Raw genomic sequence first — 230,686 nt, 5'->3', positions numbered from 1 at the left:
CTCAGCTGCCCGCGACGACGCTCGCGAGTGCGTCGTGCAGTTCCCTGGCCTCGGCATCGTTCACCGATACGACAAGGCGCCCCCCGCCCTCGAGCGGCACACGCACGATGATGAGCCTGCCCTCCTTCACAGCCTCCATTGGCCCGTCTCCGGTCCTCGGCTTCATGGCTGCCATGCAGGTCCCCTTTCGTGGATGTCCTTCCATTATCCGCTATGAACGCGGGAGGGCGGAAATCGCTCGCCCTTCGAGCCTCCGCGTCACGGTGGCGTCCAGTCGGACCCGTCGACCCCCCAGCAGATCAGCAGCCACCCCCACTGCAGCGCCAGGAACACCACGATCAGCGCGGCTCGGTACACCCTCGAGCGCCCCACCGCGAGCGCCCCGAGCAGCGGAAACAGCGGCATCAGGATGCGAAACGTGCTCGACTGCGGAAAGAACACCGCGAGCACATACAGCGCGTACGAGACGAGCCACAGCCGAATGTCCACCCCCAGCCGCCTGACGGCGGGCACGAACATCGCCACCGCGAACGCCGCCACCAGCAGGGCAAGCGTCACGTAGCCGAGCCACTGCGGCAGACCGAGCCAGGTGCTGAACCACCACCGGGCGCCCTGCACCCACGGGGCGAACGGCAGCAGCTCGCCGTACCCGATGTACGGCGCACGCCACGCGAGTTCGGTCGCCGTGTACGCGTTCACCTGACCCGTCGCGGCCGCCGCGATCGCGGGCCAGGCGAGGCCGGCCACTCCGCTGACGATCGCCGCGGTGACGGATGCCGCCACCTCTCGGGCCGGGAACGGCTCGCGCCGTCGCACCGCCCACCGATACACAACGTGCAGACCCACCGCGAGCGCGAACGCCAACCCGCTCGGCCTGACGAACGCCATGATCACGACCACCGGGATCAGGGCGAGATAGCGCCGGTTGATGAGCAGCAGCAGGGCGGCGAGCAGTAGGAAGAGGTGCATCGACTCCGCGTAGGCGAGCTGGAAGAGCGGGGAGACGGGAGCGACGCAGAAGAGGGCGACCGCGAACAGGGCGCTGCCAGCGCCGAGGCGCGGCAGCAGCATCCGGTAGAAGAGCAGTGCGGCGCCGGCACCGAATGCGACCGAGACGAGAACGGCGGCGACCGGCCAGGGCAGGCGCGTGACGAACATGACCGCGCCGACGACCCACGGGTAGCCGGGAAGGAACGCCCACGCGTTCTCGGAGACCTGGCCGGTATCGGTGTGCGGTAGCGCGGCCGGGTAGCCCCAGCCCTGAACGATGTTGTACCAGCGTCCGTCCCAGATGGAGGCGAAGTCGAAGTAACCCGGATGCGCCCCGGTCCACGGGTTCGGGCCCTGCACGGCGGCGAGCGTCAGCAGCATCACGGTGGTCGCGATGCGGGCGAGGCCGTAGACGACGAGCACCCGCAGCCACCAGGGCATGCGGGCGATCTGCGCGGCTGCCGTCGACGGCCGCCGGTGCTGGAGCGTTTGGCTCACACGGCGGTCGATTCGCTCGTGAGCCACGCCCGCAGCCCGGCCTCGCAGTCGGTGATCTGGTGCAGGGCTACTCGCTCGTCGTCAGCGTGCGCCTTGAGCGGGTCACCTGGACCGTAGTTGACGGCAGGGATGCCGAGGGCCGAGAAACGGGCCACGTCGGTCCAGCCGTACTTGGGGCGGGCGTCGGCGCCCACGGCCGCGAGGAACTGGCGCGCGAGAGGAGCGTCGAGGCCGGGGCGGGCGCCATCCGCTTTATCGACGACCGTGACCTCGTAGCCGTCGAACAGCTCGCGCAGGTGCGCCTCGGCCTCGTCGGCCGAGCGGTCCGGCGCGAACCGGTAGTTGATGTGCACCATGCACTCGTCAGGAATGATGTTGCCGGCGATGCCGCCCGTGATGCCGACGGCGTTCAGCCCCTCGCGGTACTCGAGGCCCTCGACGTCGGCGACCCGCGGCTCGTACGCGGTCAGGATGTTCAGGATGCCGGCAGCGCGGTGAATGGCGTTGTCGCCGACCCAGGCGCGCGCTGAGTGCGCCCGCAGGCCCCTCGTGCGCACCTCGATGCGCATGTTGCCGTTGCAGCCGCCCTCGACGATGCCATTCGAGGGCTCACCCAGAATGGCGAAGTCGCCCTCGAAGAGGTCGGGGCGGTTTCGCGCGAGCCGGCCGAGGCCGTTGAGGTCGGCGGAGACCTCCTCATGGTCGTACCACATCCACGTGACGTCGATGGCGGGCTCGCTCAGTTCGGCGGCGAGCTTCAGTTGCACGGCAACACCCGCCTTCATGTCGACCGTGCCGCGGCCCCACAGGTAGTCGGTGCCGTCGATGGTCTCGACGCGGGTGGGCACATTGCCGTTGATGGGCACCGTGTCGATATGGCCGGCGATGAGCGCGCGCCGGGCGCGGCCGAGATCGGTGCGCGCCACGATGGTGTCGCCATCGCGGATCACCTCGAGGTGGGCGACGCCGGCGAGAGCGCGCTCGATCGCGTCGGCGAGCGGCGTCTCGTTGCCCGAGACGGAATCCACGTCGCACAGAGCGCGCGTCAGGTCGATGGAGCTGAAGCTGAGATCGAGTTCGCCGTGAGCCATTCCACTAATCTAGAGCCATGGCCTCCGACGTTTCCCGGCAATCGCCCGCGCCCACGCACGCCTGGGGCTACGGCCTCGCCACGATCGCCGCCGACGGCACCGTGCTCGACACCTGGTACCCGCAGCCGCAGCTCGGCCGCATCCCCGCCGGCCGCGACAAGTGGATCGCGCCGTCGGAGCTCGAAGAGCTCACGGGTGAGGATGCCAGGCGCGCCGTTCACGTCGACATCGTCACCGTCGAGGTCGAGCTGGATGCCGCTCCCGCATCGACCTCAGACGTCTACCTGCGCCTGCACCTGCTCTCGCACCTCGCGGTGCGGCCGAACACCCTCAACCTCGATGGCATCTTCGGTCACATGCCGATCGTGGCATGGACCAACGCGGGGCCGATGCTGCCCGGCGAATACGCGCGGAGGCGACCGGCGCTGCAACGCGCCGGCATCCAGGCCTATGGCATCGACAAGTTCCCCCGGCTGACTGACTACGTGACACCGGAGCGCGTGCGCATCGCCGATGCGTCCCGCGTGCGGCTCGGCGCGCATCTCGCGCCGGGCACGACCGTGATGCATGAGGGTTTCGTGAACTACAACGCCGGAACCCTCGGCTCCTCCATGGTCGAGGGGCGCATCTCGCAGGGTGTCGTCGTGGGCGACGGCAGCGACATCGGCGGCGGCGCCTCGATCATGGGCACGCTCTCGGGGGGCGGCACGACCCGCGTCGCGATCGGTGAGCGCGCTCTGCTCGGCGCGAACTCGGGCATCGGCATCTCGATCGGCGACGACACGGTGGTCGAGGCCGGGCTGTACGTGACGGCCGGAACGAAGGTCGTCGTGGTCGGCGGCGCGCCGACGGCCTCGGGGGCGCCCCAGACCATGAAGGCCGCGGAGCTCTCGGGCGTGCCGAACCTGCTGTTCCGCCGCAACTCGCTCACGGGTGCGGTCGAGGTGCTCGCCCGCTCGGGTGAGGGCATCCGGCTGAACGCCGCGCTGCACGCCTGAGCCGGGCGGGCGACTGCAGCCGCCTCTCAGCAATCAGCCGGTCTGCCACCGATCAGCCGGCACCGGGCAGGCAGACCTCCACGCGCCCGTCGCGGACCCGGGCGTCGAAGCGTGGTTGCGCCGCCGTCGCGGGCCCGTGCACGACCTCGCCGGTCTCAAGCGAGAATGTGCTGCCATGCCATGGGCAGACGACGCACGCAGAGGCACCGTCGGTCAGTGTTCCCTCGTGCAGCGGCCCGGAGAGGTGGCTGCAGACGTCTGCGAGCACGCTCACCTTCTCTCCGCGCCGGAGCACGACAAGCGGCACTTCTCCGAGCATGCGTGATTCGAGCTTCCCTTCGGTAAGCTCCTCGAGCTCCGCCAGCGGCTGCCAGTCAGGGGAAACCCGGTGCGGGACATCCTCGGTGTGGTTGACACCGGCTGCCTGTCGATACGACAGGTGCCCTCCGAGGTAACCGCCGACCATCACCGCGGTGTACCCGGCGAATCCGAGCAGCCTGCCGCTGCCCTCACGCCCGCGGCGGCGCTGCACCAGCGACGCCGTGTAGAGGATGGTCGCCACCACGTTAGCGCTCGAATGCACGACGCCGACCCGCATCTGCTGCTGATGCAGCCTTGAGAAGTCGGTGTAACCGGCGAGCGCCGACGGCAGCGCCCCGGCGATGCCGAGGGCCACGAGCAGACGTGCTGCCCGCCTGTTGCCTCCCACCGCGTCGAGGGCGGCGGCCGAGGTCCACGCGCCGATGGGCACCTGAACGAGAAGCGGATGCAACGGGTGCCCTATGGGCACGCCGTTCAGCACGTCGCGCAGCGCCTGTGGCCGCACCAACTTGTCGATAGCGGCGCGGATTCCCTGTGCCAGCGGATCGAGCGCTCGCGCGTTCTCCACGCGGTCGATCATCTTCAGCAGCGGCAGTCTTTTCATGTCCCCTCCCGTTTTCGAGCGTAGTCACGGTCGGCACGCGCTGACCATGGCCTCGTGGGACCCGAAAGCGACTCGTGGGACCCGACACAATGGGTCCCACGAGCCTGCAACGGGTCCCGCGAGCATGATGGCGGGTTGAGGGAGCGGCGGCTGAACGCGGCGCTGCACGCCTGAGCCGGGCGGCAGAGCGACCCCGTCAGCCTCGCACTCGCGCAGGGTGCGCGTACGCGCCCGCCTCGAGGTCCTCGACGAGGGTGGGGCCCTGCGGCTCCCAGCCGAGGAGCTCGCGCGTCGCTGTGCTCGTCGCGGCGACGTCCATGGCGAACACCGTGCCGAGCCATCCGAAGTGCGCCGCGACATCGTCAGGGGCGATCGAGGCGACGGGCAGGTTGAACGCGCGGCCGATGGCCTCCGCGATCACGCGGGTCGGGATGCCGTCTTCCGCGACGGCGTGCAGCCGCGCGCCGGCCGGTGCCTTCTCGAGACCCAGCGCCACCACGCGCGCGGCGTCACGGCGATGCACGGCAGCCCAGCGGTTCGCGCCATCGGCCGGGTAACCGGAGACGCCCTTCTCCCGGGCGACCGCGGCGAGAACCGCGACGAAGCCGTGGTCGCCTTCACCGTGCACGGTCGGCGCGAATCGGGCGCTGATGCTGTGCACGCCGCGCTCCACGAAGTCGAACGCGAGATTCTCGCTCCCCCCTCGCGGTGACTGGGCACCGACCGCGCGCGACGCGTCATCCTCGGTCGCCGGCCTTCCCTCGGCGAGCCCGGCGACACCCGACGCGAGCACGAAGCGGCGATCGCTGCCCGCCAGCACCTCGCCGATGGTCTGCACCGCCGCTCGTTCTGCCGCGTTCGACGCCGCCGGATTCGAGAAGTCGTGCTTGTTGGCGAGGTGGACAACCGCCTCGGCGGCTTCCGCACCGGCCCGGATGCTCTGAAGGTCGTCCAGGTCGCCGCGGAGAACGTGAGCTCCCTTCGCCTCAAGCGCCGCCGCCGACGCATCGGATCGGGCGAGGCCGGTGACCTCATGGCCGGCGGCGAGCAACTCATCGACGCTCGCGGAGCCGATCCATCCCGAGGCTCCCGTGACGAAAACATGCATGTCGAATCTCTCCCGATCTCCGCTCGTCGACGCGAGCGGTATGGACAATCTGATGTCAGTCACTGTTGTCAGTGACAGACATCACGATACACCAGATGACAGTGACTGTCTTCATCTAGACTGGCGAAATGGTGCGGTGGGAACCGGCCGCGAAAGAGCGGCTGCAGGCGGCAGCGCTCGAGCTGTTCTCGACGCGCGGATTCGAGCAGACGACGGCGGCAGAGATCGCGCAGTCCGTCGGGCTCAGCGAGCGCACGTTCTTTCGGCATTTCGCCGACAAGCGCGAGGTGCTGTTCTACGGTCAGGAGCTGTTCGTTCAGGTTTTCCTTGACGCCGTGGAAGGGGCACCGCGCGACGCTGCGACGCCGGACGTCATTGCGCGCGTGCTGAGGGCCGTCTCGCAGTTCTTTCCAGACGATCGCCGAGCCGCCTCGCGCGTTCGCCAGGCCGTGATCGAGCAGAACCCGGCCCTGCGGGAGAGGGAATCGCACAAGCTCGCCGGTCTCGGCACCGTGCTCGCCGAGGCCCTGCGTTCGCGCGGCATGGACGAACCCGCGGCAACCCTCGCGGCGGAGTCGACGACCACGGTGTTCACGCTCGCGTTCGCACAGTGGCTTCGGCCCGGCGAGAATCGGCCCCTCACTGAGATCACCTCCGCCGTACTCGGCGAACTGCAGAACCTGATCGCGCCCTCGGCCACGTCGCTCTGATCCGCCGCGTCGCCCTCATCGGGCGAGCCGCTCTGATCCGCCGCGTCGCTCTCGTCGGGCGAGGCTCTCGAATCAGCTCCGCCGCTCGATACGATGAGAAGTGACGACAAGGTCTGACACGAGGGAGTGCCGTGGGCGTCGACACACCGCGCATCGGGCGCAGACACCGGTTCCTGAAAGCCGCGACCGTCACGCTCGCCGTGCTCGTCACCGTGGCGATCGTCGCCGGCGCCCTCGCCTGGTGGATGGTCACGCGATCCTTCCCCCAGGTAAGCGGCTCGCTCGACGTGCCCGGCCTGCACAACTCGGTCACGGTTTATCGCGATGACGCCGGCATACCGCAGGTCATCGCAGACGACCCGCACGACCTGTTCCTCGCCCAGGGCTACGTGCACGCGCAGGATCGCTTCTGGGAGATGGACTTCCGCCGGCACGTGACCGGCGGCACGCTGTCTGAACTCTTCGGCGAGAGCCAGGTGGGCACCGACTCGTTCATTCGCACTCTCGGCTGGCGCGAGGTGGCCCAGCAGGAGGTCAAGGCGATGGACCAGAAGTCCCTCGGGTACTACCAGGACTACGCCGACGGGGTGAACGCCTACCTGAAGCGGCACGAGGGCGCCGACATCTCGCTCGAGTACGCGGTTCTCGGGCTGCAGAACCCGGGTTACAAGCCGGCACGCTGGACCCCCGTCGACTCCGTTTCGTGGCTGAAGGCCATGGCGTGGGATCTGCGTTCCAACCTCACCGACGAGGTCGGCCGCGCGCTCGTGGCCCCCACCCTCACCAGCACCGAGCTCGCCGAGCTGTATCCGGAGTACCCGTACGACGCCCACCCGACCATCACAGATCTCGGGGGCGGCGCGAGCACCACGACGACCGCCCCGGGCCAGCCGAAGCCCGGCACCAAGAAGACGGCGGGCGAGAGCGCGGGCGCGCCGGGGGCAATGGACGACGGCGGCGTTGCGGCAGCATCCGCTCTGCATGCCGACCTCGCCGAGTTGAAGGGCACCCTCGCCTCTGTACCCCAGCTGCTGGGGCCGAACGGGCCCGACATCGGCTCCAACTCGTGGGTCGTCTCTGGCGCACACACCGCGACGGGCAAGCCCATTCTCTCGAACGACCCGCACCTGGGGCCCGCCGAGCCGTCGGTCTGGTACCAGATGGGGCTGCACTGCCGCAGCGTCGGAGCATCGTGCCCGTTCGACGTCGCAGGCTTCGGCTTCTCCGGCATGCCGGGCATCATCATCGGCCACAACGACCACATCGCGTGGGGGTTCACCAACGCGGGCCCCGACGTCACCGACCTCTACCTCGAGAAGGTCACCGGCGACACCTACCTCTACGACGGCAAGCAGGTGCCGCTCACCACCCGCAAGGAGACCATCAAGGTCGCCGGCGGGAAGAACGTTCACCTCACGGTGCGCTCGACGGCGCACGGGCCCATTGTCACGGGCGGCATGCCGAGCTTCACGGCCATCGCAGACGACGCGTCGAGTGAGCCGGACGCACCCGAGAACGGGTACCAGCTCTCGCTGCAGTGGACGGCGCTAACGCCCGGCACGACCGCCGTCGCCGTCTTCGCGCTGAACGCCGCCCACGACTGGGAGCAGTTCCGCGAGGCCGCGCGGCTGTTCGACGTGCCGTCGCAAAACCTCATCTACGCCGACGTGAAGGGCAACATCGGGTACCAGATGCCCGGCATGGTTCCGGTGCGCACGGGCAGCGACGGCACGACGCCCGCGCCCGGCTGGTCGAGCGCCTACGCCTGGAGCGGGTACGTGCCGTTCGAGCAGCTGCCATCGGTGCTGAACCCAACCAAGGGCTTCATCGCGACGGCGAACAACGCGGCGGTTGGGCCCTCGTTCCCGGTGGCGATCACGCGAGACTGGGATGCGGGCTACCGCGCCAACGAGATCACCTGGCGGCTGTCGAAGGCCATCGCCGCCGGTCACAAACTGACCGTGAACGACATGGCGCGCATTCAGGACGACAACCACAACCAGAACGCAGACACCTTGGTCCCGCTGCTGACGCGCCTGACGCTCACCGGCGACGCGAAGCGCGGCGCAGAGCTGCTGCGAACGTGGAATCGCGACGACGATGCCGACAGCGCGGCATCCGCTTATTTCAACGTCTTCTTCAAGAACCTGCTGCACCTCGCCTTCGGGCGCAAGCTGCCAGACGACGCGCAGCCGACGGGCGGGGACCGGTGGTTCAACGTGGTGCACCGCTTGAGCACACAGCCCGAATCCGGCTGGTGGTCAGACGAGAACCTGGGCATCTCGGGCCGTGACCAGATGCTGGCATACGCCGCGAAGGATGCCTGGAAGGAGGCGTCGTCACTCATGGGCGGCGACCCGAACGGCTGGTCATGGGGTGAGATCCACACGCTGACGCTCACCAACGCCAGCTTCGGCACGAGCGGAATCGGGCCCATCGAGGCGCTGTTCAACCGCGGGCCGTTCGAGTTGAGCGGCGGCTCTGCCGTGGTCGACGCGACCGGCTGGAACGCGTCACTCGGCTATGAGGTCACGATCGTGCCGTCGATGCGGCAGGTCATCGACCTCGCCGACTTCGACCGCTCGACGTGGATCAACTTGACCGGCGAATCGGGGCACGCGTTCCACCCGAACTACATCGACCAGACGCCGCTGTGGCAGCACCACAAGACGCGGCCGTGGCCGTTCAGCCCGAAGGCGGTCATCGCCGCAGCGAAGAACACGCTGACGCTGAACCCGCCCCCGCGCTGAGGTCAGGCAGCGGATGCGCGCTGCCTGACAGCCGAGCGCCCCGCGAGAGCGGCCGCACGCGCGACGTCTTCCGCACCGAGCACCTGGGGCCGGCGCCGCAGCCAGCGCGCGAGTCCGCGCGCATCGAGCACGACGGCCTCCGCCGGCTGTTCACGCACGCAGACCGTGCCGGGGTCGACCACGACGATGAGCGGCGTCACGCGGACGGCAGGCGGAAGCGCATCCGCCAGCAGCTTCTGCACGCGGGCGGCGTCGTGCTCGGCCGTGCGCACATACGGCATGCGCTGGCCGCCGACGACGAAGGTGGATCGCTCCACCCAGATCGCTCGCCCGGGGTGCCTGCGCGACATGATCGCGAAGACACCCCCTGGACCAAGGGCGAGATGATCGAGTCGTGACGAGGCCGGGCCGAATTGCATCCCCCTGAATGCGACCCAGTCGTCACCGAGTAGGGAGAGAGCGGCCCCGACCGCGCTGTTCCCGTGTGCGCTCGTGAACCGCGGCTTCGGGTCGGCCTGCGGCGTGACGGGTGTCTCATGGCGAAACGCCTGGACCATACTTTCGAAGTCCATGGCCGCCTCCCCCCGGGTTCACCAGCGCTGTTGCTGTTGAGACAACTCTGCTCTCTTCACAGCTGGCGCACATGTCCCCGTTCTCGGGGCACCCGAACAGGGAACTCTAGCGGCCGGCGGGCCAGTCGCGCTCGGTCTCGCCGATGTAGAGCTGCTGCGGGCGACCGATCTTGGTCGAGGCATCCGAGTTCATCTCTCGCCAGTGCGCGATCCAGCCGGGCAGCCGCCCGATCGCGAACAGCACGGTGAACATGCGCGTCGGGAACCCCATGGCCTTGTAGATGACGCCGGTGTAGAAGTCGACGTTGGGGTACAGCTTGCGCTCGATGAAGTAGTCGTCGGCCAGCGCGACGGCCTCGAGCTCCTTGGCGATGTCGAGCAGGTCGTCCTTGACGCCGAGCGCCTCGAGCACCTCATCCGCGCTCTCCTTGACCAGACGCGCGCGCGGGTCGAAGTTCTTGTAGACGCGGTGACCGAAGCCCATGAGCTTCACGCCCTCTTCCTTCTTCTTCACCCGCTCGACGAACGTCGCCACGCTCTCACCAGAGTCACGGATGCGCCCCAGCATGCCGAGCACCGCCTCGTTCGCGCCGCCATGCAGCGGCCCGTAGAGCGCGTTGACGCCCGCCGAAATCGAGGCGAAGAGGTTTGCCTGAGTCGACCCCACGAGGCGAACCGTCGAGGTGGAGGCGTTCTGCTCGTGATCCTCGTGCAGAATGAGCAGGCGCTCGAGCGCCCTCGAGACCGCCGGGTTCACCTCGTACGGCTCGGCGTTCGTGCCGAAGTTGAGGCGCAGGAAGTTGTCGACGAAGCTCAGCGAGTTGTCGGGGTACAGGAACGCCTGGCCCAGACTCTTCTTGTGCGCGTACGCCGCGATCACCGGCATCTTCGCCAGCAGGCGGATGGTCGACAGCTCGACCTGCTCTGGGTCGCTCACGCTCAGCGAATCCTGGTAGAAGGTCGAGAGCGCTGAGACGGCGCTCGAGAGCACCGACATGGGGTGGGCGTCGTGCGGCAGGGCATTGAAGAAGCTGCGCAGATCCTCGTGCAGCAGCGTGTGCCGGCGAATGCGCTCGTCGAAATCCGCCAGCTCGTCGGCGCTCGGCAGCTCGCCGTGAATGAGCAGCCACGCGACCTCGAGGAACGACGAGTTCTCGGCGAGCTGCTCGATCGGGTAGCCGCGGTAGCGCAGAATGCCCGCGTCGCCGTCGATATACGTAATAGCGGATGCAGTGGCCGCCGTGTTCACGAAGCCGTAGTCGAGCGAGGTGAGCCCCGTCTGCTTCGTCAGTGTCGAGAAGTCGATGCTCGAGGCACCCTCGACGCTCGGCAGGATCGGGAACGTCGCTTCTCCTCCGGGGAAGCTCAGGGTCGCCGACTCCTGTGCTGCTGAAGTCTCGGTTTCGCTCACGACGCCTCCCTGGTGATGTGACCTGTCTGGCGGCGGCGTGGCCTCATGGGTCAGCCGCCGAAGTTTCGCGATGGGCCTTTCGGCCGCGCGGCCGACCGACCTGTGCGGCGGCGACCTCTTACAGCCTATTGGCTCACGGGGGCTACTGTGGCAATCTGCAATCGAACGGGCGTTTGCACGGAGGTTTCGTCAAAGCAGCGGGTTTCGTTGACGCAGCGCGTTTGATCACTGCGCCGACGCCGCGAGGCGGTCCGCTGCAGCCTGCACCCGCTCATCCGGGGCCGTGAGCGACACGCGCACGTGCTGCGAGTGCGCGTCGCCGTAGAAGACGCCGGGGCCGGCGAGGATGCCGAGGTCGGCCAGCCGCGCGATGCTCTGCCAGGCGTCCTGCCCCTCGGTCGCCCACAGGTAGAGGCCGGCCTCGCTGCGGTCGATGCGGAACCCCGCCGCTTCCAACGCGGGCTTCAGCAGCGCGCGGCGAGCACGGTACCGCTCGCGCTGCTCGTCGACGTGCTGCTCGTCGCCGAGCGCTGCCACCATCGCGGCTTGCAGCGGCCCGGGAAGCATCATTCCGGCGTGCTTGCGCACCGTGACAAGCCGTTCGATGAGCGCCGCGTCTCCCGCGGCGAACGCCGCACGGTAGCCGGCCAGGTTCGACTGCTTGCTGAGCGAGTACGCCGCGAGAAGTCCCGTCACGTCTCCCCCGGTCACCCGGGGGTCGAGGATGCTCGGGATGCGCGCTGACGCCCACTTCCCCTCCCAGCCCAGCTCGGCGTAGCACTCGTCAGAAGCGATGACGGCACCCATGGCACGCGCCTGGGTGACGGCCCGTCGATAGTCGTCGATGTCGAGAACCCGGCCATCCGGATTGCCTGGGGAATTGAGCCAGACGAGGCGCGTGCCGTCCGGCCACTCGGCGGGGTCGTCCGAGGCGATGGGGGTCGCGCCGGCGATGGCCGCGCCGATCGCGTACGTAGGGTAGGCGGCGAGCGGGTGCACGACGACGTCGTCGGAGCCGAGACCCAGCATGAACGGCAGCCAGGCGACGAACTCCTTGGAGCCGATGGTCGGCAGCACGTTTGCCGCCGTCAGGCCCGGCACGCCACGGCGCCGCTCGAACCATTCGACGATGGCCTGCCGAAGCGCCGGCGTGCCGACCGTCTGGGGGTACGCGTGGGCGTCGGTCGCCTCGGCGAGAGCGCGGCGCACGACCTCGGGCGTCTCGTCGACGGGCGAGCCGATCGACAGGTCGACGATGCCATCGGGATGCGCGCGGGCGCGCTCGGCGTACGGCGCCATCTGGTCCCACGGGTACTCGGGGAGGGGTGCGAGAGCCACCGGTCGGACCGCGCCTCAGGCCCGCGTCTGCGGCGGCAGGGCGGCCACGATGGGGTGGTCCTTGGCGATCACGCCGACCTTCGCGGCCCCGCCCGGCGAGCCGATGTCGTCGAAGAATTCGACGTTGACCTTGTAGTAGTCGGCCCATTCTTCGGGCAGGTCGTCTTCGTAGTAGATGGCCTCGACGGGGCAGACCGGCTCGCACGCGCCGCAGTCGACGCATTCGTCGGGGTGGATGTACAGCGAGCGTTCGCCCTCGTAGATGCAGTCGACCGGGCACTCGTCGACGCAGGCGCGATCCTTGACGTCGACGCAGGGAAGGGCGATGACATAGGTCACTGGGTATCGATTCCCTTCGCGAAAGGCGTGAAGCCTCAGTTTACGCCAGCGGCCACGGGCTCAGCGGGCGGGCGCCGCGCGATGTGCGGCCAGGCGATGGCGATCGCCGCGATGGCCACCGGCGCGTACACCCACACCTGACCGGCCGTGTTCGCCGGGATGAGCACGGAGCCGCCGGGGCTGCGCTGGGAGAAGAGCAGGATGACCGCCACCAGCCCGACGCCGAAAGCGAGCGCCGGGATGCGGCCATCCGTTACCAGGCGAATGCCGGTCACGACGCACGCGACGGTCAGCAGCGCGAGGACAATTCCTGAGGGGAGCCTAACCCCGCCCATCGTGATCGTCGCCTGGTGCGCGACGGTGCCCACTGCGCCGACGATGGCTCCCAGTACGAGAAGTACTGCGAAGTTCAGGATGCGCGCGGTCATCTTTCCATCGTATCTGGACAGGCGGCGCCTCTCCGCGTTACATTCAATGTGGCTAAGGCAAGCCTTACCAAATCCCCCTCGCCCTCACGGAAGGCCGTCGTGCTCGCAACGTTCGTCATCGGCCTGCGCGAGGGCCTCGAGGCCGCCCTCATCGTCGGCATCATCGCGGCGTTCCTGCGCCGCAACGGCGCGTCGCTGAGGCCCATGTGGCTCGGCGTCGGCACCGCGGTGCTGCTGAGCGTCGGCGTCGGCGTCACCCTGCAGGCGGTCGCCGCCTCGCTGCCGCAGTCGCAGCAGGAGGGCATGGAGACGATCATCGGGCTCGTCGCGGTGGTCTTCGTGACGGGCATGATCGCGTGGATGAAGACGCACGCCCGCGGCATGAAGCGCGAGCTCGAACGTGAGGCGGCCGCGGCGCTCGGCTCCGGCGCGCACTGGGCGCTGGCCGGCATGGCGTTCCTCGCGGTGCTGAAGGAGGGCTTCGAGACCTCGGTGTTCCTGCTCGCCACCTTCCAGGCGTCCACCAGCACCGCCGCGGCGGCGTTCGGCGCCGTCATCGGCATTCTCTCGGCCGTCGTCGTCGGCATCGGCCTCTACACGGGCGGCGTGAAGCTCAATCTCGGCCGGTTCTTCAACGCGACGGGCGTGTTCCTGGTCTTCGTCGCCGCCGGGCTCGTTCTCAGCGCCACCCGCACGGCGCACGAGGCTGGCTGGGTCACGATCGGGCAGCAGCACACGCTCGACCTCACCTGGCTCGCGCCACACGGCTCGGTGCAGGCCGCACTCGTCACCGGCGTTCTCGGCATGCCCGCCGACCCCCGCGTCATCGAGCTGCTCGCCTGGCTGCTCTACCTCGTGCCCGTGCTCGCATACTCGCTCTGGCCGGCCCGGGCGGCCCGCCCGCACCCGGTACGTGCCCCGCTCCTCGGCGCCGCCGCCCTCGCCGTGGCCGCCGCCGCACTCGTGCTCGCGGTGCCGACAGCGTCGCCCGCGCACGTGCCCGAGAGCGCCCCGGTCACCGGGGGCGGCACGGTCACATTCCGCACGGGCACGTTCAGCGCGGGCACATTCACCGCGAACGAGCGAACGGATGCCGCCGCCCGCCTCACACTCTCGGGCAGCGCCGCACGGGCGCTCACCGTCGACTTCACGGCGGCCGACCGCTCCGCCACCACGCGCACCGGCGCCGACGCACGCTGGTCGCGCACGATCACCGACTCCCCCGCGGACCGCCCGCGCACCCTCACGCTTGACCAGCTCGTCGCGCTGAACGGCGGCAGGCTGCCGGTCGGCATCGACGCGGCCCGCAACCCCGGGCCCTTCCACGCGGAGTGGACGCGCACGATCGCCGTCACCGCCTGGAGCGCCGACGGCGGGCTGCTCGACGCGAGGGCCGTGTCTCGCACCGTCGCCACGGTCTCCGGCGGCGGCCTGGGAGCCGCCCGCTCGCTGGGGGTCACCGACGACGCAGGCTGGCATGCGGCATCCGCTCGTGTGTCGGCCGTGACCGCCTCGATCACCGCCACCGCCAGCGCGGCCCGAGAGCTGTTGCTCTGGCGCCTGTGGCTGCCCCTCACCCTTCTCGCCGCGGCGCTGGTGCTCGCGGTTCACGCCACTCGACACGCCAGGCAGAGCCGCCGGGCGAGCGAGCCACACGGCCCGATCGTTCCGCCCACCCCTGCCGCCATTCCCGTGCCGAGGAGCACCCGTTATGCACACGAGTAGACCCACGATCAGGCGCCGCACCACGCCCGCCCGGGCTGTCGCCGTCGCCCTGGCCGGTGCCGCCCTTGTGGCCACCGCACTCAGCGGATGCGCCGCCACCTCCGGCGGCGCCGACGCGAAGCGGGCCTCGGACGTCAGCCGCGTCACGATCACCCTCGCGAACGATGGCGACGCAGACACGTGCACGCTCGATCACGCCACGGCGGCCGCCGGCCCCATCACCTTCACCGTGAAGAACGAGAGCGCGACCGGCATCACCGAGGTGGAGCTGCAGAGCCACGAGCGCATTCTCGGCGAGAAGGAGAACCTGGCGCCGGGCCTCGCGCCCGTCACCTTCACCGTGACGCTGGGCGGCGGCACGTACCAGGTCTACTGCCCCGGCGCCGTCAAGGAGACGCAGACGTTCACGGTCACCGGCAAGGCTGCCGCAAAGCCGGCTGGCAGCGTGCAGACGCTGCTGCAGCAGGGCGCGAGCGACTACGCGACGTACGTCGACACGCAGGTCGCCGGCATGGTTGAGGCCGTCGGCCGGCTCGACGACGCCGTGCAGGCGGGCGACGTCGCCGCGGCGCAGAAGGCGTACGCGGCCGCCCGGCCGTTCTACGAGCGCATCGAGACCGACGTCGACGGCTTCGTGCTGCCCGGGCACGACGCCACCGACAACGCCGGCAACCTCGACTACCTCGTCGACATGCGCGCATCCAATCTCGATGACGCGGTCGGCTGGCACGGATTCCATGCCGTCGAGCGCGACCTCTTCCAGGCGGGCGCGATCACGGCGACGACCAGGCAGCTCTCGAGCGAGCTGAAGACCAATGTCGGCCGGCTCGACTCTCTCGTGAAGACGCTCGAGTTCAAGCCTGAAGATCTCGCGAACGGCGCCGCCGGCCTGCTCGAGGAGGTTCAGGCGAACAAGATCAAGGGCGAGGAGGAGGCGTACAGCCACATCGACCTCGTTGACTTCGCGGCCAATGTCGAGGGTGCCCAGCAGTCGTTCGCGTTTCTCGAGCCGGGGCTGAAGAAGATCGACTCCGGCCTCGTCGCGACCATCAGCACGCAGTTCGACCGCGTGCGCACGATGCTCGACGGCTACCGCGACCCGGCGGCGCTTGGCGGCTACGCGGCGTACACAGCTGAACTCAAAGCATCCGACGCCAACCGGCTGAGCCAGGCGGTGCAGGCGCTGCAGGACCCGCTCTCGCGCATCGCCGAGAAGGTCGCGACGGCCCGGTGACCGAGCAACACCCACCAGACGAGCACGCGACCGCGGAGCATGCGAGCGCCGAGCACGCGACCGCCGAGCACGCGGCGGATGCCGCCGGCGGTGGCCGTGGCCTCAGCCGCCGCGGGTTCTTCGCGTCCGCGGCCGGCGGCGTCGCGCTCGGCGCGCTCGGCGGGGTGGCCGGCACGCTCGCGGCGGCACACGCGGCCGATGCGACCCCCGGCGACGCGGATGCCGTGGGCGAGGCGCGCGCGTACCCCTTCTACGGCGGCGCTCACCAGGTCGGAATCCGCACAGAGCCGCAGCGGTACTGCATCTACATGACCTTCGACCTCGTCGACGGCACCACACAGCTCGAGCTGCAGACACTGCTCGCGCGCTGGTCCGCCGCGATCGCCCAGCTCATGCAGGGCAAGAGCATCGGGGCCGTGCAGCCGGCGCGGGCCGGCGCGGTGGCTGCCGACACGGGCGAGGCTGCCGACCTCGGGCCCAACGCGCTCACCGTGACGCTGGGCTTCGGCCCCGGCGTTTTCGACGACCGGTTCGGGCTCGCCAACCGGCGCCCAGCCCTGCTGACCCCGCTGCCCACGCTGCCGAGCGACCAGCTGAAGCCCGAGTTGAGCGGCGGCGATCTCAGCCTGCAGGCGTGCGCCGACGACCCGCAGGTGGCTTACCACGCCATTCGCGACCTGGCCCGCATGGGTCGGGGCACGGTGAACACGCGCTGGACCGTCATGGGATTCGGCCGCGCCTCGGCGGGCCCCCACCAGTCGACGCCACGCAACCTGCTCGGCTTCAAGGACGGCACCCGCAACATCACGAGCGACGACGAGTACGAGAGATTCGTGTGGCTGAATGATGCCGGCTGGATGTCGGGCGGTACGTACCAGGTGGTCCGCAAGATCCAGATGAACATTGAGATCTGGGATGCCGACCCCATCGGGGACCAGCAGCAGATCTTCGGTCGCACCAAGTCAGAGGGGGCACCGCTCAGCGGCAGCCGCGAGAAGGACACTCCCGACTTCAGTGCCATGCGCCACGGCGAGCCGGTGATGCCGCAGCGCTCGCATGTGGCGCTCGCCGCGCACGAGAACAACGACGGCATCAAGATCCTGCGTCGCTCATACAACTACACCGACGGCATCAGTCAGGTCGGCCAGCTCGACGCCGGGCTGCTGTTCATCGCGTACATGCGTGACCCGCAGCACTTTGTGGCGCTGCAGCGGCGGCTGGGCGCATCCGACCGGCTGAATGAGTACATCGCACACATCGGCTCGGCGCTCTTCGCGGTGCCGCCGGCACCCAGGCCCGGCCACTACATCGGCGAACGGCTGTTCGCGTAGGTGCAGGAAGGGCGGCGCGCCGGTCGGCGGCCGCCCTTGCCGGCGCTGCTAGTCCTGCTTCTTCTGGCGGGCCGTGGCGCGGGCACGCGTGTGCGCGTCGAGCTCGACCTTGCGAATGCGCACCATCTCGGGCGTGACCTCGACACACTCGTCTTCGCGGGCGAACTCGAGGCTCTCCTCAAGCGTGAGCTGGCGCGACGGGGTCATCGACTCGAAGTTGTCGGCCGTCGACTGCCGCATGTTGGTGAGCTTCTTCTCCTTGGTGATGTTCACGTCCATGTCTTCACCGCGCGAGTTCTCGCCGATGACCATGCCCTCGTACACCTCTTCGGTGGGGTTGACGAAGAACGTCATGCGCTCCTGCAGGGCGATGATGGCGAACGGCGTGACCACACCGGCGCGATCGGCGACGATGGAGCCGTTGTTGCGGGTGACGATGGTGCCCGCCCACTCGTCGTAGCCGTGCGAGATGGCGTTGGCGATGCCGGTGCCGCGAGTGATCGTGAGGAACTCGGTGCGGAACCCGATGAGGCCGCGCGACGGCACGATGAACTCCATGCGAACCCAGCCGGTGCCGTGGTTCGCCATGTTCTCCATGCGGCCCTTGCGCGCGGCGAGCAGCTGCGTGATGGCGCCCAGGTGCTCCTCCGGCACGTCGATGGTGAGGTGCTCGTACGGCTCGTGCACCTTGCCGTCGACGCGACGCGTGACCACCTGCGGTTTGCCCACCGTGAGCTCGTAGCCCTCACGACGCATCTGCTCGACGAGAATGGCGAGCGCGAGTTCGCCACGGCCCTGCACCTCCCACGCGTCCGGGCGGCCGATGTCGAGCACGCGCAGCGACACGTTGCCGACGAGCTCCCGGTCGAGCCGGTCCTTCACCATGCGGGCGGTGAGCTTGTGGCCCTTCACCTTGCCGACCAGCGGCGAGGTGTTGGTGCCGATCGTCATCGAGATGGCGGGCTCGTCGACGTGGATCGCGGGCAGCGGGCGAACGTCTTCCGGGTCGGCCAGCGTATCGCCGATCATGATGTCGGCGAAGCCGGCCACCGCCACGATGTCGCCGGGGCCGCCACTCTCGGCCGGATAGCGGTCGAGAGCCTTGGTCATCATCAGCTCGGTGACGCGCACGCTGTGCACCTCGCCGTCGTGACGCACCCACGCCACCGTCTGGCCCTTCTTCAGAGTGCCGTTGAAGATGCGCAGCAGCGCGAGGCGGCCGAGGAACGGCGACGCGTCGAGGTTGGTGACATGCGCCTGCAGGGGCGCCTCGTCGTCGTAGGTCGGCGCCGGGATGTGCTCGAGGATCGCCTCGAACAGCGGCTCGAGGTCGTCGTTGTCTGGCAGCTCGCCGTTCGCGGGCTTGTTCAGACTCGCGGCACCGTTGCGCCCAGAGGCGTAGACCACGGGAACGTCGAGAATGGCGTCGAGGTCGAGATCGGGCAGATCCTCCGACAGGTCGCTGGCCAGACCGAGAAGCAGGTCCTGGCTCTCGGTGACCACCTCGTCAATGCGGGCATCCGGCCGGTCGGTCTTGTTCACCAGCAGAATGACGGGCAGCTTCGCCTCGAGCGCCTTGCGCAGCACGAAGCGGGTCTGCGGCAGCGGACCCTCGCTCGCGTCGACGAGCAGCACGACGCCGTCGACCATCGACAGCCCGCGCTCCACCTCGCCGCCGAAGTCGGCGTGGCCGGGAGTGTCGATCACGTTGATCGTGATGGGCCCGTTCGTGGCGTGCACGCCCTTGTACGAGATCGCGGTGTTCTTCGCGAGAATGGTGATGCCCTTCTCGCGCTCCAGCTCGTTCGAATCCATGGCGCGCTCTTCGACGTGCGAGTGCTCCGCGAACGAGTTGGTCTGCCTCAGCATCGCGTCGACGAGGGTCGTCTTGCCGTGGTCGACGTGCGCGACGATAGCGACGTTCCGGAGGTCGGGGCGATGGGCGAGAGCCATGAAGGAATCCTCAGTGTGGTCAGGTGAGCAGGGCGCGTGCGCGGCGTTCATCGACGCGAGAGACGGCTGCAAATGAGAAGCGGATGCGGCATCCTGCCAGCACCACCGAGCAATTCTACCGTGTCGCGCCCCGTGCGCACGCTGAGGGCCCAAAAGCGGGCCTCAGCGGTCTAGCTGACGTGCCCCGCGATCGTGGCTCGCCGCTGCTCGCGACGCTCCGCCTGCTGGTCGGGATCGGGAAGCGGCACGGCCGCGATCAGGCGCTGCGTGTACGGATCCTTCGGCGCCCGCAGGATCTCATCGCTCGTGCCCTGCTCGACGATCTTGCCGTGGTACATGACCGCGATGCGGTGCGACAGCTGGTCGACGACCGCGAGGTCGTGGCTGATGAACAGGCAGGCGAACTTCAGCTTCTCCTGCAGGCCCGTAAGCAGTTCGAGGAATCGCGCCTGCACCGACACGTCGAGCGCGCTGGTCGGCTCGTCGGCGACGAGCAGGTCCGGCTCCAGGGCGAGTGCGCGGGCGATACCGACGCGCTGGCGCTGGCCTCCCGAGAGTTCGTGCGGGTAGCGGTTGCGGTACATGCGCGCGAGTTCAACCGAGTCGAGCAGTTGCTCGATGCGCCGCTCGAGCTTCTGCCCCTTGACCTTCTCGGTCAGCAGGATCGGCTCACCGATCGACTGACCGATCGGCATGCGCGGGTTGAGCGACGATCCCGGGTCCTGGAACACGAGGCCGATCTTGCGGCGCAGCTCGCGCAGTTCCTTGTGACCGACGGATCGCATGTCGTGCCCGTTGATGGTGAGGTCACCGGATGTCACGGGCAGCAGCCCGGTCGCGGCGCGGCCCAGCGTGGTCTTGCCGGAGCCGGACTCGCCAACGAGGCCGACGATCTCTGACGGGAAGATCTCGAGGTTCACGCTGTCGACCGCTCGGAACGCCGGAACGCCGCGCTTGCCGGGGTACTCCACGACCAGGTCGCGCATCTGCAGAATCGGCGCCTCGTTGTGGGCCTCGGGCGCGAGCTGCTGCACCATGCTGTTCGAGACGCCGAGGTGCGGCACGGCGGCGAGCAGCTCTTTGGTGTACGGATGCTGGGGGTCGCTGAAGACGCCGCGAACCGTGCCGCGCTCCAGAACCCGCCCCTCCTTCATCACGATGATGTCGTCGGCGAGATCGGCGACGACACCCATGTCGTGCGTGATGAGCACGATGCCGGAGTTGAGCCTGGTGTGCAGGTCGCGCATAAGCTCGAGGATCTCGGCCTGCACCGTCACGTCGAGCGCGGTCGTCGGCTCGTCGGCGATGAGCAGAGCGGGATCGCACGAGATGGCCTGGGCGATCATGACGCGCTGGCGCTGGCCACCCGAGAGCTGGTGCGGGTACTTCTTGAACGATGACTTCGGATCGGGGATTCCGACCATCTCGAGCAGCTCGATGGCGCGGTCCTCGGCCTCGTGCGGTCCGATCGGCAGGTGGATGCGAAGTGCCTCCACCAGTTGGAACCCGACCGTGTAGACGGGGTTCAGCGCCGTCATCGGCTCCTGGAAGATGACCGACACGTCGTTGCCGCGCACCTCACGCAGCTTGCCCGGGGTGAGCCCCAGGATCTCTTTGCCGCGCAGCTTGACGCTGCCGCTGACGCGCGCGTTGTCGGGCAGCAGCCCGAGCATCGCCATCGAACTCGTGCTCTTGCCCGAGCCGGATTCGCCCACGATGGCCATCACGCGGCCCGCCTGCACCTCGTAGCCCACGTCGACCGCCGCCGGATACCACTCGCCCTCAACCCAGAACTCCACGTTGAGTCCAGATACCTCGAGAACGGGTCCGTCGCCCGGCTGCGTCACATCGGCAGTCTGCGCCGTCTCAGTCATTCGTCTGCTCTTCCTGTCTGTGTGGTCATGTGGCGGCGCGCTCGGCGCCACTGGCCATGCGGCGATCGTACGGCACCATCTGCAACGATGAGTGCATGCTCGAAGAAGCCGTCCTGCGCCCACTCAGCGGAAAGGTCATCTCCGTGGGGCTTGCCCTGTTCGGGCTGGCCATACTCGTCGCGGGAATCATCCAGATCGGCCCCGTGGCGATGCTGCCACACGCCGCGATCCCCGCGCTGATCGGCTATCTGGGCTGGTTTCTCTACTGGGCGCCGACCGTGCGGGTCTCGCCGGGCGAGGTCGTTCTCGACAACCCGGTACGCGAGGTACGGCTCGAGTGGGCGCAGATCGTGCGCATCGACACCAAGTGGGCGCTGCAGGTCTACACCCGCGACGGCCGCTTCACGGCGTGGGCCGCGGCGGCCCCGGGCCGCTACGCATCGATGAACCAGAGCCGGGGTGAACTCAAGCACCTGCCGGAGAGCGCCTACGCCGGCGGCGCCATTCGCCCGGGCGATATTCCCACGTCGGATTCCGGAGCGGCCGCGACCGTGATCCGGCGCCAATGGGAGGCCCTGAGAGACGCGGGACACCTCGACAATGCTCGGCCCGAATTCGATGCCCCGAACACGCGCGTGCACTGGGTGCGCCTCGCGGTACTCGTGGCGCTCGTCGCTCTTGTCGTGATCAGCGCGCTCTAGGAGCGTCACGGCTCGCGCACCGCGACCGGGATCAGCGCCTTCTTCTGCGCCTTCGCCCGGCGGCCGATCTTGCGCTTCTGGCGCGGGTCGAACGCGTCACGCAGCCCGTCGCCGATGAAGTTGATGCTCAGGGCGATGATGATGATGAACACGCCCGGCCACCAGAACAGCCACGGGCTCGTGCTGAATGACTCCTGATAGTTGCTGATCAGCAGACCAAGAGAAGTGTCGGGTGCCCGCACACCGAAGCCCAGGTAGTCCAGCGCGGTCTCCAGCAGGATCGCCGCGGCCATGAGCAGGGTCGCGTTGACGATGATCACGCCGACGGCGTTCGGCAGGATATGACGGAAGATGATGCGCGTATCACCGGCGCCCGCCATACGCGCCGCATCAACGAACTCACGCTCGCGAAGCGACAGGAACTCGGCACGCACGAAACGCGCGAGGCTCGGCCAGGTGACCAGCGCGAGGAACAGCGCAAGACCGAACGACCCCAGCTTCACACCCGAATTCTGCGACATCGATCCGACGACGGCACCGATGACAAGCACAGGGATGATCAGCACGACGTCGGTCAGGCGCATGATCAGCGAGTCGATGAATCGGCGATAGTAGCCGGCGATGGCACCGAGCACGACACCGATCGCCGTGGAGACGACGCCGATGACAACGATGACCATAAGCGACTGCTGCGTGCCGCGCATCACGTTGGCAAAGTTGTCTCGGCCCACGGGATCCTGGCCGAACGGGTGCTCCCCGAGCGAGAACGGCCAAAGCGTCATGGTGGGCTCACCCCCGTTGACCGGAGGGAGTGGCGAGTTCCAGCCCCACTTCCACCAGCCCGGGATCCTGAGACCGAGGGCGTCGATGCCGACCGAGCTGTACGCCAGGATCGCGGTGAGCACCAGCACGACCAACGCGATCATGGCAGGGCGGTTGCGGACGAACCGGCGGAAGACGATGCGGCCCTGGCTGAGGCCGGCCACATCCCGCATCTCGATCGACGTCTGCTCGTTGCCGGTGACGTTCGCGTCCATGCCCGGCTCGAGGTTCGTCGAGGGAACGGGGCCGAGCCGGTCTCGTTCTGGGTCGTTGTTCTTATCAGGCATCAGGAGACTCGAATCCGCGGGTCGAGTGCCGAGTACAGCACATCTGCGATCAGGTTGAAGACAATCACGGTGGCGCCGGTGACGAGGAAGAAGCCCATCACCGAGTTCACATCCACCTTGTCGAGGGCGATGTTGAAGAGCGCCCCCATTCCGCTCCAGCCGAAGACGTGCTCCGTGATCACTGCGCCACCGATGAGCGCGCCGATATCCAGTGTCAGAAGCGTGGTCACCGGGATCAGTGAGTTACGGAACGCATGCCGCATGACCACCGTGCGCTCGGTGAGCCCCTTGGCCCGTGCGGTGCGAATGTAGTCCTGGTTCATGACCTCGAGGGTCGAGGCACGGGAGTACCGCGAGTAACTCGCGAGACTCACCAGAACGAGACACAGCGTGGGCAGCAGCAGGTGCGAGTACGAGTCGAGCACCGAGATCCACAGGTCACCGTTCAGCTGCGGCGTCGATGAGCCGATCGTAGCGATCGGGCGTCCGTGCACGAAGCTGCTGGTCGCGAACACCTGCCAGGAGCCCATGGCACGGTCGACGAAGAAGATGAAGCCGAGGCTCACCGCCGTGATCGCCGCCGTTCTGGCAGAGCGCCAGCGATCGGGGCCACGGAACAGCCAGCCGACGAGAATGCCGACACCCGCCGCAATCACCGCGAGAAGCAGGATCGTCCACACGCTGGCGTCGACGTAGACGTACTGCAGCGGATAGTAGAGCGCCATTCCGATGGCGACCGTGACCAGCGACGAATACAGCGCACGCCGATCCTTGATGCCCGTCGACAGCGCCGTGACGATGAAGGCGATGCCGACACCGATGCCCGCGCAGACGATCGGGCCGAGGCTCGGGTCGGTGAACCAGTTGCTCGCGTCGAGGAACCACAGAACCACGAGAGCGGATGCGAACGCGACCGCCGCGGTCAGGCCTCGCTTCGCCCAGCTGCCTCCGAGGATGCCCTGCCAGACCACGGCACTGATGAGGCTCAGCACGATGATCACCGGCCAGGGTATCGCGGGCTCGGCGAGGAAGTCGTTGAAGCCGATGGCCACGTACTGCTTGAGCATCGCGGCCAGCCAGAAGACGGGGAGCGAGAAGAACAGGAAGGACGCGAACGTCACGGTGTAGTCGTACCCCGAGTACTGGCGCAGCGCCGTCGTGATGCCGATGACGACGCCGATGAAGAGGCCGAGGAACTCGGAAAGGGTCACGAGCTGAAGCGTGGACGTCATGGCCGCCCCGAGCTGGCCGGTCACCTGCGCGCCGGTGGGGTCGACCCCCAGCGTGAACTGGCCGATGAAGACCTTGAGCACGCCGCCCAGCCAGATGAAGTACCGCAGGTACGGGGGAACGCCCAGATCAAGAAGATCGCTGCGCGCCTCAATCAGCTGCCCTTTGTTGAGCGCTGTGCTCGTGCGCAGGTCAGCAAGCGGATCGCCCGAGTACGCCGTCAGCAGGTACATGAGGTACGAGGCGACGAAGAGCACGACGAGGCCGATGCCGAGTCGCCGAAGAATGAATGTGAACATATGTTGTCCTACCTAGGACTGAAGCTTCCAGACCCTCGGGTGCCAGCCCGTGACGGACTGACACCCGAGGAATCACCTGATTCGGCCGACTACTTAGTCTGCCACTCCCAGAAGTTCCAGAAGTAGGTGGGCGACAGCGGTGCGTCGGAGACACCCGACACGTCGTTGCTCCACGCGGTGATCTGCGGGAACTGGTACAGCGTCAGGCCGTACGCGTCGTCATAGACGATCTTCTCCATCTTGCGGAGAAGCTCCTGCTGCTTGCTCTCGTCGAGAGTCTTGGCAATCTGGTTCCACAGATCATTCACCTGGGCGTTGTTGTAACCGTTGAAGTTGTTACCGGCATCACCCTGGAATGTCGCCTGCGCCTGGGTCACGTTCGTGCCGGTGTTCTGCCATGCGAACACGATCGCGTCGTAGCTCTTGTTGCCGAGCAGCGACGACCAGTTCTTATTGCCGGAGTCGACAACGTTGAACCCGGCATCCTTCGCGGAGGCCTGGATCAGCGCGAACTCGTTCACGCGACGCGGGTTCGTGTTGTCGTACATGAACTTCACGTTGACGGGCGTGGTGACGCCAGCCTGTGCGAGAAGCGACTTGGCCTTGTCGATGTCGGTCTTGGCGTACATCGACGAGTCGTTCGCCTTGATCATGTCGTCGTACGTCGACGTGCCGGGCAGCTGCGTCTGCGAGTTGTCGACGACAGCGTTCGGGTTCAGCGGCTTGATCAGCTGGTCGAGGATCTTGTCGCGAGGAACCGTGAGCAGGAACGCCTCACGCACCAGCTGCGCCTTGGCGGCGTCGCCACCGTACGTGGCGGGGTCGAACGGGCCGCCGTTGTTGAACGTCAGGTCGACGTGCTCGTACGTGGACGCGCCGATGTTGGACGTCTTGACGTTCTTGATCTTGTCGAGTGCCTTCTGCACATCCTGCGTCGACTGCGGCTGGATGATCGAGACCTCGCCGTTCTGCAGGGCCTGCACCTCCGACAGCGCGTCAGGAATGAAGCGAACCGTCAGGTTCTTGACCTGCGCCTTGTGGTCGCCGTCGTACTTGTCGTTCGCCTTCAGCGTGATGTACTGATCCTTCTTCAGACCGGTGACCACGTAGGGACCGTCCGAGAGGAACAGCATCTTGTTGCTGGGCAGGTTGCCGCTCATGTCGAACGCGGTGTTCCACGTGGCGGAGACCTTCTTCAGCACGGCTGCGTCGTCGGTCTGCACGGCCTTGACCAGTGCATCCTTCGCCTTCTGCGCGTCGGTGATCGACGGGTCAGCGACCTCCATCACCGCGTGCGCGGGAAGGTCGGCGGCCATGTTGATCTCCCAGCCGACATCAGGCGTCTTGTACGTCACCGTGAGCGAGCGACCGTCATCGCCGATCTTCGGGACTGTCGGAGCGTTCGCCAACCCGGTGCCCTGCGCTGCGGAGTTGAAGTACACCGCGTTGTCGAGTTCCTTCTGGTTGGTGACGTTGCCATTGTCGTCAAGCTTCGGCTCGACGTTCTTGTCGTTGTACACGCCGGACTGCGCGACCCACGCCAGCATGAGGTCGGCCGAATCGACGGGCGTGCCATCTGACCACGTGACGCCCTTGTTGATCGTGTACTTAACGGTCAGCGGGTCATCCGACGTCTTCTTGACGGTGCCGAACCAGGTGTCGTTGACCAGGTTTGACTTGTTGTCGTAGTAGTTGAACCAGGAGCTCGTCAGGTAGCGAATGTTCGCGTTCGTGACGTTGTTACCCGTAGATGAGTTGTTGTTGTACGAGTAGAACGGCTGGTTCCACGCAACGGACAACGACGTGCTCTTCTCGAGCTCCGACGATTTCGGTGCCGAGCAGCCGGTGAGAATCAGGGCACCTGCGCCCATCATCGCCGCGGCAACGGCAATTCGTCTGATCTTCAATTTTCCTCCTGGGAGCTGGTGCTAACGCCGGCGGCAAGGGTTTTGTCACGCGACGCAGTCATTACACATGACACTAAGTTTCCCTGTGTCCTGAGGCAAAACTACGTTCAAAAACGTTACACAGTGGTAACGATATGAGCGCAATTTTGCATCGTGCTGCTCATATGAGCAAATCGGATGCCGGCGCGAGGCGATCCGCGGCCTCGCGCCGCTGCGCATCGCCGTGCTTTCGCGCGGGCGATGAGATGAGCGACGCCTCGCGGGGCGGGCGACGCGTGGGGACGCGTGGCGGCACGCGTGGTGAGAGGATGCGTGCGTGCAGAAACTCGACGTGGAAGGCGCGGAGGCGGCATCCGCTCGTCGTCGCCTGTGGTGGGAGATCGCGATCGTTCTCGGCCTCTCCCTGGGGGCCTCGGCCGTGTATTCGATCGTGGCGATCATTGCCCGGCTGACGGCGAAGGTGCCACTGTCGGATCAATCCGCGACGCTGAACCCGTCGCAAAGCCCGCGGGAATGGCTCGACTTCACGTATCAGGTTCTCGCGCCGGCGTTCGATCTGTTCCCCGTGGCCCTCGTGATCTTTCTGTTGTGGCGGCCCGGGGCAAGCGGACTGCGACGCATCGGGCTCGACTTCACGCGGCCCGGTCGCGATGCGCTGGGCGGCCTCGGGCTCGTCGCACTGATCGGCATACCGGGCCTCGCCCTCTACATCGGCGGGCGGCTGCTTGGCATCACGGTGGCGGTCGACGCGTCGACGCTCGACCCGCACTGGTGGACCATTCCCGTGCTCGTGTTCGCGGCGCTGCGATCGGGGCTGCAGGAGGAGGTGATCATGGTCGGCTACCTCTTCACCCGGTTGGCACAGCTGGGGTGGGCGAAGTGGTGGATCATCGTAGCGAGCGCGCTCGTGCGCGGCAGCTACCACCTGTATCAGGGCATCGGGCCGTTCGTGGGCAACGTGGCCATGGGGGTCGTGTTCGGCTGGGTGTACACGCGCTGGGGTAGAACGATGCCGCTCGTGGTCGCGCACTGGCTGATCGACGTGATCTCGTTCGTGGGGTATCCGCTGGCCGTGGCGTGGTGGCCGGCGTTGTTCGGCGTGGCCGGGGGTTGAGGAGTCGGGTTTCGAGACGCCGCTGCGCGGCTGATCAACCTGCGTCCGGAGTCGGGTTTCGAGACGCCGCTGCGCGGCTCCTCAACCCGCGTGCTCGAACGCCTCGGGGGGTGGGCACGCGCAGAAGAGGTTGCGGTCGCCCCACGCCTGGTCGATGCGGCGCACCGGCGGCCAGTACTTGGCCGCCGGCACCCCGGCCGGGTAGACGGCCTGCTCGCGCGTGTACGCGTGATTCCAGTCTGAGCGGATGGCGCACTGCGCCGTGTGCGGGGCACCCACGAGCGGGTTGTCTCCTGCCGGCCAGCGGCCTGCGTGAACGGCATCCGCTTCGGCTTTGATGGCGATCATGGCGTCGATGAAGCGGTCGAGTTCGGGCAGGTCCTCGCTCTCGGTCGGCTCGACCATGAGGGTGCCCGGCACCGGGAAGCTCATGGTGGGCGCGTGGAAGCCGTAGTCGATGAGGCGCTTCGCGACATCGTCGACCGTGATGCCCGTCGCCTGCGTGAGGGGGCGCAGGTCGAGGATGCACTCGTGCGCGACCAGCCCGCTCTCGCCCGCGTACAGCACAGGGAAGTGGTCGCGCAGGCGCGCAGCGATGTAATTGGCGGCGAGCACAGCGGCGCCCGTGGCCTGCGTGAGGCCCTCGGCGCCCATCATGCGCACGTACGCCCAGCTGATGGGCAGGATGCCCGGGCTGCCGAACGGGGCGGCCGAGATGCGGGGGGTGGGTCTCGAGACGCCGCCGACGGCGGCTCCTCGCCCGGCGGAGGATTCGGTGGGTCTCGAGACGCCGCCGAGGGCGGCGCCTCGACCGGCATGGCTGGGCAGGAACTCGGCCAGGTGCGACTTCGCGGCGACCGGGCCCACGCCCGGCCCTCCCCCGCCATGCGGGATGCAGAACGTCTTGTGCAGGTTGAGGTGCGAGACGTCGCCGCCGAAATCGCCGAATCGGGCGTAACCGAGCAGGGCGTTCAGGTTGGCCCCGTCGACGTAGACCTGGCCGCCGGCGGCGTGCACCGCATCCGTGATGCTACGAATCTCGTGCTCGTACACGCCGTGCGTCGACGGATACGTGACCATGAGCGCAGCCAGCTCATCGGCGTGCTGGGCGATCCTGGCGCGCAGATCGTCGAGGTCGACGTTGCCGAGGTCGTCGCACGCGACCACGACCACGCGCATGCCCGCGAGCACCGCGGACGCCGCATTGGTGCCGTGCGCGCTCGAGGGGATCAGGCAGACCGTGCGGCCCTCGTCGCCGCGAGAGCGATGGTACCCGCGGATGGCGAGGAGCCCGGCAAGCTCGCCCTGGCTGCCCGCGTTCGGCTGCAGAGAGACGGCGTCGTAGCCCGTGACCTCGGCAAGCCAGCCCTCGAGCTGCGCGATGAGCTCGAGGTAGCCTCGCACATCGTCGGCCGGGGCGAACGGGTGGATGTCGGCGAACTCGGGCCAGGTGATCGCCTCCATCTCGGCGGCGGCGTTGAGCTTCATCGTGCACGAGCCGAGCGGGATCATGCCGCGGTCGAGCGCGTAGTCCTTGTCGGCGAGGCGCTTCAGGTAGCGCATCATCGAGGTCTCGGAGTGGTGCGTGTTGAAGACCGGGTGCGTGAGGAAGACGCTCGTGCGCTCGAGCTCGCGCGGGAAGTCGTGGAAGGAGTGCGGTGCGACGGCGGACCAGGCGGCGGGGCTGCCGCTGGCCGGGCTGAAGATTGCGGGGTCGTCGAGCGGGATCGGCTCGATCGTGGCGTCGGGAGCGAGAGCGGTGACGAGGTCTGAGACCACGGCAGGATCAGCCGCCGACACCTCATCGAACGACACGGTGACGGTGGTGTCGTCCACGACATTGATGAGGATGCCGAGCTCGCGCGCTCGGAAGGCGCAGGCTCGCGCGTCGAGCACCCGCACCGCGAGCGTGTCGAAGTAGTTCTCGGAGAGAACGTTCAGCCCTCGCGCGCGCAGGGCACGGGCCGCGAAGGCTGCCGCCCCATGCACGTCGCGCGCGATGTTCGCGAGGCTCAGGGGCCCGTGATACACGGCGTACATGGCCGCCATGACGGCAAGGAGCACCTGCGCCGTGCAGATGTTGCTCGTCGCCTTCTCGCGGCGGATGTGCTGCTCGCGCGTCTGCAGCGTGAGGCGATATGCCCGGTGGCCGTCAGCATCCTGACTCACGCCAACGAGGCGGCCCGGCAACTGGCGCTCGAGGCCCGAGCGCACGGCCATGTACCCGGCGTGCGGGCCGCCGAATGCCATGGGCACGCCGAAACGCTGCGTGGTGCCGACGGCGATGTCGGCGCCGAGCTCGCCAGGCGGCGTGAGCAGGGTGAGGGCGAGGAGGTCGGCGGCGACCACGGCGAGCGCCTTCTGCTCGTGGGCGGCGGCGATGATCTCGGCGGGGTTCCAGACACGGCCGGATGCGCCGGGGTACTGGATGAAGAGGCCGAAGCAGTCGGGGATGAGGGACTCGGGGGTTGGGTTTCGAGACGCAGCTTCGCGGCTCCGGGGCCCGCCTGCGTCGGGGATTGGGTTTCGAGACGCCGCTACGCGGCTCCTCAACCCGCCTTGGGCGGGGGCGAAGTCGATCTCGATGAGTTCGATTCCGACCGCCTCGGCGCGCGTGCGCAACACCGCCTTCGTCTGCGGCAGCGCGTCGGCGTCGACGAGGAACCGGTTCGAGGCCGACTTCGAGGCGCGACGGGCCAGCAGCATCCCCTCGGCGACCGCAGTGGCCTCGTCGAGCATCGACGCGTTGGCGATGTCGAGTGCGGTGAGGTCGGCCACCATCGTCTGGAAGTTGAGGAGCGCCTCGAGGCGGCCCTGCGAGATCTCGGGCTGGTACGGCGTGTACGCGGTGTACCAGCTGGGGTTCTGCAGAACGTCACGGCGGATCACCGCGGGCGTGATGGTGCCGTAGTAGCCGAGGCCGATCATGGAGCGGCGCGGGGTGTTGGCACTCGCGATGGCGCGGAGTTCGGCGAGCGCCTCGATCTCGGTCGCGGGCTCGGGCAGCAGTGGCCTCGAGACGGCCGCGTCGCGACCTCCTCGACCAGCGGAATCGGGCTCGGGAAGGGGTGGCCTCGAGACGGCCACGTCGCGACCTCCTCGACCAGCGGGATCGGAGGTGCGGATGGACGCGGGCAGGGCCGCGCGCATGAGCTCGTCGATCGATGTGTGGCCGAGCGCAGCGAGCATCCGCTCACGTGCCTCGGAATCGGTGCCGATGTGCCGGTCTGCGAACGCTGCCACGCTCACTCGCCGATCAGCGCGCCGTACTGCTCGGCACTGAGCAGCTCGGGCAGGTCACCGGTGAGGGTGAGGCGCACGAGCCAGCCCTCGCCGAGGGGATCCTTGTTGATGAGTTCGGGCTCGTTGCCCAGCCGGTCGTTCGCCTCGGCGACGGTTCCGGCGGCGGGGGCGTAGAGCTCGCCGACCGACTTGGTCGACTCGATCTCGGCGATGACCCTGCCAGCCGCGGCCTCACTGCCCACTTCGGGCAGGTCGACGAAGACGATGTCGCCCAGCTTGTCCGCGGCGTATGCCGTGATGCCCACGGTCACCGTGTCACCGTCGACGCGCACCCACTCGTGCTCCTCGGTGTACTTCAACTCGCCTGCGTCGGCCATGATCAGCTCTTCTTTCTGCTTCTGCGATAGAACGGGAGGGGTGTGACGGTGAACGGCAGTCGTGTGCCGCGAACGTCGACGGCAAGCTGGGTGCCCGGCTCGGCGTATGCGAGATCGACGTACGCCATGGCGATCGGGTGCCCGAGCGTCGGCGAGAGCACGCCCGACGTGATTCGACCGACGGATGCCGACGCCTCGGCGTCGGAGGGGTACACCTCGTACTCGGCGCGCGCCGCCCGGCGCCCCTCGCCGACGAGGCCGACGAGCACGGGTGCGTTGTCGTCCGGCCCGGTCTCGCACGCCGCGCGGCCGACGAAATCGAGCGGCTTGTCGAGGGCGACCACGCGCTCCAGCCCGGCCTGAACCGGGAGCGTCTGGCGCGTGAGCTCGTGCCCATAGAGCGGCATGCCCGCCTCGAGGCGCAGGCTGTCGCGGGCGGCGAGGCCGGCCGGAACGAGGCCGTATGGCGTGCCTGCCTCGATGAGCGCGTCCCAGAGCTGGGGCGCCGCCTCGGGCGAGAGGTAGAGTTCGAAGCCGTCTTCTCCCGTGTAGCCCGTGCGGGCCATGAGCAGCGGATGCTCGGCAAACGCCCCCGCAATGGCACGGTAATTCGGCAGACCCCGCAGCGCCGCGGGCACGTCTTCGCCGTCAGGGTGGCCGCCGTCCAGGGCGAGGCCCGGCACGTCGAGCAGGATCTCGAGCGCCCTCGGACCCTGGATCGCGAGGAGCGCGACGTCGTCGCTCTCGTCGTAGACCTGTGCGGCGAAGTCGGCGGTGCGCTCGCGCAGTTCGCGGGCGACCTCGTGACGGTTGGCCGCGTTGGCCACGACGAGGTAGCGGTCTTCGCCCGTGTGGTAGACGACGAGGTCGTCGATGATGCCGCCGTCGGCCGCGAGCAGCAGGGTGTACTTGGCGCGCCCCACCTCGACGGCCGAAAGCCGGCCTGCGAGAGCGTAGTCGAGGGCGGCGGCCGCATCCGCGCCGAGAACGAGGATCTCGCCCATGTGCGAGAGGTCGAAGAGGCCCGCCGCGGTGCGCACCGCGTGGTGCTCGGCAAGGTCGCCCGAATAGCGAAGGGGCATCTGCCAGCCGGCGAAGTCGGTGAAGCTGGCGCTGGCGGCGACGTGCGCGTCGTGCAGCGGGGAGCGTTCTGTGTTTTCGGATGCGTCGGTCATGGAGTTCTCCTGCTCGCCCGGGCCCGCCCGGGAAAGGCCACGGCGGGCGCCGGATGGCCCCCGTCGAAGAACTCCCCCTCTGTCATGCGGCCTGAGAGTTTCGCCGTCTTCGCTACACGAAGGCGGCTTTCACCGTGGGCGGAGCCTCAGCTCGGCCGGGTTTCGAGACGCGCTTCGCGCTCATCAACCCGCGGCAATGCGAGACTCGCTTTTCAGAGTGGCCCGTTCGATGCGGTACGAGTACCTGAGAGATTGTCGGGGAGGATTGCTCCTTCGGTGCCTCACGCATTGCGCTTCGGCTCTCCCGCATCGACCGTTCGGCCCGGTATTCAGTTGCGACTGCACGCGCTCGAGCACTGCAACAACTCTCCCAAGACGCACCGCCAGCCTAGCCCTTCGTCATCGATTCGCGCTTAGGGTCAACACGACACTAAGATGGAGCCACGGTTAGAGTCAGATTGACTTTTACTCGATGTGGGGAACGGACAGCGGATGGGCGGCACCGAGGCAGGGCAGCGTAGCGAGGACGGCGCGGTCGGCGCTGTCGGCGCTGTCGGCGCTGACCGCGTCAGCCTCGCCGTCTCGACCGTCATCTTCGCGCTGCGCCACGATGACGAGACCGGCCTGCCCACCGTCTGGATCCCGCTGGTGCGCCGCATCCGCGAGCCGTATCTCGGCCGGTGGGCGCTTCCGGGCGGCCCCCTGACCGGCGACGAGGATCTCGCGACCGCCGCGGCCCGCAACCTCAACGAGACCACGCACCTCACCCCCCGCTACCTCGAGCAGCTCTACGCGTTCGGCGACGCCGACCGCTCCCCCGGCGCCCGCCGCGTCGTCTCGATCGTGTACTGGGCGCTCGTGCGTTCCGAGGAGGCGGCGCGCGTCAGCGTCGGCGAGAATGTGCGCTGGTTCGCGGCAGACACGGTGCCCACGCTCGCATTCGATCACAAGCTCATCGTCGAATACGCCCTCTGGCGCCTGCGCAACAAGATGGAGTACAGCCGCATCGCGCACGCATTCCTCGGCGACACGTTCACGATCGCCCAGCTGCGCGAAGTGCACGAGGCGGTGCTCGGCAAGGCGCTCGACCCTGCCAACTTCCGCCGCAGCATCGAGACCACAGGGGCCCTCGTCGACACCGGCAAGAGGCTCACGGGCACCAAGCATCGCCCGCCCCGCCTCTACCGCTACAACGCCGACATCGACCTTGCCGACCAAGGGCCGCTCGCCGACCAGGGGCCGCTCGGCGACTCCCACGCCACAACCTGACTGCACCACCCGATCCACGGAAGAAGACAGCAATGAGCATCATCGCATCGGTCGACCTCACCATTGAGCACATCGTCGACGGCACCACGGATGGCGAGATCTGTACACCAGAACTCGTCGACGCGCCGTGGAACTTCGACACGGCCGCCCCCAGCTACGGTCCCGGTGCCTCCATGGCCGACCCGATCCCCGTCGACTCGCCGCGGCAGGGCGAGCTGCCCGAGGAATACCGCACCGCGAGCAAAGAGGAGCTCGCCCGGCGCATCCACGAGGCGAAGCGCACGCTCGGCGACCGCGTCGTGGTCATGGGCCACTTCTACCAGCGTGACGAGGTCGTGCAGTACGCCGACTACCTCGGCGATTCCTTCCAGTTGGCCAACTTCGCCAGGGCCAACGAGAGTGCCGAGGCCATCGTGTTCTGCGGCGTGCACTTCATGGCCGAGACGGCCGACATGCTCTCGCGCCCCGAGCAGGCCGTCATTCTGCCCAATCTCGCGGCCGGCTGCTCCATGGCCGACATGGCAGACATCGACTCTGTCACCGAGTGCTGGGAGCAGCTCGAGGAGCTGTACGGCACGGAACCGGGGGCCGATGGCCGGGTTCCGGTCATCCCCGTGACCTACATGAATTCCTCCGCCGCGCTGAAGGCCTTCTGCGGCGAGCACGGCGGAATCGTCTGCACGTCCTCCAACGCCGAGACCGTGCTGCGCTGGGCATTCGAGCGCGGCGAGCGCGTGCTCTTCTTCCCCGACCAGCACCTCGGCCGCAACACCGCGAAGGCGATGGGCGTGCCGCTGGAGCGGATGCCCCTCTGGAACGCGAGCCGACCGCTCGGCGGCAATGACGCATCCGCTCTTCAGGCTGCCAGCGTGATTCTGTGGCAGGGCTTCTGCTCGGTGCACAAGCGCTTCACGGTCGCGCAAATAGAGAAGGCCCGCGCCGAGTTCCCTGGCGTGCGCGTGATCGTGCACCCCGAATGCCCCATGGAGACCGTCGACGCCGCCGACGAGTACGGATCGACCGACTACATTCAGAAGGCGGTCGCGGCGGCCCCGGCGGGCTCGACCTTCGCGATCGGCACCGAGATCAACATGGTGCAGCGGCTCGCCGCCCAGCACCCGGAACACACGATCTTCTGCCTCGACCCGGTCGTGTGCCCGTGCTCCACCATGTACCGCATTCACCCCGGCTATCTGGCCTGGGTTCTCGAGGGGCTGGTGCGCGGCGAGGTGCTCAACCGCATCAGTGTTCCAGCGGATGTCGCCGGCCCCGCCCGTCTCGCGCTCGAACGCATGCTCGAGGCGAAGCCCGGCACCACGATGGCGGCCTGACATGCCCGGTGCGGATGCTCGTGGTGACGCCCGCAGCCTGATCGTCGTCGGCAGCGGCATCGCCGGCCTCGTCGCGGCGCTCACCGCGAGCGCGACGCACGACGTGACACTCGTGACCAAGGGGCGGCTGGCCGAGAGCAACACGCGGTACGCGCAGGGCGGCATCGCGGCGGCGCTGTTCGACGACGACAGCGTCAGCGAGCACATGGCGGACACCCTGCGCGTCGGCGGCGGCCTGAACGATCGGGCGGCGGTCGAGGTGCTGTGCACGGATGGCCCCCTCCGCGTGCGCGAGCTCATGCGCTGGGGCGTTGCCTTCGATCGCGATGGCCGCTCCCTGGCGCGCGGGCTCGAGGCGGCGCACTCGCATGCGCGCGTGCTGCACGCGGGGGGCGACGCGACCGGGGCCGCCATTGAAGACGCGCTGGTCGCGGCGGTGCGCGCATCCGCTGTGCGAGTGGTGGAGAACGCGTTTCTGGTGGATCTGGAGGTCGACGGCGGCCGGGTTGTGGGGGTGGAACTCGGTCTCGATACGCTCGCTGGCGCTCGCTTCTCGACCACCGATCGCCTCTACGCCGACGCGGTGATCCTGGCCACCGGCGGCGCCGGTCACCTGTACCGGCACACGACCAACCCGACCGTCGCCACGGGTGATGGGGCTGCGGCGGCCTGGCGCGCGGGGGCGCGGCTCGTCGATCTGGAGTTCTACCAGTTTCACCCGACCGCGCTCGCGGTGCCCGGCAGCTTTCTCGTCTCCGAGGCGGTGCGCGGCGAGGGCGCCGTGCTGCGCAACGCGCGCGGCGAGCGGTTCATGCTCGAGGTGCACCCGGACGCGGAGCTCGCGCCGCGGGACGTGGTTGCGCGCGGCATCGCGGTCGAGATGGCGGCGCAGGGCGGCGAGCCCGTGCTGCTGGACGCCACCGAGCTGGGCGGGAAGTTCCTGTCGCGGCGGTTCCCGACGATCGACGCAGCCTGCCGGGCGAACGGACTCGACTGGGCGCGCGAGCCCGTGCCCGTGACGCCCGCGGCCCACTACTGGATGGGCGGAGTCGCCACCGACGCGTGGGGGCGCACGTCGCTGCCGGGGCTGCTCGCGGTCGGCGAGGTCGCATGCACGGGGGTGCACGGGGCGAACCGTCTCGCGTCGAACTCGCTGCTCGAGGGCGCGGTGTTCGCGCACCGGGCGGCGACAGTCGGCCTGAGCGGGTTGAGGAGTGAGTCGAGCGGGTTGAGGAGTGAGCGAAGCGAACGTCTCGAAACCCCGTTGAGCGGGTTGAGGAGCGAGCGAAGCGAGCGTCTCGGAACCCTGCGGGATGCGTCGAGGGGTTGGGTTTCGAGACGCGAGCAGAGCTCGCTCCTCAACCCGCGGCGTGGTGAGCGAAGCGAACGTCTCGAAACCCCGTTGAGCGGGTTGAGGAGTGAGCGAAGCGAACGTCTCGAAACCCCGCGGGACGCGTCGAGGGGTTGGGTTTCGAGACGCGAGCAGAGCTCGCTCCCGGGCCCGCTTCTACCCGAGCAGAGCTCGCTCCTCAAGGCGCGGGGCGAGCTGCAGGCGCTCATGTGGCGGGCGGCGGGGGTGCACCGCGACGGCGCGGCCCTGACGGAGGCCGCGCAGAGAGTCGCCGAGCTCGGGGACGCGCCCGCGGCATCCGCTGGCCTCAGCGTGACCGAACTCGAGAACCGCAACCTGCGGCAGCTCGCCGCTCTCGTTCTCGACGCGGCGCTCGAGCGGCGCGAATCCCGGGGCGCGCACTTCCGATCCGACTACCCGACGACATCAGACGAGTTCGCCCGCCATTTCTCGCGGGCACGAGAGGTTTCCGTTCCATGCTGACCGACCAGATCATCGACTCCGTCGTCACGGCCGCGCTTGCCGAGGACGCTCCGTGGGGCGACATCACCTCGCAACTGCTGATCCCGGCCGACGCACGGGCCACGGCCAGCCTCGTCGCGCGCGAGGCGGGCGTCTTCAGCGGCGGCCGCGTTTTCGCCGCAACGATGAGTGCGGCCGACCCGGCGATCCAGACGACGCTGCACGTGGCCGACGGCGAGCGCTTCGAGCCCGGCGCACGGCTGGCTGAGGTTGCCGGCAGCGCCCGCGCGATCCTCATGGCCGAGCGCGTCGCTCTCAACCTCGTGCAGCGCATGAGCGGCATCGCCACCCTCACCGCACAGTACGTGGCACTCGCCGTCGGCACCCGCGCCCGCATCGTCGACACGCGAAAGACGACCCCCGGCCTGCGCGCCCTCGAACGCCACGCGGTCGTCAACGGCGGCGGCCACAACCACCGCTTCTCGCTCTCCGACGCCGTGATGGCGAAGGACAACCACATCGCCGTACTCACCGCGCAGAGCGGCCTCAGCGTCACCGACGCCCTGCGCCGCGTGCGCGAGCAGCTCTCGCACACCACGCACCTCGAGGTCGAGGTGGACCGCATGGACCAGATCGAACCCGTGCTCGCGGCGGGCGTCGACACGATCATGCTCGACAACTTCAGCCTGGATGACCTGCGCTCAGGCGTCGCTCTCGTGGCAGGCCGTGCCATCGTGGAGGCAAGCGGCAATGTGAACCTCGGCACCGTCGCCGACATCGCGCGCACGGGCGTCGACGTCATCTCGGTCGGCGCCCTCACCCACAGCGTGCGAAGCCTCGACCTCGGGCTCGACGTCGACGTGACGACGCCGCGGGTCGAGGAGCCGGCGGAGCCGACGCCTCGAAACCCCCGATCGGCACCCGCATGATCTACCTCGACTCGGCCGCGACCACCGCGGTGCGCCGCGAAGTGCTCGAGGCGATGTGGCCATACATGACGGGCGACTTCGGCAACCCGTCGAGCCATCACACGGTCGGCGAGTCGGCGGCGCGTGCGCTGGCAGGTGCGCGCTCGGCCGTCGCATCCTGGCTCGGCTGCCGCGCCGGCGAGGTCACATTCACCTCCGGCGGCACCGAGGCCGACAACCTCGCCATCAAGGGCATCGCCCTCGGCAACCCGCGGGGCCGGCACATCGTCACGACCGCGATCGAGCATGAGGCAGTGCTCGAATCCGTCGACTACCTGAAGCGGATGCACGGCTTCGCCGTGACCCTGCTCCCCGTTGACCGCGACGGCCTGGTCGACCCCGAACAGCTCGCCGTCGCCCTGCGCGACGACACCACCCTCGTGAGCATCATGTACGCCAACAACGAGGTGGGAACGGTGCAGCGGATCGCCGAACTCGCCCGCGTCTGCCACGAGCGCGGCGTGCCGATGCACACGGATGCCGTGCAGGCCGCCGGCTGGCTGAGCCTCGACGTGCGCGAGCTGGGCGTCGACGCCCTCAGCGTCTCCGGCCACAAGATCGGCGCGCCGAAGGGCACGGGAGCGCTGTTCGTGCGCGGTCGTCTTCCGCTGGAGCCCGTGCTGCACGGCGGCGGGCAGGAGCGCGGCCGCCGCTCCGGCACCGAGAACGTGGCCGGCGCTGTGGCGCTCGCGACCGCCGCCCGGCTGGTCGAACAGGGCCGCGAGACCAACGCGCAGACGGCGCGGGACGCGCGGGATTCCTTCATCGAACACGTGCTCGCCCGGGTGCCGGCAGCGCAGCTGACCGGCCATCCGTCGTCCCGGCTGCCGGCGAGCGCCTCGTTCGTGTTCGATGGCACGAGCGGCGAGTCGGTGCTGCTCGAGCTCGAGCGCCGTGGCGTCGTCTCCTCGAGCGGTTCGGCGTGCGCGGCCGGTAGCGACGAGGCGTCACACGTGCTCGTCGCGCTCGGGTATCCGGAAGTCCTCGCGCAGACGGCGGTGCGCTTCTCGTGGTCGCCCGACGTGACGGGCGAGCAGCTGGCGGCGGCCGCGGCATCCGTCGTCGAGGCTGTTGAGGCGGTCGGCGTGCTGGCGACGTAAGCGCCGAGTCTTCACGGAGTGAGCGGATGCCGGCCACCCTCGCTCGCTCCCGCCGCAGTCAGCCGAGCTCCTCCTCGGCCAGCAACTGCACGCCGCGCACCCCGTCGAGCGCCCCGAGCAGCTCGATGAGGCGCGCCGGCTGCGCCGAACCCGAGAGGTCGACCGCCACCGCGGTGAGCCCCTCGTGGCCGTGCTCGCGCGGCACGAGCCGGTTCACCATCCACTTCTCGTCGGTGATCGAGGCCAGGATGTGACGCAGCACTCCCCCGCCCTCGACGTAGACAACCTCAAGCTGCACGGCGGTCTCCTGCGTGCCCGGAATGCGCCTGATGACGAACGTGTAGACGTATGTGATGAAGAAGTGCAGCGCCGTGACGACGATGGCGAGAACCCAGAGGCCCGCGCCCGCGGCCATGCCGATCGCCGCGGATTCCCAGACCGCGGCGGCCGTCGTGAGCCCCCGCACCGCCCCGCGCCGGGTGAGGATGAGACCGGCGCCGAGAAAGCCGACGCACGAGACGATCTGGGCCGCCACGCGCGACGGGTCGAGCACGATGTGGCCGGCGATCAGCACGTCGGTGAAGCCGTACTTGCTGACGATCATCAGCAGCGCGCCCGTGGTGCCGACGATGGCCTGGGTTCGCAGCCCGGCGCTCTTGTGACGCAGCTCCCGCTCCAGGCCGATGAGCGAGGCGAGCAGGAAGGCCAGCATGAGTTCGCCGACCTGCAGCCAGCCGTCGCCCCCGAGCGTGGCGAGCGTGGCGGTGCGCATGCGGCCCACGGTACGCTGCGTGTCAGCAGTGCGCCCTAGGCTGAAATCGACACATGATGCAACCTCGGGAATAGTGAACGACACCCTCTCGTTCTCGCTCCCTGAGAAAGCATCGACTTTGCGCCCCACCGTTGCCCGGCGCCAGCGCCTCCCCGCATAAAGGAGTCCCCCGCGTGACTGAACGCACCGCCCTGAACACGGATGCGGCCGCCGGCACGGCGGCCGGTACGGGGTCGGTGCCGGCGTCGGCCGGCGCCGCATCCGCTCTGCTTGAGCGCCGCAACTCACGCGTCATCTGGCTGCTGCTCGCGGCGGCGTTCGTGGTGATTCTGAACGAGACCATCATGAGCGTGGCGCTGCCCGAGCTCATGATCGACCTGAAGGTCGACGCGCGCGCGGTGCAGTGGCTGTCGACGGCGTTCATGCTGACGATGGCCGTCGTGATCCCGATCACGGGATTTCTCATTCAGCGCTTCAGCACACGAGCGCTGTTCCTCGGCGCCATGACGTTCTTCTCGGTCGGAACGCTCGCGGCAGCGCTCGCACCGGGCTTTCTCGTGCTGCTCGCGGCGCGCGTCGTGCAGGCGTGCGGCACGGCGATCATGATGCCGCTGATGATGACGACCATCATGACGCTCGTGCCGAGTTCTCGGCGCGGTCGGGTGATGGGCAATGCGTCGATCGTCATCTCGGTCGCGCCCGCGATCGGGCCCACCATCTCGGGGCTCATTCTGCACTCGCTCGCCTGGCGGTGGATGTTCTGGATCGTGCTGCCGATCGCTGCGATCATGCTGCTGGTGGGCATGCGCTGGGTCGAGAACGTCACCGAGCCCCGCCGCGTGCCGATCGACGTCGTGAGCGTGGTGCTCTCGGCATTCGGGTTCGCGGGGCTCGTCTACGGTCTGAGCAACATCGGTGCGGGCACCGGCGACGGTGCGGCGGCAGCGGCTGCGGCGGCCACACCCATGTGGATCTCGCTCGCCGTCGGCGCGGTGGGCATCGCCGCCTTCATCGTGCGTCAGCTCTTCCTGCAGCGGCGCGATCGCGCACTGCTCGACCTGCGCACCTTCACCTCCGGGGGCTTCTCGGTCTCGATCGGCATGATGGTTGTCGCCATGATGGGGCTGTTCGGCACCATCATTCTGCTGCCCATCTACCTGCAGCAAGTGCTCGAGCTCGACACGCTGCAGATCGGCTTGCTGCTGCTGCCGGGCGGGCTCGTCATGGGCCTGCTCGCACCGCTCGTCGGGCGGCTGTACGACCGGGTGCCTACGCAGGCGCTGCTCGTGCCGGGAGCCATCGTGGTCAGCGGAGCGCTCTGGTCGCTGGCGTTCGTCACCGAGAACACGCCGGTGGCCATGCTGCTCGCCGCGCACATCACGCTCAGCCTCGGCCTGGCGTTCATCTTCACGCCGCTGTTCACGGCGGCGCTCGGCTCGGTGCGGCCCCACCTGTACTCGCACGCGAGCGCGGTGGTCGGCACTGTGCAGCAGGTGGCCGGCGCGGCGGGCACGGCCCTGTTCGTGACCATCATGTCGGCACAGAGTGCAACCCTGGCGCTCGGGGGTGAGGGCACGGATGCCGCCGTCGCCGGCGGGGTGCGCGCGGCGTTCCTGGTGGGCGCATCCATCTCGTTGCTGACCATTCTGGCGGCGTTCTTCGTGCGCAAACCCGCGGAGCAGCCAGAAGGCGTGCCGGTCGGGCACTAGGGGCACGACGCACTGTGGGTCCCGGGACCCGAAATCCGCTGCTCGGACCACTCCTGTCGGGTCCGGCGAGCGCATATCGGGTCCGGCGAGCGCGTACCTGGACCGGTGAGCGCATATCGGGTCTGGCGAGCGCGTACCGCGAGCCGGCATAAGCGCCGGGACTGTCGCGAGAGAGAATGGAGGGTGCCCCTTTTTCGTCGCCGCCGCCGCAAGAATGCCGGCCGCGTCGACGTCGGCCGCTACCAGGCGCCGCGGCAGTTCACGCTCGCTCCGATTGAGCGTGTCGTGGAAGAGGGCGCCCTCATCGCCACGAGTTCTGTGCGCATGGCGGTCAAGAACCGGGTGATCGTGGCCGCACTACGCGACGACAGCCGCTTCGACTCCGAGATGCTCGTCTCGTTCGCCCGCCGCCGCATGCGCGCGATTGCCCAGGAGAACGAGCAGACCGCCGATCGCCTGCTCGCTCCGGCCGAGCCTGTCTCGGGCGCTCCCGCCGGGGCGATCGAGATCGACTCGGAGGCGATCCTCGACGAGGAGCACCGGCGCCGCCCCACCGTGCACCGCATGCTGGCCTCCCGCCTGCGTCAGCAGGCCGACGACGTCGAGCTCGCCTCGACGATCGTCGAGGAGGCCCGCGACGACGCCTGGCAGGAGGTCGCGCGCGAAATCGGCCGCCAACTCGACAAGCGCGCATACTCGCCCGACCGCGAACCTGACTACGAGAGCGAACGGGCCGAGCGGATGCGCCAGCTCGTCGCCGTCGACCTGGTGCAACTACGGCGCGAGCAGCGCTGGGCCCGCATCGACGCCGCCGTCGACGACGCACACGCCGCCGGCCGCGTCACGTAACGTCGTCTGGAACCGGGGAAAGGAAGCGGCTGGCGATGGTTGCGCGCTGAAACGGGCCGCGCCCATCCTTCATGTAGGCAAGCTCGTCGAAGTCGACGAGCCAGCTGTGCACCGGAACCATGCCCGGGTAACCCACGATCTGGTTGTCGCCGGTCGCGACGATGACGCCGGAGGGCTGACCCTCCCATTCGTCGGCGACGCCCGCCGGCGAGGTCACGACAACGAGGGCGCCGATACCCAGCGGCGGCAGACTGCTGGCGGCGTCACGGAAGCGGGCAGCGGATGCGCTGCGCCGACGCTTGAACATGAGGGGCCTCCCGTGAGGCTCACCTTAGCCGCAACACTCGCGTCCGCACCCCAAAGCGATCGCACTCGACAGCGTCGGACTGGAGGCATTCTCCACGCGAAGTATACTAAAAGTATGACAATGACCACCATCAAGGTGTCCCCCGACACCCGAGACCGCCTCAAGGCACAGGCGAAGGCGGCGCACCGCTCACTCGGTGAATACCTGGTCGATCTGGCGGATCTCGCCGAGCGACGAGCGCGCTTCGACTCGCTTCGGCAGGCCATCACGCAGACTTGCGCGGAGACACGGGCGTCACACGTGGCCGAATCCGCCGAATGGGAGCGCACCGAGCTCGCCGACTTGTCGCGTCGTGGTGCCTGAGTCCGGTGAGGTCTGAGCCCGGGTACCCGCCCGAAATCGAGACCGGTTCGGTGGCATGGGCGGTGCTCGAGCCGGTCAAAGGCCGGGAGCAGGGCGGCCATCGGCCGGTGCTCGTCGTATCGAGCCCGGATTACCTCGAGACCGTGACGACCCTTGCCATCATTGTGCCGATCACCACAGTCGATCGTGGGTGGCCGAATGACATCCTCATTCGCGGCGACACCGGGCTCACAACCGACTCATGGGCGATGACCGAGCAGCTGCGCACCGTCAGCCGGGATCGGCTGACGAGGGTCAGCGGGCGCGCATCCGCTGAGTGCATGGCTGCGGTCCGTCTGTGGATCGGAGACTTCCTCGATCTCCCCAGCCGGTGACCGGCACACGTGACCGGCGCACCGACCGACAGGCGCGTGCATCCCAGCAAGCATTCGGCCAGCATGGATACGATTGATATCTCGACCACGGCGGTCTCCCGTCCTGTGCACGAGCCGCGGCTAACGAGCGTGGCGGGAGAACGCGTCGCGAAGCCACTCACAGCAGGAGACAGAGCATGACCCGCACGCTCGGCCGGTCACCGTTGCTCGATTCCCGGCTCGCCTCCGCGAGCGCGCATGCCAAGGTGATCCTGTTCGGCGAGCACTCCGTCGTGTACGGGGCGCCGGCCATCGCCCTCCCGGTGCCCGGGTTGAGCCTCACGGCGTCGGCACGCACCCTTCCCGGCCCTGTGCGCATCGAATCCGCCCTGTACTCGGGGCCCATAGCGGATGCGCCCGCCCGTCTCGGCGCGCCGGCCACCGCCATTGCCGAGACCCTCGACGCGCTACACCGCCCCGCTGCCGACCTGACCGTGCGCATCGACGGCTCGATCCCCGCCGGCCGTGGCCTCGGCTCCAGCGCCGCCGTCGCCTCCGCCATCAGCGCCGGAATAGCGGCGTGGGCCGGCGAAGCGCTCGACGAGCAAACACACTTCCGGCTGATCCAGGCTGCGGAGGCCGTCGCGCACGGCAGCGCAAGCGGCCTGGATGCGCGGGCCGTCGTCGCCGACGCGCCCATCCGCTTTCGGGCGGGCCGGGTGCAGACGCTGCCCGTAGCCGTGCCCGCGACCTTCGTCATCGCCGACACCGGAGTGCCGGGTGCGACCCGCGAGGCGGTCGCTGCGGTCGCCGAATTGCTCGCACGCGACGAGAGTGGCGTACATGGCATCATCGACGGCATCGCCGCCGAGACGCAGGGAGCCGAGCAGGATCTCGCGGCCGGCGACACCCCGAGCCTCGGGCGACGCATGACCCGCGTTCACGAGTTGCTGCGCGAGCTCACCGTGAGCAACGAACGACTGGACCGGCTGGTGGATTCCGCCCTGGGCGACGGAGCGCTGGGGGCGAAGCTGACCGGGGGCGGCCGCGGCGGGTGCATCATTGCGCTGGCGGAGAGTGCGGCATCCGCTGAACTGCTGGCCGCACGGCTGACGCGCACCGGCGCCGCGAACGCCTGGATCGTCACCGCCGAAGACAGCACCGACGGCAGCGCCGCATGAGGGCCGTTGCACGGGCGCATCCGAATATCGCCCTGATCAAGTACTGGGGCAAGCGCGACGAGGCCCTCGTGCTGCCCATGACGGGCAGTCTGTCACTGACGCTCGACATCTTCCCGACGACCACGAGCGTCGAGCTCGACGCGCTGGCGTCTGCCGACATCGTCGAGCTGGGCGGCGAGACGGCACGCGGCACGGCTGCCGAGCGGGTCACCGCGTTCCTCGACATCGTGCGCCGGCTCGCCGGCTCGTCCGTGCACGCGCGCGTCTCCTCGCGCAACACGGCACCGACGGGAGCCGGGCTCGCCTCGTCGGCGGCCGGCTTCGCGGCTCTCGCCGTGGCGGCCTCTGCGGCATACGGCCTCGACCTTGACGGCCCGGCTCTCAGCCGGCTCGCCCGGCGCGGCTCCGGTTCGGCGGCACGCTCGATCGTGCCCGGCCTCGCCATCTGGCACGAGGGCGACGACGAGCACTCCTACGCCGAGCCCGTGCCGGGGCCCGACCTCGGCATGGTCATCGCGACCCTCGACGCCCGCCCCAAGACCGTCTCGAGCCGCGTGGCCATGCGGGCCAGCATCGACACGTCGCCGTTCTTCCCCGGCTGGGTCGACTCGACCAGACGCGACCTCGCCGAGATGCTGCAGGCGCTGGCCGCCGGCGACATCGAGCGCGTCGGCGCGCTGACCGAATCCAATGCCCTGCGCATGCACGGCGTGATGGCGGCCGCCAGGCCGCCCATCCGCTATCTCTCGCCGCAGAGCGTGCGCGTGTTCGACCTCGTCAGCGAGCTGCGCTCTGCGGGCCTCGCCGCCTATGCGACAGCGGATGCCGGCCCCAACGTGGCCGTCCTCGCCCCGGCCGCCGATCTCGCCGCAGTACGCGACGCCCTCGCGAGCGAGGTGCCGGCCGCACAGCTCTCGGTTGCGCACGCCGGCCCCGGCGCGCGTCTCGTCGGCGCCACCGAGGCCGCCTCGTGATCCGCGCCGAGGCCCCGGGCAAGCTCTTCATCGCCGGCGAGTACGCCGTGGTCGAGCCGGGCGAGCCATCCGTTCTCATTGCTGTCGACCGCTGCGTCACGGTCGAGCTGAGCGAGACCCGCGAGCGCGGCAGCATCGCCTCGGCGCAATACGGCAGGCTGCCGGTGGTGTGGCGGCGCGAAGACGACCAGGTCGTGCTCGAAAGCGACCACCGCCCGTTCGATTATGTGCTCGCCGCCATCAGAACCGTCGAGCAGCTCGTCGGCGAGCTCGGGATTCGCCCGCGCTTCTACGACATCCGTATCGAAAGCGAGCTCGACGACGTGAGCGGCCGCAAGTTCGGCCTCGGCTCATCCGCCGCCGTCACCGTCGCCACCGTGCGCGCCCTCAACGAGTTCTACGCACTCGGCCTCGGCGACATGCGCGTGTTCAAGCTCGCCCTGCTCAGCACGGTGCAGGTCTCCCCCTCCGCCTCGGGCGGAGACGTCGCGGCGAGCACGTTTGGCGGCTGGATCGCCTACCGCGCCCCCGACCGTGCCCGACTTCTCGAGTCCTGGCGCGCCGAGGGCGTCACGGCGCTGCTCGACGCGTCCTGGCCGCACCTCGAGGTGCACCGCCTGCCCCCGCCCGCCACGCTGCGCCTGCTCGTCGGCTGGACAGGCCAGCCCGCCTCCACCGAGCGCCTGGTCGGCGGCGTGCAGAGCCGTAAGTGGTCAGACAAGCGCCACTATCGCGGCTTCCTTACCGACAGCCGGGCGTGCGTCGAATCGCTCATCTCCGCCCTCGAAGCAGCGGATGCGGCCGCCGTCATGCGAAGCATCTCCCGTGCCCGCAGCCTCCTGGGCACGCTGGGCCGCAACGCGGGACTCGACATCGAGACCGACGCGCTCGCCGCGCTCTGCGACATCGCCGAGGCGGAGGGCGCCGTCGGCAAGTCCTCCGGCGCAGGCGGCGGCGACTGCGGCATCGTGCTCGCCCCGCCTGCCACCGACGTGCACCGCATGCTGCGCGAGTGGGAACAGCACGACATCCGCCATCTCTCCATCGACGTGCACGTCGCGAAGGAGCCCATCGATGAGCAGTGAACGCAAGGATCAGCACGTCGACCTCGCCGATGCGCAGCGTCCGCCCGCGGCCGGCAACGACTTCGACGACGTCGAGTTCGTGCACCACGCGCTGGCGGGCGTGGACCGCGACGCGGTTGGGCTCGGCGTGGAGTTCGGCGGCATCCGCTGGTCTTCTCCGCTGTACATCAACGGCATGACCGGCGGCAGCGAGCGCACGGGCGAGATCAATCGCAGCCTGGCCATCGCGGCGCGCGAGACGGGCGTGGCGATCGCCTCCGGTTCGATGAGCATCTGCCTGCGCGAGCCCTCGACCGCGCCGAGCTTCCGGGTGCTGCGCGACGAGAACCCGAAGGGTTTCGTCATGGCCAATCTCAGCGCGGATGCCTCGGCGAACGACGCCGCCCGCGCGGTCGACCTGCTCGAGGCCGACGCCCTGCAGCTGCACCTGAACAGCGTGCAGGAGACTGTGATGCCCGAGGGCAGTCGCAACTTCGCTGCCTGGCCCTCGGCGATCGAGGCGATCGTGTCTGCCGTGCCGGTGCCCGTGATCGTCAAGGAGGTCGGCTTCGGCCTCAGCCGCCGCACCCTCGCGGAGCTCGCGGGCCTGGGCGTTCGCGTTGCCGACGTCAGCGGGTCGGGCGGAACCGACTTCGCCCGCATTGAGAACGAGCGGCGCAGCACTCGCGACTACAGCTTCATGGGCGGATGGGGGCAGTCGGCCGTGTGCAGCCTTCTCGACGCCCGCGTTGCGACCCCGGGTGGCCCGGCGCTGCTCGCCTCCGGAGGGGTGCGCACGCCGCTCGATGTCGTGCGCGCGCTGGCACTCGGCGCCCAAGCCGTCGGGGTTTCCGGGGTCTTTCTGCGGGAGGTGCTGCACGGCGGCACCGACGCGCTGACTGCGCGCATCACCGCATGGCTCGAACAGGTTGCCGAGCTGATGGCGCTGCTCGGGGCCGCGACGCCCGCCGCCCTGCAGGGCACCGACGTGCTGCTGCGCGGGCGAACTAAAGAGTTCTGCGAGCTGCGCGGCGTCGACGCCGGCGCATACAGCCGCCGCAGCACCATCACATCCGTGGGAGGCAACGCATGAGCGAACAGACGCAGCAGACAGCACCCATCCCGCTGAAGTGGGTCGGGCCGCTGAAGCTGAGCGGCAACGTCGTGACCGGCGAGCAGGAGGTGCCGCTCGCCACCTTCGAGACCCCGCTGTGGCCCTCGGTCAACCGTGGCGCCCGCATCTCCACGCTCGTGGAGCACGGCATCGTCGCGACCCTCGTTGACGAGCGCATGACCCGCTCGGTGCTGTTCGACGCGCACGACGCCGCGACCGCCCTCGACGCGGTGCACGTCCTGCGCGAGCGCATCGACGAGCTGCGCGAGCTGGTGGCCGGTATCAGCCGGTTCGCCCGGCTGCTCGACGCGCGCACCGAGATCGTGGGCGGGCTGCTGTTCGTGCGCTTCGAGTTCGCGACGGGCGACGCATCCGGCCACAACATGGTGACGCTCGCGGCCGACCGGCTGATGGACCGCATCCTCGCCTGGCTGCCGCAGCTCGGCTACGGCTCGATCTCGGGCAATTACTGCTCGGATAAGAAGGCGACGGCGGTCAACGGGCTTCTCGGCCGGGGAAAGAACGTGGTGGCCGAGATCACGATCCCCCGCGAGATCGTGGAACGACGGCTGCACACCACGCCCGAGCGCATTGCCGAGCTGAACGTGCGCAAGAACCTGATCGGCACCACCCTCGCCGGCGGGCTGCGCACGGCGAACGCGCACTACGCCAACATGCTGCTCGCGTTCTACCTGGCCACCGGGCAGGATGCCGCGAACATCGTCGAGGGCTCGCAGGGCATCACGCACGCCGAGGTGCGCGGCGACGCCCTGTACTTCTCGTGCACCCTGCCGAACCTCGTCGTGGGCACGGTCGGCAACGGCAAGGGCATCGCCTTCGTCGCGGAGAACCTGGCCAGGCTCGGATGCGCCGAAGATCGAGAACCAGGCGAGAACGCGAGGCGGCTCGCCGGCATCTGCGCGGCCACCGTGCTGTGCGGCGAGCTCTCGCTCATGGCGGCGCAGACGAACCCGGGCGAGCTCATGGCCGCCCACTTGAAGCTGGAGAGGAACCAGAGATGACGACGGCATCGATCAGGGTCGGCATCGACGATCTCGCATTCGCGACCGCGCACAACGTGCTCGACTTGAAGGAGCTCGCCGACCACGACGGAATCGACGTCGGCAAGTTCTACGTCGGAATCGGCCAGACGCAGATGAGCGTCGCCGCCGAAGACGAGGACATCGTGACCATGGGGGCGGCCGCGGCCCGGCAGATTCTGCAGCGGCACGGCACCACCGGCATCCGTACCGTGCTCTTCGCCACCGAATCGGGCGTCGATCAGTCGAAGTCGGCGGGCGTGTACGCGCATGGCCTGCTCGGCATGTCGGCGCACTGCCGCGTTGTCGAGCTGAAACAGGCGTGCTATTCGGCGACGGCGGGGCTGCAGTTCGCTCTGGGAATCGTCGCGCGCGACCCGAGCGAGCGCGTGCTGGTGATCGCCAGCGACATCGCTCGTTATGCGCTCGACTCGAGCGGCGAGCCCACGCAGGGCGCGGCCGCCGTGGCGTTCCTGGTGACGGCGGACCCGTCGCTGATCGAGATCGAGTCGCCGACCGGGCTGTTTACCGACGATATCCACGACTTCTGGCGGCCGAACTACCGCTCGGCGGCGGTCGTCGACGGCAAGTACTCGCTGGCCGCCTACCTGCAGTCGCTCGAGGGCGCGTGGGGCGAGTACCGCTCGCGTGGTGGCGTCTCGTTCGGCGAGATCGACCGGTTCTGCTACCACCAGCCGTTCACAAAGATGGCGAAGAAGGCGCACGACCGCCTGGTCGCCATCACCGAATCACCCCTGGATGCTGCGGGTCGCGCCGCGCAGATCGAGGACAGCCTGACCTACAACAAGCAGGTCGGCAACAGCTACACCGCCTCCATCTACCTGGGCCTGTTGTCGCTGCTCGAGAACGCGCCGGACGATCTCGCCGGTGAGCGCATCGGGTTCTTCAGCTACGGCTCTGGCAGCGTCTCCGAGTTCTTCACCGGCGTGGTGCAGCCGGGATACCGCTCATTGCTGCGAACTGAGCACGACCGGCAGGTGCTCGACGCGCGCAGGCCGATCGACTACGCGCAGTACCGCGCGCTGCACGAACACGTCGAGGCGGTGCGTGGCGGCGACTTCGAGACGGCGGCGCAGACGGCAGGGCCGTTCCGCTTCCTGGGCGTGCGCGACGACATGCGCCGCTACGAGGCCCGCGAGGCGCAGTGAGCGAGGAGGCACGAGGCTGGCCCGCATCGGCGAGATTGACGGGCACCATCACGATCTGCTCTGCATCGTACGCGTGCTCAGGCCGGAAACGCCGACCACGACGGGGCGGTCGAAAACCGCCCATCTCTGCTCGATAAGCGCCTTCAGCTCCGCAACGCCCGACACTATCTGCTGATGCAGCACACGTTACGCAGCCCGCAACGGAGTGATCGCCGCGATTTGCTCGGCGACACGATCCTCCGCCAGATCCAACTCGTAGCGCGTCTGCAAGTTGAGCCAAAACTGCGCCGAGACGCCGAAGTAACGCTCGAGACGAAGTGCCGTATCGGCCGTGATCCCCCGCTTGCCGTGCACGATCTCGTTGATCCGCCGCGGCGGCACGCCTATGGCGACAGCGAGCTTGTTCTGCGTGATCTCGAAGCCCTTGATGAAGTCCTCCATGAGAACCTCGCCCGGGTGAATCGGGGGAATCCTGTCAGTGATAGTCAACGATCTCCACCTCCTCTGGCCCAGCATCGGTCCACACGAAGCAGCTCCGCCACTGGTCATTGATTCTGATGCTGTAGTGCCCGACTCGATCACCTTTCAGCGCCTCGAGCCGATTTCCGGGCGGGAGTCGGAGATCATCCAGCACCTCCGCAGATCCCACCTGACGCAGCTTCCGAAGAGCGGTCGAATGGATCCGAGGATCGATCGATGGCACACGGTCACGACGCCACAGACGTTCGGTGTCTTTGTGCCCGAACGATCCGATCACAGGGTCCAGTGTATAACGAGCTGCGTCAATAACGCTAGACGTTAAAGCGGAACTCCACCGAATAACGTCACACATAGGTATTAGCCCCCGCTCGCATACGAGCGCGGGTGCCACGGGAAGGCCCCGCCCAGCGCGTCACCAAGTAACGGGCCGCGCCGACTTCAGCACCATGCACCTTCAGTACCTTGCACCTAGTCAGCGACGACGACACCGACGACATGGGCCGCCTCGCAGCCGTCCTTAGCAAGAGGGTCGCTCCGTCGACTAGATAGGCGGCTAGCTTGCAGCGTCAGCACTGGGCAACGGTTCCGCGGCGTCGATGAGAGAGACCCATCCTCTCATCACCGTCAGACCATCCACGAACAAGGTCAGCCCTTCACGCAGGGTCCGCAATGGTTGGCGTAGGTCTCGGGACATTTTCTCAATCGGCTCAAGTTGCGCAATCATGTTCGCAACTGCCCCCAGTCCAACCTCGGACTGGGCCACCATGCCTCGGATGGCGTCGAAGAACCCCTCAAACTCGGTCCGTGACTGAGGATTATCCCGCACTTCTTCGGGAGCACGAGCAATGATGATGCGAACGCCTTCATCCACGTCATTAAGCGACGACGAGAAGTCATTCCCCAGACTCCGAATAGAAGTAGCGGGAGTGGCAAGTTCACCCGCCAACTTGCGAGCGATACGAAGTCGCGTTCCAAGAGCAGCACTTGGGTTGGTGTTCGCTTCGATCTCACCGGTCGCGCCCTGCATCGCGAGGCCAATCTCTTCGATGACCCCGCCTACCTGATTGAGAATCGCGGTCATCTGCGGCAGCGACTCCTCCATCACGCCAAGCTTGTCGAGGGCGCCGAGATCATCGTCGTCCGGTTCCGCTTCAACCTTGTCAATGTCCAACGTCTTGGCAGCGGCTTCCGCAGCGCTGTTCGCCTGAACGAGCCGCGCGGCAAGTTCCGCTACCGCCTTCCGGTACTCACCACTACCCAGATCGGAGAACCTCAGCGTTGTCCAATCCGACCACTGGAATCGCTTGACCAGCGCCAGAAGCTCGTCTGTCGGTTCGTCCTCATGCAGTCCTGGCACGTCGATCCAGAGCACCGGGAGAACAAGCTCCTCGATACCCAGCCGCTGTGCCTGGCGAGCAAAGTAATTCAGCTCACGTCGACACTCCTCGCTCATGAAGTACCTCGGCGTTATGACCGGAACAAAGAAGGCGATTGAAGACAGACTGGCGTCGACCTTGGGTCTCCAGTCATCGCCCCACTGCAGTCGATCCCGGTCAAGAAACAGACTTATTGATTCGCCTGTCAACATCTCAAATTGCGCGACGACATCACGCGCCAACTGCGCCATCCTGCCGGACTCGGCGTCGTCATCCGCGTGCACATAGGACCAGAATCCGTCGATAGCCGTCATGAGATCCATAATGGCCGAGACAACTGACATCCCGAATCAAGCGCTAGGGCTTCCGAGGGGATCGGCGTTCTGCCGCTCCGACGACAGAATCCCGGATCACTGGTTTTACTCAGTGTTTCCGGGCTTCCTCCGTTGGCTTGTGTACCTGGTATCGAACCAAGAACGACCGGACCAGAATCAGTTTGAGAACCGGAACTCGACCACGTCGCCGTCCTGCATCACGTAGTCCTTGCCCTCCATGCGGGCCTTGCCGTGCGCACGCGCCTCGTGCACCGAGCCCAGCTCGATGAGGTCGTCGAACGAGATCACCTCGGCCTTGATGAAGCCCTTCTGGAAGTCGGTGTGGATCACGCCCGCCGCCTGCGGCGCCGTCCACCCCTTGTGAATCGTCCAGGCGCGCGACTCCTTCGGCCCCGCCGTCAGGTAGGTCTGCAGCCCGAGCGTGTCGAAGCCGACGCGCGCCAGCTGGTCGAGCCCGCTGGAGGTCTGCCCTGTCGATGCGAGCAGCTCGGCAGCATCCGCTTCGTCAAGGTCGATGAGTTCAGACTCGAGTTTCGCGTCGAGGAAGACGGCCTGGGCAGGGGCGACGAGGGCGGCGAGCTCGGCGCGGCGCGCGTCGTCGGTGAGCACGGCCTCGTCGACGTTGAAGACGTAGATGAACGGTTTGGCGGTCAGCAGACCGAGCTCGCGGATGGGTTCCAGGTCGAGCTTCGTGTCGCTTGAGAGCGGTTTGCCGTCGTTGAGCCACGCGATCGCCGCGCGTGCGGTCTCGAGCACGATCGGCTCGGTGCGACGCGTCTTGACCTCTTTCTCGTAGCGCTCGGCAGCCTTCTCGAGTGTCTGCAGGTCGGCGAGAATGAGCTCGGTGTTGATCGTCTCCATATCGGATGCCGGGTTCACGGCGCCATCGACATGCACGACGTCTGCGTCACTGAACCCGCGGATCACCTGCGCGATCGCGTCGGCCTCGCGGATGTTCGCCAGGAACTTGTTGCCGAGGCCCTCCCCCTCGCTCGCGCCCTTGACGATGCCGGCGATGTCGACGAACGACACGGGCGCGGAGACGATGCGCTCGCTCGAGAACAGATCGGCGAGGGTCTTCAGCCGCTCGTCGGGAAGGTTCACCACGCCCACGTTCGGCTCGATCGTGGCGAACGGGTAATTCGCTGCGAGCACGGTGTTCTTGGTCAAGGCGTTGAAGAGCGTGGACTTGCCCACATTGGGCAGGCCGACGATCGCGATAGTGAGAGCCACGGGCACCAAGTCTATCGGCGGCACTCGGCGGCACGCCCGGCCGCGAGGCTGGCGCTGTCGGTCGAACGTGAGAGCATGAAGTCGTGCCACTGGACTTCACCGCCATCGACTTCGAGACCGCGAACTCCAGCAGCGCGTCCGCCTGTTCTGTTGGGCTGGTGAAGGTGCGGTCGGGGGTCGTCGTCGATCGGGCGAGCTGGTTCATCAGGCCGCCCGCCGGGCACGACGAATTCGTCGAGTGGAACACGCGCATCCATGGCATCAGGGCTCAGGATGTGGTCGGCGCCCTCACCTGGTCGGCCCAGCTGCCCGACCTCATCGCCTTCGCCGACGGTGACGCTCTCGTGGCGCACAACGCGAGTTTCGACATGGGAGTGATCAGAGGAGCGTGCGCCGCGACCGGCCTCGACTGCCCCGGCTTCGACTACCTGTGCAGCCTGCAGGTTGCCCGCAAGACTTACCAGCTCGAGTCGTACCGCCTGCCTGTCGCCGCGATGGCGGCCGGCTTCGAAGATTTCAAGCATCACGACGCACTCGCGGATTCTGAGGCGTGCGCGGCGATCGTGATGCACGCGGCGCGGCGCCACGGCGCCGAAACCGTGGCCTCTCTTGCCGAGGCTGCGCGCGTGCGGCTCGGTCGCCTCGGTTCGCCTCGGGTTGCCGAACCCGTCAGATAACCTCGCGCGCAGGCCGCCCGTTCCGGGCCCGCACCGCGCCGCCCGTTCCGCGCCCGCACCGCGCCGCCCGTTCCGCGCCCGCACCGCGCGGCCTCGGGCCAGTGTCGGTGGCCGCTGAGACACTTGAACCATGGATGCACTGCTCCTCATCATCGGTCTCGTCTGCGGCGGCCTCATCGGCTCCCTCGTGACCGCCCTCGTTCTCTCTCGCCGGTACGCAGCCTCGCGGGCTGCTGCCTCCGGGCAGGTTGCGCTCGACCCCGCCGTGATCGAGGCCAGGCACGACGTCGCGCTGGCACAGGTTCGGGCAGAAGAGGCGGCACTGCGCGCCGATCTGAACGCCGAACTGCAGCGGGTGCTCGCCACGGCCGACGCACTCAAGCAGCAGGTGGGCCAGCAACAGCAGCAGTACAGCGAGTTCGTGGAGCGCACACGCACGGAGAACGAGGCACGGCAGCAGCGTGAGCGAGCCGAGAACGAGGCGCGGCAGGAGCGCGAGCGCGCCGAGAGCAAGGTGCTGCAGGCGCTGGCTCCGGTCAAGGAATCCCTGCAGAGCATGCAGACCAAGGTCGCCGAGCTCGAGACGCAACGCAGCCAGCAGTACGGCTCGCTCTCTGAACAGCTGAAGCAGGCGCAGCTCTCAGACGAGCAACTGCGCAGCACGACCGAGTCGCTCGCGAGCGCGCTGCGGTCCAACAGCGTGCGCGGGGTGTGGGGCGAGACGCAGTTGCGGCGCCTGGTCGAGGTCGCCGGCCTCACGCAGTACGTCGACTTCGACCTGCAGCACAGCATTTCTTCGGATGCCGGGGCCGGCCGACCCGACATGGTCATCCGTCTCCCCGGCGGCAAATCCATCGCCGTCGACTCCAAGGTGCCGTTGGAGAGTTACCTTGAAGCGAGCCAGATTCCCTTCACCGCGACGGGTGAAGAGGCCGCCAGGCGCAAGCAGCTCATGGAGAAGCATGTCAAGGCCGTGCGCGGCCACATCGACGCTCTCTCGAAGAAGGCGTACTGGCAGGGGCTCGACGCGAGCCCCGAGTTCGTCGTCGCCTTCGTGCCGAGCGAGTCACTGCTCTCCTCCGCCCTCGAGGCCGACCCAGCGCTGCTCGACTACTCCTTCAACAAGCAGGTCGCCCTCGCGTCGCCCGTGAACCTCTGGGCCGTGCTGAAGACCATCGCGTACACCTGGCAGCAGCAGGCCGTGACCGACGAGGCGCGCAAGCTCTTCGACCTCGGCACCACGCTCTACCAGCGGCTCGGCACGCTCAGCGACCACGCCGAGGGGCTGCGCAAGGCCATCCAGCGCACCGTCGACAGCTACAACAAGTTCGCCAACTCGCTCGAATCCCGCGTGCTCGTCACCGCACGCCAGTTCCCCGGCATCAATGAGAACAAGATCCTGCCCGAGTCGGCGGCCATCGTCGACGCGCCCCGAAAGCTGACGGCGGCCGAGCTCGAGCCGTCGAGCGAGCACGGCATGCTGCTGCAGCTGCCCACGGGCCCCGAAGACGAAGCGGCCAGCGCCCAGGGATAAAGGAGCGCGACGCTAGAGCCACTTCTCGGCGAGGTGGTCAGCCTCCACGCGGCGCACCGTGCCCGACTTCGAGCGCAGCACCACCGACTCGGTGCGGATGATCGGCCCCTTGCGCTGCACACCGCGCACCAACTCGCCGTTCGTCACACCCGTGGCAACGAAGTACGTGTTGTCGCCGCTCACCAGGTCGTTCGCCTCGAGCACACGGTCGAGATCATGGCCGGCATCGATCGCCCGCTGCCGCTCCTCGTCGTCCTTCGGCAGCAGCTGCCCCTGGATGAGCCCACCGAGCGCCTTCACCGCGCACGCCGTGATGATGCCCTCAGGAGTTCCCCCAACGCCCACGCACATGTCGATGTACGACTCGTATCGAGCCGCATTGATGCCCCCCGCGACATCCCCATCGAGCAGCAGGCGAGTGCCCGCCCCCACCGCATGCACCTCCTCGATCAGCCTCTCGTGGCGCGGCCGGTCGAGGATCGCGATGCGCATGTCGCCGACATCCTTCTTCTTCGCCCTGGCCAGCGCGTGGATGTTCTCGGCGATCGGCTTGCGAATGTCGACGACGCCGACGCCCTCCGGCCCGCACACGATCTTGTTCATGTAGAACACGGCAGACGGGTCGTACATGCTGCCCCGATCCGAGACGGCGATGACCGAGAGCGCATTCTGCCGCCCCGCAGCTGTCAGCGACGTGCCATCGATGGGGTCCACCGCGATGTCGCATGACGGCCCGCGCCCGTTGCCCACGTGCTCACCGTTGAAGAGCATCGGCGCGTGGTCCTTCTCCCCCTCGCCGATGATGATGACGCCATCGAAGTTGACCGTGCCGAGGAACGCCCGCATCGCGTCGACGGCGGCCCCGTCGGCGGCATTCTTATCGCCGTGCCCGATCCACGGGGCCGACCGGATGGCGGCAGCCTCCGTCGCGCGCACGAGCTCCATGGCCAGGTTGCGGTCGGGGTGTAGAAAGTGTGAAGCGGTGTCAGTGAGGGTCACGCGGGGGTCCTCCCGTCGGTCCAGCAACATCGGTGAACAGGATGCCGCGGGCACCGCAGGCTTCCGCACTCAGTGTACCGGGGTCGCCACCGCGGCTGCCCGGCAGCGGATTCGGTCGCCCGCCTCGCCGGCTCGCGGCGCGCGGCCGCGACTGCTCAGGCCGAGTTGCGCGGGTGCCGGTGGGTCACGCGACGCATCTCGCCGCTCGGCTCGACGACGAGCGACTCGGTGGTGCGCGCATCCGCTTCGGTGATCACGCCGCGCAGGAAGGCGCCGTCCGTGACGGCCGTCAGGAACAGGTAACCGTCGGCCGACGCGAGATCGTCCAGGCTCAACACACGATCGACGTCGAGGCCCGCCATCTTCGCTCGGTCCGACTCCTGCTGTGTCTGAGGCGCGAGGCGTGCCTGCATGTGGCCGCGCAGGCTGCGAACCGCGCTGGCGGTCAGCACGCCCTCGGGAGCGCCGCCGATGCCGATCATCAGGTCAGGTTCGCCCTCCGAATAGGCGGCGCGAATGGCTGGAACCACATCCCCGTCGCCGAACGGGATCACCATGGCACCCGCTTCGCGAGCGGCATCGAAATACAGGGCGTTGCGCGGCCGCTCCTGAATGACGACGCACAGTTCTGACCGCGCCTTGCCGAGCGCCGCCGCGAGCAGATCCAGGTTCTCCGCCATCGGCAGGCGCAGGTCAAGACCGGCGTCAGGCACCGCCGCCACCATTTTCTCCATATAGAAGACGGGACCGGGATCGAAAAGCGAGCCGCGCGGCGAGGCGGCAAGCACCGAAATCGAGTCGGGCAGATTCTCAGCCGCGAGTCTCGTGCCATCGATGGGGTCCACGGCGATATCGAGCGCCGGGCCGCGGCCGTTGCCCAGCCTCTCGCCGGCGAACAGCATGGGTGCCTGATCCTTCTCCCCCTCGCCGACCACCACGACGGCGTCGATGGCCACAAGGTCGAACGTGGTGCGCATTGCCCGCACTGCGGCCCCATCGACTGCGCGCGCATCGCCACGCCCCACGACCCGGCTCGCCGCGATGGCAGCGGCCTCGGTCGTCGCGAGGATCGAGTCGGTCAGGGCGTCGTCGAATTCGAGTGTCTGCACGGCTCCATTGTGCCGGGTCGCCGGTTCGAAAGAGGCGCGACGTGCGGAAGTCGATGCTGGCTAGACTTGCCGACGAACCATCACAATCAGATCGAGGAGTTCCCCCATGCCTGTCGCAACCCCAGAGCAGTACGCCGAGATGCTCGACAAGGCCAAGAGCAAGGGCTTCGCCTATCCCGCGTTCAACGTCTCGTCGTCTCAGACGATCAACTCCGTGCTGCAGGGTCTCACCGAGGCGGGCAGCGATGGCATCATCCAGGTCACCACGGGCGGCGCCGACTACTTCGCCGGCCACACCGTCAAGGCCCGCGCGGCCGGCGCCATCGCCTTCGCGAAGTTCGCTACCGAGGTCGCCAAGAACTACCCCGTCACGGTCGCCCTGCACACCGACCACTGCCCGAAGCCCGCGCTCGACGATTTCGTGCTTCCCCTCATCGCCGCAAGCGAGGAAGAGGTGAAGGCCGGCCGCAACCCGATCTTCCAGTCCCACATGTGGGACGGCTCGGCGGTCCCCCTCGATGAGAACCTTGAGATCGCGCAGCAGATGCTCAAGCGCACACAGGCCATCCACGCGATTCTCGAGGTCGAGATCGGCGTCGTCGGCGGCGAGGAGGACGGCGTCAAGCACGAGGGAACGAACGACGCCCTCTACACGACCGTCGGCGACGTGACCAAGGCCGTCGAGGCGCTCGGTCTGGGCGAGAACGGCCGTTACATCGCCGCCCTCACCTTCGGCAACGTGCACGGCGTCTACAAGCCGGGCAACGTGAAGCTGCGCCCAGAGCTGCTTGGTGAGATCCAGGCCGGCATCGCCGAGAAGTTCGGCCACGGCCCGAAGCCGCTCGACCTCGTGTTCCACGGCGGTTCCGGTTCGACCTCCGCAGAGATCGCCGAGGCCGTCTCCAACGGCGTCGTCAAGATGAACGTCGACACCGACACGCAGTACGCGTTCACCCGCTCGATCGCCGGCTACATGTTCGACAACTACGACGGCGTGCTCAAGATCGACGGCGAGGTGGGCAACAAGAAGCAGTACGACCCGCGCGCCTGGGGCAAGGTCGCCGAGACCGCCATGGCGGCTCGAGTCGTCGAGGCGGCACAGCAACTGGGTTCGGCGGGCCAGTCCGGCAAGTAGCACCGCGCGCATCCGCTTCTCGAGAAGGGCCGCATCGCAGGAGACTGCGGCGGCCCTTTTTCGCGGGCTACAACCGGGCGCTGCTCGTCTGCACGAAGCTCACGAATGCGGGATCGTTCAGCACCACGACGACCAGCACGACGACCAGCACAATGTAGGCGACGACCCCGCCGACCAGCGGGATCCAGAAGCTGATTCGCCCTCGCCGCAGCGATGTGACGGCAAGCGCCGCGGTGATCAGCCAGAGGAGCGGCTGGATCACGGCAAGCGCGACACCCGCCGGTGCAGCGATGTCGGCCGCGCCGAAGTCGCCCACGCCGAGTTGCGCGAAGGCGGCGCTCAGCGCCGAGTCCATATGCAGATAGGCCGACATCGAGCTGAGAACGTTGAACAGGCCGAGCGCGAGGAGCGCGAGGGTCAGCACGCGATCCCAGCTTCGCGGATGCCCGGCCGCGGGCGCGGCCGGGGCGTCCTGCGGCCGCGTGCCGTCGGAGACGGGCGCCGGGCTGGGAGCCGGCGCCTCGAGCGGCGGCGGCATCCGCGTGTGCGCTCGTTGCTCGTCTGGCGTCGCGTACTCGCCGTATTGCGGCCGGGGGCGTTCGTCGCCGGCCGGGCCAGGGTGGCGGTGGTCGTCGCTCACGAAAGCCCTCGGCTCGGGGCCGGGCCGCTAGCTGCGGCGCCGCCAGCTGCGGCGCCGCCAGCCACGCGGCCGCCGAGCGCACGCTCGTCTTGCTGGCCGGTCGCGTCGCGGCGCAGCTCGCGCGGCAGCGAGAACATGAGGTCCTCCTCGGCGGTCGTCACCGGCTGCACGTCGGCGTAGCCGGCGTCGGCCAGATCCTGCAGCAGCTCGCGTACGAGCACCTCTGGCACGGATGCGCCGCTGGTCACCCCGATAGTCGCGGCCCCGTCGAGCCACTCCTGCTGCACCTCGCTCGCGTAGTCGACGCGGTAGGCGGCCTTCGCGCCGGCCTCGAGCGCGACCTCGACCAAGCGCACGGAGTTCGACGAATTCGCCGAGCCGACAACGATGACGACGTCGGCCTCTTCGGCGACCTTCTTGATGGCGACCTGCCGGTTCTGTGTGGCGTAGCAGATGTCGTCGCTTGGCGGGTCTTCGAGGTTGGGGAAGCGTTCGCGCAGGCGCCGCACGGTCTCCATGGTTTCGTCGACAGAGAGGGTCGTCTGCGAGAGCCACACGACCTTGTCGGGGTTCTTCACGGTGATGTTCGCCACGTCATCCGGGCTGTTCACCAGCGTGACGTTGTCGGGAGCCTCCCCCGCCGTGCCCTCCACCTCTTCGTGACCGGCGTGACCGATGAGCAGAATCTCGTAGTCGCCGCGCGCGAACCGCACCGCCTCACGGTGCACCTTCGTGACGAGCGGGCAGGTGGCGTCGATGGCCCTCAGGCCACGCTCCTCGGCGGCATTCACGACGGCGGGCGAGACACCGTGTGCGCTGAAGACGATGTGGGCACCCGGCGGCACCTCGTCGACCTCGTCGACGAAGATCGCACCCTGCCTCTCCAGAGTGGAGACCACGTGCACGTTATGCACAATCTGTTTGCGCACATACACCGGCGATCCGTAGCGCTCGAGCGCCTTCTCCACCGCGATCACGGCGCGATCCACGCCCGCACAGTAGCCTCTTGGCGCCGCGAGCAGCACCCGCTTGTGTCCGGGGACCGGGGTATCCTGTAGCCGGCCGCTCGACCCCGGAATGCGGGGCGTCGGCAGACTGATCGTCGCGTCGCTCACCCCACCAGTTTAGGTGGGCAGGCTGCGCCCACGGTGGGAGGAGAACCACATGACGGATGCCCCGCCCACCGTCGACGCACCGTGGCCAGTGGGCCTGCTTTCCGCGAAGATCAAGGGCTACATCGACCGGCTCGGAACAGCGTGGGTCGAGGGCGAGATCACGCAGTGGGGCGCATCGGGCGGGAACGTCTACGGCAAGCTGAAAGATCTTGAGGCCGACGCCACCGTCTCCTTCACCATCTGGTCGTCGGTGCGGTCGCGCATCCCCGCCGACCTCAAGCAGGGCGACCGCGTCGTGGCGCTCGTGAAGCCCAACTATTGGGTCAAGGGCGGCACCCTCACCATGCAGGTGTTCGAGATGCGGCATGTGGGTCTCGGCGACCTGCTGGAGCGTCTGGAACGGCTGCGCACCCAGCTCGCATCCGAGGGCCTCTTCGCGTTGGAGCGCAAGAAGCCGCTGCCGTTCCTCCCGCAGTGCATCGGCCTCATCACCGGCAAAGACTCGGATGCCGAGAAGGACGTCAAGCGCAACGCGCAGTTGCGGTGGCCGGCCGTGCGGTTCCGCACTGTGCACACGGCGGTGCAGGGCGACCGGGTCGTCGCCGATGTGACGGCGGCGCTGAGAACGCTCGACGCTGATACCGAGGTCGACGTCATCATCGTCGCGCGCGGCGGCGGCGACTTTCAGAATCTGTTGGGCTTCAGCGACGAGAAGCTCGTGCGGACCGCGGCCGCGTGCGTCACGCCGATCGTGAGCGCGATCGGGCATGAGGCGGATCGGCCCCTGCTCGACGACGTCGCCGATCTGCGCGCGTCGACGCCGACAGACGCCGCCAAACGCGTCGTTCCCGACGTCGCCGAGGAGCTGCTGCGCGTGCAGCAGGCACGTACCCGAATCGGGCTCCGCCTGAGTGCGCTGCTGGCCGGCGAGGGCGATCGCGTGGAGCAGCTGCGAACGAGGCCGGTGCTGGCGAGCGCGGAATGGATCGTCGATTCTCGCGCCGAGGAACTCGGCCGCTACCTTGACCGCGGTGCCGAACTCGTGGCGCGCGTGATCGAGCGGGCGAGCACCCGCACCGCGGAGCTGCGTGGGCAGCTTCGCGCTCTCTCTCCTCAGGGCACCCTCGACCGTGGGTACGCCATCGTGCAGGGCAGTGACGGGCACGTGATCCGTGAGGAGACGCAAGCGCCCGAGGGCACCGAATTGCTCGTGACTCTCGCATCCGGCGCGGTCGGTGCCGTCTCCAGCGGGCCGCGTAACGCGGGCCGATGACCACCCTCCCGACGAATAGAATGGAAGCCATGGCAGCCGATCTCGACCCCTCGACCCTCAGCTACGAGGAGGCGCGGGACGAGTTGATCCGCGTGGTCGCCGCGCTCGAACAGGGCTCATCGACGCTCGAGGAATCGCTGAGCCTGTGGGAGCGGGGCGAGGCTCTCGCCCGCCGCTGCGAGGAGTGGCTCATCGGGGCGAAGGCCCGGCTGGATGCGGCTCGCACGGCGGCCGCCGAGTCTGCCAGCGCGGGCTCTGCCGTGGCCGACGGCGAATGAGCGTCGACGCAGCATGAGCAAAGACGAAAGGCCGCCCGCGGTCGTGGCGGAGCTGGGGCGTCCCGAGACGCCGGAGGAGACCGCAGCCCGCAAGGCGCGGGACTCACAGAATCACCGCACCAGGCAGACTGTGAACAATCTCGTACTCTCGCTGTTGGCGACCCTCGCTGCCGTGATCGTCATCGTGCTGATGGTTCCGCGAGCCGATGCGCCGACAATGCCGAACGTCGATTACGCCGCCATCGCCGCCGAGGGGCAGGGAACCGAGCCCGACCCGCTCGTCACCCCCGACCTCTCCAAGGCGTGGCATTGCAATTCGGCCGAGCTGCGCACCAAGACGGCCGACGGCGTCGACTCGTGGTACATCGGCCTGCTCAGCCCCGATCAGCAGTACGTCGGCATCACGCAGGGATTCGACGCAAACGCGAGCTGGCTCTCCGACCAGGTGTACCGGGCGCGTTCGACGCAGACGAGCGTGATCGGCGGTGTTCGCTGGAAGGTCTACGACAACCGGCAGAGTGACGCGGATGTCGGCAACGCCGAGTACGCCCTCGTCGCGTCGGCCGGTCACAGCACGTACGTGGTGTTCGGCACCGCGCACCCCAAGCAGATCGGCGCAGCCGCAGGCGCCATCGCGCAACAGATCCTTGCGGCCAAGAAGAGTGGAGACACCTGACTCATGAGCACCCCCACCACACTGACACCGGCAGAGGCCTGGGCAGAGCTGCAGCGCGGAAACGAGCGGTTCATCGCGGGCGAGCCGCGGCATCCGCGACAGGATGCCGACCGTCGTGAGGAGCTCGCGTACCGGCAGTACCCCATCGCCGGAATCTTCGGCTGCAGCGACTCGCGTCTTGCCGCCGAGATGATCTTCGACCTGGGTCTGGGCGACGCGTTCGTCATTCGCAACGCGGGCCAGATCGCATCGGACTCCGCCATCGGCTCGATCGAGTACGCCGTCGGCATTCTGCAGGTGCCCCTGCTGCTCGTGCTCGGCCACGACCGCTGCGGCGCCGTGCGCGCCGCCATCGACTCTCAGGCAGCGGATGCGCAGGCTCTGCCACCGCACATCGCCGACCTGATCGCCCCCATCGCACCCGCCGTGCGCAGCATCGCCGGCATCGAGGATGGCGCGACACTCGACCCCGAGGCGGTGGATGCCGGAGCAGTCGGCCGCGAGCATCTTCGCAACACGATCGGCGCCCTGCTGCGCGATTCCGAGATGATCAGCGAGGCCGTTGCAGAGGGTAAATTGGCTATCGTCGGGGCGAACTACCAGCTGGTGGAGGGTCGCGTCGCGCCGCACATCGCGGTCGGGCTCGACCTCGATCTCGGTTAGTACCGGGCCTCGAACAGACACAATCGGCACCTCAGACCTAAGGATCACACCGCAGTGGACACGGCCAACAGCGAATACCGCATCGAGCACGACACCATGGGCGAGGTGCGCGTGCCCGCGCGTGCCCTGTACGGCGCGCAGACGCAGCGAGCCGTCGAGAACTTCCCTATCTCGGGCTCACGGCTCGAGTCTGCGCAGATCGCCGCGCTCGCGCGCATCAAGAAGTCGGCAGCGATCGCGAACGCCCGCCTCGGCGTGCTGGATTCGGCGATCGCCGACGCCATCGCGGCAAGCGCTGACGAGGTCATCTCGGGAGTGCACGACGGGGAGTTCCCTGTCGACGTCTACCAGACGGGCAGCGGCACGTCGTCGAACATGAATATGAACGAAGTGCTCGCCGCGCTCGCCTCCCGCCGGCTCGGCGCACCCGTTCACCCGAACGACCACGTGAACGCGTCGCAGTCTTCGAACGATGTGTTCCCGACATCCGTGCATATCGCGGTCACCGGCGCGCTCATCGACGACCTCGTACCGGCACTCGACCACCTCGCGGTGGCGCTCGAGGAGAAGGCCGACGCCTGGGCCACCGTCGTCAAGTCGGGCCGCACGCACCTCATGGATGCCACGCCCGTCACGCTCGGCCAGGAGTTCGGCGGCTACGCGGCGCAGATTCGCCTGGGCATCGAGCGCGTGCAGTCGTCGCTGCACCGGGTGGCCGAGGTGCCGCTCGGTGGCACGGCCGTCGGCACGGGCATCAACACGCCTGCCGGGTTCCCGCAGCTGGTGATCCAGCTGCTGCAGGAGGAGACCGAGCTGCCGATCACCGAGGCGCGCAACCACTTCGAAGCGCAGGCCAACAGGGATGCGCTGGTGGAGGCATCCGGCGCCCTGCGTGTCATCGCGGTGAGCCTCACGAAGATCTGCAACGACCTGCGCTGGATGGGCTCGGGCCCCAACACGGGACTCGGCGAGCTGCACATTCCCGATCTGCAGCCGGGCTCGTCCATCATGCCGGGCAAGGTCAACCCGGTCATCCCCGAAGCGACCCTCATGGTGGCATCGCGGGTCATCGGCAACGACGCGACCATCGCGTTCAGCGGCGCATCCGGTGCATTCGAGCTCAACGTAGCGGTTCCGGTCATGGGCACGGCGCTGCTCGAGTCGATCCGCCTGCTGTCGAACGCGTCGCGTGCGCTCGCCGACAAGACGGTCGCCGGGCTCGAGGCCAACGTGGAGCGGGCGCGCGCGCTCGCCGAGTCGTCGCCGTCGATCGTGACGCCGCTGAACAAGGTCATCGGCTACGAGGCTGCCGCGAAGATCGCCAAGCACGCCGTCGCCGAGAGCGTGACGGTCCGGCAGGCCGTGATCGACCTCGGCTTCGTCGAGCGCGGCGAGATCACCCTCGAGCAGCTGGACGCGGCGCTCGACGTGCTCTCGATGACGAGGCCACCGCAGGCGTAGAGCGGCGGCGCGGGCGAAACTCTGGCGGGCTTCGCCCGCTTTGCCCGCTTTGCCCGCTTTGCCCGCTTCGCCCCGCTGAGTCAGGCGAGCGTGGGCGACGCGGTCAGCGCCGCCCAGAAGCCGAGTAAGAGGTACGGTCCGAACGGGATGCGGCGCAGCATCCGCTCTCCCGGCAACACCAGCGCGACGAGGCCGGCAGCGCCGCCTGCCATGAAGCCGATCACGAGCCCGGCAAGAGCCGGAATCGCACCGAGCGCGCCGAGCGCAAGGCCAAGCAGGCCGGCGAGCTTGACATCGCCCATGCCCATTCCGCCGGCCAGGTTCATCAGCAGGAGGAAGGCGAAGGATGCCGCGCCCGCGCCGACCGCGAGCCACGGGAGCGTACCGTCTGCCAGCCATTGCCAGGCGAGCCCGAGCGCTGCAACGGCGTAACCGGGCACGACAAGCGCGTTGGGAAGACGGTGGTTCGCGATGTCGTCGCGGCAGAGCTCGGGCGTGACCGAAGCGAGGTAGAGCGGCAGCACGAGAGCCGGGCGCCAGCCCACGACGACGACGGCCAACGCCGCGAGCGCCAGAGCGACCGGCACCTGCCACGCAGCGCGCGCGAGGAGGCTCTGCGGCGGCTCGGCGAGGGAGGTCACCCGGGAATGCTAGCGAGGACGCACCCCACCCCGCCCGCGTTTTCCACAGGAGTGTTCGCCAGCAGCCGCGGTCGGGTATCTCGCACCCACCGTCAACCGCCGAGAGTGGGTGTTCGCGACGAAACACACATGTCGGCCACCCACGCTCGTCGTGAACACCCACGCTCGGCGAAATGCGCGGCTGCGAGACGTGGGGGTGGGTATCGAGACGGCCGCTTCGCGGCCTTCTCAACTGGCCTACGCGAGCTCGTTCGACTCGAGGAGCTCGGTGACGAGGGCCGCGATCGCCGAGCGCTCCGAGCGGGTGAGCGTGATGTGCCCGAAGAGCGGATGTCCCTTCAGCGTCTCGATAACCGAGGCGACTCCGTCGTGCCGACCCACCCGCAGGTTGTCCCGCTGCGCCACGTCGTGCGTGAGAACCACGCGCGAGTTCTGCCCGACGCGGCTGAGCACGGTCAGCAGAACGTTGCGCTCAAGCGACTGCGCCTCGTCCACGATCACGAACGCGTCGTGCAGCGAGCGACCGCGGATGTGCGTGAGCGGCAGCACCTCGAGAATGCCGCGCTCGAGCACCTCGTCCACCACGTTCTGCGACACGACCGCGCCGAGCGTGTCGAACACGGCCTGTCCCCACGGGTTCATCTTCTCGCCCTGATCGCCCGGCAGGTAGCCGAGCTCCTGGCCTCCCACCGCATACAGGGGACGGAACACCATGATCTTCTTGTGCTGCTGTCGCTCGAGCACTGCCTCGAGGCCGGCACACAGCGCGAGCGCCGACTTGCCCGTGCCCGCGCGGCCACCGAGCGAGAGGATCCCGACCTCCGGGTCGAGCAGCATGTCGATCGCCAGCCGCTGCTCCGCCGAGCGCCCGTGCAGACCGAAGACGTCGCGGTCTCCGCGCACGAGCCGCAGGTGGCCCTCACCGCTCACGCGCCCGAGGGCGGAGCCGCGATCCGAATGGATCACCAGCCCCGTATTCACGGGCAGGGAGGCCACGAGCGACGACCGCATCTCTTCGGTGTCGTACAGGCGCGCCATCTGGTCGCTGCCGAGCGTGATCTCGGCCATGCCCGTCCAGCCGGAGTCGACCGCGAGCTCCGCCCGGTACTCCTCGGCCGCGAGCCCGATCGATGACGCCTTCACCCGCAGCGGCAGATCCTTCGAGACAACCGTGACGGCGAGCCCGTCGTTCGCCAGGTTCTGCGCCACCGCCAGGATGCGCGAGTCGTTGTCACCCAGCTGCAGACCGCTCGGCAGCACCGCCATGTTCGAGTGGTTCAGTTCCACGCGAAGCGAGCCGCCGTCGCCCACCGGCACAGGGAAGTCGAGGCGTTCGTGCTCCACGCGCAGGTCATCGAGAATGCGCAGGGCCTGCCTCGCGAAGTAGCCGATCTCGGGGTCGTTTCGCTTGCCCTCGAGTTCGGTGATGACGACGACGGGAATCACCACCGCGTGCTCGGCGAACCGGAACAGCGCGTGCGGGTCAGACAGCAGCACGGATGTGTCGAGAACGTATGTGCGCTCGTTCTGCACCACGTGCGCGGGTGCGGCATCCGCTGCGCGCGTCTGCTGCCTGGTCGATGATGCGGCCACGATGACTCCCACCCCCGGTGCGTTTTCACGCTCCGGATCCACTTGGCAAGGCGGCCATCATGCGACGCGAAACGAACTTATGTGGCCGTCTCGACCGGGCGCCATGCCCGATGCTTCGACCCTACGATGCGGTGCGCCGCCAGAGTCGCGACACGCGCAACGTGCAATCGTGCGAACTCGAATGGGGGTACTGCAGTGCGTGCGGCGTCCGTTACCGGGCGGTGCCGAACGACACCAGCGCCTGGCGCACCATGTTGAGCGTCTCTTCGCTGGTCGCGGCGTGCACGCTCAGTCTGATGCCGCCGCCGCGGGTCGTGACCGTCACGCCGTGGTTGAAGAACGAGGCGGTGAGAACGGTGAGCTCGTCGGCCGCGGGCTGCAGCACGACAATGCCGGCGCGTTCGGCCTGGACGCGCGACGAGGCGACCGGAACGGCGAACTCATCAGCGAGCGCGATGACCTTCTCGACTCCCTCGCTCACAGCCGAGCGGATGGCGCCAACGCCGAGGGCCGAGACCTCCTCGAGCGCGGCGGCGAGCCGTGCCTCCGCCACGAAGTCGGGGTTGCTCACGCTGAAGGCCCGCGAGCCGTCCGCCGGCTCCCCCACCGTGCCCCACGGATCGACCTCGGCGGCCCCCGCGTGGCCGCTCATCACGGGTGTGAGCCGCTCGAGGGCGCTGTCGCTGAGCGCCAGGAACCCCGTGCCCCACCCGGCGCGCAGCCACTTCTGACCGCCCGAGACGACGACGTCTGCGACCTCGTATGGCGCATCCGCCACCCCCATGCCCTGGATCGCGTCGACGATCAGCAGCCGGTCGCCGATCACCTGCCTGATGCCCTCGAGGTCGGCGAGATAGCCGGTGCGGTAGTCGACGAGGCTCACGGCGACCGCCGCCGTCGTGGCCGTGATCTGCTCGCGGATCTGCCCGGGCGTGACGCGGCCGTGGTCGGTCTCGAGCCAGACGGGTGTCGCGGCGTGCAGCGCCTGCTCCGCACGCACTGCGGCGAACGTGAGGCTCGGAAACTCGTCGCGCGAGAGCAGCACGCCGCCTGTGAGGGCGAACATGACCTGCATGAGGCCCGTGCTCGTGTTCGGCTGGAACACCACCTGCTCGGCCGGGAACCCGGTGACCTCGGCGACCGCCTCACGCAGACGGGCATCCTCGTCAAGCAGCGGCTCGAGGCTGCCGAAGCGGGCCCGGCTGAGGATGCCGGCACTGCCTGTCAGCTCAGCGAGCGCGGCGGCCGAGAGCGGCCCGACACGGGCGTAGTCGAGGTAGCCGGGCTCTTCGAGGAAGCCTGCGGTGAAGTCGTCGATCGTCGTCACGGGGTGATCCTTCGCGGTGGTCTCAGCCGCCGAAGCGGCGCTGCCGTCTGGTGTAGTCGCGCATAGCGCGCAGGAAGTCGACCTCGCGCAGGTCGGGCCCAAGCGCCTCGACGAAGTAGAACTCGCTGTGCGCGCTCTGCCAAAGCATGAAATCGCTCAACCGCTGCTCCCCCGAGGTGCGGATCACGAGATCCGGGTCGGCCTGGCCGCGCGTGTAGAGGTGCTTGCCGATGAGGTCGGGCGTCAGCAGGTCGGCCAGCGTGTCGAGGCTGCCCCCGCGTGCGCGGTGGGCCGCGACGATGCTGCGCATCGCATCCGTGATCTCTTTTCTGCCACCGTAGCCGACCGCAAGGTTCACGTGCAGGCCGTTCTTCGTCGCGGTGCGCGCCTCCGCCGCCGCCAGTGCGGCGATGAGCGGCTCGGGCAGTCCGGCCGTCGAGCCTACGTGCTGCACACGCCAGTCCCGGTACCGTGACAGGTCGTCGGCGAGCTCGGCGATGATCTCGATGAGGTCGGCGAGCTCGTCGCTCTCGCGGTTCACGAGGTTGTCTGAGGAGAGCAGGTAGAGCGTGACAACCGCGATGCCCAGGTCGTCGCACCACTCGAGGAACTCGCGCATCTTCGCGGCGCCCGCCCGGTGCCCGTGGGCGGCGCTGCCGAGGCCGGCCTGGCGCGCCCAACGCCGGTTGCCGTCGATGATCATGGCCACGTGAGCGGGCAGCGCATCCGGTGTCAGACCGCGGCGCAGGCGCTTCTGATACAGGCCGTAGAGCAGTCCTCGCCCCAGCGATGTACGGCTCGTGTTCACAGTGGTTACGTTAGCGCGCCCACCGTCGGCGCGTCGCGCGGGCGCCGATGACGTTCCCAGTGCGCTGGCATCGCGCCTCGCCTATCCTGAGTCAATGAGCGCCAGACGCAACCCGGGTTCCGGCACGACACCGACACCAGACCCCGGGCGCGTCGAACCCGAGCTCGTGCACCTTCCGCTGATTGAGGCGACGGATGCGCCCGCACCCGAGGTGCGGCCGACGTGGCGCGGCTGGATCCACGCCGGCACCTTCCCCGTGGCCATCGCCGCCGGCATCGTGCTCGTCGCCCTCGCGCACGGCGCGCCGGCGAAGTGGGCGGCGGCCGTCTTCACGCTGACCTCCATGCTGCTGTTCGGCAACTCGGCGCTCTACCACCGCTTCGACTGGAAGCCGCGCACCAAGGTCATTCTCAAGCGCATCGACCACGCGAACATCCTGCTGCTCATCGCCGGCACGTACACGCCGCTTGCGGTGCTCGCCCTGCCCGGCGAGAAGGGTTTCCTGCTGCTCGCCATCGTGTGGGCGGGCGCACTCGCCGGCATCGCCTTCCGCGTCTTCTGGATCACGGCGCCACGCTGGCTCTACCTCGTCATCTACCTGGCGCTCGGATGGGCGGCCGTCATGTACATGGGTGACCTGCTCGCCGCGAGCGTCGCGATGATGGTGCTCGTCGTCGTCGGCGGACTGCTGTACACGGTCGGCGCCGTCATCTACGGAGTCAAGAAGCCCAACCCTCTGCCCGGCGTCTTCGGGTTCCACGAGATCTTCCACGCGCTCACCGTGCTGGCGTTCCTGTGCCACTGGGCGGCGGCGCTCATCATCTCGCTGCACCCCGCCTACCACGCGTGATGGCTAAAGCACCACGGCGCGGATCTCCTGCTTTCGGCGCCGTCAGCGCCCGGGGCCCTGTGAGCCTGGCTCGTCGCCGGTTTGCTCGGCGTCGAGCTTCTGACGAATCTCGTCGCGGTAGCGCACACGACGGATGCGCCGCACCATGTCGAACACCAGCAGAACCACGACCACGGCGATCACGAAGATCGCGACGAACCCCCAGACGCCCGGCGTGACCGCGTCGGGGTCGTACTTGGGCGGCTCCGTCGCGATCCTGGGCAGCACGGCGGTAGCGAGAGCGGCGATCATGCGTCGGCCTCGATCCCTGCGAACAGGTCGGTCTCTGGCATTCTCGTCTCCACCTTCGAATCGATGAGCTGGTAGTCCTCATACGGCCAGGCCTCGCGCTGCACGCGATTGGGCCAGAAGAAGAACGGGCTGTCAGGCGCCACCTGGCTGGCGTGCGAGCGCAGCGCGGCATCGCGTGCGTCGAGGTGGTCGCCGACGGGCACCTGAGAGGTGCCGAGGAACGGCCGCTCTGCCATCCAGCCCTTCATCTCCTCGAGGCGGGAGAGCAGCGACGACTCGGGCTCCGCCCGCTTGAGCGCCTCATAGACGCTGAGCATGCGCTTCGGGTTGAGGATCTGGTCGTAATAGAGCTTCGACACCTGCCACGCGGGCCCCTGCTCCGGATATCGCTCGGGGTCCGCGGCGGCACGATAGGCCTCGACGCCCACGACGTGCGAGCGGATATGGTCCGGGTGCGGGTAGCCGCCATTCTCGTCATACGTCACCATCACGTGCGGCCGGAACGAGCGCACGAGCCGCACGAGCGGCTCCGCCGAGATCTCCACGGGAATCGCGGCGAACGAGCCGGCGGGAACCGTGCCGTCGTCGCGCGGCATCCCTGAATCCATGTAGCCGAGCCAGCGCTGCTCGATTCCCATGACCGCCTGCGCTGCCGCCATCTCGCGCCGCCGCAGCCCGGGCAGGTCGCGTTCGGCCATCGCCCGCTCGGCGAGGCCCTCGTTCAGCACGTCGCCGCGCTCACCGCCCGTGCACGTGACGACCATGACCTCGGCGCCACGGCTGCGGTAGTAGGCATACGTCGCCGCGCCCTTGCTCGATTCGTCATCGGGATGCGCGTGCACCGCCATCAGTCGCTGCGTCACCGGCCGACCACCATCTCCCTCACCAGCACCACGGAGCGCCACACCGCGGAGCGCGTCGAAGCACACAGGAACTGCTCGTATCCTTGGTAGTGCAAGCCTAATCGAACGAGAGCAACGCATTCATCACGTGCTCGCGAGACGGAGTCTGACTGTGCTGGTGGCCCTGTGGTCGTGACCGATGAACTCTCGGCCCGCTACGGCCGCACCCGCGGAAAGGCGAGGCGCGACCGCTGGTGGATGGTGGGCGTGGCGATCGCCTTCGTCGCCGTCTTCGCCGCCTGGGTCATCTGGGTGGGGCTCGGCAGCCCGGCCAGCACCATCGAGACGCAGGACATCGGCCACACGATCGATGGCGAGCACGCTGTCACTGTGCGATTCACCGTGAACGTCGATGCCGGCACGGCCGTGAACTGCGCCGTCGAGGCCATGAACGAACAGTTCGCGGTGGTGGGCTGGAAGATCGTGTCGTACCCCGCGGCATCCGGTCACCTGACGAACCACACCGAGGTCGTGCGTACCACGCAGCAGGCGACCACGGGATTGATTAACCGGTGCTGGCTGGCTTAAGCTTGTCCGATACGCCCTGACGGACACGTCGGGGCGTCTACTTTATTGCCACTTTCGTCGCGCGCCAGCACCCGAGGCGCTAAGGAGTTCAGCATGTCCCAGGAGACCCAGGTCAGCTTCCTGACCCGTGATGCATTCGACCGTCTGACCGCGGAGCTGGAGCAGTTGAGCACGACCGGCCGAGACGAGATCGCCAAGAAGATCGAGGCCGCCCGGGAAGAGGGCGACCTGAAGGAGAACGGCGGCTACCACGCCGCCAAAGACGAGCAGGGCAAGATCGAGGCCCGCATCACCCAGCTCACCCAGCTTCTGCGTCACGCGACCGTGAGCGAGGCTCCGGTCAGCCACGGCGTCGTCGAGCCCGGAACGCTCATCACCGCAACCATCGCCGGGGACGAGACGGTTTTCCTCATCGGCAGCCGCGAGATCGCCGGCGACTCCGACGTGTCGGTCTACAGCGAGCAGAGCCCGCTCGGCGAGGCCATTCTCGGCCTCAAGATCGGTGAGTCGACCACGTACAAGGCCCCGAACGGCAAGGAGATCGCCGTCACCGTCGAGAAGGTGGAAACCTACTCGTAGTCGCGGAAGGCCGCGGGGCGGCTACTCGAGGTCGAGCACCGGGTCGTAGCCCGCGGCGCGCAGCGTCTCGACGACTTCGCGGCTGTGCTCGGCGCCCCGTGTCTCGATGCTGAGTTCCAGCTCCACCTGGCTGAGCTGGAAGCCACGGCCGAAGCGCGTGTGCAGCACGCCGACCACGTTGGCGTTGGCGTCGGCGACGAGGCGCGAGGTGCGGGCCAGTTCACCCGGGCGATCGGGCAGGATGATGCGCAGCTTGAGGTAGCGCTCGGACGCCACCAGGCCGTGGCCGATGACGCGCTGCATGAGCAGGGGGTCGATATTGCCGCCGGAGAGAATGGCGACGGTCGGGCCGCTCGCCGTGACCTTGCCTGCGAGGATGGCGGCAACCGAGACCGCGCCGGCGGGCTCGACGACCAGTTTCGCGCGCTCCAGAAGCACGAGCAGACCGCGCGCGATATCGTCTTCGGTCACGGTGACGATCTCGTCGACCGTGTCCTTGATGATGTCGAAGGTGAGCGACCCGGGCTTTCCCACCGCGATGCCGTCGGCGATGGTGGGCCCGACCTCGATCTCGACCGGACCACCCTGCTGCATCGACGGCACGAACGCTGCCGCGTTCTCGGCCTGCACTCCGATGACGCGCACCGTGCGGCCCTCACGAGCGGCGCGCTGCCGCACGGCGCTCGCAACGCCCGCGATGAGTCCGCCGCCGCCGATCGGCACGATCACGGTCTCGAGATCGGGCACCTGGTCGAGAATCTCGAGACCGAGCGTGCCCTGGCCCGTGATGATGTCGTGGTGGTCGAACGGCGGAATCAGCACCGCGCCGGTCTCTTCGGCGAACGCCGCGGCCGCGCGCAGTGGCTCCTCAACCGTGCTGCCGCCAAGAATTACGTCTGCGCCGTAGTTTCGCGTCGCCTGCAGCTTGGGCAGCGCAACGCCGAGCGGGGTGAAAATAGTGGCCTTGATGCCGAGCTCGCGCGCCGCGAATGCCACGCCCTGGGCGTGGTTGCCCGCAGAGGCGGCCACGACGCCGCGCTCCCTCTCTTCCTGGGAGAGCTGCGCCATGCGGTTGTACGCTCCGCGGATCTTGTACGAGCCTGTGCGCTGCAAGTTCTCGCACTTCAGCAGCACCGGCGCTCCGAGCACCTCGGCGAGGTAGCGCGACGTCTCCATGGGCGTGACATCGGCCACGCGAGAGACGATGATGCGCGCCGACTCGATCTCCTCAAGGCTCGGCATGAGCGCTCGGGCAGTCGTCGGTTCGCTGAAAGTGGCCATCTGCTCAGTTTAAGCGCTGCTATATGCCCGGATGCGCATGGCTGCGCGCATCCGCTGCTCGTCAGGCGCGAGGCGGCCTGCGCAGGCCACGCGGAACGGCCGGCACGGTCTGCCAGAGAAGCGGCGTACCGGACTGGCGCACCCCGTGCGGCGAGCTTCGCCACGAGCCGCCGGAGATGTAGCGCACCATGACGTTGCCGACGGCGGCGAGAGGCACCGCGAAGAGCGCGCCGGGAATTCCGGCGAGCAGGGTGCCGGCGGCCACGACGAGCACGACGGCGAGTGGGTGCACCTTCACGGCCGACCCCATGATGAGCGGCTGAAGCACGTGCCCCTCGAGTTCTTGAACGAACAGCACCACGCCGAGCATGATGAGCGCGATCAGCCAGCCGTTGTACACGAGCGCGACGACGATGGCCACGGCCCCGGTGATGACCGCCCCGACGACCGGCACGAATGAGCCGAGGAACACGAGCACCGCGATGGGCACCGCCAGTGGCACGCCGAACACGAACGCGCCAAGCCCGATGCCGACGGCATCGATGGACGCCACGAGGATCTGCACCCGCACGAAGCTGCCGAGCGTGTTCCAGCCGGCACCGCCGGCGCCATCAAGGGCCGGCTGCGCGCGCTTGGGGAAGATGCGCACGATCCAGCGCCAGATTCCCTTTCCGTCGTACAGGATGAACAGGGTCGAGAACATGGCGAGCAGAACGCCCGTGAGCAGGTGCCCGACGGTGGATCCCACCGACAGCGCGCCGCTGATGAGCACCTGGGAATCCTGCTGGATCATGTGGCCGATCTGGCCGACGTAGTCGTCGATCTGAGACGACGAGAGCTGCAGGGGGCCGGTCTTCAGCCACGACACGACGTCGTCGAACACGTCGACGCTCCGGCTCTTGAGGTCGGGAAGGCCGAGACGTACCTGCCAGACGACCAGGTACACCAGGCCGCCGATGATGATGACAAGGGCGGCGAATGCGACGGCGACCGCGAGGCCGCGCGGCCACCGGCGACGGTGGAGGTAATCGACGAACGGCGACATGAGTGCCGAGAGCAGTACGGCAACGAGCACCGGGATCACGATGAGCCGCAGCTGGATGATGAGGAAGCAGATGACGGCGATCACGGCGCCGATGACGAGAAGGCGCCACGACCAGGCGCCGGCGATTCGCACGCCGGACGGCAGCGAATGCTCGGTCTGGGCGGCGCGAGCGAGTCGTGGCCCTCGCACCCCGTTCACGCGCCGACGTCGTGCGCGGGTCGTCGTGTCGTGCGTTGTCGTGTCGTCGGCACCGGGCATGCTCGCAAGTCTATGTCGGCGGGTCGGGCTAGGGTCGTGTCGATGATCGAGACGATGTCCGCGGCGCAGGCCCGGCGGGTTGCACTGGGTGCGCAGGGGTTCGGCAGGCCGCATCCGCTGGCCGTCGGCACCCGGCAGCTGAACACTCTCATCGACCGCGTTGGGCTGCTGCAGATCGACTCCGTCAATGTGTTCGAGCGCAGCCACTACCTGCCGGTCTTCGCGCGGCTCGGCGCGTACGACAAGACGCTGCTCGACCGGCTCACGTTCACGCGCAAGGGGCGCCTGATCGAGTACTGGGCGCACGAGGCGGCCTTCATTCCCGTCGCCGACTGGGCGCTGATGCGCTGGCGCATGGCCGCGTACCGGCGGGCGGCGCTGGCCGACGAGAACTCGTGGGCGTCGGCGAACGGCGCAATGCTCGACTGGCTGCGTGCCGAGCTCGCCGCCAAGGGGCCGCTGACGGCGGGTGATGTCGAGCACGACGCGAACCGGCGCACCGGCCCGTGGTGGGGCTGGTCAGACGTGAAGGTCGGGCTCGAGGTGCTCTTTCGCTGGGGTGAGGTCGTGTCGGCGGGGCGCGAACGGTTCCAGCGCACGTACGCGCTCGCGGAGAGCATCCTGCCCCGCCACGTGCTCGAACTCGAGATCGGCGAGCACGATGCTGTGCGCGAGCTGCTGCTGCGCTCCGCTCGCGCACACGGGGTCGGAACCCTCGGCGACCTCGCCGACTATTACCGCATCAAGCGGCAGCCCGCTCGTGCGGCCATCCAACGCCTCGAAGAGGAGGGCGAGCTCGTGCCGGTCACGGTGCGGGGCTGGGAACGCGGTGACAGGGCCGAGCGCGCGTGGCTGCACGCCGAGGCGCGTATCCCCCGGCGCATCGATGCGGCGGCGCTGCTCTCGCCCTTCGACCCGGTCGTCTGGCAGCGTGAGAGGGCGCTGCGCACCTTCGGCTTCCATTACCGCATCGAGATCTACACGCCGCGGCCGAAGCGCGTGTTCGGCTACTACGTGCTCCCCGTGCTGCTCGACGACCGCATCGTGGGGCGCGTCGATCTGAAGAGCGATCGGCAGTCCGGCGTGCTGCGAGTGCAGGCGGCATGGTCAGAAGCGGATGCGCCGGCCGACACGGCCGCCCGTCTTGCCGCCCTGCTGCTCGAGACCGCCCACTGGCAGGGGCTGGAGGCAGTGACCGTCGCTGAACGGGGCACTCTCGCTGCGGCGCTGCGCGCGGAAGTCGAGGCGGCGGTCGCCGGTGGCCTTTAGCCCCTGGCCCACGACTGCAGCCGCCGCGCAAGTGCGCGGCGAGCCCGCACAGAGAACGGTTCAGTGGCTGGCTTGGTCGGCACACCCTCGGAGTCGTAGCCGAAGCGCACGTAATCGTCGCGATAGAAGGACATGACGCGCCGGCGAAGCTCGGGCGAGATCTGCACGGCTGAACTGGCGAGCCCGTGCGCCTTCGCCGTGCGCACGCGCGGAATGTCGTCGACCAGGCCGAGCTCGAATGAGGAGTCGAGATCGGCGATCGCCTCGGGCAGCCCGTTTTCGAAGTAGTAGACCCGTGCGCCCGGCACGAAGAAGTCTGCCTGCGGACGAATGTGGTTGTCGTAGAGGAAGTTGTCCCTGCGGTAGGCAGCGAACGCGTCGACACTCCACCGCTCGACGTCGGAGGCAGCGCCGGTTACCTCTTTGTTTCTGTTTCGCCATACGTACTCGGACCGAAGCCGGGCCAGGGGGTCACGCACGATCATGAAGATGGCGTCGAAGCGGCTGAGGCGGAAGTTCTGCTGCAGCATGGCCCCATGCATGTGCTGCGGCGTGCACCGCCGCAGGTGGTTGACCGTGCCCCGCCCGACCTTGCCGTCGAGGTACAACGACTCGTATCCGCTGTTCTTGAAGACGCGCTCGACGGCGGAGCCACCCGTCTTCGGGATGTGGATAAAGAGGATGTTCTTTCCGTCTTTACGGAAGATGGGCACGTCGAAGGCCTCTCGAGTCGCGGTCTGGGAGCCACCTCTAGAACACCACACTAAGCTTTGCGGTTGCTATGTGACAGGGCGCGCGACTGGCTTGGCCTAGAAGCTGCCGCCGATCTTCTGCAACCGCTCGATGCGCTCGGGGATGGGCGGGTGCGTGCTGAACAGGCGGCTGACGATTCCCGGCTTCAGCGGGTCGGCGATCCACAGGTGCGACATCGACGAGTTCTGCTTCTTCATGGGGCGGCCGTACTCGGCGAGCTTGTTCAGGGCGCTGGCAAGCGCATCCGGATGCCGTGTCGTGAACGCTCCCGTCGCATCCGCCAGGTATTCGCGCTGCCGCGAGACCGCGAGCTGAACGAGCGAGGCCACCAGAGGAGCGACGATCATGGCAGCGAGTCCGATGATCAGAATGATCGGATTGCCCCCGCCACCGCCCCCGCGGTTGTTGTCTCGGCCACCGCCGAACCCGCCGAAGAACGCCATGCGCAGAAAGATGTCTGCGATGAAGCCGATGGCCACGACAAGGCCGAAGACGATCATCGAGACGCGGATGTCGTAGTTGCGCACATGGCCGAGCTCGTGCGCCATGACGCCCTCGAGCTCGGAGTCGTCCATGATGTCGAGCAGGCCGGTCGTCGCCGCCACGATGGCGTGCTGGGGATCGCGACCCGTTGCAAAGGCGTTGGGCGCCGGGTCGTTGACGATGTACACCTTGGGCATGGGCGTGCCCGTGGCGATCGACAGGTTCTCGACGACGCGCCAGAGCCGGGGGTTGTCGGACTTCTGGATCTCGACCGCGCCCGACATCGCGACCGCCTGACCGCTGGCGGAAAAGTACTGGATCCACGCATAGAAGGCCGCGATCACGAGCACCACGATGAGAATGGTGTAGCCACCGTTGCCGTACACGTAGTTCGCCAGATACGCGAGACCGCCGATGATGGCGAAGAAGATCAGGATGATGAAGACGGTGTTGCGCTTATTACGCGCAATGGCCCTGTACATCGAGACCCGTTGCTAGAACTGCACGCGCGGGGGCTCGGCGACCGCCGCCAGGTCGGCGACCTCGAAGAAGTCGCGCTCGGTGAAGCCGAGGCCCTTGGCGAAGATGTTGTTCGGGAACACCTTGATCTTCGTGTTGAGCTCGCGCACGCCACCGTTGTAGAAGCGGCGCGCGGCCTGGATCTTGTCTTCGGTGTCGACCAGCTCAGACTGCAGGCCGAGGAAGTTCTGGCTCGCCTGAAGCTGCGGGTACGCCTCGGCAACGGCGAAGATGCTCTTCAGGGCAGCCTGCATGTGGTTCTCTGCCACGGATGCCTCGGCCGGCCCCTGCGCCGAAAGCGTCTCTGCCCGAGCCTTCGTGACCGACTCGAACACGCCCTTCTCGTGGGCCGCATAGCCCTTGACGGTCTCGATGAGGTTGGGGATGAGGTCGGCCCGCCGCTTGAGCTGCACCGTGATATCACTCCACGCCTCGTCGACACGAACGCCCAGCGTGACGAGCGAGTTGTAGGTCGCCCAGAGGTAGATGCCGATGATCAGAAGGATCACGACGATGACGATGACCGGGACGAGCCATTCCATTTCAGAACTCCTCAGCAGGGGGGTGCAAGCGTGGTGCCTGACAATACTAACGGCGGCCCCTGACACTCCCATGTGCTTCCCATGACCTTCAAAGCAAGTGAAGAGCCCCCAGTAGTGGCGGCACTCGTGCCCTGCTTCGAGCGCGCCGCGAGCGTCGATGCGGCCGCCATGCAGAATAATTCATCGCATGCAGACGAGCGACGCCGCGATCGTGACCGACCGGCTGCGCGTGCGGCGCGGCAGACGCGACGTGATCCGCGGCGTCAGCCTGTCGATACCGCGGGGTCAGGTCGTCGGCCTTCTCGGGCCGAGCGGCTGCGGCAAGACGACCCTCATGCGGTCCGTGGTCGGCACACAGCGGATCGCGAGCGGCACCGTGACCGTGCTCGGGCGCCCGGCCGGCAGCACGGCACTTCGCCGACGCGTCGGCTATGTGAGCCAGGCGCCGAGCGTGTACGACGACCTGACGGTGCGCGGCAATCTCGCCTACTTCCGCAGGGTGCTCGCGGCACCGGCAGCCGACGTCGATCGGGTGATCGAGGCGACCGACCTTGGCGAGCACGCCAGGGACCTCGTCGCCCACCTGTCGGGCGGCCAGCGCAGTCGCGTCTCCCTTGCTGCGGCCCTCCTCGGCTCGCCGGAGTTGCTCGTTCTCGATGAGCCGACCGTGGGGCTCGATCCGCTGCTGCGCGTCGAGCTCTGGGATATGTTCTCCTCACTCGCGGCGGCCGGCACGAGCCTTCTCGTCTCGAGCCATGTCATGGACGAGGCCTCACGGTGCGAACGCCTGCTCCTCATGCGCGACGGCGACGTGCTCGCCGATGCGACACCGGCGGATCTCTACGCGCAGACCGGCACGGACAACGCGGAGGACGCCTTTCTCGCTCTGATCAGGCACTCGCCGCGCCACTCGGCAAGCGGCAACGGCGCGACGAGCGAGAACGGGGAACGCCGATGAATCCGCGGCGCACGCTCGCCACGGCCGGCCGCGTGCTCGCGCAGGTTCGGCACGACCCGCGCACGGTGGGCCTGCTCGTCATCGTGCCGAGCCTGCTCATCGGGCTGGTCGCGTGGATCTTCGACGACACCGAGGTCTTCTCGCAGATCGGGCCGGCCATGCTCGCGCTGTTTCCGTTCATCGTCATGTTCCTCGTGGCAAGCATCACGACGCTGCGCGAGCGGCGCACGGGAACGCTCGAGCGTCTGCTGAGCATGCCGCTCGGCAAAGGGGACTTCATCCTGGGCTACACGCTCGCGTTCGGGCTGCTCGCGATCGTGCAGTCCGCCCTGGCCGTCGGGTTCGCAACCTGGGTGTGCGGCCTCACGATCGACGGCTCCCTCTGGCTACTGCTCGCGGTTGCGCTCGTCGACGCGGTGCTCGGCACCACGCTCGGCCTGCTCGCGAGCGCGTTCGCGAACACCGAGTTCCAGGTGGTGCAGTTCATGCCGGCGCTGGTGTTCCCCCAGATTCTGCTCGGCGGCATCTTTCTGCCGCGCGACCAGCTGCCGCAGGTGCTGCGCGTGATCAGCGACTGGCTTCCGCTCTCGCACGCGATCGACGCGCTGAATGCCGTCGCACGCGACACCCACGATGCGCCGTGGGTGGGCGGCCAGCTGCTCATCATCGCAGGGTTCGCGGTGGGCTCGATCGTCGTCGGCTCGGTCACGCTGCGCCGCCGCACGCCGTGAGGTGCGAAAGCACAACCGCCGCCACCCGTGGTCGGCCGGGCGGCGGCGGAGTTCGTGTGCCCCGGGTCTTTCGTTCAGCCCCGGGTGCCGATCGGGCCCCGGCGCAGTTCAGCCCCGGGTGCCGATCAGGAGGGGCAGCCCCAGTACCCCTGGATGAGCACAAGCGTGGCGCCGGGGCACGGTCCGCATGAATCGTTCGCGGGCGGTGTCGCCGACACGCCCGGCGCGAGATAAGGAGCCGCTGCGCGCGCTGCGCTGCGTGTGACAACGGATGTGCGATGTGACGAGACGGTCGCCGACGAGTGCACCACCTGGTATTCCCTGGCAGCCTGCGCGGCGGCCGCCGCAGCCGCTGCTGCGGCCTGTCGCGCCGCCTCGGCGTGCTCCCACGCCGAGACGGAGTCGCTGACGGCCTTCTCTGATTCGCGAAGCGACATGACCGAGCCGAGCACGCTGTATGCGGAGCCGTTGTCAATCTGGGCCGTGACGTCTGCTATCGACTGGGTGAGCGCCGCGCGACCCTCCTCGGATGCCTTGCCCGCGCTCGACGCAAGAAGCGCCTGCGCCCGGGCCACCTCATCGCGGGCCGTCGCGAGAGCGCTGGTCAGCGCATCGTCGGCGACGCTCGAGCGCAGGGACGCGCTCGCCACGGTGTCGGCCGAGACGGCCGCGCTCAGCGCGGCCACGGAATCCGCGCGCTGCGCAGCAACGGCGCTCGTGGGCATCGCACCCACCGTGCCGGTGACGACGAGTGCGGCAACCGCAGCCCCCGTTGCCAGTCGCAGCCCGAATCCGCCCATCCCGGCGAGGCCGCTGCGGCCGTTCTTTCTTCGTGCAAGCCTTGTCGACCTCATGGCGGTCGACGTCTCTGACGCGCTGTCGTTCATTGTGCGAGCCCTCCCATATCTGAGCAATGCTCAGAATTCTCAGCAACTTCACAGCTTTTGTGGAACGTCAGCCATGTTCCCAGCGCAGGAGAGAGCCGTCAATGCCCCAGTTCGGTTTTGCGTGGCACGTTTTCGGGGGACAAGCCGGAGTGTCGCGACGCGATTTCTCGCGGCATCCGTGTAAAAGAAGTCGCTCAGCGACCCACCTTCGGGGTACGCACCGGATTCCGCGGCGGCGCCCAAATCACGACGAGCGCCGTGGCGATCGGGCCGATCAACAGCCCGAGCACAAACCACACCCAGCGGCGGCGCCCCTTCGTCTCGGCCAGACCCGCGGTCACAATCGCGAGAACAAGCCACCAACCGCTGCCGCCGTAGATGACGCTCGTCGTTTCATTCACCATCGCAGCGTACCGGGGCGCTGCGCACGGCAATGCCCTCGCTCGGGGCAAAACGCGGGTGTTCCCGCGTGACACCCGCGCGATGCCCCGAGCCAGGGGCAAGCGGTTGCTCTCGAGTCGAGGGGTATGGCCCGCTCTCGAGCCGAGGGGTAGGCCCGATCGCGGAACACGCGAGGTAGGGCTCAGCCCCCGAGCACGCGGGCGAGGTAGGCGTTGCCGAAGCGCCGCTCGGGATCGAGCCGGTCGCGCACCGCGACGAAGTCGTCGAACCGGGGGTATGCCTGCCGCAACGACTCGGCATCGCGAAAGTGCATCTTGCCCCAGTGCGGCCGGCCGTCGTGCGCCATCATGATCTGCTCGACGGCTCGGAAGTACGGCTCCGGGTTCTCCCGGTAGTAGCGGTGCACCGCGATGTAGCCGCTCTCGCGCCCATACGCGGTCGAGAGCCAGTTGTCGTCGGCCGCCGCCGAGCGCACCTCGATGGGGAACGAGATGCGCCACCGCTGCCGCTCGATGAGCGCACGCACCTCGCGCAGCGCCTCGGGCACGGCCTCTCGCGGCAGCGCGTACTCCATCTCGCGAAAGCGCACGGTGCGATTGGTGACGAAGACGCGGGGCGAGGCATCCGTGAATTCGCGGTTGCCCGTGAGTCGCTGGGCGAGACGGTTGAACGGCGGCACGATGGCCGGCGCAGCAACACCGAGACCGCACACCGCGCGATAGACGCCGTTCGCCATGAGCTCGTCGTCGACCCAGCGGCCGAGCGCGCCGAGCGGATGCCGTTCGGCGTCACCGGGGAGCCTCGTGTTCGTCTTGGTCAGGGCCACCTCCGTGTGCGGGAACCAGTAGAACTCGAAGTGGTCGGCCGCCCGAGACCGCTCGCCGTATGTCTCGAGAACGGATGCGAGCGGCTCCGGCCGCTCGACCGCATGCAGCACGAACGCCCGAACGCACTGCAGCGTCACCTCCACGAGGATGCCGAGCGCGCCGAGCCCGAGACGCACGGCCGGCAGCAACTCGGTGTTCTCGTGGTCGTCCACGCGCATCCGCTCGCCGTCGGCCGTGATGAGGGTGACGCCGATGATCTGCGTCGCAAGGCCGCCGAACGAGCCGCCGGTACCGTGCGTTCCCGTGGAGGTGGCGCCCGCGATGGTCTGCCGGTCGATGTCTCCCATGTTCTCGAGGGCGAGGCCGTGCGGCCCGAGAAGCGCGGGCAGCTGATTGAGCCGCGTGCCGGCCAGCAGCGTGACCCGCCGGGTCGCCGCGTCGACCGAGACGATGCCGCTGAGGTCGGTGAGATCGAGCTGCACCCCGGGCGCGACGGCGATGCCGGTAAAGCTGTGGCCCGCTCCCACAGCCTTGATGGCGACGCCCTGACGCGCCGCCGCCTGCACCGCGCGCTGAACGGCCTCGACGGTGCCAGGCCGCTCGACGCGCATCGGCCGCACCCGCTCGTTGCGCGCCCAGTTGCGCCAGACGGCGCCAGTCGCGGTCACAAGCACGCCTCCGTCTTGACGGCCGGCCCCGCCTCGACGCCTGGCCCTGCAGCGCTCACAGGAACACCACGCCCTCACCGCGGTACGTCGGCAGCGAATCCACCACTGCGTCACCGTCGACGAGGTGGAACTCATTGGCGTGTTCGCTCACCTCGCCCGACTTGGTGTGCCGCAGCCACACGCGGTCGCCGACCGTCATGTCGACGGCGGCGGCTCCTCGCAGCGGCGTCTGCACCTCCCCCGCCATCTCGCGCGGCGCGAAGGCGAGGTTCTGCGGCCAGACGACGCGGGGCAGACGGTCGGCGGCGGGCGGGCCGGATGCGATCCAGCCGCCGCCCAGAAGCGTCACGCGGTCGGGCGTCGGCTTGCGCACCACCGACAACGCGAACGCGAGCGCGGGAGCGGGCACGAACGCGCGGTATGTATCGAAGAGGTGGCCGCCGAACAGGCCGCTGCCGGCCGCGATCTCGGTGACCGAGGGGTCACTCGCCGTGAACTCGAGCGAGCCGGTGCCGCCACCGTTGACGAACTCGAGATCGGCGACCTCGCGCACAGCCGCCACCGCGGCCCCGCGCCGCTGGAGAAGCTCGGCCTTCGACCGCGACTGGATCAGCCGCAGCGTCGCGCCCCAGGCCGGGCGCCCGGCCGGGTTGTCGCCCTGGCCGGCGATCTGCGCCTCGTAGCCCATGAGCCCAACGAGGCGGAAGCCGCGCCGAGCGACGATCTGCGTCGCGAGGCTGCGCGCATCCGCTGGCGTGAAGACGGGTGAACGCCACACGCCGACGTGACCGAGCGCGGGCGCGGTGTAGGCGCAGTCGAGCTCGATGCAGACCCGCAGTCGCTCGCGCTTGGCGGGCGGCACGAGGCTGTCGATGAAGTCGAGGTGCTCGACCGAGTCGACCATGAGCGTCACGCGCGAGGCTAGCTCGGGCGAGGCCGCGAGGCGACGGATGCCTGTGGCGTCGGCCGTCGGATACCCCACCACGACGTCGGTGATCGCGTCGTGGCCGCCCTCTGCGCTCGCCAGCCAGAGCGCCTCCGGCAGCGTGTACGCGAGTACGCCGTGGTAGCCCGGCAGGCGCAGCACCGCGTCGAGCACGCTGCGTACCCGCACCGACTTCGATGCCACGCGGATGGGCTTGCCTGCCGCTCGCCGCAGCATGTCGTGGGCGTTGTGGCGCAGGGCGTCGGCGTGCAGAGCGGCGACGGGGGCGTCCAGGTGGGCGGTGGCCCGTGTGAGGGCGGGCCAGTACGACTCGGGCTGCAGCCAGGAGCGGCCTGCGGCATCCGGTGCTGTGCTGAGGTCGAGGGTGGTCATCGCACTCCTTTCACGCGGGCGACGGCGAGCGCGCCCGCGAACGCGAACACCGCAGCCATGACGAAGAGACCGGTGAAACCGGCGACGGCGACGACGACGAAGGCACCGAGAAGGGGCGCGATGGCCTGCGGAACCGCCGTCGCGATGTTCATGATGCCGAGGTCCTTGCCGCGGGTGGTCGGGTCGGGCAGCACCTGCGTGGCGAGCGCCTGGTCGACCGAGAGAAAGCAGCCATAGCCGAGGCCGAGGATCGCGGCCGCGACCATGGCCACGCCGAACGCCGGCACGAACGCGAGCAGCAGTGCCGCGACCCCCTGCAGCGCCGACGCGACGAAGACGAACGCCTTGCGGCGGCCGAGCCGATCAGACCAGCGGCCCGTGCCGAGGGCGGCGAGCACCACGAACACCATATAAATGAGCGTGAGAACGAGCAGCCCGTCCTGCGCGTCGTCGAGCTTCAGGCCGAACTCGAGGAAGTAGAGCAGCAGCGTCGTGCCGAACGCGTTGCCGAAGTTGACGAGGATGCGCCCCAGCAGCGTCCAGCCGAAGTCCGGGTAGGCGCGCGGGCTGATCCAGAACCCCTCGACGATGCGCCGCAGCGTCATGCGCTCACGCAACTCTGGCGCGAGCACGGCGTCGGGCAGCAGCAGGAACGGCACGACGAGCACCATGAGCAGCACCGCGAGGATGAGGTTGGCGAGCAGCTGGCCGATGACGCTCTGCAGCATCTGGTCGGTGAAGAGCAGCGTGATGAGCAGAATGCCGAGAATGGTGCCGATGGCCTGCGGCGCCGAGAGCCAGCCCGAGACGTAGCCTCGCTGGCCCACGGGCACCTGGTCGCTGATCGTCGCCGTGAGCGCAGCCGTGAGCATGCAGAAGCCGATGAGCACGATCGACCAGACGATGCCGATTCCCACCAGCGTCGTCTGCGCCCCGAGCACCACGAGGCCGATGCCGAAGATGACCGCACCGGCGGCGATCCACGGCCGACGTCGGCCGAAGCGACTCGTCGTGCGGTCGGAGAGCGCACCCGTCAGCGGGTATGCCACGATCGCGCAGAGCCCGGCGATGCCCGAGATGATGCCGAAGGCCACGACGTTCTCGAGCCAGTTCTCGGTGTCGAGCCGCGCCTGGATCTGCAGCGGCAGCAGCAGCTGGATCGGCGTGAGCTGCGCCATCCACACGCCCAGCCAGGCCAGGGCGAAGAAGGCGATCCAGCGCCCCGGCACGGCGCGGGTCGGTTCGGCGAAGACGGCGGCGCGTTCGGTCGTGGTCATGATTCCTCCGCATATGCCGCGAGTGCGTCCGCCGCGAAGTCCATGACGGATGCTGCTACCGCATCGTCGCGCCCCACGAGCCAGCCGAGCGTCAGCCCGTCGGTGAGGGTGACGAGGAGACGTGCCAGCTCGTCGACGGGGCGGCGCCACCGGCATCCGCTCTTCTCTTCGGCCACACGCAGGGCCGAGGCCGCCAGCTCGTAGTAGCGCTCGTACTGCCGGCGGGCGAGGGGTGCCATGGTGCCAGACCGCAGGGCGTAGTGGGTGAGTTCGAGCATGGCCTTCTCGCGGTCGGGGTCGTCGCGCACGGCGTCGAAGTAGCGCTGGAGGCCGCCGCGGAGGGCGTCGCGCACGCTGATTCCCTCGTCGCCGGGGGCGAGGGCCGGGGCGATGGAGAGCGCCTCCTCGTCGACGACGTGGGAGACAAGCGCGGCCATGAGCTCGTCGCGGGAGCCGAACACGTAGTGGAAGCTGGCGAGCGGCATGCCCGCCTCTGCGACGATGGCGCGTGTGGTTGCTGCGGTCACGCCGTGGGCCGCGACCACGCGCAGGGCCGCGCGCACGAGGGCGTCGCGTCGTTCACCGACGGGGATCCGCGTCACGGCGCTGCCTCCAAAACGTCTCCTGCTCTTCGTCGCGCAAGATGTGGGTCAATCGACCCAGTTGTCAGTATGCCGTAAGTCCGGGCGGTCGTGTTGACATCTCTTCGGGGGTCGTCTGGGATGGAACGCACAGTGCACCAGTTCTCCCGCGGTCGCTCACGCGAGCAGAAACGAACAGTCCGGCCGCCGCGCGCGGTCGGACTCATTGTCGGCGCGCTGCTCGGGGTGGGGATACTGTGCGCGCCGGTACTCGGGCTGGGGCTGGGGCCGGCCGCGTCCGCCGCACCGGCCGCGTCGGCCGCGTCGGCGGCGCCGGCCGGGGTCGAGGGCACGCCTGGTCCGAGCAGCGATTCCGCCGCGGCGGCCGCCGCCACCCCCGCACCCGGCGTCGACCCGAGCGACGAGACGCCGGCACCGCCAGTGGCCCCGACCATCACCTCGCCGGCGGATGGCGCGACCATCAAGGCACACTCGGTGACGGTGACGGGCACGCGGGATCCGGGCGACCAGATCCAGGTCTTCTTCGCATCGAACGCCGAGCCGGCGTGCGTTATCGACGCCTCGACCAGTTCGACATGGAGCTGCGCCGTGCCGGTCAGCAGCGGTAAGGCCGTGGCGATCAGGGCCGTGCCGACGACCAATGCCGATGCCGCCGCGCAGATCCACGTGAACGTGCTAACGCCGCCGACGCTCGTTGTCGATTCCACGCCGTCGGCTGGCGGCGTGCACGGAACCGGGTTCCCTGGGGCGACGGTGGTTGCGTCATCCGATGGCTACGACTGTGTGGTCAAGGTCGACTCGAACGGGCTCTGGGCGTGCTTCCTCAACTTCGGGCCGAAGCATTCCTCTGGCACATACGGCGTGACGGCGCTGCAGTCGACCGCGTGGGCGATCTCGGACTCGAGCCCCTCCTCCCCCGTCGTCTTCGACACCGACCGCCCCGCCGCGCCTGCGCTCACGAGCCCGGCCACGGGAGCGCAGGCGCAGCTCGGCTCCGCGTTCACGTTCGCCGGCTCGGGCGAGAGCGGCGCCGGCATCCGCGTGTATGCCGGTAGCGAGAAGGGGTCGATCCTGCTGTGCTCGGCGACCGTCGTCGGCGGTGCCTGGCAGTGCTCCGGCGGATCGTCCCTGACCGCGGGCACTTACGTCATCTCGGCATTGCAGACGGATGCCGCGGGCAACACCAGCACGGCCAGCCCGGCCATCTCGGTGCAATACGCCGCAGCCGGCGCGTCGACGCCGAGCCACCCGCCGACGGGGCCGGGCTCTGAGACGCGACCGCACCACGGTCAGACGGCGCCCGCGCCCCCGACCTCGCCCGATGCAACTGCGCCGCCGCAGAGCGCGAGCCCCACGCCGACGCCCGGAGCGACGGCGCCGCCGTTCACAGACTTCGGCGGCGGCTGGCCGGGAACGGGCGGCAGCCCCCTCACCTCCACAAGCGCGCCATCGCTCGCGGTCTCCACCATTCCGGGCTGGATCCGCGCGCTCGTGCTCGCCATCGTCGCGCTGCTGCTGCTCGCCCTGCCGGCGCGGCTGCTCACACGGTCGATGGCGCGCGCCGGAGTGGGAGCGGCGGTGGCCCGAGGGCGACTCTTCGGGCGCAACCAGCCCGCATCGGCGGTCGACGCCGGCGAGCTCGCAGAGCCCCAGTCGCAGGCGGCCGTGACGCGGCGCTGGCCCGTCGGCGTCGCACTGCTCGTCGCCACGACCCTGATCGTCTCGCTGGCCAGCCCCGCTCCGGAAACGGCCGCCTACGTACGGCTCTGCATCGCCGTGGGGCTCGCCGTGCTGGCCGTCAACGCGCTCTGGATTCTGGTGGGCGGGGTGGGCGCGCGCCGCCTGACGGGCGGCGCGGCATCCGTCTCGCTGTCGGCGAGGGCGATCGTGGTCGTCGCCGCCATGACGCTGCTGTCGCGGCTGGCCGACCTGAGCCCGGCGCTCGCGTTCGGTCTCGTCGTCACGGCGAGCCTCGCACCGAGCGCGAACCACGTGCTGCGCGGGCGTCTGGCCGCCGCGCAGATCACAACGCTGGCGGTGCTGGGCGCCGTGGCATGGAGCGTATCGGCGGCCCTGCCCCAGGAGAGCACCGCGCTCGGTGTCGGCTTCGCGCGCGACCTCGCCGGGGCCATCGCGATCATCGCCACCGGCTCGGCGGCCATCTCGCTCGTGCCGGTGGGGCGGCTCGCCGGGCGGGCGCTCTTCGCGTGGTCCCGCCCGATCTGGATCGGCCTGAGCCTCGCCGTCGGAACGGTGTTCTTTGCTCTGCTCGTGCCCGTCGACGCGATCTGGCAGGCGGGCGTCGGCGGCCTGCTTGTGGCGGGCGCAGCCCTCGGCTTCGCCGGGCTCAGCGTCGCCGTGTGGCTGTGGGAGCGCTACATCGACCCGGCACTGTAGACCGCGCCCGAACATCGGTTGACGCGGTTGCGCCCGTACTCGGTGGCGGTACTCGGTGGCGGTAGTCGGTGGCGGTACCCGGTGGGCGTACCCCGTGGCCGTACCCCCAGTGGGACTCGAACCCACACTCGGGCGATTTTAAGTCGCCTGCCTCTGCCAATTGGGCTATGGGGGCGTGCCGCTGCCGGCCGCGGCTCAATGCTACGGGAACGCGGCCGCCACCCGCCCGCCGCGAACGAAAACGACGGAGATTCTGTCGGAAACGGCCCGGTAGGGCCGCATCCGCTCACGAAAACGCAGTTGATCCGTCGTTTTCGTTCGTGCCGGCAAGGGCAGCGGATGCGAAGGGGCCGCCGGCGACTCACGCCGCCGACGGCCCCTTCGTTCTGCAGGTTCTACTTCGCGTCGGCCTTGGCCGGCTCCTTCTTCGCGGCGGGCTTGCGCGCGGGGGCCTTCTTCTCCGGCTTCTCGGCGTCTGCCGCGGGCGGCTTCGGCCGTGCGGCGAACTTCTCGAACTCGGCGCGGGGCTGCGTGCGGTCCTCGAGCGAGACGATGTCGCGGTCGAGGAGCAGGTTCAGAACCCAGTTGCCGATGACGCGGATCTTGCGCTCCCACGTGGGCATGGCCAGGCCGTGGTAGCCGCGGTGCATCACCCAGGCGGGGAAGCCCTTGATGCCGAGCTTGCCCTTCTGGAACACGCCGATGCCGAGGCCGATACCGGCGACCGCGCCCGCGTTCTTGTGGTAGTACTCCTTCGGCTTCTCGCCGCGCAGCACCGCCACGATGTTCTTCGACATGAGCTTGCCCTGACGCACCGCGTGCTGGGCGTTGGGGACGCAGAAGCCGCCGACGCCGCCGCCCGTGAGGTCGGGGACCGCCGCGACATCGCCCGCGCCCCAGGCGTCGGCGATGATCTCGTCTTCGGTGCCCACGCGCAGATCGGCGCGAACCTTCAGGCGGCCGCGCTCCTCGATGGGCAGGTCGGTGTTGCGCACGACCGTGGGGTTGGCCATGACGCCAGCCGTCCAGATGATGAGGTCGGATTCCATCGACTCGCCGGTGGAGAGCTGCACCACGCCGTCGACGGCGCTCGTGAGCTGCGTCTCGAGGTGGATCTCAGCCCCGCGCCGGGCCAGGTTCTTGATGACCCAGTGGCTCGTGGGCAGCGACACCTCTGGCATGATGCGGCCCATGGCCTCAATGAGGTGGAAGTGCGTGTCTTCGAACTCGATCTGCGGGTAGCGCTTGAGCAGGGCGCTCGCGAACGAGCGCAGCTCGCCGAAGATCTCGATGCCCGCGAAGCCACCGCCGACCACGACGACCGTGAGCAGCCTGTCGCGCTCGGGCCCGGCAGGCAGCAGAGCCGCCTTGTCGAAGTTCGTCAGCATCTTGTCGCGGATCTGCGCGGCCTCTTCGATCGTCTTCAGGCCGATGGCCTGATCGGCGACGCCCGGGATCGGGAAGGTGCGCGAGACCGCGCCAGCCGTGACCACCACGATGTCGTACTCGAACTGCCACGCCTCGCCGACCGGCGGGGTGATGGTGGCCGTCTTGTTCGCGTGGTCGACGTAGGTGACCTGCGCGGTGATGACCTCGGTGCGCTTCAGGTGGCGCCTCTGCGAGACGACCGCGTGGCGCGGCTCCACTGAGCCGGAGGCGACCTCCGGCAGGAAGGGCTGATACGTCATGTACGGGCGGGGGTCGACGATCGTGACCTCGGCCTCACCCGCGCGAAGCCACTTTTCAAGCTTCCACGCGGTGTAGAAACCGGCGTAACCGCCACCGACAATCAGGATTTTGGGCACAGAAGAGTCTCCTCAAGCTGGAAAGTATGACCCCAATCTACCCCTTTTGACGCAGCCGCCTGAAATGGCGCCACGCCGCTACCCCACCGAGCGCCGCGATCGCCACGAATGCGAGAAGCACCGTGACCGGAATGATGACGCCCGTGACGGTACCCCACCGGGGCATGAGGAACGCCGCGGTGTCCACGGGTTCGGGGGCGAGCGCGGTCGGCGTCGCCGTCGGCGCGGCGGTAGCGCCGGGGGTGGGCGCATCCGTCGCCTCGGCACGCCGATGCACCCTGATCCACTCCCCGAGATCGCCCATGGGATTTGCAGTGACGGATGGCACGGCGGCCGTCACGGCCGCTCGCGCGTCGAGCAGTCCGTACCCGTAGATGGGGCTCGGCGCCGAGCCCACCGGCCGGGCGGTGCGGATGATGCGGTTGATGACGTTCGCGGCCGACAGGCCCGGGTGCGATGCCTGCACGAGCGCGACGACGCCGGCGACGATGGGAGCCGCGCCGCTCGTGCCCTCCCACTGCACGTAGCCGCCGCCGGGGCTCACCCCGACGAGCTGTTCGCTCGGCGCCGACACACCGATCGTGATGCCCTGGCTCGACGCGTCGAAGCTGGCTCGACCCGCGCGGTCGACGCCGGCGACCGTGAGCACGCCCGGGATGGTCGCTGGCGCGCCGACCTCGGTCGTGCCGCTGCCGCGATTGCCCGCCGCCGCGACCACGACCACGTTGTGCGCGAACGCGTACTGGAACGCCGAGTCCCAGCTCTCGGGCCAGTCGAGCGTGTTGCGGGTCAGCGACATGTTGATGACGGATGCCCCGTGATCCACGGCCCACCGCACCGCGTCGGGGATCTGCTCGTCACTCGACGACGCCGCCTGCCCGCCCAGCCCCACCGATAGCGAGAGGATCGAGGCCTCGGGCGCGACGCCGATGACGCCGTTGCCCGCACCGGTTCCGCGACCGGCGAGCAGCGAGGCCACCCACGTGCCGTGATCGGAGTCGGCGCCCACCGGCTTCTGTCCGTTGGCTGCGCCCTGCCCTGAGAAGTCGGCTCCGCCGGTGACGGCGCCGCGCAGCTCAGCCACGCTGCCGTCGACGCCCGTGTCGATGACGGCCACCGTGATGCCGGCGCCGCGGGTGGTCTGCCAGGCGTCGGCGATGCCGTATCCGCTCAGCCAGTACTCGAGGCTGCGCACCTGGTCGGCGTGCGCGGGCGCGGGGGCCGCCACCGTGAGCGTCATCGCGGCGAGCGCGGCGACCGCAGCGGCGCAGGTGAGACGGAGGCGCCTGGGCCGGCGCCGGCTTCGCATCATTCCTCGGGCTCGCCTCGGCACTCGCATCGCTGCGGCGACCAGTCGGCGCGGGCGAGCGCGAGGTCGCCGATGGGGTTGACGCCCGGACCCACCGCGAGCGCGTGCGCGGCGAGCGCGTGCAGGCACTTCACACGGGTCGGCATTCCTCCCGCCGAGATGCCGGCGATCTCGGGCACGGCCTGAATGCTCCCGCGGTCGGCGAGGTACGCCTCATGCGCGGCGGCGTAGCGTTCACGCAGCTCGGCGTCGTCGGCCAGCATGTCGTTGTACTCGTTCATGACCTGGGTGGCCTCGAGCTGCGAGATGGCCGCGGTGGCCGCCGGGTGGCTCAGGTAGTACAGCGTGGGGAACGGCGTGCCGTCGCCGAGGCGCGGCGCGGTCGCAACGACCGTGGGCGCCCCGCACACGCACCGGGCGGGAATGCCGATCACATCACGCGCCTGCCTGCCCAGCTGGGCGGAGACGGCCCGGATGTCGGCGTCGCTCACAGGCTCGAACGGCGGTGAAGACATGCTCAGCCCTTCGGGGGGTCGGTAGCGACGGTTGCGGGGTCGGTGGCGACGGGAGTGCTCGTGGGCGCGGCCTGCCCCGAGCCGGCGGCCGCGCCGTGCGCGGGCGGCGCATCCGTGGTGCCGGCCGTGACGGTGGAGGCGAGCAGCGCCTGAAGCCAGTCGGTCTTCGTGGTCTGGATCTTCTTGCTCACCGGCGCCTCGTGCGCGCGCTTCTCGGCGGCCGTGCGGTCGTCGATGATGAGGTAGTTCGTCTCGCCCGGCATCACATAGTAAAGGCGGTCGCGCACCTGCGAGCGCACGTAGCTGGGGTCGCTCCAGCGGGCGCGCTGCACGCGGGCGTCGTCGAGACGGTTCTGCTCGGCGTGCACCTGGGCGCGCAGATCGTCGATCTTCTGCTGCTGCGTGATGTAGAGGTGCAGAGTGGGCGCGAGAATGACGACCGCGAGTATGACGAGCGCCATCATGAGAAGCGAAAAACCCGAGAAGCGGATGCCGCGCAGCCACCCGCCCGCAGCGCTCTGCTTCGGCTGCATCGCCACCGGCACGCGTCGCGTGGTGGGCGCGCGGCTCTCTGCGGGACGGCGAACGGGCATGACCTCGATCTTACGTTCCGGCTCGGCCGTGGAGCGCTCGGCACGCGCGAGTGCGGCGCGCCTCACACGCACACTCGCGCGCAGGCTCGCACACGACTCGGGCCGAATCGCGGGTTCTCGTCGAGAACACCCGCGATTCGGCCCGAGTCGGTGAGGTGGTGGCTGCGTGCAGCTACGCCGTGAAGCGGGGGAAGGCGCTGCGGCCCGCGTAACGCGCGGCGTCGCCCAGCTCCTCCTCGATGCGCAGAAGCTGGTTGTACTTGGCGACGCGCTCGCTGCGGGCGGGAGCACCCGTCTTGATCTGGCCGCCGTTGGTCGCCACCGCGAGGTCGGCGATGGTCGTGTCTTCCGTCTCGCCCGAGCGGTGCGACATGACGGTCGTGTAGCCGCTGCGCTGGGCGAGGGCGACCGCGTCGAGCGTCTCGGTGAGCGTGCCGATCTGGTTCACCTTGATGAGCACCGAGTTGGCGGCGCCCTTCGCGATGCCGTTCGCAATGCGCGACGGGTTGGTGACGAACAGGTCGTCGCCGACGAGCTGCACCTTGGCGCCGATGTGCTCGGTGAGGTGCGCCCAGCCCTCCCAGTCGTCCTCGGCCAGCGGGTCCTCGATCGTGACGAGCGGGTACGCGGCGAGCAGCTCGTCATAGTACGACGACAGGTCGGCGGCGCTGATCTGCTTGCCCTCGAACGTGTACGAGCCGTTGTCGAAGAACTCGGTGGAGGCGACGTCGAGGCCCAGCGCGACATCCGTGCCCGGGGTGAAGCCCGCGGCCGAGATGGCCTCGACGAGCAGGTCGAGTGCGGCGCGGTTGCTCTCGAGCTCGGGCGCGAACCCGCCCTCGTCGCCGAGCCCGGTCGACAGGCCCTTGCTCTTCAGGAGGCTCTTCAGCGCGTGGTACGTCTCCGCACCCCAGCGCAGGCCCTCGCGGAAGCTGCCGGCGCCGACGGGCAGGATCATGAACTCCTGGATGTCGACGTTGTTGTCGGCGTGCGCGCCGCCGTTGATGACGTTGAGCATGGGAACGGGCAGAATGTGCGCGTTCGGCCCGCCGAGGTAGCGGAACAGGGCCAGGTCGGCCGAATCCGCAGCGGCCTTGGCGACGGCCAGGCTCACACCGAGAATGGCGTTGGCGCCGACGCGGCTCTTGTTCTCGGTGCCGTCGACCTCGATGAGGGCGGTGTCGACCAGGCGCTGGTCGTCGGCCTCGAAGCCCTCGATGGCGGGCGCGAGCTCGTCAAGAACGGCGCTGACGGCCTTCTCGACGCCCTTGCCCAGGTAGCGACCCTTGTCGCCGTCACGCAGCTCGTACGCCTCGAACGCGCCGGTCGAGGCGCCGGAAGGAACAGCGGCACGGCTGACCGTGCCATCCTCGAGCACGACCTCGACCTCGACGGTCGGGTTGCCCCGGGAATCCAGAATCTCGCGAGCGCCTACGGCCTCGATCTGAGCCACAACTATCTCCTTATGTTTCTTCTTGCGGTGAAAAGCGTTTCGATTCGAAGTGATCCGCGGGCAAGTCTAGTGAGTGCTCCCACACCGCGGATGCGCGGGCCCTAACGCCCCGCGAGACGTGCGCGCCTACTCGAGCGGCCTGAACGTCAGCTCGTCTGCCCACGTCGAGGCCGAGGCTGCAGCGGTACCGGATGCGGCACCCTCGACCACGGCGAACGACCCGTACCCGGCCTCCCTGGCCCGGCCGAGCAGCGCCTTCATGTTCTTGGCGCGTCGCTCGAGGCGCACGCGTTTGCCGCGCGAGACGAGCTCGGTCTTCAGGGCGAGCAGGCGGGCGAGGGGCACGGACGGGTCGTATACGAGCGCGACGGAGTCTGCGGCAGCATCCGCTGGCGTGTCGATCAGGTCGACGATGCGCTCGAACCCGATGGAGAAGCCGCACGCCGGCACGTCGGTGCCCAGGAACCGGCCGATCATGCCGTCGTAGCGGCCGCCGCCACCGACCGAGCTGCCGGAGGCGGGGTGCGCGATCTCGAAGATGGTGCCGGTGTAGTAGCCCATGCCGCGCACGAGTGTCGGGTCGAAGGTGAGGCGAACCCCGGGCGGCAGGGCGGCGAGCGCGTGGGCGAGCGACTCGAGGTCGGCGACGGCGTCGGCGTCGATTCCGTCGGGAAGCGCGGCGGCGATGTCGTGGGCGGTAAGCGGGATGCCCTCGGCCAGGCGCGGCTCGAGCCGTTCGAGGATGCCGCCGAGCACGGCCGCCGCGTCTGCACCGTTTTCGGCGAGTTCGGCCACGACGCCGTCTGCGCCGATCTTGTCGAGCTTGTCGATGGAGATGAGCGCCTGCGCGTGCCGGCTCGCGTCGAATCCGCAGTACTCGAGCAGGCCCGCGAGGATGCGCCGGTCGTTGACGCGAATGGTGCAGTCGGCGAGCCCAAGCGCCTCGAGGGCCGCCGCGGTGGCGGTGATGAGCTCGACCTCGGCCAGCTGGCCCGCCTCGCCGATGATGTCGATATCGCACTGCACGAACTGCCGGTAGCGGCCCTTCTGCGGGCGCTCGGCGCGCCAGACCGGCGCGATCTGGATGGAGCGGAAGACCGAGGGCAGCTCGGCCCGGTGACTGGCGTAGAAGCGCGCGAGCGGAACCGTGAGGTCGAAGCGCAGGCCCAGGTCGGCGAGCGCGAGCACGTCTCCCCCGTCGGCGGCCTTCGCCAGGTCGTCGTCGTCGAGTCCGCGGCGCAGCACGCTGAATCCGAGCTTCTCGTTGTCGCCGCCGAGTCCGGAGTGCAGCCGCTGGATGTCTTCGAGAACGGGCGTCTCGATCTCGTCGAAGCCGTGGTCGGCGAAGCTGCGCCGGATCACGCCGAGCGCGTGCTCGCGCCGGCTCTTCTCGGCGGGCAGGAAATCGCGCATGCCGCGCGGCGGCGTCACATCTCGGGCCATACCCTCGATTCTTCCACGGTCAGCGGATGGCGCCCGCGCCCGGTCGCCCGCACGCCGCGCGCCCACACCGCTCGCCGGGCCCGCCTATTCCTCGACGCCGCGGTGGTGCCGGCCCATCGGCACGACCATGCGGTCGCCCGTGACGGGATCGGCGGTGACGAGCGAGCCGATGCCGAACACCCGGCTCACCAGCTCGGTGGTGACCACGTTCTCCGGCGCCCCTTCGGCCACGATGAGCCCGTCGCGCATGGCCACGAGGTGGTCGGCGTAGCGGCAGGCCATGTTCAGGTCGTGCAGCACCATCACAATGGTGGTGCCGCGCTGCCGGTTCAGGTCGAGCAGCAGGTCGAGCACCTCGATCTGGTGGCTCACGTCGAGGAAAGTCGTCGGCTCGTCGAGCAGCAGAATGTCGGTCTCCTGCGCGAGCGCCATGGCGATCCAGACCCGCTGGCGCTGGCCGCCCGAGAGCTCGTCGATGGGACGGTCGGCGAGGTCGGTCACGGCCGTGGCCAGCATGGCGTCGGCGACGGCTGCGTCATCCGCTGCGCTCCATCGCCGGAACCAGCCCTGGTGCGGGTAGCGGCCGCGGCCGATGAGGTCGGCCACGCTCACGCCGTCGGGCGCCGTGGGGTTCTGCGGCAGCAGGCCGAGCACGGTGGCGACGTCGCGGGTGCGCTGGCTGCGGATGTCGCGTCCGTCGAGCAGCACCTCCCCCGCCTCCGGCGCGAGCAGCCTGCTGAGGCCGCGCAGCAGCGTCGATTTGCCGCACGCGTTCGGCCCGACGATGGCGGTGATGCGCCCGGGTGGCACCTCGATGTCGATGCCGTGCACCACCTCGCGCCCGTCGTAGCCGAGCGTGAGACCGCGCGCCGCGAGCGTGTGCGCGGGCGTCGGCGCGCCGCTCGGAGCCGTCTCGTCCATGATGCTCATCCTCCTCGCCCGACCCGGTTCGTTCTCGTCAGCAGCCACAGCAGATACGGCGCCCCCACGATGCCCGTGACGACACCGACCGGGAACACGAGCGACGGCACGGCGAACTGCGCCACGACGTCGGCGACCAGCACCATCAGACCACCGATGAGAGCGGATGGCGCGAGAGCCAGCGCCCCACCGCCCACCAGGCGCCTCGCGATCGGTGCGCTCACCAGCGCCACGAACGCCACCGGCCCTGCGGCTGAGACCGCGATGGCGGCGAGCACAACGCCGATGCCGATGGCGGCGGCGCGGGTGCGCTCGGCCCGCACTCCGAGGCCGGAGGCGAGGTCGTCGCCGAGCTCGAGCACCGACAGCGGGCCATGCAGCACGAGCGCGGCCGCGGTGAACACGGCGGCCGACGCGGCAAGCGGCAGGAACCGGCCCCAGTCGGCGCCGTTCACGCTGCCGGAAAGCCAGACGAGCGCGGACTGCGCATCCGTGATGCTGGTGCGCGTGAGCACGACCGAGACGACGCCGGTGCCGAGCGCCGCGATGCCGATGCCGATGAGCACGAATCGGTAGCCGGCGATGCCTCCGCGCCAGGCCAGAACGTAGATGGCCACGGCGGCGGCGATGGCGCCGAGCAGCACGACGCCCGAGAGCGCGAGACCGCTGAGGCCGAGAACGACCACACCGATGACGCCGGCGGCGCTCGCGCCGGCCGTGACGCCGATGATGTCTGGGCTCGCCAGCGGGTTGCGCGCGATGGTCTGGAACAGGGCGCCGGAGAGCCCGAGGCACAGGCCCACGACGATGGAGGTGACGATGCGCGGCAGGCGCAGGTCGACGATGACGAAGCTGGTCAGCCTGTCGGCGTTTCCGGTGAGCGCGGCGACGATCTGCGCGGGCGAGACGGCGACGTCGCCCAGGCACAGCGCGACGCCGGCCACCACAACGATGGCGAGGGCCGCCGCGAGGCCAACGACCCACACGCGTCGAGCGACGCCGGAGCCGGATGCGCGGCCGGAGGAGGATGCCCTGCCGGAGCCGCTCACAGCGAGACCGCCTTGCGCCGGCGCACGAGCCCGATGAAGATCGGGGCACCCACGAACGCCGTCACGACACCCACCTGCACCTCGCCGGGGAACGCGATGAGCCGCCCGATGATGTCACAGGCCAGCAGCAGAACGGGTGCGATGAGAGCCGAGTACGCGAGCACCCACCGGTAGTCACCGCCGACGACGCGGCGGGCGATGTGCGGCACCGCGAGCCCGACGAACGCGATCGGGCCCGCGGCCGCCGTGGCCGAGCCGCAGAGCAGCACGACCGCAACCGCGCACACGAGGCGCGAGGCGCCCACCCGCTGGCCGAGCGCGCGGGCGACGTCGTCACCGAGCGCGAATCCGTTGAGCGCCCGGCCGAGCGCCAGCGCGATCACGGCGCCGAGCACGAGCGTGGGGAGCACCTGCCAGAGCACATCCCAGCCACGCCCCGCCAGCGCGCCTACCTGCCAGAAGCGCAGCTGGTCGAACACCTGCGTGTCGGCGAGCAGCAGGGCGGTGACGATCGAGCTGAGCGCGGCCGTGATGGCGGCCCCCGCGAGGGCGAGCTTGACCGGGGTCGCCCCCTCGCGTCCGAGCGACGCCACCGAGTAGACGAGCACCGAGGCGGCCGCGGCTCCCGCGAAGGCGAACCACAGCGAGCCGGCCACGCCGCCGACCCCGAAGACCGTGATGCCCACGACGACCGCGAGCGACGCCCCCATGTTGACGCCCAGAATGCCGGGGTCGCCGAGCGGGTTGCGGGTCAGCCCCTGCATGATGGCGCCGGCGAGCCCGAGCGCCAGGCCGGCTCCCACGCCGATGAGAGTGCGTGGCAGCCGCTTGTCGACCACGATCAGGTCGTTCGTGTCGTGTGGGTTGTAGTGCACCAGCGCGCCGAGGCTCTGTGACACCGAGAGCGGATGCGCCCCGAGCGCGAGGCTGGCGACGAACGCGATCGCGAGCAGCAGCACTCCCCCGGCAAGCCCGAGAACGAGTCGCCGACGGCGCACACGCTCCCGAGCGGAGGAGGCCGCCCCGGAGCGCGCGCCGCGATTCGTCACCGGGCTCGCCATCTACTGGAAGCTACTGCACTTTGTCGGCGGCCGCCGCGAGCTTCGGAACGTACCGGTCGAGCATCCACGGAATGGAGAGCACGGTCGGCGCGCTCGAGGCCATCACGAACGATTCGCCCACGATCGGCGCGAACCGACCTTCCTTCACGGCCGGCATGGCGGCGATCAGCGGGTCTGCCGTGAACGCGTCCGCCGCCTTCTGATTGTCGAAATACGCCACCAGAATGTCGGTGTCGATACGGCCAACGTTCTCGTAGCTCACCTGATAGAAGTAGCTGCCGGCCTTGGGGTCGGTGTCGAGCGCCTTGACGCTCGGGCTGTTCTTCAGGCCGAGCTGGTTCAGCAGCTGCACCCGGGGGTCGGTGGCGCGGAACACGTTAAGCTGGTCGGCCTCGTTCGCCGACGCGTACACGAAGGTCTTGTCACGCAACACCGGGTACTTGGCCGCCAGCGCGCTGACGTCGGCATCCGTCTTGGTGATCAGCTTCTTGGCCGCGTCGGCCTTGCCGAGCGCTTTGCCGATGATCGTCATCTGGTCCTGCCAGCTCGTGGCCCACGGCTGGTCGGGGTAGGCGACGACGGGCGCGATCTTGCTGAGGGTCGCGAAGTCCTCCTTGGTGATACCGGAGTACGGGGCGAGGATGACGTCGGGCTTCGCCGCGACGAACTGTTCGAACGGCACCTGGCCGGTGTCACCGCCGTCGAGCAGCTTCGGAGCGGTGCCGCCGAGCGTGGAGATCGCCTCGGCATCCCACGGGAGGATGCCCTTGTCGTTGCCGCCGTACGTGAAGGCGGGCATCGCGACGGGCACGACGCCGAGGGCGAGCGCCGCATCCTGGCTGGACCAACCCCAGGTGGCCACGCGTGTGGGGCGCTTGTCGATTGTCGCGTCGCCGAGCGCGCTGTGGATGGTGACGGGGAAGGCCGAGCTGTCGGCCGCTGCGTCGTTCGTCGCGTTGTTCGCGGCACCGTCGGAGCCACCCGCGGAGCAGCCGGTGAGCGCGAGTGCCGCACTGGAGAGGATCGCGGCCGCGGCGAGCGCGAGGCGACGGCGGCCAGCGGGGCGCGGGCGTGCAGCGGGGCGGGAGTGGGCGTGCAGGTGCATGGAATCTCCGGGACAGTGGGGACGAGGCTCACGTGGATCGCGTTGCGAAGGTAAGCCTAACCTAACGCGAGTGTGCCGAGCCACGTCGCGGGCCATCTACCGGAACGGGGACGCGGCCGGGACGCAGACCGGGCGCAGGCCGCGGCGCAGGCCGCGGCGCAGGCCGGGGCGCAGGCCGCGGCGCGGTGCGGCATCATCCTGCAGGCTGATTCGGGCCCGCGAGCCTCCGACATAGACTCGGCCCCACACCGACAGGACGGGAGGGGCCGTGGGCGAGAAGCTTGCCGAGAATCCGCACGACGGCATCGCCGTGCGCGGCGTCGCCCGCGCATTCGGCAGCGTCGAGGCGGTACGCCACGCCGATTTCGACGTTCCGCCCGGCAGCGTCACCGGGCTCATCGGCCCCAACGGCTCAGGCAAGACGACCCTGATGCTCATGCTCGCGAGCCTTCTCCAACCGGATTCCGGCAGCATCCGCGTGGCCGGCCACGACCCGGTCGCCGACCCCGCCGCCGTGCGCAGCGCCATGGGCTGGATGCCGGACGTCCTCGGCTCGTGGGCCAGCCTCAGCCCCCGCACCGCCCTCGAGGTGACCGGCCGCATGTACGGCCTCGAGCGCGCGACGAGCGCGACGCGCGCCGCCGAACTCATCGACCTGGTCGGCCTGGGCGCTCTCGCCGACCAGCCGGCCCGCGTGCTCTCGCGCGGACAGAAGCAGCGCCTCAGCCTGGCCCGCGCCCTCGTGCATGGCCCCCAGGTGCTGCTGCTCGACGAACCCGCCTCCGGCCTCGATCCCGCCGCCCGGGCCGACCTGCGCACGCTCCTCGTGCGCCTCGCTTCCGAGGGCACCGCCATTCTTGTCTCCAGCCACGTGCTCGCCGAACTCGAAGAGATGGCCGACGCCGCCGTGTACATGACGGCGGGCGTGACGGCCTCGCGAGATGACGTGAGCCGTGCCGCCAGTGCCGGCAGGCAGTGGCGCATCCGCTCGGTGGGCAATGCCCCGCTGACGCCGCTTCTGCTTCAGGTGGGGGTCGATGCGGCGCGCATCACCGAGGACAATCGCGGCGTTCTCGTCAGCGTGAACAGCGAAGCGGATGCCGCGGCGCTCCTCGCCGCGGTCATCGGGGCAGGTGCCGAGGTCAGAGCGTTCTCGCCCGCCCTCGGCGAGTTCGAGCACACGTTCCTCGACCTGAACAGAGGGGGCGTGCAGTGACGTTCTTCGGTGGGCTCGGCCTGGTGATCGGCCTCGAGCTGCGGCAGCGGGTGCGGGGCGTGGCCTGGTACGTGCTCGTGGGCATCTTCGTGGTGCTGGTCGCGATCGTGACGGTGCTGCTGTGGCTGGCGACGCGCGCGTTCGACTCCAACGACGGCGCAGCCGGGTTCGGCGGCTGGCTGTACTCGCTCATCGTCTACTTCGTGCTGCTGCTCGGCACCCTCGTGACGCCGGCGTTCAGCGGCAACGCCATCAACGGGGAGCGCGACGCCGGCACCCTGGCCACCACGCAGGTGACACTCGTGACAACGGGCCAGCTGGTGCTCGGAAAATGGATCGCCGCGTGGGTCAGCTCGCTGGCGTTCCTCGTGGCGAGCGTGCCGTTCATCGCGATCGCGCTGCTGCTCGGAAACCTGGATGCGGCGACGATCGCCATCTCCGTGCTGATCCTCGCGGTGGAACTCGGCGTGCTCGCCGCCATCGGGGTCGCACTGTCGGGCATCGTGACCCGGCCGCTGTTCTCGATCGTGCTCAGCTACCTCGTGATCGCGGCGCTGAGCGTCGGAACGCTGATTGCGTTCGGCCTGCTCGGCAGCGTGACGCGCTCGACGGTGACCGAGACGTACGTCGGCTTCAACGCGGACTCATACGACGACTCGACGGGCCAGCCGGTCGACCCGGTGTGCATGCCGGCGCAGACGAACACGTACGAGACGCCGCGGTTCGACCTGTACTGGGGAATCCTCGCGGCGAACCCGTATGTGGTGCTCGCCGATGCAGCGCCCGACGGATTCGATCGCGCCGGCAACCCCACCAACCTGTTCGCCGCCATCTCAGGCGGCGTGCGCTTTCTGCAGGACGAGCCCGAGCTGACGCGGCACATCGATGACTGTGCACAGGCGAAGAACGGTGTTCTCGGGGACATCGACGGCACGCAGAGCACGCTGAAGCAGATTCACGACCGCGCGGTGCCGAGCTGGTACGTGGGCCTGGGCGTGCACGTGCTGCTGGCAGCCGCCGCACTGTGGTGGGCGTGGGCGCGCACCAGGACGCCGGCGAAGCGCCTGCCCAAGGGAAGCCGCATCGCCTGAGCGCCACTGCTGGTTGACGAGCCCGATCGCTTTCGTGCCACCGCTGGTTGAGGAGCCGCGAAGCGGCGTCTCGAAACCTGCACTCACACGGGATTTCCGGGTTTCGAGACAGCGCTGCGCGCTTCCTCAACCCACTCCGCAGCGCTGCGCGCTCCCTCAACCCACTCAGCCCGCGGCTGGCGGAAGCTCCGCTTCGCGGATCTCGGCCTGCAGCTCGCGCAGGCTCGTGCGCAGTGCCCGCTCGGCGTCGAGGCCCCGGGCCTTGGCGCCGGCGACGATCGCGAGCAGCAGCGGCCCGAGCTCGTCTTCGCTCTCGAGAAGGAACGGCCCCGCTCCCGCCTCGTCGCCCGCCTCGAGCAGCCCCACCTTCTGCGCGCGGCCCAGCAGCTTGTCGGCGAGCGCGAGAGCCGGCATCGACTGGGGGATCCCGTCGAGCACACTCGTGCGATGCGGCTTCTCGTCGCGCTTGAGGTCCTCCCAGAAGCCGACGACGTCGGCGGCCGTCTCGGCTTTGCGGTCGCCGAAGACATGCGGATGCCGCCCCACCATCTTTGCCGTCATGTGCTGCGCGACATCCTGAATGTCGAAATCCTCGCCTGCCGTGTGCGCGGCGATATCCGCGTGGAAGAGCACCTGGTAGAGCACGTCGCCGAGCTCTTCGATCATGTCGTCGCGGGTGCCGGTCTCGATGGCGTCGATGAGCTCGTACGTCTCCTCGACGAGATACTGGACAAGCGAGGCGTGTGTCTGGTCTGCGTCCCAGGGACAGCCGCCGGGGGCGCGCAGCCGCGCGGTGATGGCGACGAGCTCGTCGAGCGGCGTCGTGTGCGTCGCCTCGTTCGCGGCATCGGCGTCGGTCATGGTGCCTCCCGTCTGCTCGCCCCATCCTCTCACCGACGCCGGCAGCGCGCGGCGCACGGAGCTGGAGGTTGGTTTTCGCTATTTCACTTCAGCCTCAGGGGTATCCGTAGACTGGGGGGAACATGGGCTTCATCCGATCAGAGCGCGCCTCGGCCCTCATCCTGCTCTGCGCTGCGGCGCTCGGTCTGCTGTTGGCCAACACGGGCGCGGGACCGGCGCTGATCGAGCTGCTGCATTCGCACCTCAGCGTGCCGGGCACCGCACTCGACCTCTCCGTCTCGCATTGGATCAGCGACGGACTGCTCGCCGTGTTCTTCTTCATCGTGGCGATCGAACTCAAGCGTGAGCTCGTCGTGGGCGATCTCAACAGCCTCGGAAAAGCGGCTCTGCCTGCCATCGCGGCGCTCGGCGGGGTCGCCGTGCCCGCCCTCGTCTTCCTGGCTCTCGCCGGAGGCAGCGGGCTCGAGAAGGGCTGGCCGGTGCCGACGGCGACCGATATCGCGTTCGCGCTCGGCGTGCTGGCCGTGTTCGGCCGCAGCATCCCCCAGCGCGTGCGCGTGTTCCTGCTGGCGCTTGCGGTGCTCGACGACCTCGTGGCCATCCTCATCATCGCGTTCTTCTTCACCGCGACCGTGCACCTGCCCGCGCTGGGGCTCGCCGTCGTCACGGCCACCGCGTTCGGTCTGCTCAGCCGACTGCTCAAGCCGCGCTCGGCCTGGCTGCTTCGGCGTCGGCCGGTGTGGCCGATCGTGTGCGGCATGGTGGTGCTCGGGCTCGCGACCTGGGCGTTCGTGTATCTCTCCGGCATCCATGCCACCATTGCCGGGGTCGTTCTGGGCCTCGTGCTCTCGCGCCGGCCCGGTGGCCGGATCGCGACCGTGCTCGAGCCTTACTCGAACGGCATCGTTCTGCCGCTCTTCGCGCTCACGGCGGCCATGGTGGCGATCCCGCACGTGAGCGTCGGCGAGTTGAGCCCTGCCTTCTGGGGAATCATCGTCGCGCTGCCGGTGGGCAAGTTCGTCGGCATCACGCTGGCCGGCTCACTCGCGGTGCTCGCCGTGCGACGCAGAGCGGCCGCGCACGAGGGCGGCGGCAGCCGGGACCCCGGAACGGGTCAGCCCGGCGGCACGGCCCTCGCATTCGCCGATGTCGCCGTGGTTGCGACGCTCGGCGGTATCGGATTCACGGTGTCGCTTCTGATGAATACGCTGGCGTTCCGCGGGCACCCCACGGTGGTCGACGAAGGCACGCTGGCCGTGCTGATCGGCTCGGCCGTGTCGATCGTGGCGGCGGCGATCGTGGTCACGCTGCGTTCACGGCACTACGCGCAGACGCTTCGGCGCTCATAACTCCTGCAGAGCATTGGCGCACTACGCGTCTCAGTGCACGCCGAACCCATGTTGCGACGGCAGCACGAAGCCGGCCACAATGGCGCCGACGATGACGAGCGCGAGAACGATGCCGAGGGCCATGCCGCCGACGCTGCCGAGATTGATGGTCCAGCCGATGCCGAAGCGCTTGGGCACCAGGAACGCCGGGTCGTTGCGGTTCACGTAGAACAGGCCCAGCTTCCAGAAGCGGTCGTCGTCGGGCGCATCGGAAGGGGTGGGGTCGACGTCGGACGTACGAGCGTCGCGAGACGCGGAAGCGACGAGGCCGGATGTCGCGGCCCCGGCACGCGACACCGGTTCACCGTGCGGCGCGGGTTGCGGCGCTGCGGCCGGCGCAACCCGCATCGCTCGCTGGTACCGCACGGCAAAGACGACGATGACGACGAGCAGCAGCGCAAGCGGAACGAAGATGCCCACATTCACGAGCGCCGCCTCTCCCGGCCCGAGCCAGACGACGAGGCTCGAGACGGCGATGAGGAGCGACGAGGTCGCCGTGATCTGACCGAGCAACCCCTGCATCAGGCGCAGCTGCGCATGGGCGCGCCGGGCGGATCGGGCCGGATCGGCATCCGCTCGTTGCCTCGGCTGCACGACGCGCACCCACAACGCGAGCGCGAAGAGCAGAACGACGAGGCCGAAGCCGACGAGCAGCACGCCGAAGACGCTGAAGAACGACTTCGGCGAGTACGTGTCGGCGACACCGGAGCCGTTGAAGTGCGTGGCGATGGAGTCGGGCAGCGAGGGGTACAGGGCGACGCCGACAACCCCCGCAGCCATGAGAATGACGAGCGCCACGATGTACCAGACGAACGGCACGGGCGCACGGTGACCGCCCGTCACGCTCGCTGTCAGGCGCACCGGAACGCTCTCGTACCAGCCTTCCTGCTCCTTCGCCCGGCGGATGCCGCCCCTCGCCACGACGTAGGCGGCCCCTGAGAGCACGAGCACCAGCGGCACGGGCACGGTGCTCGCCGCGACCGGCGCCACCCACGCGAGGGCGAACACCGACGCAAGCGCCAGCACCAGCGCACCGGCGACCCACAGCCGGAACTTCCGCACGGCCTGGCCGATCACGGGCTCCCCCACCCGCGAGGCCGGCACGCTGACCCCGAGCGGCAGCGTCGGCTGCGTGAGCGACGGCATCATGAGCATCAGTACGGCGATGAGCACGGTCGGGCCGGTACCGAGAATGAGCGTGGTTGCGATCATGGGCGTGAATCCTTGGGGTCGGCGAACTGGTCGAGCACGGTGCGGGTGCGGGCGATGATGGCGCCGGGCGGCAGCCCCTGCGCGACGGCCTCCGCCAGCAGGGTCGTGAGGCGCGGCATCCATTGGTCGATGAAGGCAGCGGATGCCGGGCCGCTCCCCGGCCCGCGTGCCACCACCGAACCCGACTTCTGGTTCGTGCGGATGACGCCCTCCTGGCGCAGCGCGTCGTACGCCTTCGCGACCGTCGCCACGTTGATGCCGAACGCTACCGCAAGCGCTCGCACCGACGAGAGCTGGTCGCCGGGCGCGAGTCGGCCCGAGGCAACGGCCTCGATGATGCGGTCACGGATCTGCTGGTAGATGGGTACCGCGGAGAGCGGGTCGACCTCGATCTGCATACCGGCTCCTGTGCTATCTGTACTACTAACCATAGTACAGATAGCGGATGCCGCGTGCTTACCCCGCCGCCGGCTCGCTCTGCTGCTCGGCGGCCTGCGACGCAGGGAAGAGCGCCTTCAGCAGGTCGGCCACCCAGGCGATGAGGCCGGAATCGGCCGAGCCGTCACCCGTCGGCAGCGGCACGGAGATCGAGTTGTTCTGCGTGAAATAGCGCGCCTTCGGGTACATGCGCTGCATGCGCACCTTCAGCGAGTCCGGCAGGTTCGCGGGCGCCACGCGCAGGTTCGGCCCGACCGCAACGACCTCGCTCAGGCCGGCCCGCTGCGCGGCGAGCCGCAGCCGGGAGACGGCGATGAGGTTCTCGACCTCGACGGGCGGTTGGCCGTAGCGGTCGGTGAGTTCCTCGAGAACGAGGCCGATCTGGTCGCCCTTCGCGTTCGGCGAGCTCGCCCCGGACAGCTTCTGGTACGCCTCGAGGCGAAGCCGCTCGCTATCGACGTAATCTTCGGGAATGTGCGCATCCGCCGGCAATTCGAGGCGCAGCTCGGTCTGACCCTCGGCCACGTCGCCGCGGAACGTGTTCACGGCCTCACCGATCATGCGCAGGTAGAGGTCGAAGCCGACACCGGCGATATGCCCGGACTGCTCGCCACCGAGCAGGTTTCCCGCCCCACGGATCTCGAGGTCCTTCAACGCCACCTGCATGCCGCTGCCGAGCTCGTTGTTCGCGGCGATGGTCGAGAGCCGGTCGTGCGCGGTCTCGGAGAGCGGCTTCGTGTCATCCCAGAGAAAGTACGCGTACGCGCGCTCGCGCCCCCGGCCGACACGCCCGCGCAGCTGGTGCAGCTGGCTGAGCCCGTACTTGTCTGCACGGTCGATGATGATGGTGTTGGCGTTGGCGATATCGAGGCCGGTCTCGATGATGGTCGTGGAGACCAGCACGTCGAACTTGCGCTCCCAGAAGTCGACGACCACCTGCTCGAGCACGTGCTCCGGCAGCTTGCCGTGGGCAACGGCGATGCGCGCCTCGGGAACAAGCTCGGCAAGCTGCGACGCCGCGCGCGTGATGCTCGAGACCCGATTGTGCACGAAGAACACCTGGCCCTCGCGCAGCAGTTCGCGCCGGATCGCCGCCGCCACCTGACGCTCGGAATACGGGCCGACAAACGTGAGAATCGGATGCCGGTCCTCCGGCGGCGTCGCCAGTGTCGACATCTCACGGATGCCCGTGACCGCCATTTCCAGCGTTCGCGGAATGGGCGTCGCGCTCATCGCCAGCACATCGACGTTGGTCTTCAGCTTCTTCAGCGCATCCTTGTGCTCGACGCCGAAGCGCTGCTCCTCGTCGATGATCACGAGGCCGAGGTCTTTGATCGTCACGCCCTGCGCGAGCAGCCGGTGCGTGCCGATCACCACGTCGACGGTGCCGTCGGCGAGGCCGGCGAGCGTCTCGCGCGCCTCCTTGTCGCTCTGGAACCGGCTGAGCGCACGCAGGTGCACGGGGAAGCCGGCGAACCGCTCCTGGAACGTCTCGAGGTGCTGCTTGACGAGCAGCGTCGTCGGCACGAGAACGAGCACCTGCTTGCCGTCCTGCACCGCCTTGAACGCGGCGCGCACGGCGATCTCGGTCTTGCCGAAGCCCACGTCGCCCGAGATGAGGCGGTCCATGGGGATCGGCCGCTCCATGTCGGCCTTCACCTCGTCGATGGTCTGCAGCTGGTCGGGCGTCTCGGCGAACGGGAACGCCTCCTCGAGCTCACGCTGCCATGGCGTGTCCTGCGCGAACGCGTGCCCCTTCGAGGCCATGCGCGCCGAATACAGCTTCACGAGCTCGACGGCGATGTCGCGAACCGCCTTGCGGGCACGGCCCTTGGCGGCCGCCCAGTCGCTTCCGCCCATCTTCGACAGCGACGGCGCTTCACCGCCCACGTATCGGGTGAGCAGGTCGAGCTGGTCGGTGGGCACGTAGAGCTTGTCGCCGGGGTAGCCGCGCTTCGACGGGGCGTACTCGAGAACCAGGTATTCGCGCATCGACTTGACCGGGTTGCGGCCGCCGCTCGACACCTGGCGTTGCGTGAGCTCGACGAACTTGCCGATGCCGTGCGTCTGATGCACCACGTAGTCGCCCGGCTTCAGCTGCAGTGGATCGACCACGTTCTTGCGCCGCACGGCGAGCTTCTTGACCTGCCGGGAGTCGTAGCCCGCGGTGCGGCCGTAGAACTCGGTCTCGCCGATGAGCGCCAGCTTCGCCTCGGGCATCTCGAAGCCATGCTCGACCGATGCGCGAAGCAGGTATGCGACGCCCGGCTCCGGGTCGTCTGGCAGGTCGTCGACGACGCGGGCGGCCAACTCCTGCTCGGCCAGCACGGATGAGGCGCGCTCCACGAGCCCGGCGCCCTCGGCCACGATGGCCAGCCGCCAGCCGTCACGCAGGCGGGCGGCGACATGCTCGACGGCGCCGGTGACGTTGCCCTGGAAGCTGGGCACGGCATCCGCTCTGATGCGCACCGTGAGGTGCTCCTCGATCGTGCGCTCCTCCGGCAGCACCTCGCCGGTGTCGAAGGCCGTGAGGGTCCACCATGGATGCTCGGGGGCCGGTTCTCCTGGCGCCGAGAACGTCACGGACTCTCGCAGCTTCGCGAGCGTGAGGAAGTCGCCTGAGGCCAGGTCGATGGGGGCGGCGGCGCCGACGGTCGCGGCGCTCCACGCGGCCTCGAGGAACTCGCGGTTCGTCTCGGCGAGGCTCACGGCACGGCCGGCGACGCGCTCGGGCGAGACGACGGCGACCGCGGCGCCATCGGGCAGGTAGTGCGTGAGCGGCACGAGGCGATTCACGAGCGCCGGTGCGAGCGACTCCATGCCCTCGACGGGGATGCCCTCGGCGATCTTCGCCAGCATGCCGGCGAGCGAGGGGAACTCGTGCTGCATCTCCTTCGCGCGCTGGCGCACCGGCTCGCTGAGCAGCAGTTCGCGGCTCGGCGGCAGGCTGACGCTCGGGATCGGCTCGGGCAGCGAGCGCTGGTCGGCCACCGAGAACGCGCGGATCATCTCGACCTCGTCGCCGAAGAAGTCGACGCGGTACGGGTGGTCAGCCACCGGCGGAAAGACGTCGAGAATGCCACCACGCACCGCGAACTCGCCGCGCCTGGTCACCATGTCGACGCGGCTATACGCCAGCGCGACGAGGTCGACGGCGAGCCGCGCGAGATCGAACCCTCGCGCCCCGGGCTCGAGCACGACGGGTTCGAAGTCGGTGAGGTTGTCGGCGATCGGCTGCAGCGCCGCGCGAACCGACGCCGCCAGAATGAACGGATGGCGGCGCTCCCCCGCCTGCCACTCGGCCAACCGCCGCAACGCCCCAAGGCGCTTGCCCACGATCTCGGCACTCGGGCTCAGGCGTTCGTGCGGCAGGGTCTCCCACGCGGGGAATTCCACGATCTCGGCCTCGGGCGAGACGCCGGCCAGCGCCGCGCGCAACGACTCTGACTCGCGCCCCGTGGCCGTGATGGCCAGGAGCGCCTGCGACTGCCCGGCCGCCGCGCGGCGCTCGACCAGCGCGGCGATGAGCGGAGCGCGCAGGCCGTCGGTGAGGGAGAAATCGGCGTCGCGCGCAGCATACGCCAGCGCATCGCTGAACGTCTCGGCACCGGCAAGCGCCGTGAGCAGGCCCTGAAGGATCACTCAGTCGAGTCTACGGCGCACGACCGACACGACGAGAATCAGAGCCAGCCGTCGAGCGCCGCCATGAAGGCGGCGAAGTCGTCGCGGTTCACCGTGTGGGTGGCTCCGCGCACGACGCGCACCTCAAAGCCGGCGAGGCGCATCCGCTCGGCAAGCTCGTCGTTCACGAGCTGTGAGTTGTCGGCGAGCACCATGAGCGAGGGCACGAGCATGCTCGTGGGGGCGCGAAACGCGTCGGGCTCCAGCATCATGCCGATCATGCGCTGGTCGAACGCCCGGAAGGTCTCGGCCTCGACCTCGACGTCTTCGGGATCCCAGCGAGGGTTGTTGCGGGCGATCTTCTCGCGGCTCGACGCAAGCAGCCGGCGCACGCTCATTGGCGCGAGAAGGCGTAGCCACCAGGGCAGGCGCGGCGACGAGAACGCCGGGTCGACGTAGATGGCGCGCGTCGGCTGCAACTCGGGCAGCGCGAGGCTGAGAACGTAGCCGCCGAGCGAGTGCCCCATAGCCAGGTGCGGATGCGCGGGGACGCTCTCGATCACGCTGGCCGCCAGCAGCTCGGGCGTGTACTCGGCAGCCTTCGGGCTGTTGCCGTGGCCGGGCAGGTCGACCGCGACGACGTGATAGCCGAGGTCGGCGAGCGCCGGGCCGACCGTGCGCCAGTTGCGGGAATCGCTCATGACGCCGTGGATCAGGACCGCGTGGCGATCGCCCGTGCCCCACTCGCGCGTGAAGAGTTGCATGCTGCGAGCGTAGCGGGAATGCGATCGGGACCGACCGGACCGGGCCTCGATCGGGACCGACCGGGCCGGGCCTCAGGCGCGGGGCGAGTGAAAGCGCTGCTGGGCGGCGGCGAGCCCGTCGACGGTGATCGACTCCACGACATCCGCTGCCTCGCCGATGAGCGACGGCAGCGCCTGGCGCTCGGCGCCCGCGAAGTCGCGCAGCACGTAGTCGGCGGCGTCCTGCCTGCCGGGCGGGCGGCCCACGCCGACCCGTACGCGAATGAACTCGCCGGTTCCGGTGGCCTTGATGATGTCGCGCAGCCCGTTGTGACCGCCATGGCCGCCGCCGGCCTTGATGCGCACAGTGTCGAACGGAATGTCGAGTTCGTCGTGCACCACGATCAGGCTCGACGGCTCGAGCGAGTAGAAGCGAAGGAGCTGCGAGACCGGCCCGCCGGAGAGGTTCATGAACGAGGCCGGCTTCGCCAGCAGCAGGCGCGGGCCGCCCGCAACGATGCGACCCTCGGCCACGAGCGCGGCCGTCTTATGGGATTTGAAGGATGCGGAGGCGCGCCCCGCAAGCTCGCCGAGAACCATCTGCCCCACGTTGTGGCGATTGGCCGCGTAGCCGGGCCCGGGGTTACCGAGCCCGACCACGAGCCAGGGGGTGGTCTGCATGCGAGAGGCGACTACTCCGCGGTCTCCTCGGGGGCGGACTCGCCCTCGGTCTCGGCCTCGGTGCCTTCGGCCGCCGCCGCACGCGACGGAACCACGATGTTGACGATGAGCAGCTCGGGGTCGTCGCCGAGCGTGGCGCCCTTGGGCAGCTCGATGCCGCCGGCAAGAATCTGCGTGCCCTCCTCGGCGCCCTCGATGTTCACCACGACGCGGTTCGGAATGTGCGTGGCCTCGACCTCAAGCCGCAGCGTCTGGACCTCGAGCATGGCGATGGTGCCGCTGAACGGCTCGCCCTCGAGGTGCACGGGAACCTCGACGTGCACCTTCTCGCCCTTGCGGACGACGATGAGGTCGAGGTGCTCGATGATCTGCAGCACCGGATCCTTCTGCACGTCTTTCACGAGCACGAGCTGGCTCTTGCCCTCGATGTCGAGCTCGAGCACGGCGTTCGCGCGGCGCAGCAGCAGGCTGATCTGGTGGCCGGGCAGCGTCACGTGCTGCGGCTCGGCGCCGTGGCCGTAGATGACGGCCGGGATCTTGCCCGCGGCGCGGATCTTGCGGGCCGCGCCCTTGCCGAACGAATCGCGTCGCTCGGCGACGACGGTCATGTCTTCGTCACTCATGGTGCACTCCTTGGTTCGCGGGCCGGATGTGGGCCCGTCTCGATGATCTGATGTTCAACTCGAACGCATGTCAGCGTGAGGAAAAGCCTGGGGGCCCGCTCCACCGCGTCGATTACGGATGCCGGTGGCGCACCGCGTGCGCATGGCATCCCTCGCCGAAGTCCAGTGATCGATCTTAGCCGAAACCGGTGTGAACTCGAACCGGCGCGTTACCGGGGCACGGATGCGACGCTCGCGAGATACTCACGAGCGCGCGCTCGCAGCGCATCGAGGTCCCCGCCCGGCCCCTTCGCGTCGCCCAGAAGCGGGCCGCCGACGCCCACCGCGATGGCGCCACGGCGCAGGTATTCGGGCGCCTCGGCGGCGCCCACGCCCCCGACCGGCACGAACGGGATGGTGGGAAGCGGGTCGCGCAGTGCCGCCAGGAAAGCGGGCCCACCGGCCGCGCCGGCCGGGAAGAGCTTCACGCCCGCTGCGCCCGCGGCCATGGCGGCGACGCACTCCGACGGCGTCATGGCGCCCGCCAGCACAGGGATCCCGAGCTCGACTGCGGTGGCGACGCCGGCCCCGAGCGCGGGCGTCACGACGAAGCGGGCACCCGCGGCACGCGCGTCGCGCGCATCCGCTTCGGTGAGCACAGTGCCGGCACCGACCGTAGCCCGCTCCTCTGCCGCATCGACGAGCGCGCGGATCGCCTCTCCGGCTCCCGGGGTGGTCAGGGAGACCTCGAGGTGGCGCACTCCCGTCTCGACGAGCGCCAGGCCGGCGGCGAGAGCCGACGGCGCATCCGCTGCCCTGATGATGGCGAGCAGCCTCGACGACGACAGGTCTGCCAGAAAGGCCGCGGCCGATTGTGACATCACCACTCCGCCACCGACCCGTCTGCGTAGCGCCACAGCGGCGTTCGCCAGGAATGCCCTGCCTTGTCGGCCGTGCGCACCGCCTGCTCGTCGATCTCGATGCCGAGGCCAGGGCCGGTGAGTCGCTCGATGGACCCGTCGACGAACTTCAGCGGCGACTTGTCGAGCACGTAGTCGAGCACCTCGGCGCCCTTGTTGTAGTGGATGCCGATGCTCTGCTCCTGAATGAGGTAGTTCGGGGTGGCGAAGCCCACCTGCAGGCACGCGGCGAGCGCGAGCGGGCCGAGGGGGCAGTGCGGGGCCAACTGCACGTCGAAGACCTCGGCGAGCGAGGCGATGCGGCGCACCTCGGAGATACCGCCCGCGTGCGAGAGGTCCGGCTGCGCGATCGAGATGCCGGCCTGCAGCACCGGCAGGAACTCCTGACGGTTGTAGAGGCGCTCGCCCGTGGCGATGGGGATGGAGGTGAGCCGGGCCAGCTCGCCGATGATGTGCGAGTTCTCTGGCACGACCGGCTCCTCGAGGAAGAACGGTCGCAGCCCCTCGAGCAGCGGGGCCACCCGGCGCGCGTTGGCGAGCGTCAGCCTGCCATGGAAGTCGACGGCGATGTCGCGCTCGGGCCCCAGAACCTCGCGGGCGGCGGCGACGCGCTCGACGATGCCGTCGATCTCGGCGACCGTCGCCACGCGAGACATCTTGCCGCTCGCGTTCATCTTCACCGCCGTCAGCCCCACGTCGAGCTGCGCCCTGATGGCGTCGGCGACCTCGGCCGGCTCGTCACCGCCCACCCAGCCGTATGCCCGGATGCGCTCGCGAACAGCACCGCCGAGCAGCTGGTGCACCGGCACGTCGAGCGCACGGCCGGCGATATCCCACAGCGCCTGGTCGATACCGGAGACGGCGCTGGAGAGAATGGGGCCGCCGCGGTAGAAGCCGCCCTTGGTCAGAACCTGCCAGTGGTCTTCGATGGTCAGCGGATCGCGCCCCACCAGGTACTCGGCGAACTGCGTGATCGCGGTGCGAACCGACTCGCTGAACCCCTCGAGCGACGCCTCGCCCCAGCCAACGATGCCGTCTTCCGTCTCGATGCGAACGAAGAGCCAGCGCGGCGGAACGAGGAAGGTCTCGACACGGGCGATGCGAAGACCGAGCGGTTCCCCGTTCGTCGCGAGCGGCCGAACGGCGGCAGTGGTGCTCATAGTGTGGCTCAGCCCTTCGTCGCGCCTGCGGTGAGACCCGAGACGATGTATTTCTGCGTGAAAAGGGCGATGACCATGATGGGAACCGTCACGATCACGGCCGCCGCCATGAGGCCGCCCCAGTCGATGCTCGCGTACGAGACGAAGTTGAAGATCGCCACCGGCAGCGTCTTGGTATCCGCCCCCGACAGCACGAGCGCGAACATGAAGTTGTTCCACGAGAAGATGAACGCGAGAATTCCGGATGTCGCGATGCCCGGCACCGACAGCGGAAGCGTGATCCTCGTGAACGCCCCGATGGGCGTGAGCCCGTCGACCTGGGCCGACTCCTCCAGCTCGGTCGGCAGCGAGTCGAAGAACGACATCATGATGTAGACGATCAGCGGCAGCGCCACGAAGATGTGCGAGATGATCAGCACCGAGAAGCCGCCGACGAGCCGCAGGTTCGCGAAGATGAAGTACCAGGGCACGAGCAGGCTGACGCCGGGGATGATGCGGGCGAGCAGCACCACCATGGCCGAGCGGTGCATGACGAAGCGACTCATCGAGTACGCCGCCGGCACGCCGATGATCAGCGACAGCCCCGTGGAGCAGAACGCCACCCAGAAGCTGTTGAATACGAAGCTGAAGTAGTTGTCGCGCCCGAGCACGTTTCCGTAGTTCGACAGCGTGGGTGAGAACGTGAACGTCTTCGCCGCGTCGTAGATATCGACGTTCGTCTTGAACGACGACAGCAGCATCCAGAGAAGCGGCGCGACGAACACGATCACGATCACGGCGAGCGCCACGGCGCGGAACGTGCTGTAGCCGCGTCGGCGGCGACGCCTGGGGGTCGGCGGTGGGCTGCCCAAATTGCGAGTCTCTGCCCCGGTGGCCAAGGACGTCATTGCTCTTTGCCCTTCCTGCGGTACGTGACGAGCCACATCATCGCGATGATGAGGAGGAAGAAGATGATGAGCACCGCAGAGGCGACGCCGTAGTCGTTGTAGTCGAAGCTGAGCCCGTACGCGTACACGTTGAGCGTCTCGACCTCGTGGAACGAGCCGCCGCCCTTGCCCTTGGTGGCGTAGAGAATGTCGAACGTCTTCAGTGCGTCGATCGAGCGCAGCAGGATCGCCACGATCACGGTCGAGCGCAGCAGCGGCAGGGTGACGTACCAGAACCGCTGCCAGTTGCTCGCCCCGTCGATGCGAGCCGCCTCGTCCGGCTCGTCGGAGAGCGAGGTGAGGCCGGCAAGCAGAATGAGCACGACCATGGGCGTCCACTGCCAGACGTCGACGAAGATGAGCGTGGGCAGCGCCGTCGCCTCGCCCGAGAGCCACGGCTGCGGCGGGATCCCCACGTAACCGAGCAGCTGGTTGGCGAAGCCGATGTTCGGGTCGAAGATGAGCCGCCACATCATGCCGACCGCCACAGGCGTCGCCACGAGAGGCAGCAGGATCGCCACGCGCACCCAGCGCTCGCCCCTGAACGGCCGCCACAGCAGAAGCGCGATGCACATGCCGAACACGAGCTCAAGCACGAGCGCGCCGATGGTGAAGTAGAAGGTGCGACCCACCGCCGGCCAGAACCGGGTCGTGTCGGTGAGCACCTGAAGGTAGTTGGCGAGGCCGACGAAGTCGTGGTCGGCTCGCACCGACCCCTCGGCATCGGTCGCGCTCAAATAGAGCGTCCATGCCAGGGGAATGATGATGAGCAGTCCCACGATGATCATCGCGGGCGCCGCGAACAGCCACTTGCGGTGGCGGTTCGCCCAATCCGAATACGACGTCCATGCCGTGTTCGGTTTCGAGACCGTGACGGTCATCGAGTCACCTCCGAGTGCGGGTCAGCGGATGCGCGGGGCGGGCCGCCGTGGGGCGGGCGCCGAGCGCCCGCCCCACGGCCATCCGCTACTTCTCGTCGTCCAGCAGCTGCTGGAACTTGGGGTTGGCCGCGTCGGCCGCGGCATCGGAATCGCCGCCCGTGATCGCCTCGACGATGGGCTGACCCACGATCTCACGCGCCTCGGGAACCTTGATGACGAGCGGTCGGTCGTGGCCGACTCCGTTCTTCGTGCTCACCGCGATGGCCTGCGCAAGGTCCTTCGGGTAGGTCGCCGTACCCGCCGGGTCCTCCCAGACGGACTGGCGGGCGCCGGGCACGCCCTCCTTCTGGATCTCGAGCGTCATCTTCTTGCTCGTGGCCCACTGGATGAACTTCCAGGCGTTGTCCTTGTTGCTGGATGCGTCGTTGATGCCGAGCGCCCACGAGGGAACGTTGTACGGCTTCGAGCCCGCGGGGCCTGCAGGCAGCGGGGCGAAGCCGACCGTGTCAGCAACCTTGGACTTCGTCTGGTCCGTGGCGTTCTGGTAGAGGCTGTCGGCCTCCGGGTAGAACGCGGCGTTGCCCTGCGTGAAGATGGCCATGGCCTCTGACCAGCTCATGTCGGTGCTGACGTTCTTGGGCCCGTAGTCGTGAATGAGCCCGCCGTACATCTTGTACGCCGCCTTGGCCTCGGGAGTGTCGATGGAGGCCTTGCCCTTCTTGTCTGTCCACTCGCCGCCGTAGCTGTACAGGAAGCTCGAGAACTGGGTGACCGCTGCCGACTTCTCGGTGCGGGCGACGAAGCCCGCGATGCCGGGGTTCTCTTCGGAGATCTTCTTGGCCGCGGCCTTCAGGTCGTCCATGGTCTTGGGGACTTCGAGGCCGGCCTTCTCGAGCAGGTCCTTGCGGTAGTAGAGCACCTCCTGCTCGGTGATGATCGGCACGCCGACGACGTTGTCCTCGTAGGTTGTGGAGCCCACGGGGCCCGGCTGGAAGTCCTTCCAGTCCCAGCTCGAGTCGCTCTTCACGTCGTCGGTGAGGTCGGCGAGGTACTTGTTCTTCGCGAACAGCTTTCCCTCCTGAAGCGGCCGGTACATCATGACGTCGATGTCGTCGGAACCCGCGTTCAGCTTCACGTTGTACTGGTCTGAGAGCTGGTCTTCGCCGAACTGCGCGACCTTGACCGTGATGCCGGTCTTCTTCTTGAACTCCGGCAGCTTCTTCTTGATGATGTCGGTCCAGACGTGGTTCGCGAGCGTGACCCTCAGGGTCTTACTGCCGCTGTCGCCATCGCCTCCGCCGCTCGAGCAGGCCGCGAGGGCGCCGCCCGCCAGAAGAACCGCCGTCGCGATTCCTGTCATGCGCAAAACAGATTTCTTCACGTCAACTCCGTTGTCTCCGTCTGACATGCGTATCCCGTGTTCGGCACGGCGCACGTCATGCGTCTCCTCTTTGCTGGGAAAGTAGCATGAAAAAGCAGACTTATTCAACCCTTTGCTTCAACCGATATGATTTGACGCGTGAGCGACGAGGACCCGGACAAAGACGCCATCACCACGGCGGGCACCACCGTGACGGGTCTGCACGCGCGCGTGGTTGGCCAGCTGGGGGTCGCGATCTCCAGCGGCGAGATGGCGGCCGGACTCGTGCTGCGCATCGACGAGCTCGAGGAGCGCTACGGCGTCTCCCGTTCCGTCATCCGCGAGGCCCTTCGCGTGCTCGCCTCCATGGGCATGGTCTCGTCGAGGCGCCGCGTCGGCGTGCAGATCCTGCCGTCGTCAGACTGGAATCTCTACGACCCGCAGGTCATCCGCTGGCGGCTCGCCTCCCCCGGCCGCATCGCGCAGCTGCGCTCCCTCACCGAGCTGCGCTCGGCGATCGAGCCGGAGGCGGCGCGGTTGGCCGCCCTTCGTGCACCGCTCGCCAGCGCGAGCGAGCTCATGGGCCTCGCCGGCAAGCTGTGGGCCGCCGGGCAGGAGGGCCATCAGGAGGAGTTCCTGCGGCTGGACATCGAGTTCCATCGGCTCGTACTCGCCGCCAGTGGCAACGAGATGTTCGCCAAGCTGAACACGCTCGTGAGCGAGGTGCTGTCCGGCCGCACACACTACGGCCTGATGCCGAGCCATCCGCACAGCGAGGCGCTGCAGCTGCACGTCGACGTCGCCAGCGCGATCCAGCGCGGCAAGGGCGACGAGGCGAGCAGCGCGATGCTGGCCATCATGACGCGGGCGTTCGACGAGATGAGCTCCATCTGGGAGCAGGGCACCGCCCGCTGAGACGGGAAATGGGATAGGCGTTCCCGGGACCCAAAGGGTGATCCCGGGACCAGATACGACGGCTCCCGCGATGTCGTATCGGGTCCGGCCAAGGAGGGTGCCGCTCAGTGCTGGCGGCGGCGCTCCTCGGGGTCGGGCATGAGGTCGCGGATATCCGAGACGGCGGTGGCGACCACATCGGGCACGCTTGCATCCACGTCCACCACGACGCCGAGCTCGTCGGAGCCGAGACGCTCGAGCGTGGCGAGCTGCGAGTCGAGCAGGCTCGCCGGCATGAAGTGGCCGACGCGGGCCTGCATGCGAGCGTTCAGCACCTCACGAGTGCCGTCGAGCAGCAGAAACAGCGCTGCGGGGGCCTTCTCGCGGATCGCGTCGCGGTACGAGCGCTTGAGCGCCGAACAGGCGACGACGAGGCCGGTGTCGCGCGCATCCGCCATTGCCGCTCCAATGGCTTTGAGCCAGGGCCAGCGGTCGGCGTCGTCAAGCGGATGACCGGCGGCCATCTTCTGCACGTTCACCTCGGGATGCAGCGAATCGCCGTCGACGAACGGCACGCCGAACTCGTCGGCGACCTGGGCACCCACCGTGCTCTTGCCCGAACCCGAGACCCCCATCACGACGACGAGCGGGTGTTGGGCATCGACGGGTGCGTTGCTGGCCATGTTCGAAGAATCTACCGGATGCACCATGGAAGCCTCCTCGGCAATCGGCTGCCGGACGCTCGCAGGCACGGCCATCACCAGTCGTGCATCGAACCGTCGAGAAGACGGTTCACGGGCAGGTACGCGCCGGCGTACGCGAACGCGCTCGCCGCCTCGTCGTTGTAGTCGACGCCGAGGCCGGGCGCCTCGCTCGGCGCGAGCATTCCATCGCTGAACGTGTACGTCGTCTCGAACACCTCGTGCGTCACCGGGCTGTGCTGCATGTACTCCTGGATGCCGAAGTTGGGGATCGCGATGCCCAGGTGGATCGCCGCCGCAAGGCCCACCGGAGAGACGTCTGTCGGCCCGTGCACGCCGGACTTGATCTGGTACACGGCCGCGTAGTCGAAGATGCGGCGCAGCGCCGTAATGCCGCCGGCGTGGGTGACGGGCGAGCGCACGTAGTCGATGAGCTGCTCCTCGAAGAGCTGCTTGTAGTCCCAGATGGTGTTGAAGACCTCGCCGATGGCCAGCGGCGTCGTGGTGTGTTCGCGCACCCGGCGCAGCGCATCCTGGTTCTCGGCCGGCGTGACGTCTTCGAGCCAGAACAGGTCGTATGGCTCGAGGGACTTGCCGAGCTTGGCGGCCTGAATGGGCGTGAGGCGGTGGTGCGCGTCGTGGAGCAGAGGCAGTTCCGGCCCGAACTCGTTGCGCACGGCGTCGAACACCGTCGGCGCGTGCCGCAGGTAGGCACGTGTGTCCCAGGTCTCTTCGACGGGGATCGCGTTGCGCCTGGCCGGCTCGTAATCGTAGCGGGTGTCGCTGCCGGCATCCGCTCCTGCGCTCGCATTGCGGCTCGAGGCGACCCCGTAGACCGACGGCAGGCCCGGGATGCCGGTCTGCACGCGAACGGCACGGTAGCCCTCGTCGAGGTGCTCGTGGATCGAGTCGAACAGCTCGGGCAGTTCGGCGCCGGAGGCGTGGCCGTAGACGAGCAGTCCGGAGCGGCTCTTACCGCCGAGCAGCTGGTACAGGGGCAGGCCGGCGACCTTCGCCTTGATGTCCCACAGCGCGGTGTCGACGGCGGCGATCGACGCCATGGTCACGGGACCGCGACGCCAATACGCGCCGCGGTAGAGGTACTGCCACGTGTCCTCGATCTGGTGCGCGTCACGGCCGATCAGCAGCGGTGCGACGTGCTCGGTGAGGTAGGCGGCGGCCGCGAGCTCGCGCCCGTTGAGCGTGGCATCGCCGAGCCCGACGACGCCGTCGTCGGTGGTGATGCGCAGGGTGACGAAGTTGCGGCCTGGGCTCGAGACGAGTACCTCGACGTTGGCGATGCGCATGGGCGTGCTCCTGTGTCTGTGTGCGTGAAGGGTCAGAGGGATTTGCGGGCCGCGATCTCGGCGACGATGTCGGCGTGGCGTTTGTCGGTGAGCGGGTACATGAGCATGACGACGATGGCGAGCAACGACATGACGGCCGGGATCAGGCCCTCCGCCGCGCGGATTCCCCACTCGGCGCTCACAGACTGGTGCGGGGCGCCGGCCGCGTACCCGCCGAGGGCGATGGCGTACGCGGCGAGCGCGCCGCCGACCGCCTGGCCCGTCTTGCGGGTGAACGAGAAGAGCGCGTAGGTGATGCCCTCGGTGCGCACGCCGGTCTTCCACTCCCCGTACTCCACCGTGTCGGCCTCCAGCGCCCACACCAGCATGTTGACGAGCACGATGCCGATCATGGTCAGAATCAGACCGCCTACGGCGACGGGCACCATGGTGTCGGGCGTGAAGAAGACCACGAGGCCTCCCGCAATGCAGATGACGGCCGCCGCGATGTACGCGTTCTTCTTGCCGAATGTGCGCACGATTTTCGGCACGACCGCCGCCAGGCCGAGCGTCAGGGCGATCTGCACGATCGAGAGCACCGCGTACAGCGGCAGCGCGTGCAGCACGTCGCGCAGGTAGAAGAGCTCGACAGTGCTGAACGCGAGCATGCCGGTGAGGAACAGGAACGAGCTGATGCAGAGCAGCAGGAGCGGCCTGTTGTGCTTCAGCGTGGCGAAGCTCTGCTTCATGCTCACGTGCTGAACCTCGCGCTTCACGCGTTCTTTCGTCATGAATGCGGTGAACAGGTAGAGGGCCGTTCCGATCACCGCGAAGCAGAGGGTCATGGTGGTGAACATGACCTGCAGGTTCGCGCCGGGAACGATCTGGGGCGCGATGAAGATGCCGAGGAACGCACCGACGACCATGGCGCCGATGGTGCGAGAACTCGCGAGCTTCGCCCGCTCCCCCGCCTTCGGCGTCATGGCTCCGGCAAGCGAGCCGTACGGAATGTTGACGAGGCTGTAGGCGAGCCCGAGTGCGGCATACGTGATGTATGCGTAGAGCAGCATTCCGGATTCGCCGATCTGCGGCACCGAGAACGTCGCGGCGCTCAGCAGAAGAAGCGGCAGCGACCCGAACATGATGAACGGGCGGAACTTGCCGAGCCTCTTGTGGTAGACCTTGTCGACCATCCGGCCCGCAAAAACGTCGGAGAACGCGTCGAAGACGCGCACGACGAGCAGCAGGGTTCCCGCTGCCGCGGCGCTGATGCCCGCGACATCCGTGTAATACACGAGCAGGAACATCGTCGCGGTCGTGAACGCGAGGTTGTTCGCCGCGTCGCCCGCGCCGTAGCCCACGATGCTGAGCGGGCCGAGCTTCCCCCGCTTTTCACCTGCAGGGGCGGATGCGGGCGCCTGCGGCGTGCCGTTCGTCTGCACGCCGTCGCCGGCCTGCGTCGTGATCGTGGATGAGGTCATGAGGGCTCCTTCGCCGTTTCTGTGTCGCGCGCTACTTGGCGAGGCTGGTCCAGCGCGAACGCAGGGCGTGTGCGGCGGCCTTCGGGCGCCGGTCGCGGGTGAAGACGCCCTTCTTGTTGCCATCGACGCGGAATACACCGGCGGACGTCTGGAAGTCCGCGAAGTTCCACACCTGTTCGCCGACGAACGCTTCGATGCGGTCGAAGACCCGGTGGTTCATCTCGAGGTACGCCACCTGGTACTCCTCGGTCCACGGGGCGGCGAATACCGAGTGCAGCCCGGCCTGCGTGTCGGCGCCGTACTCCGTCATGATGATGGGCCTGCCGTACTTCTCCTGCCAGCCGAGCAGGTCGGCCTCGAGGTGCTTCTCTGCCGCGGCAAGGTCGCCGGTGTCGACGTACCAGCCGTAGTAGCGGTTGAGGCACATGACGTCGAAGAGGTCGGCGATGAGGTCGCTCTCGTGCGAGGCGAACATGACGTTGACGAAGGTCACCGGTCGGCTCGGGTCGAGCTCACGGGTGAGCGTGACGAGCGGCTCGAAGTACTCCCGCGCCCCCTGCTCGTTCGACGCCGGTTCGTTCGAGATCGACCACATGAGAACGCTCGGGTGGTTCTTGTCGCGCGCGATGAGCTCGCGGATCGCCTGAGCGTGCGCCTGCTGCGTCCGTTCGTTCGCGGTCTCGGGCGAGAAGGTGCTCTGCTTGACGCCGCCGAAGATGCCGCCGCCCATCGAGAGGTTGAGGCCGACGGCGGGGGTCTCGTCGATGACGACGATGCCGTGGCGGTCGGCGAACTCCATGACCTCTTCTGCGTACGGGTAGTGCGAGGTGCGGAACGAGTTGGCGCCGATCCATTCCATGAGCTGGAAGTCGTGCACGAGGTAGGCGGTGTCGTGGCCCTTGCCTCGCACGGGCGAATCCTCATGCTTGCCGAAGCCGGTGAAGTAGAACGGCGTGCCGTTGATGAGGAACTGCATGCCGCGCACCTCGACCGTGCGAACGCCGACCGGCAGGCTGTAGCTGTCGGTCACCGCGCCATCCACGAGAGCCTCGGCGACGAGCGTGTAGAGGTACGCGGCGCCGGGCTGCCATAGCGTCACGTCATCGATCCGCACAGTGCCGGCAGCGCCGGATGCCGTGCCGACGACCTTCCCAGAGGCGTCACGGATGCTGATCCGCACGTCTGCGTCAACCGTCGTCTCGACGGCGTACGCGACAAGACCGGCGCTCCCGTCGACATCCGTCGTCACGGTGATGTCGTCCACCCGCACGGCGGGCGCGCTGTACAGCCAGACCGAGCGGGCGAGGCCCGCGTAGTTGTAGAAGTCGTGCATGTAGCGCTGCCTGCGCGTGCCGTCTGCGTCGACCTCGATCGTTCCTGGTGGGATCGTCTCGTTGGTGAGCTCGTTGTTGACGGCGATGGTGAGCCGAAATTCGCCGCCGGCCGTCACCTGCTCGGTGATGTCCGCCTCGAAGGGCGTGTAGCCGCCCACGTGGTGCGCGACCCTCGCGTCGCCCACGTAGACGACGCCTTCGTGCGTTGCCGCCTCGACGCGAACGAAGACGCGCTCGCCGGCCCAGCCGCGCGGCACGCGCACCGTGCGCTGGTAGTAGACCCAGCCGACGTGGCCGCGAATGGACTCGTCGACGAAGAGGTCGTTGTAGCTGGCGGGAACGGGAGCCTCGAGCGTCGTCTCGAGCGGAGCCGCGAACCAGCGCTCGCTCTCGCCAGAGCGCTGCCGATCGACCTTGAACGCCCAGAGACCGTCGAGCGCGACGAGTTCCCGGGTGGGGCTTGACTGTGGCTTCAGCATGATGACCTTTCCGACGCGTCGATGCGGCACGTGTCTGCTGTGCGGGGTGCTCTCGTGGCTGCGATTGCCGAACGGGAACAGGCTCAAGTGAAACACGAAATGCCGGTTTTGGCAAGCGGTTGCCAAAACGACGGCGACGGATGCCGCATCCGCTTCCCCACGGTCACCCTCTTCGGCTCGCCCGCAACACCTGCTATCGTGTGCGCCAGCCGTGTTTCCACGTGGAAACACGCAGCGCGACGATGAGGACGCCATGATTGATGCACCCGAGCCTGTTTCCTCGCCTCCCGTGACGGCGGCGGCGTACGCCACTCCCCCGGCGCCGGCCCGCGCGCTGGGCGGACGAACCTGGCTCGCGATGGTTGCGGTGGGGCTGGTCGGCCAGCTCGCCTGGGTCATCGAGAACATGTACCTCAATGTGTTCGTCTACGACACGATCAGCACGGACCCCGCCGTGATCGCCGTCATGGTCGCCGCGAGCGCCATCGCGGCGACGGCCGCCACGCTGCTGATCGGCGCCTGGTCAGACAGGGCCGGCCGGCGACGGGCGTTCATCTCACTCGGCTACATCGCCTGGGGCGCCTGCACCGCCGCATTCGGGTTCGTGGGCGTGCCCGCCGGCGCCGAGCCGATCGCGGGAGCGGCGGTGATGGGCGCGATCGTGGCCATCGTCGTGCTCGATTGCGTGATGAGCTTCTTCGGCTCGGGCGCGAACGACGCATCGTTCAACGCGTGGGTCACCGACTCGACGAACCCCGGCAACCGAGGCCGTGTCGATGGCGTGCTGTCGATCTTCCCGCTCATCGCGATGCTGCTCGTCTTCGGCCTGCTCGATGGCCTCACCCGCGCCGGCGACTGGAAGCTCTTCTTCGGGATCGTCGGCGGTGTTACCGCCCTGACCGGCGTCGCCTCGTGGTTCCTGATCCGCGACCGAGCCATACCCGCATCTCGCGACAGCGTGTTCGCCGGTGTGCTGAACGGGCTTCGGCCCCGAACCATTCGCGAACGCCCCGTGCTCTACCTCACGCTCGGAATCTGGGCCGTCGTCAGCACGAGCGTGCAGGTATTCCTGCCGTACGTGATCATCTACCTGCAGCGATACCTTCGCATCGAGTCGTATGCGCTCGCGCTCGGCATCGTGCTGATCCTCGCGTCGGTGCTGAGCGTCATCGGCGGTCGCGTCATGGATCGCATCGGCAAGGCGCGTTTCCTCGCACCCGCGGTCGTGGTCTTCGCCGCGGGACTCATCGCCATGACGTTCGCACGTCAGATGCCGGTCGTCATCGCGTCGGCGACCGTCATGATGGCCGGCATGATGGCTTCGCTCGCAACCGTGTCGGCGATGACCCGCGACTACACGCCCGCTGACCGGGCCGGGGCCGTGCAGGGCATCCGCATGATTCTCGGCGTGATGGTGCCGATGATCGTCGGCCCGTTCCTCGGTGCCGCCGTGATCGCCGGTGCCGCCAACACCTACACGACCCTCGGCGTCACGCAGCCTGTTCCCGGCCCGGAGATCTTTCCCACCGCAGCCGCCGTGCTGATTCTCGTGCCCCTGTTCGCCTGGGCGAGGGCACGCGCGATCAAGAGGGGTCTCGCATGAGCCGCAGGACCGCCTGGGCAGACGGTCTCGACCCTGAGCACGTGCTCGGCGAGTACCCGCGACCGCAACTGGTTCGCGACAGCTACCTGAACCTCAACGGCCTCTGGAACTACGCCATCACGAAAGGTGCCGAGCCGCCCACGACGTGGGACGGCCGGATCCTGGTGCCGTTCTCGCCGGAGGCCGCTCTCTCGGGCGTCGATCGGCAGCTCCTGCCGGGCGAGCATCTCTGGTACGAGCGCACCGTGCAGCTGCCGGCGCACTTCAATCGCGGTCGAGTGCTGCTTCACTTCGGGGCGGTCGACCAGCACTGCGTCGTGTCCATCGACGGGCGGCAGGTCGGCGGCCATTCCGGCGGCTATCTTCCCTTCTCGATCGACGTGACGGACGCGCTCGGCGACGGCGCCGCGCACCTGTTGCGCGTCGAGGTCACCGACGAGAGCGACCGCAGCTACCACTCCCGGGGCAAGCAATCGCTTCGCAGGGGCGGCATCTGGTACACGGCTCAGTCCGGAATCTGGCAGACCGTCTGGCTTGAGTCGGTACCGACACTCTTCGTCGATCGGCTCGAGATCCGCCCTCGCCTCGACGACAAGGCCGTCGAGATCGTCGTCATGGCCGGTGGGATGCGCGGGTCCGGCGCCGCTCGTGCGGGTGACGGCGACGCGCGCGGTGCCGAGGCAACCGTCGTGCTCAGCGCCGACGGTGTCGAACACGCCCGAGCGTCGGGTCGGGCGGGGGCCGTCATTCGGCTCGCGCTCGACGATGTGAACGAGTGGAGCCCCGAGCATCCGTTCCTCTACGACATCGAGGTCACGTTCAGCGCCGACACGGTCACGAGCTATGTCGGCATGCGGTCGGTGGCCGTGGAGCGCGACTCTTTCGGCATGCCCCGCCTCACCCTCAACGGCCGGCCGTACCTGCACATCGGCGTGCTCGACCAGGGGTATTGGCCGGATGGGCTGTATACCGCGCCGTCCGACGACGCGCTCGTGCACGACATCCGTTCGATGAAGGATCTCGGCTTCACCATGCTGCGCAAGCACATCAAGATCGAGCCCTTGCGCTGGTACTACCACTGCGACCGACTCGGCATTCTCGTGTGGCAGGACATGGTGAACGGCGGTCGCGCGTACAACCCTCTCGTGATCACGACCCCTGTCCTGCTGCCCGTGCGCGTGAGCGACCGGCGTCACCGTGTCTTCGGCAGACAGGATGCCGCGGGGCGCGACGAGTACCGTGCCGAGCTCACGGCCACGGTCGAGCTGCTGCGCAACACGCCGAGCGTCGTCGTGTGGGTACCGTTCAATGAAGGCTGGGGGCAGTTCGACGCACTGGATGCCACACGTCGCATCCGCTCGCTCGACCCCGATCGCCTCGTCGACCACGCAAGCGGCTGGCACGACCAGGGTGGCGGCGACCTGCGCAGCCTGCACGTCTACTTTCGCCGAATCCGGCCCCGGCGCTCGTGGGGGCGGGACGGGCGCGCCGTCGTCATCTCGGAGTACGGCGGATACAGTCTGCGGCTGCCCGGCCACGAGTTCGGCGACCGCGAGGTCGGGTACCGGCGGCTGGCTTCCATCGCCGCCCTGACCGAGGCGTTCGTCGAGCTGCACCGCGACCAGGTACTGCCGGCGATCGACGCCGGCGTGACCGGCGTGGTGTACACACAACTTTCCGACGTCGAGGACGAGGTCAACGGTCTCCTGACGGCCGATCGCACCGTGCTCAAGCTGACTGCAGAGTCGGTGCGCCAGGTCAACCGGGAGCTGGTCGAGCGGTTCCAGCGCGTGACGGGCGCGAGGGATGCGGCGGCCGTCAGCGCATCCAGAACCGGAGGTGCCCGATGAGCCGAATGGTGGCCGAACGCGAGATCACCGAGCGCGTGCCGCTGTGCGGTGCGGATGGCCGGCTGAACCCGGCGGCGGTGGGCTGGAGCCGGCATCCGCTCATCGACACCTCGGCGATCGGTCGCGGCCGGGCAGCGTGGGGCCGGAACAAGCGCTGGGAGTACTGGGCCGTCACCACCCCAACGCACCTGCTCTCGCTCACGGTCTCGTCGCTCGACTACGCCGCCGTGCACGGCGTCATGGTGCACGACCGCCGCACGGGCGAGACCATCGAGCGCGGCGCCGTCGCACCGCTCGGCTCGAGCGCGACGCTGCCCGCATCCCTTGCCGACGGGCCCGCTCGCGCAAGGACCCGCTCGCTCTCGATCGATATCGAGGAGACCGAGGCGGGCACGCGCCTTCGTGCGCAGAGCGAGGGGGTCAGCCTCGACGTGGTGGCTGCCCGGCCTGCGGGGCATGAGGCGCTCGCGGTCGTCGTTCCGTGGTCGCCTCGCCGGTTTCAATACACGGTGAAGGATGTCGCGAGACCCGCGACCGGGCACGTGCGCGTCGGCGACACCGAGTACGACGTGCCCCGCGGCGAGAGCTGGGCCGTGCTCGATCACGGCCGCGGGCGCTGGCCGTACCGGGTGCGCTGGAACTGGGGAGCCGCGAGCGGCGTGAGCGACGGGGCCGTGATCGGGTTGCAGCTCGGCGGCCGGTGGACCGACGGAACCGGCTCGACCGAGAACGCGGTGCTTGTCGACGGCAGGCTTCACAAGATCAGCGAGCAACTCGACTGGCGCTACGACGAGCGGGACTGGCTGGCGCCGTGGCGCATTCTCGGCGAGTCGCTCGATCTTCGCTTCGAGCCGTTCTGGGATCACGTGAGCGCTACCGAACTCGTGGTGTTCGGCTCGCACGGGCACCAGTGCTTCGGCCACTATTCCGGGTGGGTCGCCACCGCCGCCGGCCGGGTTGACGTCGACGGCCTTCTCGGGTGGGCGGAAGACGTGCGCAACCGATGGTGACACGGCCGGGGCGCCCGTCGGCGCCCACCATGAAAGACGTCGCAGCGCTCGCCGGCGTCTCGTATCGCACCGTGTCGAACGTGATCAACGGGCACCGCTACATCAGCGATGCGACACGAACGAGCGTGGAGTCGGCAATTGCGCACCTGGGCTACCGCCCCCAGCTCGCCGCCCGTCAGCTGCGCAGCGGGCGCAGCAGCATGCTCACCCTGTCTGTGCCGTTCGTCTCCCAGCCGTACTTCGCGCAGCTCGCGCACGCCGTGGTCACCCACGCGGAGCACGTGGGGTACGACGTGGTCATCGACGAGACGAGGGGCCTCCTGGAGCGCGAGCGGCGTGTGGCCGCCGGCTTCGGCACCATTCTCACCGACGGCATTCTCTTCAGCCCCATGTCGATCGATCGCGAGCAGCTCGAGGCGGAACGCGGCGCGACGCCGCTCGTGCTGCTCGGCGAACGCATCCGGAGCCCTCTTCTCGACAGCGTTGTCGTCGACAGCGTTCGCTCGAGTTTCGACGCCACAACCTGCCTCATTGAACGCGGATGCCGCAGGCTCGCCTTCCTCGGCGAGGTGCCCGCCGGCTCCATCGGCGCCGCCCCCGCCCACCCGCGCGTGCGCGGCTTCCGTGAGGCGCTGCGCACCGCGGGCCTCGAGACCGACGCTCGCCACATCGTCGCCGTCTCACGCTGGGACCGATCGAACCCCGACGGCGACTACTCCAGGGAAGAGGGGTACGCGCGCACGAAGGAGCTGATCGCCGCGGGCCCGGGCCCGCTGAGCATCGACGGACTCGTCTGCGCCAACGACCTGCTCGCGATCGGCGCCCTGCGTGCGTTCCGCGAGTCAGGCATCTCGGTGCCGGGCGACGTGGCGGTCGTGGGGTGGGACAACACGGCAGAGGCCGCGTTCGCCGCGCCCGCGCTCACGACGATCGCACCGGATCTCGACGAGATCGCCCGCCTCGCCATCGACGCGATGCTGCGCAGGCTCGATGAGCCCGACGCGGAACCACGAGAACGCCTCGCACCGTATCGGCTGCTCGCGCGCGACTCCACTGCTGCCGTGTAGGCGGGGCGCCGCGCGCGGTCGGGGTCAGCGGAACGAGGCCGCTGCCGCGTCGACGGCGGCCACGAACGCCGCATCCGCCGCCAGCGTGCCATCGAGCAGGGCCACCAGGCGCGCACTGGCCCCGGCGGCATCACCCGCACGGGCGGCCTGAACGAGAGCCGACTGGGCGTCGGGAAGGTCCTCGCCCGCCGTCAGCCGGGCGACCCACGCGCCGAGCGCCCGAGCGCAGGCCGCGGCGTCTCGCCCCGCCGCCCGCTCCGACCGGGCGATGGCCGCGATGCGCACCCTCAGCTTGGTGACTCCCTCCATGCCGATCTGGGCGAGCCGGTGCTCGATGCGGGCGTTGTCGAAACGGTCAAGCAGCGCCTGGCGGTAGGAGTCGAGGTCGAGCTCCTCGGCAGGCAGGTGGTGCGCCGCCTCGTCCCAGAGCTCGTTGACCCAGGCGCGCAGCTGCGGGTCGCCGATCGCCTGCGCGACCGTCTCGTAGCCGCGCAGCGGGCCCGCGTAGGCGAGGAGGCTGTGCGCGCCGTTCAGCAGCCAGAGCTTGCGGCGCTCGAAGGGCTCGATGTCGTCGACGAATCGGGCGCCGGCGGTCTCCCAGGCGGGGCGGCCCCCGGGAAAGGCGCCGCTGAGAACCCAGTCGCGGAACGGCTCCGTGACGACGGGCGCGCGATCGATCCAGCCTGAGAGCTCGGTTGCGCGCAGCACGTCGTCGGCCGTGGTCCTCGGTGTGATGCGATCGACGGATGTCGAGACGAACGAGACGTTCGTCTCGATCCACGCGGCCGTCTCGGCGCTGACGGCGCGTGCGAGAGCGAGCAGCCCGGTACGCACGAATTCCCCGTTGTCGGGAATGTTGTCGCACGGCACGAGCGCGAGTGGTCCTGCCTGTCGCCTGCGCCGCGCGTCGAGCCCGTAGAGCAGGCGCCCGAGCGACGTCGTCGGGCCCGTGTCCGAATCCCGGCCATCAGCCACATCCGCGGAGGCAGCCGCGGGCGCATCAATGCTGGTGCCCGGCGCGCTGAGTGCCGCCGAGAGCCAGGCGATATCCGCCACGACGGCGGCATCGGTCCCGTCGGGCAGGCCGTCGCTCGTGAGCCGGTACCCCGGCTCGGTGATGGTGAGGGTCACGATCGCGGTGCTCGGAGCCGACACGAGCTCGACGAAGCGGTCCAGCCTTGCCCCGTCGACCGCCTCGACGACGCTCGTGACGGTCTCGACGCGATCGCCGGCATCCGACCGCTCGACAAGTGTGTAGAGCCCGTCCTGCGGCGCCAGCTGCTCGGCCACGGTGGCCGAACGCCCCGTGAACGAGGCGATGCCCCACTCGGCAGCGTCGTCTGCCATCGCCGTGTACCAGGCCTGGTGAGCGCGGTGGAAGGCTCCGAGCCCCATGTGCACGATGCGCACGGGCGCAGTGGCGATCGCGCCCCCGGTGCGCTCTGCGAGCGAGCGCCGGTTCAGGGCCGCGGGGAGCGCGAGCGCGGCGGCGTCGATGGCGATGGTCACAGCTTGAAGGCCTTTCGGGGAATGGCGTCGACGAGGTCGATGGCGATGCGTTCGGCGGAGGCGAGGTCGACGCGCCCTTCACGCACGAGCCGGGCGAGGAAAGCCGAGTCGAGGCGGCGGGCCATGTCGTGCCTGGCCGGAATCGACAGGAACGCGCGCGTGTCGTCGATGAAGCCAGAGCCTCGGTAGAACCCCGCGGTCTCGGTGACCGACGAACGGAACCGCTGCACCGCATCCGGTGCATCGAGGAACCACCAGGGGGCGCCGATGTACACGCTGGGGTAGAAGCCGGCCAGCGGCGCGATCTCTCGGGAATACACGGTCTCGTCGACGCTGAACAGCACCAGGTGGAAGTCCCGCGCGTTGCCGTATTTCTCCAGCAGCGGCCGCAGCGGCTCGACATAGTGCGTCGCTGTGGGAATGTCGTGGCCGGTGTCGGGGCCGAACCGTTCGAAGGTCTGCGTGCTGTAGTTGCGCACCACGCCGGCGTGCACGGTCATCACGAGCCCGTCGTCGACGCTCATGCGGGCCATCTCGAGCAGCATGTGGCCGGCGAACGCGTTCTGTTCGTCGGCGCTCGCCACGCCTCTCAGCGCACGATCGAAGAGAGCGGATGCCGCGGGCTCATCGAGATCGAGTGTGAGCGGCTGCAGCACACCGTGGTCTGCCGAGACCGCGCCATGCTCGACGAAGTAGCGTCGGCGCGCTGCGAGCGCCTCGATGTAGCCGCGGTAGTCGCCGACCGACGAACCGCTCCAGTCGGCGAGCCTGGCCACGTTATCGGCCCATCCGGCGGCCGAGGGCGTGATGTAGGCATCCGGGCGGAAGGTGGGCACCACCCGGCCGGTGAACCGCGGATCGGCCGCCAGCGCGTCGTGTGATCGGAGGTCGTCGAGGGGGTCGTCGGTGGTGGCAAGAACCTCGATGCCGAATTGCGAGAACAGCGCGCGCGGCCGGTAGGCGTCGGTGTCGAGCCGCGCCTGAATGCTCTCGAACAGGCGCTCGGCGTTTTCTGCGCTCGGCTGCTCACCGATGCCGAAGAGAGTGGCGAACGCGTGCTGCAGCCAGTAACCGGATGCGGTGCCCGCGTACAGGTACCAGTTCTCGCAGAAGGTGCGCCAGACCGCCCGCGGTTGGGCGATCCCGGCGCCCGCCCTGCCGTCCCGCGTCGGGATTCCGAGCCGCTCGAGGTCGATGCCGGCGGCGTGCATGAGCCGCGTCACGTAGTGGTCGTACCGGATGAAGAGCTCGGCGGGGTCACCGAACGGTGTGTCGTTCAGCAGCAGCGCGGGGTCGACGTGGCCGTGCGGCGACAGGATCGGCAGCGAGGCGACCGATTCGTAGAGGCCGCGCGCGACGTCGCGAGTAGCGGGGTCGGCAGGCAGCAGCCGGTCCGGGTCCAGTGCCAATGTGGCCCTCTGCTGGGTGAGTGTCATCGTCGTTCCTTCATCGAAAAGTCATCCATCTGTCAATCGGTTGCCAAACGTGCCGCGAGAGGCTGCCGTGCGCCGCTCGCACGCGCCTCTCGGCTACGCGCCCGCCGGCCCTGTGGAGCCGCGCACGACGAGCTCGGTAGAAATGGCTGGTGCCTTGCCTCTGCTGCCGTGCGCCGGACGGCGGTCGTCGGCGGCGATGCGCTCGAGCATGCGGCGAACGGCGAGCGTGCCGATCAGCGCCAGCGGCGTACGGATCGTGCTCAGCGGCGGCGAGGTGAAGTCGGAGCCGAAGATGTCGTCGAACCCGACGATGCTCAGGTCGCCGGGAACCCTCAGCCCCTTCTCCTGAGCTGCGCGCAGCAGTCCGATGGCCATGAGGTCGTTGTATGCCACGACAGCGCTGACACCGGATGCGGCGACGCGCGTCATTGATGCCCGCCCGCCTTCCAGCGTGGGGATGCCGGGCCCGATCTCGACGATGCTCATGCCGAGCTCGACGGACTTCGCGAGAAGCGCCTCCCACCGCGCGGAACTCATCCACGAGCCTGAAGGGCCGTAGAGGTACCCGATGGAGCGGTGCCCCAGTTCCGCCAGATGCGTCAACGCCTGATCGATGCCGGGCTCGAGGTCTGGCACGATCGCGTCGACGCCGTCGATGCGGCGGTTGATGACGACGAGGGGGCGCAGCTCGGCGAGGTCGGCGATCTGCTCATCGGCAAGACGGGTCGTGACCAGGATCATGCCGTCGACCGACGGCGCGACCCGCTCCGCCGTCGCGGCCTCGCGCTCGCCCGACTCCTGGGACTCAGCGATGATCAGGGTGTAACCGCTCTCGCGGGCGGCCCGCTCGGCGCCGCGCACGACATCGAAGAACATGGGGTTCGTGATGTCGGCGATGATGAGCCCGAGCGTCATGGTGCGGCCCGTGGGCAGGGCCCTCGCCATGGGATTCACCCGATAGTTGAGCGTCTTCGCCGCATCCTGAATCAGCTTCTCCGTCTTGGCGCTGATGCGCCCCGGCTTGCTGAGCGCGCGCGAGACGGTCGAGGGGTTGACCCCGGCCAGCTCAGCGATGTCGTAGATCGTGGGCGCCGGCTTCGACGATCGGCTGCGCGCGGGCGCACCCGATCGGGTGTCCTGGCTGCTGTCGATCTCTGTCATGAAACTCCTGACGCTCTGTGTTCTCTGCCAACGCTAGCGCGACACGCGTGGCGGTCTGCGAGGCCGCGCCCGGTCGGGCGACGGCCGGGGCGGTCATGCCCGCTCGCCGAAGGTGCCTTCCTGCCTGATGCGCTCGTTCAGAAGCTCCAGGAAGCGATCCTCGTCGAAGTCGAGCGAGACCTCGGTGCCCAGCCAGCTGGAGAGGTGGATGGCGTTGGCGAGACGCACTCCCTTGATGCCATCCGACCCGGGGGCGATGAGCGGTGTGCCGTCGAGAACGTTCGCGGCGAAGTTCTCGAGCACTCCGGCGTGCTGGCCGCCCCAGACCGAGTCGAATTCGATGACCTCGGTCGAGTAGAGGTCGTCTGCGTCGAGCTGCCCCATGAACAGCTTCATGACGTCGGCCATGTCCATGCTCTCGCTGAGCTCACGCTCCGGCTTCTTCAGGCGGGTGACGGTGGCGGTCTTGCTGTTCTCGACGACGATCTTGCCCGCGTCGCCGAGAATCTCGAAGCGGTCGGTGCCGGTGAGATCGTGCGTGGCCGTGACGAAGACGCCCGTCACCCCGTCGCCGTAGTCGACGACGGCCGTCACCTCGTCTTCCACCGCGATGTTTCGCCGGAAGCCGTATGCGACCTTCGCGAACACCTTCTCCGGCACGCCGCAGATCCACTGCCACAGGTCGAGCTGGTGCGGCGCCTGGTTGACGAGCACGCCGCCGCCCTCGCCACCCCATGTCGCGCGCCACGCGCTCTGGTCGTAGTAACCCTGGGGGCGCCACCAGTTCGTGATGATCCAGTTCGAGCGACGGATCGCCCCGATCTCGCCGCCGTCGACGATCTCCTTGAGCCGCTTGTAGAGCGGATTGTTGCGCTGGTTGAACATGATGCCGAACGTCAATTCCGGCTTCGTGGCGGCGAACGCGTTCAGCTGCGCAACCTGCTTCGTGTAGACGCCTGCGGGCTTCTCGACGAGGGCATGGATGCCCCGGCCGAGGGCCGCCATCCCGATCTCCGGGTGCAGGTAGTGCGGCACCGTGGTGACCACGGCATCTACCGCGTCGCTGTCAAGAAGGGCCTGGTACGTGTCGAAGAACGGGACGCCGGGATACGTGTCTGCCGCGACCCCGGCCTTCGCCGTATCGATGTCGGCGATCGCGCCGATGGTCATATTCGGCACGAGGCCGTCGGCGATGAACTTCGCGTACATCGAGCCCTGTGTTCCGAGCCCGATGATGCCGAGCCGTACTGTGTCTGCCACGTGATCCACTTTCTGCTTCTCTTGCTTCTGTCGGTGCGGGCTCCCTCAGGATCCCACCGGATGCTCCCGGTCGAGCCGTAGCGTTCAGGCGGCGACGCCTGAACGCTCATCCTGTGCTCGTTGCTCTTCGATGAGGCGGCGCCGGTTGGCGCGCCTCTCCTGCTGGCGGTCGGGGTCGGGCACCGGCGAGGCAAGCAGCAGGCGTTGGGTGTATGGATGCTGCGGGGCGCTGGTGATCTGTGCGGCGTCGCCCTGCTCGACGATCTCGCCGTGGTACATGACCGCGATGCGGTGGCTGATGTGGTTGACCACGTCGAGGTCGTGCGAGACGAAGAGGTAGGAGACGCCCGTGTCCTTCTGGATCTGCAGGAACAGGTCGAGCACTTTCGCCTGGGTGGAGAGATCGAGTGCGCTGACGGGCTCGTCGCACACGATCAGTTTCGGCGACAGGGCGAGTGCTCGCGCGATGGCGACGCGCTGGCGCTGGCCGCCGCTGAACTCGCGAGGCAGGCGGCCGATCGTGTCCTGCGGCAGCCCGACCTCGTCGAGCACCTCACGCACGCGTCGGCGCGCGTCTGCACCGGTCTTGCCCTGCACGGTGAGCGGTTCGGCGAGGATGTCGCCGATGGTCATGGAGGGATTCAGCGACGTGTACGGGTCTTGGAAGACCACCTGCAGGTCCCGGCTGAGTCGGCGGCGGGTGCGACGGCCTGCGTGGCTGATGTCCGCGCCCTCGAACGTGAGCGTGCCGCCGGTGACGGGGGCGAGACCGAGCAGCGCCCGGCCCAGGGTGGTTTTGCCGCTGCCGGATTCGCCGACGAGCCCGAGTGTCTGCCCGTAGCCGATCTCGATGGAGACCGTGTCGAGTGCACGGAACGGCGTGCTGCGGAATCCCTTCCCCGGGTACTCGACCACCAGGTCGCGTACGCCGAGCAGCGGGCCGTCGGTTCTCTGCGTCGGTGCCATCAGATGCTCGCCTTCATTCTCATCTCGTCATCGAGGGGGTCTGGGCCGGCGGTGAGCATGGTCATCGGCGTCTTGCCCTCGAGCATGGCTCCCAGAAGCGTCTTGGTGTAGGCATCCCGCGGGTCGCGGAGAATGCTGCGCACGTCGCCGGATTCGACGAGTCGGCCGTTCTGCATGACCACGACCCGGTCGCAGAGGTCGGCGACAACACCGAAGTTGTGCGTGACCAGCACGACCCCCATCGTGAACCTGTCCTGCAGGTCGCGAAGCAGGTCGAGCACCTCAGCCTGAACGGTGACGTCGAGAGCCGTGGTCGGCTCATCCGCGATAAGCAGGTCGGGATTGCAACTGACGGCTCCGGCAATGAGCACGCGCTGCGCCATGCCGCCCGAGACCTCGTGCGGGTATGCGTCGAACGTGCGCTGCGGGTTGGTGATACCCACGATGCCAAGGAGTTCGAGGGCGCGCGCCCTGGCGTCGGCCTTCGATAGCCCGAGGACTTTCACGAGGGGACGCACGAGCTGGTACCCGATCGTGAAGTTCGGGTCGAGGTTCGACATGGGCTCCTGCGGAATGTAGGCGATGCGCTTGCCGCGCAGGGCCGCCAGCCGCCCCTGGGAGAGACGGCCGCCACTCGAGGAGACGAGCGGCGTGCCGTCGAAGACGATGCTGCCGCCGGTGATCACCGCTTCATCCGGCAGAAGTCCAAGGATCGAGAACGCGGTCTGGGTCTTGCCGGAACCGGATTCGCCGACGATGCCGAGCACCTCGCCGCGGTCCAGGTGCAGGGAGACGTCCGTCACGACAGTCTTCACGCGCCCGCTCGGCTGCGGGTAGCCAACGCCGAGGCCGTTCACCTCGAGCAGGTGGTTGCTCTTCACCAGCGCCACCCCGCGGGTCTCGTCATCGTCCAGCAGACTCACGCGGCTCGGCCCGGCGGCGGCGCGCTTCTTCGCGGCCTTCGGGGTGTCCTCCAGCGCGTCACGCAGGGCGTTGCCGAGAACCACGAACGCGCCGATCGTCAACGAGATCGCGATCCCCGGCCACACGGCCAGGATCGGCGAGGTGTAGATGTTGATGAAGCCTTCGTTGAGCATCACGCCCCAGGTGGGCACGAGCACGTCACCCAGGCCAAGGAACTCCAGTGTCGCCTGAATCGAGATGGCGATGCCGCACACCATCGATGTCTGAATGATCAGCGGCGCCCGCACCACGAAGAGAATGTGCTTGCCGATGATGCTCGTGTTGCTCAGCCCCGCGACCCTGGCGGCGTCGACATACAATTCGCTGCGCACCGCCTGCACCGAGGTACGAGTCAGCCGGAAGAAGCCGGTAGAGATCAGCACGCCGAAGATCGTCATCGACACCCAGACGCTGTGTCCGAGCGCCGCGGAGGCCGCCAGCAGAATGATGATCGCAGGCAATGACATGAGCACGTTCGTGCACCAGGAGGCGATCGAGTCGAACCAGCCGCCGAAGAATCCGGCGATAAGCCCGCTTGGCACGCCGACGACCAGAGCCACTGCCGCCGCGAGCGCCGCCGCGATCAGGGTGCTGCGCGCGCCGACGAGCAGCCGGGAGAACACGTCACGTCCGGCGCTGTCCGTGCCGAGCAGATGCGCCCCGCCTGGGCCCTTCAACGCGTCCGCCAGTGACGCATGGTTGGGGTCGAATGGCGCCACCCACGGGCCGATGATTCCTGAGACGACCACGATCGCCAGAATGATCAACGCGATCAGGCCGAGCGGGTTGCCCACCAGGCGGCGCAACACGCCGGGGCGAGCCGGCTCCGCCGTGACCCCGGCGCCCGCCAGGGCGTCGGCATCCATCGCATTCTCGGTTTTGATAGTCGGCTCACTCATGACACACGCGCCTTCGGGTTCAGCCAGCCGACCGCGAGGTCGACGAGAAGATTGACGATCACGACGATGAGGACGATGTAGACGACCACCCCCATCAGAACGGGCATGTCGCCCTGGATGGTGGACTGCAGGGCGAGGAAGCCCATGCCGGGCAGGGCGAAGATCTGCTCGATCACGACGACCCCGCCGAGCATCACGATGAACTGCAGCGACAGCACGGTCATGCCCGCCGGCGCCGCACCCCGCAACACGTGCCGGAAGAGGATCTCACGCGGGGCGAGCCCTCGACTGCGCAGGGTGCGCACGTAATCCTTGCTGAGAACGTTGATCGTTGCACTGCGCACCTGCTGCGCCGTCGAGGCGACCGCGCTGATCGCCAACGCGACCACCGGCAGAACGAGCGATACCGCCCAGCCGCCAGGATTGCCCCCCAACGGTACATACCCGGTCGCCGGCAGCCAGTGCAGCTTGATCGCGAAGATGGTGACCACGATGATCGCGATGACGAACTGCGGAATCGCCGAACCGGCGATCGAGACGATCTGCAGCAACCGGTCGATCCACCCTCGGCGCACGGCCGCCGCGACACCGACCAGAGTGGCGACGATGGCGACGATCGCGATCGTGACGAGAACGAGCGAGAGAGTCACCGGAAGGCGGTCGAAGATGCTGCCGACGACCGAGCGGCTCGTGAACCACGACACCCCGAAGTCGCCATGCAGTACGCCACCAAGCCAGTGCAGGTAGCGGCCCACCAGCGGCTGGTCGAGCCCCAGCTCGATCTCCTTCTGGTGAACCTGGGCCTGCGTCGCGGACTCCCCCAGAATGTTCCTGGCGACGCTCGTCGCCGAGAAGTACAGCAGGAAGAACGTCAGCGACGACACCACGAAGAGCGCCACGACGCCGGAGACGATCCGGCGAACGATGAATGAAAACATGTCAGCTCCGATATCAGCTGGTCAGTGAGGATGGCGGGTGACCCAGGCGTAGCCGCCAGGGCCACCCGCACAGCGACTACTTCTTCGGTGCGTAGGAGTAGATCGACGGAATCGCCTGCTGCGCCTGCGGCGTGGTCGTCGTGTTCTTGTCAGTGAAGAAGATCTGGTCGGGCCGGTAGAACGGGGCGAACCACGCCTGCGCGGTGACGTAGTCATTCAGCTGCTTCGCCGCCTTGGCCTGATCGGCTTCCGAGCCTTTCTGGATGGTGTCGACCATCGACTCGACCTTGGGGTCGGTCGTATGGAACGGGTTGTACGTGGCGTTCGGCGTGATGATCTGATTGGCCGCGACCCAGGGCGAACCCTGGAACAGCGAGAACCAGCTCATCGCGAACTTGCCCTGCACCATGCCGGAGATGAAGTCGGCACCGGCCACGTTGACCCAATTGACGGTGATGCCGACGTCTGCGAGGTTCTGCCCGATACCAGCGGTCAGGGCCGGGTCGAAGAAACCGGAGACCGTGGGCATCGACACGCTGAACCCGTCAGAGTAGCCGGCCTCAGCCAGCAGCTTCTTGGCCTTGGCCGGGTCATACGGGTAGGAGTTGTCGAGCGACTTGTCATAGGCCGCGGTGGTCGGGCCGAAGACCTGATTCGTCACGGTGCCGAGGCCCTGGCCCACCTGCTTGAGCAGCGTCTTCTTGTCGATCGCGTAGTTGATCGCCTGGCGCACCTTCACGTTCGCCAGCGCGGGAACCATCTTGCCGTCGCGATCGAATATGAGCAGACCCTGCCAGTCGGTCGGGTACCTGTACTCGGTGAAGCCGCCTGACTTGGCCTGGGCCTCAGTCTTCGCCGTCAGCAGTGCCGCGTTGACCTGGCCGGAGAGAAGAGCGTTCAGCATGGCGGTGGTGTCCAGGATCGGCTTGAGCACGATCTTGTCGTAGACCTGCAGTGACGGGTCCCAGTACTTCGGGTTCTTGACGAACGTGTACGTGGAGCCGGCGACGGTGGCCGACGCATCCAGCGTGTACGGGCCGCTGCCGACCGGCGCGGTGTCGATCTTGCCGCCGTCGATCGCCTTGGGGCTCGCAATGAATCCGTCGGCGTTACCGAGGTAGTCGAGCAGCGCCGGGTCCGGCGCCTTCAACGTGATGACCACGGTTGTCGCGTCCTTGGCGTCCACGCTCTCGATCTGAGCCAGCGTCGAGGCGTCCGGACCGTTTCCGGTGCGGAACCGGTCGAGGTTCACCTTCACGGCGTCGGCGTCGAGCTTCGTGCCGTCGGTGAACGTCACGTCGTCGCGAAGGTTGAGCGTCAGCACCGTCTTGTCGGCGTTGTACGACCACTTCTTCGCCAGCATCGGGATCAGCGTGCCGTCGGGCTTGCGCCGCAGCAGCGAATCGTAGACGGGCTGGTCGAACTGCAGGTAGTGGCCGATGTGCGACTGCGCGGGGTCGAACGATTTGACGTCGACGAGGGTCCCGATCGTGAGGGTTCCGCCCGTGGCGGTCTTGCCGGTGTTCGTGGAGCCATCGCTGCCTCCTGCCGAGCACCCGGTCAGCACGAGCGCTGCCGTCGTGACGATGGCGGCGAGCGCCACCCGTGGACGTAACTTCATTGTTATCTCCTCATTGCTGTTGATGCTGCGTGAGATCTGAACGAACTGGTGCAACCGGTTGCCGTGCCACAACAAGGCGGGTTTTCGGAGACCGGTTTCGTCAGACTAGCTGTTGCGGAGCGCTTTGGCAACCGATTGACAAGCCGAACCGATCGCCGTTACCGAAACGTGAACTCGGGCTCGCCCACAGGGCGCTTCGGATACGCCTGGTCGTACACGTCCTGAATGATCTCGAGCGACTTCTGCGCCGCCCTCGCATCGATCCAGAACGGCTCGCCGCCACCGACACCCGCGTAGAAGTCGCCGATGAGCAGTTCGTGCGAGACGCCCCAGTACGCACGGGCGCCCGGTGCCAGCTGACGCTCGGCCACGCGCTCGACTCGGCCATCCGCGTATCTGACCGTGAGGTCGCCGCGCAGCGCGAGGGTGGCCTTCTCTGTGACGATATCGAGTGTCACCGGAGCGTTGACGGCGTTCGAGAGCGTCGCGAAGAGCGTGCTCGTCGCGCCGTTCTCGTGCTGCATGACAAGATCCGCCGTGTCTTCGACGTCGATGGCGTCAGCAAGCAGTCGCGTGGCGATTCCGCCGCGCGTGGATGCCACATCGCCAACCAGCCACTGCACCAGGTCGATCGTGTGGATCGCCTGATTCATGAGCAGCCCGCCACCCCCGGTCTGCCAGCGCCCTCGCCATGGCCGATCCTCGTAGTACCCGGCATCGCGATGCCAGAAGACCGTAGCGGATGCGCCGAGCACCGTCCCGAGATCGCCCGAGCGCACCAGCTCATGCGCCGCCTGCACGGGCGCGTTGTACCGGTTCTGGAAGCAGACGGCGATGCGAGCGTCGCTGCCGCTCGCCGCCTCAACGAGGCGCTGGCCATCGCGGCGGGTGTGCGCCAGCGGCTTCTCAAGGATCACATCGATGCCGGCCGCGAGCGCATCGAGAGCGATCTGCACGTGCGTGTTGTGGGGCGTGCAGATGTGCACGACATCCGGTCGAACGCTCGCCAGCAGTTCGCGGTGGTCGGCGAAGCCGGCAACGCCGAGGGCCGTCTCGGCGGCCGAGAGCCGGTCCGGGTCTGTGTCGCATACGGCGACCAGGACCGCATCCGGCATCGCGCCGATCGCCGCCAGATGCACTGACGAGATGTCGCCGCAGCCGATCACGGCGGCCCGCACGAGCCCCGTGCCACGTGCGGAACCGGCGCCCTTAGCCGGTGTGGGCCCGGCTGCCTCGCTCATCCGGCGACCACCCCGAGGTCGGCCAGAATGCCGGCGAACGCCCGTGCCGCCTGCCCGAACGCGGTCGGGCCGGAGAACCCGCCCAGCTCGAACGCCTCGTCAAGGTGCGGCTCAAGCGAGGCGAAGCCCGCGTAGCCGTCATCACGCAGCGCGGTGAGCGTCTCGCGCAGCTGGCCGTCGCCCTCGCCGGCGGGCACGACCGCGCCCGTCGCGGCCAGCGCATCCTTCACCTGCAGGTAATCGACATAGGGCCGCAGCATGGCGTACGCGTCGTCGAACGGGCGCACGCCGACCTGCACGAAGTTGGCGTTGTCCCAGGCGAGACGGAGGGCGTGCGAGCCGACGGATTCGACGAGGTCGAGAACACGCTCGGGCACGTCGCCGTAGATGGCCTTCTCGTTCTCGTGCAGCAGCACGACGCGTTCGCGCTCGGCCACGTCGGCGAGCAGGCGCATCCGCTTCATGACGTCGTCGCGAATGGATTCGACCGGCACCCCCTCGCCGCGGAAGAAGGAGAAGATGCGGATATTCGGCGTCGCCAGTGCCTGCGCCACGCGGATGACCCGCTCGAGCCGGCCCACCTCGTGCTCGGCGTCGAGGGCGACGTCGACCTTGCCGATCGGCGACGCGACGGCCGAGACCGACATCTGCTGCTGGGCGAGAGTGGCGGCGAGCTCGGCGAGGCGATCGTCGTCGAGGTCGACCACATTGATGCCCCACGCGCTCCTGACCTCGATGTGCCGGGCGCCGAGTGCTTTGAGCACGGTGATCTGGATGCGCGGGTCGGCGTCGATCTCGTCGCCGAAGCCAGAGAGAGTCCAGACGGGATGGGCGGTTGGTGTCACGGGGTGATCCTCCAGTGTCAGAACAGGTCGGTTCAGAACAGATCGGTTCAGAAAAGGTCGGCGAAGCCGAGCGCCACCAGGTTGTCATGCGAGGTCTTCAGGCACTCGAGGGGAGAGCGGCCGTATTGATCGTCCTGCTCGACGAGTAGGTACTTCGCGCCGATCTCCTGGCTGACGGGCACGATCGAGGCGAAGTCGAGATTGCCCTCGCCCACCTCGGCGAATTGCACGACGCCCGTGAACGCCGTCATGAACGCGGGGAAGTCGCCGGCCGCCAGCGCCTCGAACGCCTGGGCGGGCAGCTGGCCGATGCGATAGTCCTTCAGGTGCACCATGGCGACGCGCTCGCCGTACTTGCGCAGCGTGGTGACCGGGTCGAGCCCGCCGCGCTGCACCCAGTGCACGTCGACCTCGAGGCCCATGAGCGGCGCCCGATCGGCGATGATGTCGAGAAGGTAGCGCCCGTCGTACTTCGCGAACTCGATGTGATGGTTGTGGTAGTACAGGCCGATGCCGTGCTCGGCCAGCCGCGCCGCCATCTCGTTGCTGGCATCGCAGAATTCGAGCACCTTCTCGAGCGAGGCCATCGCGTCGAAGGGCAGCATGCCGATGCGGATCATCGATGAGTCGAGCGTCTTCGCGTCGTCGACGATCTTGTCGAAGTCGTTCGTGAGCGACTCGTTCGGCGAGCCGGGGGCCGCGGTCAGAGCCGCGGACAGCGCGGCGATCTCCATGCCGAGTTCGGTGCGAGCGCGGCCAAGCTCAGCCACGTTCTCGGGAGTCATCGGGATCTGGGAGACCTCGACGGCGTGGTATCCGATCTCGCTCACCCGCCGCAGCGTCTCGAACGGCCCCGCCTCGGCGAAGTCGTTCTTGAGCATCATCGCCTGAACACCGATTCTGGCCATGCGGATATCCTCCCTTGGATTTCGAGTATGCTTTGGCAAGCGGTTGCCACGCCTGTCGATCATACGTCACGCGGCGCGCGGATGCAGCATCCGCCGCCATCACTGGCTGTCACTGAACCGACACATGCCGGTCGGCCCGCTCGAGTGGCCGCTACGCTTGAGACAGCTTCACCTCCCCATACTCAGGCGGATGAGCCTCCGCCCGACCAGCCCTCGAAGGAGCGTTCGTGTCAGATCAGAAGGCAAACATCGGGGTCGTCGGCCTCGCGGTCATGGGTTCCAACCTGGCCCGCAACCTCGCCAGCCGCGAGGGCAACACGGTTGCGGTCTACAACCGCACGTGGGCCCGCACCGAGGAGCTGATCACCGAGCACCCGGAGGCCGGCTTCATCGCCTCGGAGTCGATCGACGACTTCGTGGCCTCTCTGGCCACTCCACGCACGGCCATCATCATGGTGCAGGCGGGCAAGGGCACGGATGCTGTCATCAGCCAGCTCGTCGAGAGGTTCGAGCCGGGCGACATCATCATGGATGGCGGCAACGCGAACTTCCATGACACCATTCGCCGCGAGAAGGAGATCAGCCCTACCGGCATCCACTTCGTGGGCACCGGCATCTCCGGCGGCGAGGAGGGTGCGCTCAACGGCCCCTCGATCATGCCCGGCGGGTCGGTCGAGTCGTACAAGACGCTCGGCCCCATCCTCGCCTCGATCGCCGCCGTCGCCGAGGGCGAGCCGTGCGTGACACACGTGGGCACCGATGGTGCCGGCCACTTCGTGAAGATGATCCACAACGGCATCGAGTACGCCGACATGCAGCTCATCGCCGAGGCCTACGACCTGCTGCGTCGCGTCGGCGGCCTGGAGCCGAGCGCCATCGCCGACGTCTTCACCGAGTGGAACAAGGGCTATCTCGAGTCGTACCTCATCGAGATCACGGCAGAGGTACTGAAGCAGACGGATGCCGCCACAGGCAAGCCGTTCGTCGACATTGTGCTCGACGAAGCCGGCTCCAAGGGCACGGGCGTGTGGACGGTGCAGAACGCCCTCGACCTCGGCGTTCCCGTCGGCGGCATCGCCGAGGCCGTTTTCGCACGTGCCGTCTCGAGCAAGCCGGCGCAGCGTGCCGCCGTGCAGTCCGTGGTCACGGACCGGCCCGAGGTGCAGGGCGTCGACGCCTCGTTTGCCGACGACGTGTCGAAGGCGCTGTACGCCTCGAAGGTCGTTGCGTACGCACAGGGCTTCGATGCGATCATCGCCGGGGCCGAGAAGTACGGCTGGCAGATCGACAAGGGAAACATCGCGAAGATCTGGCGCGGCGGCTGCATCATTCGCGCGCAGTTCCTGAACCGCATCGTGGATGCCTACGCCGAGAACGCGAACATCGCCACGCTGCTCGAGGCGCCGTACTTCGCGAAGGCCGTTGCCGAGGGCGAGGCCGCGTGGCGCCGCGTGGTGTCGACGGCGGCACTCTCCGGCGTGCCCGTGCCCGGCTTCAGCTCGGCGCTCAGCTACTTCGACTCGCTCGCGCAGAAGCGCCTGCCGGCCGCGCTTGTGCAGGGCCAGCGCGACTTCTTCGGAGCTCACACCTACAAGCGCGTCGACAAGCCGGGCGTGTTCCACACCCTGTGGTCGGGCGACCGCACCGAGATCGAGACGGAGCCCTCGACGCACTGAGCCGCTGGCCGGCTCAGGCGGCGCCGTCGAACATGCTCGTGACCGAGCCGTCGGTGAAGACCTGTTCGATGGCGCGCGCCAGCAGCGGCGCAACCGACAGGATCGTGAGCTTGTCGAACTGCTTCTCCGGCGGCAGAGGCAGCGTGTCGGTGACGACGACCGAGTCGATCACGTCGGACTGCAGCAGTTCCACGGCCGGGTCGCTGAACACGGCGTGCGTCGCGGCGACCACGATGGCAGTGGCGCCGGCATCCTTCAACGCCTTGGCCGCATGCACGATGGTGCGCCCGGTGTCGATCAGGTCGTCGACGAGCAGGCACACGCGGCCGTTGACGTCACCGACGATCTCGTGCACGCTCACCTGGTTTGGCACGAGCGGATCGCGCCTCTTGTGGATGATGGCGAGCGGGGCGCCGAGCTTGTCGCTCCAGTTGTCGGCGACACGCACGCGGCCCATGTCGGGCGAGACGACCGTGAGGGTCGCCGGGTCGAGCAGCTTGCGGAAGTGCTCGAGCAGCACCGGCATGGCGAAGAGGTGGTCGACGGGGCCGTCGAAGAAGCCCTGGATCTGGGCGGCGTGCAGGTCGATCGACATGATGCGGTCAGCACCCGCGACCTTGAAGAGGTCGGCCACCAGGCGAGCGGAGATCGGCTCGCGGCCGCGCCCCTTCTTGTCTTGCCTCGCGTACGGGTAGAACGGCGCCACGACCGTGATGCGCTTGGCCGAGGCGCGCTTCAGCGCGTCGACCATGATGAGCTGCTCCATGAGCCACTCGTTGATCGGCTGCGTGTGCGACTGGATCACGAACGCGTCGCAGCCACGCACGCTCTCGTCGAAGCGCGCGTAGATCTCGCCATTTGCGAAAGTGCGCGCATCCGTCGGTACCAACTCGCTGCCCAGCTCGGCGGCGATCCGTTCGGCGAGCTCGGGATGAGCCCGACCGGAAATCAGAACCAGACGTTTCTGACCGGTCGCCTTGATGCCGGACATCTACTCTCCGCTCTCCTCGGCGGCCTTCGCCGCGTCGGTGCCAGGCCGATTCTCGGCGACCCAGCCTTGAAGGTTGCGTTGTGGTGCCACGTTGATCGCCAGCGCGCCGGCCGGAACGTCTTTTCGAACCACTGTGCCGCCACCCGTATAGGCTCCGTCACCAATCCTAACGGGGGCGACGAACACGTTGTGCGAGCCGGTTCGAACGTGCGATCCGACCGTCGTGGAGTGCTTGTTCACGCCGTCGTAGTTGGCGAAAATGGTCGCCGCGCCGATATTGGAGCCCTCGCCCACCGTCGCATCGCCCACGTAACTGAGGTGCGGCACCTTGCTGCCCGCACCGATCGTGGCGTTCTTCGTCTCGACGAAGGTGCCGATCTTGCCGTCTGCACCAAGGTTCGTGCCCGGCCTCAGGTAGGCGAACGGGCCCACGGATGCGCCAGCGCCGACCACGGCGAGCGTCGCGTCGGCGCGCTTCACAATCGCACCCGCACCGACCTCGCAGTCCACGAGGGTCGTGTCTGGCCCGATCGTGGCACCGCGCTCGATCACCGTCGCGCCGCGGATCTGCGTTCCGGGCAGCACCGTGACGTCTTCGGCGAGCTTCGCCTTCAGGTCGATCCACGTCGTGGCCGGGTCCTGCACGGTCACGCCGGCGAGCTGCCAGCCGCGCACGATGAGCGCGTTCAGGCGGGCGGCCGCCTCGCTCAACTGTGCTCGATCGTTGATGCCCTCGACCAGCCACGACGGCTTGACCGAGAGGGCGCCGACCTCGCTGCCCGCCGCGCGCAGCAGGCCGATCATGTCGGTCAGGTACTTCTCCCCCTGCGCGTTGTCGGTCGAGATGCCGGCGAGCTTGTCCCGCAGCGCGGCCACGCCGAATAGATAGACGCCCGCGTTGATCTCACTGACGCGGCGCTCGTCGTCGCTCGCGTCCTTGTGCTCGACGATGCGGTCAAGCCGGCCGTCTTCCGTGCGGATCACGCGGCCGTAACCTGCCGCGTCGTCAAGCACCGTGGAGAGGATGGTCGCGGCCGCTGCCGACTCTCGGTGCGCCTCGACGAGGTTGGCCAGCGTCGCCGCGTTGAGCAGGGGCACGTCGCCGTTGACGACGAGAACCTCGCCGTCGAAGTCCTGCGGCAGGGCCGCCACGGCGAGCTCGACGGCACGGCCTGTGCCCGGCACGTCGTCCTGGTCGACGACGATGCTGTCGGGCAGCTCGGCCGAGACGACCTCGACGATGCGGTCGCGCTCATGCCGCACGACGGTCAGCACGTGCGCCGCGTCGAGCTCGCGCGCGGTGGCGAGCACGTGGCTGATGATCGGCACACCGGCCAGCTCGTGCAGCAGCTTCGGCGTGGCCGACTTCATGCGCGTGCCCTGGCCCGCGGCGAGGATGACGACGGCGAGGCGCGCGTCGGTGCGGTGCTGCTCAGGCGCGCGGTGGTCGCTCTGCTGGTCTGTCATGCGGTCTCCCCCGTGTCGCTCTACCTGATCGGCGCGCATCGCGCGCCGCGGAGCGAGAAAAACGGCGCACCGCGCCCTTCTTCTCGCTCCGCCTCCAGGACTCGAACCTGGACCTAACAGCTCCAAAGGCTGTCGTGCTGCCATTACACCAAAGCGGACCGCACGCGACGCGCACCCCTCAAGTTTGCCAGACGCTCGAGGGCGCGCATCCGCTTCCGTGCGCTGCCCGGCCGCCCGCGTCGAACGAAAACGACGGTCATTCTGCACAGAACCGTGCGATCGGGCCGGGAAGTGGACCGAATCGACAGAATCACCGTCGTTTTCGTTCGACGCGGCGGGCGGGTGGCGGGGCAGACGATAATGGGGGGATGCCGGAGGGAAGCGACGAGGTCGACCGCATCGTCGACGCCTGGCTGCACGAGCGCCCCGACCTCGACTTCGCGCCGCTGCAGGTGCTCTCACGGGTCGCCCGACTCTCCAAGCACCTCGACCGCGCGCGGCGCACGGCATTCACCCGCAGCGAGCTCGACTCGTGGGAATTCGACGTGCTCTCCGCGCTGCGACGGGCAGGCGAACCCTATCGGCTGAGCCCCAAGGCGCTGCTGCAGCAGACGCTCGTCTCCAGCGGCACCATGACCAACCGCATCGATCGGCTCGTCGCCCGCGGACTCGTCGAGCGCCGCGGCGACCCGCATGACGGCCGCGGCATTCTGGTCGAGATGACCGCCCTCGGCCTCATTCGCGTCGACGCCGCGATCACACGACTGGTCGACGCCGAGGCCGAGATTCTTCGCTCGCTGCCTGCCGGCGAACAGCGGCGGCTGGCCGGGCTGCTGCGCAAGCTCAGCCTCGACTTCGACGAGACCTGAACCGCTGCAGCAGCCTCCTCAGGCGGCCTCAGTCGCCGCCGTCTCGACCAGAGCAGCGGATGCGCCGGCGCTCCGCGCCGCCGACCCCGTCGCTCCGGCCGCTCCCGTCGCTCGCGTCGACCTCGTCGCTCCCGTCGCTCCAGCCTCGCGCGAGGCCGACGCGAGCACCTCGAGAAGGCGCACGGTCTCGCCCCAGCCGATGCAGGCATCCGTGACGCTCTGGCCGTAGACGAGGCGGGAGAGGTCGCCGTCGCCGAGCTCCTGCCGGCCGGGCTCGAGGAAGCTCTCGAGCATGATGCCGGCGATCGGAGCGCCCGCGGCAACCTGCCCGGCAAGTTCGAGCGCGACCTCGGCCTGACGCACGTGATCCTTGCCGCTGTTCGCATGGCTCGCGTCGACGACGAGGCGCGGCGTGCGGCCGGCCCGCTCGAGCAGATCGGCCGCGGCCCGCACGCTCGCCGCATCGAAGTTCGGCCCACCGCGACCGCCGCGCAGAATGACGTGGGCGGCCTCGTTGCCGGTGGTGGTGACGACGGCGGCGGCCCCGGCGTCATCCGTGCCGAAGAATACCTGGCTCTGTGACGCGACTGTGCAGCCGTCGATGGCGACCTGTACGTCGCCGTCGGTGGCGTTCTTGAAGCCGACCGGCATGGAGAGGCCCGACCCGAGTTGCCGATGGATCTGGCTCTCGGTGGTGCGTGCGCCGATCGCGCCCCAGCTGACCGCGTCGGCGATGTATTGCGGGCTCGTCGGCTCGAGGAACTCGCAGCCGACGGCGAGGCCGAGATCGACCACGTCGAGCAACAGCCGACGGGCGAGGCGCAACCCCTCGTCAACCTGGTGCGTGCCGTCGAGGTGCGGGTCGTTGATGAGCCCCTTCCAGCCGCCCGTCGAGCGGGGCTTCTCGAAGTAGACGCGCATAACGATGAGCAGGTCCTGCGCGTGCTTCTCCGCCTCGACGGCCAGGCGCCGCGCGTAGTCGAGCGCCGCCGCCGGGTCGTGCACCGAGCACGGGCCGACGATGACCATGAGGCGGCCGTCGTCCCCACGCAGGACGCGCTCGATGCCTTCGCGGCTGCGCTGCACTCGGGCGGCGCTGGCGGGCCCCAGCGGCAGCTCGGTGCGCAGGGCCGCGGGCAGCGGCAGAGGCCTGATCGAGGTGATACGCAGGTCGGATGTCGCCGCGGCATCCGCTGGTGTGGTGGTTGTGGTGCTCATCGATACCCGTTTCCGGCGGGCACCGGTTCGGCCAACCCGCCTGTTAATGGCGAAAGGCAGAGACTCGAATGTCTCTGCCCGTTGGCTGAAGGAGGGGTGCGGCGTGCGTCTTACGCGCGGTGGCCTCCTTCAGCCAACGCAAAATACGCATACCAGCGGTTTCCCATGGGGCTGAGGCTAGCGCGTGCGGCGAGTATTGGTCAAACGGATGACGGATGCCGCACCTCTCGCCGGGGGCGCTCGTGCGCTTGCTGGCCGTCTTGCGAGGCGTGCGCCCTCGGTAGACGCGGCTGGTGCCCCCAGAACGGGGCACATACGGGGTTTCCCCTAGCGTGAAAAAGTGAGGATTGCTAAGTTTTTCTTCCAAGGGCACCGACCGACACCCGGGACAAACCCATTGCAACGGATGTCGGCCGAACACGAACGCTTACCCTCGCATTCGCGGCCCGCCTCAGCAATGAGGGCAGTTTGACCCGACAAGCTGTGAACAGCATGAGCGTTTCGACGGCCCATCCGTGGGCTCGCCGCTGCGCTGCTGAGTGCTGCTCGCCGGGCCTTGCCGCCCGACAGACAAGGAGCAGCACCTATCATGAACAAACTCACCAGAGGCGCCATCGCCGGCGCAGCGGGCATCGCCCTCCTCCTCGGTGGAGCGGGAACGTTCGCGACGTGGAACGCGCAGACCACGGTCAACGCGGGCGTCATCCACTCGGGCGAACTGGCGTTCGTCAACTCGTCTGACGCGGGAACCTGGGCGATCGGCACGACCACGGTCGCCGACATCAGCACCCACCGCATCGTTCCGGGCGACACCATCACGTACACCAAGACGCTCGGCATCAAGGCGACGGGTGACAACCTGAAGGCCACCCTTGCGGTCGACTTCGGTGACCTCAGCTCGCGCGTGAACCCCGCCGGCGTGGCACTCGGCACCCAGCTGCTCAGCCACGCGCACGTCAACGTTCTCAGCGCCGACTCGACGATTCACTACAAGAACGTGAGCGGTTCGACGGTCAACCTCACCGTTGACCCGAGCGACACGACGTCGAACATGACGGTCAGCGTGACCTTCTCGTTCCCCGACACCGCCGGCAACAACACGCAGAACGCGCTGATCAACCTGAACAACATCCAGCTGCGGCTGGACCAGGTTCTCTAGCCAACGGCTGTAGAACAAGCGAGATGAACAGCGTGCACCGTATCGATGTCGGTGCGGTGCACGCTGCCCCTCTCGGTCCCACCCAGATGAACCGCCACCGCGAACGGGAAGGCAGGAGCGACATGAGCCGTCGACGTACCATGCCTCGACACCGGGCGGAGCCGTTGTTCAGCGGCCCGCGACATCGGGCCGACCGGCCGCCCCGCAGCGATGTGCGCGGTTGGCAGATCGCCTCGGTAGCGACCATCTGCCTGGTGGCCACGACGGCCTGCGTCACCGACCTCGGCGGAACCTTCGCGCTGTGGAATGCCGCCACACCAATCAACGCGGGCCTCGTTCGCTCAGCGACGATCACAGCAGCGGAGACCGCGAGTAGTTCGCTCAGTGGCAGCTACTCCAGCGATATGCAGCAATTAAGCGGCGTGCTCGCCATCAGCAACCACGGCAACGTCACGGCCGACTACGCCACCTCGGCGCAGCTCAGCAGCGCCTCCTCGCTGGCGCTCGCCAGTGCCACCTCCGTGCGCATCTGGCCCGCAGGCAACGACACGACGTGCACCACGCCCGGCGCAAACACCGATACCGGCACCTGGGCTCACTTCCCGACTCTCAGCGGCAGCCTGATGGCCGGCGCGACGGTGCGCTATTGCGTGCTCACCGTGCTGACCTCATCCGGCGACCTTGCCGCCGGCAGCGCTCTTGCCGCGACAATCACCTCGACCCTGACCCTCGGCGGGTGGAGCAGCCCGTCACACGCTACTGTCACGCAGTCTCTCCAAGCGGATGCGCCGCAGCGCTCAGCGCCGGACTCAGACAACGGCGTCCCGCTCGCCGAGACCAAGGCACTCTCGACTGCGCCGACATCGAACTCATCGAACGCCTCGACCCCTGCTACCTCGCCCAGTGCGACCTCAACCCCGCCAGCGCCGAGCACACCGGCGGTGACCGCACCCCTGGCGGCTTCCCCCACGCCGCAGCCGACGGTGCCTCCCGTAGCGCCGCCATCGACGCCCGCGGCCTCGCCGCAGCCGACGCCCGAGTCGCTCCCGCCGGCGGCACCACCCCCGAGTGATTCTGGCGACGGAGGTTCGGTGCAGACGACCGGCTGAGCCGGTCGCATCCGCTCTGCCGTTTCACCGCAGGCCCTCGCCCCGCGCGTTCAATGGAGAACACGCGGGGCGATGTGCTGCCCACGGTGGCATGCTTCTCACCGCGATGTGCTTCTGGCAGCATCGGGCCAAATAGTGGGACTGAAGCGCTAAGTCCCTGCATTCAGCCCGACGCGATGCATGCTGGAGCGCCGAGAGAGGGTGACCGGCATTCGCTCGGGGCACATTGAGGGTTGCGGAGCCGGGAACCCGCGATATGACCCGACCCATGAACTCGAGCGAAGACCACACGCCCAGCAGGACCGCACGCTCAGCAGGACCGCACGCTCAGCAGGACCACACGCTCATCTGTCGCGGCGCCCGGCAGCCGTGCCGCTCAGCGCCGGCCGCCCAGCACCTCAGCGGCGCAGCACGCTCAGCGCCGGCCGCCGCGCGCCTCAGCGTCGCAGCGCGCGCCGCGCCAGCCAGTTGCCGAAGAACTGGCCCGCCTGCACGATCACGATGATCGCCGCGACCGAGAAGTACACGACGGGCCAGTTGAAGCGCTGGTAGCCGTAGACGATGGCGAAGGTGCCCAGGCCGCCGCCGCCGATGAGGGCGGCCTGCGCGGACATGTCCACGATGCCGACGAACAGGAAAGTGTAGCCGAGCACGAGCGGCCCGAGCCCCTCGGGGATGAGCACGCGCAGAATGATGTTCCACGGGCTTGCCCCCATGGCGCGCGCCGCTTCGATGACGCCCGGGTCGACCGTCAGCAGATTCTGCTCGACGATGCGCGCGACAGCGAAGGTCGCCGCGAGAGACAGGGCGAAGATGACCGCCGTGTTTCCGATTGTCGTGTGCACCGCGAGCATCGTCAGCGGCCCGATGGCGGCGGCGAAGATGATGAACGGCACCGGCCGCACGATGTTCACGATGACGTTCAGCGACACATGCACGGCTCGGCGGGCCACGAGGTGACCTGGCCGCGTCACCGTGAGCCCGACGCCGAGCGCGAGGCCGAGCACGCCGCTCGCGACGAGCGAAATGACGACGATGTAGATCGTCTCCCAGATGGACTGGAAGAACAGCGGCAGGTTGTCGATGAAGTCGTTCACCTCAAGCCTCCTCCACTGCCTCGATACGTTCGGCCTGCAGCCGCTCGAGCGCGCGCGCGACGGCGGCATCCGCGCCGGTGATCTCGTAGGTGAGGCTGCCCACCGAGCGGTCGCGAAGCTCGCTGATGCCGCCGAAGATGATCTCCCACTCCACGCCCGCCTCAGCGAAGATGCGGCCGAGCCGCCCCTGGAAGCCGCGCTCCTCCGTGAGCTTCACGCTCACGATGCGGCCCGTGTGCACGCGTCGCAGCCGTTCGAGGGTCTGCGGGGTGGGCCGGTCGCGAAGCACGGTGCGAACGAAGCGGGAGGCAGCATCCGTCGTGGGTGACGAGAAGACGTCGTAGACGTCGCCCTGCTCGAGAATGCGGCCCGAATCCATCACGGCAACGCGATTGGCGATGCTGCGGATGGCCTCCATCTCGTGCGTGATGACCACGATGGTCACGCCGAGCTGCTCGTTGACGCGCTTCAGAAGCGCGAGCACGTCGGCCGTCGTGTCGGGGTCGAGCGCGCTCGTGGCCTCGTCAGCGAGCAGCAGCCGCGGGTTCGTCGCCAGCGCGCGGGCGATGCCCACCCGCTGTTTCTGGCCGCCTGAGAGTTGCTCGGGGTGGTTGTGCGCCTTCTCGAGGAGCCCGACGAAGTCGAGCAGCTGCGCCACCCTCGTGTCACGCTCGGCTCGGGGCATGCCGGCGACAGCCAGCGGATACGCCACGTTTCCGGCGACCGTGCGCGAGCGAAACAGGTTGAACTGCTGAAAGATCATGCCGATGCGTTTGCGCTCGTCGCGCAGCTGCCGTTCTCCCAGCGCCGTCAGCTCCGCGTCACCCACGAACACACGGCCGCTCGTGGGGCGCTCGAGCGCGTTGATGAGCCTGACGAGAGTGCTCTTGCCGGCCCCCGAGTACCCGATGATGCCGAAGATGTCACCGGCGTTGACCTCGAGACTCACGTCGTCGACGGCCGTCACGGGCCCGTGAAGGCCCGAGGCTGGGTACGTCTTCGAAACGTTCTGAAGGCGGACAAGAGCGCTCATCGCTACTTCTTGGCCGCCCTCGCGTCGGTCTCGACCTTGGCCAGGTCGGCCTGCAATGTGGCCGCCGACGTGGTGCGGAACACCGCGGTGCCGCCGTTCGACGCCTGCACGCCCTTCTCGACCGCCGGGTCGTGGTAGAGCTTCGCGAGCTTGAGGTAGAGCGCGTTGTTCTTGTCCTTCGCGCGGGCCACGAACACGTTCACGTACGGCGCGGCGATGGCGCTCGAGGGGTCATCGTGGAAGATGGCGTTCTTCGCGCTCAGCTTGGCGTCGACCGCAAAGTTGTTATTGACGATGGATGCCGCCGCCGAGCCGTTCTGCAGGGCGACGGCGGTCTGCGCCGCATCCACTGCCACGACGTTCACCGTGTGGTCGGTGATGTCCGTGGTGTCGGAGAACGCGGTGCCGCCGTTCTTGAGTGAGATGAGACCGGCCGCCTGCAGCACGAGCAGGCCGCGCGCCTCGTTGATGGCGTCGTTCGGAATCGCCACCTGCGAGCCGGCCGGGATCTCGGACGCCTTGGTGTACTTCGTCGAGTACAAAGTGAGCGGGTAGACGGCCGTCGCGCCGATGGGCTGCAGGTCGTCGCTGCTCGAGACGTTGTAGTTCGCGAGGTACTGGATGTGCTGGAACTCGTTCAGGTCGGTCTGGCCCTGGCTGAGCGCCGGGTTCGGCTGGCTGTAGTCGGTGAAGTTCACGAGCTTCACCTTCACGTTCAGCTGCTTCTTGGCGAGTGCGGAGTACGTCTTCCAGTAGGGCTGCGCCGCGTCGGCGACGCCGATCGACACCGTCTTGACACCGGATGCCTCGGCCTTGCCGCCGTTCACCGAAACCACGACCACGGTGGCGACCACGGCGATCACGACGACGGCCGCTGCGATGACCCAGCCGAGCGTGGCCCGGCTCTTCTTCTTCTGCGGCAGCTGTGGCGCTGGCGCGCCGTCTGCCGGCTGGTTGGTTTCAGACATGCTGTGTGCTCCTCATTCATGCAACGCGGATGGGCCGGCTCACGCCGACCACCTCAGCATCGGCGAGACGAGTCGCGTCGGCAATTTGCGTGCAGAACTGTGACAGCGTGTGACGAATTGTTCAGACGCGAGTGGACAGGCTGGCGGCCGGTCGAGTAGCGGGGCAGGCGCACGAGCCACTCGACCAGCGGCGCGGGTCTCAGGCGCCCACGAGTTCCGAGAGCTCGAGCCAGCGGGTCTCGAGATCGGCGATGTTCGCCTCGAGCTCCCGCAGCTCATTAGTGAGGCGGCCCAGGCCCTCGTAGTCGCTCTGGTCGTGTTCTGCCAGACGCTCGTGCACCGCCGCAACCTGGTCGGCGAGTCTGGCGAGTTTGCGGTCGATCGAGGAGATCTCCTTCTCGGCGGCGCGCAGGTCTGCACCGGCGAGGGCGGGGGGTCTCGAGACGGCGCCTTCGGCGCCTCCTCGACCGGCAGGGGCGGCGCCTTCGGCGCCTCCTCGACCGGCGGACAGAGCGGCCTGCGCCTTGCGGAGCTCGAGGTACTCATCGATTCCGCGCGGGAGGTGGCGCAGCCCGGCATCCATGACCGCATATTGGTTGTCGGTCACGCGCTCAATGAGGTACCGGTCGTGGCTGACCACGAGCAACGTGCCGGGCCAGGTGTCGAGCAGGTCCTCGATGGCGGCGAGCATGTCGGTGTCGAGGTCGTTGGTCGGCTCGTCGAGAATGAGCACGTTGGGCTCGTCAAGCAGAATGAGCAGCAGCTGCAGGCGGCGCTTCTGCCCGCCCGAGAGATCGCGCACCGGCGTCGACAGCTGCGCGCTCGAGAAGCCGAGGCGCTCGAGCATCTGCCCCGGTGTCAGCTCGGCGCCCGATCCGGTCGCGTAGGTGGTTCGGCGCGACGCGATGACGGCGCTCACCCGCTCATCGGCAATGTCGGCGAGCTCGGCGAGTTTCTGGTCGAGTATGGCGACCTTCACGGTCTTGCCTCGCTTGACGCGCCCGCTGGTAGGCGCCAGCGTTCCCGCCACCAGTGCGAGCAGCGTGCTCTTGCCCACGCCATTGACACCGAGGATGCCGGTGCGCTCCCCCGGCGCGATGTTCCAGTCGATGCTCCGCAACACGGTGCGCTCGCCGTAGCTGACGCCGGCGTCGATGAGCTCGACCACGTCCTTGCCGAGCCGCTGCATGGCCATCTGGGAGAGGGCGACCGTGTCGCGGGGCGGCGGCTCGTTCTCGATGAGCTCGTACGCGGCATCCATTCGGAACTTCGGCTTGGTGCTGCGGGCGGGCGCGCCGCGACGCAGCCAGGCGAGCTCCTTGCGCATGAGGTTCTGCCGCTTCGCTTCGGTGGCGGCGGCGATGCGGTCGCGCTCGACGCGCTGCAGAATGTACGCCGCGTAGCCGCCCTCGAACGGCTCAACGGTGCCGTCGTGCACCTCCCAGGTGGCGGTGCATACCTCGTCGAGGAACCAGCGGTCGTGGGTGACGACCACGAGCCCGCCGGCGCTCGGCGCCCACCGGCCGCGCAGATGCCCGGCGAGCCAGGCGACCGCCTCGATGTCGAGGTGGTTCGTGGGCTCGTCGAGGAACAGCACGTCGTGGTCGCCGGTCAGCAGCGCGGCGAGCGCCACACGCCGGCGCTGCCCTCCCGAGAGTTCGCCGATCTTCGCATCCCAGCGGATGTCCGCCACGAGTCCCGCAAGCACGTCGCGAACGCGGGCATCCGACGCCCACACGTGCTCGTCGACCTCTCCGACGATCGCGTTGCCCACGCTCTGGTCGTCGTCGAGTGAATCCGTCTGGTCGAGCACGCCAACGGTGACACCGCGGCGGCGGGTGACGCGGCCGGAGTCGGGCTCGAGCCGGCTCGCGAGCAGGCGCAACAGGCTCGACTTGCCGTCGCCGTTGCGCCCGACGATGCCAATGCGGTCGCCCTCGTTGACACCGACGCTCACGCCGTCGAAGACGACACGCGTGGGGTATTCGAGATGGAGGGCTTCGCCCCCGAGCAGATGGGCCACGTCATACGAGCCTACTTGCGCCCGGCTGGGTGCCCCGTGTCACCCGCCCGCGCCGGTCGGCCGGCGCCCGGCGTGTCACCCGTATTGGTGCGGCCACGTAGCCCGGATGGGTGCTGCCGACGGATGCCCGGGCTATGCCAGACTGCAAGGGAATCGATGGGCGTCACGCTCCGACCGGCGTGGCGCCCATTCGACTTTCGACTTTCGACTTTCGGGAGAGTCAGGTGGCTGAAGCGGCGAGCGCGCGCTCACGCCCGCAGCTGGTCGGTCGCGAACAGGCGACCGCCGCCGCGCTGGGCGTGGCCTCCGCTGCGCGCGCCACTGGCGGTGTCGTCCTCGTCACGGGCGAGGCCGGGCTCGGCAAGACGTCGCTGCTCGCGCATCTCGCCGCACGTCTGGACGACTGGGTCATTATTCGAGCGCAGGCCGACTCGTTCGAGGCCGACCTCAGCTACTCGACGATCGAGACTCTGGTGCGCACTCTCAACGTGCGCACGAACGGCGTCTTCACACGCCCCCGGCCGGACGACGACGCGATCACCGTCGGCCGTGCCCTGCTCGACGGCATCGACGCGCTCGCCGAACCCGTGTGCCTCGTGATCGACGACGCGCAATGGGTCGATGAACCGTCGGCGCGAGCCCTGCGCTTCCTGCTGCGCCGGATCCCGGGGCAGCCCTTCCTGCTCATCGTCGCGACGCGGCCCGAGGCCAACAGCCTCGCAGCCTCTGTGGCCGACCTCGCGCCGGAGTTCGAGGCATCGGCAGAGATCACCCTCGCCGCCTTCACGGTGCCCGAGACGCAGCAGCTCGCGCAGCAGATCCTCGGGCACAGCATCTCGCTGCGCACCGCCACACGACTGACCGAGGCCACGCAGGGTTCGCCGCTGCTTCTGCGCATGCTGCTCCGCCAGCTGCGCGCATCCATCACCGGGGCATCCCACCCCGCCGGCTGGGAGATGCCGGTGCCCGAGACGGCCCCGTTGGCCGCCACTGTGACGGCCGCGCTCGTGGGAGCATCCGCGTCCACACGCACGGCAGCCGAACTGATCGCGGTACTGCGCGACCCGGTTCCGCTGCCGCAGCTTGGCACGATCGCGGAGCGCCTGGGAGCCCGAGTCGACCTCGACGGCGCCATCGCTCGCGGCCTCGTGCATTCCGACGAGCGTGATGGGGTCACCTGGCTCGAGCCGGCCCACGGGATGCTCGCCGACGCCCTCGTGGCGGGCATCGGCAGGGAGCGCCGCGCCGGCATTCACCGCGTCGCCGCCGAGGTGCTGAGCGGGCACCGCGCCCTGCGCCACCGGGTCGAGGCCGCCGACCGCTCAGATTCAGGCCTCGTCGACGAGCTTCTGGCCGCCACGCATGAGGCCGCCGAACTCGGCCAGTCGAGCCAGGCCATGAGCTACGCGCGCTCGGCGGTGCACTTGGCTCCGGGCGGCGCGGCTCGCGAACGCTGCCTGCTCGAGATCGGCCTACTCGCCATGCGCACCAGGCTGCACGAGCGCATTTTCGACCTGCACCCCGAACTCGAGAACCTGCCGCCGAGCCTCACACGCGACGCGATCCTCGTCGAGTTGCGCATTCTCACGGGCGACGTGGTGCGTGCACGAGACCTCGCGGTGAGCGCCCTGAAGAACGACGACCCGAGTGCGGATGCGCGCGTGCTGCGCTCGCGCGTCGCGGGGGCACTGCCGAAGATCCAGCTGGCCATGCGCGACTTCACCGGCGTGCTCACGAGCGTCGACGACGCACGCCGCGTGCTCGCGCTCGCCCCGACCGACCCGGCGGATGTCGCCGATGCCGCCCTGCGCTGGATGGTGGAGCCCGAGGAGGAACTGCTGCGGCTGCTCGGCTGGCAGATCACGGCGGGCGTGCACACGTCACGTGTCGACATCACCCTCGCCGCGAGCGAGGAACTCGACCGGTTGACGGCGACCGCCCACGATTCCTCGGGGCTCACCGACGCGCTCGTGACGGGCTCACGTGTCGCGATCAGCGCGGGCCAGCTGCAAAAGGCTCGCGCCGGACTCGAACGCGCGAACCGGCTCCTGAGACTCTTCCCCGACAGCTGGACCGCGGGCCATGCCCGGTGCATCTACGCGCATGTGCTGTTCCTGCTCGGCGAATGGGACGAGTCGGTCACCGTCGCCGACAGCGCCGTCGCGCTCGCCCTCGACGAGACGGACCTGTCGGGCTGGCCGATCGCCCTGAACGTCTCGACGCTCGTGCGGGCGGCCCGCGGCGAGGAACGCGCGGTCACCGAGCGTCTCGCCCAGGCCGAACAGGCCACACCCGGCGTTCTCGGCTCGTACGACCCCGAGCTGCCCATCGTTGCCCGCGCCGAACTCGCCCGAGCGCTCGACCGCCGCTCCCAGCAGCTCGCCGCCACCGACGGCGACATGCCTGACGCGGCAGCGGCAACAACCATGGGCTGGCTCAGTTACCGCATCGACGCTCTCGCGGCGCTCGGCCGCGCCGCCGAGGCGCGCGAGGCGCTCGCGCTCTGCACGGCCCCCGGTTCCCGCTGGCGGCCATACCACGGCTCGCTCGCCTGGTTGACGGCACGTGTCGCCGAAGCAGAGGGGCAGACGGATGCCGCGCTGGCGCACTACGCGGCCGCCTATGACAGCCCCGACGCACCCGACTTCCCGCATCCCACCGCCGTCGCCATGCTCGACGCCGCCCGGCTGCTCGCCGCGCACCGCCGCGGAGCCGAGGCTGTGGCGCTGGCCGAGCGCGCGGCGGCGACGTTCCGACGACTGGGAGCGTCGGAGTACCTGGAGCGGTGCTCGCACCTTCTCACCTCGCTCGCCGGCGCCGCCTCGAACGAGCACGGCGACCCATTCGCCGACCTGACGACGCGCGAGCGCCAGGTGGCCCACGCCGTGGTCTCGGGCATGACAAACAAGGAGGTCGCCGAGCGCCTCTACGTTTCGGTGACCACCGTCAACTTCCACGTGCGCAACATTCTCGCCAAGCTGGGCATCACCTCGCGCCGAGAGCTGCGTCGGCTGGCGCTCGAGCACCGCGCGGTGCACCGATCGGTTCCCGTCAAGAGTTGACGGTTTTGCCGCTCGGGTTGGGCGCGTCGCCCCCGCAGTCTGTACGGTGAGAACCACACCCCGGAACGCTTGCCCAAGACCTGACTCACCTCGTGTGGATTCGCTCTCGAAGATGAACGACTCACCCCCGCACACGAGACCTCGGATCGTTGCGTTCACGGGGTGTCCCCCTTTAAGCGGACACCCGATCGGGGGGGCTACGCTCACGCAACACCGATCGCTGGCGAGGAGTCAAAGCGGCTCGGGGCGTTCTGCGGGTTCTACGCGGCTTGAACCCGCGATTCAGCCCGACTCGATGCGTCTAGCGATCGCTGCTCACGACGCGGGCGCCGTGCACCGGGCCGCTCGCCCGCACCGCCGTCAGCCGGGCCGCACTGAGCGCGATCTGAAGGTCGAGCGCGCTGTCGAGATCCGCCGCGAGAAACGCCACCGTGGGCCCTGAGCCGGAGACGAAGCCGGCGAGCGCCCCGTTCTTCTCCCCGAGCTCGATCACGTCACCGAGCTGCGGATTCAGGTGGATGGCCGGCGCCTGTAAGTCGTTAGAGAGCACCTCGGCGAGCATCGCCGGCTCGCCCGCGCGAAGGGCCTGCAGCACGTCCGCGTCGATGCCGGGCATCGGATCGGCCGGCATGATGTCGTCGGCATGCCGCTCGCGGTGCCGGTCGAGTTCGCGGTACACATCCGGCGTGCTCATGCCCTTCTCGGCCAGCACGAGAACCCAGTGATACTGCCCCTTGGCGAGGGCGGGCGAGAGCTCGTCGCCGCGCCCCGTGCCAATGGCCGTGCCGCCGACGAGGGCGAACGGCACGTCGGCGCCGAGGCGAGCCCCGAGTGCGAGCAACTCGTCGCGACCGAGGCCGAGCCCCCAGAGGGCGTCACAGGCGACGAGGGCGGCTGCGGCATCCGCTGACCCTCCTCCCATGCCACCGGCGATGGGCACGCGCTTGACGACCTCGAGTCGCGCACCGCCCTGGTAGCCAGCATGCTGGGCGAGGAGTCGCGCTGCCCTGATGGCCAGGTTCGAGTTGTCGGTGGCCAGCTGGGAGGTGTCGACCGAGCCGGTGAACGAGACGGTGAAGTCGTCGGAGTTCCAGGCGCGCAGGTCTTCATAGAGCGAGACGGCCTGATACGCCGTGGACACCCGGTGGTAGCCGTCGCCCATGACGGCGCCGACGCTGAGGAAGACGTTGATCTTCGCGGGCGCGCGAACGTGCACCGGCTCGCCCTCGCCCCCCTGAATCATTCCTCCAACCTAACGCAGCGTCGCCGGGCGTCATGCTTCTGCACAATTCGCAACACGATTCGCGGCCGGGGCTCCCGGCTCGCGATGATGAACTCGGCTGAGAAGGAGAAGCGATGACGAAGCAGATCTCGTTCAACCTGTTCGAGATGAACACGGTGGGGCACATCTCGCACGGGCTGTGGGTGCACCCTGAGAACAACCGGCACCGCTTCAACGACCTCGACTTCTGGATCGAGGAAGCGAAGCTGCTCGAGGAAGGCCTGTTCGACGCTGTCTTCCTTGCCGACGTGATCGGCGCGTATGACGGATACCGCGCCGGCCCCGAAACGGCCGTGCGCGAGGCCGTGCAGATTCCGAGCAACGACCCGCTGCTCGTGATCCCCGCGATGGCGGCCGTCACCACGAACCTCGGATTCGCTGCCACGTTCTCGACAACGTACGAGCCGCCGTTCGCCTTCGCGCGTCGCGCCTCCACCCTCGACCACCTCACCAAGGGCCGCTTCGGCTGGAACATCGTCACGTCGTACCTGCCGAATGCGGCCCGCAACTTCGGCCTCGACGATGAGATCGCTCACGACGACCGCTACGCCATCGCCGATGAGTACCTCGACGTGCTGTACAAGCTGTGGGAGGGCTCGTGGGACGACGACGCCGTGCTGCAGGACCGCGAGCACCGTGTCTACACCGACCCCGCCAAGGTGCGCTACATCAACCACCGCGGCGAGCACTACCGTGTCGCCGGCCCACATCTGACCGAGCCGTCGACGCAGCGCACTCCGGTGCTGTTCCAAGCCGGCAGCAGCCCGGCGGGCAAGGCGTTCGCCGCAAAGCACGCCGAGGCCGTGTTCGTGGGCGGGTCGACGCTCGAGCAGTACCGCGACAACGTCGCGGACATCCGTCGCCTGGCCGATGAGAACGGGCGTGGCGGGCAGAACATCAAGACGTTCGCAAGCGCCGTGATCATCGTCGACAAGGATCGCGAGAGCGCGCAGGCGAAGGCAGATGAGTACCGCAGGCTGTCGTCGGCCGAGGGGTATCTTGCCCATGCGGGCGGCGGTGGCATCGACCTCGCGGCGTATCCGAGGGATGCGGTGATCGCCGACATTCTGGCCGCCGAGGCGGTCGCCGGCCGCGACAACTCTGCTCGCAGCCGCCGCTACCCGCCTGACGCAACGGTGGGCGACGCGCTCGACAAGCTCACCCGCTTCGACACGAACCCGTTCTATGTCGCGGGCTCGCCGAACGATGTTGCGGATGCGGTGGAGCGCTGGGTGCGCGAGACCGACCTCGACGGGTTCAACCTGCGGCAGTTCCTGACGCCGGGCAGCGCCGAGGACTTCGTGGAGTACGTCGTGCCCGAGTTGCAGCGGCGCGGCCTCTACCGCACGCGGTACGAGCACGCGACCCTGCGCGAGCGGCTGTTCGGCGCGGGCCACACGCGGCTGCCCGAGACGCATCCGGGGGCGAGGTACCGCGGCGGGGCGAACCTGTAGGGAGGGTGACGCGGCTCTTCCGTTTGGCGTGCACCTCACCCATGTGCGCTTCAGCAGGAGGATTCGCGCGGCACGCCGTCACCGCAGCGTGCGGCGACGGCGTTTCGCAGGATTCTTCCTGAATAGCCGCACGTGCCGCAGTGGGGGCAGCCGGGTTTCGAGACGGCCGCGATACGGCCTCCTCAACCCGCGCGACACGGCCGCGATGCGGCCTCCTCAGCCCGCGTGAGGGGTTCGCGCGATCGCCACGAAGTCGGCGAGCACCAGCTGCTCGCCGCGTTTCGTCGGCTCAACACCCGCCGCCTGAAGAACAGCGGATGCCGCTGCCGCATCCCCGAACACACCCGCGAGCGCCTGCCGCAGCATCTTGCGCCGCTGGCCGAACGCAGCGTCGACGATCTCGAACGTGCGCCGCCGCAGCGCCTCGTCGCCCGGCTGGGCGGCGTGCCGCTCGAAGGCGACGAGGATCGAATCCACGTTCGGCACCGGCCAGAACACCTGCCTGCTCACCTGACCCGCCGTACGCCATTCGCCGTACCATGCGGCCTTCACGCTCGGCGATCCGTACGCCTTCGACCCCGGCCCGGCCGCCAGCCGCACGCCGACCTCGGCCTGCACCATGACCACGCCTGAGCGAATCGAATCGACGTGCTCGAGCAGGTGCAGCAGCACGGGCACCGACACGTTGTACGGCAGGTTCGCCACCAGGCGCATCGGCTCGGCGGGCAGCTGCGTGACCCGCAGCGCGTCCGCATGCACGACGGTCAGCCGCGCGGCATCCTCGACGCCGGCGAGCTGGCCAACCGTCACCGGCAGCTGCTCGGCGAGCCTGCCGTCGATCTCCACCGCCACGACGGATGCGGCCGCCTCGAGCAGTCCCAGCGTGAGCGAGCCGAGTCCCGGCCCGACCTCCAGCACCGTGTCGCCAGGCTCGACCCCGGCCACCCGCACGATGCGGCGCACGGTGTTCGCATCCATCACGAAGTTCTGGCCCAGCTTCTTCGTGGGCGTCAGATTCAGCAGGTCAGCGAGGTCGCGAATCTCCGCCGGCCCGAGCAGCTTCATCGCGGCGTCCGGTGCGAGCCGGAGCGATCGCACTCGGCGCGGCCGGCTGCGCGCCCGCTCGCGCGAACGCTCACGCCACCGCCCCGCTCGGCTCGGCGGGCGGCGCGCTCACCGGCTCGGCATCCCACCGCCCGTACACCTGCTCGGTGTTCGACGAGATCTGCGCCGCGAGCATCGACGCCTCGGTGCCGAGGCTCGCCGCCATCGCCCGCAGCGTGTGCGGGATCAGGTACGGCGCGTTGGGCCGCCCGCGGTGAGGGGTCGGGGTGAGGTATGGCGCATCCGTCTCGATGAGCAGAAGCGAGCGGGGTGCCACCGCAAGCGCCTCACGCAGCGCCGACGCGTTCTTGAACGTCACGGTGCCCGCGAACGACATGTACCAGCCGTTGTCCGCGCACAGCTCGGCCAGCTCGGCGCCGCCGGAGAAGCAGTGGAACACGGTTCGCTCAGGCGCGCCGACGCGCTTCAGGGTTGCAATGACGTCGTCGTGCGCGTCCCGGTCGTGAATCTGCAGGGCCAGATCGTTCTGCTTCGCCATCTCGATGTGCGCCTCGAACGAGCGCAGCTGCGCCGCGCGGCCGGGCTCCTCGGTGCGGAAGAAGTCGAGCCCGGTCTCGCCCACGGCACGCACGCGTGGGCGGGTCGCGAGCTCGGCGATCTCCGCGAGCGCGTCGTCGAGCTCGCCGCGCACGTCGAGCTCGGGCGCATCATTGGGGTGGATGGCCACGGCCGCCAGCATGCGCGGCTCGATCGCGGCCGTCTCGGCCGACCACGTCGACGAGGCGACGTCGGTGCCGACCTGAACCACCCCGCGCACGCCCACGCTCGACGCGCGGTCGAGCTGTTCGCGGTAGTCGAGCGGCTCGGCCAGGCGCGCCTCACCTGCTGGCGGGTCGATGTGCGTGTGGTTGTCGTACACGGGCACGACGAGCGCCTCGGGGATCGGCGGGTACCCGCTCTGCTCCTCTTCGGCTCGGTGCCGGGCGTGCTGCGCCTCGCTCATCTCGGTCACCGTCACTCACTCACGTTCTCGATGCGCGGGAACAGGGCGGCGAGCGCCGACACCCGAGTGCCCGGCGGCAACTGACCCCAGCGGCCCGCCTCGCGCAGCGGCTGCGCCTGAAGAGCGCCGAGCGCCTCCTCGGCGCCCAGCGCGGCCCACAGCTTCGTCGTGGCGACCGGAATGACGGGGCTCAGCAGCACGGCGAGGGCGCGCAGGCCTTCGGCCGCCGTGTAAAGAACGGTGCCGAGCCGCTCGCGGCTCGCCTCATCCTTCGCCAGCACCCACGGCTCCTGGGCGGTGATGTAGCCGTTCAGCTCGTCGACGATGCGCCAGATCGCGGCGAGCGCGTCGTGCACCGCGAACGAGTCGATCGCGGCGTCGGCGTGCGTTGCGGCATCCGCCACCACTTTCTGCACGGCGCGCTTGGCCGCACCCGGCTCCCCAGCGGCCGGCACGACGCCGTCGAAGTACTTCGTGACCATCGCGATGACGCGCGAGGCAAGGTTGCCGAAGCCGTTGGCGAGTTCGGCCTGGTAGCGGGCGGCGAGATCCTCCCAGCTGAAGGAGCCGTCCTGGCCGAAGTTAATGGCGCGCATGAAGTAGTAGCGGAACGCGTCTGAGCCGAACGTGTCGGTGATCTGCGTGGGCGCGATGCCCGTGAGCTTCGACTTCGACATCTTCTCGCCGCCCACCAGCAGCCAGCCGTGGCCGAACACCGCCTCCGGCACCTCGAGCCCGGCGGCCATGAGCATGGCGGGCCAGATGACGGCATGGAAGCGCACGATGTCCTTGCCCACGATGTGGGTGCCGGGCCAGCGGCGGTCGAACTCGGCCTCATCCTGGCCGTAGCCGATGGCGGTGATGTAGTTGAGCAGGGCGTCGAACCACACGTAGACGACGTGCGACTCATCCCACGGCACCTTGATGCCCCAGTCGAAGCTGGAGCGCGAGATCGAGAGATCGCTGAGGCCCTGGCGCACGAACGAGACGACCTCGTTGCGCACCGACTCCGGCTGCACGAACTCGGGACGGCTCTCGTAGAGCGCGAGCAGGCGGTCGGCGAAGTCGCTCATGCGGAAGAAGTAGTTCTTCTCCTGCAGCAGCTCGAGCGGCTTCGAGTGGATGGCACACACCTTCTGGCCCTCGTACTCGCCGGTGCCATCGAGCGTCTCGCTTGAGGGCTTGAACTCCTCGCAGCCGACGCAGTACAGCGCCTCGTACTCGCCGGCGTAGATGTGGCCGGCGTCGTAGAGGCGCTGCAGGAACTTCTGCACGTTCTCTTCGTGGCGCGGATCGGTGGTGCGAATGAAGTCGTCGTTCGCGATGTCGACGGTCTCGAGCAGCGGCTGCCAGGCCTCGGCCACGAGCTTGTCGGCCCACTCCTTCGGCGTCGTGCCGTTGGCCGTGGCGGTGCGCAGGATCTTCTGGCCGTGCTCGTCGGTGCCCGTGAGCAGCCACGTGTCGTCGCCCGACTGGCGGTGCCAGCGCGCGAGCACATCTGCCGCCACCTCGGTGTATGCGTGGCCGATGTGCGGCACGTCGTTCACGTAGAAGATGGGGGTGGTGATGAAGAAGGACGAGCCGTCGCGCATGCGACCTATCCTAAAGGTCGCGCCACGCGCATCCGATTCGCCGTCGTGGCTGCCCTCTCGCCTGCCGGGCTGCCTGCCTGCTGCTTGCCGGTCTGCCTGTCGGCTGCCTGCCGGCTGCTTGCCGGCCTGCCTGTCGGCTGTCTGCCTGCTGCTTGTCGGCTGCCTGCCGGGCTGCTTGCCGGCGGCCTGACTACTTTTGGCCCCAACCGCGGCGACCCATGGCCACCATGGCCATGGAGCCGGCCACCCCGCCGACCATGGCGAACAGTCCCCACAGGCGGCCCTTGTGCACGTGGCCGCGGGCGGCGTCGAGCGAGTACTTGCCCGGGCCGTCTTCGGCGAGCGACAGCGCGGCGACGCCCATGAGCAGGTTGAACTCGTAGCCGCCGTTGCCGTTCCACAGCCCGTTCTTCAGGTGCACCTTGCGCACCGCGGTCGTCATCACGCCGATCACCGTGGCGGCGGCGACGGGTGTGGCGAGGCCTGCGGCGATCAGCGCGCCGCCCGCGGTCTCGGCGACGCCCACTGCGATGGCGTTCGCGCGCGCGGGTTTCATGTCCATCGACTCCATCATCGATTCGGTGCCCTCGAGCCCCGGGCCGCCGAACCAGCCCTTGAGCTTCTGCAGCCCGTGCCCCATGAACAGCCCGCCGACGACGAGTCGCAGAGCCAGCCTTCCCGTGCCCATCCTCACTCCTTCATACGGTTGAGATCTCGTGCGTTGCGCTCTCGTGCCGTTGCGCTCTCGTGCCGTTGCGCGCCCCGGCGTTGCGCTCTCGCGAAGTGGCACCCCGCTGCGCTCGCGGGGTGGCGCCACTCAACGCGCTCGAGGCCCACGGTAGGCGTGCGAGCGGATGCGTGCCACACGCCGCCCGTCGCGCACTGCCCACCGTCCGCGCCCGTCGTGCCCCGCGAGCCGCCCACCGCCCGCGCCCGGCCGCCGCCGTGAGACGCCCACCGCCCCGCCCCGGCCGCCGCCCGTCGCGCACTGCTGTCCCTGTCACTCAGCAGGAGAAATCGCCCGACACGCCGTCACCCCACGCTGGCTACGCGGCGTGCCGCCGGATTCCTCCTGATGAACGGCAGAGCATAGGATGCCGCGTGGGGCTCCGACCACTCGGGCGCTCCCCGGACGAGCGCATCGTACCCGGCAGTGCGACAAGACGATGCAACGGAGGTCGTCATGGGTCAGGTCGTGCAGGTCGTCGGGTCGCTTCTCGTGCTCGCCGGGTTCGCGCTCGCGCAGTGGGGTGTTCTCGATCAGAAGTCGCTCTGGTACCTCGTACTCAACACGGTCGGCAGCACGGTCCTCGCTGTGCAGGCCGTGATCGAGGTGCAGTGGGGGTTCCTGCTGCTGGAGGGCGTGTGGGCGATCGTGTCGGCCGTGAGCCTCATCGCCGTGCTGCGCGGGCGCTGGCTGCACAGCGCGCGGCGTGACTCGTGACTAGGGTCGAGGCATGAAGCATCGCTCCCTCGGAAACCACACTGTCAGCGCGATCGGCCTCGGCGGCATGCCCATGTCGGTCCAGGGCCGCAAGGATCACGACACGTCGATCGCCACCATTCACGCGGCGCTCGACGCCGGCGTCACCTTCATCGATACGGCCGACGCCTACACGCTCGACGCCGACGGGCAGGGCCACAACGAGCTGCTCATCGCCGAGGCACTGAAGTCGTACGGCGGCGACACCGGTCACGTTCTGGTGGCGACCAAAGGCGGGCTGATCCACGTGGACGACGGGCCGTGGCAGCGCAATGGTTCACCCGAGTACCTGGCGAAGGCGGCGCGCGAGTCCGCGGCCCGGCTGGGCGTCGACAGCATCGGCCTGTACCAGTTCCACCGGCCAGACCCCGAGGTGCCGTACGAGGAGTCGCTCGGCGCCCTTCGCCAGCTCATCGACGACGGCGTGGCACGCATGGTCGGCATCTCGAACGCCGACGTGCACCAGATTCGGCAGGCGCACGAGCTGCTCGGCAGCTCCCTCGTCTCGGCGCAGAACCAGTTCTCGCCGTCGCACCGCGCGAGCGGTCCAGAACTCGAGCTGTGCATCGAGCTCGGCCTGAACTTCCTGCCGTGGAGCCCGCTCGGCGGCATCCGCGGCTCCGACACCCTCGGCGGCGCGGGCCAGGCGTTCACCGAGGTCGCGAACGAGCACGGGGTGAGCCCGCAGCAGGTTGCCCTCGCCTGGGAGCTCAGCCTCACGCACCTCATCATCCCGATCCCGGGAGCGAGCCGCCCCGAGAGCATCACCGATTCGGCGAAGGCGGCCGACCTCGTTCTCTCGAGCGAGACCATCGCGTACCTCTCCGCGTCGCCCGCGACCGAGGCCGCGTAGCGACGGGTAGCGGATGCGCGCTGCCCGCGCACATCCGCCCCCGAGAGCGTCGCGCGTTCACAGGGCTCACAGCGCTCACAGCGCTGCCGCGTAGCGCTCAGCGACGCGCAGCCAGCGCCGCCTGATACAGCTCACGCCGGGACAGCCCGGTGGCGTCGGCGACCTCGGCCGACGCATCCTTCAGTCGAACCCCGTCGGCGACGAGCGCGAGAACCTGCGCGAGCGCGTCGGCCGGGTCGGCGTCGCGCGCGGGCGCCCCGGCCACCACCACGCAGATCTCGCCGCGCACGCCCTCGGCGGCCCAGGCGGCCAGCTCGGCCGCGCTGCCGCGCCGCACCTCCTCGTGCAGCTTCGTCAGTTCGCGGCACACCACCACGCGTCGCTCGGCGCCGAACACGGAGGCGATGTCGGCGAGCCCCGCCGCGAGCCGGTTCGGCGACTCGAAGAACACCATGGTGCGCTGCTCATCGGCGAGACGCCGCAGCAGAGCCACCCGATCACCCGGCTTGCGCGGCAGGAACCCCTCGAACGTGAATCGGTCGGTCGGCATGCCCGCCACGGCGAGCGCCGTCAGCACGGCCGAAGGCCCAGGCAGCGCCGTCACGGTGACGCCCGCCGCGGCCGCAGCCTCGACCAGGTGGAACCCCGGGTCAGAGACGGTCGGCATGCCCGCGTCGCTCAGCACGAGCAGGTCGGCATCGCGTGCGAGCTCCACGAGATCGGCCGCCTTCTCACGCTCATTGTGGTCGTGCAGGGCGATCAGTCGGGGGCGGTTGGTGATGCCAAGACCCGCCATCAGTCGCTGGGCGACCCGCGTATCCTCCGCGGCGACCGTCTCGGCGACGCTCAGCGCGTCGACGAGGCGGGCCGAGGCATCCTTCAGATTGCCTATGGGTGTCGCGGCCAGGATGATCATGCTCCCAGTCTCGCAGCCCGCGCTCACTAACATGGGCAGCGTGAGCACGCCGCCGACGCCCGACTTCGACGACGTCGTCGGCACGGCGCACGGCACCGGCGGCGTGAGCCGGGCAGGCACTGCCGATGCGCACGGCACCGACAGCGTACGCCGGACAGGCCCAGCGGATGCGCCCGGCGCCACACCGCCGGCCGTCACGGCGACACCCCGCCCCCAGTCCCTCTCGCCCGGCGACCCCCGCGGCACCCGCCTCGACGCCTGGTGGGCACGCGCCGTCGGCACGCCCACACGCTGGCGCCTCTGGTACTGGGGTGCGCCACTCGCGGTGACCCTGCTGGCCGCCGTGCTGCGGCTGTGGGATCTCGGCAACCCGCACGCGCTCGTGTTCGACGAGACCTTCTACGTGAAGGATTCGTACACGCTGCTGCACTTCGGCTACGAGGCGAGCTGGCCAGACAAGGCCGACACGAGCTTCAACGCCGGCAACACCGACATCTTCAGCTCGGCGCCGGAGTTCGTGGCGCATCCCCCGTTCGGCAAGTGGATCATCGCGCTCGGTCTCGCCGTCTTCGGCGCGAGCGACAGCGTGGGCTGGCGCATCAGCACAGCTCTCGTCGGCATCCTCGCGGTGCTGGTGGTCACGCTCGTGGCCCGCCGGCTGTTCCGCTCGACGCTCGTGGCCACCATCGCGGGCTTTCTTATGGCGGTCGATGGGCATGCCATCGTCATGAGCCGGGTGGCGCTGCTCGACAACTCGGTCATGTTCCTGGCGTTGCTGGCATTCTGGGCGATTCTCGCCGACCGCACCTGGTTCACGCGCCGGCTCGAGACGCGGGTCGCGGCGGCGAGAGCGGCTGGCCGCACGGTCGACTGGGGCCCGACCCTCTGGTGGCGGCCGTGGCTGCTGGCGGCGGCGCTGCTTCTCGGGCTGTGCAGCGGCGTCAAGTGGTCCGGCCTGTACTTCCTGGCGTTCTTCGCGGTTTACACCGTGGTCGTCGACGCGGTCGCGCGCCGCCGCCTCGGCCTGCCGTTCTTCACCAGCGCAGCCGTGCTCAAGCAGGGGCCGGCGACGTTCCTCATCATGGTGCCGCTCGCCCTCGTCACCTACATGTCCACGTGGGCGGGCTGGCTCGCCACCTCGGGCGGCTTCTACCGGCACTGGGCCGAGACCGAGGGCACGCGCTGGTCGGGCCTGCTCGACTGGGTGCCGCTCTGGTTCCAGAACCTCTGGCACTACCAGACGGCCATGTACAACTACAGCATCAACCTGCATGTGCCGCATCCGTATCAATCGAACCCGTTCGAGTGGCTGCTCATGCTGCGCCCGACGAGCATGTACTACCTGGGCACGAGCGCCGGACAGGCCGGCTGCACCGCGAGCGACTGCTCCTCGGCCATCACCGGAATGGGCAACCCCCTCATCTGGTGGGCGGGCACCGCATGCGCCGTGTACCTGGTGTACCGGCTCATCCGCTTCCGGGAATGGCAGGTCGGCGCCATTCTCATGGGGTTCGGCGCGGGCTACCTGCCGTGGCTGCTGTACATCAACCGCACGATCTTCGAGTTCTACACCATCGCGTACGAGCCGTACATGGTTCTCGGCATCGCCGCCGTCATCGCGCTTATCCTGGGCAGTCGAGCGGATGCGCGCTGGCGCCGCCAGCGCGGCCTGTGGCTGGTCGCCGTCTTCCTGTTCTTCGTGACCGTGGTCAGCGCCTTCTTCTGGCCGCTGTGGACCGGCGAGCAGATTCCGTTCTGGTACTGGCAGCTGCACATCTGGATCCCCGGTTGGCGGTAGGCGCGGCGTCAGCGCATTCTCAGCCCGTGCGCGTAGCGTGAGGCTCATCTGCATCACCCAGGGCGCATTGCTCGTTTCACCCGGCTGAGAAGTCCACACCAAAGGAGGACTCATGTCGGCTACCGTGCCCGCTCCGTCCGTCCGTATCGTCAAGACTCGCCCCGGCGGCAACGGCAAGAATCCGACGACGGATTACTCGGGCCTGCTGCACACCGTGCGAAACCTTGGGCTGCTGCGCCGCCGGCGCGCCTATTACTGGATCATGTTCGCCGCGCTCGCTGTGGCGCTCGGCGGCGTCGTCACCGGCTTCACCCTGCTGGGCGACAGTTGGTTCCAGCTGCTCATGGCGGGCGCCCTCGGCATCATCCTCACCCAGTTCGCGTTCCTCGCCCACGAGGCGTCGCATCGGCAGGTGTTCGAATCGGGCAAGGCCAACGACCGGGCCGGCCGCTACCTGGCCGACCTCGTGGTGGGCATCAGCTACTCGTGGTGGATGAACAAGCATTCGAGGCATCACGGCAAGCCGAACACGGCCGGCCTCGACCCCGACATCGACCCCGACTTCATCGTCTTCCAGAAGGAGCACGCCGAGAAGCTGACGGGCATCTCCGCGTTCCTCGCGCGTCGACAGGGCTACCTCTTCTTCCCGGCACTCCTCGGCGAGGGCGTGAACCTGCACCTGCACGCGTTCCGCACCGTCTTCGGGCGGGGCAAGGTGGATCGTCGCGGCCTGGAGATCACGCTGCTCAGCATCCGAATCATCGGTTATCTCGCGGTCATCTTCTACTTCCTGCCGCTGGGCATGGCGTTCGCGTTCATCGGTGTGCAGATGGCCGTCTTCGGCCTCTACATGGGCTCGACCTTCGCGCCCAACCACAAGGGAATGCCGATCCTGCCGCGCGACAGCAAGGTCGACTTCCTGCGTCGTCAGGTGCTGACCTCGCGCAACATTCGCGGTGGCTTCGTCATGGATATCTTCATGGGCGGCCTCAACTACCAGGTCGAGCACCACCTGTTCCCCAACATGCCGAGGCCGCACCTGCGGCGCGCGCAGGAGATCGTGCGCGAGTACTGCAAGACGCACGACATCGAATACACCGAGACGGGCCTCGTGAACTCGTACCGCATCGTCGTCGAGTACCTGAACCGAGTGGGCCTCGCCGCCCGCGACCCGTTCGAGTGCCCGATGGTCGCCCAGTTCCACCACCGCTGAGGAACGCTGCGGCACAACCCGCACCCGCGTTGCCGCGTGTTACGCGGTCGGGCCGGGCGGCGAGCGGCGAACGGTAGCGTTGAGCGCATGGCAGATCGCGAATACGGCTTCCGCACGCGTGCGATTCACGCAGGCAACATTCCCGACCAGGTGACGGGCTCTCGCGCCCTGCCCATCTACCCGTCGAGTGCATTCGTCTTCGACGACACAGCGGATGCCGCTGCCCGCTTCGCGCTGCAGAAGTACGGCAACGTCTACTCCCGTCTCTCGAACCCGACCGTGGCGAGCTTCGAGGAGCGCGTCGCCAGCCTTGAGGGCGGCCTCGGAGCCGTCGCGACGGCATCCGGGCTCGCCGCGCAGTACATCACGTTCGCATCCCTGGCCGGCGCCGGCGACCATATCGTCGCCTCGGCCAACCTCTACGGCGGTTCAATCACCCAGCTCGACGTCACGCTGCGCCGCTTCGGGGTCGACACCACGTTCGTGCCCTCCTCGAACGCCGAGGACTACGCGGCAGCCATCACCGACAAGACCAAGTTCATCTTCGCCGAGACCATCGCGAATCCCTCCGGCGAGATCGCCGATATCGAGGCACTCGCCGAGGTGGCGCACGCCGCCGGCATCCCTCTCATCATCGACTCCACCATCGCGACGCCCTACCTGAACCGCCCGTTCGAATGGGGCGCGGATATCGCCGTGCACTCGGCCACCAAATTCCTCGGTGGGCACGGCACCGCGCTCGGCGGCATCGTCGTGGAGTCCGGCCGGTTCGAGTGGGACAGCGAGCGGTTCCCGCTGTTCTCCGAGCCCGTGCCCACCTATGGCGGCCTCGAGTGGTCGGGCAACTTCGGCGAGTACGCGTTCCTCACGCGGCTGCGCGCCGAGCAGCTGCGCGACATCGGCCCCGCGCTTGCGCCGCACTCGGCGTTCCTGCTCGCGCAGGGTGTCGAGACCCTGCCGTTCCGGGTGCAGGCGCACGTCGACAACGCGCGGGCCGTCGCCGAGTGGCTCGACGCAGACCCGCGCATCGAGCACGTCTACTGGGCGGGCCTGCCCTCGCATCCGCATCACGACCGTGCACTGAAGTACCTGCCCAAGGGGCCGGGCTCGGTGTTCAGCTTCGTCGTCAAGGGTGGCCGCGCCGCAGGCCAGACATTCATCGAGTCCGTCAACCTGGCCAGCCACCTCGCGAACATCGGCGACGCCAAGACCCTCGTGATCCACCCCGCCTCCACCACGCACGCGCAGCTGAACGAGCAGCAGCTGCACGACGCCGGGGTGCTGCCAGGTGTGGTGCGCATCAGCGTCGGCATCGAAGACGCCGACGACATCATCTACGATCTCGATCAGGCGCTCGCGCAGGCGAGTGCCTAGGCACGGGAGGGCACTCATGAGCACCACGCAGGCCGAAGACGCAACCGCCGCCGCAGGCGCGGCGGCCGACACCGACCTCGTCACGACGCACCTCGCCAACGGGCTGAGCTGCCAGGTTCCGGCGAGCTCGCCGCTGGCGAAGCTGCTGAAGAAGCAGCGCACATGGGTGGGCCCGGACGCGAAGGAACGGCTGGCCATCCTTCGCAAGGCGAAGTCTGTTGCCATCGTCGGCGCCTCACCCAACCCGAAGCGCTCGAGCTACTTCGTCGCCACATACCTCAGCCAGTCGAGCGACTACCGCCTCTACTTCGTCAACCCCAACGCCGGCACGATCCTGGGCCAGAAGGCCTACGCCTCGCTCGCCGACCTGCCGGAGGTGCCCGACATCGTCGACGTGTTCCGCAAGCCGGCCGACATTCCGGCGGTCATCGACGACGTCGTCGCGATCGGCGCCACGACGATCTGGGTGCAGCTCGGCATCTGGAACGAGCAGGCCGCGTACTACGGCGAGGAGAAGGGCCTGACCGTCGTCATGGACCGCTGCATCAAAGTGGAGCACGCCCGCTTCCACGGCGGCCTGCACCTGCTCGGCTTCGACACCGGCCAGATCACCAGCCGCAAGACCATCCGCTGACACCATCGACCGCTCCATCCACGAAGAAGCCGCACACCATGGCAAGCACCCGCCCACCCGAGCGCGACGTCGTCAAGCTGCTCGCGAAAGCGCTGCGCCAGCTCGGCGACGCCGGCCAGCCCGAGAAGGCGCTCGCACTCGGCGGGCAGGCATGGTGGGCACTGAAAGACGACGACCCGAGGGCCGCCGAGCACATCAACGGCGTCATGCATTACCTCGCCACCCTCACGCCAGGCCCGAACGCAGAGGTAGCCGACTCCCCGGCGGCGAGCCCGCCCACCGCGGGCTGAATCCCCTGCCGTAAACTCGCCACGTGCTCTCCCCCGCAACCGGCCGGCCGGCCACCAGCCATGCGCTCTCGGTGCGGGTGCTCGGCCCGGTGCGCATCGCCGATCGCCACGGCGAGTTGACCGAGCCCTCCGGCGTGCGCGCCAAGGCGTTCATCGCCGCCCTCGCCCTCGCGTCGGGCGCCACGGTCTCGGTGCCCCAGCTCATCGACGACCTCTGGGGCGAGGCTCCCCCGCGCGGCGCGAAGGCGGCCCTGCAGACCCTCGTCTCCCGGCTGCGGCAGGCGAGCGCAGACGGCCTGATCGCCTCGAACGCGAACGGCTACGCGCTCGCCGACCCCGACAGCGTCGACCTGGCGGTTGCCGGCCGCCTTCGTGAGGCCGGCCGGGCCGCGCAGGCCGACGGCGACAGCACGCGCACGGCGGCGCTCGCCTCCCAGGCGCTGTCGCTCTGGCAGGGGGATGCCGGCGCAGACCTCGGCGAGGGCGAGCTGGCGGGGGCGCTGGCAGCACGAGCCGCTTCGCTGCGTGATGACCTGGTGCGGCTGCGCGCATCCGCGTGGCTGCAATCGGGCGAGGCCGAGAAGGCCCTCGCCGACCTCGACACGCTGACCGGCACGTTCCCCTACGACGAGGCCGTTGCAGCCCAGCGGATGCGCGCACTCGCCGCGCTCGGTCGCCTCGGCGAGGCGCTGCAGGTCTTCGCCGACATGCGGGCGAGGCTCGCCGACGACCTCGGCAGCGACCCCTCCGCGGCGCTCGTCGCACTCAACGCCGACCTCATGCGCGGCGACGCGTCGGGGGCGTCCGCGGCCGGCAGGCGAGTGCGCATCGGGCTGCGCAGCGCACCGAACGCGCTTCTCGGCCGCGACGGCGACATTGCGGCGCTCGAGGCTCTGCTCGACCTTTCGCGGCTCGTGACGATTCTCGGACCGGGAGGCCTCGGCAAGACGCGCCTTGCACAAGAGATGGGTCACCGCACGGCCGCCGCGCCGGCGGTCGTCGTCGTCGAGCTCGCTGGCGTGCGCAGCGCCGACGACATCACGCTGGCGCTCGCGTCGACACTGGGCATCCGCGAGGTCACGAGCAGCCGGCTCACGCTCACCGAGCCGAGCGCCAGGCTCGACGTGCGCGAGCGCATTCTCGGGGTGCTTCGCGAGCGAGCGACGCTGCTCATCGTCGACAACTGCGAACACGTGATCGATGCCGCCGCCGGGTGGATCGAGGAGATCCTGGCGCAGGCGCCGAACGTGCGGGTTCTTGCGACCAGCCGGGCGCCGCTCGCGATCGGCGGCGAGCAGGTGTATCCGCTCGACTCGCTGGCCAGCGGTAGGCCGGGCGAGCTCGGCCCGGCCGTCACCCTGTTCATGGAGCGTGCGCGGGCGGCGCGGCCCGGCGCCTGGCTGCCTGCGGACGTGATCGGCCGGCTGTGCGAGCGGCTCGACGGGTTGCCCCTGGCGATCGAGCTCGCGGCAGCCCGCATCCGCTCGATGCCCGTCGATGAGATAGAACGGCGTCTCGGCAACCGCTTCGCCCTGCTCACGAGCGGCGAGCGCACGGCGCCAGAACGGCACCGCACCCTGCTCGCGGTCATCGACTGGAGCTGGAACCTGCTGACCGAGGCCGAGCGGGTGCTGCTGCGGCGGCTCGCGCGATTCAGTGACGGGTTCAGCGCCGACGCCGCGCAGCGGGTCGGCAGCGTCGGCGGCGAAGACGTGACCGACGCGCTGGAAGGGCTGATCGGCCAGTCGCTCGTGCAGGTCGCCGAGGAGCCGCTCACGGGCGACCTGCGTTACCGCATGCTCGAAACGGTGCGCGAATTCGGCCAGATGGCCCTCGTCGACGCGGGTGAGGATGCCTCGGTCGACGAGGCGATGCTGCGCTGGGCCGAATGGTTCGCGCGGGCGACCGCCGCTGGCCTCAACTCCGCCGACCAGCTGCGCACCTTCCGCGCCATCACGCTGGAGCAGGAGAACCTGGTCTCGGCGCTGCGCCACGCCCTCGACACCTCGCGACCCGATATCGTAGCCTCGCTCTTCGCGACGATCGGCTACTACTGGTCACTGAGGGGCGCGCATTCGGATGCCGCCGGTTTCGGCCCGTCGATCGTGTCGGCCCTGCGCCGATACATGCCGGACGCGGACCACCTCGATGCCGTCATCGCCAGTCTCGCGATCGCGGGCACGAGCTCGATTTTCGACAATAACCGGTCGGCGCTCGTCGCGTTCGGCCGGCTGCGGAGGCTGAAGCGGCAGGCGTCGTCCTCCGATCCGGTGCTCGACATGCTCGCGAGCATCACCGTCACGGCGCTGTCACAGCCTGAGTCCTTCGACGTGATTCTGCAGTCGTACCTCGAGTCGGACGACCCCCGGATCACCGCGCTCGCTGACCTTCTGATGGCGCAACTGATGGAGAACAACGGGCAGATCGAGCGAGCACTGAAGGCAAGCATGCGCTCGTGGCAGACCTCCGAGCGCAACGGCAACGTGTGGGCTGCGTCGACCGCCGCCCAATCCATGGCCGAGCTGTACAGCCAGAGCAGCCGGGCGCACGAGGCACTGCAGTGGGTCGAGACGGCTGAGCGCGGGATGCGCGAGTTGCAGGCCAGCGGCGACCTCGATCACCTGCACTGGATTGTCGCGGTCAACCGGCTGGCTGTGGGCCAGATCGACACGGCCGAGCGCATGTTCGACGGCTACATCGCCGGTGGTGAGCCGACCGTGGACCAGGCGGCGCCGGAGCGCCTCGGGATCGGTCGCGCCGGTCTCGCAGAAGTCGCCCTCGCCCGGGGCAGCGTCGCCGAGGGCCTGAAGGCCTACCGGCGGGCGGCGGCATCATTCGGCAGCACTCCCCCGCCCAACGCGCCGTGGCGCATCATGGTCTCGGCAAGCTGCCTTCTCGCTCACGTACATGCCGGCAAGTCGGCGTTGCCCGAGGTACGAGAGCTGGCGCGGGCCCTGCGCGTCGAGATCCTCGTGACAGCGCGTGTGCGCGGTCGTCTGGCAGACCTTCCCGTCACCGGCTCGGGGCTTCTCGGGATCGCTGGATGGCTGCTCGCTCATTCGGCCGAGCACGAATCAGCCGAGCACGAATCAGCCGAGATCGGCATGGTCCCCCTGCGCCTGTTCGCCCTGGCCGGCGCCCTGGGAAGCCGCCAGGACTTCCCCTCGCTTCGCCGGGAGCGCGTACGAGAGAGCGCCCTCGCCCGGTTCGGCGCCGACGCCGTCGAGGCGGCGGAGGCGGCGGTACGCGACCTCGAGCCGAGAGAGGCGATGGAGGCCGCGTACGCCGCGCTCACGTGCCGTGAGCTGCGTGCTTTGGTGCGAGGGCTGTGACGGCAGCATCCGCCCCCTTCATTAGGAGAGCGGATGCCGCGGGCCCGTCACGAGGGGTCGATCACGCCTTGCGCATGTACGCCCGCACGGTGAGCGGTGCGAAGATCGCGACGACAACGGCGGAGCCGAGCAGGGCGAGCCAGAGGTCGCTCGTGACCGCACCGTTGTTGGTCAGCTCGCGCACGGCCGTGATCAGGTGCGACACCGGGTTGACGTTCACGAATCCCTGCAGCCAGCTCGGCATGGTGTCGACCGGCACGAACGCGTTCGAGAGGAACGTCAGCGGGAACAGGATGAGGAACGAGATGCCCTGCACGCTCGAGGCGCTGCGGGCGACAACGCCGAAGAACGCGAAGATCCAGCTGATGGCCCACGCGCAGGCCATGACGAGCAGGCCGGCGAAGATGAGTCCGGTGATGCCTCCGCCCGCGCGCCATCCCATGATGTAGCCCATCACGAATGTGAGGGTCGTGGCGATGAAGTAGCGAACCGTGTCGGCCAGCAGGGCTCCCGCGAGGGGCGAGATGCGGGCGATCGGCATGGACTTGAAGCGGTCGAACACGCCCTTGTCCATATCCTCACGCAGCTGAACGCCCGTGACGACCGAGGTCGTGATCACGGTCTGCGCGAGAATGCCGGGAATGATGATCGGCAGATAGCCGGCGATGTCGCCCGAGATCGCGCCACCGAAGATGTAGGTGAACATCAGGGTGAAGATGATCGGCTGCACCGTGACGTCGATGAGCTGTTCTGGCGTGCGCTTGATCTTGAGCAGGCCGCGGTATGCCATGGTGAACGAGTTCGCCACCGACTGACCGAGGCTGACGTGGTTGCGGAGCTCCCGGCTGCGGCCGGAGGCGATTGTTGCGGTGGTCATGCGCTGACCCTTTCTGATTCGGGAGCCGCACCGGTCGTCGAAGAGTCGTCTTCGACGCCGTGGCCGGTCAGGGTGAGGAAGACCTCGTCGAGGGTCGGCTTCTGCACCGACATCTCGGTGAGGTGGATGCCGGCCTCGCGGAAGGTGATGAAGAGGTCGGTGACAGCATCCGGGTTCAGCATGGGTGCAGTAATGCGACCCGCCTCGGGTGAGACGACGGCCTCGACACCGAGAACGCTGGTGACGGCGCGCCGGGCGTCCTCGAGGTCGGTCGGATCGGCCAGCCTGAGCTGCAGCGACGACTCGCCGACCGACGCCTTGAGCTCGTCCGCCGTGCCCTCGGCGACGACCCGGCCCTGGTCGATTACGGCGATGCGGTCGGCGAGTTGGTCGGCCTCGTCGAGGTACTGCGTGGTGAGAAGCACGGTGGATCCGGTCGCCACCAGGCGGCGGATGGTCTCCCACATCTGGGCGCGGGTGCGGGGGTCGAGGCCGGTCGTCGGCTCATCGAGGAAGATGAGCGGCGGCTGGGCGAGCAGGCTCGCGGCGAGATCGAGGCGGCGGCGCATGCCGCCGGAGAACTTGGAGATCGGGCGCCGGGCGGCCTCGGTCAGCCCGAATTCCTCGAGCAGCTCCGCGCTCTTGCGCTTCGCCTCTGCGCGGCTGAAGCCGAGCAGGCGGGCGAAGATCACGAGGTTCTCGGTGGCGCTGAGGCGCTCGTCGACCGAGGCGAACTGCGCGGTCACCCCGAGCAGCTGGCGCACGATCTGCGCTTGGGCGACCACGTCGTGGCCGAAGATCTGGGCGCTGCCGGCATCCGGGCGAAGCAGCGTGGCGAGCATGCTGATCGTGGTCGTCTTGCCCGCGCCGTTCGGGCCGAGCACGCCATAGACCGTGCCGGTGCGAACCGAGAGGTCGACGCCGTCGACGGCCCGGTTGCCGCCGAATGTCTTGACGAGCCCGTGGGCTTCGACGGCCCAGTCGGTTGAATTGCTCATGGTGAGTCCTTTCACGAATCCGTGTGGTTCGTTGTGTCGGTATTCATGGTGCGGGCGGGCGCTTACACGGCTCTTACACGGCGCTGACACGGCGCTGACACGGCGCTGACACGGCGCTGACACGGCGCTGACATGACGCTTGCAGCGCTCGTCGTCGGCCGCAGGTAGCACTGGGAGTCGACCGAGATCATGCCCGCGAGTGATGCGCCACCGGCATCCGCTCGCTTACTCTTCAATCAGGGCCGACGCACCTTCTGTGCGTCCGAGGCGGCAGGCCTCACCCGAGTGCGAAACGAGCGTCATGGATCCGATCTCCGAGCTGGTCATGCAGACCATGAGCTCGCCGTGGGTCTACCCCGTGCTGTTCGCGCTCGTCGTGATCGACGGGTTCTTTCCGCCGGTGCCGAGCGAGACGGTGGTGGTCGCCGCCGCGGCTGTCGGTGTCTCGGCCGGGCTGCCGAACCCGTGGCTTGTCGTGGCGATCGCCGCGGTCGGGGCAGCGGTCGGCGACAACATCGCGTATTCGATCGGCCGGGCGATCGGCATCGATCGCTTTGCATGGATGCGCCGGCCGCGCATCGCGGCCGCCGTGCACCGGGCGGGTCACGGCCTGGAGCGCCGCGCGGCCGTGGTCATTCTCACGGCCCGCTACATTCCGATCGGGCGCATCGCGGTGAACATGACCGCGGGGGCAACCGGCTTCGCCTGGCGACGATTCTGGCCGCTGACGCTTCTCGGCGGGATCACGTGGGCGGGGTACTCGGTGCTCATCGGCACCGCGGCCGGCCACTGGGCGCACAAGCAGCCGCTCGCCGCCGCGCTCGTGGGGATCGTGGTCGCGGTGGCCTGCGGCATCATCATCGACTTCGCGTCGACGCGGGTGCGTCGGCACCACGAGCGGCGGCAGGCCCGCGAGACGCAGGAGCATGAGTCAGAGCACAAGACTCCGGGGCGCTCGAAGGCCCGTCTTCGCCAGGAGTAGACGGCGCTGTTACGGCCTGTTGCGGCGGCGATGGCCTGGCGCGAGTGCGCTGATTAGCGTGGCCTCATGACCGACGCGACCGAACGCATCCGCACGTACACGGGGCCCGAGTTGGCCGCGCCCCTCGTCTCGACGCAGTGGCTTGCCGACCACCTGGGTTCGCCGAGCATGGTGGTTCTCGACGCGACGGTCGTTCGGGTCGACCGCCTCGGCGGCGGCTACGGATGGCTCAGCGCCCTTGACCAGTACCTGATCGAGGGCCACATACCGGGGGCGCTCGTGGCCGACCTCGTCGAGGAATTCAGCGACCCGCGCGGCGAATACGGCTTCGCCCGGCCCGACGTCGAGCGATTCGAGGAGGCAGCCGCAGCGGTCGGCATCGACGACGCGGCCACTGTGATCGTCTACGACACGGCGAACGGCCGGTGGGCGGCGCGGCTGTGGTGGCTGCTGCGGTCATTCGGGCACGACCGGGTAGCGGTGCTCGACGGCGGAATGACGAAGTGGAAGGCAGAAGGGCGGCCCACCGAAGCGGGTTGGGTGGCGCCGGCCGGCGGCGTCGAGTTTCATGCGAGGCCACGCCCCGAACTGTGGGCAGACGCCGCCCAGGTCTCGGCCGTGCTGAGCGGCGAGCGGGACGGCCTGCTTCTCTGCGGCGTCCCCTCGAGGGAGTTCCGCGGCGAATCCGGGCTGCGCTCCCGACTCGGGCACATACCTGGCAGCGTGAGCGTGCCGGCAAGCCGGCTTGTCGACCGGGAGACGAACGCCCTGCTCGACGCCGAGTCGTTGCTCGCCGTCTTCGCAGACGTCATCGACGGCGCGCCTCACATCATCGCGTACTGCGCGGCGGGGATCGTGGCGGCGCTCGACGCACTCGCACTCGCCGTCGTCGGGCACACCGACGTGGCCGTCTATGACGGCTCGCTCAACGAGTGGGCCGCGGATCCGGCGCGGCCGCTGGCCAGCGGTTGACCGTACCCCTCACTCGTATTCTTCTGGCGGAAACCAGCGCAAGCCCGTGCGATGGCTCAGCAGCTGGCCCCGCAAAACGAGCCCCCGCTCCCGACATTCTTTGGCGAGTGCAGCGGCCCAGCGCCGGTCCCCGGGAACGGATGCCTCGCCCAGGCGCCGCTCCCAGACGAAGAACACGGACGCCGCCTCTACCTGGCTCATCGCCCCGGCAACGAGGCCGACGAAGAGATCGATGGTGCCCTCGGGCGCGGCAGGGTAATCCTCGAACGGGATCAGAACGGGGATCTGGCATGCATGCTCGTCGAGCATGAAGATCCACACCTGCCGGCGGCATGCGCGACCGACGATGTCGCGCGCCCTCTGAAGTATCTCGTCGTCGGTCTCGAGGGGGATCTGGGCTGCCTGTTCGGCGGAGATCATTGACATGCTGCAATGCTCGTCGCTGATCGCGCCGCGCTGGTCGCTGCGCGACGCATCTGTGGAAAGCGACGGTATGCAGACAACGGTGGAGAAGGAGCCTAGCCTGAGGTCATGGCAGCGCAGAGCGATTCCGACGACGCCTCACTCGACGAGCGCGACGGCAACGCCCCACGCGTCGACCTCGTGCACGAGGCGGGCAACCAGCGTTACGCGCTCCGAATCGGCGGCCAGCTCATCTGCGTCGCCGACTACCGGGTGAACGGCACCAACATCTCGTTCACCCGCACGTTCACGCAGCCGACGCATCGTGGCCAGGGTCTTGCGGACCGGCTCGTGACGTTCGCAATGGACGACGTCGAGTCGACGACGGACTACCGGGTGGTGCCGATGTGCTGGTACGTCGCCAAGTGGTTCGACGAGCACCCCGAGCGCGCCTCGCTGCTCACGCGCTGAGGCGTCACCGCTGGCGCCCGACAGATGGCGTCAGGCGCCGTCTACCTCAGGCGCCGTCGGCCTCGGCACGGAACCACGGCGGGTAGACCGCCACCTTCGGTTTCCAGGGCGAGGTGGCCAGCATTTCGCGCACCTCGCGCCTGGCGCGCTCTCCTGCCACGCCCACAAGCGCGATCACGTCGAGGCTAACCGCCTCCGGCACCAGCAGTTCGGCGGCCTGCAACGACGAGGGGTCGTCGTCGACCGAGAGGCGGCGCAGCATCCGCTCGGTGCCCTCGCGTTCGCTGTCGAAACGCGTCAGTGCCGCTGTTGCGTCGCCCGAGGCGAGCACCGCCGAGGCAGAGTGCCGGGCCAGCGCGCCGATCGTTGAGACGAACATGACGAAATCGTGCGGGTCCGCGCGCCGCCCCTGCGCGGAGAGCCGGGGGTCGTCGCGGCCCTCTCGCATGGTCTGCCACAGTTCGGCGTCGGGTGAGAGGAAGAACGGCACGAAGTCGGCAACACTGCGCTCGCCGACGAGAGTCTCGCGCCGCAGCTGCCTCGTGTCGGGTGCTGCGATGTCGATCTCGGGCCGCGTCTGGAATTCACCGTTGGCATCGGCGAGAATGCGACCCTCGGCGAGAATTCCGCGCAGGTTCGCGATGTGCGTGAGGTGATAGACGCGCTGCTCGTCAACATTCACCCGGCGGCCGGGAGCGGCAGCGGCGCCGGCCTGCCGCGATGCTTTTGCACGCGGGGCTGAGGCGGCTCGCGCACGAGGCGCACGCGTGGCGGCTTGCGCACGGGAACCGGTGCGGGATGCGGGAGTCTGAGCCTTTTCAGGCGTGACCTTGGGGTAGCAGACCGCGCAGAGGCCCTCGTCCAGTCCGTGAATGCACTCGCCGCTCACACAGCCCCTTTTTTGCTTGTCGGCCTCGGGATCGCGGTGCCGCGTGTTCGTCGTGAGGTACGCGCCGCCCGCCCCTCTACGTTACGTCGGATGGGCGGCCTCTGCCGACGCCCATCGCCCCATCGCCGATCGCATCACCGCTCTGCGTCAGCTCGATGAAGGCGCTCAGCTCGGCGAGCTGCGGCGGGGTGGAGGGAAGGTATTCCGTCAGCGCGGGCGAGTACACGAGGTAGGCGACCCATTTTGCACGCGAGATCGCCACGTTGAGCCGATTCTTCATGATGAGGAACGACATGCCACGCGGCACGTCTTCTGCCGAGGACGCGGCGAGCGAGACGATTGCCACGGCTGCCTCCTGGCCCTGAAACCTGTCGACCGTGCCGACGCGAATCCCGCCGAGCCCCGCCGCGATGAGCGCATCGCGCACTCTGTTCTGCTGCGCGTTGTATGGGGTGACGACGATCACGTCGCCAGCCTCGAGCGGCCGCGGTTCAGCACTCTCAGTGGGGTCTCTCCACATTCGGCCGAGAACCGACCGCGCCAGGTCGACGACAACGACGACTTCCTCGGCCGATTCGACCGAGTCACCCGTGTGCTCAACACCGACCACATGCAGGCCCGGCCGCACACCGTCGAGGTGCCGCGTCGACGCCACCGGATGCGAGCGCAGCATGCCCTCGTACGAGAGCCGCGAGACGGGGGCGGTGACGGCCGGGTGCATGCGCCGGCTCTCTGCGAGAAAGTAGCCGAGTTCGGCTGGCAGCACGTCGTGCCCGTCGCTCACCCAGCCGAGTGCCGAGCGGTCGATTGGTTCCGGGTGCGTGCCCTGACTCACCTGCGGCAGCTGCTGCGGGTCTCCGAGAAGCAGCAGGTTGCGCGCGCCAACGCTCGCCGCGATGGTGGACGCGAGCGAGAACTGGCCGGCCTCGTCGACCACGAGCAGGTCGAGGCTGCGACGCAGCACCCTGGCCTTGTTGCTGAAGTCCCAGGCCGTTCCACCGATGACATAACCGGATGCCGCATGCTCGGCCCCGAACGCAAGCTGGCCGTCTTTCGGCAGCACCTCGTATGCGGACTCCGACGGGTCGGCGGCCCCACCTCCCGCTTTCGGCACTTTGCCCACGAGGCCCGCGTCGAGGCCCGCCCTCACGACGGCGGCCAGCAGGTTCTCGACCACCGGGTGCGACTGGGCGACGACGCCGATCTTCCAGTGGTGCTTCGACACCAGCTCGGCAATGACATGCGCGCCGAGGTAGGTCTTGCCTGTGCCGGGTGGGCCCTGCACGGCCAGGTAGGAGTCGTCCAGGTCGAGCAGGCTCGCGACGACTGCTGTGACGCGATCCTCCCCCAGCAACGCGTCGTCGACGGGGGCGAGCCTGCCGCTCCTCGTTCGCGGCGGCACCCGGCGAAGCACGTCGGTCATGGCGTCAGCCGGCCATCCCGGGGCTGCCTCGACGATGCGCTCGGCCCACTCCTCGATCGCTCCCGTCTGGGAACCGGCAGCGGGGGGTGAGGCGGGCGCGAGGGCACTCGGCGTCGCGGTGTACGCCGCGGCATCCGCATGCAGGGTCTCTTCGACGAGCACGCTGCCGTCGTCGCGGACCTCGAGGACTCGTGCGGTGCGCGCGCCCCGCGAGCCGGGCGCCAGGCGCGGCGTCGGGAACGGCGCGGGGTATTCGTAGAGCAGGAACGGGCCGGACCGCTCGCTCTCGGCGATGCGGCTGCCGGGTGCCAGCCTTCCGCTCAGACGCAGCCACCGCCGCTGCGTGCGCTGCCGGCCCTCGATATGCCAGTCGCGCTCGACGCGCGCGTGCTCGACGATGAGCACGTCTCGTGTGTCTTCCCATTCCTGCACGGGCTGCTCAAGCCGGGCGTAATGCCCCCACCAGAAGCTCTTCTGCTCGCGGCGGTGGTAGTCGATGGCCGCTGCAGCGAGCGCGGCAGCGGTCTGGTCGGCGTCGCGCTCGTGCAGCGGATCGCCGGCGCGGGCCAGCAGCGCGGCCGTCAACGGGGAGGGCTCGGGCTGCCCTGTTTCGTCCTCCTCGGCATGGGACGCCCCGATGCGAACACCGCTGCCGCGCGCGTGTGCGAGCAACCAGTCGCGCAGTCGTGCCGTGGAGACGCAGTCGTACCGGTTGTAGTCGGCGATGATCGCGAGCATGTGGTCGCTGCCAACAACATCGCCGGTGGCGCGGAGCTCCACGGCGTTGGCGTACTCGGTGATCGAGGCGGCCGCGGTCTGCACCTCGCCGGAGCGCAGCTCGTCGCCCATATAGAGCGGCTCGAGCTTCTTGATCGAGTACGACCGCGATCCGACCCGCAGCGCCCGCCGCACCAGCGGGTACAGGTCGACGAGCACGTTCTCGCGCAGCAACTGGTCCACCGCATCCTCGCCGACACCGTGGCGCGCCGCGAGGCTGAGAAGGTGTGTGCGCTCGTACGAGGCGTAGTGGTATACGTGCATGCCGGGGTAGCGCCGACGGCGCTCGGTAAGGTAGGCGAGAAAGTCGAGAAGAGCCTGCCGCTCCTCGGCAAAGCCGTGCGCCCAGAACGCGCGGAACGTCTCGTCGGTCTCGACCAGGCCGAACAGGTAGTCGAGTCCCCAGCGATTCCCGGCTCCCTCGGTGTAGAGCGGGTCACCCTCGAAGTCGAAGAAGATGTCGCCGGGGTTGGGTTCCGGCAGCGCGGCGAGCGCAGGAGGATTGTAGAGCTCAACAGGGGGCGGCGCGCCGGCCGCTGCGGTGAGCTGCAGCGTCGCCTGCATGCGCATCCCCGCCAGGGTGCTCTCGGCGATGCCGTCGACCGGCCCGTCCGAGAGCGCCAACTGCTGCACCGTGCGGATGCCCGCCTCACCCAGGCGCGCGCGTTGCGTCACGCGCATGCCCGCCACCAGCAGCACGTCGTCGCTCGCCTGGATCTCGGCCTCGCACGCGGGACAGTGGCCGCAGAGACTGTAGCGCTCGTCGCCCCAGGCGACGAGGGTGTGCGCCAGCATCCGCTCGTCGATGATCTGCTGAAGACGCGCGCGACGTTTGCGGAAAACGGGAACGATGTCGCGCAGCGCATGCTCGCTGACGGTGCCGTCGCCGAGCAGCAGTTGCACAGTCTCGGCTGGCCGCAGACCGATGCGCCGCAGCTGATCGCTATATGCCGCGAGCTGCATGAGGGCGGTCACGCGGGCGTGGCGGGCAAGCTTGGTGTCTTGCACGAGCCAGGAGCCGTCGGGACGGCGCACGATGAAGTCGGCGAAACCGATGAAGGAGCCGTCGAAAAAAGTGGCCTGGAACACCACGTCGGCGTCGGACCCAAACGCCCGCACGGTCTCGTCGACGGCTGCCTCGATATCGGCGCGCTGCATGCTCGCGGGCCGCGCGATCTCGGCGACGCCGGCGCCGAACCGCTCTCGGTACTGTTCGAGCACCCGATGCTCGTGCTCGTCGCCGAGGCGCGAGGTGCGCTCGTACATCTCGTCGACCTCGTCGGGCAGAGCCTCGATGCGCCCCAACTTGACGTCGATGCCCCGCAGAAAGGCGAATTCACAGGCGGATGCCGCGGCGAGGTCACTCGCGCTCGTCACCGCCGTTCCGCCCACCATGAACATGCACTGAGAGTATCGGCACCCTCTGACACCCACCGCGCTGCTGCCGCCGACGCCTGCACCACCCGCGCCCGAGCGCGCCCGGCGCCCGCCCGCGCTCGCCCCGCCCCCGCCCGCGCTCGCCGAACGAAAACGACGGTGATATCGAACAAATCGGCTCGATCAGCACTGGATCAGACCGTTTTCGACAGAATCACCGTCGTTTTCGTTCGTCGGTGCGCGCATGCGGGTGGCTGCAGACGAGGGGGTGAAGGAGAGGACGGTTGCCGTCCGCTTATGCGACGTGCGGCTGGTCGGGTCGAGTTTTCCAGTCCGAACGGAGGATTCCCATGATGACGATGTCCTCATATCGCCCACGGACCCAGGCGTGCTCGCGCTGGCGGCCTTCGATGACGAAGCCGGCCTTCTCGTACGCACGGATGGCGGCGACGTTCGACGCGATCGCTTGCAAGTGCACCCGGCGCAGGTTGCAGCGCACGAATGCGAACTCGACGATCTGAGAGATCGCCGCCGTTCCGATGCCCTTGCCGCGGAACCCGGCAGCGACAACGATACCGACCTCCGCGTGGCGGGCGAGCTCGTCGAATTCGAAGAGCGAGACGCTGCCCACGGCATCCCCATCGACGTCGATCACGAAGCGGACGCTCGTGCCGGATGACTCGGCATCGGCCCGCGCAAGGCGAGCGTCGAACGTCTCGCGGGCCATGGGTGCGGGCGTCGATGGACTTCGCTCTTCCCACGTGCTCAGGTCCGACGCGAGAGCGAACAGCACGTCTAAGTCTGCTTCGGTACGAGGACGGAGTGTGACGGCGTGTGGGCTGGGCACGCGATCACCTTAGCGGACTGCCCCTGACGCCGGCGCAGCCGCGACTTACACTGGCGGGCATGGACGACGATCTGAGAAAAGTGGGCAGCGAGCAGAAGCTCGACGGTGTGCCGGGGCAGACGGCGCACCTTCCGGGCCAGGAAGACCCGAGCAACAGCGCCGCGGGCGTCGTGGCAGGCGGATCGGCGCTCGACACTGCGAACGATCCCGACATGCCGGGCGAGGAAGGCCTGAACAGTTCCGGAGACACCGAGGCGGATGACGCCGACCACGACACGGCTCCGAGCACCGACACATCGCCGGGATCCGGCACCGCTCCGAGCACCGACACGGCACTCGGGACCGACACGACGCCCGAATCCGGCACGGGCCGATGACCTACGTCGAGCCCGGCACCGAGTACAACCGCGACACGGCGTACATCGAAGACCGCATCACCCGCGATGTCCGCGACGGATGGCCGGTCGAGCCCGGCCGTTACCGCCTCGTCGCGGCCCGCGCATGCCCCTGGGCGAATCGCTCCATCATCGTGCGCCGGCTGCTCGGCCTCGAAGACGCGATCTCACTCGGCATGCCCGGCCCCACCCACGACGAGCGCAGCTGGACCTTCGACCTCGACCCCGGCGCCGTCGATCCGGTGCTCGGCATCGAGCGGCTGCAGCAGGCCTACTTCGCCCGCTTCCCCGACTACCCACGCGGCATCACCGTTCCCGCCATCGTCGATATCCCGACCGGCGCGGTGGTCACCAACAACTACCCGCAGATCACCATCGACTTCGAGACCGAGTGGGTCGACTTCCACCGCGACGGCGCCCCCGACCTCTACCCCGAGCGCCTGCGCGGCGAGATCGACGAGGTCAACGCCGTGGTGTACTCCGACGTCAACAACGGCGTGTACCGCGCCGGGTTCGCCGGCTCGCAGAAGGCGTACGACGACGCCTACCATCGTCTCTTCGACCGGCTCGACTGGCTCGAGGCCCGGCTCACCGACCAGCGCTATCTCGTCGGCGACACGATTACCGAGGCCGACGTGCGCCTCTTCACCACGCTCGCCCGCTTCGACGCCGTCTACCACGGCCATTTCAAGTGCAATCGCAACAAGCTCACCGAGATGCCGGCGCTGTGGGCCTACGCGCGCGACCTGTTTCAGACGCCGGGTTTCGGCGACACCATCGACTTCGTGCAAATCAAGCAGCACTACTATCTGGTGCACTCCGACATCAATCCGACCGGCATCGTGCCGCTCGGCCCCGACACCTCCGGATGGCTCACCCCGCACCACCGCGACGACCTCGGGGGCCGCCCCTTCGGCGATGGCACGCCGCCCGGCCCGCCTGTCGCCGGCGAGGTCGTGCCGCCAGGCCACGGCGCCGCGGCTACTGCAGCACGCGCCAGATGAACCCGATGACGCCGATGATCGCGAGGGCGACCGCGACCCAGATCATAACGGAGCCGACGCCGGTCTTCGCGGGGTAAGTACGGTGATCGCTCATGTTCGCAAGGCTACCCTTCAGCGCCCGCCCTCGATACGGCGGTGCCGCTGCCTGACCCCGGCCGGCCCGTACGGGTAGTCGTCGGCCTCCGGCGCGCTTGCTGCCGACAGCCCATCCAGCTCCTGTGACGTGAGGAAGAGTTCGACCGCACCGAGGTTGTCCTGCAGCTGCTCGACGGTGCGGGCGCCGAGGATCACGCTCGTCACGGCGGGCCTCGAGTTCAGCCACGCGAGCGCGACCTGGGATTTCGACGCGCCATGCGCATCCGCTACTCGCCCCACCTCATCGAGCACGCGCCAGGTGCGCTCGTCGTCGTTGCGCTTCTGCCAGGCCTCCATGCCACGCTGCGGGTTCTCGCCGAGCCGGGTGGCGCCGGTGGGGTCGACGTTGCGCTGGTACTTGCCGGTCAGCCAGCCTCCGGCCAGGGGCGACCATGGCAGCAGCCCCACGTTCGCGTCGAGCGCGGCCGGCACGACCTCGTGCTCAATGTCGCGAACGAGCAGGTTGTACTGCGGCTGCAGCGTGACGGGTGGCGCCCAACCGTGAGCGCGCGCCACGTGCACAGCCTTTGTGAGCTGCCAGCCGAGGAAGTTCGAGAAGCCGTAGTACGAGATCTTGCCGGCCGAGATGGCGTCGTCGAGAAAGCGCAGGGTCTCGTCGATGGGCGTCAGCGCGTCCCACGCGTGCATCTGGTAGAGGTCGATGTTCTCGACCCCGAGCCGCGACAGCGACGCATCGAGCGCCCGGGAAAGGTGCCGCCGCGAGATGCCGAGATCGTTCGGCCCTTCCCCCATCGGTGCGCGCGCCTTGGTAGCGATCACCACTTGCTCACGCTCGCTCGCATGCGACGTCAGCCAGCTGCCGATGATGCTCTCGGACGTACCGGAGCTGTACACATCCGCCGTGTCGATGAACGTGCCGCCCGCCTCGATGAACGTGTCGAGGATGCGGTGCGAGGTGGCCTCGTCTGCCTCATGGCCGAACGTCATGGTGCCGAGCGCGAATTCCGAGACGACGGCGCCGCTGTTGCCGAGCATGCGATAGCGCATTGATCTTCCTTCTCCCGTGACTCTCACGACTCCCGTGAACGGACGCCTTCGACGGTACTCCCGGCCTCGAATCAGCGGCAGTACGTAGAATCGAAGCATGAGCGACACCACCGACATCCCCGCCACCATCACCATGTTCGGGGCCGAGTGGTGCGGCGACTGCCGCCGCTCGAAGGCTCTGCTCGACGGCCTCGGCATCGACTACGAGTACATCGATCTCGAGAAGACCGCGGATGCCGCCGATCGCGCGCACGCGATCAGCGGTCGCACCAACATCCCGGTCATCGTGTTCCCTGACGGGGCGCACCAGGTGGAGCCCACCAACGACGAGCTGCGGGCCAAGCTCGTGGAGCTCGGGCGCACGCCGGCCTGAGCCGGCGTGCCCGGAGGGGTTCAATCAGAGACGAGTTCGCCAGAGACGAGAGCGGCACGGCGATGGCAGCGGGCACGCGCATCCTCATGCTCTCGGATACGCACGTGCCTCAGCGCGCACGCCGGCTCTCGGCTGCGGTGTGGGCAGCGGTTGACGCAGCCGACGTGGTCATTCACGCGGGCGACTGGAACAGCGTCGACGTGCTGGATGCGCTCGCCGAGCGAGCACCGCGCCTCGTCGGCGTCTACGGCAACAACGACGGTGACGCGCTGCGAGCGCGACTGCCCGAGGTCGCTCGGGTCACGCTCGAGGGCGTGCGGTTCGCGGTCGTGCACGAGACTGGGGCCGCAACCGGGCGCGAGAAGCGCTGCGATGCCGCCTATGCCGACGAGGCCGATGTGCTGGTCTTCGGACACAGCCACATTCCGTGGAACACCGTGACCCCGCGCGGCTTGCGCCTGCTGAATCCGGGCTCCCCCACCGACCGCCGCCGCCAGCCGACGTGCACCTACATGACCGCCATCGCGCGCGAGGGCCGGTTGCACGACATCGAGACCGTGCCCGTCGAGCGCGACGCCGGTCGCTGACCTGCTTCGCCGCCCGCAGACTCGCTATTCACCGCCCGCAGCCCGGCGCCGCCGCCTGGCCTTCGCATCCCGAATGTCGTCGCGGTGCGCCTCGAGCGCCTCGACCACGAGCGCGTGATCGTCGCGCTGGGCAAGCCCGGAGACCCCGGCGACGCCCACGATGGCGCCGCGCACCAGAATCGGGAACGCGCCGCCGTGCGCCGCGTACAGGTCAGTGTCGAGCCGCGAATCGGTGTCGAAGTCGCCGCCGCGCGCCCGGTACTGCTCCCCGACAGCGAGCGACGAGTGGCCGAATCGGCGCACCACGCGGAACTTGCGTTCCAGCCACGCATCATTGTCAGCGGATGCTCCCGCCAGCCCCGCATGGAACGCTCGCTGATCGCCGAGCATCACCGCGATCGCGACGGGCAGCGAGCGGTCGCTTGCAAGCTGTACGAGACGCATGCCGATCGACCACGCGTCGTCGTGCGTGAACGAATCGAATTGCAGCTGGAGTTCCTGCTCGAGCAGTTCCTCGAGCCCGTCCTGGCCACCTCGCGTGCCGCTCATCTACGCTCCTCGTCTCGTGCCGAGCCTCCACCCTATTGCGCGTGGCTGAGATGCGGATGCGGATGCGGTGTGGCTCTCATTGCTTCCTTCTTTCTCGTTGCGTCTGACCGTCGCGCCATGCGGTCGACACGCGTTACGGCTCAGTTCGACCTCTCGCGTTTCGCGACGTACTCTTTTCACACAGTGCGAAGTCACACAGTGCGAAGGGGGACCGTGATGATGGATCGCATACGCATACCTGTAAGCCTCGAGGTTCTGAGGCAGGAGGCGCGCGACGAACTCGACGCCGTCATCGAGTATCGGTGTCGGCTCGGGGACGATCCGTGGGATTTCATGTGCGAGTTGCCGAGCGTCGACGAGCAGGTGATCCGCTCGCTCCGGGCCGATACCATCGCCGCCCACGACCTGCGCGAGCAGCAGTCCCGCGCGTATCACCCGGCCGCCGATCCCTCCCGTGCCGCGGAGTTCGAGTACCGGCTGCTGCGGCAGATCGCGCTCGACCGGCCGCAGCTCACCCCGGCCGTGTGGGGTCTGCTCGGGCGGCTGAACGCCGCCTGAGGTCTCGATACGCGCGTCGCGCTACTCGACCAGCGTGGGATACGCGCGTCGCGCTACTCGACCAGCGTGGGATACTCGCGTCGCGCTACTCGGCCAGCGTCGCGGAGACTAGCCTGCAGGCAGGAGGTCCGCATGTCTGAGGAACGCAGCCAGACGCTGATCGCCTCGGTGCAGCGCGCGCTCACCCTCGTAGACGTCGTGGCGAGTGCTCCGCGGCCGGTTCCCGTGAAGACCGTCGCCCGGCTCACCGGGCTGACGCTGGGTACCGCGTACAACATCGCCCGCACGCTCGTTCACGAGGGCTACCTGGCGCAGGAGCCCGACGGGCTTGTACTCGGCGGCAGATTCCCCGGACTGCGCCCGAGCGACGACGAGGGCGTGTTCCTCGCCAAGACCCGCAACACGCTTCGCTCGGTGACTGAACAACTCGGGGTCACCGCGTACCTCTCCCGTTACGACGACGGTGAGGTGCAGGTCGTTGACATCGTGGATGCTGCGGCGTCGCCCCGTGTGGAGCTGTGGGTCGGTATCAACCGCAGCGCGCACGCCACCGCTCTTGGCAAGCAGATACTTGCTGAGCTGGCCCCCGAGGAACGCATGGACTACCTGAGCAGCCATCCGCTCGAGGAACTCACGCCACACACCGTACGCGACCGGCGCGCCCTGCTCAGCCAGCTCGAACGCACGCAGGGCGCGACGCTGGAGCACCAGGAATACGCGCTCGGCTACACGTGCGTGGCTGTGCCGGTGCGTGCGCCGGGCGTTCTCGCGTCGCTGGCGGTCTCGCTGCCGCATCGTCAGCTCGGGTCGCGGCTCGACGACACGATCGCACACCTCAAGAGCGCCGCGGGTGCGCTCTCGATACAGCTCGGAACCGAGCACTACGGCCGCGGCGCCTCGGCGCTGGCCGCCCCCTCGTTCACTATCTGAAAATCGTGACATGGTGTCACCCAAATGGGGAGAATACGCTTGAGGAAGGGGAAATCCCGGTGGGATCGAGGCTCAGCCTCTCCCGTGGAGTGCCGCCGAGGTTTCGGGTATCTCGGCGGCACTCCACCGTTTCAGTAGGCTCGAGAGTGCCATGACGAACAACGCGAACGAGCCGCATCCGCAGGCCGCGCCCGGGCCGGGACCTGACGCTGAGGCGAGCACAGAGCCGCAGGCCGCGTCGGCGCCTGAGCGCGGCATCACGCGCCGCTCCCTCATCGTCGGCGGTGGCGTAACGGCGGCGGCCGCACTCGTGGGCGGCTTCTTCGCCGGCCGGGCGTTCCCCTACCCCGGCACGGCGCCGACCCCCTCCCCCACGCCCGAGCCGAAGGGCTGGCGCAGCTACCACACGAGCGAGGCACAGGCACCGCGCGTGAGCACGTGGAAGTCGGCGCAGACAGCATCCGGTCACCTTTTCGTGGACCCCAAAGACGACGTCTTCAACGGCATGATCATGGATGACGCGGGCGAGCCCATCTGGATCGAGCCGACCCGCGCCGACCTCACCGACCTTCGGGTGCAACGATTCGAGGGCGAACCCGTGCTCACGTACTGGTCTGGCAAGAGCGTCGCGTACCACGGCGAGGGTTCCGGCACGATTCTCGACACCTCGTACCGGCCGGTGGCGACCGTCAACGCCGGAAACGGCCTGAAGGCCGACCTGCACGAGTTCAACCTGACCGACCGCGGCACCGCCCTCATCACCGCGTACGGCACCGCTTCAGCCGACCTCAGCGCCATCGGCGGGCCGAAAGAGGGGTACGTGTTCACCGGCCACGTGCAGGAGATCGACGTGCGCACGGGCGAGGTACTGCTCGACTGGAACTCGCTCGATCACGTGCCGGTGACGGAGACGCATCAGGCGGTGACGTTCACCGAAGGGCACGACGGGTCATCGCCCGAGCACGCGTTCGACTACTTCCACGTGAACGGAGTCGACGACGACGGGGATGCGCTGCTCATCTCGGCCCGGCACACGTGGTGCGTGTACCGCATCGACCGCACGAGCGGTGCCGTGCTCTGGCGGTTCGGCGGAAAGCACAGCGACATCAGCGTGCCCGAACATGCGGTGTTCTCGTGGCAGCACGACGTGCGCAGGCAGCCCGACGGCAGCATCTCGCTCTACGACAACCATGTCGAAGTGAAGACGAAGGGCGAGGCGTCGCGGGGCATGGTCTTCCGACTCGATGAGAGCGCGCGGTCGGCGAAACTGCTGCACGAGTACGCGTACGGCGGGCATACGGGCACGGCCATGGGCAGCACGCAACTGCTCGAGAACGGGCACGTGCTCGTCACGTGGGGTACAGACCCTGCGCTCACCGAGTTCACCCGCGACGGTGAGGCCGTGTATGAGATGAGTGGTCTCGGTAAGAACCTCTACCGAGGGTGGCGCGGCGAATGGCATGCGAGGCCGCGCACCAAGCCCGCGGTGGCGGTCGAGCGCGGCGGCGCGGGCGGCAGCAACGACGACCGCATGCTTGTGCATGTCAGCTGGAACGGCGCGACCGACGTGCACCGCTGGCGCGTTCTCGCGGGGCCGGATGCGCGCCGCCTCGCCGTGGCCAGGACGGCACGGCGGGCCGGCTTCGAGACCAGCATCGAGACGCCGGCGCATGCGGCCGTGCGCGTCGAGGCACTCGACGCGGGCGGGCGCGTGCTCGGCGCATCCGCTGTCGTTACGTCATAGCGAGCGCCAGCGGGTTGAGGAGGCGCGTAGCGCCGTCAGCGGGTCGAGGAGGCGCGCAGCGCCGTCAGCGGGTTGAGGAGGCGCGCAGCGCCGTCTCGAAACCCCATCCGACGTACCTCCCGGCGATTTCGAGACGCGCGCGTTCCGCGCGCTCCTCAATCCGCCTCACACCGTAGCGAGATCCTCAAGCGTCGGGCCATTTCGAGAGTGCTTCAACCGCTCGACCCACAACATGGCCCGACCCCAGCACACGCTCACCCAGCACGCGCCCTACCACTCGCGCGCGGCGGGCCATTTCGAGAGTGTTTCAGCCGTTCGACCCGCGATATGGCCCGACCCTTGAGGCCAGACTGGGGTCAGGCTCAGCACGCTCGGCGAGGTCACGCGTCGGCGAGATCGTCGGGGTCGGTGACGGGCAGGCGGCAGACGAAGTCGCGGCACACGTAGGCGGTCGGCTTGTGGTGCCGGCAGGTGCGGTCGGCGAAGAGCTCGAAGCCGGCGTCGGCCAACTCGCGCGCCTGCGATTCGCTGACGACGGCGGTGAGGCCGCCGGGCCGCATGCGCGCCGCCTCCCTCATGGGGCTGCCAGGGTGGTGACTGTGCGCATCCGGCTCGACGAGCACGAACTGTTCGTCGCCGGCTTCCATGGCGGAGGCGAGCGCGAGGGCCGCGCCGAAGGCAAGGGGTCGGGATGGCGCGAGTTCCGCGACGAGGCCCAGCGTCTCGCGCGCGGCCTCCTCATAGCGCCGCTGCCCCGTCAGCAGCCAGAGCGTGTGCGCGGCGCGCGCGAGCGCCGAGGGCCCCGACGGGTACGCGCCCTCGGAGGGGTCGGCGTCGATCACGAGCCCGCGCGAGGCGAGCACCGGGTCGCCGCCGCCGGGCACGGCGAACGGCAGCGCCTGCTCGGCCGCGCTGCCTGCCGTCAGCGACTGGTCGATGAGGCTGCGCGCCGCCGCCGCGTAGTCGCGCCGCCCGGTGACCTGCGCCAGCGCGAGCAGGCCCTGGGCGAACATGCCGTAATCCTCGAGGGTCGCGGCGGCATCCGAGACGCGGTCCCCCACGGATGCGCGTACGAGACGTCCGTCCGAACGCACGTGCCGTGCGAGGAGCCCGTCCGCCGCGAGGCGGGCGGCATCCGTCCATGTGGGCTCTGCGAAGGCGAACCCTGCGTGGGCGAGCGCGGCGATGGCGAGGCCGTTCCAGCCGGTCAGCACCTTCTCGTCGAGCGCGGGCGGGCGTTGGCCCTCGCGCTCGCCGGCGTCAAGCAGGTAGTAGCCGCCCTCTACGCGCTCGCCGTCCACCGTGCTCTCGGAATCCTGCGCCGAAGCGAAGGCGCCGGAGGGCAGCCGCATCACATTGAGCAGGAACGAGGCGATGCCGGCCGCGGCATCCTTTGCCCATGTCGCCTCGGGGTCGCCCTGCCACACGGTCGTGTACGCATCGAGCAACTGCGCGTTGTCGTAGAGCATTCGCTCGTAGTGCGGCTGGCTCCAGTCCCGGCCGACCGCGTAGCGGAAGAAGCCGCCCTCGACCGCGTCGCGCAGGGGCGAGGCCGCCATGTGCTTGAGCGTGCGAGTCACCAGTTCTCGCGCCTTCCGCGATCGATTGCCCCGCTCGCTGAGGAAGCCGAGCACCGGCCCGGCGGGGAACTTCGGGGCCATGCCGAAGCCGCCGAACCGCTCGTCCTCGTTCGCGGCGAGGGCGTCGACGGCGGCGTCCAGCTGCTGCGCGCCCGGCAGCGCGGCAGCGCGCGAGGTGACGGATGCCGCAGCCGACGTGAGCGCCTCGGCGATGCGCGCGGCGTTCTGTTCCACTTCGTCCCGCCGCTCGTTCCAGGCCTCGGCGACCGCGTCGAGCACCTGGCTGAACGAGGCCTGGCCGGGCACCGGCTGTGGCGGAAAGTAGGTGCCGGCGAAGAAGGCGCGCCCCTCGGGTGTCGCGAAGATCGTGAGCGGCCAGCCCAGGTTCGAGGTGAACGCGCTGGCCGCGGCGAGGTAGCCGGCGTCGACCTCGGGGTGCTCCTCGCGGTCGACCTTGATCGCGACGAAGCGGGTGTTCAGCGCCTCGGCCGCTGTCGGATCGGAGAAGCTCTCGCGGGCCATCACGTGGCACCAGTGGCAGGTGGAATAACCGATGGAAACGAGCACGGGCACGTCGCGCCGGCGCGCCTCGGCGAACGCCGCCTCGCCCCACGGGTACCAGTCGACGGGGTTGTCGGCGTGCGCGCGCAGGTATGGGCTGATCGCGTCAGAGAGCCGGTTGGTCATAGCCCCAGCCTAAGCACGGGCCGCATTCATCGCTGGTCAGTATCCGCTCCGGGCGCTCGACGGTATGCTTTTGTCATACCTAATCGGCTGGGAGACCTGATGGCTGTACGCAAGGTGGCGGTCACACTGCCAGAAGAACTCTTTGAGATCGTGGAGCGAGCACGCGCGATCGAGCACCGGACCCGTTCAGAAGTGGTACAGGAAGCGTTGCGCACCCATTTCGGCGAGGCCGTCTACGTGCCCAGCGATGAGGAGCGGCGACTTCTCGTCGCCGCGCTCGACGAGGTTGCGGATGCTCCCGAGAAGATCCGCGATTGGGAACAAGTGCGTGCCGAGTTGCGAGCTGACCGGTGACAGTCCGGCTCACCGGACTAGCGGTGAGCGACCTGAGCGAGATTCGTGACCACTACCGGGCCATAGACGACGACATCGAACGCCGGTTCCTCGACCAGTTCGACCTCGTGGTGGAGCGGCTCCTCAGCTTCCCCCGCGGCGCTCCGTCAGTTGAGGGATTTTCCGGCGTCAGGCGCGCCCGAATCCGTGCGCTGCCGTACGGCGTCTTCTATCGCCTCGAGGGGGACGACATCCTGATCCTTCGCGTGCTGCACACCCGCCGTGCCGCGCCTGACCTCGAATGATGACGTCAAGAGAGTCGAGGGCACGGCAGCGACTTGTCATCTCACCTGGCGGGCCGTGGGTACCGCTGGAGGAAACCTCTATCGGGCGATCGGTAGTGGATTGACAAGCATGTGATCTAAGCGGGAAGTAACGCTTCGAGTTCGTGCAGGAGCGTTTGAGCACTCTCTGCCCGTTCGGACTCGTAATGGAGTACTGGACCGCGGAGATCTAGTAGGCCGAATCGGCCGTCGACCAACACTCGCCGAAACTCCTCCACCCTCTCTGTGTCGGCGTGTCCAGGATGTCTTGTGCCATCGAGTGCGCGCCGCGTGAAACGTCGAACGAGTTCCTCTGGCGATGCGGTGCAATGTATTTGTATGGCGACGAATCCATATCGATCCTGCCATTTTCGGAACTTCGCGTTTTCGAATTCGGCACTGTAGGCGGCATCGATTAGGAAGGGCTTGCCGGCGCGGAGCTGCAGCTCGATGACCTGATCCAGAAGTGCGAACGATGCGCGGCCGAGCTTCACTGACCAAGCCACGTCTCCGGTCCCGAGGCTATCGAACAGCGACTCCTTCAAGGCGTCCTTTGACACGACAGGCAGATGCCAGCGGTCCGCAATCTTGGAACTGATCGTCGACTTCCCCGATGCGGGGCGTCCGAGGACCAATACGACGTACTGAGGACCCGGCGCAAGCGTTTCGCACGACATGCTCCCTGTTTAGCAGAGGCGCACGCGTCCCCGTAACGCGGAACGGTCCTAGCGACCAGACGAAGTGTGCAAAAGGAACGGTATGCAGGCCACGCCGAACACCGAACGAAACAGCGACTTCGTTAGTGAACGTGCACGCCGAAAAGGAGCACAGCCCCAGCGATCACCACAGCAACAAGCACCAGAACCACGACCCAGCCCTGCCAGCCCGAGGGGAAGTAGTTGCTGCCCGTGACCATGAACTACGGCTTGCGGAGCTTGTCGGACATGCCCCAATGGTAGCTCCGACACTGTCGCCCCCTCACCCGCGAGACCGGTCAGCGACATATGAGAAACGAGAGGTGGCGCATCCTGATCGCGGTTCAACTCCGCCCGCAAGCGGGACGTTCACCCGGCCGCATTCGCGGCGCTTCTCGGGACAGCTTTGAGAGCGCTTGTCGCTTCGAGCGATGCCCGTAAGCGGAACCTCAAGTGGACCCCTAAACGGCCTCCCCGTAGAATTCCGGTGTAGCACCGTCGGCGCCAGTGTCGTCCGTCACCTACGGCACTGCGCCAAGATGGGGAATTGCCAAAGGTACTGCTCCGCGGCCCCGCCGCGCGGGTCCGAAACCAAGTGCCCGTAAGCCGGGCGATCAATGGGACACGTGAGAAGCCGGCTGGCTGTTCGCCTAACGGCGAACCATCCGGATCTCGCGGACGCGCTCCTCTACCTTGGATGTGCCATCAGGGACAAAGCCCTGCTTCCGGTAGAAGGCCTGCGCTCTCGGATTGGGATCGGCAACCCAGAGTCCGCCGGTTGCCGTCGGCTCGATAACAGTGTTGAGCAGCGCCGCGCCGGCTCCAGATCCGTGCACTGCTGCGTAGGTGTATAGGACGTAGAGCTGTGAGGACCAGTCGGCGTCGACGTCCATTGCCGGCCCGGCCATGGCGATTCCGATCAGGGTGCCGTTGCGTTCGGCGACAGCGACCCTGTTCTCGGAGTACCGCGGGTCGGATAACGCCGCTGTCCAGAAACGCTCGCGGCGGCCAATGAAACGTGGATCGTCGAGAACCTCGTCTGGCATGAGTCCTCTATACGTCTCGCGCCACGACTCGACGTGCACCCGAGCAATTTGCGGGACGTCGCGTTCCGCTGCTGGTCTGGTGCGAATCCCCGATTCCATAGCTCGACGGTAGCCCATGCTCAGGACGCAAGCGAGCGCGGCTGCCAGGCGCAGTCCGATAGCCCAACCCTTGCAGGGCGGTTTGCAACATCGGCGTACTGACTAGTCCCGTTCGGCGATCGCCTTCACGCCCTTTACTAGGCTGTCCCACATGCCTTTCGAGTGCTCGGCCCCTTCAACGGTTGCATTGTTGTCCTGCGACAACGTGAACTCTGTCGTGTCGCCCTCACCTTTTAACGTCCACGTGAGTGTGTGGTAATTCTCGGGCACGTCGTCCTGGCCACTCAAGGGGCTGAAATGCGTATTCACGAGTCGCCGTTCGGACTCAAGTTCAAGTATCACGCCTTTGTCCTCATAGTCCTTGCCCTCCCAAACGCCGCGCCAGAGGATCGGGGAGCCGACGGTCCAGTCGGTCACGACGTCTGTGCCGAACATGAACTCCTTGATCGCAACGCTGTCAGTGAGTACCGACCACACACGACCCCTTGGCGCATCGATCGTGATGGTCGAGGTCGCGACATACTTCCCAGTCATTGCAATCTCCTTCTTCCAAATTAATTGGTGTCCACGCCGCCTGCCGCTAATCTATTCGGTTGCGCCCCAGAGAAGGTGTGATGCACGGTCGTTCAGGTTGCCCGCAAGGGAACGGCCTACGGGACATCGGAGTCGTTCCGCAAGCGGATCGTTCATCAGGACATGCGGGGTACTCACTCAGCGTTCGGCTGACTTGAGGTCTTCAGCCGCGCGCAGGTCGGTCGGATGAGCGTCACTGACGCTCGGGCGAGCGCCAAGACGCGCGCAGCTGCTGCACGATGCTCTGCAGCATCTCGTCGCAGGGGGTGACGGGGCCTTCCGCGATGTCGAGGTTGCGTCGGGAATCGTCGTCGGAGTGCTGGGGGACGAGATGGAACACGAGCGCGGGGGGCACTTCGCTGCGTGGGAGCAAAAGGAAGCCTACGTCCACGACCTCCGAAGAGCGATCGCCGTAAGACGTCTGACCTGAAGTCGCATAAGTACCTGCGTCCGAAGGAAGCTAAGCGGGCGGCGGCTGTGGCTCATCGACACAAATACCGTCGAACGCTCAGAGCGCTGCTAGCTGGTCGAACGCGGCTTGTGTCTCGGCGCCAAGCTGGCTGGGACTCGTTGCCCGACGTCGGGCTATCTGATAGCAGGCCAGCGCGACCTGGCTGGCGAACACCGCTGTGGGCTCACTCGTGCCACGCCCTACGAGAAGTTGAGTAAATCGGTCGGCGATCAGCTGCGTCTTCAGGGCATCGTGTGCGCGCAATTCAAGGTGCTTCTCGACCAGCTCGTAGTGGAGTGCATACCCGTCGATGTTGTCGCTTGCGTACTCACAAAATGCGACGACGATAGCCCGCAACTGCTCGACGGCCTCCGCAGCGGTGTGGGCGGGGCCGACAGACTGGCCCGCCGCGGATTGGGTGATCTGTTCAAGCATCTCCTGCTCGTGGGCGAACACAACTTCGGCCTTGTCACCGAAATATCGAAAGAACGTGGTGCGTCCGACATCCGCTCGGGCGGCGATGTCCGTCACGGAAACATTGTCGAAGCCTTTCGCGGCGAAGAGTTCGTCCGCGGCTTCGATGATGCGCTGCTGGACGAGACGCCGTTTGCGCTCCCTGAGGGACTCAACTGCGGGGACGGTTTGCGACACGGCTCGAGCCTACATGAAAAGGTATCTAGTACCGTATAAGACTCAACATGTTATGGTACTGAGTACCAAAAACAATTCACAAACGAAGGACTGCTCATGCTGACCATCCAGGACCGTCTCGACATCAGTGAGACTCTGGCCCTCCACGCCTACATCGTGGACACGAACCAGTTGGACCGGTTGGATGATCTGTTCGCGCCGGATGCGGTTTACGACATGTCAGCGACAGCGAGCGGCCTTGGAGCATTCCAGGGAATAGACGCGATCCGCGTCGCGGCGGGACGACTGGCCGAAAGCGGCCACGCTCCGCTCACGCATTTCGTAACGAACATCATCGCGACGAGCGCGGGAGAGGACGCCGCGACGGTCCAGTCCAGAGGGCTGATGATCATGGCAGACGGCTCGGCCCACGCCGTGTCCCACGACGACGTCCTGCAACGACGTCACGGGCTGTGGCGCATTAGTCGCCGGGTCATCACCCCTCTCGGCGGCCCCGCCACCACCCCGGCAGGTCGCCGGTGACCTCGTCGATGCCCACACCCGCTGCCTGCCAAGTAAAGGAACCGTCATGACCGAGTCGCTCGCCATCACCCGCGTCACCCACAGCTGTCACCTGATCGAGATCGGCGGACTGACGGTACTCACAGACCCCTGGTTCTCACAGAAGACCTTCTACCACCCCGGCGAGCCGATCGCCTTCCAACCGGAAGGACTGCCACACCTCGACGCGGTGGTGATCAGCCACGAGCATTACGACCACTGCGACCTCGACGCGTTCAAGCGTTACCCGGACAAGGACGTACCGATGATCGTCGCCGGTCCCGTTGTCGAGAAGGCGAGGAAGGTCGGCTTCACAAACGTCACCCCACTTGAGGCGTGGGAGAGCACGAACGTCGGCGACCTGACTTTCAACGCAGCCCCCGGCGAGCACGGCGTTTACGAAGTCACGTACGTGATCACCGGCGGCGGCCGTAGCGTCTACTTCGCCGGCGACACACTCCTCACACCGGAACTGCGCACCCTAACCGACCGTTTCGGTCCCCTCGACGTGACCCTGCTCCCGGTCAATGGTCTCCATATCCGAATGGCGGGAAACAAACAGGTCGTCATGAACGCCGAAGAAGCCGCCGAACTCACCTCAGTCCTGCGCCCCAAACTGGCAATCCCGCAGCACTACGCCTTCACGGCCGGCCCCATCGGCGACCGCCTCATCCTCAAAAGCGACAAAGACCCGACGCTCTACGTCGACGCCGCCCGCCGTCTCGTCCCAGACGTTCCCGTCACAGTGATTAAACCAGGACAGCGTCTGGTCGTTCCAGCATGAAGTAGCGGAGAGACGTTCGCGGGCTCAATCGAAGCGTGTAACTGATCTCGGCACAATGGCCCCATGGGCGGGGCGCCACAGTCGCGCACTCGCCAGGTGGTGCTCGGCGCCGTTGTCTTCGCCACCAACCGAGTGCGCGCGAGACGCGGCCGCAGAGGTGTCCGAATGAGGGGACGATCACCGGACGGCTTTCGAGCGCGACCCCCGAGGGCGAATCTATGCGGCATTCAATCGGCAGACAGTGCCGGCTCGGGCACCTCTTATGGGATTGTTGCCAACCATTGCTGTCGCCATGACTGCGGCGCAATGTTCGGTTATGAATGAACTACTGATCGGGTACGCACGCGTATCCACAAACGAGCAAGACCTCACCGCCCAACGCAACGCCCTGGAAGTCCTCGGCGTCAGATCGAACCTGATCTACACCGACCACGGCCTCACCGGCACCAACCGGGCACGACCCGGACTGCGAGAAGCCCTCGCCGCCTGCCGGGGCGGTGACACTCTCGTCGTGGCCAAACTCGACCGGTTAGCCCGTTCCCTACGGACGCAAAAAACATCGTCGACGAACTGACGGTCAAGGGCGTCAAACTCAGCATCGGCGGCTCCGTGCACGACCCGACCGACCCGGTCGGTCGGCTGCTGTTCAACGTCCTGGCGATGGTGGCGGAGTTCGAATCAGACCTCATCCGCGCCCGAACCCGAGAAGGGATGCAGGAGGCCAAAGCCAAAGGGCACCTGCGCGGCAAACAACCCAAACTCTCGCCTGCGCGGCAACGTCACCTGATCGAAGTACACCAGGTCGGGACCCATTTCACCGCTGAACTCGCCGAACTATTCAACGTCGCCCGCTCCACCGTCTACCGAACGATACAGCGCCAATCGACACGCTGCCCGGAACGTCCGACACCGCAGGTGGATTATGCCACAATCCCAGACCGATAGCGGAACGGTCACCGGGCGGCCGGCCCCGCGACCGGAGATGCGACGCTATTAGGCGCTCAGTGATCGCGAAGGGTGTCCCGACTGTGCGATAGCGGGAGTGTTCCCGATACGCGGCGGTCGATGCCTGGGGCGCGTCCGGGCCACGTGGCTGCCCGGTCTGATGGGGATATCGGCTCATAGCGCTCTGTATCCTCAATTGGGGCAACGAAGGAGCACGTCATGTCCGCCAGAAGAAGAACTGGCCGCGTAAGCACTGTCACGAGCACCCTGCTGTTCGTAGTCATCTGTGTTGGACTGCTCTTGCTCTACATCTCGTTCGGGTGGCCCCTTTGGCAGGTGTCGGCGGCGCTCGAAAACTGGACAGTATCGGCGCTTGAAAAGTGAACACTCAACGATTGGAGAGTGATCACTTTGGAAGATTGGGCGTTGATTCGGAGGCTTGCTGCGGAGGGCGAGTCGAAGGCGAGGATCGCTGCGAGGTTGGGGGTCTCGCGGACCACGGTCATCAAGGCGGTGAGCTCGGAGTCACCGCCTCGCTATGAGCGGAAGGCTGGCCCGACGTCGTTCACGCCGTTCGAGGCGCGGGTGCGGGAACTGCTCACCGAGACGCCGAGCATGCCGGCGACGGTGTTGGCGGAACGGGTCGGGTGGGAGGGTTCGATCCGGTGGTTCCGTGACAACGTGAAGCGGCTGCGACCGGAGCAGCAGCGGATCGATCCGGCGGACCGGCTGGTCTGGGCGGCAGGGGATGCGGCGCAGTGTGATCTGTGGTTCCCGCCGAAGAAGATCCCGCTTGAGGATGGCACGGCGAAGTTGTTGCCGGTGCTGGTGATCACCCCAGCTCATTCGCGGTTCGCCCTCGGGAGGATGATTCCCACCCGGAAGACCGAGGACTTGGTGCTGGGCTCGTGGGAGCTGATCAAGCAACTCGGGAGAGTGCCACGGCGGCTGCTCTGGGACAACGAGCCGGGCATCGGCCGTGGCAAACGCCACGCGGACGGGGTCGATTCCTTCATCGGGACGCTGGCGACCAAGCTTGTGTTGCTGCCGCCACGAGACCCGGAGTCCAAGGGGATCGTGGAACGACGCAACGGCTGGTTCGAGACCTCATTCATGCCCGGACGTTCCTTCGCGTCACCGGCTGATTTCAACGGCCAGTTCACCGACTGGCTGAAGCTGGCGAACCGGCGAGTGGTGCGCACTCTGGGTGCCGCGCCGGCCGACCTCATCGACGCCGACCTGGCCGGCATGCTGCCATTGCCCCCGATCCCGTTGCATCTCGGGTGGCAGGGCCGGATCCGATTGGGTCGCGACTACTACGTCCGTCTGGACACGAACGACTACTCCGTCGACCCGAGCGCGATCGGCCGCCTCGTTGATGTGACCGCGGATCTGGACCGGGTGCGGGTTCGCGCCAGCGGGCGCCTTGTTGCCGAGCATGACCGGGTTTGGGCGCGCGGGATGACGATCACCGATCCCGCCCATGTCGAGACCGCTGTCAGGCTCCGCAGCCAGTTCCAGCACCGCTCCGCCGTTCAGCCTGCCGACGACCTGGCCCGGGACCTGGCGGACTACGACCGCGCGTTCGGGCTCACCGGAGAGGCGATCTGATGGCCGCTACCCCAACGACCCCAGAGTCGGTGAAGCAGATCACTTATCTCGCCGCCGCACTCAAAGCACCCCGCATCATCGAGGCCGCGACCCGGCTCGCCGACCAGGCCCGCGATGCCGGCTGGACCCATGAGGACTACCTCGCCGCGGTCCTCGAACGCGAAGTATCCGCCCGCAACGCGTCCGGCGCTGAGTTGCGCATCAAGGCGGCCGGGTTCGCCGCGAGGAAAACGATTGAGGACTTCGACTGGGACGCGCAACCGGCTACCCGGCAACAAGTCGGCGCCCTGGCCTCGGGCGGGTTCCTCACCGAGGCCCGCAACGTGGTCCTCCTCGGACCGCCCGGGACCGGGAAAACCCACCTCGCCACAGCGCTCGGGATCGTTGCGGCCCGGCACGGGCACCGGGTGCTCTTCGCAACCGCAACCGACTGGGTCACCCGACTCACCGACGCCCACCGGCAAGGCCAGCTGGCCGGCGAGCTTGCCAGGCTGCGGCGTTACGGGCTGATCATCGTCGACGAAGTCGGCTACCTCCCGATCGAACAAGACGCCGCCAACCTGTTCTTCCAGTTGGTGTCCTCCCGCTACGAACACGCGTCGCTGATCCTCACCTCGAACCTGCCCTTCAGCAGCTGGGGTGGTGTCTTCGGAGACCAAGCCGTCGCCGCCGCGATGATCGACCGCATCGTCCACCACGCCGACGTCCTCACGCTGAAAGGCGCCTCCTACCGGCTCCGCGGACGCGGCATCGACAGCCTCCCCAGCATCATCGCCACCACGGGTGAAACCAGCAATTAGACTGCCCAAAACCGTTCACTTTTCAAACGCCGGAAACGTTCACAATTCAAGCGCCGCCGACAGCAGGGTGACGGATCCGGTCCGAATGCACGACGATTCCCTGTGTGAGCCCGCGTTCTCGGTGATTTCAGCGGTCTCGTGCACCCGATCTGGCGCAATTCACCACATCCACGGCATGCTCGGGACGATCTCGGGACGATCTCGGGACGATCTCGGGACGATCTCGGGACGATGAACGTTACCGCCGTGGGAGGGCAGTTGGGACGCCCAAGCTGCCGCGAAGCACATCTGGCCTGCTTGAGCAGTGCCCGACTAGTCGCGATCCCGATCCAACTGCACACCGTCCATCGCTTCTGCTAAGACGTAGGTGATTACTCCGCTCAAAGCACCGACAAATATCTCGTTCCATGCTCGCATCGTCTTCTCGAGGATCTTGAGTGAGGCAAGAGCCTCAGAGATAAGAAGGCGATGATCGTCAGGCTGGTGGGTTTCGCCTTGGTAAACAGTCAGGACTTGGTAGTCTCCGTGGTCAACCCAGGGGCTCGATGTCGCAACTCCGCCTTCAATGGACTGCGGGCGCCAGCGGTGGAAATCAGTATTGCGGCGGCCGACGAGTTTCAACCACCATTCGTCATCGACGAGCGTCCGGAGAAGCTGTACAAGCTGGCGCACCTCTGGCTGGTGGTGATCCGCTGCTTTCTCGAGAGCTGCAACGGAATGCCCGTTGAACGCAAGCCAATGGTCATACTGCTCATCAAACGGTGGAAAGCCTTTGCTTTGCGGAAACGATTTCTCCAATGCGGCGCGGCCGCGGGTCTCCAGAGCGAGCAACCGCGCGGCTATGTTAACGAGACCGTGCGCAGTGCTGAGCGTGTAGTACCCAGCGACCTCCGCGAGCGCCCGCGCCGGAAGGCGAGCACGGTCGTCCGGCAAGCCTTGATTCAACCAGGCCCGTGCGTCACGGCAAGCGGTACCCGCAATACCCAACTGTTCGCCCCCCGAGGCGATGCGGCCGAACATGGTGAATACGCGACCCGGCTCGGCCCGGTGGGCCACTGCATTCATCTCCTGGAAGGACGCATCTTCACCAAGCGTCTGCCAAGCCAGTGCGGTCTCAACCACCATCTGATCGAAGTCGTCAAGCTCTTCCACGTGCCCGGAGAACAACGTAGGGACGACCATCCCCACCATCCGTCCCGGATCAAGTGCTGGGTCAAGTTCGCTCATGCCTAAAAGGCTATTCGAGGATGGTCAGGAGATGAACCTGCTCCTGGAGGGCATCTCCTCTAACCCCAACTGTATTGACCAGTTCCCGTACGCGTCCGACGCTCCTCGGAATAGACAAGAAATAGCCCTGTCCCGACGCGTACCGAACGTGGCATCTTCACGCAGCTGCGCGCGCCAACGCCGGTCCAACTTGCGAGCCGGCCGTTAGCGCCAACCGGCCCTTCCTGTCCGGGCTATTCAAACTCACCAGACAAAATGGCGGCGCGCACGCGGTGAGCGTCCGGAGGGTCCAAGCGGCTGATGAGGTCGAACACGACCAGCGCCGCTTCTTCATGGCTGGTGCGAGCCGCAAGGATCTCGTAGTAACGGAAGATCCCCCGCAGCAGTATTGGCACCGCATCGGCCTTGCCTGTCGTGGCACGGAACGCATTCACGCAGTAGGGCAGGGTGGACGAGCTGATCCATGGGCGGCGAAGCATGTCGGCGGTGAGCACCTGAAGGCTCCTGACTGCGGTGGGTTCGTCGGCGGCGATGTTGATCAGCCACTGTGCCATGGCGTGCACGAAGGTGGCCAGCTCGCTTGGATCTCCGACGTGCGTGTTGATCATCTCCACCGCGAACTCTGCGCGATCCGGCACGTCGTCTCCCCCGGCATTGCGGATCGCGTTGGCGAGACCGAAGGGCGAACCGGCAAGCCCCGCAGCGAGGTCCCAGACCGGCCGGCGAAATCGGATGCCAACATAACCGGCGGCGATGAGGTGGGCCTCGGCGAGATCGACGAGTGCCTCGTCAATGATTTCTTCCGTGCGGAGGTGGACCATCAGCTCCGGCGTGCCGAACGCGTGCCCACCCTGCTGACGGACTAGTTCCTTCAAGGCGAAGTCATCGACCCAGAGGGTGAGATCCGCGTCCACGGCGTGGTCGGCACCCAGCAGGAAGGTCTGGTTGAAGTCGCGCTCGGCGACCGGCTCGAACGCGGTGATGGCCGGGTGGGAGTCGGTGGCGAACTGCGCGAACGACGCTTCCACCCGGTCGGCGAGGGTGGATTGGGCTGCGACTGCTTCCTCGTCGATTTGCTCGACCGTGCCTACTTCGCCGTCGATGCCGGGGCGGTAGGTCATTCCGCTCTCGCGACGCTTCAGGCGTGCGCCGTTGACCGCGTCGGTGTGTTGCTCCCGTAGGACTCGGGCGTTCGCGAAGTGCCCGATCAGTTGGGGTCGGATCTGCTCGGGCAGACGAGCGATGGTGACAACCGCGGACACGTCGAGAACGGCGCCGACGGCGTGCGCGTGCTCGATCGCAGTCCGCTCCGCTTCGGTATCGCGTGAGGCGCTGAAGACAGGGCCATGGTCTCGAGCGAGCAGCGTCTCGAGATAGCTTTTCCCGTACATGAGCCCGGCGAGCCCCAGCGGGGCGCCGCCCGTAGAAATCTGTTCCTCGAGCTCGACGTTCCGCGGTCGGTCACCAATGAGGTCTTGCATCGACTGGAGTGGGTTCTCCATGTCGATGGCGACCTGGCGGATCGCACCCTCGGGGAACTGCTCGACGTAGTTCTGCAGCATCTCCCGGAATGCGTCGCGGTCCGGGTCGGGCGTCTCTTCGTCAGGCTCATCCTCTGAGTCGTCGCCATCCGGCCGCCGACCGAAGAAGAACGCGCCCAGAAGTGCGCCCTGGACATCCTCTTCGGTGGGAAACCGCGCGGAGATACGGAGCGCGTCTTGCGCGGTTCCGACCTCAGCGCCGTATTCCGTGACCAGTTCAATCCAGGCGGCAACCTCGCTGTGTGTCTGCGGCTCGAGGGTTCCCTGCTCACGCCAGGTGCGCAGGGCGCCGGGCAGGTCGTGTGTTTTGACCTGGCAGATGACCACTGCCCACGCTGCGCCGGTGCTGCCGGGCTGGTCGGCGAGCAGGCGCCCGGCGGCGGTCAGCGCCCCCTGCCAATCGCCGTTCGCCGAGTGCGCTTCGACCAGGTGCCGGTATGCGCCCGCTCGACCGCCCCAGGCGCCGGTTGCGCTGCTGAGGGCGTTCTGAAGGTCGGCGATGGCCTCCGGAGTCTGGCCACCGGCGATCCGGGACTTCGCCGATGCGACCCAGAGATCCGGGTCGCCCCACCGCGCGGCGCCATCCCGTGCCACCGCCGCGGCAGCGTCCTCGTCGCCGACCTTCTTGTAGTACATGTAGAGGAATAAGGTGCCGCGGTAGTTGGCGTTCGCGAACCCACGGAAGGCTTCGAGTGCACCGGGCTCTTGGCCGTAGAGCGCGGCGATCATGGTCAGTTCTTGCGCGGCCTCCGCGTTTTCGGGTCCAAGCTGGTCGACGAATTCCGCTCGGACGCCTTGGAAGGCGAGCTGGAGCGCGAGATCCGCCTTCTCACCCCAGTCCTCGGTCTGCTCGACCGCCGCCTGCCAGTGCGTGACGGCCTCCTCACGCCGACCCTCGCTTTCGGCGATTACGGCGGAGACGTGCTCGCGCTTCGCCGGCGGTGCCGTGGAGAGGAGCCTCTTTGCGACGTCGATGTCGCCGAACTCGGCATGGAACAATGCCGCCTCTGCGGCGACGTCGGGATGCTGGAACTCCTCGCTTGTGGCGGGAAGCTCTCCGGTCCCGTTCACCAGGTCCAGCACTCCCTGCTGGTCGGTGAGAGCCCGGCGGACGCGGATTTCCAGAGCGAGCGCCGTTCCGGATTCCAGTCCCCATTGCCGCCGCTTCGCGCGGGCCTCCATCACCATCTGCAGCGCCGTCGACAGGTCCGCAGCGTGAGCGGGCGACGGCTGAATCATCTGCCGTGCGACGAGTGCTCGAACGGCGGCCATTGCTGCGCTCGTCGAGTCATACAGGTCGGCGGTCTCCCGTGACAGCGTCACGCCGTCGTCGATCCGCTTCGAACCGAGGCACAGGTCGGCGAGCATGACGCGACGTTGGAGGTCCTCCCGCTTGGACGGGGCGTTCCATTGCTCAAGGTTCTCGATCGCTCCTTCAATGCCGCCGTCGCGGAGAGCCCCTTTTACGAGCGGGTAGTCTCGGACATCGCGCAGGAACTGGTCCGCCTCGGCGAGGTCGGTGATCCCTTGTGCGCCTGAAAGGCGAAGCATCCAGTACCCGGCTGGCTGAAGGCCGCGCTTAAGGCCGACCTCAATGAGACGGACTGAGGTCCGCTGGTCGTCTGGAGCCGGGAGTTCGGCGGCCATGTCGGCGAGCAGCCCGAACACGGACGCTGGCGCTCCTTCTAAATAGTTCGGCGGGTACGTGGCCAGGCGACGCAGGTGCTCGGCGCGATCGGGCGCCGTCGCAAGATCCGCGATCAGCCGGGTCACCATCGGCCACTCGATTCGGAGATCGCGCAGCTCCTCCGAGCGAAGCGGCGGCATCGCGTTGAGGCGGGCTTGCCACGCGCTTTCGTCGACGGCAGCGAAGGTGGACATGGCCTCGTCGTGTCGCGCGTCCGCCCGGTCCTCGCGAAACTCGGAGGATTGGGTGCTCCCCTCGAGCCCTGCACGGAACGCTTTGGTCAGCGTCTGACGCAGCAGCGCGATGCTCTCGGGCGTGGACGGCACGATGACCGAGCTGAGCGCGCGGTCGAGCTCGTCGTCGGCGCGCGGCTGCTGGACTAGTCGGTCCCGGAATCCGGGTGCGTACATCACCTCGCGCAGCTGCTTGCTATGCACGGTGTAGCCGGCCTTGCGGAGCTTGCGCCGGACGGCGATTCCGACGCGGACCTCGATGAAGACGCGCTTGAGCCACCGCAGGATTGGCCCGCCGGTGAGTTTCAGGGCTGAGAACAAGATGTCGCTAATGACGACGCTCCCCTTCGTCGGGTACGTGTCGATGATAACGTCGGCCTCCGACGTCAGTCCGATCTGGGTCCGGGGACTTCTAATCCCGGCTTCCACCGGGGTCGGGTCGGGGGATGGCGTCGCTCTGTCCGACCTGGGAGCCAGGTTCGGGCGGCGTTGATGGCATCAGACTGGAGTTCGACCGGATCGTCGATGCCAGCGGCGGAACCTACAGGTTGGAGGTTCCACGCCAAGATGGCGAGAAACGCCGGGAATTCCACGGTACTTGGCGGTCGTTTCGGGGCCCGGATTCCGCGCGAGATGGCGGATTCCTACGGGCAGAAGTGCAAGCAGTCCGTCCCGTAAGGGGAACGGCTTGTGGGACGGTCGCGTTGGGCTGCTAGCCATCGAGTAGATCAGCATGGCTCGGATTTTCCCATGCGCGGGAGGGGGCAAGTCCAGTCCACCAGCTTGTCTAGGATCTGGCCGTTGCACTTCTTCGACGCGGACGCCTATGCCCGCGTGGTCAGCGCGCCAAACCTAAACCCGTAGACTTCTCGGTGAACGTGACACGATTCGAGGAGGTGAGCCCGATGCACACACTGTCCACTCTGGGCGCTCCTTCGAGTTCACGATCGCGCGACTGACGTAGCTGTCGCGGGGAGCGCTTGCCAAGCACTCTCAGAAAGCTACGACTATGAATCCTTCACTTCAGCACAACTCGGACACGAGCTCTAACGACGTCCAAGAACATCTCACCGGCACGGCCTTAGTCCTCGCCGGCGCCGGAGCGGCCGGCAACGCCTGGCAGCTCGGTCTCATCGCCGGCCTGTCCGACGCCGGCGTTGATCTCACCGCGGCCGATCTCATCATTGGGACGTCGGCAGGATCGACGGTGGCTGCCCAGATCACGAGCGGGACACGCCCGGCGGAACTGTATGCCGCCATCCTCGCCGAAGGGCCTCCACCCCAGGCTGCCGCCGGGTCGGACAGGGGACGCGGTCACCTCTCGGGGCCGAACTATATGGAATGGTCGAACACGATCATCGACGCGGCCGAGGATGCGTCCGACCTACGCCGCCGGATGGGCGCCGCGGCGCTCGAAATGGGCACATCTGACGGCTCTGGTCAGACCCGCTGGCAGACCCGCTGGCGCGACATCGTCGCGACGCGGCTTCCCAGCCACGACTGGCCGCAGCAGCGGGTGCTGATCACCGCGGTCGATGCCCATACTGGGGAACCGGTCGTGTTCGACAGCCGCAGCGGAATCCAGCTGGTGGACGCCGTCGCCGCCAGCACGAGCAACGGCTTCGGAGGGCCTTACGCGATCGGCGAGAATCAATACATCAACGGCGCCTATCGACGCGGCTCGAATGCCGACCTGGCGGCTGGATACGAGCGGGTGTTGGTGCTGGAGCCATTCAGCGGCAGATCCCGGCACCCGCTGGAGTGGAGCATGGATCTCCGGGCTCAGGTCGACGAGTTGCGCGCGGGGGGCAGCAGAGTCGAGACTGTCTTTCCGGATGCCGGCTCGGGCGACGTGTTCAACGCCAATGCCTTGGATCCGTCAACGCGACTGCCGGCCGCGCGGGGAGGCTACGACCAAGGCCGATCCCTCGCCGCGCAACTCTCCATGTTCTGGCGCTGACGCCGGCGAGACCAGTCGACTCGGTCAGTGTGAGACAGCACCTGCTACCGCCTCGGCCGACATGTGTGCCGTGCGCTCTCCCTGCCCTGCCGGGTCGTCGATCATGACGACCCGGCGAGCCGGTGTCATCGGTAAGTGCGTGTGTGACTTTCGCGAAATTGTTGCCGTGAACTTTCGACTTGTAGTGGCAGTGTGGGTGGTCAACTGTTGTGTCGCAAGCCGGACGAGGAGCGGGGCACCCCTACCGGCCAATAGCGCCGGCGGAGACCCGCGCGACTCCAGGAGGCGAAATTCGCGTATGACCCGCGCGAGAAATTGCCCGGTCAAGGGTCGCTAAACGCTACAGCCGAACCGGGACCGAACTGCTCATCGGCTACGCCGACATTGCCCCATCGACGTGCAAAACCTCGCGCAAAGGAACGGAGTGACATCCGCAGCACTTCGAGTCTCAGCCGAGATGTCGGCCCAGAAGGCCGTGCCGCGACCCCTACCACCCGGTGACGTGCGGCGACACCGGCTCGAAGCGCCGAATGAGCGGCCGGCCGCGCGAGATCGCGGTCTCGATGCGCTCGTGCAGCGCCTCGCTGCTCACGGCGTAGTCGGTGAAGTCGGCGTCACTTGCGTAGACGCCGAGCGGCAGGGTGAGCGCCTGGAAGAACCCGAACAGTGGCCGCAGCTGGTGCTCGATGATCAGCGCGTGCCGGTCACTGCCGCCCGTCGCCGCCAGCAGCACCGGCTTGCCCATCAGCGCGTACTGCCCGACGAAGTCGAACAGGTGCTTGAACAACCCCGTGATGGATGCCCGGTAAACGGGGCTCGCGACCACAAGCAGGTCGGCGTTTTCGATGGCTCTCAGCACCTCTTCAACGGATGCCGGCAGCTCCTCCCGCACGAGAGCCCCGGCGAATTGCGGGCCGATCTCGCTCAACTCGAACAGCGTCGGTTCGATATCGACCTGCCGAGACAGCGCGGCGAGAATCTCGTTCACGAGCGCACTCGTCTTGGACGGCGCATGCAGGCTCCCCGAGACCGCGACAACCCTCAGCGGGGCCGCGCTCGCCCCACCCCGGGCGGCCACGGGCGTTTCCCCCTGCGCTCCCTGGCTCACTGGCCCTGCAGGTAGCGCGCGATCGAATCGGCCTCGGCCACGTTGAGCCGGATGAGCGGCAGAGCGCGCGACACCGCGAGGTCGATGCGCTCCTGCAGGTCGAGGCTGGTGACGCGATGCTCCGTGAAGTCGTTGTCGCTGGCGTACACCCCGATGGGCAGCGTCAGCGCCTGGAAGAACCCGAACAGCGGGCGGAACTGGTGCTCGATGATGAGCGCGTGGCGGTCGCTGCCACCGGTGGCTGCCAGCAGCACCGGCGTGTCGACGAGCGCGTATTGGCCGACGAAGTCGAACAGGTGCTTGAAGAGCCCCGTGAACGACGCGCGGTACACCGGGCTCGCGACGACGAGCAGATCCGCGCCCTCGATGCGCTGCAGCTCGGCCTCGACGCGCGCGCTCACCTGGTCGCGGCGCAGGGCGCCAGCGAATTCGGGCCCGATCTCGTTCACCTCGATCAGGTGCGCGTCGATCTCGATCTCGCGCCCGAACGCGGCGAGGATCTCGCCGACGAGCGCGGTCGTCTTGGAGGGCGCGTGCAGGCTGCCCGAGACGGCGACGACCTTGAGCGGGCGCGAAGGCTGGTTGTGGCTCATGGTCGCAACGCTAGACGAGGGGTGCGGCAGCCGCATCCGTCACTGAAACACAGCGTAAGAAGCGAACACAAGTGGGTTGAGGAGTCGGCAAAGCCGGCTGTCTCGAAACCCGATATCAGCGACAGGATTTGAGACGACGCCCGCTCAGTTCACGTCGGCGGGGCTTGAGGCGACCCGGCCACCACGCTCGAGCGCCGTGATGGCGTCAAGCTCGGCGCGCGAGAGCTCGAAGTCGAAGACGTCGAAGTTCTCGGCCATGCGCTCGCGGTGCGTTGACTTGGGGAAGATGATGTTGCCGCTCTGCAGGTGCCAGCGGATCACGACCTGAGCGGCGGTCTTGCCATGCGCTTCGGCCGCGCTCGTGACCTCGGGCAGCTCGAGCAGGTTGTACTTGCCCTGCCCGAGGGGACCCCACGCCTCGATGTTGATCCCGTGCTCGCGGGCGAACGAGGTGACGTCACGCTGCTGGAAGGCGGGGTGCAGCTCGATCTGGTCGACCGCGGGCACAATGCTCGTCTCGTCGAACAGCCGCTGCAGGTGCTCGCGCTCGAAGTTCGAGACGCCGATGGAGCGGGCTCGACCGGACTCCGCGATCTTCTCGAGCGAGCGCCACGCCTCGACGTAGGTGTCGCGCTTGGGTGCCGGCCAGTGAATGAGGTACAGGTCGACGTAGTCGAGCCCGAGTCGCTCGAGGCTCTCGTCGAATGCGGCCTCGGCGCTCTGCTGTCGGTCGTTCCACAGCTTCGTCGTGATGAAGAGCTCGTCACGGGGCACGCCGGAGGCCGCGATGGCCTCGCCGACCTGCTGCTCGTTGCCGTAGACGGCGGCGGTGTCGATGTGCCGGTAGCCGACCTCGAGTGCGTCGGTGACGACGCGGCGCGCCTCGTCGGCGTCCACGCGGAACACGCCGAACCCCAGCTGGGGAATCTCGGCACCGGAATTGAGCGTGACAGTGGGAACGATATTCGAAGAAGGCATGCTTCAAGGGTAGGCGGTACCGGCGACATGTGCCCGGGGGTCGGGATTTCGAGACGGTCGCTGCGCGACCTCCTCAATCCGCCGAGGCGCATACGATGGAGGGCTGATGTCTTCCACCCCCGCGCACATCCACTTCCCGCCCGAGCTGCCCGTCAGCCAGCGGCGCGAGGAGATCGCCCGCGCCATCGCCGAGAACCAGGTGGTCATCGTGGCGGGCGAGACGGGCTCGGGCAAGACCACGCAGCTGCCGAAGATCTGCCTCGAACTCGGCCGCACCTCCATCGGGCATACCCAGCCGCGCCGCCTGGCCGCCCGAACCATCGCCGAGCGCATCGCCGACGAGCTCGGCGAGAGCGTGGGCGGCCTCGTCGGCTACCAGGTGCGCTTCACCGACAGGGTGAGCGCCGCCACGCGCATCAAGCTCATGACCGACGGCATCCTGCTCAACGAGATGCACCGCGACCGCCTGCTTTCCGCCTACGACACGATCATCATCGACGAGGCCCACGAACGCACCCTCAACATCGACTTCCTGCTCGGCTACCTCAAACAGCTGCTGCCCAAGCGCCCGGACCTCAAGGTCATCATCACCTCCGCCACCATCGATCCCGAGAGTTTCGCCGCGCACTTCAGCCGAGCGGATGGCGCACCCGCCCCTGTGGTCGAGGTGTCGGGGCGCACGTACCCTGTCGAGATCCGGTACCGGCCGCCGGCCGGCTCCGACCAGCTCGACGAAGACGAGGAGGACGGCGGCGAGGACGACGGCGCTGGCCGAGGAGCACCGACAGCGCGCACCACGGCCGTTGCGGGGGCGGCGGCTGACGGCAGCTACACCGACGGCATCCTCGACGCTCTCGACGAGCTGGCCAGGGAGTCGGCGGGCGACGTGCTCGTGTTTCTCTCTGGCGAGACCGAGATCCGCGACGCCGAGGAGTCGATCCGCGGCCGCCTGCAGCGCGACGGCGGCGCCTCGACGACCGAGGTGCTGCCGCTGTACGGGCGGCTCTCGGCCGCAGACCAGCACCGGGTGTTCCGGGCACCGCCGCCGGGCATTCGGCGCCGCATCGTGCTGGCGACCAACGTGGCGGAGACGAGCCTGACGGTGCCCGGCATCCGCTATGTCGTCGATGCGGGAACGGCACGCATCTCGCGCTACAGCACTCGCGCGAAGGTGCAGCGGCTGCCGATCGAGCCGATCTCGCAGGCGTCGGCGAACCAGCGGTCGGGACGGTCCGGGCGCACGAGCGACGGCATCGCCATTCGCCTGTACTCCGAAGAGGATTTCGAGCGGCGGCCCGAATACACCGAGCCCGAGATCCTGCGCACGAACCTCGCCTCCGTCATTCTGCAGATGCTCTCGCTGGGCCTGGGCGACATCGCCGCGTTCCCGTTCCTCACGCCGCCCGACTCGCGCGGCATCAAAGACGGCCTCGACCTGCTCGCCGAGCTCGGCGCGGTTCGCGCCGCTCCTCGAGGAGCGAAGGAGCCAGCGCTCACCAGAATCGGCCGCGACCTCGCCCGCCTGCCGATCGACCCGCGCTTCGGGCGCATGGTCATCGAGTCGCGCCGACAGGGCACGAGTCGCGAAGTGCTCGCCATCGTCGCCGGCCTCACCATCCAGGATCCCCGCGAGCGCCCTCTGGAGCGCCGCGCCACTGCCGACCAGGCGCACGCCCGCTTCGCCGACCCGACGAGCGACTTCCTCACCCTCCTCGGCCTCTGGAACTATCTCGAAGAGAAGCAGCACGAGCTGTCGTCGAACGCGTTCCGCCGGCTCTGCAAGGCCGAGTTCCTCAACTACCTGCGGGTGCGGGAATGGCAGGACGTCTACCGCCAGCTGCGCCGGCTCGCGAAGCCGCTCGGCCTCACTATCGGCGAGCCCAGCGTCAACCCCGACGGCATCCACCGCTCGCTGCTCGCCGGCCTGCTCTCGCATATCGGGTTGAAGGATGCGCAGGCTCCGCGCACGGCACCAGGGCAGGGCGGCCAGCCTCACGGCGCCGCGGCACCCCGGCGCTCCGCCCGCGGCGAGTACATCGGCGCCCGGCAGCGCCGATTCACGATCTTCCCGGGCTCTGTGCTGGTCAAGAAACAGCCGACCGCCATCATGAGCGCCGAGCTCGTGGAGACGAGCCGGCTCTTCGCCCGCATGAACGCCGCCATCGACCCGGCCTGGGCCGAACCGCTCGCCGGCGACCTCGTCAAGCGCAGCTACGGCGAGCCGCATTGGGAGAAGAAACAGGGGTCTGCGGTCGCCTACGAAACGGTCACGCTCTACGGCGTTCCCATCGTCGTGCGGCGCCGCGTGCAGTTCGGCCGCATCGACCCGGAGTACGCGCGCGAACTGTTTATCCGGCACGCGCTTCTCGACGCCGAATACGCGGCCGAGCCGAAGGGCCCGCTCTACGAGTTCGATCGCCGCAATCGCGAGTTGCGCCGCGAGCTCGAGCAGCTCGAGGAGCGAACCCGCCGTCGCGACATCCTCTACGACGACGAGGCCGTCTTCGCGTTCTACGACGAGCGCATTCCCGCCGACGTCGCGACGGTCACGGGCTTCGAGGCGTGGTGGCGCGTGGAGCGCGCCGCCCATCCGGATCTGCTGACCATGAGCGCCGAGCAGCTGGCGCCGGAAGAGACACCCGCCGTCGACGAGCAGGCGTTCCCGGCGACGTGGCGGCAGGGTGACCAGCAGCTCACTCTCACGTACCGCTTCGAGCCGGGCGCCGACGACGACGGCGTCACGGTGCAGGTGCCGCTGCCGCTGCTCGCCGGGCTCAGGCCCGCCGGGTTCGACTGGCAGGTGCCCGGGCTGCGGCACGAGCTCGTGACCGCCATGATCAAGTCGCTGCCCAAGGCGATTCGCCGCACGGTCGTTCCCGCTGCGGACTGGGCCACGCGCATCCTCGCCGAGTTGCCCGAGGGGCCGGAGCAGGCCGCGGTCGCCGGCGGTTCGAACGCGCCTGCCGCTGAGCACACATCGATAGCGGATGCCGCAGCCGCCGCCATCCGCCGCCTCACCGGAACCGTGGTCGCCGCCTCCGACTTCGACCTCGAGCGCCTGCCCGCGCACCTGCGCGTCGCGTTCCAGGTGCTCGACGGCCGGGGGCGCCCGCTCGCCCGCGGCAAGGATCTCGGCGAGCTGCAGACCCGCCTGCGGACGCGGGCACGCGAGAGCGTGGCCGTGGCATCCGCCCCGGTGCCGAACGCCATGGAGCGCACGGGCATCACGCGCTGGGATTTCGACGAGCTGCCCCGCCATGTGGACACGACGCAGCCAGGGCCGGCCGGCAGCCAGAACGTGATTCGCGCGTACCCGACTCTCATCGATGAGGGGCAGAGCGTGGCGCTGCGGCTCATGGGAACGCCCGAGGACCAGGCGCGCCCGCTGCCCGCTGCCGTACGCCGCCTGCTGTTGAACGCGGTGCCCTCACCGGTCGCGTACGTGCAGCAGCACCTCACGAGCGCCGAGAAGCTGACCCTCGCCGCCAGTCCGTACGCGAGCACGAAAGCCCTGTTCGACGACTGCCTCGCCGCGGTCGCCGACGACGTGCTGTTCCGGGTGCGGCACGACGGGCAGGTGTTCATGCGCGCGGAATTTGAGAGCATCCGCGACCGGCTGTCGTCGGTGGTCATGGATTCGATGTTCGAGACGGTGGGCCTCGTCGCGCGCGTGCTGGCGGCAGCCCGTGGCGCTGAGAAGGCGATCGCGGGCGCGAACAGCATGGCCCTTCTCGCCGCGCTGACCGACGCGCGCGCTCAACTCGGCGGGCTGGTCTACCCCGGGTTCGTCTCGGCGACCGGCCAGGCGCAACTGCGTCATCTGCCGCGCTACCTCGCGGGCATCACCTACCGCATCGAGAAGCTTCCCGAGAACCCGGGGCGCGACCGAACCTGGCTGAGCGAGGTGCAGCGGGCAGAGGCCATGTACACGGATGCCGGTGGCCGCATCCCGCTCGCACCCGACGCCCCCGAACGCCTGCGCCACGCCCGGTGGATGCTCGAGGAGCTTCGTGTCAGCTTGTTCGCGCAGCAACTCGGCACCGCCGAGACGGTTTCGCTGCAGCGCATCCGCAAGGTGCTCGGCGCTACAGGTTGAGCCCGCTGCGGGTTGAGGAGCCGCGAAGCGGCGTCTCGAAACCTGCGACCGCCTACGACGCCTTCTGCAGGTCCCCCACCGCGGCCGTCATCTGGCGGTTGCGCACGTTGAACGCCGTCTCATCCGTGATGAGCAGCAGCTCGATGCCGCCGATATGCCGCAGTACGACGAGCTCGGGCTGCCCCGTCTCGAGCGCCCGGCGTGCCTGACGCAGGAAGATGCCCGCCATCTCCTCCGTCGTGACGTAGTCGCGCCCGCCGTGGTGCACGATCACCGTCTCACCTCTGTCCATCCTGACCCCTCCCATCCCCTCGACCTGGCTGCGATGGTCGCGACAATTCGCGATGCATTACCAGTGCCGTATTTGTACGGTAGATCGTGAAGACGCCCCCCGAAAGGGGTTGACAGCAGATGTGGGATGAACACGAGGCGAACTCACGGCTGGCGACGCACACTGGGGTGCATGACGAACACCGAGCACGACGCCGCCGAGAATGCCGCGCAGCTTTCCGAGCAGTTGGCCCGCTCGGGCAGAAAGGTTGCGGTGGCCGAATCGTTGACAAGCGGCGCCATCGCGTCGTGCCTCGGCGCAGCCGAGTCGTCGTCGGAGTGGTTTCTCGGAGGCGTGGTCGCCTACGACTCCGAGGTCAAGTACCGCGTGCTGGGTGTGGAGCGGGGACCCGTGGTGTGCGAGACGGCGGCACGGCAGATGGCCTCTGGCGTGGCGCGACTGCTGGGCGCCGACATCGCCATTGCTGTGACGGGCGTCGGCGGCCCTGACCGCCAGGAGGGTCAGGAGCCCGGCACGGTGTTCATCGGCGTATGGAACGCCGGGCGCGAGCGCGCCGAGGAATTCCACTTCGCCGGCGACCCGACGGCCATCGTGCAGCGGACGGTGCTCGAGGCGGTGCGCGCCGTGAGAAACGAGGCACGCACCGCCTGAGCGCTACTCCTTGCTGCTGACCGTGGCCCGCGCGTTCGACTCGTACGAGGTGTTGATCGACTCGAAGAAGTTGACGAGCTCGAGGGTGTCGTTCGCGGTCGCCATCCACTTGGCCGGGTTGGAGACCTTGTACTCGGGCTCGAATCCGAGCTCCTCAAGACGGCGGTCGGCCAGGTACTTGACGTACTGATTGATGTAGTTGGCGTTCAGGCCGAGGATGCCGCCGGGCAGCAGGTCCCGGTTGTACTGCTCCTCCATCTCGACCGCGTCGAGGATCATCTGCTTGATCTCGGCCGCGAACTCGGGGGTCTGCAGGTCGGGGTTCTCGTCGAGCACCGTGAGAATGAGGTTCATTCCGAACTTCAGGTGAAGCGACTCGTCGCGCACGATCCAGTCGATGAGCGAGCCGAAGTTGCGCAGCAGATTGCGCTGCCGGAACGACAGGGCAACCATGAAGCCCGAGTAGAACCAGATGCCCTCGAGGATCACGTTGTACGCAATGAGGTTGCGCACGAAGTCCTGCTTGCCCTCGGTGGTGGTGATGTCGAGGTGCTGCTCCGTCATCCGGCGAATGTAGTTGACCTCGAACTCCTCCTTGCGGGCCATCGACGGAATATCGACATGCGCGTTGTAGGCGTCGTCCCGGTTGATCGGGAACGTCTCGAGAACGTACTCGAACGACATGCAGTGGTTGGCTTCCTCCCACATCTGCTTGGCGAGGTAGAGGTGCGCCTCGGCCGCGTTGAGGTAGGGGTAGACGCCGAATGCCAGAGCCTTGTTCACCAGCAGCTCATTCGGGTTGAAGTAGCTCATCAGGAAGGTGATGGCGTGGCGTTCCTCGTCCGTCATCTTCTTGAAGTCTGAGAGGTCTTCGCCGAGCTGGATCTCATTCGGGAACCAGGTGTTCGCGACGGCCTGATCGTACAGATCCATCGCCCATTTGTACGTGACCGGCTTGAGCAGAAGCCCTTCCTTGATCCCGGTCCCCAGAATTCCCATGGTCTCTTTCTCTCCTTGCTTGTCTTCGTGGTCCGCTTCGCGGAACGTCTTCGTCTAGCAGCGGTGCGTCACTGGCACGAGTCGCACTGCAACTCGTCCATCGGATCGACCGGAACGACGTACTCGAACTCGTCCATCACTTGCCCTCTCCCGTGAGACCGCCGAAACCCCGGCGACCCGTTGATGCGCCCACCCCGACCGGCTGAGCCGCCGGCGCTGGCACGTCGGCCGTGACCGACGTGTCGGCGCTCGAGCCGGCTGCCGCGCCCGCAGACGCCGCGCCGAATCCGCGCTTCGCCCCACCCGAGATCTCCTGCGCCTTGTTCACCTTCACGGCCGTCTGCTCGGCCTGGTGCCGCGGCTTCATGTGCAGGTAGTACGTGGTCTTCACGCCACGTTCCCACGCGCCGTAGTAGATCTCCATCATGTCGCCGACATCGCGCGTCTCGAGGTACATGTTGCGGCTGATCGCCTGGTCGATCCACTTCTGGGCGCGCGCCGCGACCTCGAGGAACGCGTACGGCGACAGCTGGAAGCTCGTCTTGTACGTGGCCTTGATCGAGTCAGGAATCTCGGCGATGTTCTGAATGTCGCCCTGGCTGCGCAGAATCGACTCGCGCACCGTCTCCCAGAGGCCCAGCTCCTGCAGGTCGCGCACGAGGTTGCGGTTGACCTCGAGGAACTTGCCCGACGAGGTCGAGCGACTGAAGATCTGCGAGAACTGCGGGTCGAAGCCGGGCGTGGTGCCGGCGACGAGACCAATGGATGCCGTGGGCGCGATCGCCATAAGGGTTGCGTTGCGCACGCCCCCCTTCACACGTTCGCGGAGCGCATCCCAGTCGAGACGGGTCTTGCGGTTGACCGCGATCGGTACACCGCGGTCGGCCTCGGTGAGCGCGATGGAGTCGAACGGCACGAGGCCCTGCGCCCAGCGCGAGCCGGCGAAGTTCGGGTACGCCCCGCGCTCCTGAGCCAGATCGACGCTCTCGGAGATCGCCGCATACGAGACGTGCTCCATGATCTCGTCGATGAGGTCGTACGCCTCTTCCGACTCGTAGCTGAAGCCGAGCTTCTCGACGATGTCGGTGAAGCCCATGACGCCGAGCCCAATCGCGCGGTTCTGCTGGTTCGAGTAGTCAGCCTCATCGACGCTCGAGAGCGTGATGTCGAGCAGGTTGTCGAGCTGGCGCACGGCGAGACGAGCGCTGGCCTCGAGCTGCGCCCAGTCGAACGTGCCGTCGTGCAGGTGCCGCGACAGGTTGATCGAGGCCAGGTTGCAGACCGCCACGTTGTCGCGATCCTGAGGAAGGCACACCTCGGTGCACAGGTTCGAAAGGTGAATCGTGCCCGTGTTGTTGTTGAGCGCGCGGTTGTTGATGGTGTCCTTCCAGGTCAGCCACGGGTGGCTGGTGGTCTGCAGGCTCATCAGGATCTCTTTGAACTGCTCGCGCGCGCCCATCTTCTTGTACATGCGCAGGTTGCCGGCCTCGGCCTCGGCCGCGTAGTGCGCGTACCGCTCGCTGAACGCCTTGCCGTACAGCTCGTTCAGGTCGCTGACCTCCAGCGGGTCGAACAGGTACCAGGGCTCGTCGTTCTGCACACGCTTCATGAACTCGTCCGAGATCCACACGGCGGTGTTGGCCGTACGCGTGCGGCGGTACGGGTCTCCCGAGTTCTGGCGCAGGTCGACGAACTCAGAGAAGTCGAGGTGCCAGTTCTCCATGTAGAAGCAGAGCGCGCCGAACTTCTTGCCGCCCCGGCTGACCGCCCGCAGCACCGAGTCGATCGTGTGCATGAACGGGATCGGCCCGGTCGAGGTCGTGTTGTTCGAGCGGATGGGCGACCCCTGCGAACGCAGCTTCGTCACCGAGAGCCCGATCCCACCAGTGCCCTTGGTGAGCCACATGACGTCGCGCACGCTCTTGGCGATGTGCTCGATGTCGTCGTGCATCTCCATGACGAAGCAGTTGGAGAGCTGGGGGAACTTGGTGCCCGCGTTCACGAGCGTGGAGCCGGCCGCCAGGTAGTCGAGCGTCGACATCTTCTCGTAGAACTCAATGGCAACGGATGTCGGGTCGGCCTCGTTCAGCGAGAGCCCCATGGCGATCCGCATCCAGAAGAACTGCGGAACCTCGAGCGGCTCGTTGTTGCGCGCCTTGATGCCATAGCGGTTGTTGAGGGTGACGACGCCGATGTACTTGAGCAGCTCGTCGTGCGCGGGCTCGAGTACCTCGGCGAGACGGTCGAGGTCGAACAGCGTGGTGAAGCGCGGCTCGAGCAGTTCCTCGTCGACGCCACGCTGGATGTAGCGCTGGAACCCGTCGCGGTGCAGCGACTTCAGTTCCTCGGCCGAGGCGTAGTCGCCGAGTACGCGCTTGTAGATCGTCTTCAGCAGCAGGCGGGCGGCCACGGTGTCGAATGCAGGGTCATCTTTGACGTTCTGCAGTGCCACCTGAATGACGGCCTCGTCGAGCTGCTGGGTGGTGATGCCATCGAACAGCGTGAGCTCGAGCTCGCTCGCGATCTGGGTCACCCAGGTGATGTTCTCGTCGAGACCCACCGCCGCGTTCTCGATCGCGAGGTTGATCTTGTTGGCGTCGTACGGCTCGCGCTCGCCATTGCGCTTCACGACGGTAATTGCCACGTGTTCCACTCCTTGCAGTCCCATACCGGCGGGCGCGACGAATCGCCCCCGTGCTGCCGGTTCCCCAATGCGCTCGAATCGGTCTCGGATCAGGTCGATGACCCTCGGCCGGGGGTGACATCACCCTCACGTCGATTCGGCGTGTGACCACTATATAGCGGGTCGGCACGCGAGGGGTAACCCCACATATAGTGGGCGTGTCATCCACAGATGTGCATAAGTTCGACGAGTTATGCACAGGATGCGGCGCAGCGCGGCACCACCGCAACTCCCACGCGATGCGGGCCATTTTGCGAGTGCACGACACCCTCGACCCACGAAGTGACCGGACCCCTCAAAACAGACACGGCCGACTAGACTCGGTCTCTTGTGAGCACATATTCGGGCCTGGTCAGAACGCGTGGCGTGGCCCGGATCATTGCCGCACAGCTCACCGCTCGCTTCCCTTTCGGGATGCTCTCGCTCGCGTTCCTTCTGCACGTCGAGCGCATCCACCACTCCTATGCTGCGGCCGGCCTCGTTCTGGGCGCCATGAGCGTGGGTCAGGCCATCGCTGGGCCGCTGACAAGTCGGCTCATGGGCGTGTGGGGAATGCGGCTCGTGTTGTCGCTGACGCTGACGCTGTGCGCAGCATCCGTCGCGGTTATCGGTGTTTTCGTGCTGACGATCCCGGCGACGATGGCCGTCGCGTTCGCCGCCGGTCTCACGATGCCGCCCGTGCAGCCTGCCGTGCGAACCATCTACCCCAAGCTCGTGAACTCAAGGCAGCTCACGCCGCTGTTCTCACTCGACGCGTCTGCCCAGGAGATCATCTGGATCGCGGGCCCCGTCGTCATCACGTTCGTCTCGACGCAGGTGGGCACGATCGAGGGCATCCTCATGTCGGTCGCGCTCATGCTCGCCGGCGGGGTCTGGTTCATCGCGTCGCCCGAGGTGGGCCGCGTGCGCATCCCGCGCAGCAAGCGGCGCCTCGGCAGCGTGCTCGCGAAGCCGCCCGTGATGCTCGCGACCATCACCGGGTTCCTGCTGATCGGCTCGTGCGCGGCGATCGAGGCTGGCGTCGTGGCGACGTTCGGTGAGGGGTCGCCGAACTCGGGCATCGTGCTGGCTATCTGGTCTCTCGGATCGCTGCTCGGCGGGCTGCTGCTCGGCGGAATCGCCATCAGCCCGTGGTCGCTCGCCAAGCGCATGGCGATCGTGCTGGTCGGGCTCGTGCTCGCGTCGCTGTGGCTCAACTTCTGGTGGATGACTGCCACGCTCGTGATCGCCGGCGCCGGCATCGCACCCGCCCTTGCGGTGCAGTTCGCGATCGTGTCGTCGAGCGTCAAGTTCAGCGACACGGCCGAGGCGTACGGCTGGGTAGGCACCGGCCAGCTGATGGGCGCGGCGCTCGGATCGGCCCTCGCCGGGCTGCTCATCGACCGCTCGGGCTCGATCGGCGCGTTCTGGATCGCCGTGGCTTTCGCCGCGGTGGGCGTGCTGGTTCCCGTGATCGGCAAGCGCTGGCACCCCGACCTGCGCGGCAGGGATGCGAGCCCGATCCCCGACACCGAGCCCGTGCAGGTACTGCCGAGCTAGCGACGCTGCGCCGCGGGCCCCAGCGCTCAGGCGCGAGGCAGCGGACGCACCGGGCGCAGCGCCACGTCGAGCGCCGCGATCTCGGCGAGCGCTGCGGCGAGCGTCTTCTCCTGGTGCTCGTTGGCCTCGAACCGGCCGTCGTCACCGAGCTGCTTGACGGCGAAGGGAATCTCAACCTTGGGCTGCACGACAACGAGACCCACCGCGGTCACGGTGGTGCCGAGTGCCACGACGCCGCGCGTTCCCCCGGAGACGCCACCGTAGCTGACGAAGGCGAGCGGCTTGCGCGACCACTCCTGGAAGACGAAATCGACCGCGTTCTTGAGCGCCGGCGCGTAGCTGTAGTTGTACTCGGGCGTGACGAAGATGAACGCATCGGCGGCCTCGACGCGGGCACTCCAGTCGAGCGTGTGCTGCTTGGTGTACTGCCGCAGGCGCGGATGGTTGGGCTCGTCCATGAACGGCAGGTTGAGCTCGGCGAGGTCGACGAAGTCCACCTCGAACCGCCCGTCGGCCTCCGCCTGCTCGCGCACCCAATCGGCGATCGGCAGCCCGATCCGCCCCGGGCGAACGCTTCCCACAACAATCATCAGCCTTGACATGCATCTCCCTCACACGAATGGCCCGCGCCCGAACGGCCGCGGAACTCTCCCGGAAGTCCCAACACCGTTCCGCGCACTGCTGTTCCCATCTGCTCGATTCCCACGAGCGGGAGGAGCCGGCGGCGGGGAGCAGGAACAGCAGGCGACGGGGTGCGGCCTGCGGCATCCGATTCATAATGGAAGGCATGGCAACGCTCTCGCCTCGACTGACGCTCAACGACGGCCACACGATTCCTCAGCTGGGGCTCGGGGTCTACAAGATTCCGGATGCCGCGGCGAGCGACGCCGTTCGCACCGCCATCGAGACCGGCTATCGTCACATCGACACGGCCGAGCTCTACGAGAATGAGCGTGGGGTCGGCGAGGGCATCGCCGCGTCGGGCATCGCGCGCGACGAGCTGTTCATCACGACGAAGGTGTGGAACAACCGCCACGGCTACGACGAGACGCAGCGCGCGTTCGACGAGAGCCTGGCCAAGCTCGGGGTCGGCTACGTCGACCTGTACCTGATCCACTGGCCGGCGCCCAGGCAGAACCTCTACGTCGAGACGTGGCGGGCGCTCGAGAAGCTGCGCGCCGACGGCCGCGTGCGCTCGATCGGCGTCTCCAACTTCCACACGCACCACCTCGAGCGGCTCCTCGGCGAGAGCGAGGTCACACCCGTCATCAACCAGGTCGAGTTGCACCCGCTGCTGCCGCAGGCTGAGGTTTGCGTGTTCAATGCGCAGCACGACATTCTCACCGAGTCCTGGTCGCCGCTCGCGCGCGGGCGGGTGCTGGGCAGTGAGGTGCTCGCGGCCGTCGCGGCCAAGCACGCCAAGTCGCCGGCGCAGGTGGTCATTCGCTGGCACCTGGAGCTGGGGCTCGTGGTGATTCCGAAGTCGGTGCATGCCCAGCGCATCCGCGAGAACTTTGATGTCTTCGACTTCACTCTGGATGCCGACGACATGGCAGCCATCGCCACTCTCGAGACGGGCGAGCGTACCGGCAAGGACCCGGACGACCTCGACTGAGCCCTGCCGCTACCAGCGAGGGTGCACGCTCGCGCGGAAGTACCGGTCGTAGATGTCGCCCACCGCGGTCTCGAACCCGTCCGGCAGCGGCTCGACCGACCCCGCCTCGGCGTTTGCGCGCGCCTGCTCCACCGAGCGGGCGCCGGGAATCACCGAGCTCACGCCATCCTGCTGCGCCACCCATGCCAGCGCCGCCTGCGCCGCGGTGAGCCCGGAGGGCACGAGCGCCGCGAACTCCTGCGCGGCGGCGACGCCCGCCTCGAAGTCGACACCCGAGAACGTCTCGCCCTGGTCGAACGCCTCGCCGTGCCGGTTGAAGGTGCGGTGGTCGTTCTCGGCGAACGTGGTCGAGGCGGTGTACCGCCCGCTCAGCAGCCCCGACGCCAGCGGCACCCGGGCGATGATGCCAACGCCAGCCTCGCGGGCGGCCGGCAGCACCTCGTCGAGCGGCTTCAGCCGGAACGCGTTGAGAATGATCTGCACCGTCGCGGTGCCCGGCCGCGCGATGGCGGCGAGCGCCTCGTCGCAGCGCTCGACGCTCACCCCGTACGCGGCAATAGCGCCCTCCTCGACGAGCGTGTCGAGCGCGTCGTACACGGAATCCGACGAGAACACGGGCGTCGGCGGGCAGTGCAGCTGCACGAGGTCGAGCGTGTCCACCCCGAGGTTGCGGCGCGAGCGATCCGTCCACGCCCGGAAGTTCTCGAGCGTGTAGTTGCCCGGCTCCTGGTCGACCCGCCGCCCCATCTTCGTAGCCACCGTGATGCCATGCCCGGGGTTGCCCGCAAGAAAGCCGCCGATGATGCTCTCGCTGCGCCCGTCTCCGTAGACGTCGGCCGTGTCGAAGAAGGTGACGCCGGCGGAGGCCGAGGCCTCGAGCACCGCGCGCGCATCCGCTTCGTCGACCTCGCCCCAATCGGCGCCGAGCTGCCAGGTGCCGAGACCGATGACCGAAACCGTGCGGCCCGTGCGGCCGAGAGTGCGTGTCTGCATGCCCTCCAGCCTAGGGCGCAGCGAATGCCGCCTCAGCGCCCCGATCGCAACAGGATCGTGACGCCCGCCATCGGCCTCGCGCCCTATGGTTGAGCCATGATGCGCAGACGCACCAGAACGCTGACCGGGGCTGGCACCGCGATAGCTCTCACCGGGCTGCTGCTGTTGACGGGATGCACGAACGGCAGCTCCAGCGACTCCCGCGCAGCGGGGGGCAGCGCGGTCTCGAGCGAGGTCGGCGACGGTGCAGGCCCAGCGCAGCTGCAGAAGCTCGACGGCCAGGCAGCGGACTCCGCCGGCAACGGCACACAATCGAACGCCCAGGCGGAGAAGCGCCAGGTCGTCTCGACGGGCCACCTCTCGCTCACGGTGAAAGATCCGATCGGCGCGGCCGAGACCGCGGCAGACGCGGTCGCGACGGCCGACGGCCGCGTCGACGACCGCACCGAACAGCCGGCCACGGACACACGCCAGGCGAGCGCCTCGCTCACGTTGCGCATCCCCGCCGACCGACTCGACGCCACGGTCGAACGTCTGAAGAAGCTCGGCACCGTCGACGACTTCACCCTTAAAGCCGACGACGTGACAACCAGTGTCAAAGACGTGGATGCGCGCGTGAGGGCGCTGCAGGCATCCGTCGACCGCCTGCTCGCCCTGATGGCCAAGGCCGACGACACGAAAGACCTGATCTCGCTCGAGTCCGCGCTCTCCGACCGGCAGGCCGACCTCGACAGCCTGAAGGCTCAGCAGTCGTATCTGAAGGATCAGGTCGCCTACGCGACCCTCACGCTGCAGTTGAACGCGCCAGGGGTCGTGGCCGCGGGCGCACCTGACTCGTTCTGGAGCGGCCTCGGCACCGGATGGCAGGCACTCGTCGCCGCCGGTGCGGGCCTGCTCGTCGTGCTTGGCGTGCTGCTGCCGTGGCTTGTCGTCGTCGCGATCATCGGCGGGGCCGTGCTCGTCGTCATCCGCTCCCGTCGCCGCGCCCGTGTGCGTAGGCTGGCCGAGTGAGCGACATCACCGGCACAGACTCCCTCCTCAGCGACGACCTGCTTGAGCAGATCCGCTCGCGCGCCGACCGTTACGACGCCGAGAACGCGTTCTTCACCGATGACCTCGACGACCTGCGCGCCGCCGGCTACCTCGCCATGTTCGTGCCGGCCGAGTTCGGCGGCCCGGGGTTCGGCATGTCCCGCGTCGCCCGCGAGCAGCAACGCCTCGCCTCCGCCGCGCCCGCCACGGCCCTCGCCGTCAACATGCATCTCGTCTGGAGCGGCGTCGCCCGCATCCTGCACGACCGGGGCGACGACTCGCTCGACTTCGTGCTGCGCGAGGCCGCCGCAGGCGAGATCTTCGGCTTCGGCATCAGCGAGGGCGGCAACGATCTGGTGCTCTTCGGCTCGCGAACCGACGCCCGCCCCGAGCCCGGCGGCGGCTATCGCTTCTACGGCACCAAGATCTTCACGTCGCTCTCCCCCGCCTGGAGCCGCCTGGGCACCATGGGCCTCGACACCACCAGCACGGATGCGCCCAAGCTCGTCTACGCCTTCGTCGACCGAGCGGGCGGCGGCTTCGAGGTCAAAGACGACTGGAACACCATCGGCATGCGGGCGAGCCAGAGCAACACGACGGTGCTCGATGGCGCCTTCGCCCCCGCCGACCGCGTCGTGCGCCGGCTCGAGCCGGGCCCGAACGCCGACCCGCTCGTCTTCGGCATCTTCGCCGCTTTCGAGATCCTGCTCGCCTCGGTCTACACGGGCATCGCCTCGCGCGCGCTCGAGCTGGCGGTGGCGGCCGTGAAGCGCCGCACGTCGATGAAGAACGACGGCCGGCCCTATTCAGACGACCCGGATATCCGCTGGCGCGTCGCCGACGCCGCCATCGCCTACGACGGCATCGTGCCGCAGATCGCCTCGCTGGCCCGCGACGTCGACGAGCAGGTCGACCACGGCGGCCTGTGGTTCCCGAAGCTGAGCGGGCTGAAGGTGAGGGCCACTGAGAGCGCCAGGCATGTCGTGGACCAGGCCATCCGCGTCTCGGGAGGCAGCAGCTACTTCAACGGCAACGAGCTCGGGCGCCTGTACCGCGACGTGCTGGCGGGCATCTTCCACCCGTCGGATGCGGAGTCGGCGCACTCCACCGTCGCGAATGCGTGGCTGGGGCCGATCGGCGGCTGAGCACTGCGGGGCTGAACGCGAACAGCTGAGCGCCGCACCGCACCGCACCGCACTACTCGACGGAGCGGCCGCGCGTGACGAGCATGGCGCCCACGCGCCACCCGATGAGCAGAATCGCCAGCGCGATGGTGGCCACGATCACGAACGGCAGTGCCGTGCCCTGACCGCTGAGCACGCGGAACATCATTCCGCCCACCAGCGTGATGAGCCAGATCGGCACGCCCGGCAGGGGCAGTCGAAGCGGATGACGCCACGCCTGCGCCGCGGCCCAGCCGATGGCGAGGCCCACCGCGAACGGCCAGAACGTGGTGAGAATGCCGCCGGCATCGAGCTGCTCGCCGTGACTGGCGCGGCCGATGAGCACGAACACGAGCACGGCGACGAGGTCGATGACGGCGGCCCAGACGATGCTTCGCGGTTTCAGCGGGGTGTGGGTGCGGGCCATCCCTCAATCCTATTGGCGCTCACCCGCCCCATTGCGGATTGAGGAGGCGCAAAGCGCCGTCCCCACAGCGGATTGAGGAGGCGCAAAGCGCCGTCCCCACAGCGGATTGAGGAGGCGCAAAGCGCCGTCCCCACAGCGGATTGAGGAGGCGCAAAGCGCC

203 protein-coding genes, 2 tRNA genes, 1 pseudogene and 2 riboswitches are annotated in these 230,686 nt (G+C 68.3%); of the genes and pseudogenes, 84 read left to right on the top strand and 122 right to left on the bottom strand.

Translation table 11 applies throughout. The features are described 5' to 3' along the window. Position 1 precedes the first annotated feature (1 nt). From OSC27_RS06490 to dapE, 3 genes are all read right to left on the bottom strand, one after another. Positions 2–175: a DUF3117 domain-containing protein gene (locus tag OSC27_RS06490; protein WP_267180639.1), complete on the bottom strand. Its 174-nt coding sequence runs from the start codon at positions 173–175 to the stop codon at positions 2–4. Between the two features lie 83 nt (positions 176–258). After that, positions 259–1,488 carry a hypothetical protein gene (locus tag OSC27_RS06485; protein ID WP_267180638.1) on the bottom strand — a complete coding sequence of 410 codons (1,230 nt, stop codon included), beginning with the start codon at positions 1,486–1,488 and terminating at the stop codon, positions 259–261. Further along, positions 1,485–2,579, bottom strand: coding sequence for a succinyl-diaminopimelate desuccinylase (dapE, locus tag OSC27_RS06480; protein ID WP_267180637.1), 1,095 nt, complete (start codon positions 2,577–2,579; stop codon positions 1,485–1,487). Before dapE ends, OSC27_RS06485 begins: the two co-directional genes overlap by 4 nt. Positions 2,580–2,596: 17 nt before the next feature. Here dapE and dapD point away from each other — a divergent pair, with 17 nt between their 5' ends. Beyond that, positions 2,597–3,577, top strand: coding sequence for a 2,3,4,5-tetrahydropyridine-2,6-dicarboxylate N-succinyltransferase (gene dapD, locus OSC27_RS06475; protein WP_267180636.1), 981 nt, complete (start codon positions 2,597–2,599; stop codon positions 3,575–3,577). Between the two features lie 52 nt (positions 3,578–3,629). On the opposite strand, the gene OSC27_RS06470 is transcribed toward dapD, so the two are convergent. Both OSC27_RS06470 and OSC27_RS06465 read right to left on the bottom strand, forming a co-directional pair. After that, positions 3,630–4,502 carry a Rieske 2Fe-2S domain-containing protein gene (locus tag OSC27_RS06470; RefSeq protein WP_267180635.1) on the bottom strand — a complete coding sequence of 291 codons (873 nt, stop codon included), beginning with the start codon at positions 4,500–4,502 and terminating at the stop codon, positions 3,630–3,632. Positions 4,503–4,698: 196 nt separating this feature from the next. Further along, the gene (locus OSC27_RS06465) at positions 4,699–5,610 is read right to left on the bottom strand and encodes an SDR family oxidoreductase (RefSeq protein WP_267180634.1); all 912 of its coding nucleotides are present in this window, start codon (positions 5,608–5,610) and stop codon (positions 4,699–4,701) included. 128 nt (positions 5,611–5,738) lie between these two features. Here OSC27_RS06465 and OSC27_RS06460 point away from each other — a divergent pair, with 128 nt between their 5' ends. Together OSC27_RS06460 and OSC27_RS06455 are read left to right on the top strand one after the other, a co-directional pair. Next, positions 5,739–6,320 carry a TetR family transcriptional regulator gene (locus OSC27_RS06460; protein WP_267180633.1) on the top strand — a complete coding sequence of 194 codons (582 nt, stop codon included), beginning with the start codon at positions 5,739–5,741 and terminating at the stop codon, positions 6,318–6,320. Positions 6,321–6,451: 131 nt separating this feature from the next. After that, the gene (locus OSC27_RS06455) at positions 6,452–9,070 is read left to right on the top strand and encodes a penicillin acylase family protein (RefSeq protein ID WP_267180632.1); all 2,619 of its coding nucleotides are present in this window, start codon (positions 6,452–6,454) and stop codon (positions 9,068–9,070) included. A 2-nt stretch (positions 9,071–9,072) separates the two neighbouring features. Here the strand turns inward: OSC27_RS06455 and OSC27_RS06450 are convergent, their stop codons facing one another. The 5 genes from OSC27_RS06450 to OSC27_RS06430 all read right to left on the bottom strand — a co-directional run bounded on the left by OSC27_RS06450 (position 9,073) and on the right by OSC27_RS06430 (position 13,158). Then, the gene (locus OSC27_RS06450) at positions 9,073–9,642 is read right to left on the bottom strand and encodes a nuclease-related domain-containing protein (RefSeq protein WP_267180631.1); all 570 of its coding nucleotides are present in this window, start codon (positions 9,640–9,642) and stop codon (positions 9,073–9,075) included. Between the two features lie 106 nt (positions 9,643–9,748). Next, positions 9,749–11,053: a citrate synthase gene (locus OSC27_RS06445; protein ID WP_267180630.1), complete on the bottom strand. Its 1,305-nt coding sequence runs from the start codon at positions 11,051–11,053 to the stop codon at positions 9,749–9,751. Positions 11,054–11,278: 225 nt separating this feature from the next. Next, the gene (gene dapC, locus OSC27_RS06440; RefSeq protein ID WP_267180629.1) at positions 11,279–12,391 is read right to left on the bottom strand and encodes a succinyldiaminopimelate transaminase; all 1,113 of its coding nucleotides are present in this window, start codon (positions 12,389–12,391) and stop codon (positions 11,279–11,281) included. A gap of 15 nt (positions 12,392–12,406) precedes the next feature. Next, positions 12,407–12,730, bottom strand: a complete 324-nt coding sequence (gene fdxA / locus OSC27_RS06435; protein ID WP_267180628.1) for a ferredoxin — start codon at positions 12,728–12,730, stop codon at positions 12,407–12,409. Between the two features lie 35 nt (positions 12,731–12,765). Further along, positions 12,766–13,158: a DUF6113 family protein gene (locus tag OSC27_RS06430; RefSeq protein ID WP_267180627.1), complete on the bottom strand. Its 393-nt coding sequence runs from the start codon at positions 13,156–13,158 to the stop codon at positions 12,766–12,768. A gap of 99 nt (positions 13,159–13,257) precedes the next feature. Here OSC27_RS06430 and efeU point away from each other — a divergent pair, with 99 nt between their 5' ends. From efeU to efeB, 3 genes are read left to right on the top strand one after another with little or no spacing between them, the layout of a single operon-like run. Then, the gene (gene efeU / locus OSC27_RS06425) at positions 13,258–14,883 is read left to right on the top strand and encodes an iron uptake transporter permease EfeU (protein WP_267180626.1); all 1,626 of its coding nucleotides are present in this window, start codon (positions 13,258–13,260) and stop codon (positions 14,881–14,883) included. Beyond that, a complete protein-coding gene (efeO, locus tag OSC27_RS06420; RefSeq protein ID WP_267180625.1) occupies positions 14,870–16,117 on the top strand; it encodes an iron uptake system protein EfeO in 1,248 nt (415 codons plus the stop codon). Before efeU ends, efeO begins: the two co-directional genes overlap by 14 nt. Continuing rightward, complete coding sequence (gene efeB, locus OSC27_RS06415) at positions 16,114–17,448, top strand: iron uptake transporter deferrochelatase/peroxidase subunit (protein ID WP_267180624.1); 1,335 nt, start codon at positions 16,114–16,116, stop codon at positions 17,446–17,448. Before efeO ends, efeB begins: the two co-directional genes overlap by 4 nt. A 48-nt stretch (positions 17,449–17,496) precedes the next feature. Here the strand turns inward: efeB and typA are convergent, their stop codons facing one another. Both typA and OSC27_RS06405 read right to left on the bottom strand, forming a co-directional pair. Beyond that, positions 17,497–19,401, bottom strand: coding sequence for a translational GTPase TypA (gene typA, locus OSC27_RS06410; RefSeq protein WP_267180623.1), 1,905 nt, complete (start codon positions 19,399–19,401; stop codon positions 17,497–17,499). Between the two features lie 170 nt (positions 19,402–19,571). Further along, the gene (locus tag OSC27_RS06405; RefSeq protein WP_267180622.1) at positions 19,572–21,275 is read right to left on the bottom strand and encodes an ABC transporter ATP-binding protein; all 1,704 of its coding nucleotides are present in this window, start codon (positions 21,273–21,275) and stop codon (positions 19,572–19,574) included. A 95-nt stretch (positions 21,276–21,370) separates the two neighbouring features. Between OSC27_RS06405 and OSC27_RS06400 the strand changes: the two genes are divergently transcribed. Continuing rightward, a complete protein-coding gene (locus tag OSC27_RS06400) occupies positions 21,371–21,976 on the top strand; it encodes a PH domain-containing protein (protein ID WP_267180621.1) in 606 nt (201 codons plus the stop codon). Positions 21,977–21,981: 5 nt separating this feature from the next. Here OSC27_RS06400 and OSC27_RS06395 read toward each other — a convergent pair whose 3' ends face one another. The 3 genes from OSC27_RS06395 to OSC27_RS06385 form a co-directional block, all read right to left on the bottom strand. Further along, a complete protein-coding gene (locus tag OSC27_RS06395; RefSeq protein WP_323373972.1) occupies positions 21,982–23,085 on the bottom strand; it encodes an ABC transporter permease in 1,104 nt (367 codons plus the stop codon). Further along, entirely contained in the window at positions 23,085–24,614 is a 1,530-nt protein-coding gene (locus tag OSC27_RS06390) for an ABC transporter permease (RefSeq protein ID WP_267180620.1), read from the bottom strand. Before OSC27_RS06390 ends, OSC27_RS06395 begins: the two co-directional genes overlap by 1 nt. A gap of 89 nt (positions 24,615–24,703) precedes the next feature. Beyond that, positions 24,704–26,521, bottom strand: coding sequence for an ABC transporter family substrate-binding protein (locus OSC27_RS06385; RefSeq protein ID WP_267180619.1), 1,818 nt, complete (start codon positions 26,519–26,521; stop codon positions 24,704–24,706). Between the two features lie 316 nt (positions 26,522–26,837). On the opposite strand from OSC27_RS06385, the gene OSC27_RS06380 reads away from it, so the two are divergent. Then, positions 26,838–27,635, top strand: coding sequence for a CPBP family intramembrane glutamic endopeptidase (locus tag OSC27_RS06380; protein WP_267180618.1), 798 nt, complete (start codon positions 26,838–26,840; stop codon positions 27,633–27,635). 81 nt (positions 27,636–27,716) lie between these two features. Here the strand turns inward: OSC27_RS06380 and gcvP are convergent, their stop codons facing one another. Genes gcvP through gcvT form a run of 3 tightly spaced genes read right to left on the bottom strand, consistent with a single transcriptional unit; the run spans position 27,717 to position 32,430 of the window. Continuing rightward, positions 27,717–30,824, bottom strand: a complete 3,108-nt coding sequence (gcvP, locus tag OSC27_RS06375; RefSeq protein ID WP_416348835.1) for an aminomethyl-transferring glycine dehydrogenase — start codon at positions 30,822–30,824, stop codon at positions 27,717–27,719. A 56-nt stretch (positions 30,825–30,880) separates the two neighbouring features. After that, positions 30,881–31,255, bottom strand: coding sequence for a glycine cleavage system protein GcvH (gene gcvH / locus OSC27_RS06370; RefSeq protein ID WP_267180616.1), 375 nt, complete (start codon positions 31,253–31,255; stop codon positions 30,881–30,883). A 2-nt stretch (positions 31,256–31,257) separates the two neighbouring features. Next, positions 31,258–32,430 (bottom strand): glycine cleavage system aminomethyltransferase GcvT, encoded by a 1,173-nt coding sequence (gene gcvT / locus OSC27_RS06365; RefSeq protein ID WP_267180615.1) that lies wholly within the window; start codon positions 32,428–32,430, stop codon positions 31,258–31,260. Between the two features lie 222 nt (positions 32,431–32,652). Then, positions 32,653–32,747, bottom strand: a riboswitch (glycine riboswitch). Between the two features lie 175 nt (positions 32,748–32,922). On the opposite strand from gcvT, the gene OSC27_RS06360 reads away from it, so the two are divergent. Genes OSC27_RS06360 through OSC27_RS06340 form a run of 5 tightly spaced genes read left to right on the top strand, consistent with a single transcriptional unit; the run spans position 32,923 to position 38,911 of the window. Continuing rightward, positions 32,923–33,699 (top strand): NUDIX hydrolase, encoded by a 777-nt coding sequence (locus tag OSC27_RS06360; RefSeq protein WP_267180614.1) that lies wholly within the window; start codon positions 32,923–32,925, stop codon positions 33,697–33,699. Between the two features lie 32 nt (positions 33,700–33,731). Then, on the top strand, positions 33,732–35,030 hold the full coding sequence (gene nadA / locus OSC27_RS06355; protein ID WP_267180613.1) for a quinolinate synthase NadA: 1,299 nt from the start codon (positions 33,732–33,734) through the stop codon (positions 35,028–35,030). A gap of 1 nt (position 35,031) precedes the next feature. Beyond that, entirely contained in the window at positions 35,032–36,864 is a 1,833-nt protein-coding gene (gene nadB / locus OSC27_RS06350) for an L-aspartate oxidase (protein ID WP_267180612.1), read from the top strand. Beyond that, on the top strand, positions 36,858–37,772 hold the full coding sequence (gene nadC / locus OSC27_RS06345; protein ID WP_267180611.1) for a carboxylating nicotinate-nucleotide diphosphorylase: 915 nt from the start codon (positions 36,858–36,860) through the stop codon (positions 37,770–37,772). The genes nadB and nadC overlap by 7 nt, the downstream gene beginning before the upstream one ends. Next, a complete protein-coding gene (locus OSC27_RS06340) occupies positions 37,769–38,911 on the top strand; it encodes a cysteine desulfurase family protein (RefSeq protein WP_267180610.1) in 1,143 nt (380 codons plus the stop codon). Before nadC ends, OSC27_RS06340 begins: the two co-directional genes overlap by 4 nt. Before the next feature lie 58 nt (positions 38,912–38,969). Here OSC27_RS06340 and OSC27_RS06335 read toward each other — a convergent pair whose 3' ends face one another. Then, positions 38,970–39,683, bottom strand: coding sequence for an MgtC/SapB family protein (locus OSC27_RS06335; RefSeq protein ID WP_267180609.1), 714 nt, complete (start codon positions 39,681–39,683; stop codon positions 38,970–38,972). A gap of 173 nt (positions 39,684–39,856) precedes the next feature. Here OSC27_RS06335 and OSC27_RS06330 point away from each other — a divergent pair, with 173 nt between their 5' ends. Continuing rightward, positions 39,857–41,392 carry a DHA2 family efflux MFS transporter permease subunit gene (locus OSC27_RS06330; protein ID WP_416348825.1) on the top strand — a complete coding sequence of 512 codons (1,536 nt, stop codon included), beginning with the start codon at positions 39,857–39,859 and terminating at the stop codon, positions 41,390–41,392. A 183-nt stretch (positions 41,393–41,575) separates the two neighbouring features. Further along, positions 41,576–42,241, top strand: a complete 666-nt coding sequence (locus OSC27_RS06325) for a hypothetical protein (RefSeq protein WP_267180608.1) — start codon at positions 41,576–41,578, stop codon at positions 42,239–42,241. On the opposite strand, the gene OSC27_RS06320 is transcribed toward OSC27_RS06325, so the two are convergent. Further along, complete coding sequence (locus OSC27_RS06320; RefSeq protein WP_267180607.1) at positions 42,234–42,548, bottom strand: hypothetical protein; 315 nt, start codon at positions 42,546–42,548, stop codon at positions 42,234–42,236. The genes OSC27_RS06325 and OSC27_RS06320 overlap by 8 nt on opposite strands. 114 nt (positions 42,549–42,662) lie before the next feature. Here OSC27_RS06320 and OSC27_RS06315 point away from each other — a divergent pair, with 114 nt between their 5' ends. The 8 genes from OSC27_RS06315 to OSC27_RS06280 all read left to right on the top strand — a co-directional run bounded on the left by OSC27_RS06315 (position 42,663) and on the right by OSC27_RS06280 (position 49,806). Next, positions 42,663–42,911 carry a hypothetical protein gene (locus OSC27_RS06315; protein ID WP_267180606.1) on the top strand — a complete coding sequence of 83 codons (249 nt, stop codon included), beginning with the start codon at positions 42,663–42,665 and terminating at the stop codon, positions 42,909–42,911. 5 nt (positions 42,912–42,916) lie between these two features. Further along, positions 42,917–43,285, top strand: coding sequence for a type II toxin-antitoxin system PemK/MazF family toxin (locus OSC27_RS06310; protein ID WP_267180605.1), 369 nt, complete (start codon positions 42,917–42,919; stop codon positions 43,283–43,285). A gap of 176 nt (positions 43,286–43,461) precedes the next feature. Further along, positions 43,462–44,445, top strand: a complete 984-nt coding sequence (gene mvk / locus OSC27_RS06305) for a mevalonate kinase (protein ID WP_267180604.1) — start codon at positions 43,462–43,464, stop codon at positions 44,443–44,445. After that, positions 44,442–45,419, top strand: a complete 978-nt coding sequence (mvaD, locus tag OSC27_RS06300) for a diphosphomevalonate decarboxylase (protein ID WP_267180603.1) — start codon at positions 44,442–44,444, stop codon at positions 45,417–45,419. Before mvk ends, mvaD begins: the two co-directional genes overlap by 4 nt. Beyond that, on the top strand, positions 45,416–46,504 hold the full coding sequence (locus OSC27_RS06295) for a phosphomevalonate kinase (protein ID WP_267180602.1): 1,089 nt from the start codon (positions 45,416–45,418) through the stop codon (positions 46,502–46,504). Before mvaD ends, OSC27_RS06295 begins: the two co-directional genes overlap by 4 nt. After that, entirely contained in the window at positions 46,494–47,576 is a 1,083-nt protein-coding gene (gene fni / locus OSC27_RS06290) for a type 2 isopentenyl-diphosphate Delta-isomerase (RefSeq protein WP_267180601.1), read from the top strand. The genes OSC27_RS06295 and fni overlap by 11 nt, the downstream gene beginning before the upstream one ends. After that, a complete protein-coding gene (locus tag OSC27_RS06285; RefSeq protein ID WP_267180600.1) occupies positions 47,573–48,619 on the top strand; it encodes a hydroxymethylglutaryl-CoA reductase in 1,047 nt (348 codons plus the stop codon). The genes fni and OSC27_RS06285 overlap by 4 nt, the downstream gene beginning before the upstream one ends. Further along, positions 48,616–49,806 carry a hydroxymethylglutaryl-CoA synthase gene (locus OSC27_RS06280; RefSeq protein WP_267180599.1) on the top strand — a complete coding sequence of 397 codons (1,191 nt, stop codon included), beginning with the start codon at positions 48,616–48,618 and terminating at the stop codon, positions 49,804–49,806. The genes OSC27_RS06285 and OSC27_RS06280 overlap by 4 nt, the downstream gene beginning before the upstream one ends. Positions 49,807–49,992: 186 nt before the next feature. Here the strand turns inward: OSC27_RS06280 and OSC27_RS06275 are convergent, their stop codons facing one another. The 4 genes from OSC27_RS06275 to ychF all read right to left on the bottom strand — a co-directional run bounded on the left by OSC27_RS06275 (position 49,993) and on the right by ychF (position 53,230). Continuing rightward, the gene (locus tag OSC27_RS06275; RefSeq protein WP_267180598.1) at positions 49,993–50,295 is read right to left on the bottom strand and encodes a HigA family addiction module antitoxin; all 303 of its coding nucleotides are present in this window, start codon (positions 50,293–50,295) and stop codon (positions 49,993–49,995) included. Then, on the bottom strand, positions 50,282–50,563 hold the full coding sequence (locus tag OSC27_RS06270) for a type II toxin-antitoxin system RelE/ParE family toxin (RefSeq protein WP_267180597.1): 282 nt from the start codon (positions 50,561–50,563) through the stop codon (positions 50,282–50,284). Before OSC27_RS06270 ends, OSC27_RS06275 begins: the two co-directional genes overlap by 14 nt. A 276-nt stretch (positions 50,564–50,839) precedes the next feature. Then, positions 50,840–51,976 (bottom strand): toll/interleukin-1 receptor domain-containing protein, encoded by a 1,137-nt coding sequence (locus OSC27_RS06265; protein ID WP_267180596.1) that lies wholly within the window; start codon positions 51,974–51,976, stop codon positions 50,840–50,842. Between the two features lie 177 nt (positions 51,977–52,153). Further along, complete coding sequence (gene ychF, locus OSC27_RS06260) at positions 52,154–53,230, bottom strand: redox-regulated ATPase YchF (protein ID WP_267180595.1); 1,077 nt, start codon at positions 53,228–53,230, stop codon at positions 52,154–52,156. 83 nt (positions 53,231–53,313) lie between these two features. Here ychF and OSC27_RS06255 point away from each other — a divergent pair, with 83 nt between their 5' ends. Then, positions 53,314–53,907, top strand: coding sequence for an exonuclease domain-containing protein (locus OSC27_RS06255; protein ID WP_267180594.1), 594 nt, complete (start codon positions 53,314–53,316; stop codon positions 53,905–53,907). A 130-nt stretch (positions 53,908–54,037) separates the two neighbouring features. After that, on the top strand, positions 54,038–55,441 hold the full coding sequence (rmuC, locus tag OSC27_RS06250) for a DNA recombination protein RmuC (protein WP_267180593.1): 1,404 nt from the start codon (positions 54,038–54,040) through the stop codon (positions 55,439–55,441). A gap of 12 nt (positions 55,442–55,453) precedes the next feature. Here the strand turns inward: rmuC and glpX (OSC27_RS06245) are convergent, their stop codons facing one another. Both glpX (OSC27_RS06245) and glpX (OSC27_RS06240) read right to left on the bottom strand, forming a co-directional pair. Next, positions 55,454–56,386 (bottom strand): class II fructose-bisphosphatase, encoded by a 933-nt coding sequence (glpX, locus tag OSC27_RS06245; protein ID WP_267181148.1) that lies wholly within the window; start codon positions 56,384–56,386, stop codon positions 55,454–55,456. 209 nt (positions 56,387–56,595) lie between these two features. Next, the gene (gene glpX / locus OSC27_RS06240; protein ID WP_267180592.1) at positions 56,596–57,549 is read right to left on the bottom strand and encodes a class II fructose-bisphosphatase; all 954 of its coding nucleotides are present in this window, start codon (positions 57,547–57,549) and stop codon (positions 56,596–56,598) included. Between the two features lie 106 nt (positions 57,550–57,655). Here glpX (OSC27_RS06240) and fbaA point away from each other — a divergent pair, with 106 nt between their 5' ends. Then, on the top strand, positions 57,656–58,684 hold the full coding sequence (gene fbaA, locus OSC27_RS06235; protein ID WP_267180591.1) for a class II fructose-bisphosphate aldolase: 1,029 nt from the start codon (positions 57,656–57,658) through the stop codon (positions 58,682–58,684). A gap of 67 nt (positions 58,685–58,751) precedes the next feature. Here the strand turns inward: fbaA and OSC27_RS06230 are convergent, their stop codons facing one another. Continuing rightward, positions 58,752–59,324 (bottom strand): DUF6264 family protein, encoded by a 573-nt coding sequence (locus OSC27_RS06230; protein WP_267180590.1) that lies wholly within the window; start codon positions 59,322–59,324, stop codon positions 58,752–58,754. Beyond that, positions 59,321–60,439, bottom strand: a complete 1,119-nt coding sequence (locus tag OSC27_RS06225; RefSeq protein WP_267180589.1) for a 4-hydroxy-3-methylbut-2-enyl diphosphate reductase — start codon at positions 60,437–60,439, stop codon at positions 59,321–59,323. The genes OSC27_RS06230 and OSC27_RS06225 overlap by 4 nt, the downstream gene beginning before the upstream one ends. 49 nt (positions 60,440–60,488) lie before the next feature. On the opposite strand from OSC27_RS06225, the gene xseA reads away from it, so the two are divergent. The 5 genes from xseA to OSC27_RS06200 are packed head-to-tail and all read left to right on the top strand — an operon-like array spanning position 60,489 to position 64,790. Next, complete coding sequence (gene xseA / locus OSC27_RS06220; RefSeq protein ID WP_267180588.1) at positions 60,489–61,712, top strand: exodeoxyribonuclease VII large subunit; 1,224 nt, start codon at positions 60,489–60,491, stop codon at positions 61,710–61,712. A 29-nt stretch (positions 61,713–61,741) separates the two neighbouring features. Beyond that, positions 61,742–61,990 carry an exodeoxyribonuclease VII small subunit gene (locus tag OSC27_RS06215; RefSeq protein ID WP_267180587.1) on the top strand — a complete coding sequence of 83 codons (249 nt, stop codon included), beginning with the start codon at positions 61,742–61,744 and terminating at the stop codon, positions 61,988–61,990. A gap of 13 nt (positions 61,991–62,003) precedes the next feature. After that, positions 62,004–62,666 carry a DUF4245 domain-containing protein gene (locus tag OSC27_RS06210; RefSeq protein ID WP_267180586.1) on the top strand — a complete coding sequence of 221 codons (663 nt, stop codon included), beginning with the start codon at positions 62,004–62,006 and terminating at the stop codon, positions 62,664–62,666. Between the two features lie 3 nt (positions 62,667–62,669). Next, positions 62,670–63,329, top strand: coding sequence for a carbonic anhydrase (locus OSC27_RS06205; RefSeq protein ID WP_267180585.1), 660 nt, complete (start codon positions 62,670–62,672; stop codon positions 63,327–63,329). Between the two features lie 54 nt (positions 63,330–63,383). Beyond that, on the top strand, positions 63,384–64,790 hold the full coding sequence (locus OSC27_RS06200) for a class II fumarate hydratase (protein ID WP_267180584.1): 1,407 nt from the start codon (positions 63,384–63,386) through the stop codon (positions 64,788–64,790). Positions 64,791–64,870: 80 nt separating this feature from the next. Here the strand turns inward: OSC27_RS06200 and OSC27_RS06195 are convergent, their stop codons facing one another. From OSC27_RS06195 to OSC27_RS06180, 4 genes are all read right to left on the bottom strand, one after another. Further along, positions 64,871–65,431, bottom strand: coding sequence for a prepilin peptidase (locus tag OSC27_RS06195; protein WP_267180583.1), 561 nt, complete (start codon positions 65,429–65,431; stop codon positions 64,871–64,873). A 237-nt stretch (positions 65,432–65,668) separates the two neighbouring features. After that, positions 65,669–66,967, bottom strand: a complete 1,299-nt coding sequence (locus OSC27_RS06190) for a PhoH family protein (protein ID WP_267181147.1) — start codon at positions 66,965–66,967, stop codon at positions 65,669–65,671. A gap of 268 nt (positions 66,968–67,235) precedes the next feature. Further along, the gene (locus OSC27_RS06185; RefSeq protein WP_267180582.1) at positions 67,236–68,351 is read right to left on the bottom strand and encodes an aminotransferase class V-fold PLP-dependent enzyme; all 1,116 of its coding nucleotides are present in this window, start codon (positions 68,349–68,351) and stop codon (positions 67,236–67,238) included. Positions 68,352–68,373: 22 nt separating this feature from the next. Beyond that, positions 68,374–69,159, bottom strand: coding sequence for an isoprenyl transferase (locus OSC27_RS06180; protein WP_267180581.1), 786 nt, complete (start codon positions 69,157–69,159; stop codon positions 68,374–68,376). 94 nt (positions 69,160–69,253) lie between these two features. Between OSC27_RS06180 and trhA the strand changes: the two genes are divergently transcribed. Then, on the top strand, positions 69,254–70,009 hold the full coding sequence (gene trhA / locus OSC27_RS06175) for a PAQR family membrane homeostasis protein TrhA (protein WP_267180580.1): 756 nt from the start codon (positions 69,254–69,256) through the stop codon (positions 70,007–70,009). 42 nt (positions 70,010–70,051) lie between these two features. Here the strand turns inward: trhA and OSC27_RS06170 are convergent, their stop codons facing one another. Together OSC27_RS06170 and mca are read right to left on the bottom strand one after the other, a co-directional pair. Further along, positions 70,052–70,300 carry a hypothetical protein gene (locus tag OSC27_RS06170; RefSeq protein ID WP_267180579.1) on the bottom strand — a complete coding sequence of 83 codons (249 nt, stop codon included), beginning with the start codon at positions 70,298–70,300 and terminating at the stop codon, positions 70,052–70,054. Beyond that, a complete protein-coding gene (gene mca / locus OSC27_RS06165; RefSeq protein WP_267181146.1) occupies positions 70,297–71,148 on the bottom strand; it encodes a mycothiol conjugate amidase Mca in 852 nt (283 codons plus the stop codon). The genes OSC27_RS06170 and mca overlap by 4 nt, the downstream gene beginning before the upstream one ends. A gap of 186 nt (positions 71,149–71,334) precedes the next feature. Between mca and OSC27_RS06160 the strand changes: the two genes are divergently transcribed. Continuing rightward, complete coding sequence (locus OSC27_RS06160) at positions 71,335–71,730, top strand: DUF4307 domain-containing protein (RefSeq protein ID WP_267180578.1); 396 nt, start codon at positions 71,335–71,337, stop codon at positions 71,728–71,730. 93 nt (positions 71,731–71,823) lie between these two features. Continuing rightward, positions 71,824–72,309 carry a transcription elongation factor GreA gene (gene greA, locus OSC27_RS06155; protein WP_267180577.1) on the top strand — a complete coding sequence of 162 codons (486 nt, stop codon included), beginning with the start codon at positions 71,824–71,826 and terminating at the stop codon, positions 72,307–72,309. A 21-nt stretch (positions 72,310–72,330) separates the two neighbouring features. On the opposite strand, the gene ilvA is transcribed toward greA, so the two are convergent. Together ilvA and OSC27_RS06145 are read right to left on the bottom strand one after the other, a co-directional pair. Next, the gene (gene ilvA, locus OSC27_RS06150) at positions 72,331–73,590 is read right to left on the bottom strand and encodes a threonine ammonia-lyase (protein ID WP_267180576.1); all 1,260 of its coding nucleotides are present in this window, start codon (positions 73,588–73,590) and stop codon (positions 72,331–72,333) included. A 61-nt stretch (positions 73,591–73,651) separates the two neighbouring features. After that, positions 73,652–74,893: an AI-2E family transporter gene (locus OSC27_RS06145; protein WP_267180575.1), complete on the bottom strand. Its 1,242-nt coding sequence runs from the start codon at positions 74,891–74,893 to the stop codon at positions 73,652–73,654. 42 nt (positions 74,894–74,935) lie between these two features. Between OSC27_RS06145 and OSC27_RS06140 the strand changes: the two genes are divergently transcribed. Beyond that, positions 74,936–76,162, top strand: a complete 1,227-nt coding sequence (locus tag OSC27_RS06140; protein WP_267180574.1) for a winged helix-turn-helix domain-containing protein — start codon at positions 74,936–74,938, stop codon at positions 76,160–76,162. On the opposite strand, the gene OSC27_RS06135 is transcribed toward OSC27_RS06140, so the two are convergent. The 3 genes from OSC27_RS06135 to OSC27_RS06125 all read right to left on the bottom strand — a co-directional run bounded on the left by OSC27_RS06135 (position 76,159) and on the right by OSC27_RS06125 (position 78,459). Continuing rightward, positions 76,159–76,875: a sulfotransferase family 2 domain-containing protein gene (locus OSC27_RS06135; RefSeq protein ID WP_267180573.1), complete on the bottom strand. Its 717-nt coding sequence runs from the start codon at positions 76,873–76,875 to the stop codon at positions 76,159–76,161. The genes OSC27_RS06140 and OSC27_RS06135 overlap by 4 nt on opposite strands. 96 nt (positions 76,876–76,971) lie before the next feature. Further along, positions 76,972–77,880, bottom strand: a complete 909-nt coding sequence (locus OSC27_RS06130; protein ID WP_267180572.1) for a M48 family metalloprotease — start codon at positions 77,878–77,880, stop codon at positions 76,972–76,974. A gap of 12 nt (positions 77,881–77,892) precedes the next feature. Beyond that, complete coding sequence (locus tag OSC27_RS06125) at positions 77,893–78,459, bottom strand: LemA family protein (RefSeq protein WP_267180571.1); 567 nt, start codon at positions 78,457–78,459, stop codon at positions 77,893–77,895. A gap of 187 nt (positions 78,460–78,646) precedes the next feature. On the opposite strand from OSC27_RS06125, the gene OSC27_RS06120 reads away from it, so the two are divergent. Beyond that, positions 78,647–79,417: an ABC transporter ATP-binding protein gene (locus OSC27_RS06120; protein WP_267180570.1), complete on the top strand. Its 771-nt coding sequence runs from the start codon at positions 78,647–78,649 to the stop codon at positions 79,415–79,417. Next, entirely contained in the window at positions 79,414–80,148 is a 735-nt protein-coding gene (locus tag OSC27_RS06115; RefSeq protein ID WP_267180569.1) for an ABC transporter permease, read from the top strand. Before OSC27_RS06120 ends, OSC27_RS06115 begins: the two co-directional genes overlap by 4 nt. A 125-nt stretch (positions 80,149–80,273) precedes the next feature. On the opposite strand, the gene OSC27_RS06110 is transcribed toward OSC27_RS06115, so the two are convergent. The 6 genes from OSC27_RS06110 to OSC27_RS06085 all read right to left on the bottom strand — a co-directional run bounded on the left by OSC27_RS06110 (position 80,274) and on the right by OSC27_RS06085 (position 86,129). Beyond that, the gene (locus OSC27_RS06110; RefSeq protein WP_267180568.1) at positions 80,274–81,035 is read right to left on the bottom strand and encodes a hypothetical protein; all 762 of its coding nucleotides are present in this window, start codon (positions 81,033–81,035) and stop codon (positions 80,274–80,276) included. A gap of 194 nt (positions 81,036–81,229) precedes the next feature. Further along, complete coding sequence (locus tag OSC27_RS06105; protein WP_267180567.1) at positions 81,230–81,436, bottom strand: hypothetical protein; 207 nt, start codon at positions 81,434–81,436, stop codon at positions 81,230–81,232. Positions 81,437–81,618: 182 nt separating this feature from the next. After that, positions 81,619–82,932: a D-arabinono-1,4-lactone oxidase gene (locus tag OSC27_RS06100; RefSeq protein WP_267180566.1), complete on the bottom strand. Its 1,314-nt coding sequence runs from the start codon at positions 82,930–82,932 to the stop codon at positions 81,619–81,621. A gap of 55 nt (positions 82,933–82,987) precedes the next feature. Continuing rightward, positions 82,988–84,250 carry an alanine racemase gene (locus tag OSC27_RS06095; protein WP_267180565.1) on the bottom strand — a complete coding sequence of 421 codons (1,263 nt, stop codon included), beginning with the start codon at positions 84,248–84,250 and terminating at the stop codon, positions 82,988–82,990. Further along, positions 84,247–85,527 carry an MFS transporter gene (locus tag OSC27_RS06090; protein ID WP_267180564.1) on the bottom strand — a complete coding sequence of 427 codons (1,281 nt, stop codon included), beginning with the start codon at positions 85,525–85,527 and terminating at the stop codon, positions 84,247–84,249. Before OSC27_RS06090 ends, OSC27_RS06095 begins: the two co-directional genes overlap by 4 nt. Next, the gene (locus tag OSC27_RS06085) at positions 85,524–86,129 is read right to left on the bottom strand and encodes a TetR/AcrR family transcriptional regulator (protein ID WP_267180563.1); all 606 of its coding nucleotides are present in this window, start codon (positions 86,127–86,129) and stop codon (positions 85,524–85,526) included. Before OSC27_RS06085 ends, OSC27_RS06090 begins: the two co-directional genes overlap by 4 nt. Before the next feature lie 120 nt (positions 86,130–86,249). Here OSC27_RS06085 and OSC27_RS06080 point away from each other — a divergent pair, with 120 nt between their 5' ends. Further along, a complete protein-coding gene (locus tag OSC27_RS06080) occupies positions 86,250–88,526 on the top strand; it encodes an Ig-like domain-containing protein (protein ID WP_267180562.1) in 2,277 nt (758 codons plus the stop codon). Positions 88,527–88,627: 101 nt separating this feature from the next. On the opposite strand, the gene OSC27_RS06075 is transcribed toward OSC27_RS06080, so the two are convergent. The 11 genes from OSC27_RS06075 to OSC27_RS06025 form a co-directional block, all read right to left on the bottom strand. Then, positions 88,628–88,701: transfer RNA gene (locus OSC27_RS06075), tRNA-Leu, on the bottom strand. Positions 88,702–88,921: 220 nt separating this feature from the next. Next, positions 88,922–90,331 (bottom strand): FAD-dependent oxidoreductase, encoded by a 1,410-nt coding sequence (locus OSC27_RS06070; RefSeq protein WP_267180561.1) that lies wholly within the window; start codon positions 90,329–90,331, stop codon positions 88,922–88,924. Positions 90,332–90,368: 37 nt separating this feature from the next. Next, positions 90,369–91,643, bottom strand: coding sequence for a S8 family serine peptidase (locus OSC27_RS06065; RefSeq protein WP_267180560.1), 1,275 nt, complete (start codon positions 91,641–91,643; stop codon positions 90,369–90,371). Further along, on the bottom strand, positions 91,640–92,155 hold the full coding sequence (locus tag OSC27_RS06060) for a DUF501 domain-containing protein (protein ID WP_267180559.1): 516 nt from the start codon (positions 92,153–92,155) through the stop codon (positions 91,640–91,642). The genes OSC27_RS06065 and OSC27_RS06060 overlap by 4 nt, the downstream gene beginning before the upstream one ends. Before the next feature lie 2 nt (positions 92,156–92,157). After that, positions 92,158–92,814, bottom strand: a complete 657-nt coding sequence (locus tag OSC27_RS06055; protein ID WP_267180558.1) for an FtsB family cell division protein — start codon at positions 92,812–92,814, stop codon at positions 92,158–92,160. 106 nt (positions 92,815–92,920) lie between these two features. After that, positions 92,921–94,201, bottom strand: coding sequence for a phosphopyruvate hydratase (eno, locus tag OSC27_RS06050; RefSeq protein ID WP_267180557.1), 1,281 nt, complete (start codon positions 94,199–94,201; stop codon positions 92,921–92,923). A 126-nt stretch (positions 94,202–94,327) separates the two neighbouring features. After that, positions 94,328–95,644 carry a histidine--tRNA ligase gene (gene hisS, locus OSC27_RS06045; protein WP_267180556.1) on the bottom strand — a complete coding sequence of 439 codons (1,317 nt, stop codon included), beginning with the start codon at positions 95,642–95,644 and terminating at the stop codon, positions 94,328–94,330. 84 nt (positions 95,645–95,728) lie between these two features. After that, entirely contained in the window at positions 95,729–96,565 is an 837-nt protein-coding gene (locus tag OSC27_RS06040; RefSeq protein ID WP_267180555.1) for an ABC transporter ATP-binding protein, read from the bottom strand. 5 nt (positions 96,566–96,570) lie between these two features. Further along, positions 96,571–97,614 carry a FecCD family ABC transporter permease gene (locus OSC27_RS06035; protein ID WP_267180554.1) on the bottom strand — a complete coding sequence of 348 codons (1,044 nt, stop codon included), beginning with the start codon at positions 97,612–97,614 and terminating at the stop codon, positions 96,571–96,573. After that, entirely contained in the window at positions 97,611–98,675 is a 1,065-nt protein-coding gene (locus tag OSC27_RS06030) for a FecCD family ABC transporter permease (RefSeq protein ID WP_416348824.1), read from the bottom strand. The genes OSC27_RS06035 and OSC27_RS06030 overlap by 4 nt, the downstream gene beginning before the upstream one ends. A gap of 10 nt (positions 98,676–98,685) precedes the next feature. After that, positions 98,686–99,780: an iron-siderophore ABC transporter substrate-binding protein gene (locus OSC27_RS06025; RefSeq protein ID WP_267180552.1), complete on the bottom strand. Its 1,095-nt coding sequence runs from the start codon at positions 99,778–99,780 to the stop codon at positions 98,686–98,688. A gap of 268 nt (positions 99,781–100,048) precedes the next feature. Between OSC27_RS06025 and OSC27_RS06020 the strand changes: the two genes are divergently transcribed. Together OSC27_RS06020 and OSC27_RS06015 are read left to right on the top strand one after the other, a co-directional pair. Next, positions 100,049–100,996 (top strand): ABC transporter ATP-binding protein, encoded by a 948-nt coding sequence (locus tag OSC27_RS06020; protein ID WP_267180551.1) that lies wholly within the window; start codon positions 100,049–100,051, stop codon positions 100,994–100,996. Then, the gene (locus OSC27_RS06015; RefSeq protein ID WP_267180550.1) at positions 100,993–102,087 is read left to right on the top strand and encodes an ABC transporter permease; all 1,095 of its coding nucleotides are present in this window, start codon (positions 100,993–100,995) and stop codon (positions 102,085–102,087) included. The genes OSC27_RS06020 and OSC27_RS06015 overlap by 4 nt, the downstream gene beginning before the upstream one ends. A gap of 165 nt (positions 102,088–102,252) precedes the next feature. Here the strand turns inward: OSC27_RS06015 and OSC27_RS06010 are convergent, their stop codons facing one another. Beyond that, entirely contained in the window at positions 102,253–102,948 is a 696-nt protein-coding gene (locus OSC27_RS06010) for a MazG family protein (protein WP_267180549.1), read from the bottom strand. 122 nt (positions 102,949–103,070) lie between these two features. Here OSC27_RS06010 and OSC27_RS06005 point away from each other — a divergent pair, with 122 nt between their 5' ends. Beyond that, positions 103,071–104,297 carry a Na+/H+ antiporter NhaA gene (locus OSC27_RS06005; protein WP_267180548.1) on the top strand — a complete coding sequence of 409 codons (1,227 nt, stop codon included), beginning with the start codon at positions 103,071–103,073 and terminating at the stop codon, positions 104,295–104,297. A gap of 30 nt (positions 104,298–104,327) precedes the next feature. Here OSC27_RS06005 and OSC27_RS06000 read toward each other — a convergent pair whose 3' ends face one another. The 11 genes from OSC27_RS06000 to OSC27_RS05950 all read right to left on the bottom strand — a co-directional run bounded on the left by OSC27_RS06000 (position 104,328) and on the right by OSC27_RS05950 (position 116,901). Continuing rightward, complete coding sequence (locus OSC27_RS06000) at positions 104,328–105,548, bottom strand: DUF1648 domain-containing protein (protein WP_267180547.1); 1,221 nt, start codon at positions 105,546–105,548, stop codon at positions 104,328–104,330. Next, entirely contained in the window at positions 105,545–105,946 is a 402-nt protein-coding gene (locus tag OSC27_RS05995; RefSeq protein WP_267180546.1) for a GntR family transcriptional regulator, read from the bottom strand. Before OSC27_RS05995 ends, OSC27_RS06000 begins: the two co-directional genes overlap by 4 nt. Before the next feature lie 58 nt (positions 105,947–106,004). After that, positions 106,005–109,628 carry a transcription-repair coupling factor gene (gene mfd / locus OSC27_RS05990; protein ID WP_267180545.1) on the bottom strand — a complete coding sequence of 1,208 codons (3,624 nt, stop codon included), beginning with the start codon at positions 109,626–109,628 and terminating at the stop codon, positions 106,005–106,007. 38 nt (positions 109,629–109,666) lie between these two features. Continuing rightward, positions 109,667–110,371, bottom strand: coding sequence for an alpha/beta fold hydrolase (locus tag OSC27_RS05985; RefSeq protein WP_267180544.1), 705 nt, complete (start codon positions 110,369–110,371; stop codon positions 109,667–109,669). 72 nt (positions 110,372–110,443) lie between these two features. Next, positions 110,444–111,031 (bottom strand): aminoacyl-tRNA hydrolase, encoded by a 588-nt coding sequence (gene pth, locus OSC27_RS05980; RefSeq protein WP_267180543.1) that lies wholly within the window; start codon positions 111,029–111,031, stop codon positions 110,444–110,446. 11 nt (positions 111,032–111,042) lie between these two features. After that, entirely contained in the window at positions 111,043–111,654 is a 612-nt protein-coding gene (locus OSC27_RS05975; protein ID WP_267180542.1) for a 50S ribosomal protein L25/general stress protein Ctc, read from the bottom strand. 209 nt (positions 111,655–111,863) lie between these two features. Continuing rightward, positions 111,864–112,514 (bottom strand): bifunctional 4-hydroxy-2-oxoglutarate aldolase/2-dehydro-3-deoxy-phosphogluconate aldolase, encoded by a 651-nt coding sequence (locus OSC27_RS05970; RefSeq protein ID WP_267180541.1) that lies wholly within the window; start codon positions 112,512–112,514, stop codon positions 111,864–111,866. Continuing rightward, the gene (gene dgoD, locus OSC27_RS05965) at positions 112,514–113,713 is read right to left on the bottom strand and encodes a galactonate dehydratase (RefSeq protein WP_267180540.1); all 1,200 of its coding nucleotides are present in this window, start codon (positions 113,711–113,713) and stop codon (positions 112,514–112,516) included. The genes OSC27_RS05970 and dgoD overlap by 1 nt, the downstream gene beginning before the upstream one ends. 8 nt (positions 113,714–113,721) lie before the next feature. Then, positions 113,722–114,564, bottom strand: coding sequence for a carbohydrate ABC transporter permease (locus OSC27_RS05960; RefSeq protein ID WP_267180539.1), 843 nt, complete (start codon positions 114,562–114,564; stop codon positions 113,722–113,724). Positions 114,565–114,596: 32 nt separating this feature from the next. Beyond that, positions 114,597–115,520, bottom strand: coding sequence for a carbohydrate ABC transporter permease (locus tag OSC27_RS05955; protein WP_267180538.1), 924 nt, complete (start codon positions 115,518–115,520; stop codon positions 114,597–114,599). An 85-nt stretch (positions 115,521–115,605) separates the two neighbouring features. After that, positions 115,606–116,901 carry an ABC transporter substrate-binding protein gene (locus OSC27_RS05950; protein ID WP_267180537.1) on the bottom strand — a complete coding sequence of 432 codons (1,296 nt, stop codon included), beginning with the start codon at positions 116,899–116,901 and terminating at the stop codon, positions 115,606–115,608. Between the two features lie 138 nt (positions 116,902–117,039). Here OSC27_RS05950 and OSC27_RS05945 point away from each other — a divergent pair, with 138 nt between their 5' ends. Further along, positions 117,040–117,795 (top strand): FadR/GntR family transcriptional regulator, encoded by a 756-nt coding sequence (locus tag OSC27_RS05945; protein WP_267180536.1) that lies wholly within the window; start codon positions 117,040–117,042, stop codon positions 117,793–117,795. A 104-nt stretch (positions 117,796–117,899) separates the two neighbouring features. On the opposite strand, the gene OSC27_RS05940 is transcribed toward OSC27_RS05945, so the two are convergent. From OSC27_RS05940 to uidA, 4 genes are all read right to left on the bottom strand, one after another. Beyond that, entirely contained in the window at positions 117,900–118,457 is a 558-nt protein-coding gene (locus OSC27_RS05940) for a gluconokinase (protein WP_267180535.1), read from the bottom strand. Between the two features lie 74 nt (positions 118,458–118,531). Beyond that, complete coding sequence (manD, locus tag OSC27_RS05935) at positions 118,532–119,782, bottom strand: D-mannonate dehydratase ManD (protein WP_267180534.1); 1,251 nt, start codon at positions 119,780–119,782, stop codon at positions 118,532–118,534. Positions 119,783–119,814: 32 nt separating this feature from the next. After that, entirely contained in the window at positions 119,815–121,242 is a 1,428-nt protein-coding gene (gene uidB, locus OSC27_RS05930; protein WP_267180533.1) for a glucuronide transporter, read from the bottom strand. A gap of 31 nt (positions 121,243–121,273) precedes the next feature. Next, positions 121,274–123,151 (bottom strand): beta-glucuronidase, encoded by a 1,878-nt coding sequence (gene uidA / locus OSC27_RS05925; protein ID WP_267180532.1) that lies wholly within the window; start codon positions 123,149–123,151, stop codon positions 121,274–121,276. Positions 123,152–123,308: 157 nt separating this feature from the next. Between uidA and OSC27_RS05920 the strand changes: the two genes are divergently transcribed. From OSC27_RS05920 to OSC27_RS05905, 4 genes are read left to right on the top strand one after another with little or no spacing between them, the layout of a single operon-like run. Next, on the top strand, positions 123,309–124,658 hold the full coding sequence (locus tag OSC27_RS05920; RefSeq protein ID WP_267180531.1) for an MFS transporter: 1,350 nt from the start codon (positions 123,309–123,311) through the stop codon (positions 124,656–124,658). Then, positions 124,655–126,508, top strand: a complete 1,854-nt coding sequence (locus OSC27_RS05915) for a glycoside hydrolase family 2 protein (protein WP_267180530.1) — start codon at positions 124,655–124,657, stop codon at positions 126,506–126,508. Before OSC27_RS05920 ends, OSC27_RS05915 begins: the two co-directional genes overlap by 4 nt. After that, entirely contained in the window at positions 126,505–127,518 is a 1,014-nt protein-coding gene (locus OSC27_RS05910; RefSeq protein ID WP_267180529.1) for a DUF2804 domain-containing protein, read from the top strand. Before OSC27_RS05915 ends, OSC27_RS05910 begins: the two co-directional genes overlap by 4 nt. 29 nt (positions 127,519–127,547) lie before the next feature. Then, entirely contained in the window at positions 127,548–128,585 is a 1,038-nt protein-coding gene (locus OSC27_RS05905; protein WP_267180528.1) for a LacI family DNA-binding transcriptional regulator, read from the top strand. 24 nt (positions 128,586–128,609) lie between these two features. Here OSC27_RS05905 and OSC27_RS05900 read toward each other — a convergent pair whose 3' ends face one another. The 11 genes from OSC27_RS05900 to OSC27_RS05850 form a co-directional block, all read right to left on the bottom strand. After that, on the bottom strand, positions 128,610–130,094 hold the full coding sequence (locus OSC27_RS05900) for a mannitol dehydrogenase family protein (RefSeq protein ID WP_267180527.1): 1,485 nt from the start codon (positions 130,092–130,094) through the stop codon (positions 128,610–128,612). Further along, positions 130,091–131,530 carry a glucuronate isomerase gene (uxaC, locus tag OSC27_RS05895; protein ID WP_267180526.1) on the bottom strand — a complete coding sequence of 480 codons (1,440 nt, stop codon included), beginning with the start codon at positions 131,528–131,530 and terminating at the stop codon, positions 130,091–130,093. The genes OSC27_RS05900 and uxaC overlap by 4 nt, the downstream gene beginning before the upstream one ends. A 93-nt stretch (positions 131,531–131,623) precedes the next feature. Beyond that, the gene (locus OSC27_RS05890; RefSeq protein ID WP_267180525.1) at positions 131,624–132,691 is read right to left on the bottom strand and encodes a LacI family DNA-binding transcriptional regulator; all 1,068 of its coding nucleotides are present in this window, start codon (positions 132,689–132,691) and stop codon (positions 131,624–131,626) included. Positions 132,692–132,784: 93 nt separating this feature from the next. Continuing rightward, positions 132,785–133,951 (bottom strand): Gfo/Idh/MocA family protein, encoded by a 1,167-nt coding sequence (locus OSC27_RS05885; protein ID WP_267180524.1) that lies wholly within the window; start codon positions 133,949–133,951, stop codon positions 132,785–132,787. An 84-nt stretch (positions 133,952–134,035) separates the two neighbouring features. Next, positions 134,036–134,917 (bottom strand): ATP-binding cassette domain-containing protein, encoded by an 882-nt coding sequence (locus tag OSC27_RS05880; protein ID WP_267180523.1) that lies wholly within the window; start codon positions 134,915–134,917, stop codon positions 134,036–134,038. Next, positions 134,917–136,779, bottom strand: coding sequence for a dipeptide/oligopeptide/nickel ABC transporter permease/ATP-binding protein (locus OSC27_RS05875; RefSeq protein WP_267180522.1), 1,863 nt, complete (start codon positions 136,777–136,779; stop codon positions 134,917–134,919). Before OSC27_RS05875 ends, OSC27_RS05880 begins: the two co-directional genes overlap by 1 nt. Beyond that, the gene (locus OSC27_RS05870; RefSeq protein ID WP_267180521.1) at positions 136,776–137,717 is read right to left on the bottom strand and encodes an ABC transporter permease; all 942 of its coding nucleotides are present in this window, start codon (positions 137,715–137,717) and stop codon (positions 136,776–136,778) included. The genes OSC27_RS05875 and OSC27_RS05870 overlap by 4 nt, the downstream gene beginning before the upstream one ends. 76 nt (positions 137,718–137,793) lie before the next feature. Further along, positions 137,794–139,338 carry an ABC transporter substrate-binding protein gene (locus OSC27_RS05865; RefSeq protein ID WP_267180520.1) on the bottom strand — a complete coding sequence of 515 codons (1,545 nt, stop codon included), beginning with the start codon at positions 139,336–139,338 and terminating at the stop codon, positions 137,794–137,796. A 158-nt stretch (positions 139,339–139,496) separates the two neighbouring features. Continuing rightward, positions 139,497–140,579, bottom strand: a complete 1,083-nt coding sequence (locus tag OSC27_RS05860) for a Gfo/Idh/MocA family protein (protein ID WP_267180519.1) — start codon at positions 140,577–140,579, stop codon at positions 139,497–139,499. Continuing rightward, positions 140,576–141,424 (bottom strand): sugar phosphate isomerase/epimerase family protein, encoded by an 849-nt coding sequence (locus OSC27_RS05855; protein WP_267180518.1) that lies wholly within the window; start codon positions 141,422–141,424, stop codon positions 140,576–140,578. Before OSC27_RS05855 ends, OSC27_RS05860 begins: the two co-directional genes overlap by 4 nt. A gap of 47 nt (positions 141,425–141,471) precedes the next feature. Further along, a complete protein-coding gene (locus OSC27_RS05850; RefSeq protein WP_267180517.1) occupies positions 141,472–142,332 on the bottom strand; it encodes a sugar phosphate isomerase/epimerase family protein in 861 nt (286 codons plus the stop codon). A gap of 227 nt (positions 142,333–142,559) precedes the next feature. Here OSC27_RS05850 and gndA point away from each other — a divergent pair, with 227 nt between their 5' ends. Further along, positions 142,560–144,008 carry an NADP-dependent phosphogluconate dehydrogenase gene (gndA, locus tag OSC27_RS05845; protein ID WP_267180516.1) on the top strand — a complete coding sequence of 483 codons (1,449 nt, stop codon included), beginning with the start codon at positions 142,560–142,562 and terminating at the stop codon, positions 144,006–144,008. 13 nt (positions 144,009–144,021) lie between these two features. On the opposite strand, the gene OSC27_RS05840 is transcribed toward gndA, so the two are convergent. The 3 genes from OSC27_RS05840 to OSC27_RS05830 form a co-directional block, all read right to left on the bottom strand. Continuing rightward, positions 144,022–144,999 (bottom strand): ribose-phosphate diphosphokinase, encoded by a 978-nt coding sequence (locus OSC27_RS05840; RefSeq protein ID WP_267180515.1) that lies wholly within the window; start codon positions 144,997–144,999, stop codon positions 144,022–144,024. Next, the gene (gene glmU / locus OSC27_RS05835) at positions 145,000–146,466 is read right to left on the bottom strand and encodes a bifunctional UDP-N-acetylglucosamine diphosphorylase/glucosamine-1-phosphate N-acetyltransferase GlmU (protein ID WP_267180514.1); all 1,467 of its coding nucleotides are present in this window, start codon (positions 146,464–146,466) and stop codon (positions 145,000–145,002) included. Positions 146,467–146,552: 86 nt separating this feature from the next. Then, positions 146,553–146,624: transfer RNA gene (locus OSC27_RS05830), tRNA-Gln, on the bottom strand. Between the two features lie 210 nt (positions 146,625–146,834). Here OSC27_RS05830 and OSC27_RS05825 point away from each other — a divergent pair. Then, the gene (locus tag OSC27_RS05825) at positions 146,835–147,335 is read left to right on the top strand and encodes a MarR family winged helix-turn-helix transcriptional regulator (protein ID WP_267180513.1); all 501 of its coding nucleotides are present in this window, start codon (positions 146,835–146,837) and stop codon (positions 147,333–147,335) included. An 18-nt stretch (positions 147,336–147,353) separates the two neighbouring features. Here OSC27_RS05825 and OSC27_RS05820 read toward each other — a convergent pair whose 3' ends face one another. Beyond that, positions 147,354–148,553, bottom strand: coding sequence for a 3-deoxy-7-phosphoheptulonate synthase (locus tag OSC27_RS05820; protein ID WP_323373963.1), 1,200 nt, complete (start codon positions 148,551–148,553; stop codon positions 147,354–147,356). 589 nt (positions 148,554–149,142) lie between these two features. Between OSC27_RS05820 and OSC27_RS05815 the strand changes: the two genes are divergently transcribed. Together OSC27_RS05815 and OSC27_RS05810 are read left to right on the top strand one after the other, a co-directional pair. After that, positions 149,143–149,712, top strand: a complete 570-nt coding sequence (locus tag OSC27_RS05815; RefSeq protein WP_267180512.1) for an alternate-type signal peptide domain-containing protein — start codon at positions 149,143–149,145, stop codon at positions 149,710–149,712. A 254-nt stretch (positions 149,713–149,966) separates the two neighbouring features. After that, positions 149,967–150,821, top strand: coding sequence for a hypothetical protein (locus tag OSC27_RS05810; protein ID WP_267180511.1), 855 nt, complete (start codon positions 149,967–149,969; stop codon positions 150,819–150,821). A gap of 437 nt (positions 150,822–151,258) precedes the next feature. Here OSC27_RS05810 and OSC27_RS05805 read toward each other — a convergent pair whose 3' ends face one another. From OSC27_RS05805 to OSC27_RS05790, 4 genes are all read right to left on the bottom strand, one after another. Further along, complete coding sequence (locus tag OSC27_RS05805) at positions 151,259–151,918, bottom strand: methionine ABC transporter permease (protein WP_267180510.1); 660 nt, start codon at positions 151,916–151,918, stop codon at positions 151,259–151,261. Between the two features lies 1 nt (position 151,919). Beyond that, the gene (locus OSC27_RS05800; protein ID WP_267180509.1) at positions 151,920–152,951 is read right to left on the bottom strand and encodes a methionine ABC transporter ATP-binding protein; all 1,032 of its coding nucleotides are present in this window, start codon (positions 152,949–152,951) and stop codon (positions 151,920–151,922) included. A gap of 2 nt (positions 152,952–152,953) precedes the next feature. Then, on the bottom strand, positions 152,954–153,919 hold the full coding sequence (locus OSC27_RS05795) for a MetQ/NlpA family ABC transporter substrate-binding protein (RefSeq protein WP_267180508.1): 966 nt from the start codon (positions 153,917–153,919) through the stop codon (positions 152,954–152,956). 199 nt (positions 153,920–154,118) lie between these two features. Continuing rightward, entirely contained in the window at positions 154,119–155,942 is a 1,824-nt protein-coding gene (locus OSC27_RS05790; RefSeq protein WP_267180507.1) for an ABC-F family ATP-binding cassette domain-containing protein, read from the bottom strand. A gap of 224 nt (positions 155,943–156,166) precedes the next feature. Here OSC27_RS05790 and OSC27_RS05785 point away from each other — a divergent pair, with 224 nt between their 5' ends. After that, the gene (locus OSC27_RS05785) at positions 156,167–159,004 is read left to right on the top strand and encodes a helix-turn-helix transcriptional regulator (RefSeq protein WP_267180506.1); all 2,838 of its coding nucleotides are present in this window, start codon (positions 156,167–156,169) and stop codon (positions 159,002–159,004) included. A 301-nt stretch (positions 159,005–159,305) separates the two neighbouring features. On the opposite strand, the gene OSC27_RS05780 is transcribed toward OSC27_RS05785, so the two are convergent. Then, the gene (locus OSC27_RS05780; RefSeq protein WP_267180505.1) at positions 159,306–160,247 is read right to left on the bottom strand and encodes a 4-(cytidine 5'-diphospho)-2-C-methyl-D-erythritol kinase; all 942 of its coding nucleotides are present in this window, start codon (positions 160,245–160,247) and stop codon (positions 159,306–159,308) included. 113 nt (positions 160,248–160,360) lie between these two features. On the opposite strand from OSC27_RS05780, the gene OSC27_RS05775 reads away from it, so the two are divergent. Then, positions 160,361–161,740 carry an LLM class flavin-dependent oxidoreductase gene (locus OSC27_RS05775; RefSeq protein WP_267180504.1) on the top strand — a complete coding sequence of 460 codons (1,380 nt, stop codon included), beginning with the start codon at positions 160,361–160,363 and terminating at the stop codon, positions 161,738–161,740. Positions 161,741–161,956: 216 nt separating this feature from the next. On the opposite strand, the gene rsmA is transcribed toward OSC27_RS05775, so the two are convergent. The 4 genes from rsmA to OSC27_RS05755 form a co-directional block, all read right to left on the bottom strand. Further along, positions 161,957–162,805 (bottom strand): 16S rRNA (adenine(1518)-N(6)/adenine(1519)-N(6))-dimethyltransferase RsmA, encoded by an 849-nt coding sequence (gene rsmA, locus OSC27_RS05770; RefSeq protein WP_267181145.1) that lies wholly within the window; start codon positions 162,803–162,805, stop codon positions 161,957–161,959. Positions 162,806–162,875: 70 nt separating this feature from the next. Then, positions 162,876–163,808, bottom strand: a complete 933-nt coding sequence (locus tag OSC27_RS05765) for a TatD family hydrolase (protein ID WP_267181144.1) — start codon at positions 163,806–163,808, stop codon at positions 162,876–162,878. An 11-nt stretch (positions 163,809–163,819) separates the two neighbouring features. Further along, positions 163,820–165,400 (bottom strand): methionine--tRNA ligase, encoded by a 1,581-nt coding sequence (metG, locus tag OSC27_RS05760; protein WP_267180503.1) that lies wholly within the window; start codon positions 165,398–165,400, stop codon positions 163,820–163,822. Positions 165,401–165,590: 190 nt separating this feature from the next. Next, positions 165,591–166,088: a DoxX family protein gene (locus tag OSC27_RS05755; RefSeq protein ID WP_267180502.1), complete on the bottom strand. Its 498-nt coding sequence runs from the start codon at positions 166,086–166,088 to the stop codon at positions 165,591–165,593. Between the two features lie 413 nt (positions 166,089–166,501). After that, positions 166,502–166,573: riboswitch (guanidine-III (ykkC-III) riboswitch) on the top strand. Between OSC27_RS05755 and OSC27_RS05750 the strand changes: the two genes are divergently transcribed. Both OSC27_RS05750 and OSC27_RS05745 read left to right on the top strand, forming a co-directional pair. Then, on the top strand, positions 166,554–166,844 hold the full coding sequence (locus tag OSC27_RS05750; RefSeq protein ID WP_267180501.1) for a CBU_0592 family membrane protein: 291 nt from the start codon (positions 166,554–166,556) through the stop codon (positions 166,842–166,844). Its footprint overlaps the riboswitch before it by 20 nt. A 13-nt stretch (positions 166,845–166,857) precedes the next feature. Further along, a complete protein-coding gene (locus tag OSC27_RS05745) occupies positions 166,858–167,736 on the top strand; it encodes an aldo/keto reductase (protein WP_267180500.1) in 879 nt (292 codons plus the stop codon). Positions 167,737–167,833: 97 nt separating this feature from the next. On the opposite strand, the gene rsmI is transcribed toward OSC27_RS05745, so the two are convergent. Then, on the bottom strand, positions 167,834–168,652 hold the full coding sequence (gene rsmI, locus OSC27_RS05740) for a 16S rRNA (cytidine(1402)-2'-O)-methyltransferase (RefSeq protein ID WP_267180499.1): 819 nt from the start codon (positions 168,650–168,652) through the stop codon (positions 167,834–167,836). A gap of 40 nt (positions 168,653–168,692) precedes the next feature. On the opposite strand from rsmI, the gene OSC27_RS05735 reads away from it, so the two are divergent. From OSC27_RS05735 to OSC27_RS05710, 6 genes are all read left to right on the top strand, one after another. Continuing rightward, positions 168,693–170,450, top strand: coding sequence for a dolichyl-phosphate-mannose--protein mannosyltransferase (locus OSC27_RS05735; RefSeq protein ID WP_267180498.1), 1,758 nt, complete (start codon positions 168,693–168,695; stop codon positions 170,448–170,450). 112 nt (positions 170,451–170,562) lie between these two features. Beyond that, complete coding sequence (locus OSC27_RS05730) at positions 170,563–171,663, top strand: fatty acid desaturase family protein (protein WP_267180497.1); 1,101 nt, start codon at positions 170,563–170,565, stop codon at positions 171,661–171,663. Positions 171,664–171,750: 87 nt separating this feature from the next. Next, positions 171,751–173,037: an O-acetylhomoserine aminocarboxypropyltransferase/cysteine synthase family protein gene (locus tag OSC27_RS05725; RefSeq protein ID WP_267180496.1), complete on the top strand. Its 1,287-nt coding sequence runs from the start codon at positions 171,751–171,753 to the stop codon at positions 173,035–173,037. Between the two features lie 142 nt (positions 173,038–173,179). Further along, complete coding sequence (locus OSC27_RS05720) at positions 173,180–173,671, top strand: CoA-binding protein (RefSeq protein ID WP_267181143.1); 492 nt, start codon at positions 173,180–173,182, stop codon at positions 173,669–173,671. Positions 173,672–173,709: 38 nt separating this feature from the next. Then, positions 173,710–173,961, top strand: coding sequence for a hypothetical protein (locus OSC27_RS05715; RefSeq protein ID WP_267180495.1), 252 nt, complete (start codon positions 173,710–173,712; stop codon positions 173,959–173,961). A gap of 23 nt (positions 173,962–173,984) precedes the next feature. Continuing rightward, complete coding sequence (locus OSC27_RS05710) at positions 173,985–177,293, top strand: BTAD domain-containing putative transcriptional regulator (protein WP_267180494.1); 3,309 nt, start codon at positions 173,985–173,987, stop codon at positions 177,291–177,293. A 61-nt stretch (positions 177,294–177,354) separates the two neighbouring features. Here OSC27_RS05710 and OSC27_RS05705 read toward each other — a convergent pair whose 3' ends face one another. Beyond that, complete coding sequence (locus OSC27_RS05705; protein ID WP_267180493.1) at positions 177,355–178,170, bottom strand: ABC transporter permease; 816 nt, start codon at positions 178,168–178,170, stop codon at positions 177,355–177,357. Further along, positions 178,167–179,168: an ATP-binding cassette domain-containing protein gene (locus OSC27_RS05700; protein WP_267180492.1), complete on the bottom strand. Its 1,002-nt coding sequence runs from the start codon at positions 179,166–179,168 to the stop codon at positions 178,167–178,169. The genes OSC27_RS05705 and OSC27_RS05700 overlap by 4 nt, the downstream gene beginning before the upstream one ends. A 301-nt stretch (positions 179,169–179,469) precedes the next feature. Between OSC27_RS05700 and OSC27_RS05695 the strand changes: the two genes are divergently transcribed. Continuing rightward, positions 179,470–180,150 (top strand): DedA family protein, encoded by a 681-nt coding sequence (locus tag OSC27_RS05695; RefSeq protein WP_267180491.1) that lies wholly within the window; start codon positions 179,470–179,472, stop codon positions 180,148–180,150. A gap of 66 nt (positions 180,151–180,216) precedes the next feature. Beyond that, the gene (locus OSC27_RS05690) at positions 180,217–181,122 is read left to right on the top strand and encodes a sulfurtransferase (protein WP_267180490.1); all 906 of its coding nucleotides are present in this window, start codon (positions 180,217–180,219) and stop codon (positions 181,120–181,122) included. A 9-nt stretch (positions 181,123–181,131) separates the two neighbouring features. Here the strand turns inward: OSC27_RS05690 and OSC27_RS05685 are convergent, their stop codons facing one another. After that, entirely contained in the window at positions 181,132–181,548 is a 417-nt protein-coding gene (locus OSC27_RS05685; RefSeq protein ID WP_267180489.1) for a hypothetical protein, read from the bottom strand. A gap of 105 nt (positions 181,549–181,653) precedes the next feature. Here OSC27_RS05685 and OSC27_RS05680 point away from each other — a divergent pair, with 105 nt between their 5' ends. Continuing rightward, positions 181,654–181,995 (top strand): GNAT family N-acetyltransferase, encoded by a 342-nt coding sequence (locus OSC27_RS05680; RefSeq protein WP_267180488.1) that lies wholly within the window; start codon positions 181,654–181,656, stop codon positions 181,993–181,995. Positions 181,996–182,041: 46 nt separating this feature from the next. On the opposite strand, the gene OSC27_RS05675 is transcribed toward OSC27_RS05680, so the two are convergent. The 3 genes from OSC27_RS05675 to OSC27_RS05665 form a co-directional block, all read right to left on the bottom strand. Next, the gene (locus tag OSC27_RS05675) at positions 182,042–182,677 is read right to left on the bottom strand and encodes a DarT ssDNA thymidine ADP-ribosyltransferase family protein (protein ID WP_267180487.1); all 636 of its coding nucleotides are present in this window, start codon (positions 182,675–182,677) and stop codon (positions 182,042–182,044) included. Between the two features lie 283 nt (positions 182,678–182,960). After that, positions 182,961–186,485 carry a TM0106 family RecB-like putative nuclease gene (locus OSC27_RS05670; protein ID WP_267180486.1) on the bottom strand — a complete coding sequence of 1,175 codons (3,525 nt, stop codon included), beginning with the start codon at positions 186,483–186,485 and terminating at the stop codon, positions 182,961–182,963. A gap of 271 nt (positions 186,486–186,756) precedes the next feature. Beyond that, on the bottom strand, positions 186,757–187,308 hold the full coding sequence (locus tag OSC27_RS05665; protein WP_267180485.1) for a GNAT family N-acetyltransferase: 552 nt from the start codon (positions 187,306–187,308) through the stop codon (positions 186,757–186,759). A 59-nt stretch (positions 187,309–187,367) separates the two neighbouring features. Here OSC27_RS05665 and OSC27_RS05660 point away from each other — a divergent pair, with 59 nt between their 5' ends. Further along, positions 187,368–187,685: a hypothetical protein gene (locus OSC27_RS05660; RefSeq protein ID WP_267180484.1), complete on the top strand. Its 318-nt coding sequence runs from the start codon at positions 187,368–187,370 to the stop codon at positions 187,683–187,685. Beyond that, on the top strand, positions 187,682–188,707 hold the full coding sequence (locus OSC27_RS05655) for a glutathione S-transferase family protein (protein WP_267180483.1): 1,026 nt from the start codon (positions 187,682–187,684) through the stop codon (positions 188,705–188,707). The genes OSC27_RS05660 and OSC27_RS05655 overlap by 4 nt, the downstream gene beginning before the upstream one ends. Before the next feature lie 111 nt (positions 188,708–188,818). On the opposite strand, the gene OSC27_RS05650 is transcribed toward OSC27_RS05655, so the two are convergent. Continuing rightward, on the bottom strand, positions 188,819–189,850 hold the full coding sequence (locus OSC27_RS05650; protein ID WP_267180482.1) for an aldo/keto reductase: 1,032 nt from the start codon (positions 189,848–189,850) through the stop codon (positions 188,819–188,821). Positions 189,851–189,947: 97 nt separating this feature from the next. Here OSC27_RS05650 and OSC27_RS05645 point away from each other — a divergent pair, with 97 nt between their 5' ends. Together OSC27_RS05645 and OSC27_RS05640 are read left to right on the top strand one after the other, a co-directional pair. After that, entirely contained in the window at positions 189,948–190,223 is a 276-nt protein-coding gene (locus tag OSC27_RS05645) for a glutaredoxin family protein (RefSeq protein ID WP_267180481.1), read from the top strand. A 62-nt stretch (positions 190,224–190,285) separates the two neighbouring features. After that, the gene (locus OSC27_RS05640; RefSeq protein ID WP_267180480.1) at positions 190,286–190,810 is read left to right on the top strand and encodes a metallophosphoesterase family protein; all 525 of its coding nucleotides are present in this window, start codon (positions 190,286–190,288) and stop codon (positions 190,808–190,810) included. A 24-nt stretch (positions 190,811–190,834) separates the two neighbouring features. On the opposite strand, the gene OSC27_RS05635 is transcribed toward OSC27_RS05640, so the two are convergent. After that, positions 190,835–191,359, bottom strand: a complete 525-nt coding sequence (locus tag OSC27_RS05635; protein WP_267180479.1) for a heme-degrading domain-containing protein — start codon at positions 191,357–191,359, stop codon at positions 190,835–190,837. A 216-nt stretch (positions 191,360–191,575) separates the two neighbouring features. Between OSC27_RS05635 and OSC27_RS05630 the strand changes: the two genes are divergently transcribed. The 3 genes from OSC27_RS05630 (at position 191,576) to OSC27_RS05620 (ending at position 194,591) form a co-directional block, all read left to right on the top strand. Continuing rightward, positions 191,576–191,917, top strand: coding sequence for a hypothetical protein (locus tag OSC27_RS05630; protein ID WP_267180478.1), 342 nt, complete (start codon positions 191,576–191,578; stop codon positions 191,915–191,917). Between the two features lie 132 nt (positions 191,918–192,049). After that, the gene (locus OSC27_RS05625) at positions 192,050–192,847 is read left to right on the top strand and encodes an IclR family transcriptional regulator (RefSeq protein WP_267180477.1); all 798 of its coding nucleotides are present in this window, start codon (positions 192,050–192,052) and stop codon (positions 192,845–192,847) included. Between the two features lie 151 nt (positions 192,848–192,998). Further along, positions 192,999–194,591, top strand: a complete 1,593-nt coding sequence (locus tag OSC27_RS05620; RefSeq protein WP_267180476.1) for an arylsulfotransferase family protein — start codon at positions 192,999–193,001, stop codon at positions 194,589–194,591. 380 nt (positions 194,592–194,971) lie between these two features. Here the strand turns inward: OSC27_RS05620 and OSC27_RS05615 are convergent, their stop codons facing one another. After that, positions 194,972–196,858 (bottom strand): thioredoxin domain-containing protein, encoded by a 1,887-nt coding sequence (locus OSC27_RS05615; protein WP_267180475.1) that lies wholly within the window; start codon positions 196,856–196,858, stop codon positions 194,972–194,974. A 99-nt stretch (positions 196,859–196,957) separates the two neighbouring features. Between OSC27_RS05615 and OSC27_RS05610 the strand changes: the two genes are divergently transcribed. Together OSC27_RS05610 and OSC27_RS05605 are read left to right on the top strand one after the other, a co-directional pair. Beyond that, the gene (locus OSC27_RS05610; protein ID WP_267180474.1) at positions 196,958–197,212 is read left to right on the top strand and encodes a ribbon-helix-helix protein, CopG family; all 255 of its coding nucleotides are present in this window, start codon (positions 196,958–196,960) and stop codon (positions 197,210–197,212) included. Beyond that, entirely contained in the window at positions 197,209–197,496 is a 288-nt protein-coding gene (locus OSC27_RS05605) for a type II toxin-antitoxin system RelE/ParE family toxin (RefSeq protein ID WP_267180473.1), read from the top strand. Before OSC27_RS05610 ends, OSC27_RS05605 begins: the two co-directional genes overlap by 4 nt. 116 nt (positions 197,497–197,612) lie before the next feature. Here the strand turns inward: OSC27_RS05605 and OSC27_RS05600 are convergent, their stop codons facing one another. From OSC27_RS05600 to OSC27_RS05580, 5 genes are all read right to left on the bottom strand, one after another. After that, on the bottom strand, positions 197,613–198,191 hold the full coding sequence (locus tag OSC27_RS05600) for an AAA family ATPase (protein WP_267180472.1): 579 nt from the start codon (positions 198,189–198,191) through the stop codon (positions 197,613–197,615). A gap of 668 nt (positions 198,192–198,859) precedes the next feature. Beyond that, complete coding sequence (locus OSC27_RS05595) at positions 198,860–199,255, bottom strand: GNAT family N-acetyltransferase (protein WP_267180471.1); 396 nt, start codon at positions 199,253–199,255, stop codon at positions 198,860–198,862. A 201-nt stretch (positions 199,256–199,456) separates the two neighbouring features. After that, entirely contained in the window at positions 199,457–199,888 is a 432-nt protein-coding gene (locus OSC27_RS05590; protein ID WP_267180470.1) for an SRPBCC family protein, read from the bottom strand. A gap of 232 nt (positions 199,889–200,120) precedes the next feature. After that, positions 200,121–200,300, bottom strand: a complete 180-nt coding sequence (locus tag OSC27_RS05585; RefSeq protein ID WP_267180469.1) for a hypothetical protein — start codon at positions 200,298–200,300, stop codon at positions 200,121–200,123. Positions 200,301–200,435: 135 nt separating this feature from the next. Then, positions 200,436–201,029, bottom strand: a complete 594-nt coding sequence (locus tag OSC27_RS05580; protein WP_267180468.1) for a TetR/AcrR family transcriptional regulator — start codon at positions 201,027–201,029, stop codon at positions 200,436–200,438. A 96-nt stretch (positions 201,030–201,125) separates the two neighbouring features. Here OSC27_RS05580 and OSC27_RS05575 point away from each other — a divergent pair, with 96 nt between their 5' ends. The 5 genes and pseudogenes from OSC27_RS05575 to istB all read left to right on the top strand — a co-directional run bounded on the left by OSC27_RS05575 (position 201,126) and on the right by istB (position 205,709). After that, positions 201,126–201,551: a nuclear transport factor 2 family protein gene (locus tag OSC27_RS05575; RefSeq protein WP_267180467.1), complete on the top strand. Its 426-nt coding sequence runs from the start codon at positions 201,126–201,128 to the stop codon at positions 201,549–201,551. Between the two features lie 46 nt (positions 201,552–201,597). Continuing rightward, complete coding sequence (locus OSC27_RS05570; RefSeq protein WP_267180466.1) at positions 201,598–202,353, top strand: MBL fold metallo-hydrolase; 756 nt, start codon at positions 201,598–201,600, stop codon at positions 202,351–202,353. 316 nt (positions 202,354–202,669) lie between these two features. Beyond that, positions 202,670–203,298, top strand: a pseudogene (locus tag OSC27_RS05565) (recombinase family protein). Positions 203,299–203,700: 402 nt separating this feature from the next. Beyond that, on the top strand, positions 203,701–204,909 hold the full coding sequence (gene istA / locus OSC27_RS05560; protein WP_267180465.1) for an IS21 family transposase: 1,209 nt from the start codon (positions 203,701–203,703) through the stop codon (positions 204,907–204,909). Next, positions 204,909–205,709 carry an IS21-like element helper ATPase IstB gene (istB, locus tag OSC27_RS05555; RefSeq protein ID WP_267180464.1) on the top strand — a complete coding sequence of 267 codons (801 nt, stop codon included), beginning with the start codon at positions 204,909–204,911 and terminating at the stop codon, positions 205,707–205,709. Before istA ends, istB begins: the two co-directional genes overlap by 1 nt. Positions 205,710–206,021: 312 nt before the next feature. Here the strand turns inward: istB and OSC27_RS05550 are convergent, their stop codons facing one another. Both OSC27_RS05550 and OSC27_RS05545 read right to left on the bottom strand, forming a co-directional pair. Beyond that, positions 206,022–206,936 carry a hypothetical protein gene (locus OSC27_RS05550; RefSeq protein WP_267180463.1) on the bottom strand — a complete coding sequence of 305 codons (915 nt, stop codon included), beginning with the start codon at positions 206,934–206,936 and terminating at the stop codon, positions 206,022–206,024. Positions 206,937–207,169: 233 nt separating this feature from the next. Then, positions 207,170–210,826: a tetratricopeptide repeat protein gene (locus OSC27_RS05545; RefSeq protein ID WP_267180462.1), complete on the bottom strand. Its 3,657-nt coding sequence runs from the start codon at positions 210,824–210,826 to the stop codon at positions 207,170–207,172. 580 nt (positions 210,827–211,406) lie between these two features. On the opposite strand from OSC27_RS05545, the gene OSC27_RS05540 reads away from it, so the two are divergent. Further along, on the top strand, positions 211,407–212,357 hold the full coding sequence (locus OSC27_RS05540) for a patatin-like phospholipase family protein (RefSeq protein WP_267180461.1): 951 nt from the start codon (positions 211,407–211,409) through the stop codon (positions 212,355–212,357). 487 nt (positions 212,358–212,844) lie between these two features. On the opposite strand, the gene msuE (OSC27_RS05535) is transcribed toward OSC27_RS05540, so the two are convergent. From msuE (OSC27_RS05535) to OSC27_RS05525, 3 genes are all read right to left on the bottom strand, one after another. Continuing rightward, positions 212,845–213,435 (bottom strand): FMN reductase, encoded by a 591-nt coding sequence (gene msuE / locus OSC27_RS05535; protein WP_267180460.1) that lies wholly within the window; start codon positions 213,433–213,435, stop codon positions 212,845–212,847. Positions 213,436–213,461: 26 nt separating this feature from the next. Further along, on the bottom strand, positions 213,462–214,058 hold the full coding sequence (gene msuE / locus OSC27_RS05530) for an FMN reductase (RefSeq protein ID WP_267180459.1): 597 nt from the start codon (positions 214,056–214,058) through the stop codon (positions 213,462–213,464). Between the two features lie 144 nt (positions 214,059–214,202). Next, positions 214,203–215,036, bottom strand: a complete 834-nt coding sequence (locus tag OSC27_RS05525; RefSeq protein ID WP_267180458.1) for an aldo/keto reductase — start codon at positions 215,034–215,036, stop codon at positions 214,203–214,205. Between the two features lie 106 nt (positions 215,037–215,142). Here OSC27_RS05525 and hrpA point away from each other — a divergent pair, with 106 nt between their 5' ends. Beyond that, positions 215,143–219,132: an ATP-dependent RNA helicase HrpA gene (gene hrpA / locus OSC27_RS05520; protein WP_267180457.1), complete on the top strand. Its 3,990-nt coding sequence runs from the start codon at positions 215,143–215,145 to the stop codon at positions 219,130–219,132. A gap of 52 nt (positions 219,133–219,184) precedes the next feature. On the opposite strand, the gene OSC27_RS05515 is transcribed toward hrpA, so the two are convergent. Next, a complete protein-coding gene (locus tag OSC27_RS05515; RefSeq protein WP_267180456.1) occupies positions 219,185–219,424 on the bottom strand; it encodes a hypothetical protein in 240 nt (79 codons plus the stop codon). Between the two features lie 171 nt (positions 219,425–219,595). On the opposite strand from OSC27_RS05515, the gene OSC27_RS05510 reads away from it, so the two are divergent. Beyond that, on the top strand, positions 219,596–220,075 hold the full coding sequence (locus OSC27_RS05510) for a CinA family protein (protein WP_267180455.1): 480 nt from the start codon (positions 219,596–219,598) through the stop codon (positions 220,073–220,075). Between the two features lie 3 nt (positions 220,076–220,078). On the opposite strand, the gene OSC27_RS05505 is transcribed toward OSC27_RS05510, so the two are convergent. Continuing rightward, positions 220,079–221,074: a ribonucleotide-diphosphate reductase subunit beta gene (locus OSC27_RS05505; protein WP_267180454.1), complete on the bottom strand. Its 996-nt coding sequence runs from the start codon at positions 221,072–221,074 to the stop codon at positions 220,079–220,081. A gap of 136 nt (positions 221,075–221,210) precedes the next feature. Further along, positions 221,211–223,718, bottom strand: coding sequence for a ribonucleoside-diphosphate reductase subunit alpha (locus tag OSC27_RS05500; RefSeq protein ID WP_267180453.1), 2,508 nt, complete (start codon positions 223,716–223,718; stop codon positions 221,211–221,213). 369 nt (positions 223,719–224,087) lie between these two features. On the opposite strand from OSC27_RS05500, the gene OSC27_RS05495 reads away from it, so the two are divergent. Next, positions 224,088–225,296 carry an MFS transporter gene (locus OSC27_RS05495; RefSeq protein WP_267180452.1) on the top strand — a complete coding sequence of 403 codons (1,209 nt, stop codon included), beginning with the start codon at positions 224,088–224,090 and terminating at the stop codon, positions 225,294–225,296. 26 nt (positions 225,297–225,322) lie between these two features. On the opposite strand, the gene OSC27_RS05490 is transcribed toward OSC27_RS05495, so the two are convergent. Further along, entirely contained in the window at positions 225,323–225,898 is a 576-nt protein-coding gene (locus tag OSC27_RS05490) for an NADPH-dependent FMN reductase (protein WP_267180451.1), read from the bottom strand. Between the two features lie 185 nt (positions 225,899–226,083). Here OSC27_RS05490 and OSC27_RS05485 point away from each other — a divergent pair, with 185 nt between their 5' ends. After that, entirely contained in the window at positions 226,084–226,911 is an 828-nt protein-coding gene (locus OSC27_RS05485) for an aldo/keto reductase (protein WP_267180450.1), read from the top strand. A 9-nt stretch (positions 226,912–226,920) separates the two neighbouring features. Here OSC27_RS05485 and OSC27_RS05480 read toward each other — a convergent pair whose 3' ends face one another. Continuing rightward, the gene (locus OSC27_RS05480; RefSeq protein WP_267180449.1) at positions 226,921–227,904 is read right to left on the bottom strand and encodes an aldo/keto reductase; all 984 of its coding nucleotides are present in this window, start codon (positions 227,902–227,904) and stop codon (positions 226,921–226,923) included. A 96-nt stretch (positions 227,905–228,000) separates the two neighbouring features. Between OSC27_RS05480 and OSC27_RS05475 the strand changes: the two genes are divergently transcribed. Next, complete coding sequence (locus OSC27_RS05475; protein WP_267180448.1) at positions 228,001–228,915, top strand: DUF4349 domain-containing protein; 915 nt, start codon at positions 228,001–228,003, stop codon at positions 228,913–228,915. After that, positions 228,912–230,081: an acyl-CoA dehydrogenase family protein gene (locus OSC27_RS05470; RefSeq protein ID WP_267180447.1), complete on the top strand. Its 1,170-nt coding sequence runs from the start codon at positions 228,912–228,914 to the stop codon at positions 230,079–230,081. The genes OSC27_RS05475 and OSC27_RS05470 overlap by 4 nt, the downstream gene beginning before the upstream one ends. A gap of 52 nt (positions 230,082–230,133) precedes the next feature. Here OSC27_RS05470 and OSC27_RS05465 read toward each other — a convergent pair whose 3' ends face one another. Further along, on the bottom strand, positions 230,134–230,526 hold the full coding sequence (locus OSC27_RS05465; protein WP_267180446.1) for a DUF3054 domain-containing protein: 393 nt from the start codon (positions 230,524–230,526) through the stop codon (positions 230,134–230,136). Between the last annotated feature and the right edge of the window lie 160 nt (positions 230,527–230,686).

The sequence above is a fragment of the Microbacterium sp. STN6 genome (assembly GCF_026410545.1).
Lineage (GTDB): Bacteria > Actinomycetota > Actinomycetes > Actinomycetales > Microbacteriaceae > Root112D2.
The sequence above is the reverse complement of the archived record's forward strand: the minus strand, read 5'-3'. Positions and strand labels throughout refer to the sequence as shown.

Bases quoted from the DNA above. Each gene is read 5' to 3' on its own strand.
- OSC27_RS05570 (WP_267180466.1), top strand. From the start codon at position 201,598: ATGACCGAGTCGCTCGCCATCACCCGCGTCACCCACAGCTGTCACCTG.
- mca (WP_267181146.1), bottom strand. From the start codon at position 71,148: ATGGCGGTGCACGCGCATCCCGATGACGAATCGAGCAAGGGCGCGGCG.
- OSC27_RS05690 (WP_267180490.1), top strand. From the start codon at position 180,217: ATGACCGACGCGACCGAACGCATCCGCACGTACACGGGGCCCGAGTTG.
- OSC27_RS05910 (WP_267180529.1), top strand. From the start codon at position 126,505: ATGAGCCGAATGGTGGCCGAACGCGAGATCACCGAGCGCGTGCCGCTG.
- nadA (WP_267180613.1), top strand. From the start codon at position 33,732: ATGAGCATCATCGCATCGGTCGACCTCACCATTGAGCACATCGTCGAC.
- OSC27_RS06285 (WP_267180600.1), top strand. From the start codon at position 47,573: ATGAGCGAACAGACGCAGCAGACAGCACCCATCCCGCTGAAGTGGGTC.
- OSC27_RS06125 (WP_267180571.1), bottom strand. From the start codon at position 78,459: ATGGAATGGCTCGTCCCGGTCATCGTCATCGTCGTGATCCTTCTGATC.
- OSC27_RS06110 (WP_267180568.1), bottom strand. From the start codon at position 81,035: ATGAACGACAGCGCGTCAGAGACGTCGACCGCCATGAGGTCGACAAGG.
- hrpA (WP_267180457.1), top strand. From the start codon at position 215,143: ATGTCTTCCACCCCCGCGCACATCCACTTCCCGCCCGAGCTGCCCGTC.
- OSC27_RS05465 (WP_267180446.1), bottom strand. From the start codon at position 230,526: ATGGCCCGCACCCACACCCCGCTGAAACCGCGAAGCATCGTCTGGGCC.
- OSC27_RS06395 (WP_323373972.1), bottom strand. From the start codon at position 23,085: ATGCCTGATAAGAACAACGACCCAGAACGAGACCGGCTCGGCCCCGTT.
- OSC27_RS05995 (WP_267180546.1), bottom strand. From the start codon at position 105,946: ATGCAGATCGAGGTCGACCCGCTCTCCGCGGTACCCATCTACCAGCAG.
- OSC27_RS06340 (WP_267180610.1), top strand. From the start codon at position 37,769: ATGATCTACCTCGACTCGGCCGCGACCACCGCGGTGCGCCGCGAAGTG.
- OSC27_RS05905 (WP_267180528.1), top strand. From the start codon at position 127,548: ATGAAAGACGTCGCAGCGCTCGCCGGCGTCTCGTATCGCACCGTGTCG.
- OSC27_RS05475 (WP_267180448.1), top strand. From the start codon at position 228,001: ATGATGCGCAGACGCACCAGAACGCTGACCGGGGCTGGCACCGCGATA.
- fni (WP_267180601.1), top strand. From the start codon at position 46,494: ATGAGCAGTGAACGCAAGGATCAGCACGTCGACCTCGCCGATGCGCAG.
- gcvH (WP_267180616.1), bottom strand. From the start codon at position 31,255: ATGGCCGACGCAGGCGAGTTGAAGTACACCGAGGAGCACGAGTGGGTG.
- OSC27_RS06400 (WP_267180621.1), top strand. From the start codon at position 21,371: ATGCTCGAAGAAGCCGTCCTGCGCCCACTCAGCGGAAAGGTCATCTCC.
- uidB (WP_267180533.1), bottom strand. From the start codon at position 121,242: ATGACCTCATCCACGATCACGACGCAGGCCGGCGACGGCGTGCAGACG.
- OSC27_RS05655 (WP_267180483.1), top strand. From the start codon at position 187,682: ATGACCTACGTCGAGCCCGGCACCGAGTACAACCGCGACACGGCGTAC.
- OSC27_RS06040 (WP_267180555.1), bottom strand. From the start codon at position 96,565: ATGGACGAGACGGCTCCGAGCGGCGCGCCGACGCCCGCGCACACGCTC.
- OSC27_RS05940 (WP_267180535.1), bottom strand. From the start codon at position 118,457: ATGGCCAGCAACGCACCCGTCGATGCCCAACACCCGCTCGTCGTCGTG.
- rsmA (WP_267181145.1), bottom strand. From the start codon at position 162,805: ATGAAGCTGCTCGGGCCGGCGGAGATTCGCGACCTCGCTGACCTGCTG.
- mvaD (WP_267180603.1), top strand. From the start codon at position 44,442: ATGAGGGCCGTTGCACGGGCGCATCCGAATATCGCCCTGATCAAGTAC.
- manD (WP_267180534.1), bottom strand. From the start codon at position 119,782: ATGCGCATCGCCAACGTCGAGGTACTCGTCTCGAGCCCAGGCCGCAAC.
- mvk (WP_267180604.1), top strand. From the start codon at position 43,462: ATGACCCGCACGCTCGGCCGGTCACCGTTGCTCGATTCCCGGCTCGCC.
- OSC27_RS06335 (WP_267180609.1), bottom strand. From the start codon at position 39,683: ATGCGCACCGCCACGCTCGCCACGCTCGGGGGCGACGGCTGGCTGCAG.
- pth (WP_267180543.1), bottom strand. From the start codon at position 111,031: ATGCAGACCACCCCCTGGCTCGTGGTCGGGCTCGGTAACCCCGGGCCC.
- OSC27_RS05820 (WP_323373963.1), bottom strand. From the start codon at position 148,553: ATGAGCACCACAACCACCACACCAGCGGATGCCGCGGCGACATCCGAC.
- OSC27_RS05985 (WP_267180544.1), bottom strand. From the start codon at position 110,371: ATGCAACTCTTCACGCGCGAGTGGGGCACGGGCGATCGCCACGCGGTC.
- msuE (WP_267180459.1), bottom strand. From the start codon at position 214,058: ATGAGCCACAACCAGCCTTCGCGCCCGCTCAAGGTCGTCGCCGTCTCG.
- OSC27_RS05550 (WP_267180463.1), bottom strand. From the start codon at position 206,936: ATGAGCGAACTTGACCCAGCACTTGATCCGGGACGGATGGTGGGGATG.
- nadC (WP_267180611.1), top strand. From the start codon at position 36,858: ATGCTGACCGACCAGATCATCGACTCCGTCGTCACGGCCGCGCTTGCC.
- OSC27_RS06360 (WP_267180614.1), top strand. From the start codon at position 32,923: ATGGGCGGCACCGAGGCAGGGCAGCGTAGCGAGGACGGCGCGGTCGGC.
- OSC27_RS05695 (WP_267180491.1), top strand. From the start codon at position 179,470: ATGGATCCGATCTCCGAGCTGGTCATGCAGACCATGAGCTCGCCGTGG.
- OSC27_RS05780 (WP_267180505.1), bottom strand. From the start codon at position 160,247: ATGATTCAGGGGGGCGAGGGCGAGCCGGTGCACGTTCGCGCGCCCGCG.
- OSC27_RS05915 (WP_267180530.1), top strand. From the start codon at position 124,655: ATGAGCCGCAGGACCGCCTGGGCAGACGGTCTCGACCCTGAGCACGTG.
- OSC27_RS05525 (WP_267180458.1), bottom strand. From the start codon at position 215,036: ATGCCTTCTTCGAATATCGTTCCCACTGTCACGCTCAATTCCGGTGCC.
- rsmI (WP_267180499.1), bottom strand. From the start codon at position 168,652: ATGATCATCCTGGCCGCGACACCCATAGGCAATCTGAAGGATGCCTCG.
- OSC27_RS06210 (WP_267180586.1), top strand. From the start codon at position 62,004: ATGAGCAAAGACGAAAGGCCGCCCGCGGTCGTGGCGGAGCTGGGGCGT.
- OSC27_RS05670 (WP_267180486.1), bottom strand. From the start codon at position 186,485: ATGTTCATGGTGGGCGGAACGGCGGTGACGAGCGCGAGTGACCTCGCC.
- OSC27_RS06490 (WP_267180639.1), bottom strand. From the start codon at position 175: ATGGCAGCCATGAAGCCGAGGACCGGAGACGGGCCAATGGAGGCTGTG.
- OSC27_RS05840 (WP_267180515.1), bottom strand. From the start codon at position 144,999: ATGTCCGGCATCAAGGCGACCGGTCAGAAACGTCTGGTTCTGATTTCC.
- OSC27_RS05725 (WP_267180496.1), top strand. From the start codon at position 171,751: ATGGCAGATCGCGAATACGGCTTCCGCACGCGTGCGATTCACGCAGGC.
- hisS (WP_267180556.1), bottom strand. From the start codon at position 95,644: ATGGCCCGAGATGTGACGCCGCCGCGCGGCATGCGCGATTTCCTGCCC.
- OSC27_RS05590 (WP_267180470.1), bottom strand. From the start codon at position 199,888: ATGACTGGGAAGTATGTCGCGACCTCGACCATCACGATCGATGCGCCA.
- OSC27_RS06280 (WP_267180599.1), top strand. From the start codon at position 48,616: ATGACGACGGCATCGATCAGGGTCGGCATCGACGATCTCGCATTCGCG.
- OSC27_RS06000 (WP_267180547.1), bottom strand. From the start codon at position 105,548: ATGATCGCAACCACGCTCATTCTCGGTACCGGCCCGACCGTGCTCATC.
- OSC27_RS05865 (WP_267180520.1), bottom strand. From the start codon at position 139,338: ATGAAGTTACGTCCACGGGTGGCGCTCGCCGCCATCGTCACGACGGCA.
- OSC27_RS05600 (WP_267180472.1), bottom strand. From the start codon at position 198,191: ATGTCGTGCGAAACGCTTGCGCCGGGTCCTCAGTACGTCGTATTGGTC.
- OSC27_RS05765 (WP_267181144.1), bottom strand. From the start codon at position 163,808: ATGAGCGAGGCGCAGCACGCCCGGCACCGAGCCGAAGAGGAGCAGAGC.
- OSC27_RS05685 (WP_267180489.1), bottom strand. From the start codon at position 181,548: ATGTCAATGATCTCCGCCGAACAGGCAGCCCAGATCCCCCTCGAGACC.
- OSC27_RS05610 (WP_267180474.1), top strand. From the start codon at position 196,958: ATGGCTGTACGCAAGGTGGCGGTCACACTGCCAGAAGAACTCTTTGAG.
- OSC27_RS06060 (WP_267180559.1), bottom strand. From the start codon at position 92,155: ATGTCTTCACCGCCGTTCGAGCCTGTGAGCGACGCCGACATCCGGGCC.
- OSC27_RS06095 (WP_267180565.1), bottom strand. From the start codon at position 84,250: ATGACCACCCTCGACCTCAGCACAGCACCGGATGCCGCAGGCCGCTCC.
- gcvP (WP_416348835.1), bottom strand. From the start codon at position 30,824: ATGCTCGCTGCGCTCGGCCACACATCGATCGACGAGCTCATGCGCGCG.
- OSC27_RS05540 (WP_267180461.1), top strand. From the start codon at position 211,407: ATGAATCCTTCACTTCAGCACAACTCGGACACGAGCTCTAACGACGTC.
- OSC27_RS05890 (WP_267180525.1), bottom strand. From the start codon at position 132,691: ATGACAGAGATCGACAGCAGCCAGGACACCCGATCGGGTGCGCCCGCG.
- OSC27_RS06065 (WP_267180560.1), bottom strand. From the start codon at position 91,643: ATGATGCGAAGCCGGCGCCGGCCCAGGCGCCTCCGTCTCACCTGCGCC.
- OSC27_RS06005 (WP_267180548.1), top strand. From the start codon at position 103,071: ATGGGCTTCATCCGATCAGAGCGCGCCTCGGCCCTCATCCTGCTCTGC.
- OSC27_RS05625 (WP_267180477.1), top strand. From the start codon at position 192,050: ATGTCTGAGGAACGCAGCCAGACGCTGATCGCCTCGGTGCAGCGCGCG.
- OSC27_RS05705 (WP_267180493.1), bottom strand. From the start codon at position 178,170: ATGACCACCGCAACAATCGCCTCCGGCCGCAGCCGGGAGCTCCGCAAC.
- OSC27_RS05795 (WP_267180508.1), bottom strand. From the start codon at position 153,919: ATGTCTGAAACCAACCAGCCGGCAGACGGCGCGCCAGCGCCACAGCTG.
- OSC27_RS05645 (WP_267180481.1), top strand. From the start codon at position 189,948: ATGAGCGACACCACCGACATCCCCGCCACCATCACCATGTTCGGGGCC.
- OSC27_RS05880 (WP_267180523.1), bottom strand. From the start codon at position 134,917: ATGGCACCGACGCAGAGAACCGACGGCCCGCTGCTCGGCGTACGCGAC.
- OSC27_RS06390 (WP_267180620.1), bottom strand. From the start codon at position 24,614: ATGTTCACATTCATTCTTCGGCGACTCGGCATCGGCCTCGTCGTGCTC.
- OSC27_RS05745 (WP_267180500.1), top strand. From the start codon at position 166,858: ATGAAGCATCGCTCCCTCGGAAACCACACTGTCAGCGCGATCGGCCTC.
- OSC27_RS06120 (WP_267180570.1), top strand. From the start codon at position 78,647: ATGCAGACGAGCGACGCCGCGATCGTGACCGACCGGCTGCGCGTGCGG.
- ilvA (WP_267180576.1), bottom strand. From the start codon at position 73,590: ATGGCCACTTTCAGCGAACCGACGACTGCCCGAGCGCTCATGCCGAGC.
- greA (WP_267180577.1), top strand. From the start codon at position 71,824: ATGTCCCAGGAGACCCAGGTCAGCTTCCTGACCCGTGATGCATTCGAC.
- metG (WP_267180503.1), bottom strand. From the start codon at position 165,400: ATGCGCGACGGCTCGTCCTTCTTCATCACCACCCCCATCTTCTACGTG.
- fbaA (WP_267180591.1), top strand. From the start codon at position 57,656: ATGCCTGTCGCAACCCCAGAGCAGTACGCCGAGATGCTCGACAAGGCC.
- OSC27_RS06465 (WP_267180634.1), bottom strand. From the start codon at position 5,610: ATGCATGTTTTCGTCACGGGAGCCTCGGGATGGATCGGCTCCGCGAGC.
- OSC27_RS06470 (WP_267180635.1), bottom strand. From the start codon at position 4,502: ATGAAAAGACTGCCGCTGCTGAAGATGATCGACCGCGTGGAGAACGCG.
- gcvT (WP_267180615.1), bottom strand. From the start codon at position 32,430: ATGACCGACGCATCCGAAAACACAGAACGCTCCCCGCTGCACGACGCG.
- efeO (WP_267180625.1), top strand. From the start codon at position 14,870: ATGCACACGAGTAGACCCACGATCAGGCGCCGCACCACGCCCGCCCGG.
- OSC27_RS05485 (WP_267180450.1), top strand. From the start codon at position 226,084: ATGGCAACGCTCTCGCCTCGACTGACGCTCAACGACGGCCACACGATT.
- OSC27_RS06130 (WP_267180572.1), bottom strand. From the start codon at position 77,880: ATGTACAGGGCCATTGCGCGTAATAAGCGCAACACCGTCTTCATCATC.
- OSC27_RS06145 (WP_267180575.1), bottom strand. From the start codon at position 74,893: ATGCCCGGTGCCGACGACACGACAACGCACGACACGACGACCCGCGCA.
- OSC27_RS05860 (WP_267180519.1), bottom strand. From the start codon at position 140,579: ATGAGCGAGGCAGCCGGGCCCACACCGGCTAAGGGCGCCGGTTCCGCA.
- OSC27_RS05955 (WP_267180538.1), bottom strand. From the start codon at position 115,520: ATGACCGTCACGGTCTCGAAACCGAACACGGCATGGACGTCGTATTCG.
- OSC27_RS05730 (WP_267180497.1), top strand. From the start codon at position 170,563: ATGTCGGCTACCGTGCCCGCTCCGTCCGTCCGTATCGTCAAGACTCGC.
- OSC27_RS05630 (WP_267180478.1), top strand. From the start codon at position 191,576: ATGATGGATCGCATACGCATACCTGTAAGCCTCGAGGTTCTGAGGCAG.
- OSC27_RS05850 (WP_267180517.1), bottom strand. From the start codon at position 142,332: ATGGCCAGAATCGGTGTTCAGGCGATGATGCTCAAGAACGACTTCGCC.
- uxaC (WP_267180526.1), bottom strand. From the start codon at position 131,530: ATGACACTCACCCAGCAGAGGGCCACATTGGCACTGGACCCGGACCGG.
- OSC27_RS06090 (WP_267180564.1), bottom strand. From the start codon at position 85,527: ATGACCACGACCGAACGCGCCGCCGTCTTCGCCGAACCGACCCGCGCC.
- glmU (WP_267180514.1), bottom strand. From the start codon at position 146,466: ATGACAGACCAGCAGAGCGACCACCGCGCGCCTGAGCAGCACCGCACC.
- OSC27_RS05975 (WP_267180542.1), bottom strand. From the start codon at position 111,654: ATGAGTGACGAAGACATGACCGTCGTCGCCGAGCGACGCGATTCGTTC.
- OSC27_RS05620 (WP_267180476.1), top strand. From the start codon at position 192,999: ATGACGAACAACGCGAACGAGCCGCATCCGCAGGCCGCGCCCGGGCCG.
- OSC27_RS06025 (WP_267180552.1), bottom strand. From the start codon at position 99,780: ATGCACCTGCACGCCCACTCCCGCCCCGCTGCACGCCCGCGCCCCGCT.
- xseA (WP_267180588.1), top strand. From the start codon at position 60,489: ATGACGGATGCCCCGCCCACCGTCGACGCACCGTGGCCAGTGGGCCTG.
- OSC27_RS05575 (WP_267180467.1), top strand. From the start codon at position 201,126: ATGCTGACCATCCAGGACCGTCTCGACATCAGTGAGACTCTGGCCCTC.
- OSC27_RS05490 (WP_267180451.1), bottom strand. From the start codon at position 225,898: ATGTCAAGGCTGATGATTGTTGTGGGAAGCGTTCGCCCGGGGCGGATC.
- OSC27_RS06430 (WP_267180627.1), bottom strand. From the start codon at position 13,158: ATGACCGCGCGCATCCTGAACTTCGCAGTACTTCTCGTACTGGGAGCC.
- glpX (WP_267181148.1), bottom strand. From the start codon at position 56,386: ATGGAGCTCGTGCGCGCGACGGAGGCTGCCGCCATCCGGTCGGCCCCG.
- OSC27_RS05700 (WP_267180492.1), bottom strand. From the start codon at position 179,168: ATGAGCAATTCAACCGACTGGGCCGTCGAAGCCCACGGGCTCGTCAAG.
- OSC27_RS06010 (WP_267180549.1), bottom strand. From the start codon at position 102,948: ATGACCGACGCCGATGCCGCGAACGAGGCGACGCACACGACGCCGCTC.
- OSC27_RS05660 (WP_267180484.1), top strand. From the start codon at position 187,368: ATGGACGACGATCTGAGAAAAGTGGGCAGCGAGCAGAAGCTCGACGGT.
- OSC27_RS06115 (WP_267180569.1), top strand. From the start codon at position 79,414: ATGAATCCGCGGCGCACGCTCGCCACGGCCGGCCGCGTGCTCGCGCAG.
- OSC27_RS05650 (WP_267180482.1), bottom strand. From the start codon at position 189,850: ATGCGCTATCGCATGCTCGGCAACAGCGGCGCCGTCGTCTCGGAATTC.
- OSC27_RS05715 (WP_267180495.1), top strand. From the start codon at position 173,710: ATGGCAAGCACCCGCCCACCCGAGCGCGACGTCGTCAAGCTGCTCGCG.
- typA (WP_267180623.1), bottom strand. From the start codon at position 19,401: ATGGCTCTCGCCCATCGCCCCGACCTCCGGAACGTCGCTATCGTCGCG.
- dapE (WP_267180637.1), bottom strand. From the start codon at position 2,579: ATGGCTCACGGCGAACTCGATCTCAGCTTCAGCTCCATCGACCTGACG.
- OSC27_RS05595 (WP_267180471.1), bottom strand. From the start codon at position 199,255: ATGCCAGACGAGGTTCTCGACGATCCACGTTTCATTGGCCGCCGCGAG.
- OSC27_RS05505 (WP_267180454.1), bottom strand. From the start codon at position 221,074: ATGGGAATTCTGGGGACCGGGATCAAGGAAGGGCTTCTGCTCAAGCCG.
- OSC27_RS05775 (WP_267180504.1), top strand. From the start codon at position 160,361: ATGACGAAGCAGATCTCGTTCAACCTGTTCGAGATGAACACGGTGGGG.
- OSC27_RS05615 (WP_267180475.1), bottom strand. From the start codon at position 196,858: ATGACCAACCGGCTCTCTGACGCGATCAGCCCATACCTGCGCGCGCAC.
- OSC27_RS06320 (WP_267180607.1), bottom strand. From the start codon at position 42,548: ATGTTCAAGCGTCGGCGCAGCGCATCCGCTGCCCGCTTCCGTGACGCC.
- dapD (WP_267180636.1), top strand. From the start codon at position 2,597: ATGGCCTCCGACGTTTCCCGGCAATCGCCCGCGCCCACGCACGCCTGG.
- OSC27_RS06460 (WP_267180633.1), top strand. From the start codon at position 5,739: ATGGTGCGGTGGGAACCGGCCGCGAAAGAGCGGCTGCAGGCGGCAGCG.
- OSC27_RS06315 (WP_267180606.1), top strand. From the start codon at position 42,663: ATGACAATGACCACCATCAAGGTGTCCCCCGACACCCGAGACCGCCTC.
- nadB (WP_267180612.1), top strand. From the start codon at position 35,032: ATGCCCGGTGCGGATGCTCGTGGTGACGCCCGCAGCCTGATCGTCGTC.
- dgoD (WP_267180540.1), bottom strand. From the start codon at position 113,713: ATGAGCACCACTGCCGCCGTTCGGCCGCTCGCGACGAACGGGGAACCG.
- OSC27_RS06205 (WP_267180585.1), top strand. From the start codon at position 62,670: ATGAGCACCCCCACCACACTGACACCGGCAGAGGCCTGGGCAGAGCTG.
- OSC27_RS05815 (WP_267180512.1), top strand. From the start codon at position 149,143: ATGAACAAACTCACCAGAGGCGCCATCGCCGGCGCAGCGGGCATCGCC.
- OSC27_RS05920 (WP_267180531.1), top strand. From the start codon at position 123,309: ATGATTGATGCACCCGAGCCTGTTTCCTCGCCTCCCGTGACGGCGGCG.
- rmuC (WP_267180593.1), top strand. From the start codon at position 54,038: ATGGATGCACTGCTCCTCATCATCGGTCTCGTCTGCGGCGGCCTCATC.
- OSC27_RS05870 (WP_267180521.1), bottom strand. From the start codon at position 137,717: ATGTTTTCATTCATCGTTCGCCGGATCGTCTCCGGCGTCGTGGCGCTC.
- OSC27_RS05800 (WP_267180509.1), bottom strand. From the start codon at position 152,951: ATGAGCGCTCTTGTCCGCCTTCAGAACGTTTCGAAGACGTACCCAGCC.
- OSC27_RS06215 (WP_267180587.1), top strand. From the start codon at position 61,742: ATGGCAGCCGATCTCGACCCCTCGACCCTCAGCTACGAGGAGGCGCGG.
- OSC27_RS06080 (WP_267180562.1), top strand. From the start codon at position 86,250: ATGGAACGCACAGTGCACCAGTTCTCCCGCGGTCGCTCACGCGAGCAG.
- OSC27_RS05515 (WP_267180456.1), bottom strand. From the start codon at position 219,424: ATGGACAGAGGTGAGACGGTGATCGTGCACCACGGCGGGCGCGACTAC.
- OSC27_RS05510 (WP_267180455.1), top strand. From the start codon at position 219,596: ATGACGAACACCGAGCACGACGCCGCCGAGAATGCCGCGCAGCTTTCC.
- OSC27_RS06265 (WP_267180596.1), bottom strand. From the start codon at position 51,976: ATGACGGCTATCGACGGATTCTGGTCCTATGTGCACGCGGATGACGAC.
- OSC27_RS06450 (WP_267180631.1), bottom strand. From the start codon at position 9,642: ATGGACTTCGAAAGTATGGTCCAGGCGTTTCGCCATGAGACACCCGTC.
- OSC27_RS05635 (WP_267180479.1), bottom strand. From the start codon at position 191,359: ATGAGCGGCACGCGAGGTGGCCAGGACGGGCTCGAGGAACTGCTCGAG.
- OSC27_RS06140 (WP_267180574.1), top strand. From the start codon at position 74,936: ATGATCGAGACGATGTCCGCGGCGCAGGCCCGGCGGGTTGCACTGGGT.
- OSC27_RS06030 (WP_416348824.1), bottom strand. From the start codon at position 98,675: ATGGCGAGCCCGGTGACGAATCGCGGCGCGCGCTCCGGGGCGGCCTCC.
- OSC27_RS05680 (WP_267180488.1), top strand. From the start codon at position 181,654: ATGGCAGCGCAGAGCGATTCCGACGACGCCTCACTCGACGAGCGCGAC.
- OSC27_RS05480 (WP_267180449.1), bottom strand. From the start codon at position 227,904: ATGCAGACACGCACTCTCGGCCGCACGGGCCGCACGGTTTCGGTCATC.
- OSC27_RS05825 (WP_267180513.1), top strand. From the start codon at position 146,835: ATGCCGGAGGGAAGCGACGAGGTCGACCGCATCGTCGACGCCTGGCTG.
- OSC27_RS05755 (WP_267180502.1), bottom strand. From the start codon at position 166,088: ATGGGCACGGGAAGGCTGGCTCTGCGACTCGTCGTCGGCGGGCTGTTC.
- OSC27_RS06170 (WP_267180579.1), bottom strand. From the start codon at position 70,300: ATGATCGCCGCTCTCGCTACCGCCGTGCTGCCCAGGATCGCGACGGAG.
- OSC27_RS05970 (WP_267180541.1), bottom strand. From the start codon at position 112,514: ATGTCACAATCGGCCGCGGCCTTTCTGGCAGACCTGTCGTCGTCGAGG.
- OSC27_RS05875 (WP_267180522.1), bottom strand. From the start codon at position 136,779: ATGAGTGAGCCGACTATCAAAACCGAGAATGCGATGGATGCCGACGCC.
- OSC27_RS05640 (WP_267180480.1), top strand. From the start codon at position 190,286: ATGGCAGCGGGCACGCGCATCCTCATGCTCTCGGATACGCACGTGCCT.
- trhA (WP_267180580.1), top strand. From the start codon at position 69,254: ATGAGCGCCAGACGCAACCCGGGTTCCGGCACGACACCGACACCAGAC.
- istB (WP_267180464.1), top strand. From the start codon at position 204,909: ATGGCCGCTACCCCAACGACCCCAGAGTCGGTGAAGCAGATCACTTAT.
- OSC27_RS06405 (WP_267180622.1), bottom strand. From the start codon at position 21,275: ATGACTGAGACGGCGCAGACTGCCGATGTGACGCAGCCGGGCGACGGA.